Here is a 226,606-nt window from a genome sequence, read left to right as displayed (position 1 = left end):
AGCGCGCGGGTCAGCAGCGTGTCCAGCCGCCCGTCCGGGGTGGGCACCGGCACGCACAGGTCCTCGACGTTGGTCACGGGCAGCGAGAAGTAGACCGGCTCCGCGCCGAGTTCGTCCCGTACGACACTCTTGGTGATCTCCGTCTTTCCGCAGCCGGGCGGCCCTTGCAGCAGCACCGCCCAGTTCTCCCGCAGGGCGGTGCGCAGGATGCGGCGTACGGGATCGGCCACGGTCGACGGATTTGCCGCGCCCACGGCGGTCGCGACGGCGTCGAGGATCTCCGCCGTACGGTCGGTGCCCTCCGCGCCGTCCTTGCGCAGATCCCGCAGCCGCATCCGCACCCCGCCGACCAGCGGCAGCCCCCAGCTCAGCGGCAGACCGGCGAGTGCGCAGTCGAGCACGTGCTCCAGGGTGCGCGGGGAGAGCAGGGCACGCAGCCGGGGCGTGAGTCCGCTCCAGAGCCGGAAGACGTCGCCGAGGTCGTGGCCGGGGTAGCGCGTGGCGAGTGAGTGGCGCCAGGCCGTGTCGTTCGCCGTGAGGCGCAGGGTGACCATGCGGTCGAGCACCGCGAGGTCGCCGCGCGCCGAACCGGTCTCGGTCAGGGACTCGTTGTCGGAGAGGAAGACGCCGACGCAGCCGAGTGCCCGCAGGTCGTGTTCGCCGAGGGTCCAGTTGCAGGCGATCTGCATGAGCTGGGACTGGATCGTCTCGCCGGCCTGCAACGAGTCGTCGATCAGCAGCACGAAGGGCTCACCGGGGGTGAGTTGGCTCGTGATCAGCTGCGTGAGGACCAGCTCACCCGTCCGCTCGTCCCGCACGGGCGCGTTCATCAGGAGGTCGTCGGGCGTGAGGTTGGCCGCCGGGACGAGGACGACGCGGGTGCCGGGGTGGGCCCGCGGTATGTGGCTGAGGAAGGTGGAGGTCTTGCCGATGCCGTGCTCGCCGAAGACCTGGCCGGTCTGGCCCATGGCGATCATGGCGTCGATGAACTCGGCCAGCCGCCCGCCCGGTTGGCGGCCGGCCGGCCGCTCGGGGTAGGTGGCGGTGACGGGCCAGTCCTCTTCGCGGCCGGAGGTGCGCGCGGCCCGCTTCTGGTCGGTCTTGATCACGGTGGTGGAGTCCAGTCCTCGGGTGATGGTTTTCGAGCCCGTCCGGCGATTGAGGACGAACCGGTGAAACCGGTACGGATGGCGGGCCCGGTGAGCAGGGTCCGGGCGCAGCGTCGGGCAGGTGGAAGAAGCCCGCGCTCAGCTGTCGCCCGTCGTGACGCGGTGGCAGGCCATCGGCGGGCTGTGGCTGTCCGGCCAGTCGTCCCCGCCGTCGGTGATCAGCCATATCCAGCTGTCGGGGCGCGCGGGCGTCACCTGTGGCGCGTAGCCGTCGGTGACCATGATCACCGCGTCCGGCCGCACCTCGCACCGCTTGCCGCCGACCTCCCGGCGCCCCTCCACGTACTCGACGACCTTGCCGAAGTCGGTACCGCCGCCGCCCCGCACACGCTCTCCCGCGACGAACGGCATGACCTCGCCGTCGAAGCTCAGCCAGTGCGTCTCGACGCCGTCCGTGCGGCCGATCAGCGTGAGCAGCCAGTCGATCACCCGCTGGGACATGGAGCCGGAGGTGTCGATGGCGACGACCACGACCTTCGTACGCTCCCTGCCGCGCCGGGACAGCATCGGATCGTGGCCGAGCGCGAGCAGCACCGCGCCGTGCTTCCTGGGATAGACGAGCCGTTCGCCGTCGCGGAGTTTGGAGGCGAGGGTGTCGGCGAGCCAGCGCTTCCACCACTCGACGCGGCGTGTGGGCTCGGTCCGGCCGCGCAGCGCGCCGAGGCCGAGGCGGGACCACAGCTTGCCGATCCGGTCGCTGCCGTCCTCGGAACGGTCCGCGAGGTGCAGGATCTCCTCGCGGGCGGGGCCCTCGCCGCGCAGCGCGGCCCGCAGCACGTCAGCGAGGACGCCCTCCACGACCTGGCCCACGGTCTCGTCGTCCAGCGGGAGCCCGCCGATGAGCAGGTGCGGGCAGACCGCGCCGGCGGGCACGGGCGGATCGCTCATGCGCTTCAGCTCGCCGTAGACGGTCATGTCGGTCTCGGTGAAGTGGTCGTACGACAGCGGCTCCAGGCCCTGCGCGCGCAGATCCGCCTCGTACTGGGCGTGGATCACGTACGGATCGATCCCGACCGGTTCCCGTACGGAGCCGGTCCCGCCGCCTGTCCGCCGGGTCGTCCGCCGCGTCGGCAGCTTGGCGCGCAGCCGTCGCATGACGACATGGTTGATGGAGACCTCGGCGGCCAGCGCGAACACGGCGTCCTCGCGCAGCTCCGCGTCCACGTACAGGTGCCGGTGGATGAGATGGCGCGCCTCGTGGAAGAGCACGAACCGCACACCGTCCGCGCCGATCGCCGTGAAGAACTCCGGGTTGTACAGCAGCACACAGCTGCCGTCCCCGGTGGCCACCACCGCCGCCGTCTCCACGGCCAGGGTGGGGATCTGCTGATGGCACTTCGTGTACAGCCAGGACGCGATCGCGCTCTCCCGCACACCGAAGTCGAGCATCGCGGCTTCCTTCAGGCGCCGGCCGCGCTCCGTCGTCTCCGGGTCGGGCGGATCGTCCAACAGCCGCCGCCAGTCCCGCAGATCGGCGACGCTCGTGGTCGTGGTCACGGCCGCTTCGGTCATGCGAAAAACCCTAGCGCCGGGGTCTGACATCCCGTCGGGCGTCAGGCTGTGCGTGCGGGCGCGGGCCGTCGGACCGCACGCGGGCGTCGGGGCGGGAAGTCAGGCGGGCCACTCCCACGACATGCCGTGTATCCCCGCCGGGCACTTCGGCGGCAGCATGTGCGCCGTGTGCGAGACGTCCAGCGCGATCTGCCGGCTGCTGGTCTTCTCCGCGCCGATCCGTTCGCGGTAGTAGCGGTGGCAGCTCACCGGCAGCGCGTCCGGGTGGAAGTACACGTGCAGCAGGTACTCCCGCAGGCTCACGCGCGTCCGGCGCTCGTGGTACGTCGAGACCTCGCGGCTCGGGGTGAGCGAGATGGTGTAGTCGGCCACCACCGTCTCGTTCTTGGCCAGTTCACCGCCGAACAGGATCTCCGTCACGATGCTCCGCCGCTCCGGCAGGAACTCCACCCGGCCGAGCTTGCCGCAGCGTACGGCGACGTCGACCGACTCCGTCGCCGGGTCGTCGATGACATGCACGGCGGTCAGCCGGCTCGCGCCGTCACGGGTGGCGCGCAGCACCTGGTTCACCGACATCTGCCGAATGCAGCGGTCCGCGTCGAGATGGACGGTCTCGTGGATGACCAGGGAGGTGACGTCCTCGTTGAAGCGCGCGAAGTCCGCGCCGAGGGCCTGTTCCACGTCGGAGTTCTCACCGAAGACACGGTGCGAGGCGGACAGGTCGAGCAGATCGGACGCCGTACGGCCGCGCGGCCGGCCGGGGCGCAGGAGGGAGCGGAGGGCGCCGGCGGGCAGGGCGAGTATGTCCTCCAGCGCGTCGACGGCGCGCAGGGATCTGGCCCGCTCGGGCTGGCTGCGACCGCGCTGCCAGTAACTGAGGGTGGCGAGGCTGACGCCGATGCCCTGGGCTTCGAGCCGGTCGCGTACGCGCTCCAAGGAGAGACCGCGGCGGCGCAGGGCCTCACGGAAGACATCGGCGAACGTCACTTCCGTGTCGCCGGCGACGTCACCCCGCGTGTCCCCGCCCATGTCCGTTTCCGTGTCGGTCATGGCAGCAGCTCCGATCGAAGAGGAGTCCCGAACGACCGGACCCCGTTTTCTCCGTCGATGGTATGCGGACGACGAAAGCCGCCCACCGGTAAGGGTGGGCGGCTCCGCCGCCGTCTCTCCGGGGGCATCGGAGAAACGAAAACCTGGTCAGTTGGTGTTGAGGGTCAGCTTGTAGTGCGAGAGCGCGTCGGTCAGCGGCTGGAAGTACGAGGAACCGGTGGTGTTCACACCGCCGCAGTTCTGGCCGATCGGCCCGCCGGAGGTCATGCCCTGCGCCTGGTTGCCGGAGATGTAGGCGCCACCGCTGTCGCCGCCCTCGGTGCAGACCGTGGAGCTGCCGAGGCCCGTGACGACCGTGTCGGGGCCGCCGTTGGCGTCGGTGTACGTGACGGTGACGTTGTACGAGCGCACGGTGCCGCAGGTCCAGCCGGTGGTCTGGCCGGACTTGCACATCGCCGCACCGGTCGCCGCGCGCGTACCGCCGCGGACCGCGACGTTCCCGGCCTGGCCGTGCGTGGTGACCTGCGTGCCTATCGAGTCCTCGGCGTCGACCGCCGCTATGCCCATGTCCACGCTGCGTGTGCCGACGGCGAAGCGCGAGTTCGTGCCCTTGGCGAACTTGACGTTGTTGTACGCGAGGTCGGGCAGGTCCTCGATGCAGTGCCCGGCGGTCACCAGGTACTGCTTGCCCGCGGCGTCACGCGCCCCGAAACCGACCGAGCAGATGTACCCGTTGAACGTCATACGGCTGCCCGGGGGCACCACCGCCTGGGTCTCCAGCCGCTCCTGGCCGCGGACGACGCGGACGGCGTCGCCGTGCTTGCTCGCGGCCTTGATGAACGAACGGGCGGCGGTGCCGCTGTCGCTGCTCACCTCCACCGTGACGGTGTCGGACGCGAGGTCGACCGACCACGACGAGACACCGACGGGGGCCTGCTCGACGGCCTTCGCGTCCAGCTCCGCCTTTATTCGGTCCAGCGCCGACTTGCCGTGCTCGGGAACGCGTGCGACGAGGCCGGCGTCCGCCACCCGGGCCGCGGATCTCGCGTCCGGCGCGTTCACCGTCAGTGTGCCCGCCTTGGTGAAGAAGGCGCCGTCCGTCTTGATCCCCTGCTTGTTCACGGCGGCCAACTCGCGCTGCTGCGCGGCTTCGTGGTCGAGCCGCTCGACGGCCTCCCGCTCCGTGGTACCGAGCGTCTCGGCGAGCGCCGAGACCATCTCGGGCTGGTACCGGGGCGCCTGGCCCGTGGCACCGGACGGGTCGGCGGCCTGCGCGCCGGTGACGGCGGAGGCGGACAGCAGAACGCCGGTGACGGCGGCGACGAGGTATTTCCGGGAAACCTGCACGGTGCTTCCTCTCGTTATCGGAGCAGCGCTGAATAGCGGCCTGTCAAACCTGTGGGGAATAGGGCTTGTTGCCGCGTATTCATGGGTGGGCGCTCATCCGGCGACGTGGATGGGGGGTGTGTGGGGCGTCGCGGGATGAACTCTCGCTGAACGCTCCCTTTCCGTACAAGGCCTGGCCAGGGAGGTATTTTCAACAGAGTTGCGGATAACTGTTGAGAGGAAGTCGGGGGACGAGGGTTGGGCGGGCCGTCAGTCGCCCGGTCCTTCGGCCGCCCCGTCGAACGCCCGGGCAACCGCGAGGCTGTCCTCGTAGATGTGGTTACGGGTGATGAGACCGTTCTCGACGGTGAGGTGCAGAGCGAACCGCGCGCGGTAGGCGCGTCCGGTGGACCGGGCCGTCTGCCGGATCTCGCCCGTCACGACGGCGTCGTTCCCGTCGACCAGGATCCGCTCGATCTCGGTGCCGACCGATCCGGGCACATGGTGCTCGGCGATCTCGCGGTAGTTGGCCGCCGCGTCGGCGCGGCTGGTCCGGTGCCGGATCCAGGGTGTGTCGGCCCGGCCGTGCTCGGCCTCCGGCCAGTTCAGCCCCCAGTCGACCTCTTCGGCGTACAGCTCGGCGATCCCGTCCGAGTCACCGGCGCCGATCCTGCCCAGCAGCTGCTCGATCACCTGGCGCGTCCGCGTGCCCGCTTCTTCCGACATGGCTGTCCACCCCTCACCTGCCCCGCGCCCTGCCGGCGCGGCGTGTGATCACATCCTGGCGGGGACGGGCGGGCCGTGGCGATTACCCCGGAGGTAACGGCGGCGAGCCGGCCTCCTACGACGACGAATTGATCCCCAGCACCGCGTTGCCCGTGTTGATGCCCTTCAGCTCCACGGTGACGATCGTGCCGCCGCCCCGGCCGAAGGTGCCCCGCGCGCCCTCACCGGAGAGGTTCACCCTGACCGCGCCGCCCGACGGGTAGGAGTGGCGCACCGTGACCTCGGTGTCGTTCCGGTCCACTTCCAGCGTCAGGTCGCGGACCTTGATGCGGGTGGCCGGCTTCGTGACCCTGACCTCGCAGGCTCCGTCCGCGCAGGCGGCGACGGACGTTCCGTCGGCCGCGAGGAGCGGCGGCGGCTTCGGCGTCGGCGTCGGTTCGGACCGCTCGCGCTCGGCCGCCCGAATCGCCACGCAGCCGGGAGAGTTGGCGGCGGATTCGAACAGCCCATTCGTTTGGGCCAGTTCGTCGAAGCTCGGGCTCGGTTCCTTGATCGCCGCCACCAGCGAGGTGACTCGTTCGGCACGGCCGATCCTCTCCCGCGCGGAGAGACGGGCAAGGCCCTCGGCGTCGGACAGCTCTCCGACCTCGGGCCGAACGCGGTCGATCTCCCTCACATAGGCGGCCCGCAGTCTCTCCGTGTCGGGGATCCGCGTCAGCGAATCCACCGCTCCGAATTCTCGGGAGATGTTGTCCAGCGCCTTTGCCGCCGAGAGGAGATAGCTGGAGGCGACTGAGCCGGATGCCTGCTCGGAGGCAGGTTCACCGGCCTTTCCCCGAAGCCGGTCGGCCTGCTTCAGGCTGTCCACTCGCAGCGCCCTCAGGGACGCTCTGCTCTCGCACATCCCGTCGGCCCAGTCCCTCAACTGTGGGTTGTAGAAGGGCCCCGAGGACTTCCCGGAGAAGCCGTCGCTCTCGCCGTCGTCGGTCTCCGTGTCCGCCATGACGAAGACGCCACCCACGGCCACGATAAGCCCGGCGCCGACCAGCGCCATCTCCCGCTTGCGCCCAACTGCCCTCTTGAACATACGAGTTCCCCGCCCCCCCCACCACAGCCCCGCTGTCGCAACGAGCCTAGGGCCTCACGCCGATGGCGGGGCGCCGACCTGTTCGGGAGATGTCGGCCGCCGTGTCACGACGACCGCCGCCTTCAGGTCGGCCCAGAACTCGGGGGTGACGGCGACTCCGTAGCCCAGCCGGTAGACGGTGGTCGTGGCCCGCCGCCGTACGCGCAGCCGTACTTCCGTCGGGCCCGGATGCGCCTTCAGGATCTCCTTGAGCTGGCGGACCGAATCGGGCGTGATGTGCGACTCGTGCATGTCGAGCCGTACGGGCGCGTGCGCGCCGACGTCGGTCAGGTCGGGGACCCGCATCTCCATCGCGACGAGGCGCGGGATGTCCTCGCGCTTGTCGAGCCGCCCCTTGACGAAGACGACGGTGTCCTCGACCAGTTGGGTCGAGACCAACTGGTACGTCGCGGGGAAGAACATGCACCCGATGGACCCGGCCAGGTCCTCCACGGTGGCGATCGCCCAGGCGTTGCCCTGCTTGGTCATCTTCCGCTGGAGCCCGGAGATGATGCCGCCGATCGTCACGACCGCACCGTCGGCGTGCTCACCCCCGGTGAGCTGGGAGATCGCCGCGTCCGACCGCTCCGAGAGGATGTGCTCGATACCGAGAAGCGGATGGTCGGAGACGTAAAGACCGAGCATCTCCCGCTCCTGGGCGAGCAGATACGACTTGTCCCACTCGATGTCGGAGAATTCCACGTCGAGCCCGAACCCCGGCTCGGAAGGGGAGACTTCGCCGCCGTCGCCCGCACCACCGAAGAGGTCGAACTGCCCCTCCGCCTCCTTCCGTTTGATCTGCACCACGTTGTCGATCATCGGCTCGTGGTGGGCGACCAGCCCCTTACGGGTGTGGCCCATCTCGTCGAAGGCGCCCGCCTTGATGAGTGATTCGACGGTGCGCTTGTTGCAGACGACCGCCTCGACCTTGTCGAGGAAGTCGGGGAACGTGGCGTACTTCCCCTTCGCCTTGCGCGAGCGGATGATCGAATCCACCACGTTCGTACCGACGTTACGCACCGCCGTCAGCCCGAACAGAATCACGTCGTCGCCCTGCGCGGCGAAATTCGCCACCGACTCGTTCACGTTCGGCGGGAGCACCTTGATACCCATACGACGGCACTCGTTGAGATAGACCGCCGACTTGTCCTTGTCGTCCTTCACCGAGGTCAGCAGCGCCGCCATGTACTCGGCCGGGTGGTTGGCCTTGAGGTACGCCGTCCAGTACGAGACGAGGGCGTAGGCCGCCGCGTGCGCCTTGTTGTACGCGTATCCGGCGAACGGCACCAGTACGTCCCACACCGCCCGTACCGCCTCGTCCGAATAACCGCGCTCACGGCAGCCGTCGCGGAACGGCACGAACTCCTTGTCCAGGACCTCTTTCTTCTTCTTGCCCATCGCCCGGCGCAACAGGTCCGCCTGCCCGAGCGTGTAGCCGGCCAGCACCTGTGCCGCCTTCTGTACCTGTTCCTGGTAGACGACCAGTCCGTATGTGATCCCGAGGACGTCCTTGAGCGGTTCGGCCAGCTCCGGGTGGATCGGGGTGATCTCCTGCTGCCCGTTCTTGCGCAGCGCGTAGTTCGTGTGCGAGTTCATGCCCATCGGGCCCGGCCGGTAGAGCGCGGTGACGGCGGTGATGTCCTCGAACTGGTCGGGCTTCATCAGTCGCAGGAGCGCGCGCATCGCGGTCCCGTCGAACTGGAAGACGCCGAGCGTGTCACCGCGCCCGAGGAGTTCGAAGGTTCTCCGGTCGTCGAGAGGCAGCGACAGAAGCTCCAGATCGATGCCTCTGTTCGTCCCCACCATTTTGACGGCGTCGTCCATGATGGTCAGATTTCGCAGACCCAGGAAGTCCATCTTCAGCAGGCCGAGCGATTCGCAGCTCGGATAGTCCCACTGCGTGATCGTGACGCCGTCGGTGTGCCTTACCCAGACCGGCACATGGTCGGTGATCGTCTCGCTGGACATGATCACACCGGCCGCGTGCACACCCATCTGGCGCACCAGGCCCTCGACACCCTTCGCGGTGTCGATGACCTTCTTCACGTCCGCCTCGTTCTCGTACATCCCCCGGATCTCGCCCGCCTCGTCGTAGCGCGGGTGCTCGGGATCGGTGATGCCGCCCAGATCGATGCCCTTGCCGAAGACGTCGGCCGGCATCGCCTTCGTGAGCCGGTCACCCATCGCGTACGGGTAACCCAGCACACGGGCCGAGTCCTTGATGGCGTTCTTCGCCTTGATCTTTCCGTACGTGCCGATCATGGCGACCTTGTCGGCGCCGTACTTCTCGGTCACATACCGGATGACCTCACCGCGCCGGCGCTCGTCGAAGTCGATGTCGACATCGGGCATGGAGATGCGCTCGGGGTTGAGGAACCGCTCGAAGATCAGGCCGTGTTCGATGGGGTCGAGGTCGGTGATGCCCATCGCGTACGAGACCAGTGACCCGGCCGCGGAGCCCCGCCCCGGCCCGACGGCGATGCCGTTGTTCTTGGCCCACATGATGAAGTCCGCGACGACCAGGAAATACGCGGGGAACCCCATCTCGACGATGATGCCCATCTCGTACTCGGCCTGTCGCTGATACCGCTCGCGCACACCGCCGGGAAAGCGGGCACGGAGTCCGCGGGCGACTTCCTCATGGAACCAGGTGACTTCCGTGAAGCCCGCCGGCACATCGAACTTCGGCATCAGGTTCCGCTCCTGGAACCAGCCCTCCGTATCGATCTGCTGCGCCACCAGAAGGGTGTTCGCGCACCCCTCCTGCCACGCGTCCGACGAATCAATCGCATACATCTCGTCCGTCGACTTCAGGTAATAACCGGTCCCGTCGAACCGGAACCGGTCCGGATCCGACAGATTCTTACCCGTCTGAATACACAACAGCGCGTCATGCGCCGTCGCCTCATTCGCATACGTGTAATGCGAGTCGTTCGTCACCAGCGGCGGAATCCCCAGCTTCTTCCCCACCTCCAGCAGACCGTCCCGCACCCGCCGCTCGATCTCGATCCCGTGATCCATCAACTCCAGGAAATACCGGTCCTTGCCGAAGATGTCCTGGTAGTCCGAAGCCGCCTGCACCGCCTCGTCGAACTGCCCCAGCCTGAGCCGCGTCTGCAACTCACCCGACGGACACCCCGTGGAGGCGATCAGACCCTCCGACCACTTCGCGATCGTCTCCCGGTCCATCCGCGGCCACTTCGTCAACCACCCCTCCGCATACGCGTCAGAAGACAGCCGGAAGAGATTGTGCAGCCCCGTCTTGTCCGCCGCCCAGATCGTCTTGTGCGTATAACCACCCGAACCCGAAACGTCATCACGCTTCTGATGCGGCTGCCCCCACTGCACCTTCCGCTTGTTACGCCGCGACTCCGGCGCCACATACGCCTCGATACCGATGATCGGCGTCACATCCGCCTTCTTCGCCTGATGGAAGAAGTCATACGCACCATGAAGATTCCCATGGTCCGTCATCGCGATATGAGACATCCCCATCTCATCGCACGCCTTGAACATGTCCCCCAACCGCGCCGCACCGTCCAGCAGCGAGTACTGGGTGTGGACATGGAGATGGGTGAAAGACCGCCGCATCCGGGTCCGTTCAGCCGTCGGCGTCGAGGCTCCGGGCGATCGCCCGCAGACCGGCGGCGAGCTCGCTCGCGGACGGGGCGTGTTCGGGATCGACGAGCCACTGCTGCGTCAGACCGGCGACCAGCGCCATGTGCACGGAGCCGACGGCGCGGGCGGTCGCGGCGTCGGCCGATCCCTCCTCGCCGCGGATGCCGTGCAGGTCGGCCGCGAGCTGGGGGCGGGCGAGTTCGTACGCCTCGGCGATCTGCGCGCGGACCTCGGGGGACCGCTCGGCCTGCGCGAACCCCTCGGTCGCGGCGACGAGCAGGGGCCGGTCGGTGACCTGGGACTCGATGACGCGGGCCCACATGGTTTCCAGCCGGGCTCCGACGGAGGCCGTCGCGTCCGTGGTGGCCGTGGTGGCCGTCGCAGCCGTGGTGGACGTCGTGCCGGTCGTTCCGGTCGTGTGAGCCGGTGTCTCGGCCGCCTGGACCTTGGCGCCCCACTCGTGGATCGACTCCAGCATGGCGGCGTTGAGCAGCGCCTCCTTGGAGCCGTAGTGGTAGTTGATCGTGCCGAGCGGCGCGTTGGCGGCGGCGGCGATGTCACGGGAGGTCGTGTGCGCGTAGCCACGCTCCTCCAGGCAGCGCCGGGCGCCGGCCATCAGCTTTTCGCGGTGTCCCATGGAGACACCGTACCCCAGACTTGAACGTTCGTTCAGAACATTGGTTCAGGACGAGCGTTCAGAACACACGTCCAGGACATTCGTTCATATCAGAACCTGCCATACCAACCACGCCTGAAATCCCCTACGTTCGGATGTCGTCCAGTTCACTCCTCCCCCCACAGGAGTCCTCATGTGTGAGCCCCACCTCACCCGCCGCGCCGTGCTGCGCGGATCAGTCGGCGCACTCGGCGCCGGTGCACTCGGCGTCGGCCTCGTCGCCACCACCGGTACGCCGGCGTACGCGGACAGCGGCGCCGACCGGGCGCCGCGCGACAACTTCCACAACCCGTTCAGCGGTTACACGATGACCGGCAGCTGGCAGGACCACCTCAACAGCGGTTCGCTGGGCGGTCTCGACTACGGCATGGGTGTCGGAACGCGGCTCCCGGCGGCCGGCGGCGGGACGGTCACCAACATCCCGGACAACGGGACCGGCGGCCACACCGTGACCATCTCCCATCCCAACGGCTACCGCACTCAGTACATGCACCTGTCCCAGTTCCTGCTCGGCAACGGCGCGGCGGTCGCGGCGGGCGGCGTCGTCGGACTCTCCGGCGGCGCGGTCGGCGCGCCCGGCTCGGGGTCGTCCACCGGCCCGCACGTGCACTGGCACATGATCGATCCGAACGGCGTACGCATCAATCCGCTCACTTTCCTGGGGAACGGCGGTGGTGGTGGCGGTGGGCTGCCGAAGACCTCGACGGAGCAGGACGGGGTACCGGGCACGGTGTTCTGGCAGCGGGCCCAGAAGTGGCTGTCGATCGAGTCGGGTTACGCGGGCCCCGTCGACGGCGCGCCGGGCACCCAGACGTACGCGGCACTGCAACGCAACCTGCGCGACCACCACGGCTACACCGGCCCGATCGACGGCGCGCCCGGTCCGCAGACGTACGCCGCGCTCCAGCGGCTCGCGGGCGGTTACGGGTACACCGGGCCGGTGGACGGGGTGATGGGCCCCAACTCCTGGCGCGGTGTTGCCCGTTTCCTCAACGAGGACCGCTGGGACTGAGCGGGCCTCAGCCCGCGCGCCTCGCCCGGGCCAGGATCTCCTCGACCACCTCGGTCTTCGCGTCGGCGTAGTTCTGCATGTACTTCCACTCCTGCCGCGCCAGCCCCCGCTTCGTCCTCGCGTACAGCTCGTGGTCGCCGGTGTGCCTGCGCAGCCGGTCCCGGAAGAGCAGCATGCGGTCGACCTCGGGGCAACCGCCGGGCAGTACATGCAGGTTGGCCGAGCCGGCCGAGGGGTCGAGGTCCTGTTTCCGGAGCACCCGGTGCTCGTACCACTCGGGCTCCCGGACGGCGACCGTGTAGCCGACGGCGGTCAGGGCGGGCACGTAACCGTCCTCGTCGCCGGGGTCGTCGACGATCAGCAGCATGTCGATGACCGGCTTCGCGGGAAGTCCGGGCACCGAGGTGGAGCCGACATGCTCGATCCGGTGCCCGGAGGCGCCGCCCCCCTCGGCGAGCCGCGCGCCGATCGACGCGGCCTCGCGCTCGTAGACCCCCGGCCATCGGTGGTCGTACTCCCTCAGCGTCACCTGCCCGTCGACCCGCTGGGCGGGCCCGAGCGCGGCGGCCTCGATCTCCTCGTCGGTCATCGGCCGCTGACCGCGGTCGTCCGCCATGAGTCCTCAACTCCTGTGTGTGCGTGTTCTGCGTATCAAGAAGCCCGCTGCGGCGACGGCGGGGAGTGCGGCGACGGCTCCGGCAGGGGCGCCGTGGCCTGGAAATGGGCCATCTCGGAGTCGGCGCTCACTCGGGTGAGTCCCGCCTTCTCCAGTACGCGGGCCGATGCCGGGTTCGACAGTTCCACCTTCGCGCTCACCGTATGGATACCCGGCGCGGTCAGGGCGAAGGCGGCGACGGCGTGGGCCGCCTCGGAGGCGTAGCCCCGGCCCCTGCGGGAGGGGACGATTCCGTAGCCGAACTCGATCGTGCCGTCCGACGGCGGGAAGAGACCGACGGCCCCGACGACCAGGCCGGTCGCCCGTTCGATGATCTGCCGCTGGCCGTAGGGGCCGAGGGTCCCCGGGTGTTCGGCGATGAAACCGGCGATGACGCGGTCGCCTTCGGCGGGGAAGTCCTCGGCCCAGTGAGGGAGCCGGCTCTCACCGGCGACGACGGCGGCGACTTCGTCGGCGGGCCAGGAACGCAGGACGAGACGGTCGGTGGTCAGGTCGGACACGGGGGTCTCCTGAGGAACGTGACAAATGGAGTCGACGCCGGAGTCTGTCATCGCCGGGGAGGCCGGGTCGCGTGGGTTACGGCGCGATGGTCAGGTCCTCGATCAGTCCGGCGCGCAGCGTGAACCGGAAACGGAGGTCGACGCGCCCGCCGGGGAAGTCGCCCTCCAGGCGGTTGGTGACGACGTGGTGGTTCTCGTCCGGGCTCTCGGCACGGAGGAGTTCGGTGGTGTACGTGTACTCGCTCGCCGCCTCGCCGAGCCACTGCCCGATCGCGGCCCTGCCGGTGTACGTCGAGCCGTCGTCCGTGACGGTGGCGCCTTCGTGGAAGGTGGCGAGCGCGGACTCCTTGTCGCGGAGGTGGTGGGCGGTCAGATAGCGGGTGACCACGTCGGGGAGTGCGGGGGTCACGTCGTTGACGTTCATGGTGTGCTCCTTGGGAGGTAGGGGGTGAGGGTCAGCCGGCCGTCGGGGTCGTCCCGCCGTCGATGACGTGCTCGGCGCCGACGATGGACGACGCGCGGTCCGAGACGAGGAAGGCGACCAGCTCGGCGACCTCCTCGGGCTCCGACGGCCGCCCCAGCGGGATCCCGCCGAGCGAGTCCATGAGCCGCCGGAGCGCCGCGTCGGTGTCGATGCCCGCGCCCGCCGCGATGCGCTCGACGAGCGCCTCCGCGGCCGTGGTCCTGATGAAGCCCGGCGAGACCGTGTTGACGCGGACGCCGTGCGGGGCGACCTCGTTGGCCAGGCCCTTGCTGTACGTCGCGAGCGCCGCCTTCGCCGCCGCGTAGCCGAGCGTCGCCTCGTACAGAGGCATCCGGTGCTGGATGGAGGTGACGTGCACGATCGCGCCCTTGCGTGCCGCGATCATGCCCGGCAGCAGGCCGCGGTCCAGCCGCACGGCGGCCAGCAGGTTGCTGTTGAGTTCGGTGTCCCACGCCGCGTCGTCCAGCGCGGCGAAGCCGCCGGACGGGGCGTGGGAGCCGCCGAAGTTGCTGACCAGGATGTCGATCCCGCCGACCCGGTCGAGCGCTTCGGAGACGATCGTGCGGGCGCCGTCGGGTGTGGTGATGTCCGCGCCGATGAACCGCTCCGGCTCGACCTCTTCAGGACGGTGCCGCGCGGTCACCAGCACGGTGGCACCGGCCCGCGCGAGCCGCGCGGCGATGGCGGCGCCGGCCCCCTTCGTACCGCCGGTGACCAGCGCGCGCCTGCCGTCCAGTGACTCGTCCACGATCCGTCCCCGGCCTTCCTCGGCACTGCCGATGCTAAAATAGAAGTGAGTAACTTCGACTTTAGCAGTAACCGGACGGGCGGGCGGGGTGGGACACATGGCGGCGCGAGTGAACCGGATGCGACCGGAGGACCGGACATGTCCGCTGTCCACCACCGTGCGACAGGTGGGCGAGTGGTGGACGCTGCTGATCCTTCATGACGCGTTCGACGGCTACACACGCTTCGACCAGTTCCAGGAGAGCCTGGGTATCTCCTCCAGCATGCTCACCACCCGGCTGAAGTCCCTGGTCGCCGAGGGGCTGTTGGAGCGCCGCCCGTACCAACAGGGGCCGACGCGCCACGAGTACGTCCTCACGGACCTCGGCCGCTCGCTGCGCCCGGTACTCGTCAGCCTCGCCGCGTGGGGCAACTCGCGCCTGCCGGCCGAGGACCGGACCATGATCCTCGTCGACGCGGAGACCGGCGAGGAGGTCGAGCCGGTGGTCGTCGACGCGGCGACGGGACACAGGCTCGACGACAGCGAGGCGTACGTCTTCGCGGCCGGCCCGGCGGCGACGGGCGGGATGCTGGCGCGGTACGGCGGCTCCGCGCCCGGTCCGCGGGAGGTGGGGGATCCGCGGGATCCGCGGGCCGGGTCCTAGGCGGCGGGCGCGGATCGTACCCGACCCCTTCCCACCTGCGCGTCTGTCCGTCGGCAAAGATTTCGTATGCCGATTGTCAGTGGTGCCTTCTATGGTTTTGGTCATGACCCCTGCACTGATCGGGCGTGACCACCCCGCAGGCGTCCTCCGCGCGGAGATCGGCCGGGCGACGGACAGCCACGGGGGTCTCGTGCTGGTCGCGGGCGAGGCGGGCATCGGCAAGACCACGCTCGTCACCGCCGTCGCCCTGGAGGCCCGGCAGCGCGGGGCCCTGGTGCTCGGCGGATCCTGCTGGGAGGGCAGCGCTCCGGGGTACTGGCCGTGGGTGCAGGTGGTGCGCGGGATGCGGCGGGGCCTCGGTGAGGACGAGTGGGCGAGGGCCGAGGAGGCGGCGGGCGGACGGCTCGCGGTACTGCTCGGCGAGGCCGCGGGGGACGACGAGGCCAAGGACGCCTTCTCCGTGTACGACGCGGTGACGACCGCCCTCGTCACCGTCTCCCAGGACCGGCCGGTCGTCGTCGTCCTGGACGACCTGCACTGGGCGGACACCGCGTCGCTCAGACTTCTCGAATTCGCCGCCCAGCACGCGTGGTTCGAGCGGCTGCTGCTCATCGGGACGTATCGCGACGTGGAGGTGGAGGCGCCCGGCCATCCGCTCCAGCAGCTCATCCTTCCCCTCGTCGCCCGAGCCACCACGGCGGTGACGCTGACCGGGCTCGACAGGGACGACGTGGGCGCGCTCCTCGCGCTCACGACCGGGCGGGAGCCGGAGCCCGCGCTGGTGGACGAGGTGCACAGCCGTACGGGCGGCAATCCGTTCTTCGTCGAGCAGACCGCCCGTCTCTGGCACGGCGGCAGCCCCGTCAGCACGATCGCCCCCGGCGTGCGAGAGGCAGTGCGGCGACGGCTGTCGATGCTGCCGAAGCCGGTGGGCGACCTGCTGGTCACGGCGAGCGTGCTGGGCAGGGAGTTCCACCGCCAGGTGCTCGCCGCCGCCACGTCGGCGCCCGTGCCGCACGTGGACCGGTTGCTGGACCGGGCCGTGTCGGCCCGGCTCGTGGTGACGCGCGGGGCCGGCCGGTTCGCCTTCGCCCACGACCTCGTCCGCGAGACGCTCTACGAATCCCTGGAAGAGGCGGACGCGGCCCGTCTGCACGGCGCGGTCGTGCGGGCCCTGGACACCGCCCCGGCGCTGAGCGAGAAGATCGTCCCCGCCGATCTGGCGCGGCACGCCCATCTCGCGGGCGGGACGGTGGACCGGGGCCACCGCATCGATCTGCTGCTCGCGGCGGCGCGGGACGCGTCGAGCAGGCTCGCGGTCGACGAGGCCGTCGGTCACTTCCGCCGCGCCCTGGAGGTGGCGGAGACGTCCGGCGAGGGAGATCCGCGCCGCGCCGTCCTCATCTCGCTCGACCTCGCCGGCGAGCTGCGGCACCACGGCATGGATGAAGAGGCCCGTCGGTATTACGACCGCGCGGTGACACCGGCGCGCGAGCTGGGCGACCCCGAGCTGCTGACGCGCGTCGCGCTCACCCTCCATCAGCAACAGGACATGCCCGGCCACGGCTCCCAGACGGGGGAGCTGCTGCACGAGGCGTACCGCGCGCTGTTCGGGGACGGGGACAGGGACGGTTCCGCCGACAGCGGGGGCCCCGGCAGCAACGAGATGGAGCGGATGGCGCAGGACCTCGCCGTCCGAGCCACGGACCTCGCACGACGGGACGACGACGACGAGGCGCTCGCGTTCTCCCTCTGGGCACGGCACGACACCATCTGGGGCCTCGGGACGTCCGACGAACGGCTCGCCCTCACCACCGAGATGTCGACCGTCGCCCGCCGCACCCAGAATCTGGACATGGAGGTCCACGCCGCGGCGATGCGCTGGGTGACCCTCCTGGAGCTCGGCGACCCGCGCTACCTGGGCCAGTTGCGTACGTACGCGGGAGTGGCCGAGCGGACGGGCAAGCGCAGGTACGAGCTGGGCAAGACCCTCGACCTGGGCATCGTCGCCGCGCTCACGGGCGACTTCGACCAGGCGGAGAAGTGGTACGCGGACACGATCGAGGCCGTGCCCGACCAGGCGGCGTACGGATATCTCACCTCGCATCTGCGCTGGGCCCTGCACATGACGCGGGGTCGCTACGACCAGGCCGACGCCGTCACGCGCGGCCTCGACGGGGTGGACTACTTCTACCCGCTGCTGCTCGACGGGATCGCCGCGGTCGAACAGGGCGACACGGCGCGGGCGCTGCGGCTGCTCCGGGAGGTGTCGGACCGGCCGGAGCCCGTCTCGCGGGTCTTCGCACCGCTGTGGTTCCGGCTCCTGGCGCAGACGGCCGCCGCGTCAGGGGATCCCGCGCTGATCGCCGAGGCCCGGGGCGCGCTCGGCGCGCACAGCGGCCGATGGCTCGTCGCGCTGTACGGCTGCGACATCAGCGGGCCCGTCGACCTCTGGCTCGGTCTGCTGGACGCGGCGGAGGGGCACTGGGACGCGGCGGTGGCCTCCTTCACCGCCGCGCGTGACTCCGCCGACCGCCTCCAGGCGAGACCATGGTCCCTGCGGGCGGGCCTGGCGCTGGCGGACGCGCTGCGGGCACGCGGCGGGGACGGGGACGCCGCCGCGGAGGCGTCCCTGCGCGCACGGACGGCTCGGGCGGCGCGGTCGATGGGGCTGCGGCATCTGGAGAAGCGCGCCCCGGTGGCGGAGGGGGTGGCCGACGAGCCCGGTTCGGCCGGCTCACCCGACCCGCCGGGCCCGGACACCCGGCGGGGGCCGTGGGTGAGAGGCCCATGGGCGGACGGCGCGGGCCCGAGGGGGCCGGGCAGACCGGACGGATCATCGGGCGGGGGTGCCGTAGGCCGTACGGAGGCGGACGCCGGCTCGGACGCCGACACCCGCGCCGCCGCCGCCGAAGGGGCTCAACCGGTCCCGTCCGGAGCGGAGTTCAGACGGGACGGGGCCGTTTGGGCGCTCGCCTTCGAGGGGCGGGCGGTCCACGTGCCCGACGCCAAGGGACTGCGCGATCTGCACACGCTGGTCTCGCACCCCGGCACGGACTTCCCCGCGGTCCGGCTGCTCTCCCCGGACGGCGGGGAGACGGCCGTGGCGGCGCGCGCCATGGGCGGCGACCCGGTGCTGGACGAACGGGCCAAGGCGGAGTACCGCCGGCGGCTCGACCAGTTGGACCAGGAGATCGACCGCGCGGGTGAACGCGGCGACGACGCGCGCGCCGCCGCGTACGACAGGGAGCGCCAGGCCCTCCTCGACGAACTCCGCACCGCCGCAGGACTCGGCGGGCGCACCCGCCGGCTGGGCGACGAGGCCGAGCGGGCCCGTAAGACCGTCACGGCCCGGATCCGCGACACCCTGCGCAAGCTCGACGCCCTCCACCCCGAACTGGCCGCGCATCTGCGGAAGTCGGTGACCACGGGCGCGACCTGCGCCTACCGCCCCGAACGCCCGGAGGGCGACGCCTCCGGCGCACTCAACTGGCAGCTGTGAGTCCCGGCGTCGACCCCAGGCCCTCTGCCCACTCCAGCTCCTGTCCGGCCAGCAACCGCAGCGCCCCGTCCACCGCCCCCGGCCCTGCGGACAGCAGCGGCAGTCGTACGGACGCCGTGGGGATACGCCCCTGAGCGTGCAGCACCCCCTTGACCACGGTGGGGTTCGGTTCGGCGAACACGGCCGCCGACAGGGCGCCGAGGCGGTGCCCGAGGTCACGGGCGCGGGTGACGTCGCCGGCCGCCCAGGCCCCGGCCAGCTCCACGTAACGGCCGGTCGCCAGATGCGCGGACGCCAGGATGCCGCCGTGGGCACCCATGGCCAGCAGCGGCGAGAAGAAGAGGTCGTCCCCGGCGAACACGGCGAATCCGTCAGGCAGTTCACCGAGCAGATCCACCGTCGCCGCGCCGATGCCGCCGGTCGCGTACTTCACACCCACGACGCCCGGCAGCGCGCCGAGCGTCCGCAGCGTGTCCGCGTCCAGCTCCTGCCCCGTGCGGTAGGGGATGTGGTAAATCACCAGCGGTACGGGGCTGTTGGCGGCCAGTTCGGTGAAGTGGGCGACGACACCGGCCGCCGAGGGCCGGGTGAAGTACGGCACGAGCGTCAGCGCCGCCGTCACCCCGGGCACCTTCCCGAGTGCGGCGAGCGCGTCACGGCTGGCCGCCGTGTCGTTGTTCCCGGCACCGACCATGAGGGGCGCGCCGCGCTCCCGGCAGACACGGGCGAGCGTGCTGACGACCGCGTCCTTCTCGACCACGCTCAGGGTCGCCACCTCCGCGGTGGTGCCGAGGGCGACGAGACCCGCGGCGCCGGCGGTGAGCATGTCGTGGGCCAGCGCCTCCAGGGCGTCGAGCGCGACTTCCCCGGCAGCGTCGAAGGGCGTGATCAGCGGGATGTGCACCCCGGGAGCGGGGACGCCCGCGCTCGTGGCTCTTCCGTTCGTAGCTCTGCCGCTCGTGACTCTGTCACTCGTCATGCTTCGGATCCTGCGCCCGCCCGACCGTCCAGGTCCAGCGGGAAATACTGACGCCGCTCGTAAGCTGAGCCGATGCTCAACCTGCACCAGTTGCGCCTCCTGCGGGAACTCGCCCATCGGGGCACCATCGCCGCCGTGGCCGACGCCCTGTCGTACAGCCCCTCCGCCGTCTCCCAGCAGCTGTCGCTCCTGGAGCGGAACGCGGGCGTGCCCCTCCTGGAACGCAGCGGCCGACGTGTGGCCCTCACCCCGGCGGGAGCGAATCTGGTGCGCCACGCCGAGGTCATCCTGGAGCGTCTGGAGACGGCCCGGACGGAGCTGGCCGAAGGCCGGGAGGTGGCCGGTCCGCTCCGCCTGGGCATCTACCCGTCCGCCGCCCGCGCCCTGGCGTCCGGCCTGCTCGTCTACCTGCGCCGGGCGTATCCGAGGCTGGAGCCCTGGGTCTGGGAGGTCGACCCCGCCGACGCGCCCGACGCCCTGCGGGTCGGCCGGCTGGACCTCGCGCTCACCCATTACTACGACTACGAATACGACTCCGGGGACGGCCGCCCGCCGCCCGCCGAGCCCGGCATCCGGAGCAGACCGGTGTTCACGGAACGGATGCGGCTGGCCACCCCGACGGACCCGGCCCTGGCCCCGGACCCGGATCCCGCGCCGGACGAGGATCCCGTACGGAAGTGGCGCCACGCGCCGTGGATCCTGCCCACGCCCGGCACCCTCTGCCACACGAGCGTGACGCGGCTCTGCGAGGCGAGCGGCTTCCACGTCGACTCGTGGCACCGCGTGGACGACTACGACACCGCGCTCGGCCTGGTCGCGGCGGGCGCGGGCGTCGCCGTGGTCCCCGACCTCAGCGCGCGGAACCCGCCCGCCGGCACCACGCTGACACCGCTCCCGCTGCACCGGCGCAGCGAGGTCACGTTCCGGGCGGCGGGCTCGGCGGCCCACCCCGCGGTCGAGGCATTCATCGCGGCACTGCGCGACACGCTCCCCCCGGAACTCACCACCGAGCCGACCTGATCCGCCCCCTCACACGGTCACACCGTGACGACGTCGGCCACAGCACAGGCCACGTTGTCCGGGCCGCCCGCCGCCAGGGCCAGCGCGATCAGTTCCCGTACGGCGTCCTCGGGATCCGGCGCCGTACTGAGGACGCGCCGGAGGTCGTCGGGCCCTACGACCGTGAACAGGCCGTCGGAGCAGAGCAGATAGCGGTCGCCGGGCTCCACGTCGTGCAGCCGCAGATCCGGCCGGGGGTGGTCCTCGCTGCCGTCCAGGGCCCGTAGCAGCAGCGCCCGTCGGGGGTGCGACATCGCCTCCTCGGCGGTGAGGCTGCCCGCGTCGATCATCGACTGCACGAGCGTGTGGTCGTGGGTGATCCGGGAGACCTCGCCGCCCCGCAGCAGATACGCGCGGGTGTCACCGACGTGCACGAGCGCCAGCCGGGATCCGGTCCACAGCATCGCCGTGAGTGTGGTCCCGGACCCCCCGGGCTCCCCAGATCCCGCGGACCCGTCGCCAACGCCGGCCACTCCCGCCCGGTTCACCCGATCCACCGCTTCCGCCAGGCCGTTGAGCACATCACCGCCCCGGACCGACTCCTCCAGCGCCACCAGCGCGTCGACCGCCGCCCCGCTCGCCCGTGCCCCCTCGTCGCCGAATCCGTCAGCCACGGCGAGCAGCCGTGAACCGGCGTACGCGGTGTCCTGGTTGACCGCCCGGACCAGTCCTCGGTCCGATCCGGCCGCGTAACGCATCCTCATGTCAGACATCTCTTCGACGCCCCTCCCTGCCGGATTCCCCGACAGTTGGCCGACGAGGAAGGTCACCAGGTCCCGGCGCGCGGCGGTCTCCGTCTCCACCCGCGCCCAGTACGCCCCGATGTCCTGGGCGGCGGCCCCCGGATCCGTCTCGCACAGATCGCAGACGGATCCGATCCGGGCGAGCGGCATCCCGACGCGGCGTAGCCACGCCACCAGCCGGGCCCGCTCCAACTGCGCCCCGGTGTAGTACCGGTAGCCGGTCGTCCCGTCCACGCGAGCCGGTGCCAGCAGCCCCAGCTCGTCGTAGAGGCGCAGTGCCTTCGGTGACAGCCGGGACGCGCGGGCGAACGCCCCGATGGTCAGTTCGTCCGTGTCTCCCGTGCTCTCCATGTCACCGCCGTCCCTCTCCTCGTACCGGGCGCGTCGCCCGGCACCGCCGATGCTGGGGCTTGCCCTTTGGGCAAGGTCAACACACCGGTGGCCCGCGGCTCTCCCCCGGGGAGTCGCGGGCCACCGGCCGTCGGATTCGCACCCTCACTTGCGGTTGTAGAGCCGCATCGTCCACGTGCCGAAGACGAGCACCAGCCCGACCGACCAGCCGAGCGTCACCGCGATGTCGTGGGCCGGCCAGTTGCCCGCCATCAACTCCCTCACCGCGCTGGCGAGTTCGGAGACGGGGCTGTTGTTGACGAAAGCCTGGAGCCAGCCCGGCATCGTCTTCGGGTCGACGAAGACGTTGCTCAGGAACGTCAGCGGCATGATCACCATCATGCTGACGCCCATCACCGACTTCTCGGTGCGCAGCATCAGCCCGAACATCGTCCAGATCCACGAGAACGAGAAGGAGAAGACGAGCAGCAGCACCACTCCCGCCGCGATGCCGAGCACACCGCCGTCGGGCCGGTATCCGATGGCCAGACCCACGCCCAGGATCACTATCGCGGCGATCACGTAGCGGATCACGTCACCGAGCAGATAGCCGACCATCGGGGCGGGGCGCCAGATCGGGAGCGTGCGGAAGCGGTCGAAGACGCCCTTGGCTATGTCGGTGTTGACCGCGACGCCCGAGTACATCGTGATCATCACGACGCTCATCACCATGACGCCGGGCAGCAGGAACTGGATGTACTCGGAGACCGACCCCGCCAGCGCACCACCGAACAGATACGCGTACATCAGCACCATCATGACCGGGAAGACGGTCACGTCGAAAAGCTGCTCGGGCACGTGCTTGATCTTCAGCATCGCCCGCCAGCCGAAGGTCATCGACGCGGAGAGCGCGCTGGGCCTCGGCGGGCGTTCCTTGTTCACGAGCAGCGCGGCGAGGTCGTCCGCCGTGGGCGTGGTGAGTTCGAGGTCGTCGAGGTCCTGGGTCTTCGTGGCTACGGTGGTCATGCCGCCGCCCCCTCCTTCACATCGGTGCTCTCGCCGAACGACGTACGCGACGCGTCGTCGGACGGCTTCTTCTTGTCGGTGAGGGCGAGGAAGACCTCGTCCAGACTGGGCTGGCCGAGGGAGAAGTTGTCCACGACGATCCCCTCGCGGGCCAGCTCGGCGAGCGCCCGCCCGGCCTGCTCGGCCGCGCCCTGGTCGGTGCCGCCCCCGCTGATGGTGGCGGTCAGCGCGAGCGGGTCCGCGTCCAGCACGATGTCCGCGCGCAGTGCGGCGGCCAGCACGCGCCGGGCGTCCGGCCGCTGGGCCGCGTCACGCAGCCGCAGATGCACGGCACCGGAACCGACCGACGCCTTCAGGTCGCCCTTCGTGCCCTCGGCTATGACCTTGCCCTGGTCGATCACGGCGATACGGGACGCCAGTTGGTCCGCCTCGTCCAGATACTGGGTCGTCAGCAGCACCGTCGTCCCCTGTGAGACCACGGCCCGCACGATGTCCCACACCTGGTTACGGCTGCGCGGGTCGAGGCCGGTCGTCGGCTCGTCCAGGAAGAGCAGGTCCGGGGTGTTCAGGATGGAGGCGGCGATGTCGATACGGCGCCGCATACCGCCCGAGTAGTTCTTGACCTGCCGGCCCGCCGCCTCCGTAAGACCGAACGCCTCCAGCAACTGCCCCGCGCGGTCACGGGCGTCGGGCTTGGTGTGCCCGAGAAGCCGGCCGAGCAGGATCAGGTTCTCCGAACCGGTCAGGTCCTCGTCCACCGACGCGTACTGCCCGGTCAGCGCGACCCGGCTGCGGACCGCCTCGGCGTCCTTCACCACGTCCTTGCCGAAGATGCGGGCCTCGCCGCCGTCGGGGCGCAGCAGCGTCGCGAGCATCCTTACGACGGTGGTCTTTCCCGCGCCGTTCGGGCCGAGCACTCCGTAGACCGTGCCCGTCGGCACGGCGAGATCGACTCCGTCCACGGCGCGGTTCGAGCCGAAGACTTTCACCAGCCCCGTGGTCTCGATCGCGAGGTCATTACTCATCGTCAGTCCTTCGTCTGTCGTCGTTCGTGTGCGACGTTCAGGTGCGTCGTACGTGTGCGTCGTTCTGGATCGTCTTCGGCAGGTTCTGTCTTATGACTCCGCCGGTGCCGGAAACTCATCAGCAGATGTACGGGCGGGCCGCCCGCGCCTCGCGGAGGGCCAGGCCCCACCACCCGAGCTGGTCGAGCAGCACGCTCGCCGCGCGGTCCCTGTGCTCCTCCGCCGCCGCGTCGACGTCGAGGACGTCGTCGCCGCAGTCGAAGAGGTTGATCGACACCCCGTTGCGCAGGGTGACCGTGTGCAGCTCCGTGAAGACCGTGCGCAGCCCCTCCACCGCGTACAGCCCGCCCGACCCGTGGCCGTAGCTGACGAACGCGACCGGCTTCGTGTGCCACTCGTCGTACGCGAAGTCGACGGCCTGCTTGAGGGAGGCGGGGAACGAGCGGTTGTACTCCGGTGTCACCACCACGAACGCCTCCGCGCTGTCGACCTCGGCCGTGAACTCCGCCATCGGCCCCGTGGGCAGGTCGGGGTAGCGCGCGGGGAAGTCGAAGTCGGCGAGGTCGACGACCGACAGCTCCAGCTCGTCCCGCTTGGCCGCCCGCTCGACGAACCACCGCCCCACCGCCTCACCGAGGCGGCCCTCGCGGGTGCTGCCGATGATGACCGCGACGCGCAGCGGCGCCGCCGTGCCGGGCTCGCAGTGCTGTCGCATCCGGTCCGCCTCCCTCCCTCGTCCGCCGCCGCTTTCCCCCTCACCGAGAAGGCGCTAGACGTGGGCGCGCGCCCGCCAGATCAGATCTGGCGGGCGCGCGAAATACGGAAAGCGCAGGTCGGACGCGGTCGGCGCGGTCGGGGCGTCAGCTCTCCGGCGTGGCAATCCGCTTGCCGAGCCCGCCGTCGACCGACAGCTTCAGCCCGGTCGTGAAGGTCGCGTCCGTCGCGAGGAACAGCGCCGCCCTCGCGACCTCGTCCGAGGTGCCGTGACGCTTCATCGGTGTCTGCTCGTCACCGCTCTTGCGGAACGCCGCCACGACCTCGTCCGACAGCCCCTGGATCCCCGACCCCGGCGTGTCGATGAAGCCGGGTGCCACGGCGTTGACCCGGATCCCCCGCGACACCAGCTCGGCGGCCAGCGTCTGCGCGAACGACCACAGGGCCGCCTTCGTACCGGAGTACACACCCATGCCGGGCGTGCCCGAGTTGTCGGCGACGGAGGTGGTGAAGACGATCGAGCCGCCCTCGTTGAGAAGCGGGATCAGCCGCTGCACCGTGAAGAAGGCGCCCTTCGTGTTGACGGCGAACTGCGCGTCGTAGTCCTCCTCCGTGACCGTCTCGAACGTCCCCAGCCGCGCGATGCCCGCGTTGACGAAGAGGTGGTCGACCCGGCCCAGCCTCGATGCGACCAGTTCGCCGAGCGCGGCGACGGCGGCCGGATCGGCGATGTCCGAGCCGACGACGTGCGCGGAGGGGCCCAGCTCGTTCCGCGCGTCCTTCAGATTGGCCGGGTTGCGGCCGGTGACAAGCACCTCCGCGCCGCCCTCCACCAGGCGCTTGGCCATGGCGAGACCCATGCCCATCGAACCGCCGATGACGACTGCTTTCAGACCCGCGTACGTACCCATGGCGCGCTCCCTGTGTTCGCTGTGGTGTGTGGCGGGAGCCAGGCTGCGCCGGGGCGCTGACGATCCGCTGAGGGTCGACCGCGGGTGGCAGCGGTGGTGGTGTACCCAGCACCCCTCACAGTCGGGGTCTTACGCCCAGAGTCCTGGGACTTCGCCGTGCGTAGCTTCATGGTCATGGCGCAGAGGGCGCCTCAGCACGCCGAAAGGGCACTCCCATGCGACCCAGCCAAACGCGCACCCGTACGCTCGCCGCTCTGGCCTTCCTGGCCGTCACAGGCCTGTTCCTCACGGCGTGCGATTCCGACTCCGTGGCCGACGGTTCGGGGAGCGGTTCCAGCCCCACCGCGAGTGCCGGTGCCGACGGCGGTGGGAGTTCCGGTGGCGGCGACAGCGCGAGCTCCGGTTCGGATGAGGGTTCGGGTCCGGATTCCGGTGCGGACGGCGACGCCAACGCCGCCGCCGGCAGTGGTACCGAAAACGGTCCTGTGGACAATCCCGATGCCCCAGGTGCAGACGGCACGTTCAGCGGCGTACTGACCTTCCTGGCGCCGGGCAAGCTGCTGGTCGGGGAACGTGCCTTCTGGGTCGCCGTCGACACCGAGACCATCGGCGGGGACATCTGCGGAGATCCCGAGACCCCGGAAGCCGAGAAGTGCACCCCGGACGAGCTGGACGCCGCAGCGAAGAGCGGCAACCTGAACGTCGAAGTGACCATCAAGAAGGGCATCGCCGAGCGGGTCCAGCAGTCCTCGTGACCAGGCGGGCGTCCTGATCCAAACGACAGGCCCTAGGCACCCCAGTGGTCACCGCGCGGCCCCCGCAGAGACTGTGGGGGCCGTCGCCGGTAGACGGCGAACAGACGGGCAGCGCGCTCCACATCATGCGTTCGTTTATCGCGGGCTCCTACCCTGATGCCGATGGCCGGTAGGCTCGTTCGGCTTCAATAGCTTTGGTACGCGCGGAAGTTGGCCCCGCACGCCGAGGGACGGCATGAACGCGGGGCGGGACACGGGGGACGCCATGGGTGAGGCCGTGGAAGAGACTGAGGCGAGAGCCGCGGCGCCGGACGGTGAGAGGCAGCGCGACGCCTTCATCTCGTACAGCCAGAGCAGGAACGCGCCTCTCGCGAAACAGCTTCAGCGAGGCCTGGAACGGCTGGCCGTCCCGCGCTTCCGGCCCATGCGGATGAGCGTGTTCCGCGACATCACCAGCCTGCCCGCGAACCATGACCTGTGGCAGTCGATCCAGCGCGAACTGGCACGCTCGCGCTATCTCATCCTGCTCGCTTCCCCGGACGCCGCCGCCTCGCCCTGGGTGGCCAAGGAAATCGACTACTGGCTGCGCGAGCGCGATACGGAGCACCTGCTCATCGCCGTCGTGGGCGGTGAGATCAAGTGGGACGACTCGGCTGGAGACTTCGACTGGCGGAAGACCACGTGTCTGCCACGGAACCTGGCTGGCCACTTCACGTCCGCGCCGCTCTGGGTGGACCTCCGGGAGATCGAGGAACGAAGCCGTCTCTCCCTGCGTTACCCGCCGTTCCGCGCCGCCGTCGCCACTCTGGCCGCGCCGTTGCACGGCCGTCCGAAGGAGGAGTTGGAGCACGACGACTTCAGGCAGGTCCGGTTCGTCAAACGGCTCGGCTGGTCGAGCGTGGCACTGCTCATGGCACTGCTCATGCTCGCGGTCTACGGCTTCGTCGATGCCAGCAGACAGCGTGACGAGGCCGTCTCACAGGCCCGCACCTCCGCCTCACAGGCATTGGCCGCCCGCTCCGGGCAGCTGCTCGCGACCAGTCCCAACCAGGCCGCGCAGTACGCCCTTTACGCCGACGAGACCCGGTCCACCCCCGAGTCCCGGCGCGCTCTGGCGCAGGCCATGGCCGCCGCGCCGTACGCCACGCGTCGGCTGCGGGCGGACGCCGACTCCGTGTTGGGCAATCAGGGCGCGGGCAACCCGGCCGACACGGACGTCGTCCTCAGCGCGGACGGTACGACAGCCGCGTACAGCTCGGAGTTCGACGACGCACCGGGCGTACGCCTCTACGACGTGCGCTCCGCCCGCCAGTCGGGCGTGCTGCGCACCGAAGGCAGGCCCAGGGCGCTGAGCCGCGACGGCCGCGTCCTGGCCACGGAGGTCTACCTCAACCGGGTACAGCTGCGGGACACCCGGACGGGCAAGCTTCTGCGCACGATGGCCACGGGGCACACAGAAGACCTCCCCCGCGTCGGGCACGGGCTCTTCGCCCTCGTCCTCTCACCCGACGGACGGTGGGTCGCGGTCTCGCATTACACCCCCGAGGGCGAGGCGTTCGTGGTCGTGTGGAGCGCGTCCGACGGGCGCGAGATCACCCGGCTTCCGGTGAGCGACGCCCGGGTGGGGCTCGGATTCTCCGCGGACGGCTCCCGGATGACCCTGGTCGACACCGGGCGTCAGGAGGTCCGGGATTTCCTGACCGACTCGGCGCGCTGGGAGGTGGCCCGGTCCCTCCCCGGAATGACCGGCACGCCGGCGGCGGCTTTGAAACACAGCGCGGTCCTGCTGTTCGACGGGGCACGCAAAGCCTTGACCCGGACCCCGAAGCGCGCCGAGGTCTGGGACCTGGAACAGCACCGCCGTATCGCCGAACGGTCCTTGGGCGCGTACGAGAACATGACGGTCGCCGACGACGAGGGGACCTTCGTGGTGGGCGGGCGGGACGGTACGGTTCGGCTCTACGACGCCGCGCTGCGGCCCAGTACGACTCTGGGCCGCCTGGTCCGGCCGGCCGGCACTCTCGCCGTGTCGGCCGACGGCGCCCACGTGGCGGTCGGCTCGTACGGCGGCGAGCTGAACCTCTTCACCACCGGGGCCAGGCGGGGGCAGCGAGTCGCCCTCAACGACGGCGAGTTCACCGACGGGGACCTGACGCCCGACGGACGGATGGCGCTGCACCGGACCGAGGAGCACACCGAGTTCTGGGATCCGCGCACCAACCGCCGCCTCGGCGCGATTCCGTACGCCAACCCGTCCGTGAACGAGGAGGACACGGCTTACGCGCTCAGCGAGGACAAGCGGTACGTCGGCATGCGGAGTGTGGAAAGCGGCGAGAACACGGGGCGGTTCGACATCTGGGACCTGCGCACCGGAAAGCGCACGGGCTGCGGCATCGCCATCGACAGAGTTTCCGGCGTGCTCCGCCGCCCCGCTGTGTTCTTCCTCCCCGGCGACCGGTACGTCGTGGGCGACTGGAACGGGGCCGTGGAAGTCCTCGACACCCGTACCTGCACCCGCAGTACGGTGACGGCTGGCTCCGGCGACCTCGACCTGAGCGGGGACCGCAGGACCCTGGTTCTGGTGAACGGCGCCGATGTCGATGCCTGGCGCTGGGACGGGGACCACTCCTTCGAGCACACCGCCCACGCAACCCTGCCGGACGGGAGCCTGGCCGTGGGCATGGCCGTCGACCACGAGGGGAAACAGGCGGCCTTCTCCAACAGGGAGAGCCATGTGTACGTCGTACGTCTCGACTCCGGCCGGCGGTTACGCGCCACCGGGAACCTGCCGGAAATGACGGGCGACGTGGCGTTCAGCCGGGACGGCAGGCTGCTGCTCCAGGGTTTCAGCACCGAGAGCACCCAAGGCGTGCGCATCCTGGACGCGAGCAGCGGCGATCAGCTCGATGTCTGGACCACCGATCCCCCGGCCGCCTCCGCGGAGCCCGGCGCCGGCGTGCAGGTCGTCCCCGGCCCTGCCGACGACATCCTCACCCTCGGCCCCGACCTCAAGGTCGTCCGCCGTACGGTCGGCGTGGAGCCGTGGCGCGACCTGCTGTGCGGGCTCGTGAGCCAGCCCCTGTCCACTCAGGAACGGGAGCGTTACCTTGAGGGGTTGGATGTGGAGGCGCCCTGCCGCTGAACGGTGCGCGATTCTCGCACCCGCCCCTCGTCGAGCCGGGGTTGTTCGACATGATGTGCGGCCATGGGACGTCAGCCGGCGGGCATGGAAGACCAGGAACCTCCCAACAGCCACGGTTGGCGGGGCATTTCACACGTAGAAGCAGTAGCGAGGGATGGATGACGACGTTGTTCAGCGGGCGTATAGCGCGTGTGGTCCTGGCGGCCCTGGCAGGTTGCGGGGCCGGCGTCGCTCTCCACGCGATCAGCCAGGCCGACAGCCGCTACGCGTTCGCGATCGTCGGAGCCATCGCGGGCGTGATAGTGGTTCTGGGAATGGAATTCTACCGAAGGACAGCGAGGCTGACCGAGGTAAGAATCACCGTGCCCCAACTCAGCGAGCTCACTTTCGTGGTGAACAACGACGCTCAGCAGGTGGCGTGGCAGTTGTTCGTGGAGTCGGTCACCCGAACCTCCACCCAGCGCCTCGGTGACGACGAAGGACTGATCCGCGAAGCGCTCACTTCTCTCTACGGACTGTTCGCCACCACGCGCGACACTCTCAAAGCCAGCCGCCCGTCCATGCTGAGCGAGGGCTTCACCGTGGAGAACCTGGCGGTGACCCTGCTCAATCGTGAGCTTCGCCCGTTCCTCTCCAAGTGGCACCCGTTGCTGCGCGAGTTCGAGAACGCGAACCCCGACCAGCCGGAGTCGGCCTGGCCCCGTGCGGCAGAATGCCGCGGTGAACTGCGCCAATTGCAGGCAGCCACGCGAGAATACGTTCTCGCGTTCGCTAAGCTCGCCGGCGTGCAGAACCCGCACATCATGCTGGGAACCGAATCCAGGGACTAGGGTCTGTCGTTTGGATCAGGCCGGATCAGGGAGTGGGGTCTGGTGCGTGCGGTCGCAAGGCGGAGGAGGGAGACAACGCGGAGCGTTGGCGACCGACGACAACGCGGCGAGCGTGCGTGCCAGGGACCGCGAGCCCGGCAAGATCCGAACGACAGACCCTAGGTCCTGTCCGGCGGATCTTGTCACCGTCGGGCCTTCGCACTCGCCGGTGTCGGGGCAGCGCGGTGGACGGTGGAACGATTACCGCGAGGTGATCAACGGCGTCTTGTTCCGCGTGCGGACAGGCAAACCGTGGCGGGACCTTCCCACCCCGTGGACGTGCCGCGTCGATACGCTTCACGCATGCGGTTCGGAGTGCTCGGTCCCCTGACCGTGCGGAGCGGGGGCGGCGACGGTACGGCGGGGCCCGGTGCTCGCGTGCGGGTGCCCGAGGTCAAGGTCCGCGCCCTGCTCGCCGTCCTCCTCACCCATGAGGGCCGGCCCGTCTCCGCCGACCGGCTCGTCGACGACCTGTGGGGCCCCGAACCACCCGGCAAGCCCGCCAACGCCCTCCAGGGCAAGGTCTCCCTGCTGCGTCGCGCGATCGGTCGCGACCGGGTCGTGCACGGGCCCGCCGGTTACGCCCTGGACCTGACGGACACGGAGACCGACGCGGACCGTTTCCGGGAGCTGCTGGCGCGGGCCCGGTCCGCCGCCACCGCCCGCACGCGCGCCGATCTGCTGGGGGAGGCGCTGGGGCTGTGGCGCGGGCCGGCGTACGCGGACTTCCGGGACGAGCCCTTCGTACGTACGGCCGTACGGGAGCTGGAGGAGCAGCGGCTCACGGCCCTGGAGGAACAGGCGCGGGCCCGGCTCGACCTGGGTGAACACATGTCGCTGGCCGGGGAACTGGCCGCGCCGGTCGCCCGGCACCCGCTGCGCGAACGGCTGCGCCTCCTACAGATGCGGGCGCTCTACCGGGCGGGGCGGCAGGGCGAGGCGCTGGCCTCGTACGCGGAGCTGCGGGAGTTGCTGGCGACGGAGCTGGGAGCCGACCCCGGACCGGAGCTGGGCGCGCTGCACGCCGCGATCCTGCGCCAGGACCCGTCGCTGGACGCGAGCACGACCTCACCCGGGGGCGTGCCCCCTACACCTCTCACCTCCCTCGTCGGCCGCGACGACGCCGTGCACGAGGTCGGCCGACTGCTCTCCACCGCCCGCCTCGTGACCCTCACCGGCGCGGGCGGAGTCGGCAAGACGCGCCTCGCGCTGGCGGCGGCCGGCCGCCTTGCCGACACCTGCGCGAGCGACTTCCGGGACGGCGTGCGCCTGGTGGAACTGGCGGGCCTTCGCACCGGCGGCCCCGACGACATCGCGGAGGCGGTCGCGTCGGCGTTCGGCCTGCGCGACGACGCGGCGACGGCCACGCCGACCGGGCCGCCGCCGCCCGCCCAAGGGCGGCCCGCGAACCGTTCGTACGCCACCGAAGACCGGCTCGCCGCCGCGCTGCGCGAGCGCCGAACGCTCCTGATACTCGACAACTGCGAGCATGTCGTCGAACCGGTCGCCCGCATCGCCGAACGGCTCCTGCTCGCCGCGCCCGGCCTGCGGGTGCTCGCCACCAGCCAGGAGCCGCTCGGTGTGTCCGGCGAGTCGCTGCTGCCCGTCGAACCGCTCCGACAGGCCGACGCGGTACGGCTGTTCACGGAACGCGCGACCGCCGCCGACCCCGGCTTCGCGGCGGACAGCTCCGACACCGAGGACGCGGTCGCCGCCGTCTGCCGCCGCCTCGACGGCATCCCGCTCGCGCTGGAGCTGGCCGCCACGCGCGTGCGCGCACTCGGCGTCCGCATGCTGGCGGCCCGGCTGGACGACCGCTTCCGCGTTCTCACGGCGGGCCGTCGAGGCGCGCCCGCGCGCCAGCAGACCCTGCGGGCCGTGCTGGACTGGAGCTGGGAGCTGCTGACCGCACCCGAACGCGTCGTGCTGCGCCGTCTCGCCGCGCACACCGACGGCTGCACGCTCGAAGCCGCCGAGGCGGTGTGCGCGGGCGACGGCGTGGCACGCGAGGAGGTGCTGGACCTGCTGGCCCGTCTGGTGGACCGTTCCCTGGTGGTACGGGTCGACGGGCCCGCCGGCCCGCGCTACCGCCTGCTGGAGTCCGTCGCCGCGTACGCCACGGAACGGCTGCACGAGATGGCCGACCTCACCGCCGTACGCGACAACCACCTCCACTACTACCTGCGTCTGGCCGAAGAGACCGAGCCTCGCCTGCGCGGCCCCGCCCAGCGCGCCCAGATGGTGCGTCTGACGGCTGAGACGGCCAATCTCCGTACGGCACTGACGACAGCGACGCGGGACGACCGCCACCCGGTGGAAGCGCTCCGCCTCGTCACCGCCCTCGCCTGGTACTGGTTCCTCTCCGGCCGGCTCCAGGAGGCCCGCCGCGCCCTGTCGTCGGCACTCGACACCGCCGGGCGCACGTCCCGCGATCCCGCACCGCGTCCCACCGCGCTGCCCGCCGAGGTCCGTTCCCTGCACGCCGCTTTCGCCCTGCTCGGCGGTGAGCCCGTGACACCCGGAACCCCCGGCGCGATGGCGCGCGACCACGCGGCCGTCGAATCACCGCCACGGCGTGCGCGGGCACGGTGGCTCGGGGCGTACGGCCTGTTCAACGCCGGGGCCCTCGCCGCGGCCGAGGCGCTCAACACCCGCGCCCTGAACGGCTTCGAGGCGCTGGACGACCGGTGGGGCATCGCCGCGTGCCTCGGACGGCGGGCGGTGCACGCCACCGTACGAGGTGAGTTGGCCGCCGTACGTGCCGACGGCGAACGCAGCGCGCGGCTCTTCCGGGAACTCGGCGACCGCTGGGGCGAGTCGCAGTCCGTCATGCCGCTCGCCACCCTCGCCTCGATCAACGGCGACTACGCGGAGGCGGCCCGCGTCCACCACGAAGGGCTGCGGATCGCCGAGGAGCTGGGGCTCGACACCGAGGTCTCCACCCGGCTCTCCGGTCTCGGCCGGCTCGCTCTGCTGACGCGCGAGCCGGACCGGGCCCGAGAACTGCACGAGCGGGCCCGCCGGGTCGCCGCCGAACAGGGTTACCGCTTCGGCGAGATCCACGCGGAGATCGGCCTCGCCCTCGGCGCGCGCCGCACCGGCGACCTCGACGAGGCCCGCAGACGTCTCGTCCGTATCCGCGACTGGTACGCGGAGGTCTCCATCGAGGCCGGCAACGCACTGGTCCTCGCCGAACTCGGCTTCGTCGCCGAACAGCGCGGCGACGCCGCGACAGCGCTGGCCACCCACCTCGACGGCCTCGCCGCCGCCCGCGCGGTCGGCGACCCCCGCGCCGTCGCGCTCGCGCTCGAAGGTCTCTCCGGCGCCGACGCCCTGGCGGGCCGCCCCGAGTCGGCGGCCCTGCTGCTGGGGGCGGCGACGACCGCCAGAGACACCGCGGGCGCCCCGCTCCCACCCGCGGAGCGCACGGACGTCGACCGCATCACGCACGCGGCCCGCACCGCCCTGGGCCCGGCCGCGTTCGAGGAGATCTTCACCCGCGGCACGACCCTCACCCCGGACGAGGCGCTGACCGCCCGCGCCCACGGCGTGGGCCTTGAGTCCACGAAGTCGGAGTGAGGCCGCGGCCGCGCCCGGCAGGTCAGTCCTCGCGCGTGTGGAAGTAGTAGAACGTCGCGATCGCCGCCGCCGCGCCCACCACCATCCCGATGCCGGACGACCGCAGCACGCTCGCGTAGGTGAGGCTGTGCAGGAACCCCACGGACACGCCCGCCACCACGCCGAAGGCGATCGCCCGCAGCTCGGGGGTCATCGTCTTGGGAAGCCGCATCAGTACGAAGACGAGCACGGCCACCACGAGGCCGGAGACCACGCCGAGGGTGATCTGGAGCGCGTTGAGCGGGCTGCCGTGGCGCTGGATGAACGGGGCCCAGATGCCGTAGAGGATGCCGAGCGTGATCGGAACCGCCACCGTGTGCAGGGGGATACGGGGCCTCCCACCCCCCGAGGACCGCCCCGAGGACCGCCCCGGAAAGTGCCCCGAGAAGCGCGACGGGCGCGCGTGCCGAGGGCCGGTCGTGCTCCCGTGCGTGGACGTCGGTGCCTGTGTGGCCATGGCAGAGAACTCCTCCCGCTCGTCCCTCTTCCAGAGCACACCCGCCGACGGCCCCCGGCAACTCGGACCGCCACACCCACCCCGCTCCACCCGGCCCGGGGCTGACAGCCCCGCCTCCCATACGTCACTGTGGCCACCGTGATCTCTCCCCGCCCCGACCGGCCCACCACCCGGCCGACCGTCCGGCTCACGCCTCCGGAGTGGCTGCTCAGCGGTCTGCGGCCGAAGCCCGCCCCCATCCCCTGGGCGGCCGTCGTCCGCGCCGCCGTCGCGCTGGCCACGCCGCTCGCCGTGGGACTGGCCGTCGACCGGCCCACGTACGGCGCCCTCGCCGCCATGGGCGCGCTGTCCGGCGTGATCAGCGACACCGCCGGTGCCTACCGGCTGCGGATACTGACCATCGCGATCCCCCAGCTGTTCGGCGCGATCGGCGTCACCCTCGGCACTCTGGTCTTCGGCCACGGCTGGCTCGCCGTCGGCGCGCTCACACTCGTCGCGCTCGTCTCCGGGATGATCTCCTCGATCGGCGCGGTGGCCTCGGTCTCCGGGCTGCTGCTGCTCCTCAACGCGGTCGTCGGCGCCGGTCTCCAGATGCCCGAGCCCTGGTGGCTGCCCCCGCTGCTGCTCTCCTGCGGCGGTCTCTTCGTGCTCGCGCTGTCCCTGCTGGGCTGGCCCTTCCGGGGCCGTGTCGCGGAGCGCACCGCCGTCGCCGACGCGTACCGCGCCTCGGCCGACCTGCTGGAGTCGGCGGGCCGACAGGACACCGACGGGGATTACGACGCGAAGCGGCAGGCCGTCACCGCGGCGCTGAACGAGGCGTACGACCTCGTCCTCGCCCGCCGCGCCCGCGACAACGGCAGGCGCGGCCCGCTCGTACGGCTGCTCTCGCAGCTCAACGTGCTCATCCCGCTCGTCGAGGCCGCGCCCGCCGCCCATCTGCGGCGCCGCCCGCTGCCCGACGAGATCCCGGCCGCCGTACGGAGGTTGGCGCAAGCGGTCGAGGAGGGCCGGCTCGGTGGCGCCGACCTCGATCTGCCGGCGCCCGGCACCCCCTCCGAGCGGGCCGTCGACGCCGCGCTGCGGCACGCCGCGTCCGTCGTGCACAAGCCCGACCCCGACCCGTACAACGTGGACGACCGCCTCGGCCGCCCCGCCGCCCTCGGCGTCCGGATCCGCCGTGCCGGGCGCGACATGCTGTTCAGCGAGTCGTCCTGGCGCTATGGGCTGCGCCTCGCGCTCTGCATCGGCCTCGCCCAGTCCCTGGTGTCGGTGATCGACGTACCGCGCTCGTACTGGGTCGCGCTCACCGTCACCTTCGTCCTCAAACCGGATTTCGGCTCGGTCTTCTCGCGCGGCGTCCTGCGCGCGCTCGGTACGGCGGCCGGTCTCGTCGTGGCCGCCGCCGTGCTGGGGCACGTGCCGCGCGGCTGGTGGGACGTGCCGGTGATGGTGGTGCTCGCCGCGTTCATCCCGGCGGTCTCCGCGAAGAGTTACGGCTTCCAGACGGCGGCCATCACACCGGTGATCCTGCTGGTCTCCGACGTGCTCAACCACCAGGGGTTCGCGCTGGTCGTGCCGCGTCTCGTGGACAGCCTCATCGGCTGCGCGATCGCGCTGGTCGCGGGCTATCTGCTCTGGCCGGAGAGCTGGCACACCCGGATCGGCGACCGGCTCGCGGACGCCGTGGAGGACACGGCGGACTATCTGGCGTACGCGTTCGGCCCGACCACCGGCCGTACGGAGGCGGAGACTGCGGCGAACCAGGCCGAGCGGGTACGGCGCAGGCGCGTCATCTACCGCGATCTGTCCGTCGTACGGACGGAGTTCCAGCGCGCGCTCACGGAGCCGCCGCCGACCGGCACACGCGCCGCCGCCTGGTGGCCGCTGGTCGTGGCGCTGGAGCGGATCATCGACGCGACGACGGCGGCGCGGGTACGCGTCAACCACGGTGCGCCGCCGCCCGGCGAGGCCGAGATCGCGGACGCGGAGAAGCAGTTGCGGGAGCTGGCGGCGCGGGTGCGCTCCAGTGTCGTCCTTGTGGACGTACGCAAGGCGTGGTCGGCGGCCGACGAGGAGGGGGTGCTGGCGCCACTGCGGCAGGAGCTGCGCGCGGCGCAGGCGATCACCTCGCAGCGCCGGTGAGAGCGCCACGGGCCGCTCCCCGCGCCGTCAGCTCGGCAAATGCGGCCCGTTGAGGCGACGCGGCCCGTTCAGTAGTCCGGCGCCTTCAGCGTCACCCAGACCCGCTTCCCCGGTCCCTGCCTCGGCGCCACCCCCCAGTCGTGGGCGAGCGCGGCGACCAGCGCAAGTCCGCGCCCGCACTCGTCGACGGGGTCGGGCGTACGCGGCCGGGGCAGCGAGTCCCCCGCGTCCTCGACCTCCATCCGGAGCAGCCCGTCGGCCCGCCGGACGCTCACCACGATCTCCCGCCCCGGCGGCGACCCGTGCCGCAACGCGTTGGTGACCAGCTCCGACAGCAGCAGAGCGGCCGTCTCGCGCAACTCGCCCGACAGCCCCATGAGCCCGGTAAGGGCCTCCCGCGCACGGCCGACGCTGCGCGGATGGCGGGGAAGCCGAAGCCTCATGTGCTGGTCACAGTCGTGGTTCATGAAGATGACCTTCCCCACGACAGGGGCTTTTACTTTCCGTGCACGTAACGTGACTGAGTGAGGTCAGCGCGGCGCACACGGCGCCGCGCCCTCACAATCCCGAACAGGCCCTAGTGGCCCTGGAGTTCGTCCAGTACGCGCCGCTCGCGCTTCGTCGGGCGGCCCGCACCCCGTTCGCGGACAGCCACCGGACCCGCGAACTCGCGCGGCGGAGGCGGCGGGCTGTTGTCCACGTAGCACTCCACGGCCACCGGCGCGCCCACCCGCTTCCGCACGATCCGCTTCAGCACGACGAGCCGTTCGCGCTCCGCGTGCCGGACCCGGATCTCGTCGCCCACCTTGACCGGAGTCGCGGGTTTCACCCGCTCCCCGTTGACGCGGACGTGGCCCGCGCGGCAGGCGGACGCCGCCTGGGAGCGGGTCTTCGTCAGCCGTACGGACCAGATCCAGACGTCCGCGCGTACCGACCCCTGGTCCTCGGTGACATGAGCTTCAGCAGCCATGCTCCCGAGCTTAGAGCGTGTCCTCCTCAGACGGCTCGGCCATTTCCGACGACGCCTCCAGTACGTCCCGCACCTCGTCCTCCGACGTCTCCCGCAGCTCGTCCCCGACCACCAGCCAGCGCGTGATCCCCACCGATTCCAGGAACGGCAGGTCGTGGCTCGCGATCAGCAGCGCCCCTTCGTAGGACTCCAGCGCGCCCGTCAACTGCCGCACGCCGGCGATGTCGAGGCTGTTCGTCGGCTCGTCCAGCATGAGCAGTTGCGGGGCGGGCGCGGCGAGCATCATCGCGGCGAGGGCCGCGCGGAAACGTTCACCGCCCGAGAGCGTGCCGGCGAGCTGCGCCGCCCGGGCGCCCTTGAAGAGGAAGCGCGCGAGCTGCGAGCGGATGTGGTTGTCGGTGACGCCGGGCGCCATGCGCGCGACGTTCGCCGCGATGCTCAGCTCCGGGTCGAGCACGTCGAGACGCTGCGGCAGGAACCTCAGCGGCACGAACGTGCTGGCCTCGCCCGAGACCGGCGCCAGTTCTCCGGTGAGCGTGCGCAGCAGGGTCGTCTTGCCCGACCCGTTGCGTCCGACGAGGGCGATCCGTTCCGGCCCGCGTACGTCGAGGGTGCCCTCACGAAGCTTCCCGAACCGGGGCCGTACCTCGCGCAGTGTCAGCACCGTGCGGCCCGCGGGCACGGCCGTACCGGGCAGGCTCACCTTGATCTCGGCGTCGTCGCGGATCGCGTCCGCCGCCTCCTCGCGCCGCTCGCGCGCGTCGCTCAGCCGCTCCTCGTGCAGGACCCGCGACTTGCCCGCCGACTCCTGCGCGGCACGCTTGAGTCCGCCCGCGACGATCCGGGGGGCCTTGCGCTGGGCGTTGAGTTTCTTGTCGTGGCGCGCCCGGCGGGCGTTCTTGATCTGTGTCTCCTCCAGCTCGCGCTTCTGCCGGCGTACGTCGGCGTCGGCGGCGCGCAGCATGCGTCCCGCCGCCTCCTGCTCGGTGGCCAGCGCCTCCTGGTAGGCGGACCAGCCGCCCCCGTACCAGCTCACCGAGCCGGACCGCAGCTCCGCGATGCGGTCGACGCGCTCCAGCAGCTCGCGGTCGTGGCTGATCACGACCAGCACACCGGAGCGCCAGGAGTCGACGGCCTCGTAGAGCCTGCGCCGGGCGGGCAGGTCCAGGTTGTTCGTGGGCTCGTCCAGCAGCAGGACGTCGGGCCGCTCCAGGAGCAGCGCGGCCAGGCGCAGCAGGACCGTCTCACCGCCGGAGATCTCGCCGACGGTGCGGTCGAGGTCGATGCCGCCGAGCCCGAGGGAGCCGAGGGTGGCGATCGCGCGTTCCTCGACGTCCCAGTCCTCGCCGACGGTCTCGAAGTGTTCCTCGCGTACGTCCCCGTTCTCGATGGCGCGCAGCGCGTCGCGCCGCCCGGCGATACCGAGGGCCTGGTCGACGCGGAGGGCGGTGTCGAGGGTGATGTTCTGCGGCAGGTAGGCGAGGCTGCCGCCGACGGTGACCGACCCGCCGGAGGGCCGCAGTTCGCCCGCCATCAGTCGCATGAGGGTGGTCTTGCCGGTCCCGTTGGTGCCGACGAGACCGTTGCGGCCCCGCCCGACGCTGAGGGAGAGCCCGTCGAGGACGGGCGTGCCGTCCGCCCACTGGAAGGACAGCGCGGAGCAGGTCAGGGAGGCGCCGGGGGTGATGGGTTGACTCATGGTGGTGTCCTCGCGGGGGCGCGGTGGGATGGGGGACGTCGTATGCGACCACCACGCGGCGACCGGGCCCGTACGGGCCGGCGGGCTTGAGCCCAGGAGAGGAGATGCGGCTGTCCGTCGGTCCGTGAATCAGGGGACGGCAGATGCATCGAGGTCGCTGCCACGCGGGCGTACGGCGGAGAGCGGCGTGAAGCCGGGAGCCGTACGGCGTGCTGATCGCGAACCTCAGATGCGCAACGTCCACCTCTATCGGAGACGACAAGGACGGGATCGACGATAGGCGACGCGGGCGGCGGAGGCAAAGGACTTCCGGGCACCGGCGGAAGGACTTCCGGGCTCCCCCGCAGGGGGGCGCGACGCGCGACCGGATGCGCCCTGTCGCCGACCGCCCACCCGGCGCTACGGTGCCCGGCAGACCCAGACCACCCGTCCGCCCAGGGGGGACCCATGGCCCGACGACTCAGCAAGGTCGGTACGAACAGTGGAAACGGCAACTGCCCGACGCTCTACGAGGTGCCCGGAACGGACGACTACGTGGTGCAGGGCGACACTGTCACCGATCCGCGGGAGCTCACCCAGCTCCACCATCTGACGGAGCGCGAGGGGGCGGTCGTGGTGCCTCGCGAACTGCTCGCGAACTTCGGCCCGAAGGAGCCCGTGCGGGTGCCGCAGTGGATCTCCCCGGAGGAGTTCGGCGGGATGTTCACCACGGTGAAGCACAGCGTGTGGGGGCTGGAGACCCGTCGGCGCTACGCGAGCGACGGACGGACCCGCGCCCGTGCCGAGCGGCCGGCGCCGGGGAAGCGCTTCGAGCGCGTACGCCTGGTCGACGCGACCGAAACGGCCGACACCGCGGACACTCGCGTGCGGACGCGGGTCGGGGAGGACAACCGGACCCTGTCCCGTGAACGCGCCGCCGAACTCGCCCTCCCCGAAGCCGACTTCTGGATCTTCGACTCACGTGTGGTCGCGCTGCCGCACTTCGACGCCGACGACGAGCCGGCCCGCGTCGAACTGATCACGAACCCGGTCGACGTCCTGCGCTACGCACAGGCCCGCGAGGCGGCATGGCACCACGCGACGCCGTAGGAACGAAACGCCCGGCCCGGTCGGCCGTCGGACGCACGGCGGTGCCCGCTTAGGCTCGCAACATGAACCACCCGCGCGAGGACCGTCGCCGGCCCGACTCCGTACCGAGGTCGATGCTGCCCGGCGCACTGGTCTTCCGCGAGGAGGACGGCCACGGCGGTGGCGGCGGTCCCGTCCGCCGCACCGCCCGTGACTGGGTCGTCGACGCTCTCGCCTTCGCCTGGGCGGTGGGCTGGTGGGCACTGCTGGTGACCCGGCTGTCCACGTACAGCTACCTCCCGGACTGGCTCGTCGCGCTGGACGCGCCGCTCGGAGCGGTCGCCTGCCTCTCCCTCTGGTGGCGCCGCCGCTTCCCCCTCCTCGTGGCCCTCGCCCTCGTGCCGGCCGGCGCGCTCGCCAACAGCGTCGTCGGCGCCGGGATGGTGATCATCCTCAACCTCGGGCTGCGCGTGCCGTGGCAGCGCTCGGTGCCGGTGCTGTGCCTGATGATCGCCACGGTCGCGCCCTACGTCCTGATCTACTCCGTGCCGTACGAGGGCGGCTGGGCGGCGGCGGGCTTCGTGCTCGCCTACTACCTGGCCTTCTTCGCCTGGGGCAGCGCGCTCCGCGCCCGCCGGATGCTCGTACTGAGGCTGCGCGAAGACGCCGACCGGGAGCGCGCGGAGCACGCGCGCCGTCTCGCCGACACCCGTCGCGCCGAACGCACCGCCATCGCACGCGAGATGCACGACGTCCTCGCCCACCGCATCTCGCTGCTCTCCGTGCACGCCGGGGCCCTCGCGTACCGCACGCGCCGGGCCGACGCGGGGGCCGGTCCGGCGCTGAGCGGCGCCGAGATCGCCGAGAGCGCGCAGGTCATCCGTGACAACGCGCACCAGGCGCTGGACGAGCTGCGCGACGTTCTGTACGTGCTCCGCACCGACAGCGGCGACAGCGGCGAAATCGCCCCGCCCCAGCCGAAGATGGCCGACCTGGAGGATCTCGTGGAGGAGGCGAGGGCGACGGGCCAGACGGTGGACTTCCGTACGGAGGGCACGGAGGGCGCCCGCTCGCCACGGCCGCAGCTCCAGCGCACCGTGTACCGGGTGGTCCAGGAGGGCCTGACCAACGCCCTTAAGCACGCGCCCGGTTCACATGTGACGGTCCGGGTGCGCGCGGACTCGGGTACGTCGGGTACATCGGGTACGGAGATGACGGTCGTGGTCACCAATCCGCTGCCGGCCGACACGGCCGAGTCGGAGATCCCGGGGGCGGGCGCGGGGCTGACCGGTCTGCACGAGCGCGTCGAGCTGGAGGGCGGCACGCTTCAGCACGGCTCGGTGGACGGCACGTTCACCCTCCGGGCGCGGCTGCCCTGGCACTGAGCGGGCCCGCCCTCAATCGCCGGGCAGGCTTGTTCTGTCCTCAATCGCCGGACGGGCTGTTTGTGCCCTCAATCGCCGGGCGGGCTCATTGAGCCCGTCCGGCGATTGAGGACGAACCACGTCAGACGCCGATGTCGCCGCCGTCCTTGCGCCAGACCGCCACTACCGCGGGGCGGACCATCTTGCCGCGGCCGTCGGGCCACGCGCTCAGCGGGTTCTCGACCGTCGCGCCGTCGATCTCGCCCGGGTGCTGCACCGCGACCAGGACACGCCGGTCCTGGATGATCGGGCCACAGGTCTCCGCGCCGTTGGGAACGGTGAGGAACTGCTTCAGCTCACCGCGCCGCTCCCCCTGCGTCGCCACGCCGAACAGGCCGTCGTGCGAGCCGAGTTGCGCACCGTCCGTGGAGATCCACAGGTTGCCGTGGTCGTCGAACGCCACGTTGTCCGGGCAGGAGATCTGGCTGACCTTGTCCTTCGGGAAGCCGGCGAAGTACGTCGCCGGGTCCTTCGGGTCGCCCGCGACCAGGAACAGCCGCCAGGCGAACCCGTCGCCCGCCGGGTCGTCCCAGTTCTCGGCCAGCTCCAGGATCTGACCGTGCTTGTTGGCCTTGCGCGGGTTGGCCTCGTCGGCCGGGGCCTTGCCCGCGGCGCCGCGGTCCGAGTTGTTCGTCAGCGCGACGTAGACCCGGCCCGTGCGCGGCGAGGGCTCGACGTCCTCGGGGCGGTCCATCTTCGTGGCGCCGACCTTGTCACCGGCCAGGCGCGTGAAGACGTACACCTCTTCGGCGGTCATGCCGGGCACGTGCGAGACGTCGCCGGTGGCGAGCGGGATCCACACGCCGGAGCCGTCGAACTCGCCGTCCTTGGGGAGCTTGCCGCTGCCGTCGACGTCCTCGACCGGGCTGTCACCCGTCAGCTTCGCGACGTACAGCGTGCCCTCGTCCAGCAGCGTGAGGTTGTGGTCGCGGGCCGCGCGGCTGTTGCCCTTCTTCATCGCCTTGGACGACACGAACTTGTAGAAGTAGTCGAACTTCTCGTCGTCGCCCATGTAGACGACGGCGCGGCCGTCGCTGGTGAGGCGCGGCTGCGCGGCCTCGTGCTTGAAGCGCCCGAGCGCCGTGCGCTTGCGCGGCGTGAAGTCGGGGTCGTACGGGTCCAGCTCGACGACCCAGCCGAAGCGGTGCGCCTCGTTGGGCTCCTGCTTCAGGTCGAAGCGCTTGTCGAACTGCTCCCACTTGCGCTCGGTGGCGGTGGTACCGATGCCGTAGCGCTTGTCGGTGGCGCTCGACCCGTTGGCGAAGTACTGGTTGAAGTTCTCCTCGCCCGACAGGATCGTGCCCCACGGGGTGGTGCCGCCGGCGCAGTTGTTGAGCGTGCCGTAGACCTTCTTGCCCGTACGGTCGACCGAGGTACGGAGCAGCGCGCTGCCCGCGGCCGGTCCGGTCAGGCGGAATTCGGACGTGACGGTGATACGGCGGTTCAGCTCGTGACGCGGTACGACGGTGAGCTTTCCGCTGCGCGGCTGCTCGTCCACCACGACGACCGACAGGCCGTGCGCGGCCCAGGCGATCTCGACCTGCTCGCGGGTGGGCTTGTCGGCGTCGTAACCCTTGAACATCAGGATTTCGTCGGTGTACTCGTGGTTGGCCACGAGGAGCTGCTTTCCGCGCTCGCTCTTGAGCGGGAGAAGGCTCAGGAAGTCGTTGTTGTAACCGAACTGGCCCGCCTGCGCCTTGGCGGTCTGCTTGTTCGGGTCGAACTCCGGTGCGCCGCGCAGGATCGGGTCGCCCCAGCGGATGACGATGTTCTGCGTGTAGCCGTCGGGGACGGTCACCTTGTCGGCGGTGTTGGGCGCGACGGGCGCGAAGCGCAGCCCGCGGGCGCCGTCGGGCTTCTTGCCGCCCTTGCCGTAGCCGTTGTCGCCCGCGGCGAGGGGGGTCGCGGAGGCCGGGGAGTTGCCGGGTCCTGCGACGAACGCGGTTCCAGCGGCGGCGGCGACGGTCACCACGGCGGCGCCGCGCATGATGGAGCGACGGGAGAGGGCACCGGCTATTACGTCGCCGACGTACTCGTTGTCACTGGTGTTGGGCGTCTCGTGGAAACAGGCGTCACCGCAGCGGTAACGGCAGGTCATGGCGGAACGTCCGCCCGGGTGCGAGTTGAGCAGCGGCAGCAGTTTGCGCACTTTCCCCTCCGGTGGGCTTTGCTCGGCGCGCCCTGCGCCGACATTGTGTCGGGATATGTACGGCGGTGACGCTATGCGCGTAGGCCCCCGGTTCAGCGGCCTCAAGATGAACGCGGAATGAATGTGAGCCGACCGGGCATTCACGGGGTCTCCGGAGGCCATCGGCGGGGGATCGGCCGGAGATCAACCGGGCATCCGTCGGAGGCACATTCCAGGTCGCGGGGCGCCCCTGCCGGGGCAGGCGCCGGGTGGCCGCTAACCTTACGTATCCGCCGTGGCCAGGGATGCTGAGTTTCGGTCGGGGTACGTCCCCGGATCCCCTGTTCCAAGTACGGATATATGCCGCACCCAACTCATCTGAAAGGCCTCGCCCATGGGCATTCGGAGCTTGCTGCGCAAGGTGTTCGGCCGCGAGCGTGCGGAGAGTGACGAGTCGGTGGCCACGTCGGTGCCGGCCCAGACCGATCGCTCGCACCGGCCAGAGCCCACAACGCCCTCCGCGAGCACGACGACCGAGACGGCGAAGGCCACCGCCAAGGTGCCCGCGCCGGCCAAGGAGCCGTCACCCGCCGCGGACGAAGTGACGGCTGAGAAGGCCACGCCGAAGACGAAGACGGAGCCGAAGAGGAAGACGGAGGCGGAGAAGGCCGAGGACCTGGTCGCCGCCGCCTTCGACAACCCCAGCGTCCCGGCGCAGACGAAGCGGGAGGAGCCGAAGACGGCGACGGTCCCGGCCCAGGCCCAGTCCACGCCGGAACCGGATCCTGAACCGGTGGTCGAGCCGGAGCCCGCGAAGGCGGCGGAGCCGGTGGCGGAGGTCGCCCCCGAGCCCGAGCCGGTCGTCGCCCCCGAGCCTGAGCCGGTCGTCGCCGAGGTCGTACCGGAGCCCGTCGTCGCGGCGGAGCCCGAGCCGGAGCCGACCCTCGCGCCCGTCGCCGAGGCCGTACCCGACCCGACACCCGAACCCGAGCCGGTCGTGGCCGAGGTCGTACCCGACCCGGTCGCGGTCGTGGTCGTACCGGAGCCGAGCCCCGAACCCGCGCCGGCAGCCGAGCCCGCGGGCAAGCCCGCGAACTCCGCCGCCCGCGTCAAGACCAGCGCGCCCGACCTCCTCGACTCGTACAAGGCCGCGGGCACCGCGCTCAAGGCCGCCGGTCTGGCCGGGGAGCGGGCGACCGTCTACCTCGTGCTCGACCGATCGGGTTCCATGCGCCCGTACTTCAAGGACGGCAGCGCGCAGCACCTCGCGGAGCAGACACTCGCGCTCTCGGCCCAGTTGGACAAGAAGGCGACCGTGCAGGTCGTCTTCTTCTCGACGGACATCGACGGTACGGGCGAGGTCTCCCTCACCTCGTACGAGAGCCGGGTGGACGAACTGCACGCCGGGCTCGGCCACATGGGCCGTACGAACTACCACCGCGCGGTGGAAGAGGTCGTCGCCCTGCACGAGAAGTCGGGCAACTCCGGCCCGGCGCTGGTGATCTTCCAGACGGACGGCGCGCCGACGGCCAAGCAGGCGGCGGAGAAGGCGTTCGCGGACGCGGCGAAGCTGCCGCTGTTCTGGCAGTTCGTGGCGTTCGGCGAGCACGACGCGAAGGGCTTCGACTTCGCGCGCAAGCTGGGCGCGGACGAGAAGGCGCCGAACGTGGCGTTCTTCCACGCGGGCCCGGCCCCGAAGGACCTCCCGGACGCGGAGGTCTACGGCAAGCTGCTCGAGGCGCTCCCGGCCTGGTGGTCGGCCCGCAACTCCTGAGGCCCGCCAACTGATCCACCCCGCGACACCGAGCACCACCACGAGACGCGCCCTCCGGTCGACCACGGAGGGCGCGTCTCGTTGTTCCGTCCCTGTGAGAGGGTCGAGAGGTGATCGTCGAACGTGCGTACGCGTCAAGGCCCCCGGACGAAGCGGATGTCTGGCCCTGGTCGGTGCCGTGCGTCGCCGAGTTGCTGGCGGACGGTCTGAACTTCAGCGCCCCCGTCACCTTCCTCGTCGGCGAGAACGGCTCCGGCAAGTCGACGCTCGTGGAGGCGCTCGCGGAGGGCTTCGGCCTCGACCCGTGGGGCAGCTCGCACGACTGGCGTTACGCGAGTCCGCGCTCCAAGTCGCCGCTCGGCGAAAGGCTCCGCTTCGACGCGGCGTCGGGCCGCGGCAGACGGATGCTCGGCAACTGGTCGGCGCGGCAGGGATTCTTCCTGCGCGCGGAGACGGCGATGGACGCGCTGAAGCGCGAGAGTTTCGACCCGGAGTCGGCCAGCCACGGCGAGGGCTTCCTGGCGGTGTTCCGGCAGAAGTTCCAGCAGGCCGGGCTGTATGTGATGGACGAACCGGAGGCGGCGCTCTCGTTCCAGTCCTGCCTCGAACTCATCGGTCACATGGACCAGTTGGCGAAGAACGGCGGCCAGGTCATCTGCGCCACGCACTCCCCGCTGCTGACCGCGCTCCCGGGCGCGGACATCATCGAGGTCGGCGACGACGGCATGCGCCGGACCACCTGGGACGACCTGGCCCTGGTCGACCACTGGCGCCGCTATCTGTCGGATCCGGGGATGTATCTGCGGCACATCCTCGACTGACGACGGGATCCGCGACGGTCACACCGTTCGCGACACCCGCAGCTCCGTGAGGTACCGCTTGGTGATCCGGCCTCCGTACCGACCGTCGATCAGTCCCGCTACGCACCCCAGCAGCCCCGCCCGGGCCTCCGGCGGCAGTGCCCGGTGGCCGGAGTAGGTCAGCAGGACGTCCAGGTACTCCGACGTCGTGTACGTGAGGTCCCACTCGTGGCGCCGGACGGCGACAGGGCCGAACCGGCCGCTGCGTGCGACCTCGTCGTCGTGGTCCGAGGTGTCGACATCAGCCGCGGCGGGGGGCCGCAGCCCCGGAGGCGTCGCCGGATCGAAACGCTCGTAGCAGCCCTGGACCTCGACGAAGAACTCCTCGCTGCCGCCCGCCACATGCTGCGTGGCGACCACCGCCAGCGCCCCGCCGGTCCGCAGTGCGTCGGCGGCTCTGACCATCCGGACCGCCGGGTCGATCCAGTGGAACGCCGTCGCCGAGACGACCGCGTCGAACGGCTCCGGCGGCAGCGGCCACGTCTCGAAGTCCGCCGTCACGACGTCGACCGACGACCCGAACCGGGCCAGGTTCCGCCGGGCCACGGCCGCCATGCCCGCGCCCAGTTCGACCGCGGTGATCCGGCAGCCGCGCTCCGCGAGCGGCACGGTCGCCTTCCCGGTGCCCGCGCCCACCTCCAGTACCCGGCTCCCCGGCCCGGTACCGGCCAACGCGTCGAGATCGTCGAACAACTCCACCGGATACCCGGGCCTGGCCCGGTCGTACAACTCCGCGTCCTCGTCGAACGTCCGGCTCAGACGGTTACGGCGCGTCTCGTCAGGCGTGTCGTCGCGCATGCCCGCATGCTAGAGATCACCTCCGGCGACGATCAACCGGGTTTACCGCCCACCCGCGCCACCCGCCTGATCGAAGTCACCCTCGGCGAGGATCTTCTCGACTCGGGCCCGGTGCGCCGTCTCCCAGTCGTCCAGGGTTTCCGCCGCCTCCTTCGCCAGCTTCGCCCGCGACGCCGCAAGCACCTCTTCCCGGCGGGCGCGCGGCGTCACCACGATGCCCTCCTCGTCGGCCACCACGATGTCGCCCGCGTTCACCACCACCCCACCGCACCGCACTTCGCGGTTCAGCGGCTCCACCGTCGCCTTGATCCCCGGAACCGGCATGAGACCGCGCGCGAAGACCGGGAAGTTCAACTCCCGCACCTCCGCCAGATCGCGCATCACCCCGTCGAGAACGAACCCCGCGATCCCGCGCCGTTGCGCGACAGCGCACACGTTCCCGCCGGCGAGCGCGTAATCCACGTCCCCCGCCTGTACGACGATCACCGAGCCCGGCTCCGCGCGGTAGATCGCCGCGTGCAGCATGAGGTTGTCACCGGGCGCGCACCGCACGGTGAAAGCCGGACCGGCGATGCGCGGCACCGAGGGCCAGAGCGGGCGAATGCCGATGTCCATGACCTGTTCGCGGCCCAGGGATTCGGCGAGCGTGGTGGGGGAGATGTCCTTGAAGCCACTGACGTCGTTCATGTACTTCCTCCGTCCGGACGCCCTCCCACGGAGGACTGGGCCTGCCCGAAGACTACCGACGACCACCGGCGCCGCTCCGATGCCGAACGCGCCGCTACAAGTCCCCGTAGCGAGCGGCGATCTCGGCGGCGCGCTCGCGCAGGGACGTGCGCAACGACCGCGGGGCCAGGGCCTCCGCGTCCGTACCGAGCTGCCACAGCGCCCATTCGGCATGCCGGAAATCCTGAAAGGTCACCTCCAGCCGCGGCCAGCCGTCCGCGGCGGGTTCCTCCGCCCGGACAGCCAGCGCGGAGTCCAGCAAGTCCTCCCGGCGCACCGGCTTCACCCGTACCAGCACGGTGATGTGGTCGCCGCCGGAGAGAAACCGCGCGGAGCGTTCCCGCCAGATCCGGTCCAGATCCACCCGGTTCGGTCGCTCGGCCGCTTCGGGAAGCTCCTCGGCGGCCAGCACCCGCGACAGCCGGTAGGTACGGTCCGCGCCGGACCTCGTGGCCAGCAGGTACGCCCGGTCCCGTACGGTCACCAGCCCGATCGGGTCCACCGTCCGCCACTGCGGCGTCTGGCCCGTGGCCGCGTAGTGGATGCGCAGCTTGTGTCCGGCGAGCACCGCTCGCCTGACCTCGATCATCGTGGTGTCGGGCACCTCGTCGGTGACCAGCCTGCGTGAGAGCAGATCGGTCTCCGGGTCGACGAGAAACCGCTGGGCCGCGTCACTCGCGGAGGCCCGGTGGCTTTCGGGCAGCGCGTCGACCACCTTCCGCATGGCCGAGGCGAGAGCCGACCCGAGGCCGAACACCAGCTCGCCGCGCCCCGATCCGGCGGTCAGCAGGGCGAGTGCCTCGTCGTGGTTCAGTCCGGTCAGCTCGGTCCGGAAACCGGGCGACAGGACGAACCCGCCGTGCCTGCCGCGTTCGGCGTAGACCGGGACGCCGGCCGCGGACAGCGCCTCGATGTCACGCAGCACGGTGCGGGTGGACACCTCCAGCTCGCGGGCCAGCGTGTCCGCGGTCAGCCGACCGCGCTGCCGCAGCAGGAGCACCAGCGAGACCAACCGGTCGGCGCGCATCCGAAAACTCTATCGAAATACGTGACCAACGGTGTCGTGATTTGTTGGGAGGCTCCTCGAAGAAGGACGACTTGGACGAAACAGATGGAGCTGAAGTGGCAGTGGAACGAGTGGCGGTCAACCCGGTCACGTGGTCGTTGGACATGGGCTTCAACCAGGGCGAGGTCGTCTCCGGTCACACCCGGACCCTGTACATCTCGGGCCAGACCGCGATGAGCGACGACGGCAAGCCCCAGCACGAGGGCGACATGGCGGAGCAGCTGGCGCTGAGCATCGACAACCTGGAGGCCGTGCTCGACGAGGCCGGCATGTCTCTCGCCAACCTCGTCCGGCTCAACGTCTACACGACCGACGTCGACCTGCTCTTCCCGCACTACGGCGTGCTGGCCGCGCGGTTGGGCGCCGCCGGGGTGGCGCCGACCACCACGATGCTCGGGGTGACACGACTGGCGATCCCCGGCCAGCTGGTCGAGCTTGAGGGAACCGCCGTCGCCTGACGGTCTACAACCGCCCCCGCCGGCTGTGCTGGTTGCGCTCCGCCAGACGCGCGCTCAGTCCGGTCGGAGGCGGGGCGGGCGTGACGTAGTCCGGGCACTTCGGGCTGCCGCACTCGCACTTGGGCCACGCGAGCGCGGCACCCGGTCCGAGAAGCTGCGCCGTGTCGTTGTCGCCGTCGCCGTCGCTGCCGCTGCCGCTGCCGCTGTCCAGTTTCCGCACCACCAGCACTCCATCCGTACCGAACGCACTCATCAACCGGGACAGAAACCGCCGCGCCTCGCTGCCGCTCACTCCGCGACCCGCCGCTTCAGCCCTTGCTCAACGCGCCGGAGCAGCTCAGGTGTCACCGGTGCGTACACACGGGGGACGGAGTCGGGTACGAGCCGCCAGAAGCCGCCGCCGTGCACGACGGCATCCAGCTCGGCCACCTCGGCGGTGACGCGGGACGCCGTTCGAGCGTCAGGTTCGAACATGTGAGGGACGCACCTTCCGTCATTGCGCAATTACGTTCCGTGCATCAAGAATCGGCAGATACGGCCGTGTCCAAAAGGGCTTGGCCATGGCCGGGTTGCCGTGGGACACAGGGGAGTTGTCATGGGCGCACGGAAGTCGAACGCAGGTCAGAGGCCGTCGGCACGGCAGATGCTCGCGAAGGAACTGGCACGGTTGCGCGAGGAGTCGGGCAAGTCGTTGGCCACGCTCGGCGAGGAGACGACTTATGACCGTGCGTATCTGCACAAGCTCGAAACGGGTGCGCGGGTGGGCTCCCCGGAGGTCATCGCGGCGCTGAGCGCGGTGTACGGGACGGGTGAGCAGTTGTCGATGCTGTGGCAGTTGGCACGGGAGGACGCGTTCGCGGACAAGTACAAGCGGTTCATGCAGCTGGAGGCGAAGGCGACGGTTCAGTACGCGTATTCCGTCGGCGCCATTCACGGTCTCCTCCAGTCGGAGGGCTACGCCCGTGAGGTGTTCCAAGCCACTCGACCGCGCGATGAGAACGAACTGTCCGAAGACGTCGCCGCGCGGCTGGGGCGACAAGAGCTGCTGCGACGTGAAAACGCTCCGCACTTCCGCGCGATCCTGGACGAGTCCGTGCTGCGTCGGAAAACCCGCGAACCCGACGAGTGGACGAAGCAACTGGAACACCTCCTGGACGCATGCCAGTTGCCAAACGTCACGCTTCAGGTGTTGCCTTTCGATGCGGGGCCACACGGCTTGTTGGGCACGTCGGTCACTGTCCTCTGGCTTCCGGACGGCAAGGCCGTCGCCTACACGGAAGACGCCCACTCGGGGCAGTTGATCGAAGATCCGTCAGAGGTCGAGAAGCTCCGCCTGTCCTACGATCTACTGAGGGACTTGGCCCTGTCGCCTCGGGATTCCGTGGCGTTCATCGAGCGACTGCTGGAGGACAACAAACCATGCGCCCCCGACCCGACCTGAGCACGGCACAGTGGCGTAAGTCGAGCTACAGCAACGGCGACGGCGGTCAGTGCGTCGAGGTCGCCCCCGGCCACCCCGGCGTCGTCCCCGTCCGCGACAGCAAGACCCCCACCGGCCCCGTCCTGCTCCTCACCCCCACCGCCTGGGCCGCCTTCGTACGCTCGGTCTGATGCGTCTACAGCGTCTACGGAGGGCTTGAACACGCATGGAGCTCCACGAGTTGAACCGGCACGCGCGTGGCCGGGTGTGGACTCGCGAGGAGTTCATGCTCGGCTTCGTCGGGGACGTGGGCGATCTCGCGAAGCTCGTCATGGCCGAGGAGGGCGCCCGCCCCGGTGGCGGGCGGGCGGCCCTCGAACACGAACTGGCCGACTGCCTCTGGTCCGTACTCATCCTCGCCCACCGGTACGGCGTGGACCTCGACCACGCGTTCCGGCGGACCATGGACGAACTCGACACCTCGATCCGCGCCCAACTGCCCCCGAGCGCGGAATGAGACCGGTCAGTCGACGACGTACCACTCGTCCTTCAGGTACCCCATGGTGGAGCTGCCGATCTCGCTCTCGGAGAAGGTCACCGAGGCCCTGACCGCCTCGGCAGGGATCTCGAACTTGTCGGGGGCCGTCTCGGTCACGCCCCCCGGATCGACCGTCGCCGTCTGGAGAGCCTTCTTCTTCCCTGGCGGGATCATCTGGAACGTGATCCGGAACGTCGACTCGCACGGACCGAACCCCTGGTCCTCCGCCTGCTTCGCCGCGGGCCCCGCCACCTCGCAGACCGTGTCGATGTCCTCCCGGCCCACGGCGTGGAGGAACTCCTCGTACCGCTTGATCGCGCCGTCCTTCGTCTTGGGCGAGTTGGGCGCGGGCTGCTCAGCAGGCGGGTCCGCCGGGGGATCCGCCGGCGGCTTGTCCGCGCCCCCGCAAGGCTTGTCCGTGAAGATGCCCGGCAGTAGACGCTTCGGGTACGGGCCCCTCGGCCCGTTGTGCCCCTTCACATGCGGCTGCGCACCCCACCACCCGGCGTACCCCGCCCAGGGCTCACCGTTGACGGGGCGGACGTTCTCCCACGTGCGCCACTCACGGCCCTTCTTCGACGCCCGGTCGACCCCGTGGACTCCATCAGTCGGGTACGAAGCGTGTGAACCGAGTGCCGAGTACACCGTCGGATGCCCGTCGCTCGGGTTCAGGTCCGACCACTTCACGCTGCACGGATCGCTGCCGTGCTTGGCGAACGTCGTAGCCTCCGGCTTTCCGTCGCGCAACTGGACCGCGACGCGCTCCCAGTCGCCCTCGTGCTTGTTGCCCAGAGCCGACAGCCTGTTGTAGGGGTAGAAGAACCAGTACACGTACGCCGTCCGCGCCGGGTCGGTCTTGTGCTTGTGGTACTCCCAGTAGACCGGCGCGCCGGTGCCCTCCCCCTTCCGTACCTCGTCCGGCGGGTCGAGAAAGAACCTGGCCTTTTCATCGGTCGTGGCGAGCTGCTTGTCCCGGTGTCCGGGGCAACCCACCGGCGTCGAGGAGGGTTTACCCGGCTCGATTTCCGCGTGCCGGTAGCCGTCCTCGCCGGCACCCTCACCCAGCAGCCGGGGCTCGACCGGGTCGGCCACCGGCGGCTCGTCACGGCAGAAGCCGCCGTCGTGGTCGTAGCGCAGCACCGAGCGCTCGATGAATCGCGTCGCGTCCATCGGCATCAGCGACTCCTTCTCGTGGAGTCGCACCAGTGGCGCGAACTGAGCCGCCGCGGTCGCGGACGCCTCCGAGGGCTCCGCTCCCGTGTACTCCTTCTCCTTCTCCGGACCGCACGCGACCAGGGCCACCGAGGCCGACACCGCCACGCACACCGTCGCCCGCACACGAACTCTCACCGATCCCCCTTCGGTCGCCCGCCACCGGCGGACAGGCACGTCTGGACACCACGCGAAATCCGGCGCGACGGTTCCCCCGTCCCCAACTGCTTCACGCAATAAGGTTGCCGCCCATGGAAATGGATCTCGCCGCGTACGAAGAACGCGCCCGCAACGGCCCCTGCTTCGTCTGCGCGTTCCTCCGCGGGGATCCCGACTACCAGCACGAGACCGTCTACGAGGACGCCGACCACATCGCCTTCCTCGACCGGTGGCCCACTCTCCCCGGCCGGGTACTCGTCGCGCCCAAGGCCCATGTGGAGCACGTCGTGCGGGACTTGGACGAGGCCGCGTACACCCGGCTCGTGCTGGTCGTACGGCGCGTGGCACGAGCCGTGGAGAGTGTGCTGCGGCCGGAGCGTACGTATCTGCTCTCGCTCGGCAGCCAGCAGGCCAACTCCCATCTGCACTGGCACATCGCGGCCCTGCCGCCGGGTGTGCCGCTGGAGCGGCAGCAGTATCACGCCCTCATGGCGGAGAACGGGATCCTCGACCCGCCCCCCGAGGAGACGGCGGCCCTGGCGTCCCGCTTGCGCGCGGCTCTCGGCGAGGGGACCGAGCCGTCCTGAAGTCAGCGCACGTGTGTCCTTGATTTCGGGGCTCCACGGCGTAGATCATGGCGCCCCTGACCGGGGCCGCCCGGGAAGCAGGCCAACGGGGGAGGGTCGCGCGGATGCCGTGGGACGAGTGGGAAGGGCTCAAGGCCGATGCGGCGCAGGGCCGTTCCACCCAGATGCAGCTCAATCAGCGTCCGGCCGACCAAGGCGGTGGCGGCGGACCGTCGGAGGATCTGAAGTCCGACAAGAAGGCCTGGGTCAGGGCCGGCGAGGGCGTCACCGGTCTGAAGGCGGACATCGGCAAGGCGCTGACTGCGCTGGACAACGGACAGGCCGGGCTCGGTGACACCGCCGGATGCCGGAGTGCCGCCGCGCAGAAGGAGTTGTACGACTCCTGGAAGAAGTACGTCGGCGATGTGAGCAGCCGCTGCGGGGAACTCGGCGGGCTGCTGGAGAAGTCGGGCCACGACCTCGCGAAGTCCGACCAGTCGGTCCTCACCGACCTGGACCGGCTCAAGGTGAAGTACGCGGACACCGAGGCCGTCGGCGGCCGGGATCCGAAGGAGAAGTGATCCTCCGTCATGGATCTCGCGACGCTGAAGGGCTTCAGGCCGACGGAGTACGAGGAGGCCGCCGACGGCTACCGGACGACCGGTGACATGGCCGGTGCGGCCAAGGACACGCTCAACAACCGGATCACCGCGGGCATGACCAACCAGCTGAAGGGCGAGGCGGCGGCGGCCGCCCTGCGTGAGCTGCGGAGCCTGGCGAAGAACTTCCACTACGCGCAGACCGAGTGCGGCCTGGTGAGCACCGCCCTCGACGGCTTCGCCTTCGACATGGCGGCGGCCAAGCGGAAGCTGGACGCGGCGATCGAGGACGCCCGAGCCGACAACTGCACGGTCCAGCAGGACGGTTCGGTCAGCTACCCCGCCGGAAAGAAGCCGGGTGGGGAGAAGAACGAGCCGGGCGGCACGGTGTCCGGGAGCGCCGGGGGCAGCCCGACGTCCGACGCCCTGGAGCGGCAGGCGGCGGGCATCCACCCGAACCCGTACTACGGCAGGGCGATGGCGTACGCGAACCGGATCGCCGACGCGCTGAGGGAAGCCACCGACGCGGACGCCAAGTGGGCGCCGAAACTGCGCGCGTTGAAGGCCGACGACGACCTGACCGTCTCCAAGGCGGACTGGGCCGACGCCCAGTCGGACATGGGCGGTGTCCGCGAGGCGGGCAAGGGCTATCTCGACTCGCTGCCGCAGGCCCCGAAGGACGGCACCCCGGCGGCGAACGCCGAGTGGTGGAAGAAGCTCACCCCGGAGGAGCGGGCGGCGTGGCTCGCGCTTCGGCCGGACACGGTGGGGGCGCTCGACGGGCTGCCCGCCACGGTGCGGGACGAGGCGAACCGCGTCGTCCTGGAGGAGAAGCGCGGTCAGCTCCAGATGGAGCTGGACTCCATGCCGAAACCGCCCGCCAACGAGTGGACATGGATCACCGCCGGTACGTACCCGTCCAAGGTGCACACCGACGAGTGGATGGCGTGGCACAACAAGTACGGGGACCGGTACGAGCAGCTCAACAAGTCCCTCAAGGGCATGGGAAGCATCCAGGACCGTTTCGACAGGACCGGTGAGAGAGGTCTGCCCGAGGCGTACCTGCTCGGATTCAGTCCGGAGGGCAACGGCCGGGCGATCGTGGCCAACGGCAATCCGGACACAGCCGACCACCAGGCGGTCTATGTGCCGGGTACGACGTCGAATCTCGGCGGTGTCGGCGGCGACATCGGCCGGATGGAGAACGTGTGGCGAGTGGCGGCCGGAGCCGAGAACGGCTCGGTCTCCACGATCACCTGGCTCGGCTACGACGCCCCGCAGGACATCGTCAAGGACTCGCCGTTCAGCCACTACGCCAATGACGGAGCCCCGGCCTACAACCGCTTCCTCGACGGCCTCGACGCTTCGCGTACGGCCGAATCGGACCCGCACCGCACGGCGATCGGCCACTCGTACGGCACGACCCTCATCGGGTCCGCGGCCCGGCAGGGTGATCTGAACGCGGACGACGTGATCTTCGCCGGCAGTCCCGGCGTACAGGTGAGCAACGCCGACCAGATGGACGTCCCGAAGGGGCACGTCTGGAACCAGGAGGCCGACGGGGATGTCGTCCCGGACATCGGACGCTTCGGGCACGGCGGAACCGACTGGAACGGAGCTTTCACCATTCCCAGCGACGAACGCTTCGGCGCCAACCAGTTGCAGACGGACACCGAAGGCCACAGCGACTACTGGAAGGAGAACACCGAGAGTCTGCGCAACCAGGGGCTGGTCGTGGCGGGCAAGGGGGACGACGCCACGCTCAAGCCACCGCCGGACCGCTGGGGGCGTACGAGGTAGGGACAATGGTCCCGCCGCGCATGTCCCGTTCCCACCGACCGAGGCTCCTCGACTTGAAGATCAAGCTGGGCGCGTCCGCGCTCCTCATGTCCCTCGCCCTCACGACCCTCACTGGATGCGGCATGACCGACAGCAAAGACTCAGGCAACTCCGACGACATGCCCAGCGCGGGCACCAGCAACTCGGAGGACGCCGCCGACAAGGCGGAGCAGGTCTCCAGCGAGCTGTACGACCTGATCGGTGTCAAGGGGAAGGCGTCCGACACCGGACCCGGCGTCGGGGAGTGCGACGGCAAGGATCCGGAGAAGTACTTCCAGATCTTTCACGCGTGGACCTTCACTCCCGAGTCGGCCGGCCAGCTCGACGGTGTGATGGAGCGGCTCAAGACCGAACTGCCCGAGCACGGCTGGGAAGTCACCGAGTACGGGCGGGACACGAGCAAGAACAAGAATCTCAGCCTCACGGCCGACAACGACGAGAAGAAGTACAGCGTCAAGATCGCGCACTTCGCGAAGAACGAATCGCCGAACCTCAACCTGATGGTCGTCTCCGGCTGCTACCAGGTGCCGGACGGCGAGACGGTCAACCGGTTCTGACGCCCCCGGCCCCGGCCCCCCGGCTCCCGCTCAGCGCCCCGCCGACGCCACCGACCCCGCCGACGCCGGCAGCTCCACCCGTACCGACAGCCCGCCACTCTCCCCGCCCGGCTCCGCCGTCACCGTGCCGCCGTGCGCCGTCACGATCGAGCGGACGATCGAGAGCCCGAGACCCGCGCCCGGACCCATCCGGTCGCGGCCCTCGCCACGGCGGAACGGTTCGAAGAAGGCCGCGATCTCCTCCGGGGCGATGCGCGGGCCGTTGTTCCGTACGGTCACGGCCGTCCCCGACACCGAGACGTCCACCTCGCCCTTCCCGTACGCCTGCGCGTTGGCCAGCAGATTGCCGACCACCCGGTCCAGCAGCGCCCGGTTGCCCCGTACGCCGCCGGGCTCCGACACCGTCACCGTCAGACCGTGCCGCGCCGTCTCCTCCGTCACCAGCTCGCCCCACCGGATCTCCTCCTGGTCCTCGACCTGCCGCTCGCTGCGCGCCAGGACCAGCAGCCCCTCGATGAGCCGTTCGCTGCGCCGGTTGTTGTCGAGCAGCATCTGCTTCGTACGGGCCAGCTCCTCCGGCGAGTTGGCGCCCGCGAGGCCGACCTGTATCGCCGTGCGCTGCGTGGCCAGCGGCGTACGCAGCTCGTGCGAGGCGTTCGCGATGAAACGGCGCTGGCTGTCGAAGGCCGTCTGGAGCCGGCCCAGCAGCTCGTCGAGGGTGTCGCCCAGCTCCTTCAGCTCGTCGTTCGGGCCGGTGGACCCGATCCGCTCGTGGAGGTTGTGCTCCGACAGCAGCCGCGCCTTCGCGGTCATGGCGTGGACGGGCCGCAGCACGCGCCCCGCCGTCCACCAGCCGACGCCGACCGCGCACAGCGCGGTCACCACCAGCGCGCCCACCGACCAGAACATCAGCTCGTCCGACGCGGCGTCGCTCACGTTGTCGGTGAGCTGGTAGACCGTGACGGGCGCGAGGTCACCCTCGTCGGTGAGGTAGTAGCCGTTGCCCGACGACGGCGGATACGCCGGTACGACGCGGGCCGCGATCTCGGCGGCCTCCGTCTCCGTACCGGCGCTGGAGAGCAGGTAGACGACGGTGAGCAGACAGCCGCCGAGGACGAGGAAGACCGCGCCGTAGACGAGGGCGATCCGCTTTCTGATCGCTCCTGTCACAGCACGTAACCCCCTCCGTCCACATCCACCGTGCGGATCAGCGCCGGGTCGCCCAGCTTCTCGCCGAGCCGCCCCACACAGACGCGTACGACACCGGAGAAGGGGTCCGTCTGCGCGTCCCACGCCCGCTCCAGCAACTGCTCCGCCGTCACCGCCTTGCCGTCCGCCTCCAGAAGTATCTGGAGGACGGTCAGCTCCTTCACCGAGAGATCGAGGGCCAGTCCGTCACGGACCGCCGTACGTCCCACGGTGTCGAGCCGCACGCCGCGGCGCTCCAGCGTCGGCGGTAACGCCCGCGCGCTGCGCCGCCGCAGCGCCCGGACCCGCGAGACCAGCTCCGGAAACTCGAACGGCTTGCCGAGGTAGTCGTCCGCGCCCAGGTCGAGCCCATTCACGCGCTCCTCCATGGAGGTGGACGCCGTCAGCATCAGGATCCGGGTGCGGGACTCCTCCGCGACGAGCTTGCGCGCGACGTCGTCGCCGTGGACGCGGGGGAGGTCGCGGTCGAGCACGACGACGTCGTAGTCGTGCAGTCCGAGATAGGCCAGGGCGGCGTCTCCGCTGTAGACGGTGTCGACGGCGAAACCGGCCCGCCGCAGCCCCGTGGCGATCAGCTCGGCCAGGATTTCCTCGTCCTCGGCGACCAGCACCCGCATGATGATCCTTCCGCCCCGACCCGCCCGATCCCGATCCGTTTTCGTGTCTCCTTCTTAAGATGCGTTAAACGGGGTCATAGGTTGTGTCGAATCCACACTCTTTAAGCACAATCTCAGGTTTAACCGGGGTGAAGGGACCTGCGCCGGGCCGTTAGGATTTCGACCATGGCCGCCACTGGATCCGAAGAGCAGGGTGGGCGGGCGTACTACGTCACCACCCCCATTTACTACGTCAACGACGCTCCTCACCTGGGCCACGCCTACACGACCGTCGCAGGCGACGTCCTCACCCGCTGGCACCGCCAGCGGGGCGAGAAGGTGTGGTACCTCACCGGCACGGACGAGCACGGTCAGAAGATCATGCGCACGGCCGAGGCGAACGGTGTCACCCCGCAGGAGTGGGCGGACAAGCTCGTCGACGAGGCGTGGCGGCCTCTCTGGGACCACCTGAACATCCGACACGACGATTTCATCCGCACGACGGAGAAGCGGCACACCGACCGCGTCCAGGAGTTCGTGCAGGACCTGTTCGACAAGGACGAGATCTACAAGGGCGGCTACGAGGGCCCGTACTGCGTGGGCTGCGAGGAGTACAAGCTCCCGGGCGAACTGCTTGACGGCGAAGGTGAGTTCGCGGGTCTGAAGATCTGCGCGATCCACAAGACGCCGGTGGAGATCCTCAAGGAGGAGAACTACTTCTTCAAGCTCAGCGAGTACGGCCCCAGGCTCCTCGCGCACTACGAGGCCAACCCCGGCTTCATCCAGCCGGAGTCGGCGCGCAACGAGGTCGTGAACTTCGTCAAGCAGGGCCTCCAGGACCTGTCCATCTCCCGGTCGACGTTCGACTGGGGCGTGCCGGTGCCGTGGGACCAGAAGCACGTGATCTACGTGTGGATCGACGCGCTCCTGAACTACGCGACGGCCGTCGGCTACAACGAGAACCCGGCGAAGTTCGAGGAGACCTTCCCCGCCGACGTACACCTCGTCGGCAAGGACATCCTGCGCTTCCACGCGATCATCTGGCCCGCGATGCTGCTGGCGCAGGGGCTGCCGCTGCCCGGGAAGATCGCCGCGAACGGCTGGCTGATGGTCGGCGGCGAGAAGATGTCCAAGTCGAACCTGACCGGCATCAAGCCGCAGGACCTGACCTCGCACTTCGGTGTGGACGCCTACCGCTGGTACTTCCTGCGGGCGATCGCGTTCGGCCAGGACGGTTCGTTCTCCTGGGAGGACTTCTCCGCCCGGTACACCTCGGAGCTGGCCAACGACTACGGCAACCTCGCCTCGCGCGTCGCGGCGATGGTCGGCAAGTACTACGGCGGCACGCTGCCGGAGACCACGTCCGGCGGGGTCGCCGAGCAGGCCGTGCGCGACGGGCTGGCGAAGGCGGTCACCGAGGCCGACCGGAAGATCGGCGAGGAGCTGGACTTCCAGGGCGGGATCCTGGCGATCTTCGACTTCGTGAAGCAGGTCAACGGCTACATCACGGAGCAGGAGCCCTGGAAGGTCGCGAAGGACACGTCCCCGGACGGCCAGGCGGCACTCGCGACGATCCTGTACACGGCGGCGGAGGCGCTGCGCGGGGTGGCCGTGCTGCTGAACCCGGTGATGCCGGAGACGTCGCAGAAGCTGTGGGATTCGCTGGGCGCGGACGCCGTGCTGGGCGCGCTGGCGGACCAGCGGGTCCAGGACGCGGGCACGTGGGGCCTCCTCCCGGCGGGCACGACGGTAACGAAGGGCGCGGTGCTGTTCCCGCGCCTGGAGGAGAAGCCCGCGTAGGTCTTCCGGCTCGGCTGTCCTCAATCGCCGGACGGGCTACAAATGCGGCCCGTCCGGCGAATCAAGCTCGGCCGGTGATTGAGGACGGGCGGGGCGGACCGGTCAACCCCTACCGGCCCAGCGAGGACACGTCCCCCATCACCACCTGGGGGACCTTCCCCGGGTCCAGCCACCGCAGCAGCTCCTTCATACGACCCATCCGCAGCGAGACACAGCCCTGCGTCGGCCCTCCGTGGTCCACATGGATCCAGATCCCGCCGCCCTTGCCCTCGCCCAGCGGACGCGTCCAGTCCAGCGGCGTGGTGCCCGGCTGCCGGTTGTAGTTGATGGCGACCACGTGGTCGAAGGACCCCGCCAGCGGCTCGCCCTCGAAGCCGACGCCGCCGAGCGTGAAGGCCGGGCCCCGGTCGTACGGAAGCTTCGTCCCCGGGTCGGGCAGCCGCCCACCCGCGTCCGTCAGGCCGAAGACCCCGATCGGGCTCCGGAGGTCGCCCTGCCGGTGGTCGTCGGTCCAGCCCTTCAGGGCGTTGTGCGCCGGCCACGGGTCCGAGACGGACCGCCACCCCTCCACCGGGTCACGCTCGTAGAGGACCAGCACGGCGCGGTTGGAGTCCGGCGCGTCCCCGGTCACCACGACCGCCTGACGGCTCTCCTCGGGGATCTGCGACCGGGTCTTCGGGCCGAGCGACGGGATCTCCCTCGGCCGCACGACGCGCGCCTCGGTCTGCTCCTCCGCCAGCGGGCCCGGCACGGCCCGGCCCTGACCACCACCCTTGTCGTTCACCGTCCGCGGGACGGACGACCCGCCTTCTCCCCCGGACCCACCCGCGCAGCCGCTGAGCAGCAGACCGGCGGCGAGCACAACAGCGGCCACCCCGTGCGGCCCTGAGCGGTAAGACATGTAAGACCTTTCAATTCGCATAAGCCGGCGGCGCCTTGCTCGGCTCCCGGTCCGCCCCGAGGGCGGGATACTTCGCACCGGCGATCATGGCGCGTACGTCGTCGAGGATCGGGGAACCGGCGCCCGCCCCGGCGACACAGACACTGACTTGGATGCCGATGTCGGCGCCCGGGTCGGGCCCGGCCAGCAGGGCGCCGTACTCCTGGGTGCCCTTGAGCTTGCGGCAGAGCGGTGATGGCTCGTCCAGCGCGTACAGCTCCGCCGGGTCCCGCACCTTCGTGTGCAGCCCGGTGAACTTCCTCAGGTCCAGCGAGACGAGTACGCCCCCCGGCCGCAGCGCCCGGAACGGATCGCAGCCGCTCCGCTGCCCGTCCCCGCAGGTCGAGGCGATGGTGGGCACCCGGTGGTCGGCGACGAACCCGCGGGGGTCGGTCGCGTGCGCCGGGTCGCCGGGGACCGCGAGCGCCTGCCAGCCCGTCGGCAGCCGCAAGGTGAGATCGCGCAGGTCGGGGAAGCGAACCGCACGGACACCCGTGGCGCCGTCGGCCGTGACCGTCGGGGCCGGGCTCGCCGGTGGAGCCCCCTCGCCCGGGTCACCGCGCAGGAATCCGGGCAGGAACGTACCGGCCACGACAAGACCCGTCACCGCCACCACCGCGGTCCTGGCGACGCGGCGGCGCCGGCGGCTGCGGCCGGCCCGCTCCCGTACGCGACGCAGCCGCTCCTCGGGGGCGGGCAGCCGGGGCACGGCACGCTCCAGCAGAACCCGCAGCTCCTCCTCCTGCTCCTGCTGCTGGTCCCGCGAACGCTCCCGCTCGTGCTCGTCGTCGGACACTGCGCTCACCCCCGCTCACCCGCCTCCGCCGACACCGGCAGCACCGCCCGCAACGTACGCAGCGCCTTGGCCGACTGGCTCTTGACCGTGCCCGGCGCGCAGCCCAGCGTCGCCGCCGTGTCCTCGACGCTCAGGTCCTCGAAGAAGCGCAGCACGACGACGGCCCGCTGACCGATCGGCAGCGACCGCACCGCCGCCGCCAGCGACTGCTCCAGATCCACGCTCTCGTACGCGTCGAACGAGCCCACCGCGTCCGGGACTTCGCCGTGCGGCACCTCGCCGCGCCAGCGCCGACGCCACCACGAGGCATGCGTATGGACCAGCGCCTTGCGTACATACGCCTCCGGCCGCTCCCCCGAGATCCGGTGCCACTTGGGCCACACCTTGGCGAGGGTCGTCTGGAGCAGGTCCTCGGCCAGGTGCGCGTCGCCCGTCAACAGCCAGGCCACCCGGAGCAGTCGGGGCCCACGGGCGGCGACGAACGCCTCGAAGTCGCCGTCGCGATCGGGGTCGCGTTCGCGGTCGCCGGGGTCCATCGTCTCGTCGCCCTCGCCAATCCGTTCGGTCGTCCACGACCGGTCAACGCGCCGGGAACCTCATCAGGTTGCCCGATGGCAGGAAGACGCCACGAAGACACGGCGAAGGGCCCGGAACCGTACGGTTCCGGGCCCCCTGACCGCAATTGCGGACGGCTACTTCGCGACCGGCTTGCGGAGCTGGATGTTGAGCTCCCGCAGGCGCGTCTCGTCCAGCACGCTCGGCGCGCCCATCATCAGGTCCTGCGCGTTGCCGTTGAGCGGGAAGGCGATCGTCTCGCGGATGTTGGGCTCGTCCGCGAGCAGCATCACGATGCGGTCGACGCCCGGCGCGATGCCGCCGTGCGGCGGGGCGCCGAGGCGGAACGCGCGCAGCATGCCCGCGAACTCCTGCTCGACGGTCTCGCGCTCGTAGCCCGCGATCTCGAACGCCTTGAGCATCACGTCCGGCTGGTGGTTCCTGATCGCGCCCGACGACAGCTCGATGCCGTTGCAGACGATGTCGTACTGCCACGCCAGGATGTCCAGCGGGTCCTTGGTCTCCAGGTCCTCGAGTCCGCCCTGCGGCATGGAGAACGGGTTGTGCGAGAAGTCGATCTTGCCGGTCTCCTCGTCCTTCTCGTACATCGGGAAGTCGACGACCCAGCAGAACCGGAACACGCCCTCCTCGAAGTTTCCGGACCGCTTGGCCGCCTCGACGCGGACCGCGCTCATGATCTTCGAGACCTCGTCGAACTCGCCCGCGCCGAAGAAGATCGCGTGGCCGGGGACGAGCGACAGGCGCTCGGTGAGGACCTTGACGTTGTCCTCGGTGAGGAACTTGGCGATCGGGCCGGCCAGCGAGCCGTCCTCGCCGACCCGCACCCAGGCCAGCCCCTTGGCGCCGTGCTCGACGGCGTAGTCACCGAGGCCGTCGAAGAACTTCCGCGACTGGCCCGCCGTGTCCGGCACCGGCAGCGCGCGCACGTGCTTGCCCGCGAACGCCTTGAACTCGGAGCCCTCGAAGACGTCGGAGATGTCGACCAGTTCCAGCTTGGCCCGCAGGTCGGGCTTGTCGTTGCCGTACTTGAGCATCGACTCGCGGAACGGGATGCGCGGGAAGGGGGACGTGACCTCTCGTCCGCCGCCGAACTCGGTGAACAGCTCGGTCATCATCTTCTCGATCGGCCGGAAGACGTCCTCCTGCTCGACGAAGGACATCTCCACGTCGAGCTGGTAGAACTCGCCGGGCGACCGGTCGGCGCGGGCGTCCTCGTCGCGGAAGCAGGGCGCGATCTGGAAGTAGCGGTCGAAGCCGGAGATCATCAGCAGCTGCTTGAACTGCTGCGGGGCCTGCGGCAGCGCGTAGAACTTGCCGGGGTTCAGCCGGGAGGGGACCACGAAGTCGCGGGCGCCCTCGGGGGAGGTGGCCGCCAGGATCGGGGTCGCCATCTCGTTGAAGCCCAGGGCGGTCATCTTGTGCCGGATGGCGGAGATGACGGCCGTGCGCAGCAGGATGTTGCGGTGCATGCGCTCGCGGCGCAGGTCGAGGAAGCGGTACTCGAGCCGCCGCTCCTCGTTGACACCGTCGTCGGTGTTGATCGTGAACGGCAGCGGTCCGGCGGCGCCGAGCACCTCGACCTCGGTGACCTCGATCTCGATCTCGCCGGTCGGCAGGTCCGGGTTCACGTTGTCCGCGCCACGGGCGGAGACCTTGCCGTCGATACGGACGACGGTCTCCTTGGTGAGCTTCGACAGCTCCTCGTTGGCGGGGGTGCCCGGACGGGCGACGAGCTGGACGAGACCGTAGTGGTCGCGGAGATCGATGAAGAGGATGCCGCCCAGGTCCCGACGATTGTGCAGCCAGCCGCTCAGCCGGACGTCGGTGGAGACGTCAGAGGCGCGGAGCTCGCCGCAGGTGTGTGACCTGTACCGATGCATCGTCGTTCATCCAGTCTTAGCGTTTCGTGGGTGTGCCTGGCCGTGCTTGGCCCGCACCAGGTTACCGGCAGGGCCGGTGCCGCCTCCCCCGCATTTGCCCGGTGCTCGTTCACACCCCCGGCCACCCGCACGCCTCCTTGACACCGCACTCACCGCCCGTACCTGTCTAAAGTGGTGCAATGCGCACCGAGGATGTACTGGCCGCGATCGCGACCGGTCTGTGGCGCTGGGACAACGCGGCCGGGCTCGTCACCCTCGACGCGGAGGCGGCTCGGCTGTTCGGGCTGCCCGCCGAGCCCACGGTCCTCAGCGAGGCGGCCATGCGCGCACGCCTGCATCCGGTCGACTGGAACGAGACCTACGGCATCGTGCGCCTCGCCGTCGCCGAGGGGACGCTCGCCGAGGCCCATGTCCGGGTCGTGGGCGAGGACGGGCAGGTCATCCGCACCATCAGGTCCCGCTCGAAGCCGCTGGCGACGGAGCGGGAGTTCGGCGAGGACTACGAGCTGGTCGGCACGGTCCAGGAGATCGTCCATCCGCACGCGGGCGCGCTGACCGGCCGCAGCCCCGTCGCCGGCGACTGGCGGCGCTCCCGCGAGGCGTTCCTGCTCGACGCCGGCCGCGCGCTCGCCGAGGCGCGCTCCACCGCCGAGGTGCTGCGGGTCGCGGCGTCGCTGTCGATGCCGGGGTTCTCCCCCGACGGGCTCGCCGTCTTCGGCGTCGAGGGCGAACGGCTGACGATCATCGGGCACCACGGGCACGAGGACGGTGCGGAGGGGCCCTTCACCGACATGTCCGTGAGCACGGACTACCCGGCGGCCGAGGTCGTACGGACCGGCCGGGCGATCTATCTGGCGACGCCCAAGGAGTACCAGGACCGCTACCCCGCCACCTGGCCGCTCGTACAGGGGTTCGAGCGCCAGTCGTGGGCGTTCGTGCCGCTCGTCGTCGCCGGGCGCACCATGGGCGCCTGGATGGCGGGCTTCAAACACCAGGTGACGTTCACGCCCGACGAGCGGTCCGTGCTGACGACGGTCGCCAGGATGCTCGCGCAGGCGCTGGCGCGCGCCGAGGTCACCGAGACCGAGCGCGAGCTGTCGCTGGGGCTCCAGCGCTCGATGATGCCGACGCTGGGGCCGGACATCCCCAACATGAGCGTCGCCGCGCGCTACGTGCCGACCGGTGGCGGGCTCCAGGTGGGCGGCGACTGGTACGACATCATCCCGCTGCCCGGCGGGACCAAGGTGGCGCTGGTCATCGGGGACGTGCAGGGGCACGACGTGCGGGCGGCGGGTCTGATGGGGCAGCTGCGGATCGCGCTGCGCGCGTACGCGGCCGAGGGGCACCGGCCCGACGCCGTACTGTCCCGTGCCTCGCGCTTCCTGCACGGCATGTACGAGTTCTCGACCGCGCAGGGACCCACGCACCCCGACCAGAGCGACGAGGGGGAGGACTCCGACTACACCGTGCCGCGCTTCGCGACGTGCCTGTACATGGAGGTCGACCCGGACTCCGGCACGCTCGACATCGCACGGGCCGGGCACCCGGACCCGGTGATCCGCTCGGCGGACGGCACGGCCCTGATCCGGCAGACGGCGGGCGGGCTGCCGCTCGGCATCGAGGCGGACTCGAACTACCCGACGACGCGGGTGGTCCTGGAGCCCGGCGACACCCTGATGCTCTGCACCGACGGGCTGATCGAGACCGGCGGGCACGACATGCTGAGCGGCTGGACGCGGCTGCGGCCCGTACTGGAGAACACCACGGGCACGTCGCTGGAGAAGCTCGCCGACGCGCTGGTCGAGGCCGTCCACGGCCCCGGTTCGCACTACACGACGGGCCCGCTCGCCGACCGCCGCGAGGACGACATCGCGCTGCTGCTGCTCTCCCGCCACAGCTCACCGGCCCGGCGGCCCCCGCGCCGTACGGTGCTGACCATCGCCCAGGCGGAGCCGGAACAGGTCGCGGACGCGCGACGCCAGCTGCGGGACCTGCTGCACGACTGGGCGGACGAGGAGCAGGTCGACTCGGCGGTGCTGATGCTCTCGGAGATGGCGACAAACGTACTGGTCCACACGGACGGCGACGCGGTGCTGATCGCGGAGGCGGCGGGGGACCGGGGCAAGCGCCGCCTCCGGGTGGAGGTCGCGGACGCGAGCGACGAACTGCCCCACAGACGCCGCCCCGGCGAACTGGCATCGAGCGGCCGCGGCCTGCTGCTGATGGAGATGCTGGCGGACGCGTGGGGGGTGGACCCACGGGGAGAGGGCAAATCGATCTGGTTCGAAATCTACGAGGAGCCCCCCACCCCCCTGCCTCCGAAGTAACCCCAGCCGTTCCCAGCTCCCGGCGGGCACATCCAGCCCGTCCGGCGATTGAGGACGAACCGGCCCACCGGGCGGGCCCGGTCACGACACCCCCGCCCCACCCGACTCGTACCGGCCCCGAACCTCCGCCACCACCCCGAACGCCGCCGCCGTCAGCGGCACCGCCAACAACATCCCCAGGATCCCCGCCACACTCGCCCCCGCCGTGATCGCCAGCATCACCACCGCCGGATGCATCTGCACCGTACGGCTCTGGATCATCGGCTGAAGCACATGCCCCTCCAGCACCTGTACGGCCAGTACGACCCCAAGCGCCCACAGCGCGATCACCGCCCCCCGGTCGGCGAGCGCGACGAGCACCGCCACCGCGCCGGACAGGAACGCGCCGAGGTACGGGATGTACGCCCCCACGAACACCAGCGCCCCGAGCCCGACGGCCCCCGGCACGCGCAGGATCAGCAGGCCGACGGTGATGCAGGTCGCGTCGATCAGCGCGATGAACGTCGTGCCGCGCATGAACCCCTCGACCGCCCCGTACGCGCGCCGCGCCATCGCCTCGACGATGTCGCCGGTACGGCGCGGAGCGACGGAGCGCAGCGCGCCGGCGACCCGGTCGGAGTCCTTGAGGAAGAAGAAGATCAGCAGCAGTGCGAGAACCGCCGTGGCGATCAGCTCGCCGACGACACTGAGCCCGGTGATCACGCCGGACGCCGCGGTCCCGCCGAACTTGCCGAGCAGGTTCTTCGCGTTCGACGCGACATCGTCCAGGGACGTCCCAGCGGCCCCCAGGTGCTTGCTCAGATCCCGCCCGGCCTGCTTCAGCGAGGAGACGATCTGGTCGCCGGTCTCGATCAGCGCGCTTACCACGATGTACGTCGCCCCGCCGACGACGGCGACCACCGCCAGGCAGGTCAGCCCGGCGGCCAGGGACTTCGGCATCTTCATGGCGACGAGCCGCCGGTGGAGCGGATGGAGCAGCGCCGTTCCGAGAATGGCGAGCAGGACGGGGGTCACGGCGGTCTTGAACGTGACGACGATCCACACCCCGACCCCGACGACCCCGGAGACGAGCAGCAGAACGGCACACCACGCACCCACCCGCCAGACCTCCGGCGGCAGCGGCCCGGACGTACTCACGGGCCTACTCGCGGACGTACTCGCGGGCTTGCTCCCCGGCGTGCCCCCACGCGAGTTCTCCATCCGCCCACCCGACCACGGCCCTCGCGCCGCTGTCCCACGGATGGGGCCGGGTGGGTGCCGGGGTGTCACTCAGAGGTGGCGCGGGGTGGGCGGGACGGCAACCGCCCCACCCACCCCGCCCCGCTCACATCACCCCGCCGGGCTCTCGCCGGTTACGCCGCGTCCGCCGGCACCGTGCCCAGCCGGCCGGCCTGGAAGTCCTCGAAGGCCTGCTTCAGCTCGGCGTGGCTGTTCATCACGAACGGCCCGTAGTGCGCCATCGGTTCACGGATCGGACGGCCGCCCAGCAGGACGACCTCCAGGTCCGGCGTGTTCGAGTCCTGGGACTCGTCCGCGCGGACCGTCAGCGACGACCCCGCGCCGAAGACCGCCGTCTGGCCGGTGTGGACCGGCCGTCGGTCGGTCCCGACCGCGCCGCGTCCCGCCAGGACGTACGCGAGGCCGTTGAAGTCCTCGCGCCACGGCAGCGTGACCTCGGCACCCGGCCGCAGCGTCGCGTGGATCATCGTGATCGGCGTGTGCGTGATGCCGGGGCCCTCGTGCCCGTCCAGCGAGCCCGCGATCACCCGCAGCAGCGCGCCTCCGTCGTGCGACGTCAGCAGCTGCACCTGGCCGCCGCGGATGTCCTGGTAGCGCGGGTCCATCATCTTGTCGGCCGCGGGCAGGTTCACCCAGAGCTGGAGGCCGTGGAAGAGACCGCCCGACGTGACGAGCGACTCCGGCGGCGCCTCGATGTGCAGGAGGCCGGAGCCCGCCGTCATCCACTGCGTGTCGCCGTTACGGATCGTGCCGCCGCCACCGTTGCTGTCCTGGTGGATGAAGGTGCCGTCGATCAGATACGTCACGGTCTCGAAGCCGCGGTGCGGGTGCCAGGGGGTGCCCTTCGGCTCTCCCGGCGCGTACTCCACCTCACCCATCTGGTCCATCATGATGAACGGGTCGAGGTGCTGGTAGTCGATCCCCGCGAACGCCCGGCGCACCGGGAACCCCTCGCCCTCGAAACCACCCGGCGCGGTGGACACGGCGAGTACGGGACGGGCGACGGCGTCGGCGGCCGCCGTGACGCGGGGAAGGGTCAGCGGGTTTTCGACGGTCACAGCGGGCATCGGGGGGCCTCCTTGGCTTTGGCTCCAATTTAGTTGAACAGTGAACATCTGGCAAGTACGGGGGTATTCCCTCACGCCCCGTAGTCGCGCCCGGCCGCCACGCCCCGTTCGCCACACCCGTCCCTCCATGCCCGCTCACCCCACAAAACCGGTCACGCCTCAGGACGCGACCTGCGCCTCCGCACCCGAATTCCGGGCAATAGCGGGCATCCGGTTTCCACCCCGCCCCCTCCGAGCAGGAGCCCCCGCGACAACTGGCCAACTTCCCCCCACAGAAACGGAGTTGCCTATGTCCCCCGCACGGACGAGATTCGCCCGCCTCACCGGAGTCACCACGGCGGCCCTGCTCGCCACCGGCGCCCTCACCGCCCCCTCGGCCGTCGCCGACGACAAGCCGCACTGCGCCGTCGATGTCGTCACGAACGCCGAGACCTGCTTCGCGACCCTCACCGAAGCGCTCGACGCCGCCAAGAGCGGTCAGGGCAACGGCCCGCGGACCAAGGCCGGCGACGTCATCCAGGGGACGTTCTTCGACGATCCCCAGTTCGGCGGCGCCTCCCTCACCGTCTACGGCACCGCGCCGTGCGAGAAGGACGGCTGGGTCAACTACCAGTACGACCTCCCGGACGACTGGAAGAACCGCATCAGCTCCGTGCAGCCCTGGGCCAACTGCTGGCTCTGGCTCTACCCGGAGCCGGGGCTCGGCGGCGACCGGGACGGACCGTTCGAGGAGAACGCCGCCGACATCGGCGGCCTCATGAACGACCGCACCCAGTCCATCGGCTTCAGCTGAGCCGGCGGCCCCAGGCCTCACGGCCCCCGGACCGGACCCGGCCCCCACGCCGGCCCGGCCCCGTACAGACACAACCCCCCACACAGCACGGAGTACCCATGAAGAACACGCCCACGAAGAACAGGCGAGCGAAGGCCCGGCTCCCGATCCTGCTGGCGGCCGCCCTCACCACCGGCGGCATGGCCCTGGCCCCCACCAGCGCCCAGGCGGCCGACGAGCAGCCCACCATCCGTGAACTGCTCGACAAGTGCGACAACGGCACCGACCTCTGCGTCTTCCACCCCTCCGGCCCGCCCGAGGTGTCGATGGGCGAGGCGCACCAGGTCGGCGACAGCGCCTTCAACTGCACCGCCGACCTCCAGCGCTCCACCGTCGGCTGGTCCGACACCACCGGCGAGTCCAACAGCGTCGGGGTGTCACTGAGCGCCGAGGTCGGCTTCGCGGAGGTCTTCAAGGTGAGCATCGAGACCAACTACAGCCACACCTGGGAGAGTTCGCACACCGAGTCGGAGCAGACGAACGTCGACGTACGGCCCGGCGAGGTCGGCTGGGTGACGCGTGAGGCGCAGATGCAGCGCGTCAGCGGCCAGTACGAGCTGCACTTCGAGGACAAGTTCTACGGCCACTACTACTGGTACGTGCCGTTCGACGCGACCGGCCCGCTGCCCGACGCACCGAGCACCAAGACGCAGCACACCCGTCCGATGACGGACCAGGAGCGGTCCGAGCACTGCGGCTGACGCCGCCCTCTTTACAGAGATCGCCGGGCGGGCCGCACACGCGGCCCGCCCGGCGGTCTCTCTTCAGAAGATCAAGCTCCTCAGAAGATCAGGTTCTTCAAGAAGATCAGGCTCAGCCGTACATCCGGCGCATCGCGAAGTCCACCATCTGCTCCACGGCCTTCGCGTCGAAGACCATCCGGTGGTCGCCCTCCATGTCGATCACGAAGCCGTACCCCGTCGGCAGCAGATCGATCACCTCCGCGCCCGTGATCACGAAGTACTTCGACTCCTTGCCCGCGTACCGCCGCAGCTCCTTGAGCGTGCTGAACATCGGGATGACCGGCTGCTGGGTGTTGTGCAGGGCCAGGAACCCCGGATTGTCGCCGCGCGGGCAGTAGACCTTCGACGTCGCGAAGATCTGCTGGAAGTCCTCGGCGGAGAGCGACCCGGTCGTGAACGCCCGCACCGCGTCCGCCAGCGACGGAGGGGACGGCTCGGGGTACAGCGGCTGCTCCCCGTATCCGCCGCCGCCCATCGGCTGCTGCGGGGGTGCGTACTGCTGCTGGGCGCCAGCGTTCTGGTCGTAGCCGTACATGCCGCCAAGAGTACTGAGGAAAGGCCCGCCGATGGGCCGCATGTACCCGTCGTCGTCCTCGTCACAGATGTCCGGCGGGGGTTGCATCTTATTACCGACGGGTAGCATCATCGGAGTCAGTACTGATACGCGTTCGAGGAATCTGCCTCCCAACCGCTTACGGAGCCGTCGCCATGGGGCACTACAAGTCGAATCTCCGCGACATCGAGTTCAACCTCTTCGAGGTCCTCGGGCGCGACAAGCTGTACGGCACGGGCCCGTTCGCGGAGATGGACGTCGAGACCGCCAGGACCATCCTTGCCGAGGTCACCAAGCTCGCCGAGTCCGAGCTGGCCGCCTCCTACGCGGACGCGGACCGCAATCCGCCCGTCTTCGACCCGAAGACGAACACCGCTCCGGTGCCCGCCTCCTTCAAGAAGAGCTACCAGGCGTTCATGGACTCGGAGTACTGGCGCCTGGGCCTCCCCGAGGAGATCGGCGGCACCACCTCTCCCCGCTCCCTGATCTGGGCATACGCGGAGCTGCTGCTGGGCGCCAACCCGGCGATCTGGATGTACACGTCGGGACCGGCCTTCGCCGGCATCCTCTTCGAGGAGGGCAACGAGGCGCAGAAGAAGATCGCCGAGATCGCCGTCGAGAAGCAGTGGGGCTCCACGATGGTCCTCACCGAGCCCGACGCGGGTTCGGACGTGGGCGCGGGCCGGTCGAAGGCCGTCGAGCAGGAGGACGGCTCCTGGCACATCGAGGGCGTGAAGCGCTTCATCACCTCCGGCGAGCACGACATGTCGGAGAACATCCTTCATTACGTGCTGGCCCGCCCCGAGGGCGCCGGCCCCGGCACCAAGGGCCTGTCGCTCTTCCTCGTACCGAAGTACGAGTTCGACTGGGAGACCGGCGAGCTGGGCGAGCGCAACGGCGTCTACGCGACGAACGTCGAGCACAAGATGGGCCTCAAGGCGTCCAACACGTGCGAGCTGACCTTCGGCGACCGTCACCCCGCCAAGGGCTGGCTGATCGGTGACAAGCACGAGGGCATCCGCCAGATGTTCATGATCATCGAGTTCGCCCGGATGATGGTCGGCACGAAGGCCATCGCCGCGCTCTCGACGGGCTATCTGAACGCGCTGGAGTACGCCAAGGAGCGCGTCCAGGGCCCGGACCTGTCGCAGTTCATGGACAAGAGCGCGCCCAAGGTCACCATCACGCACCACCCGGACGTGCGCCGCTCGCTCATGACGCAGAAGGCGTACGCGGAGGGCATGCGCTCACTGGTGCTCTACACCGCCTCCCTCCAGGACGAGATCGCCAAGAACGAGGCGGAGGGCGAGGACGTCAAGGCGCAGCACGCGCTGAACGACCTGCTGCTGCCGATCGTGAAGGGCTACGGCTCCGAGAAGTCGTACGAACAGCTCGCCCAGTCGCTCCAGACGCTCGGCGGCTCGGGGTATCTCCAGGAGTACCCGATCGAGCAGTACATCCGGGACGCCAAGATCGACACTCTTTACGAGGGCACCACCGCCATCCAGGGCCAAGACTTCTTCTTCAGGAAGATCGTCCGTGACCAGGGCCAGGCGCTGAACACCCTCGCCGAGGAGATCAAGCAGTTCCTCGCCGTCGGCACCGGCGGCGCCGAACTGGCCCCGGCCCGCGACGCGCTCGCCAAGGCGGCCGTCGACCTGGAGGCGATCGTCGGGAAGATGCTGACCGACCTCACCGCCACCGCCGAGGACGTCAAGAACATCTACAAGGTGGGCCTCAACACCACCCGCCTGCTGATGGCGTCGGGCGACGTCGTCGTCGGCTATCTGCTGCTGCGCGGCGCGGCGGTGGCCGTGGAGAAGCTGGAGACGGCCTCCGCCAAGGACGTGCCGTTCTACCAGGGCAAGATCGCGGCGGCGAAGTTCTTCGCGGGCAGCGTCCTGCCGGGCGTCTCGGTGGAGCGGGCGATCGCCGAGTCGGTCGACAACTCCCTGATGGAGCTGGACGAGGCGGCGTTCTAGCGGGGCCGCGCCTCAGTGACCTCGATCGCCGGACGGGCTGCCGACGCAGCCCGTCCGGCGATCGGTTTCCGCCGCCGTCCACACGAACGCGCCAAACCGTGGCTCGTTATGGTGATCTCATGAGCACACCCGCCCGCTTCGACCGCGGCCACACCGACGACCTGATGACCTTCCTCGCCGCCAGCCCCACGCCGTACCACGCGGTGGCGAACGCGGCCGAGCGCCTGGAGAAGGCCGGCTTCCGGCAGGTCCAGGAGACGGACGCGTGGGAGGGGACCACCGGCGGCAAGTACGTCCTGCGGGGCGGTGCGCTCATCGCCTGGTACGTCCCCGAAGGGGCCGCGCCGCACACACCGTTCCGGATCGTCGGCGCGCACACCGACTCCCCCAACCTCCGGGTGAAGCCGCTGCCGGACACCGGTGCGTACGGCTGGCGGCAGGTCGCCGTCGAGGTGTACGGCGGGCCGCTGCTCAACACCTGGCTGGACCGGGACCTCGGGCTGGCCGGCCGCCTCTCCCTGCGGGACGGCACGCACCGGCTGATCAACGTGGACCGGCCCCTGATGCGCGTGCCGCAACTGGCCGTCCATCTGGACCGCGGCGTCAACACCGACGGCCTCAAGCTGAACCCGCAGCGGCACATGCAGCCGATCTGGGGTCTCGGCGAGGCCGAGGAGGGCGACCTGATCCGCTTCGTCGCCGAGGAGGCCGGGCTCGACGCGTCCGACGTCACGGGCTGGGACCTGATGGCGCACTCCGTCGAGCCGCCCGCCTACCTCGGGCGCGACCGCGAGCTGATGGCCGGGCCCCGGATGGACAACCTGCTGTCGGTGCACGCCGGTACGGCCGCGCTGGCCGCCGTCGCCGGATCCGCCGGATCGGGCACGGCCCTGCCGTACATCCCGGTGCTCGCAGCCTTCGACCACGAGGAGAGCGGCTCCCAGTCCGACACCGGCGCGGACGGACCGCTGCTGGGTACGGTGATGGAGCGCTCGGTACTGGCCCGTGGCGGTTCGTACGAGGACCGGGCGCGGGCCCTGGCGGGCACGGTCTGCCTCTCCTCCGACACCGGGCACGCCGTGCACCCCAACTACGCGGAGCGCCACGACCCGACGCACCACCCGCGCGCCAACGGCGGCCCGATCCTGAAGGTCAACGTCAACATGCGGTACGCCACGGACGGCGGCGGGCGCGCGGTGTTCGCGGCGGCGTGCGAGCGGGCGGGCGTGCCGTGGCAGACGTTCGTCTCGAACAACTCGATGCCCTGCGGCACGACGATCGGCCCGATCACCGCGGCCAGGCACGGCATCAAGACGGTCGACATCGGCGCGGCGATCGTGTCGATGCACAGCGCGCGTGAACTGTGCGGCGCGGACGACCCGTTCCTGCTGGCGAACGCGCTGGCCGCGTTCCTCGAAGGCTGAGTTCCCTTCTCCTGCATGGGTGTTCCCGGGCCGGGTACCCGCATTAACGGCCCGGGAATGGCCACCATTCGTATCAGGAGGCGGGATTCATGGGCATTGGCGGATGCATCGCACTCATCGCGGTGGGGGCGATCCTCACGTTCGCGACGGACTGGGAGGCCGAGAGCGTCAACCTCGACCTGGTCGGGGTGATCCTGATGGCGGTCGGCATGATCGGCATCGCGACGTTCACGAGCATCGCAAAGCGCCGCCGCGCGGTGGTGGCACCCCCGACGGTGATCGAACGCGACCACCACCAGGGCCTGTAACCCCACCCGGCAACCAACTCCGGCCGTTCCGGGCCAACTCCGGCCCGCCCGCGGCAACCTCAAGCCCGTCCGGGCCGACCCAAGCCCGTCCGGCGGGCATCTCCAGCCCGTCCGGCGATTGAGGACACACCCACCACCGGCGGCCCGTTCTCAACCCGTCCGGCGGGCAATTCCAGCCCGTCCGGCGATTGAGGACGAACCGCCCACCGGGCGGCCCCGGCCCCACCGCCCCACCCCCAAGACCTACGCGTCGAGCCCCGCCAGCACCAACCCCAACCGCCCAACCCCCGCGGAGCTCACCCGCACCGGAACCCCCCAGTCCTGCTGGTGCACATGGCACGCCGGGTACTCGATCTCCGGCGCGTCGTCGCAGGACGCCGCCATCGCCGAGACGTGCAGCACCCCCTCGGTGACCCCGTCGGCCAGCACCAGGTCCCGGCCCAGCTCCGTACCGGCACCGGCACCCTCCGCCAGCAGCTCCGGCGGAGTGGCGGAGACCAGGAGCCGGGTCGAGGGACCGTAACGGGTGTCCAGCTTCTGCCCCTTGGGCGCCTCGAAGACGACGTCCAGCCGCAGCGCGCCCGGCGCGACATCGGTCGCGGCGCGCTGCGTGCGGTGCGCCACCGACTCGACGCGGACGGCCTCCTCGGGCAGCCGCAGCCGGGTCAGCCGGTGCCTGGCGGACTCGACCACCACGATGTCGTCGCCGACGAGCACCGCGTCCGACGGCTCCCGCAGATCCGTGGCGAGCGTCGTGACCTCCCCGGTCGCCGGGTCGTAACGGCGCAGGGCGTGGTTGTACGTGTCCGACACGGCCACCGAGCCGTCCGGCAGGGCGGTCACGCCGAGCGGGTGCTGGAGCAGCGCCTGCTCCGCCGGACCGTCGCGGTGGCCGAAGTCGAAGAGCCCGGTGCCGACGGCGGTCCGTACGGCGAAGCCGTCCCCGTCCCGCTCCACGTACCGCAGCGCGCTGGTCTCGGAGTCGGCGACCCACAGCCGGTCCCCGGTCGCGGCGAGCCCCGACGGCTGCGCGAACCACGCCTCGGCGGCGGGCCCGTCGACCAGGCCCTCGTTGGTGGTCCCGGCCGCGACCTCGACGGTGCCGGTCGCCGGGTCGTACGTCCACAGCTGGTGCACCCCGGCCATCGCGATCCACAGCCGGTCGTTCCACCAGGCCACGTCCCACGGCGAGGAGAGCGCCACGTCGAGCGCGGGCCCGTGGGCCGGTGAGCCCTGCCACCACTGGCTGCCCGTGCCGGCGAGGGTCTCAACGGCGCCGGAGTCCGGGTCGTACGCGCGGACGGCGTGGTTCACGGTGTCGGCGACCGCGATGCGGCCGTTGGGGAGCGGGGCGAGCCCCTGCGGCTCGTTGAAGGCGGCGTCGGGGCCGTCGCCGAAGCCGCGCTGCCCCGTGCCGACGCGCCGTACGACGCTCTCGCCGTCCGCCGCCAGCTCGACCAGCTGGTGCCGGGTGGAGTCGGACACCAGGAAGTTCCCCGAGGGCAGCACGACCGCCTTGCCGGGGAAGCGCAGGTCGGTGGCGACGGGCTCGGGCGCGACATAGGGCCCGTCGCCACGCCGCAGGGTCCCCTTCGCGGCGTGCTCGGCCTCCAGCTCCTCGACCAGTTTCTCGATGGCGTGCGCGTGGCCCTCGCCCGCGTGCTGGGCGACGACGTACCCCTCGGGGTCGATGACGACGAGCGTGGGCCAGGCCCGTACGGCGTACTGCTTCCAGGTCTCCAGCTCCGGGTCGTCCAGGACCGGGTGGTGCACCTCGTACCGCTCGACGGCGTCGACGACGGCCGTGTGCTCGGCCTCGTGGACGAACTTCGGCGAGTGGACGCCGATCGTCACCACGGTGTCGCTGTGCTTCTGCTCCAGCTCCCGCAACTCGTCCAGGACATGCAGGCAGTTGATGCAGCAGAAGGTCCAGAAATCGAGCAGGACAATGCGTCCGCGCAGGTCGGCGAGGGTGAGCTCGTTGCCTCCGGTGTTCAGCCAGCCGCCCTTGCCGATCAGCTCGGGGGCACGGACACGGGCACGGCGGCGGGGCGCGGGAGCGGGCTGCGGGGCAGGCTGCGGGGCGGGATCGTTCATGGTTCAAGCTTGCCATCCGGGTGTGAACACCGGATCACACGCTCGCCCGCGCCCCGTCCCCTACGGATCGCCCGCCAGGACGAGCGCTTCCCCCGCCTCCGTACGGAAGTACAGCACCGACCGGCCCGCGCGGCGCCGGCGGATCAGCCCCGCGTCCAGCAGGACCTTCAGATGGCGGCCCACCGAGCCGAGCCCCTGGCCGGTCAGCGCCACGAGCTGCGTCGTGCTCTTGGGGGCGCCGAGGAGGACGAGGACTCCCGCACGCGCGGGGCCCAGCAGCGCCCGCAGCGGCTCGGGCACCCGCGCCCGGCCCGTGTCGGCGAGGGTGCCCGCGCACGCGTACACCACGGCGTAACGGTCCGCGTCCCAGGACACCCAGCCCGTGTCCGGCGTGACGGGCACGAACATCAGCCGCACGCCGGGGATCACCTGCGAAGGGCCGCCGCGTGTGTTGATCTGGAGGCGGCTGCCGCCCAGCCAGCGCATGCCCGGACGCATGGCGCTCAGCGCGCTCGCCCAGCCGCCCTGGCTCAACTGGGCCGTACGGGCGACGACATCGGCCTCGATGAGACGACGGCGGCGCGGCCAGTACGGCAGCACGGTCTCGGCCCACACCCACTCCAGGACGGTGGCGGCGCGTTCCGGCAGGTCGGAGCGGTGCAGTCGGGCGGGGACGGGGCCGTCCAGGGACAGGAGGAGATCGTCGCGGGCGCGCTCGGGCGGGGTCTCCCGGATGCGTACGAGCTCGTCCTCGAAAGAGGGTTCGCCGTCAAGGTCGCCGGACGGCGTCGGCGTGATGAAGTCCGCGTTCCAGGTGCGGCCGAAGGCCGACCGTACGAGCAGCGCCGTGACCGGGTCGGCCGCCTGCCGGGCCCGGTAGGCGGGCAGATGCGCGTCGAGCCAGGCGCGCTCGCCGGGGTGCGCGCCCGCGTGGGCGGCCGTTCCGCGCTCCAGTGCCTTCAGGCTCGCGACGGTCTCGGCCAGGGGTGAGACGACGAACCGGCTGCCCGCCAGGGTGTCCGCGTCGATCTGCCACCAGCCCATGTGCCACCTCCCCGCCCCGTGCCCTCTCGCCCTGATGTTTCGCGCTGGTGCGAAACATTAACGCGCCGTCTGCCGCCCCATCGAGACTCCCGAGCATGCGTACCTACCGGGAACTCTTCCGTACGAAGCAGTTCGCTCCCCTCTTCCTGACCTCCGCCGCACAGGTCGCCGCCCAGACCGTGAGCGGACTCGCCCTGGGCACGCTCGTCTTCACCGCGACCGGCTCGCCGCTGCTCTCCGCGCTCGCCATGTTCGGCCCCTCGCTCGCCCAGGTGATCGGCGCGACCACGCTGCTCTCGGCGGCCGACCGGCTGCCGCCGCGCGTCACGCTGACGGTCGTCGCGTTCGTCTTCGCGCTCGGTACGGCCGCCACGGCCCTGCCCGGTCTGCCGATCGCCGCCGCCCTCGCGATCGTCCTCGGCCTCGGTGTGGTCTCCGCGCTCGGCGGCGGAGTGCGGCTCGGGCTCCTCAACGAGATCCTCTCCACCGAGGGCTATCTGCTCGGGCGCTCCACGCTCAACATGTCGAGCGGCCTGATGCAGATCGGCGGGTTCGCGACCGGCGGCGTCCTGCTGACGGTCCTGTCCCCGCGCGGCACTCTGCTCATCGGCGCCGCCCTGTATCTCACCGCGGCCGCCGTGGCCCGGCTCGGCCTCAGTAGGAGGCCGCCGCGGGCGACCGGCCGCCCGTCGATCTCCGCGACATGGCGGAACAACGCGCTCCTGTGGGCGTCCCCGCCCCGCCGCCGCGTGTTCCTGGGCCTGTGGGTGCCCAACGGGCTGGTGGTGGGCTGCGAATCCCTGTACGTGTCGTACGCGCCGCAGCACGCGGGCATCCTGTTCGCCGCCGGTGCGGCCGGCATGCTGACGGGCGACATCCTGATCGGCCGCTTCGTACCCCGCCGCCGGCGGAGACGCCTGGCCGTCCCGCTGTTGCTGCTGCTCGCCGCCCCGCACCTGCTCTTCGTCCTGGCGCCGCCGCTGCCGCTCGCCCTGGCCGCCGTCATGCTCGCCACCGTCGGCTACGGGGCGAGTCTGGTGCTCCAGGAGCGTCTGATGGAGCTGACCCCGGAGGCACTGAGCGGGCACGCGCTGGGGCTGCACTCCGCGGGCATGCTCACCATGCAGGGCGTGTGCGCGCTCCTGGCGGGCGCGGTGGCCGAACTGACCTCGCCCGCGACGGGGATCACGGTGCTCGCGGCGGCCTCCATGACGGTCACCCTCGCGCTGGCACGCGGGCTGCGGGCGGGAGCGGCAGCGAAGGGCTCTGTCGTCCGTACGCGTACAGGTGACGCCGTTCCACCGTCCCCCGGCGCCCCGGTGGGTACGGATCCCGCATGAAGTACTTGGTGCGCGACAAGATCTTCGCCATCGGCGACGACTACTGGATCGAGGACGAGCAGGGCCGGCAGGCCTTCCTCGTGGACGGAAAGGCGCTGAGGCTACGGGACACGCTGGAGCTGAAGGACCCCCAAGGGCGCGTCCTGATCACGCTCCGTCAGAAGCTGCTCAGCCTGCGGGACGCGATGACGCTCGAACGGGACGGCGAGCCACTGGCCACCATCCGCAAGAAGAAGCTGTCGCTGCTCCGCAACCACTACCGGGTCGCCCTGGCCGAGGGCACCGAACTGGACGTGAGCGGCCGGATCCTGGACCGCGAGTTCGCGATCGAGTACGACGGCGAACTGCTGGCACATGTCTCACGCCGGTGGTTCCGGGTGCGGGAGACGTACGCCGTCGACGTGATCCGCGACGACTCGGACCCGTCGCTGCTGATCGCGGTGGCGGTGTGCGTGATCCGAATGGCGGAGAAGGAACGCGAGGAGGGCTGAGGGGCGGGGCGGGCTCTCGGGCTCAGCACCCGCCCGGCACACCCCCGGACCGCCCGGCACACCCCCGGACCGCTCGGGGCTCAGCGGCGTGGGGCAGTCACGCCCAGCAGGCGGTCCTTCAGGACGGGGAACTGCTCGCGCGTCGTCGCCACCTTCGACAGGTCGAATTCGACGGTCAGGATCTCCTCGCCCGGCCCCGCCTCCGCCAGCACCTCACCCCACGGGTCGACCACGATGCTGTGCCCCGACTGCTCCACCCCGGCGTGCGTCCCGGCCGTCGAGCAGGCCAGCACGTACGCCTGGTTCTCCACCGCGCGCGCCTGCGCCAGCAGCGTCCAGTGCGCCCGGCGGCGGGCCGGCCAGCCCGCCGGGACCACGAAGACCTGCGCGCCCTCGTCCAGCAGCCCCCGGAACAGCTCGGGGAACCGCAGGTCGTAGCAGGTGGCCAGGCCCAGCACCGCGTCCGGCAGCGCGACGGTCGCCAGCTCGTCGCCGGCGCCCATCAGGGTCGCCTCGCCCTTGTCGAAGCCGAATCGGTGGATCTTCCGGTAGGAGCGCGCGAGTACGCCGTCCGGGGAGATGACCATCGCGGTGTTGTAGAGGTCGGCCGCGCCGTCCAGGACGGCCTCGGGGGCACGTTCCACGATGGACCCGGCGTGCAGCCAGACACCCGCGTCACGCGCCGCCTCCGACATCGCCCGGAACGTCGGGCCGTCCAGCGTCTCCGCCTCGGCGGCGAACGACTCGTAAGCGAAAGCACCCACCGGCCAGAGCTCGGGCAGGACCACCAGATCGGCGCCGCGCTGCTCCCGTACCAGCGAAGCTGCGCGCTCCCTACGGGAATTGACTGATTCGTCCGGGTCTACTGCGATCTGGATGAGGGAGGCGCGCACACTACCACCGTCCTGGCATTCGAGCCGTCTACACGGGCCTACGATCGTCACACGAAAGCACTGCCGGGGTGCCAACGGGCAGCGTAACTTAGGCTCTCGAACCTCCCACGCAGCCCACAGCCCGCCGCCCGCAGCCAGCAGCCCAGCCCGCTAACCGCAGAACCGTCGAGGGGTCCCGTGACCGTCCATCCCAGCCTTCAGAACTACGCCGATGCCTGGTCCCACTCCATTGAAGCCATAGCCGAGCTGGTCCAGCCACTCGTCGAGGGCGAGTGGAACCGGCGCACGCCGTGCCCCGGCTGGTCGGTGCGGGACATCGTCTCGCACGTCATCGGTCTCGAATGCGAAATGCTCGGGGACCCACGCCCCATCCACACGCTGCCGCGCGACCTGTACCACGTACAGAGCGAGATCTCCCGCTACATGGAGATGCAGGTGGACGTACGGCGCCACCACACCGCTCCGGAGATGACCTCCGAGCTCGAATACACGATCATCCGCCGCAACCGCCAGCTGCGGAACGAGAACCGCGCGCCCGACGCCATGGTCCGCGCCCCGCTCGGCACCGAGCAGACGCTCGAGCAGGCCATGCGCACCCGCGCGTTCGACATCTGGGTGCACGAGCAGGATCTGCGTACGACGCTGAGCAGGCCCGGCAACCTCGACTCGGGCGGCGCGCTGGTCACGCGCGACGTGCTCCTCGCCGCCCTCCCGAAGGTCGTCGCGAAGGACGCGGGCGCGCCGCCGAACACGGCGATCGTCTTCGACGTGCACGGCCCCGTCGAGTTCCTGCGGACGGTCCGCGTCGACGCCGACGGCCGCGGCACGATAGACGGCGCACCCTCGCTCGGCCCCGCGGTGACGCTCGCGATGGACTGGGAGACGTACTTCCGGCTGGCGTGCGGGCGGGTACGGGCCGCCGCGGTGCCGGACCGGATCAAGACGGACGGGGACGCGGACCTGGCGGCGGCGATCCTGCGGGAGTTCGCTGTCACGCAGTAGCGCCGCCCGGCGCGCGCGCCTCCTTACGTAGGCGCAGACGTGGACGTGGACGCGGACGTAGCTCGGCGCTCAGGCGGGTACGTGCACGGCCTCCACCCGGCTCGCCACGAGCCGCTCACGCTCCCGCCGCGCCGTGCGCGCCCGCAGCCGCAGGATCTGGACGATCCCGAGCGCTTCGAGGACGAAGACGGAGGAGAACGCGACGCGGTAGTTGCCGCCGGTCGCGTCGAGCAGCACGCCGACCGCGAGCAGCGTCGTCATCGAGGCCACGAAACCGCCCATGTTGACGATGCCGGAGGCGGTGCCCTGACGGGCCGGCGGGTTCGCGGGCCGTGCGAAGTCGAAGCCGATCATCGAGGCGGGCCCGCACGCGCCGAGGACGACGCAGAGCGTGATCAGCAGCCACATCGGCGCGTGGGGGCCGGGGTGGGCGAGCGTCGACGCCCAGACGAGCGCGGTCACGCCGACCGTGCCGAGGGCCAGCGGGGCCCTGGCCGCGTGGTGGCGGGCGATGATCTGCCCGTAGACGAGGCCGATCACCATGTTGACGAGGACGATCAGGGTGAGCAGATCACCGGCCGTGGCCCGGGACTGCCCCTGGGCCTCGACGAGGAACGGCAGGCCCCACAGCAGCAGGAACACCATGGCGGGGAACTGGGTGGTGAAGTGCACCCAGAGCCCCAGCCGGGTGCCGGGCTCCCGCCACGACTCGGCTATCTGCCTCCGTACGTAGGTCGCGCCGGCGTGCTCGGACGGCGGCGGTTCGTGGCCCTCGGGGTGGTTCTTGAGGAAGAACAGCATCAGTACGAGGACGACGACACCGGCCATCGAACTGCCGACGAACGTCGTGGTCCAGCCGAGGTCGCTCAGCAGCCGGGCGATGACGAGGGTGGAGACCAGATTGCCCGCCATCCCGAACAGCCCGGTGAACTGGGCTATCAGCGGCCCCTGGCGGGCCGGGAACCAGTGGGCGCCCAGACGCAGTACGGCGATGAAGGTCATCGCGTCACCGCAGCCGAGCAGCGCGCGGGCGGCGAGCGCCGTGCCGTAGGAGGGGGCGAGGGCGAAGCCGAGCTGGCCGATGGTGAAGAGCGTCACGCCGATGGTGAGGACCCTGCGGGTGCCGAGCCGGTCGACCATGAGGCCGACGGGTATCTGCATCCCGGCGTAGACGAGGAGCTGGAGGATCGAGAACGTGGAGAGGGCGGAGGCGTTGACGTCGAAGCGGTCGGCGGCGTCGAGCCCGGCGACGCCCAGGCTCGTACGGAAGATGACGGCGACGAAGTAGACGGCGACACCGACGCTCCACACGGCGACGGCGCGCCGGCCGCCGGGCGGGTCACCGGGGAGGGTGAGTGCGGGGCCGCGCCCCGACGGCCCGGAGGGTCCGGGGCGTCCGGGGGGATCCGAAGGTCCGGAAGGTCCCGAGGGTCCCGTACTCACCTGGCCTCACCCCGGATGAGCACCTTGACGCGGCTGACGTGGGCGCGCACGCACCGCGCGGCGGCCTCCGCATCACCGGCCCGGATGGCTTCGAGCAGTTCGGCGTGCTCCGTGATGCTCGTCCGTACGCGCTCGGGGTGCGCCTCCATGACGGCGACGCCCATCCTCAACTGCCGGTCCCTGAGCTGGTCGTAGAGCTTCGAAAGGATCTCGTTGCCCGCGTTGCGCACGATCTCGGCGTGGAAGCAGCGGTCGGTGACGGCCACGGCGGCGAGGTCCCCCTCGTCGGCGAGACGGCGCTGCTCCTCCAGCAACTCCTCCAGGCGCGCGATGAGCCGCGCGGACGCGGGGACGGCCTTGCGGGCGGTGAACTCCTCGACCAGCAGGCGCGTTTCGACGACATCGGCGATCTCCTGTGCGGAGACGGCGAGGACGAGTGCGCCCTTCTTGGGATAGAGCTTGATCAGCCCCTCGACCTCCAGCTTGAGCAGCGCCTCGCGCACGGGGGTACGTGACACCCCGACGGCCTCGGCGAGTTCCCCCTCCGTAAGGAGGGTCCCGCCCTGGTAGTGCCGGTCGAGAACACCCTGCTTGATGTGGCTGTAGACGCGGTCGGCGGCGGGAGGCTGTTTCGCGGGGGCGGCGGGGGAGGTGGCGGCGGGCGCGGCAGGCATGTGCACAGCTTAGATACAACAGGCATGCGACGGGGGTAACGTCCACATCGCGGAACAACATGAAGCGATACCGAACGAAAGATTTCCCGGGTGTTTCGTGCATCCCTTCGGACCCCTCGCGCGTCTTTCAGTGGACTCCTCATTTATGGGTGGGGGTCCAATTCACTTCAGACCAACGCATTTGCGACATCGGAGCGTTCCTTTGATAACAAGTCTCCCGGGCGTGCGCAGAAACGTGCGTAGAACCACCGTGGTCGCCCTCACCGCCGGCGCCATGCTGACGGGCACGGCCCTGGTCGCTCCCGCGACCATGGCGGCCGAGTCCGCGCCGACGGCCGCCGCCGCTGTACCGACGATCTCGGGCAAGGGCGCCTTCCTGCTGGACGAGACCACCGGCAAGGCCCGCTACACCAAGACCGGGGACACCCGGCGCCAGATGGCCAGCACCACCAAGATCATGACCGCGGCCGTCGTGCTCAACACCAAGGGCATCGACCTCAACCGCAAGATCACCATCAAGCAGACGTACCGCGACTACGTGGTGCGGGAAGGCGCGAGCACCGCGGACCTTCGCACCGGCGACAAGGTGACGATCCGCCAGCTCCTGTACGGCCTGATGCTGCCGTCCGGCTGCGACGCGGCGTACGCCCTCGCGGACGCGATCGGCACGGGCTCCACGGTCGCGGCACGCACGAAGTCGTTCATCTCGAAGATGAACGCGAAGGCGACCGAGCTGGGCCTGAAGAACACCAAGTTCGACTCGTTCGACGGCATCTCGCAGGCCGGCAACAACTACACGACCCCGCGCGACCTGGCGACGATCGCCCAGTACGCGATGAAGAACTCCGCGCTGCGTACGGTGGTCAAGACGACGACCATCAAGACGTCGGCCACCAGCAGCACGGGCGCCACGCGCACGTACACCTGGCACAACACGAACCAGCTGCTCGGCTCGTACTCGGGCGCGTTCGGCATCAAGACCGGCACGGGCACGGCCGCCGGGCCCTGCCTGATCTTCGCCGCCACCCGTAACGGCAAGACGCACATCGGCGTCATCCTGAACGGCACGGACCGCTACAACGACGCGGCGAAGCTCCTCGATTACTACTCCGGCGCGTCGGCCGCGCCGACGATGAAGCTCCGCCAGCTGCCGGCGGGCGCCCAGCGCGACTGACCCCCCTGCGGGATGCGGTAAAGGGGCGCGGCCACCACCTGGTGGTCGCGCCTTCTGCTTGCCGCGACGGCATCCCGTCCACGGACCGAGCCCCGCGCGCCCCCTGTAGCCTTCCCCGGTCAGGGATCGCAGCGTGACAAGGAGGACGGGTGGCCGGTCAGCGGATCACGACCCGCAATGCCCGCTTCCAGCAGTGGCACGCGCTGCTCGCCAACCGCAACAAGCGCAAGCGCCAGAACGAGTTCCTCGTCCAGGGCGTGCGGCCCATCACGATGGCCGTCGAGCACGGATGGAACGTACGCGCCCTGCTGTACGACGCGAGCCGCCCGCTCTCGCGGTGGGCCGAGGAGTTGCTGCGCGGCATCACGACCGACCGTGTCGCGATGGCCCCCGAACTCCTCGCCGAACTGGGCGAACGCACGGACGGCGCGCCCGAGGTCCTTGCCGTGGTCGAGATGCGGCCCGACGACCTGGGCCGGATCCCCGTCCATGAGAACTTCCTGGGCGTACTGTTCGACCGCCCCACCCAGCCCGGCAACATCGGCAGCATCATCCGCTCCGCGGACGCCTTCGGCGCGGACGGCCTGATCGTCACCGGCCACGCGGCGGACGTCTACGACCCCAAGGCCGTACGCGCCACCACGGGCTCGCTGTTCGCACTCCCTGTGGTCCGCAGCCCCTCGCACCACGAGGTGGCCGAGTGGCTGTCGAAGGAGCGCGCGGGAGGACGACCCGTCGCGGTCGTCGGCACGGACGAGCGCGGCGAGGCCGACGTCGACCAATTCGACCTCACCCAGCCGGTGTTGCTCCTGATCGGCAACGAGACGACCGGCCTGAGCACGGGCTGGCGCGAGTTGTGCGACCACGTGGTCAGCATCCCGATGTCGGGCTCGGCAAGCTCCCTGAACGCATCGAACGCGGCGACGGTGACCCTGTACGAGGCGGCCCGCCAGCGCCGGGTCCGCCGGGAAGTGGGATGACCGTCGACGAGGGCGCGGAGAGCGCACGACAGGCGAACATCGGCGGCGCCGTCCCACAGGTGGTGGGCGGGGTCATCGCCGTGGTCTGCTGGGCCTCCGCCCCGGTCCTGCCCGCCCTGGCCGTCTTCGGCGATCTCCACTGGGCCTGGTCGTTCTTCTCCCTGCTGATGGTCCTCAGCGGTTCCGTCATCTGGTCCGACACGGCCGAGGCGAAGGCGGACACGGCGCGCCTGCGGCAGTCGGGACGGCCGGCCGTGGCGGAGATAATCGCCGCGGAACGTGTCGACCCGGGAGACGGCTCGGCGGACATCTCCGTGCTGACCCTGCGGATCAGCGGCGCGGACGTCCCGGCCTTCGAGGCGGCCTACCGGTGCGACCACGAGGACCGTTTCCGGGTCGGGGCGAGCTTCGAGGCAGTCGTGGATCCGTCCGACAACCTCTTCACTCTGATACCGCTGTGACGGCGGGGCCATGCCCCCACGCGCGGCCCGTCCGGGGCCTCACACCAGGTTCGCCGGATCGTCCAGCCACGCCTCCTGCCGCCCTCGCGCCGTGACCGTCAGCCCGAAGCGCGTCAGTTCGGGGCGGCCCCGCTCCTCCCACCAGCCCCGCGCCGCCGTGATCTCGTCCCAGAGGCGGCGGGTGCCCCACTGGCGGACCGCGTCCGGGGCGTCCCAGGAGTCGTAACGCACCGATGCCCACGAGCCGTTGCCGTCCGAGAGGGCGATCCGGTAGGTGGCCGCCGGGTCCGAGCCGTCCCAGGTATGGACGTAGCGGGCGTGCGGGACGCGGAGGCCGATCGTGAACGCCACGTCCACGTCCGACAGCGCCAGGTCCGGATCCATCGCCGACGGTCCGCGCAGATCGGGCCCGGTCGTCGGAAGGCTGACCGTGTGGGGGCGCTGGGAGCGCATCCACATGAAGCTGACGTTGTCCACGAAACGGCCGTACGAGGGGGCGCCGGGCTCGGCCGTCACCAGGCGCAGCAGCCCGGCGTTGGCGTACGGCGTGCCCCACGGCGTCACGATCGTGGCACCGGGCCGGGTCTGCTCGATCCAGGTGCGGGGGACACGGCGTACGGCCGCCGTCGAGTGGATGTGGTCGTACGGCGTCGCCGGGGGACGGCCGGCCAGACCGTCGCCGACGACCAGCCGCGCGGGCGAGAGCGCGACGGACTTCAGGCGGTGCGCGGCCTCCGCGGAGACGTGGGGGTCGACCTCCACCGTGGTGACGGCCTCGCCGCCGAGCCGGGCAACCAGCAGGGCGCTCGTCCAGCCCGTGCCCGTACCGATGTCGAGGACCCGCGCGCCGTCGCCGACGCCGAGATGCCTGAGCATCGAGGCCACCAGCGAGGGCCGGGAGGCGGACGACGTGGGCACACCGGGGCCGTCGTGGGCGCCGTCGTCCAGTTGCGTGACGACCACCTCGTCCGCGTCGACCAGCGCCCACCACGTCTCGGGCTCGGCGACCCGGGTGACGCGACGGTGGCCGGTCGGGGAATCCTCGTCAGGCGCCCATACGGCCTCCGGCACGAACTCCGCACGCGGGGCACGCGAGAACGCGCCCCGCCAGCTCTCCTCCAGCGCACCGGACTCGGTCAGGCCGGACAGCAACCGCGCGTAGCCGTCGGTCACTTCTTCGGCGGAACGGGCCTGGTCCACCGGCCGTCCGACTCCTTCGGCGTCTGCTTCTTGTCGCCTTCGGTGCCGTCCTTGCCATCACCGTGCTCGCCCATGAGCGTCTCCCCTCGATCCCTGACCGGCCGACTCCGTTCGGTCACCAGAACAGATATACCCGCTTCGCTCCGTGACCATCAGGGGCGCGTGGAAGCGAAAGGGTCGCGCCTCCGGGCGGAGTCGCGACCCTTCCGGTCCGTGCGTGAGCCGTCAGGCCCAGGTGATCAGCCTCTTCGGCTGCTCCAGCACCGCCGCGACATCCGCCAGCACCTTGGAGCCCAGCTCGCCGTCGACCAGCCGGTGGTCGAACGACAGCGCCAGCGTCGTGACCTGACGGGGCTTCACCTTGCCCTTGTGGACCCACGGTTGGAGCTTGATCGCACCCACCGCCAGGATCGCCGACTCGCCCGGGTTGAGGATCGGCGTGCCCGTGTCGACGCCGAAGACGCCGACGTTCGTGATGGTCACCGTGCCGCCCTGCATGGCCGCCGGGGTCGTCTTGCCCTCGCGTGCCGTGGACACCAGCTCACCCAGAGACTGGGCGAGTTGGGGCAGGGTCTGGTCGTGCGCGTCCTTGATGTTCGGGACGAGCAGACCGCGCGGGGTCGCCGCCGCGATGCCGAGGTTGACGTAGTGCTTGAGCACGATCTCCTGGGCGGCCTCGTCCCAGGTCGCGTTGACCTCGGGGTGACGTTTGATGGCCACCAGCAGCGCCTTCGCGATGAGCAGCAGCGGGTTGACCCGTACACCCGCCATGTCCTTGTCGGACTTGAGCTCCTCGACCAGCTTCATCGTGCGCGTGACGTCGACCGTCACGAACTCCGTGACGTGCGGCGCGGTGAACGCGCTGCCCACCATCGCCGCCGCAGTCGCCTTCCGTACGCCCTTCACGGGGATACGGGTCTCCCTGCCGCCGGCCGTCACGACAGCCGTGGCAGTGGCCGCCGGGGCGGACACGGACGCGGGAGCTTCCGGCGCCTCGGGAACGGCGGTGGCCGCCGTCGCCGCGTGCACGTCCTCGCGCGTGATGATCCCGTCGGGACCCGTCGGCGTGATCGTCGCCAGGTCCACCCCCAGGTCCTTGGCGAGCTTGCGCACCGGCGGCTTCGCCAATGGGCGCGACAGCGCCTCGGCGACGGGGGCCGGCGCCGCGTGGCCGTTCATCTCCGCCTGGATCGCCGCGCCCGCCGAAGCCGCCGCGCCCTGCTCGGGGACGGCCGCGGCCCCCCTGCGCGGACGGCGCTTCGTGGACGCTTCCGAGACGCCGTAACCGACGAGCACCGGCTGGCGCCCCTTCGGCTCGGCGGCCTCGGCCTCGCCGGCCGGCTCCGCGGCCGGAGCAGGAGCGGCGGCCGGCGCGGGAGCACCGTCGTCGCTCCCCGGCGCCACGTCCACCGTGATGATCGACGCACCCACGTCGACGGTCGTGCCCTCGTCGAAGCGCAGCGCGTGCACCACCCCGTCGTAGGGGATGGGCAGTTCGACGGCCGCCTTCGCCGTCTCGACCTCGCACACCACCTGGCCGTCGACGACGGTGTCGCCCGGCTGTACGTACCACTTGAGGATCTCGGCCTCGGTGAGCCCTTCGCCCACGTCGGGCATCTTGAACTCTCGATAGCGAGCAGAAGTGTCAGTAGTCATGGTCATGGCACTCCTCAGTACCCGAGCGAGCGGTCGACGGCGTCGAGTACCCGGTCCAGGCCCGGAAGATACTCCTCCTCCAGGCGCGCCGGCGGATACGGGGCGTGGAATCCGCCCACCCGCAGCACCGGAGCCTCCAGGTGGTAGAAGGAGCGCTCCGTGATCCGGGCGGCGATCTCCGCGCCGGAGCCGTAGAACACCGGCGCCTCGTGGACCACGACCAGCCTGCGCGTCTTCTCCACCGACGCCTGGATCGTGTCGAAGTCGATCGGGGACATCGAGCGGAGATCGAGCACCTCCACCGACTTGCCCTCCTCGGCCGCGGCGGCCGCCGCCTCCAGACAGACCTTCACCATCGGGCCGTACGCCGCGAGCGTCAGGTCCGTGCCGGTGCGGCTGACCCGCGCCTTGTGCAGCGGGCCCGGAATGGCCTCGGTGTCGACCTCGCTCTTGTCCCAGTAACGCCGCTTGGGCTCGAAGAAGATGACCGGGTCGTCGCTCTGGATGGCCTGCTGCATCATCCAGTAGGCGTCCGCCGACGTGGACGGCGAGACGATCTTCAGCCCCGCCACGTGCGCGAACAGCGCCTCGGGCGACTCCGAGTGGTGCTCGACCGCGCCGATGCCACCGCCGTACGGGATGCGGACGACGACCGGCATCTTGACCTTGCCGAGCGCGCGGGCGTGCATCTTCGCGAGCTGCGTGACGATCTGGTCGTACGCGGGGAAGACGAAACCGTCGAACTGGATCTCCACGACCGGCCGGTAGCCGCGCAGCGCGAGGCCGATCGCCGTACCGACGATGCCCGACTCGGCGAGCGGGGTGTCGATGACCCGGTCCTCGCCGAAGTCCTTCTGAAGACCGTCGGTGACCCGGAAGACACCGCCGAGCTTGCCGACGTCCTCGCCCATGATCAGGACCTTGGGGTCGGTGTCGAGGGCGACGCGCAGCGATTCGTTGATCGCCTTCGCGAGGGGAAGCTTCTGTACGGCCATGGCTACTTGCCCTCCTCAGCGGCGCCCGCGCCGTCGGCGAACGACGCCTGGTACGCGGCGAACTGCGCCCGCTCCTCGTCCACGAGCGCGTGCCCGTCCGCGTAGACATGGTCGAAGATCGCCATGTGGTCCGGGTCGGGCATCGCCCGTACGGCCTCACGCACCCGCCTGCCGAGCGCCTCGCTCTCGTCCTCCAGAGCGGCGAAGAATGCCTCGTCGGCGGCCGATTCGCCCTCCAGATACGCGCGCAGCCGCAGGATCGGGTCCTTCGCCTCCCATGCCTCGCGCTCCTCGTCCGCCCGGTACTTCGTCGGGTCGTCGGACGTGGTGTGGGCGCCCATGCGGTAGGTGAACGCCTCGACGAGCATCGGGCCCTGGCCGGTGCGGGCGCGCTCCAGCGCGGCGCGTGTCACGGCCAGACAGGCCAGTACGTCGTTGCCGTCGACCCGGACGCCGGGGAAGCCGAAGCCCTGCGCGCGCTGGTAGAGCGGCACACGCATCTGCTTCTCGGTCGGCTCCGAGATGGCCCACTGGTTGTTCTGGCAGAAGAACACCACCGGCGCGTTGTAGACGGCCGAGAAGGTGAACGACTCGGCGACATCGCCCTGGCTGGAGGCGCCGTCGCCGAAGTAGGCGATGACGGCCGAGTCCGCGCCGTCCTTGGCCACGCCCATCGCGTAGCCGGTGGCGTGCAGCGTCTGCGAGCCGATGACGATCGTGTACAGGTGGAAGTTGTTGGTCTTCGGGTCCCAGCCGCCGTGGTTCACACCGCGGAACATCCCGAGCAGGTTCGTCGGGTCCACGCCGCGGCACCAGGCGACGCCGTGCTCCCGGTAGGTCGGGAAGACGTAGTCGTCGTCGCGCAGCGCGCGTCCGGAGCCGATCTGGGCGGCCTCCTGGCCGAGCAGCGAGGCCCACAGGCCCAGCTCGCCCTGGCGCTGGAGGGACGTGGCCTCGGCGTCGAAACGGCGCGTCAGGACCATGTCGCGGTAGAGCCCGCGCAGGGATTCGGGGGTGATGTCGGCTACGTAGCCGTCGTACTCGTCGTTCTTGACGCGTTCGCCCTCGGGCGTCAGCAGCTGTACGAGCTGGGGCTCGGAAGCCTTCGGCTGCGACGCCGTCTTGGCGCCGGCGCGCTTGGTGCCGCTGCTACGTCGCGGCTTTCGCGCGGCGGCAGTGCTCTCCACGGTCACGTGCGTGCTCCTCCGTCGGTCCGGTCCCCGGGATCCGCCGGGAACCAGTGCGGCTCGCCTGCTTCCGGACGCGTGCACGGGGTGGGTGCGACTCGACCGGGACAGGCGTGACAGGTGCCCCGGCGAGCGCCCTGTCACAGGCACGTTACCCAGTGGGTCGCATTCCTGCGAAACCCCTACTGACCTGCGATTTTACTTGGATTTCCAAGTAAACCGAGCAGGTCTGGGAACAACCACTGGTCACAGCCTTGCAGGCCGCCGGAACAACGGCACGTTATCCCGGCCGCCCACGACGGGGATAGGGGGAAGTGTGTTTGACTGATCCTGTGCCTGAAAAGGGAAAAATCACCGTATTTCTTCTGGACGACCACGAGGTGGTCCGGCGGGGCGTGCATGAGTTGCTCGCCGTCGAGGAGGACATCGAGGTCGTGGGCGAGGCGGGTACCGCCGCCGACGCGCTGACCAGGATCCCGGCGACCCGGCCCGATGTCGCGGTACTGGACGTACGGCTGCCGGACGGCAGCGGCGTGGAGGTCTGCCGTGAGATCCGCTCACGGGACGAGAGCATCAAGTGTCTGATGCTCACCTCCTTCTCCGACGACGAGGCGCTGTTCGACGCGATCATGGCCGGTGCCTCGGGTTACGTACTCAAGGCGATCCGCGGCGACGAGTTGCTGAGCGCCGTACGGGACGTGGCCGCCGGCCGGTCCCTGCTGGACCCGGTCGCGACGGCGCGGGTGCTCCAGCGGCTCCGCGAGGGCAACGCCCCCAAGGGTGACGACAGGCTCGCGAGCCTCACCGAACAGGAACGCAAGATCCTGGATCTCATCGGCGAGGGGATGACCAACCGCGCGATCGGCGAGCGGCTGCACCTCGCCGAGAAGACGATCAAGAATTACGTCTCCAGCCTGCTGTCCAAGCTGGGGATGGAGCGGCGGTCGCAGGCCGCGGCGTACGTGGCGAGGATCCAGGCCGAGCAACGCTGAAACCTGTCGAAGGGCCCGACCCCGACCGGCTTTCCCGACGGCCCGGTGAGGACGAAGGTCCCTGCCGATCCGGGGCGGGCTCCCCTGTTCCGTGGACGATCGGTGACAGAGAGTGGATGGCATGTCCACCGATGATCTGCGCGCGATCGAGCTGCTGAACCGAGTCCGGTACGGGCGGGTCGCCACGAGCATGCGGGCCATGCCGTTCGTGGCCCCCGCCCGGCACATCGTCGCGGACGACCGCGTCGTCCTGCGGATGCACCGCGGGATGGGCTACCACCAGGCGTGCAGCGGCAGCGTCGTCGCGTACGGCGCCGACAACTTCCACTCCGGCGAGTCCGACCTCTGGGCCGTGCAGTTCACCGGCACCGCGAACATGGTCAGGCCGACGGAGGACCAGCTGGAGCTGTTCGGGCCGGGCCCGCACCGCGTGGACGGTGAACCGTTCGAGCCGGTCTACATGCGCCTGACGCCGCAGTTCGCGACCGTGCACATCCTCGAATACGGGCCGGAGCTCAGCGCGAGCGAGAGCGGGAACGCACGGCGACACGACAGCCACGCTGCGTGATCTATCATTTGAAGGGTGCCGCGCTCATATGCAATGACTGCGACGATGCCCTCTGTCGCGACCGCTCCGCCCCTGATCGATCCCCCCTTCGGCTGCCTGCCCCTCGGTGAGCTGCTCCGACGCTACGAGGATGTGGGCGAACCCCTTGCCTGCCAGCCCCTCGCCCAGGGGCTGCTGAACCGTGGCTACCGGCTCACCACCACCCACGGCTCCTACTTCCTCAAGCACCATCTCGACGGCGACCGCGAGTCCATCGCCCGCCAGCACCGCGTCACCCGGCGGCTCCAGGCCCTGGGCGTACCCGTCGTACCGCCAGTCCGGGACACCGAGGGCGGCACCGTCGCCGTCGTCGGCGGCCACTGCTACGCCCTGCACCCCTGGGTCGACGGCCGGCACCGCGCCGGCGCCCAGCTGACACCCGCCGCCTCGTGGCAGCTCGGATCGCTCCTCGGCGTCGTGCACACCTGTCTGGAACAGGTCATGAAGCCGGTGACGGACCGCCTCGGCCACGGAGGCACACGCGACGTCGCGCAGGCCGGCGCGCACATCGGCGCGCAAGGCAGCCCGCACGGCAGCCCGCATGACGGCACGCTCGACGGCGTCTACGCCAGCGCCACCCCCGCCGACACCTTCGCGCTCATCGACGAGTTACTGACCCTCGCCCGCGGGCGCACCCCGGGCGACGGCTTCGACTCGCTCGCCGAACACCGGCTGCTGGAACGCCGCACGCTGCTGGAACGCAACGCGCACCACCGGCCGCCACCGGGCGCCGAGACGGCCACCGGCTGGGTGCACGGCGACTTCCACCCGCTGAACGTGCTCTACCGGGGCACCGACCCCGCCGCGATCGTCGACTGGGACCGGCTGGCCGTCCAGCCCCGCGCCGAGGAGGCGGTCAGGGCGGCGGCGATCTTCTTCGTACGGCCGTCGGGAGAGCTGGACCTGGTGAAGGTGCGGGCGTACGCGCGGGGCTACCGGCTGACGGCCGGGGCGGACGCCGGCGAACTGGCCGCCGCCGTGCACCGGGTGTGGTGGGAGCGGCTGAACGACTTCTGGATACTGCGCTGGCGCTACCAGTTGAACGACCGAAGGGCCGACCCGCAGTTCCCTGCGGTGTCGGCCCTGGCGGTCTGGTGGACGCGGAGGTACGAGGAGGTGTGCGAGGCGTTCGCGGGGTGACCCGCGGCCCGTCGTGGGTGCTTACCCCCCGATAACGCCCGCGGGGTCGCCGCCACCGGGATCACCGGCGGCTCCGCCGCCCGGCGTTCCCGTGGCGCCCTCGTTGGTGCCGCCCTCGGCCGCACCGCCGTCCGCCGTCCCCGTGTCCGGGGGAGAGGACGGATCGCCGGTCGGGCCCTCGTCGTCGCCCTCCGTCGTCCCCTCGTCGTCGCCCGGATCCGGTGAGGACGGGGTGTCCGACGGGCTGTCCGACGGTGTCGGGTCGTCGGTCGGGGTGTCGTCCGGCGGGTACTCCGGCTGCTGGTTGCCGCCCGTCGAGGTGTCCGTGTCCTCGGAGGGCGTGGTGTCCTCCTCGGTCTTCGACGGCTTGTCGGTCGGCTTGTCCGTCGGGGTCTGCTCGGTCTTCGGGTCCTGCTTGTTGTCGTCGCCCGTGCCGCCCATGTTCTGTACGGCGTAGGCGGCGCCCGCCAGGATCGCGACCACCGCGAGCAGGGCGAACAGCCACATCTTGCCGCGGCCACCGCCCCCGCCCCCGTTGCCGTGGTGGCCGCCGTCGTAACCGCCGTCGTTCGGGTTCTGCGGCGGCAGCATCGGGCGCTGCGCGGTGTCACCGTGCGGCGGGTGGCCGAGCGCGGTCGTCGCGGCGACGCCCATCGCCGGGGTGCCGCCGCCGTCGTGCGTGTCGACGGGGCCCGTGTTCCAGGTGCCCGTGTGGCTGCCCTGCTGCTGGAGCATCTGCATGCCGTACTGGACGAGGCCGCGCATCTCCTCGGCGCTCTGGAACCGGTCGTCCGGGTCCTTCGCGAGCGAGCGCATGACCAGCCCGTCCAGCTCCGGCGGCACCACGTCCGAGACCTCGGACGGCGGGACGGGGATGTCCTGGACGTGCTGGTAGACGACGGAGAGCGGCGTCTCACCGGTGAACGGCGGTCGCAGCGAAAGGAGTTCGTAGAGCAGACAGCCCGTCGCGTACAGGTCGGAGCGGTGGTCGACGGCCTTGCCGAGCGCCTGCTCGGGCGAGAGGTACTGCGGCGTGCCCATGACCATGCCGGTCTGGGTCATCGTCGACTGCGCGCCGTGCAGGGCACGCGCGATGCCGAAGTCCATGACCTTGACCGCGCCGCCGTCCGTGATGATCACGTTCGCGGGCTTGATGTCGCGGTGGACGATGCCGTGCTGGTGCGAGTAGGCGAGCGCCTCGAGAACACCGGAGACGATGATCAACGCCTGCTCCGGCGGCGGCGCCTCGGCGTTGAGCAGCAGATCGCGGATCGTACGGCCCTCGACGAGCTCCATCACGATGTACGGAACGGTCTGGCCGCCCACGACATCCTCACCGGAGTCGTACACCGCCACCACGGCGTGGTGGTTCAGCCCGGCCACCGACTGGGCCTCGCGTGTGAAGCGGGCCTTGGAGACCGGGTCCTCGGCGAGGTCGGACCGCAGCAGCTTGACGGCCACGGTGCGGCCGAGCCGGACGTCCTCCGCCGCGTAGACCTCCGCCATACCGCCCCGGCCGAGGCGGTACGTCATCCGGTAGCGGCCGTCTCCGACCAGCCCGCCGACGCCCCATGAGTCAGCGGCATCAGGCACTCCGCCGCCGCCTGCTTCGGGTTCGGGTGCCATCAGTCCTCGCCGTCGTTTCTGTCCGCGTGCCGCCCGCGTGCGCGGGGTCGCGGTGGAGCCTGGGATGGATGAAGGAGCGGTCGCAGGAGTCGTGGTGAATCCTGCGGTGGTGCTGTGCCGGTCACGCTACAGCCTCGGTGCGACACGCCAATTGGAGATGGACCGGTCATCAAACCCGCTACGGCTCCGCCCGCGCAAATTCCATGCTTTTCCTGTAACGCTTCCGAGACTCTTGTTATGCGTAGGGTCACGGAACGGGCACCTGGCTTGACGTGTCACTGCCCTGGGGCAGACTTGGCCGTAAATACGGGAGCACGGGATCACGGGATCGCGTGAGTACGGATCAGCGCGAAGCACTGGATCACCGCGTCGCCGCGCCGAGGGGGAAGCACAGTCATGAGCCACGACGGCGCACAGGGCCGCTACGCGGGCGGTTCGGTCGCGGGCGGCCGGTACCAGCTTCGTGACCTGCTCGGCGAGGGCGGTATGGCGTCCGTCTACCTCGCGTACGACGCGGCGCTGGACCGGCAGGTCGCGATCAAGACGCTCCACACCGAGCTCGGCCGTGAGCAGTCCTTCCGTGAACGCTTCCGGCGTGAGGCCCAGGCCGTCGCGAAGCTGTCGCACACGAACATCGTCTCGGTCTTCGACACGGGTGAGGACGAGCTGGACGGCTCGCTCATGCCGTACATCGTCATGGAGTACGTGGAGGGGCAGCCGCTCGGCTCCGCGCTCCAGTCGGACATCCAGCAGTACGGCGCGATGCCGGCCGACCGCGCGCTGAAGGTGACGGCGGACGTGCTGGCCGCGCTGGAGACCAGCCACGAGATGGGCCTGGTCCACCGCGACATCAAGCCCGGCAACGTGATGATGACCAAGCGCGGCGTCGTCAAGGTGATGGACTTCGGCATCGCGCGGGCCATGCAGTCCGGCGTCACGTCGATGACGCAGACCGGCATGGTCGTCGGCACACCGCAGTACCTCTCCCCCGAGCAGGCGCTGGGGCGCGGCGTGGACGCCCGCTCCGACCTCTACTCGGTCGGCATCATGCTCTTCCAACTGCTGACGGGGCGGCTGCCCTTCGAGGCGGACTCGCCGCTGGCGATCGCGTACGCGCATGTACAGGAGGAGCCGGTCGCCCCCTCCTCCATCAACCGCTCCATCACTCCCGCGATGGACGCGCTCGTCGCGCGGGCGCTGAAGAAGAACCCGAACGAGCGGTTCCCGAGCGCCGCCGCGATGCGCGACGAGTGCGCGCGGGTCCTTCCGCAGGGCCACACCGGAGCGCCGGTGATCGTGCAGGGCGCCCCGTCGACGAGCGGCGCGGGTGTGGGCTCGGCGGTCTTCCCGCCGGTGGACCAGGGGACGCCGGCGCCGCAGGGGGGCGTGCAGACGCCGTACCAGCCGGGTGCGTACGGCCCGCCCACTCCGTCGCCGATGCAGACGCCGCCTCCTACGTACGGCTACCCGCCGCAGCACAACCAGGGCTACCAGACCCCGGCGCCCACGTACTCGATGTCGCCGCAGCAACACCAGATGGGTTCGGGGCACGGCGGGCACGGTGGCCAGGGGGGCCACGGGGGTGGCAACAGCGGCGGCAAGCGGAACCTTCCGGTCATCGTCGGGTCGATCGTGGTCGCGATCGCCGCGATCGGCGGCCTGACCTTCGCGCTCTCCCAGGGCGGCAACGAGGAGAAGGACCCGGACGCCAAGCCCACGGGCTCGGCCGTGGCCGGACACCGGCCGCCGGAGCGCAACCGGACCATCGACAAGGACAAGTGCTCGGACGCGTACGAGGACGGGGTCGACCCGACCAAGGTCCAGGCGCCCGACCTGCGTTACAAGGACATCATCTCCGTGAAGGAGTGTCTGCGTGCCGCGGACTGGACGTGGAAGGTGAGCGAGGTCAACGACCCCACGCAGGCCGAGGACATCGTGGTCGACCAGTTCCCGAGCCAGGGCCAGGCGGTGCTGCCCGGTAAGCAGGAGTTCGAGCTCAAGATCTCCACGGGCAACCCGGAGTAACCGAAGAACCGGCCTGCGGCCGCGAGCGCGAACGGCGCGAACGGGGCGGACGGCGAGGGACCGGACCGCGCGGGCGCCGCAGTGTACGCCGGGTGTGCCGGCCGGCTTTCGCCGAGATGCCGCTTCTGTCACCGCGTGTGACGCTGAGTAGGTGATGTCACGGCTCCACGCACGGCTCCGATCCTTTCGCGCGCTCATGGTCGTGGTCGCGGTCACCACCCTGTTGGCGGGCGCGGCCCCCGCGTACGCCGAGGAGCGCGAATCCCCGCGTGCCGCCCCGTCGCCCTCCCCGAGCGCGTCCTCGTCGCTGGCCGGGAATCAGGCCGGGCAGGGACGGCCGCGGCCGGGGCGGACGACGGCGAGCGCCGAGGCGTCGCCGCCGGGGGCCTACGACCCGTCCACGGACTTACTGCCGACGTTACCGAGCCTCCCGATATTGCCGAGCGCGAGTGGAAGACCGCCGTCCGGTTCCGCTTCGCCGTCGGCCGGCCTTCCCGCATCCCCCTCCGCCGAGCCGGAGAACGGCAAGAAGACCGGCGAGAAGAACGACCCGAAGACAGAACGCGAGCGGGAGGGCGAGAGCCGGGACGAGGGCGACGGAGATGACGACGAGGTCCTGTCGGAGGACTTCGGCGCCCCGACGGACGTGCCCTTCCCGCTCCGTACACCCCCTCGGGACGCCACCGCGCAGGAGCAGAACGGCCAGGCCCTGTCCCAGCCCGTCGCCCGCGCCGTCCCGGCGCTGACCCTCGGCATCGGAATGGCGCTCATGGGGCTCGGCATCGGTTTTCTGGGCCTGCGGCTGCGTCGAAACTGACGACGAGGGCCCGCCCAGGCCTCACGCACCCACTCTGAGCTGCGGCTTCGACGCCCCCGTCCATCTCGCGTCGCCCTTACCTCCTCCTTACGACTGACGCGTGAGGTCCCTCTCAGGACCCTTGCCGTCGAGGGCATACTCGGTATACATACTGAGTATGTCGATCCGCCACGGGCTTCTCGCCCTCCTCGAACCGGGACCGCGCTACGGCTCTCAGCTCCGTACGGAGTTCGAGTCCCGCACCGGAGCCACCTGGCCGCTGAACGTCGGCCAGGTCTATACGACCCTCAACCGTCTGGAGCGCGACGGCATGGTCGTCCAGGACGGTGAGGACGAAGCCGGCCACGCGCTCTACGTGATCACGGACGCCGGCCGCGATGAGCTTCGGAACTGGTTCCGGTCACCGGTCGACCGCCGCAGTCCGCCGCGCGACGAGCTGGCGATCAAGCTCGCGATGGCCGTCGGCGCACCCGGGATCGACATCCGGGAGGTGATCCAGTCGCAGCGCCACCACACCGTGCAGGCGATGCAGGACTACACGCGGCTCAAGGCCCAGGCCACCGACGTGTCACCGGACAACCGCGACGACGTGGCGTGGCTGCTCGTCCTCGAACAGCTCATCTTCCAGACGGAGGCCGAGGCGCGCTGGCTCGACCACTGCGAGGCCAGGCTCGTCCGGCTCTCGCTGATGGCCGCGCAGAAGGAGAAGCAGGCGAAGCGGGAGAGCGAGCGGGAGGAGCCGGAGGCCGGCGCCGACGGCTCACGGCCGCCGGGGGAGAAGCCCACACCCGCCCCGAGCGCCGGACTCGGCCGCTCCGGCCGTCGCTGACACCGCGCCGCCGGCGCCCGGCCGGACAGGGCCTAAGCCCCACCACTCACACACCTACGACCCAGATCCGCTCTCAAGGGGGACCACCATGCCTGACCAGCAGGCACCGCATCCCGTACTGCAACTCAAGGACCTGACACGCGTCCACGGCAGTGGCGCCACCGAGGTCCACGCCCTGCGCGGGATCAACCTCGACGTCTTCCCCGGCGAACTCGTCGCCGTCATGGGCCCGTCCGGCTCCGGCAAGTCCACGCTGCTCACCATCGCCGGCGGCCTCGACACCCCGACGTCGGGGCAGGTGATAGTCGAGAACACCGACCTCACCACCGCGAACCGCAAGCAGATCGCCGCCCTGCGCCGCCGCAGCATCGGCTACGTCTTCCAGGACTACAACCTGATCCCGGCCCTCACCGCCGCCGAGAACGTCTCCCTCCCCCGCGAGCTCGACGGCACGTCGGCCCGCAAGGCCCGCGGCGAGGCCGTCGCCGCGCTGCGCGAGATGGACCTCGACCATCTCGCCGACCGCTTCCCGGACGAGATGTCCGGCGGCCAGCAGCAGCGCGTGGCCATCGCCCGCGCGCTCGTCGGCGACCGCCGCCTCGTCCTCGCCGACGAGCCCACCGGCGCCCTCGACTCCGAGACCGGCGAGTCCGTGCTCGCCCTGCTGCGCAGCCGCTGCGACGCGGGCGCGGCCGGCGTCCTGGTCACGCACGAGCCGCGCTTCGCGGCCTGGGCCGACCGCGTGGTGTTCCTGAGGGACGGCGCCGTCGTCGACCAGACGATCCGCAGCCAGGCCGACTCCCTGCTCACGGGCCAGGCGGCCGAGCGGTGAAGACCTGGTACCACTCGTGGCGTGCCGCGATCCGCATAGCCCGCCGGGACGCCTGGCGATTCAAGGGACGCAGCTTCCTCGTCCTCGCCATGCTCGCCCTGCCGATCCTCGGTGTGAGCGCCGCCGATCTGACCCTGCGCAGCGCCGAGCTCTCCCCCGCCCAGTCGCTGGAGCGCGACCTGGGGGCCGCCGACGCCCGGGTCAACGACCCGCGTCTCGGCGGCGTCGCCGTCACACAGGACCCCAAGGGCGACATGTACGCGCCGGAGGGGGACTACGAGGACAAGCCGTGGCCCGACGGCGAGACGGACGTCGAGGCCGCCTTCCCGGCGAACGCCAAGTCGCTCGTGGACGCGGAGGGCAGGGCCAAGCTCAAGACCACCCACGGTCTGCTGAACACCCAGATCCGGGAGCTGAAGGCGTCGGACCCGATGGCCGAGGGCATCATGCTCCTCGACCGCGGCCACTTCCCCCGGAAGGCCGACGAGGTCGCCGCGACCAACGCCTTCCTGGAGAGCAGCGGTCTGCGCGTCGGATCCGAGCTGACGGCGCACGGCCTCGACGCCACGTACCGGATCGTCGGCGCGTACGAACTGCCGAACTCTCTGGGCGACGCCCAGGTCAACGCGCTTCCCGGCGCCCTGCTGGCCCCGCTCGACAAGGCGCTGGCCGCCGCGGAGCTGCCCGACACCCAGATGTCGGCCACGTATCTGGTCTCCGTACCCGGCGACGCCGGTTTCACGTGGAACATGGTCAAGGAGTCCAACAAGAAGGGCGTCACGGTCGTCTCGCGCGCCGTCACGCTCAACCCGCCCGCCGACTCGGACGTGCCGTACTACGAGCAGGAGGGCCCTCCGTACGGCGGGAACTCCGACAACACCACCGAACTCGCCATCCTCAGTACCGTCGTCGGTCTCGCGATGCTGGAGATCTGTCTGCTGGCAGGACCCGCGTTCGCCGTCGGCGCCCGCCGCTCCCGCCGCCAGCTCGGCCTGGTCGGCGCCAACGGCGGCGACCGGCACCACATCAGGGCCATCGTCCTCAGCGGCGGCCTGGTGATCGGCGCGGTGGCCGCCGTGGTCGGTACGGCGCTGGGCATCGGTCTGACCTTCGCCCTCCAGCCGGTGCTCGAAGACTGGCTGGGCAAGCGTTTCGGCGACTTCGACCTGCGCCCGCTTGAGCTGATCGGGATCGCGCTGATCGCGGTCGTGACCGGTCTGCTGGCCGCGATAGTCCCGGCGGTCACCGCCTCCCGGCAGAGCGTCGTGGCCTCGCTCACCGGCCGCCGCGGCGTCCGCAGGAGCAGCAGGGTGCTCCCGATCCTCGGTCTGACCGCCGTCGTCGTCGGTGCGGGCATAGCGCTGTACGGCTCGACGGTGTCCGACCAGGTCGCGTTCGTCGGAGGCGGCAGCGCCCTCGCCGAGCTGGGTGTGGTGGCGCTGACGCCCGCCCTGGTGGGTCTCTTCGGACGGATCGGCCGCTGGCTGCCGCTGTCACCGCGGCTCGCGCTGCGGGACGCCGTACGCAACAGGGGCCGTACGGCTCCGGCGGTGGCGGCTGTGCTCGCGGCCGTCGCCGGCACGGTGGCCGTGGCGACGTACACCTCCAGCTCGGAGGCCCAGGAGAGGGCGGAGTACAAGGCTTCCCTGCCGTACGGCGCGGTCGCCATCCTGTCGCCGGAATCCGCCGCCGACGTTCCGTCGATGCGCGACGACGTGCAGAAACTGCTGCCGACGGAGGTGCGGGCCGACGTGGACCGTGTCGTGGTCGGCAAGAGGAACTGCTCGGCGTACGGGGGCGGCGACGACTGCGGACGGTACGAGATCGTCCTGCCCAAGGCCCACGAGTGCCCGCTGTGGTCGTACGGCAACACGGATGAGGACCCCGCCTCGAAGTTCTCCAAGGCCGAGCGGCGCGAGCTCGCCAAAGACTGGCGCTGCTCCGAGCAGGGAGGCGGCGTCGGCGACGCCGCCGGCGAGATCCTGATCGGTGACGAGAAGCTGCTGAAGGTCCTGAAGATCAAGGACCCGGCCGCGGACAAGGCGCTGGCGAACGGGCAGGCCGTGTCCTTCCGCAACCGCAACATCAACCCCGCGGGCGCGGACGGTCAGGACGCCGGGGCCCCGTCGAAGGGCGGCGCGCGCGGCGGCGCGGTCCTCTCGAAGGACGGACCGAAGGCCGGGTCGGAGGGCACGGTCGACGTCCGCGTCATCTCCGCCGCCGACATGGCCGCGGCGGACGCGGCGAGCATGGAGGGCAAGGAGCCGCCCGGCACCGTCACGTCGATCCCCGCCCGCCAGATCACCGGCGGTCAGAGGGCGTACGGCGTCACGATGATCGTGCCTCCGGACGCGGCGCGGAAGGCGGGCTTCACGACCGTACCGCTGGGTGCCTTCTTCTCGACCGAGCGGCTGCCGAGCGACGCGCAGGAACAGAAGCTCAACAGCGAACTCGCCAAGACGGGCGGCGACGTCTGGCTGACCGTCGAGAAGGGCTTCACCCCCGAGAACAGCACCACGCTGCTGGCGCTCGCCGTTTTCGCGGGCCTGATCACGATCGGCGCCGCCGGTATCGCCACCGGGCTCGCCCAGGCTGACGCCGAGGCCGACCTGAAGACGCTCGCCGCCGTCGGGGCACCGCCCAGGGTCCGCAAGGCCCTCAGCGGTTTCCAGTGCGGGGTGGTGGCCGCGATGGGTGTGCTGCTCGGCTCGGCGTCGGGGATCTTGCCCGCCATCGGGCTGCGCTTCACCGAACGCCGCGCGCAGGACCAGATGTACGCCAAGATGCTGGACGAGGGCTGGGCCGGCGGGTCCGAGGCCACGGCGCCGTTCGTGCCGGTGGTCATCCCGTGGGAGACGCTGGGCGTACTGCTCGTCGTCGTCCCGCTCGGCGCGGCGGTGCTGGCCGCGCTGGTCACCCGCTCGCGGGGCGCGCTGGCGCGCAGGGCGGCGATCTGACGGACACCGGGGCACCGGACCCCGGAGACCGATCGGGCCCCCGTAGGGGAGTGGACCACTCTCTTACGGGGGCTCACCGCGCGTCCGCACCCAGGTGCGAGACAATGAGGATATGGAAATGCCGAGGAACGAACGGTCGCAGGAGAGCAACCCCCATGTCCTCGTGGTGGGGCAGGACGGGATGGCGCTCGGCGGCGGACAAGGGGACGACGAGCCGCGCGAGATCCCTGTGACGGAGATGGTCGAACAGCCTGCGAAGGTCATGCGTATCGGCAGCATGATCAAGCAGTTGCTGGAAGAAGTGCGGGCGGCTCCTCTGGACGAGGCGAGCCGGGTACGGCTCAAGGAGATCCACGCCGGTTCGGTGAAGGAGCTCGAGGACGGTCTCGCCCCCGAACTCGTCGACGAACTGGAGCGGCTGTCGCTCCCCTTCACCGACGAGGCGATCCCCTCCGAAGCCGAACTGCGCATCGCGCAGGCTCAGTTGGTCGGCTGGCTGGAAGGTCTCTTCCACGGGATCCAGACGGCGCTGTTCGCCCAGCAGATGGCGGCGCGGGCGCAGTTGGAGCAGATGCGCCGGGCGCTGCCGCCGGGTGCGTCCCACGACGGCGAGGACGACGAGGACCCGGGCGCCCACGGCGCGATCCGCTCCGGCCCGTATCTCTGATCCCCTGGACTTGTCGCGAAAGGACGCCGGACGGGCCACTGCGGTCCGTCCGGCGTTCTGAGTGCGGCCCTAAGGGTGCAGCAGCAGGATCTTGCCCACGTGCTCGCCCGCCTCCAGGGCGCCGTGCGCCTCGGCCGCGGCCGACATGGGGAACGTACGGTCCACCACGGGCCGTACCTGCCCGGCGCCGACCAGCGGCCAGACGTGCTCTCGTACGGCCGCGACGATCGACGCCTTCTCGCCGAGCGGACGCCCTCGCAGCGACGTGGCCGTGATCGCCGCGCGCTTGCCCAGGAGAGCGGCCAGGTTGAGTTCACCCTTCACCCCGCCCTGGAGCCCGATCACGGCGAGCCGCCCGTTGACGGCCAGCGCACGCACATTGCGGTCGAGGTACTTCGCGCCGACGATGTCGAGGATAACGTCCGCGCCCGCCCCGTCCGTGGCCTTCTTCAGCTCCTCGACGAAGTCCTGCTCCCGGTAGTCGATCAGGATGTCCGCGCCCAACTCGGCGCAGCGCGCCAGCTTCTCCGGCCCGCCCGCCGTGACGGCGACCCGTGCGCCGACCGACTTGGCGAGCTGGATCGCCATGGTGCCGATGCCGCTCGCGCCGCCGTGCGCCAACAGCAGCTCGCCGGGGCGCAGATGGGCGATCATGAAGACGTTCGACCAGACGGTGCAGGTCACTTCGGGAAGCGCGGCGGCCGTCGCCAGGTCCATGCCGTCGGGTACGGGGAGCAGTTGGCCCACGGGAACGGCGACCTTCTCGGCGTAACCGCCGCCCGCGAGCAGCGCGCACACCTCGTCGCCGACCGACCAGCCCGAGGCCTCGGTACCGGGGCCGAGCGCGGCGACGCGGCCCGCGCACTCCAGACCGGGGTACGGGGACGAGCCGGGTGGCGGGTCGTAGAAGCCCTGCCGTTGCAGCAGATCGGCGCGGTTGACCGCGCTCGCGACGACGTCGACGAGGACTTCACCCTCGGCGAGTACGGGATCGGGCACTTCGGCCCAGACGAGCGCCTCGGGGCCACCGGGTTCCGGAATCGTGATCGCATACATGGTCGGGAGGCTACCCCCCGGTCCTGTTCGTAGTGCCGGTACGGATTCCCGGTGCCGGTACCGCTCCGGCGGGGCCGGGTGGCGGGGCCCGGCGACGGGGGCCCGGCAGCAGGGGCCCGTCCGTCGGCTCAGACCCCGTTGTTCTGCTCCGAGTTGGGATCCGCCCGCACGATCGTGATCAGCCGGTCGGTGAGCTGGAGCGGGCTGGCCGCCGGGTCGTCGTAACCGAGCAGCCGGTGCCCGCGCAGGACGCTGACCACCAGGTCGTCCGTCTCCCGTACGCTCCGCCCCACCTCGGCCTTTATCACCGGCCGTTCGATGAGGTCGAGGCCGCTGCCCTGCTGGATCAGGTCCTCCATCACCGTGCCGGCGACGGGGCTGAGCACGGAGAGGCCGAGCAGCCGGCCCGCCGCGCTGGCGCTGGTGATGACGGCGTCCGCGCCGGACTGGCGCAGCAGCGGCGCGTTCTCCTCCTCACGCACGGCGGCGACGATCTTCGCCCCGCGGTTGAGCTGGCGCGCGGTCAGTGCCACCAGCACCGCCGTGTCGTCGCGCTGAGTGGCGATCACGATCTGCCGTGCCCGCTGGAGTTCGGCCCGCAGCAGCACATCGCTGCGGGTCGCGTCGCCGATGACGCCCACGAAACCGTCCGCGTTGGCCGCCTCGATCACCTTCGCGCTCGGGTCGACGATGACGATCTGGTCCTTCTTCAGCCCGGTGGCGCAGAGGGTCTGCATCGCCGACCGGCCCTTCGTACCGAAGCCGACAATGACAGTGTGGTCACGCAAGTTGGACCTCCAGCGGTTCAGCCGCCACTCCTCCCGGGTGCGCTCCGTGAGGACCTCAAGAGTGGTGCCGACCAGGATGATCAGGAAGAGCACGCGCAGCGGCGTGACCAGCACGACGTTGATGAGCCGGGCCCCGTCGCTGTACGGGACGATATCGCCGTAACCCGTCGTGGAGAGCGTGACGGTGGCGTAGTAGACGGAGTCGAGGAAGTCGACCGAGTCGTCGGAGTTGTCGTGGTAGCCGGCGCGGTCGATCCAGACGATGAAGACCGTGACAGCCAGTACCCCCAGCGCCATCAGCAGTCGCTTGCTCACCTGCCGAAGCGGGCGGTCGACGATCCGGCGCGGCAGTTTCACCCGGCTGGTGACCAGGTGTTCATCGGCATGACGCGCCATCGCGTCCTGACCGGGAAGTTTCACGTGAAACACCCGTCATCGGTGGAGGCGGCGGCATCGGCCCAGGCCGCCCAGGGCAGGTCGAGGACTTCCAGCTCGTCTCCCTGACGCGCGCCGCCGGGCGGCACGACCGCGAGTCCGTCGGCGACGGCGATCCCCCGCAGCATGGCGGGACCGTTGTAACGCAGGGGCACGAGCCGGTCGTCACGGTGGACGAAGGGCACGAGCCGGGTGTCGTACGGATGGCCGTGCACCTCGTCCCGTACAGGCGCGTGGTACGCGGGCTGTGGCACCCGCCCCCCGAGCGTACGCAGCAGTGGTTCGGCGAGTGTCAGCAGCCCCGAGACAGCGGCGAGCGGATTGCCCGGCAGGCCGACCAGATGGCGGCCGGAGGCCAGCCTGGCCAGCAGCATCGGGTGGCCGGGGCGTACGGCGACACCGTCCACGAGCAGTTCGGCGCCCGCCCTGGCGAGCACGGGGTGGACATGGTCCACGGGGCCGGCGGCCGTACCGCCCGTGGTGAGGATCAGATCGGCCTCGGACTCGGTGATCGCCCGGAACAGGGCGTGGGCGTCGTCCGCGACTCGGCGGGTGTCGATGACATCGGCGCCCAGTGCCCTCAGCCAGGGCGCGATCATCGGGCCGAGCGCGTCACGGATGAGGCCGTCGTGGGGCAGTCCGCGCACGAGCAGTTCGTCGCCGAGGACCAGGACGTCGACGGTCGGGCGGCGGGCGGTGAGCAGTTCGTCGTAACCGGCGGCGGCGGCCAGACCGAGCACCGCCGGGGTCACCACGGCGCCGGCGGGCAGGAGCCGGTCCCCGGAGCGGCACTCCTGGGCGCGCGGGCGGATGTCCTGGCCGTGGACCACCGCGCGTTCGGCGTGGAGATGGCCGGTGGAGTCCGTACGGGCGTGCTCGCTGCGGACCACGGCTGTCGCGTCGGGCGGGATACGGGCGCCGGTGGCGATCCGGACCGCCGTGCCATCGGGGAGCGGGGTGGCGGCGGCGTGCCCGGCGAGTATGCCGGGGGTGGGCGTGGGCCGGGTGTCCGCGAGGGCTGCGGGGTCGTCTGGCTGATCGCGCTGATCGGGCTGTACGGACCAGGGGCCTGGTCCGGAGACCGCCCAGCCGTCCATCGCGGAGGTGTCGAAGGACGGGAGGTCGGTGAGCGCGACCAGCGGCTCGGCGAGGACGTGGCCCAGGGCCTGTTCGAGCGGGACCCGCCGGGTGCGGGCCGGGCCTTGACCGGGGGCCGGGGCTTGGGCGGGGGGCGGGGCGGTCGCCGCCGATCGGCCGGATCGGGAGGCGATCGCGCGGGCCTCGGCCCACGGTGTGGCGTGGTGCCTGCGCGTACCGGCGGCGGGCTTCGGAGGTGCGGCGTCGGGTTTGGAGGCGGGCCGGTCGGTGTCCGGCTCCGCTCCGGAACCCTCGTCCGGCTGCCTGCCGAACAGCGCGAGGACGTCCTCGACGCCGTCGACCTCGCGGTCCTGAGCCGTCATCCGGCGTCGGCCCCCTCGGCCCCGCCGCCGCCCTCGGACGCCTTGTCCGTACCGCCGTCGCTCGTACCGCTCTTGTTCGTCCCGTCCGCCTCGTCGGCCCAGCGCAGGGCGAGGGCCGTGGCCTTCCGGGACGCCTCGGCCACCGCCTCGGGCCCTCCGCCACCGGCGGCCACCCGGCCCGCCGCGTACCCGACCAGGAAGGTCGTCAGTGGCGCGGCGGGCCGGGCGACACCGTGCGCGGCGTCGCGGGCGAGGTCGAGGAGGTCCTTGATGTCGACGTCGAGCTCGAAGCCGAGTTCGTCCTTGACTGCGGTGATCCATTCGTCCAGCACGGTCCCATGCTCCCTGATGCGTGCCCGCGCCGTGGAGATGTCTTCCCAGGTGTCGCAGTCGAACGACGCGAGCGGGTCGGCATCCGCCGGGACACGGGCGAGGTCGAGTTCATGCGTCAGCAGTCGTAGCGGCAGCCCCACGAGATTGCCGTGTTCGGCGGCGAGGAGGGCGATCTCACGGCGCAACGGCTCCGTACGGTACGCCGCGACCAGTGGCTGGTCGCGGCCGTCCGCGTCGACGAGCATCGCGCCCTCGCGCTCGCCGTCCGCCGTGAGTACGTCGAGGAGCCGGGACGTCGTCTCCCGCTTCAGGAACGGCAGATCCGCGGACAGGACGAGCACGGTGTCCGCCTCGACGTGCCGAACCCCGGCGTCGAGCGCGGCGACCGGGCCGCCGCCGGGCGGCTCCTCGCGCGCCCAGCGCACGGGCCGGATCGTGGGGCGCCTGCCCCCCACGACCACGGTGCGCGCGGCGCCGCCGCACGCACCGAGCACCCGGTCGAGCAGCGCCCGGCCGCCGACGCTCACGGCGGGCTTGTCGACTCCGCCGAGCCGCTTGGCGGCACCTCCGGCGAGCACGATGGCGTCATGGGCGGTCATGGTCATGGCTGAAGTATGGTCCGCGATCGCGTGTCCGAGGCCATGCGATGTCCGACCGTGATCTCCGACCGCGATCCGGGCCGTGATCCGGGACCGCGATCCGCGACCGTCCTACAACGTGCGCAGCAGCACCGCCGGTTGCTCCACGCAGTCCGCCACGTACCGGAGGAAGCCGCCCGCCGTGCCACCGTCGCACACCCGGTGGTCGAAGGTGAGGGAGAGCTGGACGACCTGGCGTACGGCCAGCTCGCCCCGGTGCACCCACGGCTTGGCGACGATGCGGCCGATGCCGAGCATGGCCGCCTCGGGGTGGTTGATGATCGGGGTGGAGCCGTCGACGCCGAACACGCCGTAGTTGTTCAGCGTGAACGTGCCGCCGGTCAGATCGCCGGGCGTCAGCTTCCCCGACCTGCCCGCCTCCGTCAGCCGGGCGAACTCCGCGCTCAGCGACTCCGCCGAGCGGCTCTGCGCGTCCCGTACGACGGGGACGACCAGCCCGCGATCCGTCTGGGCGGCGAAGCCGAGATGGACGTCACGCAGCCGGACGATCTCCCTGGCCTCCATGTCCACCGTGGAGTTGAGCTCGGGGAACCGCGCGAGCGCGGCCGTGCAGATCCGCGCCAGCAGTGCGATGAGGGAGATCTTCGGGCCGCCCGCCGCGTTGGCCGCGGTCCTGGCCGCCATCAGCTCCGTCGCGTCCGCGTCGACCCAGCAGGTCGCCTCCGGGATCTCGCGGCGGCTGCGGCTGAGCTTGTCGGCGACCGCGCCACGGACGCCGCGCAGCGGTACGCGCTCGGTGACAGCCCCGGCGGCGGAGCCACCGGACGTGCCGTTCACAGGGGTGGCGACGGCCGGGCCGGGTGCCTGTGCGGCCTGCCCGATCCGCTCGATGGCCAGCTCGACGTCGCACCGCAGAATGAGTCCGTCTCGGCCCGAGCCCGCCAGCGCCCTGAGGTCGAGCCCGTTCTGCCGGGCCAGCCGCCGCACGAGCGGTGAGATGACCGGAACGGGCCCCGACCGCTCAGGCACGGAAGCCGGTGCGGGTGCGGGCGTCGGTGCGGATGCGGGCGTCGGTGCCGGAGCCGGCTCGACGACCACTGAGGGAGACACAGAGGCGACAGGTGAGGCGGCCGGGCGGACCCGGCGCCGCCGCGCGGCGGGCGCGCCCGTGCCGTATCCGACCAGCACGTTCCCCGATGTCTCGGCCGATCCGGCCCCGTCGCCCGCCGAGGCAGTCCCCGTCCCCGTGGCGGCGGCCGGCGCCGACTCGGACGCCCCCACCGCCACCGTCAGCAGCGGCGCCCCGACCGGCAGCTCCGTGCCCTCCTCGCCGTACCGCGCGGTCACCACGCCCCCGTAGGGACACGGCACCTCCACCATCGCCTTGGCCGTCTCGACCTCGACGACCGGCTGGTCGATCGCGACGACGTCGCCGACCGCCACCAGCCAGCGGACGATCTCGGCCTCGGTGAGTCCCTCACCGAGATCCGGCAGCTTGAATTCGAGCACCTGGGCCATCAGCTGTCCGCCTCCCACTGAAGCCGCGCGACCGCGTCCAGCACCCGGTCCACACCCGGCAGATGGTGCTGTTCCAGCATCGGCGGCGGATACGGGATGTCGAATCCGGCGACCCGCAGGACGGGCGCCTCCAGATGGTGGAAGCACCGCTCGGTGATCCGGGCGGCGATCTCCCCGCCGGGCCCGCCGAAACCGTTGGACTCGTGGACGACCACAGCGCGCCCCGTGCGCCGTACGGAGGCGACGACCGTCTCGTCGTCGAAGGGCACCAGCGAGCGCAGATCGACCACTTCCAGGTCCCAGCCCTCCGCGCGCGCCGCCTCCGCCGCCTCCAGACAGACCGTGAGGGAGGGGCCGTACGTGACGAGCGTGGCGCTCAGTCCCGTACGCCGCACGACGGCCCGGCCGATCGGCTCCACCGTGGCGGGCGCCTCGGGCGACCACTGGGCCTTCGACCAGTACAGCCGCTTCGGCTCCAGGAAGACCACCGGGTCGTCGGACGCGATGGCGGCCCGCAGCAGCCCGTACGCGTCGTCGACCGTCGCCGGGGTGACGACATGGAGGCCGGGGGTCGCCATGTAGTACGCCTCGGAGGAATCGCTGTGGTGCTCGACGCCGCCGATCCCGCCGCCGTACGGCACGCGAATGGTGATCGGCATCGGCAGCGCGCCGCGCGTGCGGTTGCGCATCTTGGCGACATGGCTGGTCAGCTGCTCGAACGCCGGATAGGCGAAGGCGTCGAACTGCATCTCCACGACGGGCCGCAGCCCGTACATCGCCATGCCGACGGCCGTCCCGAGGATGCCCGCCTCGGCCAGCGGCGTGTCCGTGCACCGGTCCTCGCCGAACTCGGCGGCGAGTCCGTCGGTGACCCGGAAGACTCCGCCGAGCGCGCCGACGTCCTCTCCGAGGACGTGCACCGTCGGGTCCTCGGCCATCGCGTCGCGCATCGCGCGCTGCAACGCCTGTGCCATGGTGGCGGGCTTCGCCGCCTTGGCGGTCTTCGCGGCCGTGGCGGCAACGGTGGTCATCGCGCCTCTCCCTGCCCGGGTGTTTCGTCGGCCGGCTCGGCCGACGCGTCGAGCTCGGCCCGCAACTGGGCGGCCTGCTCGCGCAGTTGTGAAGTCTGCTCCGCGTAGATGTGCGCGAAGAGGTCCATGGGGTCCAGCTCCGGCTCGGCGTTCATCCGGTCGCGCAGCCGCGCGGCCATCGCGTCGGCGTCGTCGGCGGCCTTCCTGATCCCGTCCTCGTCGAGCATCCCGCGCTCCGTCAGCTCGTGCTCCAGCAGCCGGACCGGGTCGTGCGCGCGCCACGCCTCGACCTCGGCGTCACCGCGGTAACGCGTCGCGTCGTCCGCGTTCGTATGAGCCTCGATGCGGTAGGTCACGGCCTCGATGAGCGTCGGGCCGCCGCCGCTCCTGGCACGCCGCACGGCCTCGGCGAGCACCGTGTGCACGGCCGGCGCGTCGTTCCCGTCGACCAGCCTGCCCGGCATTCCGTAGCCGACGGCCTTGTGGGCCAGCGACGGCGCCGCGGTCTGCTTGGCGAGGGGGACGGAGATGGCGAAGCCGTTGTTCTGCACGAGGAAGACGACCGGGGCGTTCCATACGGCGGCGAAGTTCAGCGCCTCGTGGAAGTCGCCCTCGCTGGTGCCGCCGTCGCCGACCATGGCGAGCGCGACCACGTCGTCGCCCTTCAGGCGCGCGGCGTGCGCCAGCCCGACGGCGTGCGGGAGCTGGGTGGCCAGCGGTGTGGAGAGCGGGGCGATGCGGTGCTCGCGGGGGTCGTAGCCGGTGTGCCAGTCGCCGCGCAGCAGCGTGAGGGCCTGGACGGGGTCGAGGCCGCGCGCCACGACGGCGAGGGTGTCGCGGTAGCTGGGGAAGAGCCAGTCCTGCTCCTGGAGCACCAGGGCCGCGGCGACCTCGCAGGCCTCCTGGCCGGTGCTCGACGGGTAGACGGCCAGTCGGCCCTGCTTGGTGAGGGCGGTGGCCTGCGCGTTGAACCGACGGCCGCGGACCAGCTCCGCGTAGAGCCGCAGCAGCAGCTCGGGGTCGGTGTCCGCCACGGCTTCCGTACCCAGCACGCGGTACGGCTCGCGGTCGGGGAGCAACGGGGCGGGGTCCGTGCGGGGCTGCCACGCCGGGGGCGGGGTGGTCCGGTGGACGACGGCACCCGGGGGCTCCTGGACCGTCGTGCTGCTCTTCTTCAACGCGTGCACCTCCTCATGGGAGCGGACTGGGCGGCGCATGAGTGTGGTGCGCCTCACCTACCGATTGTTCGGTTGCCGAGCCAATTTGGCTACTGGCGGCTTCAGCCTGTGGACAAACGGTTCTGCACAGCCTGAGATGGGCACAAGGTGTCCAAGAGCGGAGAGGTGGGGACCATGGCGGCTGAACAAATGGCCGAAGACTGGGAGCGCACCGGGCAGGAGCTCCCGCCCCGGCCGCTGGACGCGATCGACCGGGACATCCTGCGCATCCTCCAGACCGACGGCCGCGCCTCGATACGTTCCGTGGCCGAGCGCGTCCATGTCTCGCGCGCCAACGCGTACGCCCGGATCAACCGGCTCATGGAGGACCATGTCATCCGCGGGTTCGGCGCCAGGATCAACCACGAACGGGCAGGTCAGGGCGCCTCCGCGTACATCACGCTCAAGATCGTGCAGAACTCGTGGCGCACCGTGCGCGAACAGCTCCAGGAGCTGCCGGGAGCCACGCACATCGCCCTGGTCAGCGGCGATTTCGACGTGCTGCTGCTGGTCCACGCCCCGGACAACCGGACGCTGCGCGAGCTGGTCCTCACCCGGCTCCAGTCGATCCCCGAGGTGCTGTCCACGCGCACCCTGCTGGTCTTCGAGGAGACCGACCTCGACCAGACGGCTCCGCCCGCGCCCTGACCGGGCGGCGGGCAGGCCCTCCCGGTCCCCCGAAGGCGCGCGGAAGCGACCGGAAGCGCTACGCCGACTCCGTACGCAGCCCGTCGAACGCCATCCGTACGACCGCCTCGGCCACCTGGTCGCTGTCGTAGCCGCCGGCCGCCTGCGGCCGGTACCACTCCACCAGCGAGTTGATCATGCCGAAGAGCAGCCGCGTCGCCAGCCGGATGTCCATGTCCGCGCGGAGGTCCCCGTCGTTCGCCGCCGCCTTGAGCAGATCGGCGACCCGCTGGTCGAACTCCCGGCGCCGCTCCATGGCCCAGCGCTCGGTCTTGGTGTTGCCGCGCACCCGCAGCAGCAGCGTCACATAGGGCAGCTCCGCCATCAGGACCTCGACCGTGCGGCGCGTCACGTACTCGACCCGCTCGATGGCCCTGCCCCGTCCGGCGCCCGGCTCGTCGAGGATCCCGAAGAGCCCGTCTATGGCCCGGCTGACCGCGCGGCGCAGCAGTTCCTCCTTGCCCGCCACATGGTGGTAGATCGAGGACTTGGAGATACCGGCGGCCTTCGACAGATGCTCCATGGACGTGCCGTCGTAGCCGCGTTCGTTGAAGACGCCGACCGCGACGGTCAGCAGTGTCTCCGGGGTGTACGTGTCCCGCTTCGCGGTCGTCATGAGCCCGCCCCTTCCGACGCGATCTCGGCGGCGGCGCGTCGGCGCAGCGCCTGCGAGGCGGCGTACCGGCCGGACGGATACTCCTCGTGCAGCCGCTCCAGCAGATACAGCGTCCGGTCGGCCCCCAGTTCCGCGCCCCAGTCGAGCGGCCCGCGCGGGTAGTTCACGCCGAGCCGCATCGCGGTGTCGATGTCCTCGGCCGCCGCGACGCCGCGCGCCTCGGCGTCGAGCGCGAAGTCGACGAGCATGGCGACCGTACGGCCCACGATCATGCCGGGCACGTCGGCGATCACACTGACCTGCTTGCCGAGCGCCTGGAAGAGACCGACGGCCGTACGCAGGGACTCCTCGGTCACCGTGGCGGACGGCGCCAGGGCTATCCGGGTCGCGGTGCGGTAGTCGAGCGCGAGGTCGAAGTGGATCAGCCGGAGGTCGGAGCTGTCCGCGGCCTCGCCGTCCGTGAGGAAGAGCCTTGTGCCGCAGGGCAGTTCGAGCCAGCCGGGGAATCCGGGGACGGCGTCCTCCTTACGTATGACCTCGATCCCGGCCTCTTCGATCAGCTCCGGCAGCACGCCCGCCGCGAACAGCTCACCCTGGACGACCACGGACGACGGCGGATCGGCTGGCGGCGCGGTGTGCGGTACGGGGGCGGGGGCGCCGTCCTCGTAGGAGAACCAGCCCCGGCCCGACTTGCGGCCGAGACCGCCCGACTCCACGAGGCGCCGCTGGGCGAGCGAGGGCGTGAACTTCGGGTCCTGGAAGAAGGATTCCCAGACGGAGCGCGTGACCGCCTCGTTGACGTCCTGGCCGATGAGATCGGTCAGTTCGAAGGGGCCCATCCGGAAGCCGCCCGACTCGCGCAGGACGGCGTCGATGGTCGCGGGGTCGGCGGCCCGCTCCTCGTACAGACGCAGCGCCTCGGCGTAGTAGGGGCGGGCGACGCGGTTCACGATGAAACCCGGAGTGTCGGCGCAGCGCACCGGTGTCTTGCCCCACGCCGCCGCTGTCGCCCACGCGCGCGTGGCAGCCGTCTCCTCGGTCGCGTGGCCGCTGACGACCTCGACGAGCGGCAGGAGCGGCGCCGGGTTGAAGAAGTGCAGGCCGACGAAGCGGCCGGGATGGCGCAGGGCGCCGGCGACGGCCGTGACGGAGAGGGATGAGGTGTTGGTGGCGAGCAGACAGTCGTCGGCGACGATGTCCTCCAGCGCCGCGAACAGCTCCTGTTTGACCGCCAGTTGTTCCAGGACGGCTTCCACGACGAGCGCGGCGTCGGCGAGTTCGGACAGTTCCGCGGCGGGGAGCAGCCGGGCCTTGGCGCTGTCGCGGGCCCCGGCGTCCAGCCTGCCCTTCTCGGCCAGCCGGTCAAGGCGGGCTCCGACGGCCTCCGCCGCCTGCTGGGCACGGCCTGGCAGGGCGTCGTAGAGGCGCACGGGATGGCCGGCGACAAGGGCCACCTGGGCGATTCCCTGTCCCATCGTGCCGGTGCCGACCACCGCGACGACGCGGGAGCGCTCGATTGCAGTCATGAAACCGATCCTCCTGTATGAACTTCCGCCGCGGTACGGGACCTCCGCAAGGAGTCCGGTCCGGGGCGCCGATCCGCCGGAACCGACCGGAACGGGACCGTCCACGACGGCGGGAAAACACGGGTTTTCCACAGCCCCCCTTGTCCCGACCGATCGTTCGGTTACTCTAACTCTGTCTGTTGCCCGTGTCCCGCTGTCCCACTTGTCCCCCTCCCGCCCAGCTCGACGAGGAGTTGGTCAGTCATGGCCGCCCAGCTCAGCCCCCAGCAGCTCAACGAGAAGCACCGGCCCACGCTCGACCGGGCCCTCGACGCGATCCGTACGCGCGATTACTGGTCGCCGCACCCCGAGCACCCGAAGGCGTACGGCGAGAGCGCGCCGGCCGACGGCCTGGCCGCGTTCAAGGCCCTGCACGGCACCCGTATCGACCTGGACCAGCCGGGCACCGACGGCTGGACGGGCGGCGAGAGGTCGCCGTACGGCCCGGAGCTCGGCGTCGAGTATCCGCACGCCGACGTGGACGTCCTGCTGCCCGCCATGCGCGCGGGCATGAGCGCCTGGCGCGCGGCGGGACCCGAGACGCGCGCCCTGGTCAGCCTGGAGATCCTGGCCCGGATCAGCGCCCGCACCCACGAGTTCGCCCACGCCGTGATGCACACCAGCGGGCAGGCGTTCATGATGGCGTTCCAGGCGGGCGGGCCGCACGCCCAGGACCGCGGCCTGGAGGCGGTGGCGTACGCGTATCAGGAGCAGACCCGCACCCCCGCCGAGGCCGACTGGTCGAAGCCGCAGGGCAAGCGCGATCCCCTGGAGCTGCGGAAGTCCTTCGCGGCCGCGCCGCGCGGCGTATCCCTGCTGATCGGCTGCAACACCTTCCCGACGTGGAACGGCTATCCGGGCCTGTTCGCCTCGCTGGCCACCGGCAATCCGGTCCTCGTCAAGCCGCACCCGCGCGCGGTGCTGCCCCTCGCCCTCACGGTACGGGTGGCGCGCGAGGTCCTCGCCGAGTCCGGCTTCGACCCGAATCTCGTCGCGCTGGCCGCCGAGCGCCCCGGCGAGGGCATCGCCAAGACCCTGGCGGTACGGCCCGAGGTCAGGATCATCGACTACACCGGGTCCACCGCCTTCGGCGACTGGCTGGAGACCAACGCCCGCCAGGCGCAGGTCTACACGGAGAAGGCCGGCGTCAACACGGTCCTCGTGGACTCCACCGACGACTACAAGGGCATGCTGGCCAATCTGGCCTTCTCGCTCTCGCTCTACAGCGGCCAGATGTGCACCACCCCGCAGAATCTGCTCATCCCGCGCGACGGGATCACGACGGACGCGGGCCCGAAGTCGTACGACGAGGTGGTCGCCGATCTGGCGGCCTCGGTGAGCGGTCTGCTCGGCGACGACGCCCGCGCCAACGGCCTGCTCGGCGCGCTGGTCAACCCGGACGTGAAGGCGAGGCTGGACGCCGCCGCCGGTCTGGGCGACGTGGCGCTCGCCTCGCGCGAGATCGCCAACCCGGACTTCCCGGACGCGGTGGTCCGCACACCCGCGATCGTCAAGTCCGACGGCTCGCGCAAGCAGTGGGACGCGGCGGAGGGTGGACTCGGCTCCGAGGCGCCGTATCTCGCCGAGTGCTTCGGCCCGGTCTCGTTCGCCGTCGCCGTGGACTCGACCGAGGAGGCGCTGGAGCTGCTGCGCCGCACGGTGCGCGACAAGGGAGCGATGACGGTCGGCGCGTACACGACCTCCGCGGAGACCGAGCGTGCCATCGAGGACGTCTGTCTGGAGGAGCTGGCCCAGCTCTCCCTGAATCTGACGGGCGGCGTCTATGTGAACCAGACGGCGGCCTTCTCCGACTTCCACGGCTCCGGCGGCAACCCGGCGGCGAACGCGGCGCTGTGCGACGCGGCCTTCGTGGCCAACCGCTTCCGCACGGTGGAGGTCCGCCGCCAGGCCGTGACCGCGAAGTAGCGCCGTCCGCCCGCAGGGCAGGCGGGACTTCGGGGTCTCGCCCCGGCCTGACGCCCCGACACGACCCGGGCCCGGCCGCTCAACGGTGGCCGGGTGCGGGTCAGTTCGGGCCGCCCCAGTGGAAGAGGGTCATGGCCACACTGGTGGCGAGGTTGTAGCTCGAGACCTGCGGCCGCATCGGCAGGGCCAGCAACGCGTCGGCCCGCTCCCGCAGTTCGGGGGAGAGCCCGTGCCGTTCGGAGCCGAAGGCGAGCAGCGCGTCGTCGGGGACGGTCACCGACCGGATGTCGCCGCCCTCCGGATCCAGTGCGTACAGCGGTCCCGGGGGGAACGCGTCGAGGGCCATCGGCTCCACGGCGGTGGCGAAGTGCAGCCCGGCGCCCGCGCGGACGGCGTTCGGATGCCATGGGTCGAGATCCCCGGTCGTCACCACCCCCGTCGCCCCGAAACCGGCCGCGAGCCGCACCACGGCCCCGACGTTCCCGAGATTGCGCGGATTGTCGAGCACGACGACCGGCGAGCGCCGGGGCGCCGCCGTCAGCTCGGCCAGGTTGTCCGCGCGCCCCCGTCTGACGGCCAGGGCCATCACCCGCGTGGGATGCACCTTCGGCACCAGCTGCCGCAGTTCGTCCGCGGGCACTTCGACGACGGAGCGCCCCAGCGTGCCGGTCAGATCGTCGGCGAGTTCGGCCGCGAGAGCGAGCACGGACGCCTTGTCGCTCGTGAGGACGAGCCGTACGTCCGCCCCGAACCGCAGCGCGTGCTTCACCGCGTGGAAGCCGTCGAGCACCACGGCGCCGGGGGCGCTCTCGTGCCACAGCCGCACGGCGCTCGCGGCATCGACGTCGTTCATCGCCCCAGCCTAGGCGGGCGGACGGGGCGAGCCGTCACCGGACGAGCGAAGGATCCGCGCCGGCGGTGTCGGTGCCGGATCCGGTATCGGACTCGGTCCCGGCCCCGGTGCCCGACTTCCCGGAGTCGCCCCCCTGACGCGGGTGCGGCACGGCGTCGCCCCCCGGCCGCTGGGGAAGCAGCCGAGCGCTCCTCGCCGCCATGTCGCCGACGCGCACCAGGAAGCTCGTCGGCAGGAAGACGGCGTCGGCGGCGATCATCGCCAGCGAGAAGAACGGCAGCCCGAGCAGCAAGGCGATACCCGCGTGCTCCAGCATCATCGCCACCAGCAGGACGTTCTTGACGCGCCGGTTGAAGAGCGTGAACGGGAAGGCGACCTGCACCATGACCGTGCCGTACGTCAGCACCATCACCATCACGCCGCTGGACGCCAGGATGTCGGAGAGACCGGGCCAGGGCGCGAAGTAGTCCAGATTCAGCGGGTAGTACAGCGCGGTGCCGTCCTGCCAGCGCGAGCCCTGGATCTTGTACCAGCCGGCCGTGGCGTAGATCAGACAGACCTCGACCATGATCACGACGAGCGTGGCGTTGTGCGTGAGGTTGGCGAGGACGTCCAGCAGCGCGCGCGGCTCGCTCTTCGGCGCGTAGCGGTTGACCGCCCACCACAGCCCCTGCGAGATCCACAGCGTCCACAGAAGCGCGATCACCCACCACTCGCCGCCGGTCGAATCCAGCAGCGTGCCCAGCAGTGCCACGCCGAGCACCACCCACAGGACCGGCCCGACCCGGTCGGTGGGCGCGGTCCCGCCGGACGCCACGACGCGCTCGGCGCGGGCCCGTCGGCGGGCGTCCAGCGACCAGACCTGGCCGCAGCGCGTGAGTACGAGGTAGATCGCCATCAGATGGATGACGTTGTCGCCGCCGTCGCCCATGAAGATGCTGCGGTTCTGGAGGGACAGCACGCCCACCATGAAGAGCACCGACATGGTGCGGGTGCGCCAGCCGAGCATCAGCAGGGCGCTGGACAGTACGGCGACGGCGTACACGATCTCGAACCAGACGCCGCTGTCGGACCACATCAGTGTGGTGAACGCGTTGTTGCCCGCGATCAGTTGCTGGGCCATGTCCCAGCTCCACGGGCTGCCGGGCCCGTACAGCTCACGGCGGTTCGGCAGCTCGCGCAGCAGGAACAGGAGCCAGGCGGCGGCGAAGCCGATGCGGACGACGGCGCTCTGGTAGGGGCCGAGGGACCGGGACGTGACGCGCTGGAGGGCGAGCGCGGCCTTGCGGTCGGGGGACAGCTCGTGGGCGGGGCGGCTCATCGGTGGGCCTCCGTACGGCCGTCATTGCGCGCGCCGTTTCCCGCGCCCTCGTTCCGGACGCCCTCGTTCCGGACGCCTTCGGGCAGGTCGTCGGAGGTCACGGTCCACCAGGGGAAGACCCGGTAGCCGGGCTTCGTGTTGATCTTCTCGTCACTCCACGGGGGCGCGGCGACCGCCCGTGTGACGGACCTGAGCTGGATGCGTTCGACGGGACCGCCGAGATCGTGCGCCTCCAGCCGCAGCATCACTATCCGGCGTATGTAGCTCTCGGAGAGCTGCCCGCGCAGACCGTTGGGGCGCGCCTTCTCGTCGTGGGAGTCGACGTAGAAGTCCCAGCCCCGGCGCAGTTCGTTCTGGTCGACATGGCTGGGGAGGAGGTTGCCGCGGATCGCCCTGGCGTCCTCTTCGGTGAGATTGATCCAGTCGGTCGTGCCGCGCGATCCGTCCGTCCGGTCCACCTCGGCGCGGGCCTCGACGGCGATGTTCTGCTGGAGGGGGTTGGGCGCGAAGAGTTTCCAGTTCTGCTCGAACTCCGGAAACACCCAGTCGCCCACTTCCTCGCCGTACTCCTTGGACACCGTGTTGTCGGGCGCGACGTGCAGGAACACCATGGCCACATGGCCCACGGCGAGCAGTCCGACGACCGCGAGGGCGACAGCGGCGACCACTTGGTACGGGAAGGAGAGCCCGGCTATCCCCCGCGGTGGACCCGCTGGTGGACCCGGATCTGGTGCCGGGTTCTCACCCTTGTCGTCGTACGAATCCATCCCGCCCCGATCCCCGTCTTTCCACAGTCGGTTATCCACAGGGTTGACACCCTACGGGCCGCCGACCGACCATTGAAGTCAATGAACCGAACGATCGGTCGGTAGGGGGCCCGGATGACGGCAGTGACCGCGGGGACGGCTGTGGAGGCAACGGTGGAGACGACGGCAGAGGAAGCCGAGGCGGCGTTCGACGCCGCCGTGGCCGCCGACGAGCGCATCGAGCCCCGCGACTGGATGCCGGAGGCCTACCGCGCATCGCTCGTCCGCCAGATGGCCCAGCACGCGCACTCGGAAATCATCGGCATGCAGCCGGAGGCGAACTGGATCACGCGCGCGCCCTCGCTGCGGCGCAAGGCGATCCTGATGGCCAAGGTGCAGGACGAGGCGGGACACGGGCTGTATCTCTACAGCGCGGCGGAGACGCTGGGCACGAGCCGTGACGAGCTGCTCGACAAGCTCCACGCCGGCCGCCAGAGGTATTCGTCGATCTTCAACTATCCGACGCTGACCTGGGCGGACGTCGGTGCGATCGGCTGGCTCGTGGACGGCGCCGCGATCACGAACCAGGTCCCGCTCTGCCGCTGCTCCTACGGCCCCTACGCCCGCGCGATGGTCCGTATCTGCAAGGAGGAGTCCTTCCATCAGCGGCAGGGGTACGAATCGCTGCTCGCGCTGAGCCGTGGCACCCCCGCGCAGCACGAGATGGCGCAGGACGCGGTGAATCGCTGGTGGTGGCCGTCGCTGATGATGTTCGGCCCGCCGGACGACGAGTCGGCGCACTCCGTGCAGTCGATGATCTGGAAGATCAAGCGGCACTCGAACGACGAACTTCGGCAGCGGTTCGTGGACATCTGCGTCCCCCAGGCCGAGACGCTCGGTCTCACGCTCCCCGACCCGGACCTGAAGTGGAACGAGGAGCGGGGGCAGCACGACTTCGGGGCGATCGACTGGACGGAGTTCCGGGAGGTCCTGAAGGGCAACGGCCCCTGTAACGACCAGCGGATCAGCCAGCGGCGCCGCGCCCACGAGGAAGGCGCGTGGGTGCGCGAGGCGGCGACGGCGTACGCGGCGAAGCACGCCGAGAGGAACGCGACGAAGAACGTGGCGAAGATCCTGGTCGAAGACGCCGCCGACGACGCGGTCAAGCACGTGGAGAAAGAGGCGACGGCATGAGCGGTTCGACCCAGTGGCCTCTGTGGGAGGTGTTCGTCAGGTCCCGCCGCGGGCTGTCGCACACGCACGCGGGAAGCCTGCACGCCCCGGACGCGGAGATGGCCCTGCGTAACGCGCGCGATCTCTACACCCGCCGCAGCGAAGGGGTGTCGATCTGGGTGGTCCCCTCCGCCTCGGTCACGGCCTCCTCGCCGGACGAGAAGGACTCCTTCTTCGAACCGGCCGGTGACAAGCCGTACCGCCACCCGACGTTCTACGAGATCCCCGAGGGGGTGCGTCACCTGTGACCGGCGCCCCGACCCGTACCGGGATCGACACCGCGGCCCTCGCCCTCGCCGACGACGCGCTGATCCTGTCGCACCGGCTGGGGGAGTGGGCGGGACACGCGCCCGAGCTGGAAGAGGACGTGGCCCTCGCCAACATCGCGCTGGACCTGCTCGGCCAGGCCCGGATCCTCTACTCCCTCGTGGGGGACGAGGACGAGCTGGCCTTCCTCCGCGAGGAGCGCGCCTTCCGCAATCTCCAGCTGGTCGAGCAGCCGAACGGCGACTTCGCGCACTCGATCGCGCGCCAGCTCTACTTCTCCACCTACCAGCGGCTCCTGTACGGCGCCCTGGCGGCCGGTGACGGTCCCTTCGCCGGGCTCGCCGCCAAGGCGGTGAAGGAAGTCGACTACCACCAGGACCATGCCGAGCAGTGGACGCTGCGGCTCGGTGACGGCACCGCCGAGAGCCATGAGCGGATGCAGCGGGCCTGTACGGCGCTGTGGCGGTTCACCGGCGAGATGTTCCAACCCGTCGCGGGCGGGGACGGAGCCGGCGACAGCGACGGGGTGACCGGCTCGGACGGGCCGGACGGCCTGGACGGCGTCAACAGGCAGGAGCTGGAGGAGAGTTGGCTCTCCTCGATCACCGCCGTGCTGGAGCGCGCGACGCTGACCGTGCCCGACGGACCGCGCTCCGGCGCGTGGGCGGCCGGCGCCGGCAGGCAGGGCCTGCACACCGAATCGTTCGGCCGGCTGCTCGCCGAGATGCAGCACCTGCACCGCAGCCACCCGGGGGCGTCATGGTGACCGACACGGGCCGACAGACCGCGCTGGAGGGCGAACTGCGCGCGCTCGCCGGTTCCGTGCCCGACCCGGAGCTGCCGGTGGTGACGCTGGAGGAGCTGGGCGTGCTCCGGGCCGTCCATGTCTCGGGTCCCGGCCGGGTCGAGGTCGAGCTGACCCCGACCTACACCGGCTGCCCGGCGATCGAGACGATGTCCTCGGACATCGAGCGGATCCTGCACGACCACGGGATACCGGACGTCTCCGTCGTCACGGTGCTCTCCCCCGCCTGGTCGACGGACGACATCAGCGCCGAAGGACGGCGCAAGCTCGCGGACTTCGGCATCGCCCCGCCCCGCCCGCACAGCACGGACGGACCGGTGCCGCTCACCCTCGCCATCCGCTGCCCGCACTGCGGCTCGACGGACACCGAGCTGCTGAGCAGGTTCTCCTCGACCGCGTGCAAAGCGCTGCGCCGCTGCACGGCCTGCCGTGAACCCTTCGACCACTTCAAGGAGTTGTAGATGTTCCATCCGCTCCGTGTCAGCGAGGTCGAGCGGCTCACGGACGACTCGGTGACCGTCACCTTCGCCGTGCCGCCCGAGCTGGACGAGACGTTCCGGCACACACCCGGACAGCACATCGCGCTGCGCCGGGTCGTGAACGGCGAGGAGATCCGCCGTACGTACTCGATCTGCACGCCCGCCGGCGAGCGCCCCGTGCTGCGGGTGGGCATCCGGCTGGTCGAGGGCGGCGAGTTCTCCACGTACGCGCTCAAGGAACTCGCCGTGGGCGACACGGTCGACGTCATGGAGCCGACCGGCCGCTTCCGGCTGGAGCCGCGCGCCGGGCACTTCGTCGCGATCGTCGGCGGCAGCGGCATCACCCCGGTGCTGTCGATCGCCTCGACGCTCCTCGCGCGGGAGCCGGACGCCCGGTTCTGTCTGATCCGCAGCGACCGCACGGTGGCCTCGACGATGTTCCTGGAGGAGGTCGCGGACCTCAAGGACCGCCATCCGGACCGCTTCCAACTGGTCACGGTGGTGTCCAGGGAGGAGCAGCAGACCGGGCTCCCCTCGGGCCGGCTGGACGAGGAACGACTGGCGGGACTGCTGCCCGCGCTGCTCTCGGTGGACAGCGTCGACGGCTGGTTCCTGTGCGGCCCGCTCGGTCTGGTCAAGGGCGCGGAGCGGGCACTGCGCGCCCTCGGCGTCCGGCGGAACGTGATCCACCAGGAGATCTTCCACGTGGACGACGGCGCGCCGGGCACGGCCACGCCCGTTGCCGTGTCGGCCGCCCCCGGCGGCAGCAAACTCACCGCGAAGCTCGACGGCCGCTCGGGCAGCTGGCCCGTCCGGGACGGGGACTCCCTGCTGGAGACGGTGCTGCGCAGCCGGGCGGACGCGCCGTACGCGTGCAAGGGCGGCGTCTGCGGGACCTGCCGGGCCTTCCTCGTCTCGGGCGAGGTGCGGATGGACCGCAACTACGCCCTGGAGCCGGAGGAGACGGAAGCGGGCTACGTACTGGCCTGCCAGTCCCGTCCGGCCACCGCCGAGGTCGAGTTGGACTTCGACCGCTGACCCGGGGGCCCGCCCCGTTCGGTGGGCGGGCCGGTCGGAATCGGAACGGGGGCAAGCGGTACGACTACCGATGGCCGCCGACGGTCCGTCAGAGCACCAGCGCGGGGGTGCCGTTGTCGGTGACCATCGGTCGGCCCGCGCCGTCCCAGGCCTGCATCCCGCCCTCGATGTTCGCCGCGTCGACGCCCTGCCCCACCAGGTACTGCGTGACCTGCGCGGACCGGCCGCCGACCCGGCACATGACATAGGCCCTGCGCCCGTCGGCCACGGCCTCGGTCACCTCACCGAAGCGTCCGACGAACTCGCTCATCGGGATGTGCAGCGCACCCTCGACATGGCCGGCCGCCCATTCGTCGTCCTCTCGGACGTCGAGCACCAGGGCGTCGGACGGGACTGCCGCGACATCCACCGTGGGCAGCTGGGCGAAACTCATGTGATGCGCCTTCTCTCGTACGTATGTGTATGCGGGTGCGACAGGTACAGCCTCGCGCACAGGGCGCGCTACGACTGCACCAACCTGGCCAGTTCGGATTCACGTCCCGAGACCTCGGCGAGCAACTGCTCGGCGATCTCCTCCAGCAGCCGGTCGGGGTCGTCCGGCGCCATCTGAAGCATCGCGCCGATCGCGCTCTGCTCCAGTTCCTGCGCCAGGAGCGTCAGCAGCTCCTTGCGCCGGGCCAGCCAATCCAGCCGGGCGTAGAGCTCCTCGTTCTCGCTCACGCGCGGCTCCTCCGGCGCGGGCCCCGCCGCCCACTCCTCGGCGAGCTGCCTGAGCAGTCCCTCGTCCCCACGCCCGTAGGCCGCGTTCACGCGGGTGATGAACTCCTCACGCCGGGTCCGCTCGGTTTCCTCCTGCGCCAGGTCCGGGTGCGCCTTGCGGGCCAGGTCGCGGTAGAGCTTGCGGACCTCGTCGGTCGGCCGCACCCGCTTCGGCGGCTGCACGGGCTGGTCGGTCAGCATCGCGGCGGCCTCCGCCGACAGACCGTCGGAGTCGAGCCAGTCGTGGAACAGCTCCTCGATCCCCGGCATCGGCTGCACCATGGCCCGGGCCTCCCGCGCCTTGCGCAGATCCTCGGGGTCACCCGACCGGGACGCGCGGGCCTCGGCGATCATCGCGTCCAGCTCGTCCAGCCGCGCGTACATCGGGCCCAGCCGCTGGTGGTGCAGCCGCGAGAAGTTCTCCACCTCGACCCGGAACGTCTCCAGCGCGATCTCGAACTCGATCAGCGCCTGCTCGGCGGCGCGCACGGCCCGCTCCAGCCGCGCCTCCGGCCGCTCGGACCCCGACCCGGCGCCGGCGCCCCCGTCCGCCGCTTCTGAAGCGCCCTCGGTGGCGTCCGCGTCCTTGGTGGCATCCGTCGTGGCGTCCGGCACGTCTGGCACGTCCTGCTCGTCGTCGTTACGGATCGTCGGCTCCCCGGGGGCGTCCTGCGTCACCCGTCCAGCGTACGGGCGAACCCGCCCTCCTCCTTCACGTCCCTGGTCCGGGGCCCCGATACGCCTACGTCGTGTCCGGCAAATCACGCCCGCCGCGCGAATCCCGGCACGCCCTCCCGGATCCTGGATCCCACCCCGGATCCGGCCGGCCTCACACCCCGAGCTCGGCGGCGATCCGTCCGTTCTTGACGGCCGTCACCAGCTCCGCGTGATCCGCCTCGGTCCGGTCCGCGTACGCGACGGCGAAGGCCGCGACCGCCTCGTCCAGTTCCTCGCTCTTGCCGCAGTAGCCGGCGACGAGCCGCGGATCCACGCTGTGCGCGTGCGCCCTGGCCAGCAGTGCGCCGGTCATCCGCGCGTAGTCGTCGACCTGGTCGGCCGGGAGCGCGGCCGGATCCACACTGCCCTTGCGGTTCCTGAATTGCCGTACCTGATACGGCCTGCCGGCCACCGTCGTCCAGCCCAGCAGATTGTCGCTGACGACCTGCATCCGCTTCTGCCCGAGCACCACCCGGCGCCCCTCGTGCTCCACGCCCGGCGCCTCGAACCCCGCGGCCTCCAGGAACGGCACCAGCGCCGACGTACGCGCCTCCTTCACCTGAAGCACCAGCGGCTCGCCCCGGTGGTCCAGCAGCAGCACCACGTACGACCGTGTCCCGACGCTGCCCGTGCCGACCACCCGGAACGCCACGTCATGGATCGCGTACCGCGCCAGCAGCGGCAGCCGGTCCGGTGAGAGCGTGCCCAGATACTCGCCCAATGAGGCCGCGACCGCCGCGGCCTCCTCGTCCGGCACCCGCCGCAGCACCGGCGGCGCGTCGACGAAGCGCCGCTGAGCCACCGCACCCGCGCTCCCCCCGGCGGCTCCGTCGCCGTCCACGACCTCCGTCGACTTGGCGGCGAACCGGGCGCTCGTGTTCTTGCGCGCCTTCTCCGACACTCTCTCCAGCGTCCCCATCAGATCGCGGGCGTCCGTGTGGGAGACGAGCTCCTCGTCGGCGATCGCGTTCCACGCGTCCAGGGCCGGCAGCTTCGACAGCAGTCGCATCGTGCGCCGATACGCGCCCACGGCGTCCTGAGCACCACGGCGGCACGTGTCCTCGTCGGCGCCGGCCTCACGCCCGGCGAGCACCAGCGAGGTCGCGAGCCGTTTGACGTCCCACTCCCAGGGGCCGACGACCGTCTCGTCGAAGTCGTTCAGATCGATGACGAGCCGGCCCCGCGCGTCCCCGTACAGTCCGAAGTTCGCCGCGTGCGCGTCGCCGCAGATCTGTGCGCCCGCGCCGGTCACCGGCGTCCCCACCAGGTCGTGCGCCATCAGCCCGGCCGCGCCCCGCAGAAACGCGAAGGGCGTCGCGGCCATCCGCCCCACCCGCAGCGGCGCCAGCTCGGGCACCCGGTCACGGCTCGACTCCTCGACGGCCCGCACCGCGTCCGGCCGCGCGGCCGGGAGCACCAGCGAATCGTGCGAAGACCTCGGAAACCGCTCCCGCAGCGCCTTCCCGGCGTCCTTCGGCGTGCTCCGCCCACCGTCCGACGCCCCGCGCCCCGCGAACCCGGACACGACCGGAATACGCTCGTCCGTCACCACCGCACCGGCCTCGCCCATGGCGTGCCGCCTCCCCCGCACTTGTCCGACATCAACCGCCCACGACGTTACCGCCGCGTCCCGACAGCCGCCTCCCCCTGTGGACAACCCTCGGACCACCCTGCACGGACCGGCCCGGCCAGGGCCTAGTCGTGCTTCGGGCAGCCGCTCTCGCCCGCCAGATGTTTCTCGGCCCACCGCCCCAGCTCTTCCAGCGCGGGCTCCATCGCCGCCCCCGCGTCGGTGAGCCGGTACGCGACCCGCAGCGGCGGCCCTTCGTCGACCTCGCGCACCACCAGCCCCGCGCCCGCCAGCTCTGTCAGCCGGTCGGACAGCATTCGCTCACTGATGCCGGGGATCGCCCGCCGCAACTCCGCGAAGTGCACGGGCCGTTGCAGCAGGACAGACACGATCAGCCCGGTCCATCTCTTGCCGAACAGTTCAAAGACGCGCGTCATCCCCACGTCCACCGGCTTGCACGGATTCCCGCTTCCCTCCATCGCACCAGAGTACTGCGAACCCATGAGGGGATGAAAAAAAGTAAGCTCCTGTGTTATCAATAGGTACGTACGAAAGTGCGGACCCGGCAATCGGCTGTCCGCCGTGCCAGGACCCACCCCTCTGTTCCCCATGGAGACCCTCATGGCCACGCTGCTGCACATCGACTCCGCCGTATCCCCCCAGGGATCCGCCTCGCGCGACGTCACCGCCGCCTTCGTCAAGGGCTGGCGCGAGCAGCACCCCGAGGGCGAGGTCGTCTACCGCGATCTCGCCGCGGCCCCGCTGCCGCATCTGAACATCGCCGCCGTCGCGGCGGGCGCGGACAACGCGCTGCGCGCGGAACTCGCCGCCGAACTCGCGGCCGCGGACGCCGTTCTCATCGGCGCCCCGATGTACAACTTCACGATTCCGTCCACGCTGAAGGCATGGCTGGATCACGTGATCATCCTCGGCCACAACGCCGGCGAGGACAGTTCCATCACCGGCACGCCGTTCACCGTCGTCGCCAGCCGGGGCGGCTCGTACGTGGCCGGCAGCCCGCGCGCGGACTTCGAGTTCGTCCAGAACTATCTGGAGAAGGTGCTGACCGGCATGTTCGGCGTCAAGGACGTCGACTTCATCGTCCCCGAGCTGACCCTCGCCCACGCCGTGCCCGCCATGGCCGAGCTCATCCCGCTCGCCGAGGCTTCCCGCGCCAGGGCGCAGGAAGAGGCCGCGCAGAAGGCCAAGGCCCTGGCCTCCCGCCTCGCCGCCTGACACGGACGGACATCGGGACGAACAGCCGAACAGAGCGACCCGCACCCCGAGCGGCACGGGTGCGGGTCGATCCATGACCGCACCCACCCGCCCGGTGACATGCGTCACCGCACGAACCGCACCTCACGAACCCCGGCGCACCGCACCCCACTCCACGCGGGGCTCAAAACAGGCCACATCGCGGCACAGGTATCGCCGCACCAGTATCCGGGCATACGAGAAACGGGCCCCCGCCAGGACTTTCGTCTCTGGCGGAGACCCGTTTCGTCGGTTCTCCTGGTGCGCGAGGGGGGAGTTGAACCCCCACGCCCTTTCGGGCACTGGAACCTGAATCCAGCGCGTCTGCCTATTCCGCCACCCGCGCATTGGGTGTGCCGTCCGGCCTCTCACCTGCTGGTGTGATCGCCTGGCGACATCGAAAAGATTAGCACGCTGCACAGCGTGGAATCACATCCGTTTGTCTCGGCAACCCGGCCGGGGAACAAGCAACCTCGAGCGGCCTCCCCCCACTCCTCCAGAGAGCACCCCGGGTGCGGGACACTGTCCTGAGGCCGCCTCTACGATCCGTGTGAGAGGTGACACTCATCGACGGGGCAGACAAGGGGAACCAGCCGATTTCCCGACGCGTGGATACGATCAGTAAGCAGTACCAGGACGGCAACGACGAAGGAGGTGCCCCATGGGAGTCCTGAAGCGCTTCGAGCAGCGACTCGAAGGTCTGGTCAACGGCACCTTCGCGAAGGTGTTCAAGTCCGAGGTCCAGCCCGTGGAGATCGCCGGCGCCCTTCAGCGTGAGTGCGACAACAACGCAACGATCTGGAACCGCGAGCGGACCGTCGTCCCCAACGACTTCATCGTCGAGCTGAGCGCGCCCGACTTCGAGCGCCTCAGCCCGTACTCGGGCCAGCTCGGCGACGAACTCTCCGGACTCGTCCGCGACTACGCGAAGCAGCAGCGCTACACGTTCATGGGCCCGATCAAGGTCCATCTGGAGAAGGCCGACGACCTCGACACCGGTCTGTACCGGGTGCGCAGCCGCACCCTGGCGTCGAGTACGTCACAGGGTCCCGAGCCCGGTCCCGGCCCCGCACCCGGCAGGGCCCCCGCGGCCCCACCGGCCGCACCGTCCGGTGGTTACGGCTACCCGCCCTCGTCCCCACCCCCCATGCCGCCGTCGCCCCCGCCGGGCGCCGGACGTCCGGGGCAGGCCGCACAGCCTCCCTCGACACCGCCCCCTGGGGCGATGCCGGGCACCCAGGTCCGCCGGTGGATCGAGATCAACGGCAACCGCCACCAGATCTCGCGCCCCACGCTGGTGCTGGGCCGCAGCACCGACGCCGACGTGCGGATCGACGACCCCGGCGTCTCCCGCCGGCACTGCGAGATTCGGACCGGAACGCCCTCGACGATCCAGGATCTCGGGTCCACCAACGGCATCGTGGTAGACGGACAGCACACCACCCGCGCTACGCTCCGCGACGGCTCGCGGATCGTCGTGGGCCAAACCACCATCGTTTACCGGCAAGCCGAAGGGTGAAGCGGGGGCAATGTCAGAGCTGACCCTGACGGTCATGCGGCTAGGTTTCCTAGCCGTTCTGTGGCTGTTCGTGATTGTGGCCGTCCAGGTCATTCGGAGCGATCTGTTCGGCACGCGTGTCACGCAGCGCGGCTCACGCCGCAATGCCGACACGCGGCCGCCGCAGGGCGCCGCCCGCCAGAACGCGGGTCCGCCCGCGCAGCGGCAGCAGGGGGGCCGCCAGCGCCGGGGGGCGCCCACGAAGCTGGTCGTCTCGGAGGGGATCCTCACCGGTACGACGGTGGCCCTCCAGGGACAGACCATCACCCTGGGCCGGGCGCACGACTCAACGATCGTGCTGGACGACGACTACGCGTCCAGCAGGCATGCCAGGATCTATCCGGACCGTGACGGTCAGTGGATCGTCGAGGATCTCGGGTCCACCAACGGCACGTATCTCGACCGGACCCGCCTCACGACGCCGACACCGATTCCGCCGGGCGCGCCGATCCGCATCGGCAAGACTGTCATCGAGCTGCGGAAGTAGTACGACAATGAGCGAGCGGAGCGAGCGAGCCGCGGCGGTCCCGACGTGGGACCGCAGGCTCCCGACCGGAGGGTGGGCAGTGTGGCTCGAGACCGGCTGGCGCCACATTCGGCTGGCGAACCGACAGGAGAGGCGCGCATGAGTCTTTCTCTGCGCTTCGCCGCCGGGTCGCACAAAGGCATGATCCGGGAGGGGAACGAGGACTCCGGCTATGCCGGTCCCCGGCTCCTGGCCATCGCCGACGGCATGGGCGGCCAGGCCGCCGGCGAGGTCGCCTCGTCCGAGGTGATCTCCACGCTCGTGCAGCTCGACGACGACGTGCCGGGATCGGACATCCTCACCTCGCTCGGTACGGCGGTCCAGCGCGCCAACGACCAGCTGCGTGTGATGGTCGAGGAGGACCCCCAGCTGGAGGGCATGGGCACCACGCTCACCGCCCTCCTGTGGACGGGCCAGCGCCTCGGCCTCGTACACGTCGGCGACTCCCGCGCCTACCTGCTGCGTGACGGTGTGCTCACCCAGATCACGCAGGACCACACCTGGGTGCAGCGCCTCGTGGACGAGGGGCGCATCACCGAGGAAGAGGCCACCACCCACCCGCAGCGCTCCCTGCTGATGCGCGCGCTGGGCAGCGGCGACCATGTCGAGCCCGATCTCTCGATCCGTGAAGTCCGCGCGGGCGACCGGTACTTGATCTGTTCCGACGGCCTCTCCGGCGTCGTCTCGCACCAGACCATGGAAGAGACCCTGGCGAGCTACCAGGGCCCGCAGGAGACCATCCAGGACCTCATCCAGCTCGCCCTGCGCGGCGGCGGTCCCGACAACATCACCTGCATCGTCGCCGACGTCCTGGACGTCGAGTCGAACGACACCCTGGCCGGGCAGCTCAACGACACCCCGGTCGTCGTCGGCGCCGTCGCGGAGAACCAGCAACTGCACGCCGCCGAGAGCGACCCGTCGATGCAGACGCCCGCCGGCCGCGCCGCCGGCCTGGGCCGTCCCGTACCGCAGCAGCACCAGCCCCCTCCGGGGGGCTTCGGCCCGCCGGGCAGCGGAGACGGAGCCGGTTACGGCGGCATGCCGCCGGACGCCGGCTTCGGGGCGTACAACGACGACGACTTCGTGAAGCCGCGCTCCGCCGGCCGCAGGTGGTTCAAGCGGTCGGTCTACATCGTGCTCGCGCTGGCGGTCGTCGGCGGCGGGCTGTACGGCGGCTACCGCTGGACCCAGACCCAGTACTACGTCGGCACCAACGACGAGCACGTCGCGCTCTACCGGGGCATCAGCCAGGATCTGGCGTGGGTCTCGCTGTCGAAGGTCGAAGAGGACTTCACCAAGATCGAACTCAAGTACCTGCCGCCGTACCAGCGCAAGCAGGTCGAGGACACGATCGCCGAGGGCAGCAAGGCCTCCGCGCACACCAAGATCGACGACCTGTCCAAGCAGGCGGCCGCGTGCAAGAAGGACGAACAGCGTCGTGAGTCCGAGCGCGCGGCGAACGCGATCACCGGCGAGGGCGAGGCCGGCGGTACGACCGGGACGAAGCCGCAGACCGGTAGCGACAGCACCATCTCCAAGCCAGACGCGCTGAAAACAGCGACTCCCTCTCCGGGCCCCAGCCTCTCGGAGGAGGAGCAGAAGCTGGCCTCGAACTGCGGTAAGCAGTAGCCGGCCGTAGGGGGCCTTCACCACCATGAGCGTTGTCACCAACACGACCACCATCGGCGCGATCGAAGCACCGAGCCGCCGCAACACCGAGCTGGCGATGCTCGCCTTCGCCGTCGTCATCCCGATCTTCGCGTACCTGAACGTGGGCCTGGCGGTCAACGACGAGGTGCCGAGCGGCATGATCGGGTACGGCCTGGGCATCGGGCTGCTGGCCGGTGTCGGCCATCTCGTGGTGCGCAAGTTCGCCCCGTACGCCGACCCGCTGCTGCTGCCGCTCGCCACGCTGCTCAACGGCCTCGGTCTCGTCCTCATCTGGAGGCTGGACCAGTCGCCACGGCTGATCGCCCGCGCCACGAACCTGTACGGCGGTTTCTCACCGGACGCGCCCAAGCAGCTGATGTACTCGGCGATCGGCATCGCGCTGTTCGTGGCCGTGCTGCTGCTGCTCAAGGACCACCGCATCCTCCAGCGCTACACGTACATCTCCATGGCCGTGGCACTGGTCCTGCTGATCCTCCCGGTGTTCTTCCCCGCGAGGAACGGCGCGAAGATCTGGATCAGCCTCGGCCCCATCAACGTCCAGCCGGGAGAGTTCGCGAAGATCATCATCGCGATCTTCTTCTCCGGCTATCTGATGGTCAAGCGCGACGCCCTGGCACTCGCCAGCCGCCGTGTGATGGGCATCTACCTGCCGCGCGGACGTGACCTCGGCCCGATCCTGATGGTCTGGGCCATGTCCATCCTGATCCTGGTCTTCGAGACCGACCTCGGCACCTCGCTGCTGTTCTTCGGCCTCTTCGTGATCATGCTGTACGTCGCCACCGAGCGCACGAGCTGGATCATCTTCGGCCTCGTGATGTCGGCCGCGGGCGCGGTCGGTGTCGCCACGTTCGAGCCACACGTCCAGCAGCGCGTCGAGTTCTGGCTCAACCCGTTCGCCCAGGCCACCTGGGACCAGAGTGAGCAGGTCGGCCAGGCGCTGATGTCGTTCGGCGCCGGCGGCACGCTCGGCACCGGGCTCGGGCAGGGCAACTCCGACCTGATCGGCTTCGCGGCCAACTCCGACTTCATCCTCTCCACCGTCGGCGAGGAGTTCGGGCTCGCGGGCACGATGGCCTTCCTGCTGATCTACGGCCTGATCGTGGAACGCGGCGTACGGACCGCGCTCGCCGCCCGGGACCCCTTCGGCAAGCTCCTGGCGATCGGCCTCTCCGGCGCCTTCGCCATCCAGGTGTTCGTCGTCGCGGGCGGCGTCATGGGTCTCATCCCGCTGACCGGTATGACGATGCCGTTCGTCGCGGCCGGCGGTTCATCGGTGATCGCCAACTGGGCGCTGATCGGCATCCTCATCAGGATCAGCGACACCGCGCGCCGCCCGGCCCCGGCGCCCGCCCCGTCAACCGACGCCGAGATGACCCAGGTGGTCCGACCGTGAACAAGCCCCTGCGACGCATCGCGATCTTCTGCGGACTGCTCGTCCTGGCCCTGCTGCTGCGCACCAACTGGCTCCAGTACGTCGAAGCGGACGAGCTCAACAGCCACGAGCGCAACCGCCGCGTCCTCATCGAGCGGTACGCCAGCGAGCGCGGCAACATCGTCGTCGACGGCAAGCCCATCACCGGATCGGCGAAGACGAAGGACACCGACTTCGCGTTCAAGCGGACCTACCTCGACGGCCCGATGTGGGCACCGGTCACCGGATACGCCTCGCAGGCCTTCGGCGCCTCGCAGATCGAGAACATCGAGGACGGCATCCTCACCGGCAACGACGACCAGCTCTTCTTCGACCGCACCATGGCGATGTTCACCGGCGACGAGGCCAAGGGCGGCAACGTCGTCACGACCCTCAACGGCGCCGCGCAGAAGGCCGCCTTCGAGGGACTGGGCTCGAAGAAGGGCGCCGTCGTCGCCCTGGAGCCCGGGACCGGCAAGATTCTCGCGCTGGCCTCCACCCCCTCGTACGACCCCTCGTCCTTCGCCGGCTACGGCGCCAAGGACGAGAAGTCCTGGAACAAGCTCGGCAAGGACACCGACAAGCCGATGCTGAACCGCGCGCTGCGCGAGACGTATCCGCCCGGCTCCACCTTCAAGGTCGTCACGGCCGCCGCGGCGCTGGAGCACGGTGTCGTCGACGACATCGACGCGAAGACCGACTCCCCGCTCCCGTGGACCATGCCGGGCACGACGACGGATCTGGTGAACGAGGGCAACATCCCCTGCAAGGACGCGACGCTCAGAGAAGCGCTGCGGGTCTCCTGCAACACCGTCTTCGGCAAGCTCGGCTACAACGTCGGCCCGGACAAGATGCTGGAGACCGCGAAGAAGTTCGGTTTCAACGAGGAGCAGTTCGTCCCGGTCCGTGCCAACGCCTCGATCTTCCCCGAGGAATTGAACGATTCGCAGACCGCGCTCTCCTCCATCGGGCAGTTCGACACCCGGACCACCCCGCTCCAGATGGCGATGGTCGTCTCCGCAATCGCCAATGACGGCAAGCTGATGAAGCCGTACATGATCGACCAGCTCGAAGCGCCGAATCTGGACGTCATAAAGAAGACCGAGTCCGAGGAGATGGGCCAGCCCCTCAGCCAGGAGCACGCGCAGATGCTCCAGGAGATGATGGAGACGGTCGTCAACGAGGGCACCGGCAAGAACGCGAAGATCCCCGACGTGACCGTCGGCGGCAAGACCGGTACCGCGCAGCACGGCGAGAACAACAGCAAGAACCCGTACGCCTGGTTCATCTCCTACGCCAAGGGCGAGAACGGGTCGCCGGTCGCGGTCGCGGTCGTCGTCGAGGACAGCGACGCCACCCGTGACGACATCTCCGGCGGCGGTCTCGCCGCCCCGATCGCCAAGGACGTCATGAAGGCCGTGATCGACAGCAAGAAGTAGTCAGGACGTTCCCGCGGTGGCCCGGACAGCTGTTGACGCTGGCCGGGCCATTGTCGAACCGGGCGGCGGACCTTCATACCGATGACCGGCGCCCGCGGTGACCTGCCTCACCATCGGCACACCGAGCATTGACGCCCGATATGTGACCATTCAAGTACCAGTCCTGTATCAGCTACCTGGGACGGTCGGACCGGATGCGGCGTGCCCGGTAGCGTATGCGCGAACAGCACACCGCCGGACCGCACACCGGTGCGGTCGGGACAGACGGAGAGGGCTGGAACAGTATGGAAGAGCCGCGTCGCCTCGGCGGCCGGTACGAGCTGGGCTCGGTGCTCGGCCGTGGTGGCATGGCCGAGGTGTACCTCGCGCACGACACCCGGCTCGGCCGCACCGTCGCTGTGAAGACGCTGCGGGCCGACCTCGCCCGCGACCCGTCCTTCCAAGCCCGGTTCCGCCGAGAGGCCCAGTCGGCCGCCTCGCTCAACCACCCCGCGATCGTCGCCGTCTACGACACGGGCGAGGACTACGTCGACGGGGTGTCCATCCCGTACATCGTGATGGAGTACGTCGACGGGTCCACCCTGCGTGAACTGCTGCACTCCGGGCGCAGACTGCTGCCCGAGCGCACGCTGGAGATGACCGTGGGGATCCTCCAGGCGCTGGAGTACTCGCACCGCGCCCAGATCGTCCACCGCGACATCAAGCCGGCCAACGTCATGCTGACGCGCACCGGCCAGGTCAAGGTCATGGACTTCGGCATCGCCCGCGCCATGGGCGACTCCGGCATGACGATGACCCAGACCTCCGCGGTCATCGGCACCGCGCAGTACCTCTCCCCCGAGCAGGCCAAGGGCGAGCAGGTCGACGCGCGGTCCGACCTGTACTCGACGGGCTGTCTGCTCTACGAGCTGCTGACCGTGCGCCCGCCGTTCATCGGGGACTCACCGGTGGCCGTCGCGTACCAGCACGTACGGGAGGAGCCGCAGGCGCCGAGCACCTTCGACCCCGAGATCACGCCCGAGATGGACGCGATCGTGCTGAAGGCCCTCGTCAAGGACCCGGACTACCGCTACCAGTCCGCGGACGAGATGCGCGCCGACATCGAGGCGTGCCTCGACGGCCAGCCCGTCGCGGCCACGGCGGCGATGGGCGCGGTCGGTTACGCGGGCGGCTACGGCTCCGACGACCAGCCCACCACGGCGCTGCGCACCACCCCGCCCGGCGGCGGCCACACGTCGATGATGCCGCCGGTCAACCCCGACGACGGCGGCTACGGCAATTACGACGACCGTCCCGACCGGCGTCGGCAGAAGAAGTCCAACACCTCGACGATCCTGCTGGTCCTCGCGGGCATCCTGGTGCTCGCGGGAGCCGTCCTGATCGGCAAGGCGGTCTTCGGCGGCGACTCCGGCGGCTCGGAGCGGATCCCCGTGCCGCAGCTCGTGGGGGAGACGCTGAAGGACGCGAAGGTGCTGGCGGGCAACGCGTCGGTCGAGGTCGCCCAGTCCGGGACGGACCGCTGCGACCAGCCCAAGGGCGCCATCTGCTCCCAGAACCCCGCGTCCGGCGGAAAGATGAACCAGGGCGACACAATCCAGGTCGTCGTCTCCGAGGGCGCGCCGAAGGTCCAGGTGCCCGACGTCGCCGACGAGACCGTCGAGGACGCGACGAAGACTCTTCAGGAAGCCGAGTTCAGGGTCGAGACCAAGCAGGTCGAGAGCGACCAGGACCCCGGAACGGTCGTCTCGCAGAAGCCGGCCGGCGGCTCCGAGGCGGAGAAGGGCGCGACCGTCACGCTCTCCGTCGCCAAGCAGGCGCAGCAGACGGTGCCGTCCGTCATCGACCAGAACTTCGACGCGGCGAAGAGCCAGCTCGAAACGCTCGGCTTCACGGTCGCGCGGACCGAGGTCGACTCCGAGAAGCCGGCGAACACCGTCGTCGGCCAGACCCCGGAGGGCAACGCCAAGGCGGCCAAGGGCAGTCAGGTCACGCTCCAGGTCTCGAAGGGACCGCCCCAGCCGGAGAAGGTCCAGATCCCCGGTGACGTCGGCGGCAAGACGGTCGCCGAGGCGAAGGCCCAGTTGGAGGGTCTGGGTCTGGTGGTCGCACTGGCGCCGAACTCGCCGAACGACCCGAACGCCCGGGTGCTCGCCACCAATCCGCAGGCCGGCCAGGAGGTCGACAAGGGCAGCACCGTGACGCTGTTCGTCGCCCCCACGGGCGGCGGCGACAACGGAGGCGGGAACAACGGGGGCTTCATCGGTGGTCCCGGGAGGGGCGACCAGGACTGAGGTCGCCTCCTCCCAAGGAGAGTCATAGGTGAACGGCAGAAGCCCCGGCATCCTGAAGAGGATGCCGGGGCTTCTCCGTGTCACGGACTCAGCGGGACCAGACGGCTCAGCGCAGCTCCGGCGGCTTCGTCCGGTCGTTGTCGACCTTCTCCGTGCGCTCCAGTTCGGCCCACACGATGTAGCGGTAGTCGGACGTGTAGACGGGGGTGCACGTGGTGAGGGTCAGATAGCGGCCGGGCTTCTTCTTGCCCGACTCCTTGGGGACCGGCCGCAGGACGTCCACGTTGTACTTCGACGTCTTCGGGAGGTCCTTGAAGACCTTGTAGACGTACCAGGTGCGCTTCGTCTCGAAGACGATCGAGTCACCGTTCTTCAGCTTGTGGATGTTGTGGAACTTCGCGCCGTGCCCGTCGCGGTGCGCGGCCAGCGAGAAGTTCCCCTTCTCGTCCTCGGGCAGCGCGGACTTCACCGGGTCGGTGTAGTAGCCGGCGACGCCGTTGTTGAGGGACTTGAGGTCCGTGCCCTTCTTCACGAGGATCTCGTCGCCGGTCATCGCGGGCACGTGCAGGAAGCCGATGCCGTTCTTCACGTCGAGGGCGCCGGGGCCGCCCCGGCCTTCGGCCCAGCCGTCACGTACCTCGTTGCCCTGCTTCGTGGCCTCGCGGTCGGCCAGGACGTTCGTCCACCACAGCGAGTAGACGACGAAGAGACCGAGCACCAGCCCTGCGGTGATGAGCAGTTCACCGAAGACGCTGACGGCGGCGGCGCCCCGGCCGCGCCGCGCGCGGGCCGGTGTCGCGGCAGGCGTGGCGGCCGGTTCCGCGGCCGGTTTCGCGGCAGGAGCGGGCTCGGGATCCGAGGGCTCGGGCGCGGGCCCGGGATCCGGCTCCGAAGGCTCAAGCGCGGGCTCGGCCACCCCGGTTGTCGCGGATGTATCGTTTTTTCCGTCTTCTCCGGGTGTGCTCGCACGCCCGTCGTCGTGCCCTGTTCCCGCTGCCACAGCACCCGTCCCCTGGTCCCTGGTCTTCGTCGTGATCCGTTCAGCCGACGAGAGCGTCGGGCTTTCCCTTGCCGCGTGGCCGTTCCTCAACCATCTTGCCCCACACGATCATTCGATACGTACTGGTGAATTCCGGCGTACAGGTCGTCAACGTGATGTATCGCCCGGGCTCCGCGAATCCGGAGCCGGGAGGCACGGGACCGATCACACCTACGTTCGACGGCGCGGTCTGCGGGAGGATGCTCGCCATGTCGTACGTGAAGTAGGAGTCCTGCGTCTCCACGACGATCTTGTCGCCGGGCTTCAGACGGTTGATGTACCGGAACGGTTCACCGTGGGTGTTGCGGTGTCCCGCGACCGCGAAGTTGCCCTGTTTGTCGGACGGCATCGCCGTCTTGAGCCGGCCCTCCGAGTAGTGGCCGACCATGCCGCGGTCCAGGACCTTCGCCTTGTCGATTCCCTCGGCGATCGGAACGACCACGTCCAGCTTGGGGATGTGCATGATCGCGAACCCCTGGCCGGGCTCGAAGGCTCCGGGCTGACGGCCCTTCGCCCAGCCCTCCTGGATCTTGTCCGTCTCCTTGCCCGCGTAGAGATCGGCCTGGATGTTCGTCCACCAGAGCTGGTACGTGACGAACAGCAGCATCAGCACACCGAGGCTGATGAAGATCTCGCCGACCGCGCGGCTGAGGATCACCCCCGGACTGTCCTTGAGCGCACGGGCGGCACGCCGCGCCTCGACGCGGGAGAGCGGCCTGGCGGGCGCTGAGGCGTCCGGCGCGCTCTCGGGGCTCCCCGAGCCCTCCGGGCGCCTACGACCGCGCCCACGGCCCCCCTTGGCCGCCTTACGGCGCTCGGCACGGCCCCCGACGGCCGGTTCCGTCGGCGCCGGGCGCACCGGGCCCTCCGCGCCGGATTCGGAGACGGTCGGCAGCAGGGCCGTGGCCTCCTCGGCGCCACCGGCGCCCGCGGCACTCACGTGGGGGCGACGGGTGTCCTCCGTACGGAGGCCGACGGTCTCGTCGTCCCGGACGGGAACGTACTGCGGACCGGGAACGGTCCGCGGGGCGGGCGGGGGCACGGCCGTCGGCCCGGGCACCGACCTGGGCTCCGGCACGGGCGCGGGCGCCTGCGTGTGCGGGGCCATCCGCACCGACTCCGGGGGGACCTGGGAGGCCCAGTCCTGCCCGTACTCGGCGGGCGCCCGGTCCGCGTAGGGATACGGCCCGTACCCGGACCACTCCCGCTCCGCCGGCGGCGGCCCCGATATCCCGTCCCCCGCATCCCAGGGGCCGGGCGCCGGAGAAGGCGAAGAGGGAGGGGCGGGCGCGGGTGGCGGCGGGGCGCCCTGCCCGGGGAGCGGGTCGTTCAACGGATCCGCGAGTCCGTCCACCGCCGCCTCGAACGCGCCCTGCTCCTCGTACGGTTCCCCCCGCTCGTACGAGGCGCCGTATCCCGCGTCGTGCTCGGGGCGGAGTGCGGTCACGCGACCGCCTTGCCCACCACCGGCGCCAGGCCCGCCGATCGGCCTACGGCGCCCGGATCACCGCACTGCGCGAGCCAGTTGGCCAGCATCAGATGACCGTGTTCGGTCAGGACGGACTCGGGGTGGAACTGCACGCCCTCGACGGGCAGTTCACGGTGGCGTACGCCCATGATGATGCCGTCGGCCGTGCGCGCGGTGACCTCAAGCTCGTCGGGCAGTTCGGCGGGCTCGGCGGCGAGCGAGTGGTAGCGCGTCGCGGTGAAGGGCGAGGGCAGCCCGGCGAAGACGCCCTTGCCCTCGTGCGTGACCAACGAGGTCTTGCCGTGCAGCAATTCGGGGGCGCGGCCCACCACACCGCCGTACGCCACCGCCATCGACTGCATGCCGAGGCACACCCCGAAGACGGGGACGCCGGTCGAGGCGCAGTGGCGCACCATGTCGACGCAGACACCGGCCTGTTCGGGCGTGCCGGGACCGGGGGAGAGCATCACGCCGTCGAAGCCGTCCTGGGCGTGCGCCGTCGAGACCTCGTCGTTGCGCAGGACCTCGCACTCGGCGCCCAGCTGGTACAGGTACTGGACGATGTTGAAGACGAAGCTGTCGTAGTTGTCCACGACGAGGACACGGGCACCGCTCACGGGGTGCCTCCCGCGCCGGTCACCGTCGCGTCCCCGAACGGGAGGATCGGCTCCGCCCACGGGAAGACGTACTGGAACAGCACGAAGACGACCGCCAGCGCCAGCACGAGCGCGGCGACCGCCCGCACCCACACGTTGCCCGGCAGATGCCGCCAGATCCAGCCGTACATGCTGTCCCTTTCCGTTCCGTACCCGATCCGCACCCGCGCCGCCGGACCGGCGTGCGCGATACCGAACCAGACTAAGGGGCCACAGGGTCACGTGGGCGGCGCACGGGCCAGGTGTGCCGTTGCCCTCTTCTTCTTAGAAGAGGGCGGCCCGTGTCTCAAGGAGGGCGGCCGGGCCGGGCGGTTTCGGCCGGGCTATTTCACCGGCTTCGCGTAGTGCAGGTCCACGGTGCCCGTGTAGCCGGGGAGCGTGGTCCCGCCGTGCTCGTCAACCTTCCACCCGAGCCCGTACGCCTGCACGTACAGCTGGTAGTTCTGGATCGCGGGCGAATCCGCGAGCGCCTTCTGGAGCTTGCCCTGGTCCCCCACGGCCGTGATCTTGTACGGCGGTGAGTAGACCCGGCCCTGGAGGATCAGGGTGTTGCCGACGCAGCGCACCGCGCTGGTGGAGATCAGCCGCTGGTCCATGACGCGGATGCCGCTCGCGCCGCCCTGCCACAGCGCGTTGACGACGGCCTGGAGGTCCTGCTGGTGAATGACCAGGTCGTTGGGCTGCGGCTCCGGGTAGCCCGGATTGGCCGTGGCGTCCGGCGGGGCGTCGTCGAGGGTGACGGTGAGGGCCCGGCCCGAGACCTTCTTGGTACCGGCCGCGTTCTCCAGACGGCGCAGTTCGGCGTCCTCGGCCTTCGTGGAGCCGGAGTCGCGGCTGGCGAGGCTGTCGACGTTCTCCCGTACGACGCCGGTCGACTCCTCCAGCGCGGCGTTCTTGTCGCTGCGCTCCTGGATCAGGTCCGAGAGCTTGAGCAGGGAGTCGTCCGTACGGAGGTTGGTGCCCTTCGCCGTGTTGAAGCTGGTGACGAAGATGAGGCCGGCCAGGGCGAAGACCCCGGCCGTGAGCAGCCGGACCGGCCGCCAGATCGCTCGGCGGACCGGCCCTTCGGGGGAGTCGGCAGAATTGCTCAACGTACCCTTATCTCCTTAGGCGCCACGGAAGCACTACGCTAACGGACGCCCGGGGGAGCCGGCGTTCCCCCTGCTCCTCACCCCCGGCACACCGTTTCAGTTACCTGCGCGGTCACGCAGCGCATCGACAGGAGAGTCCCTCGTGCCGAAGTCACGTATCCGCAAGAAGGCCGATTTCACGCCGCCCCCCACGGCGAAGCAGTCGACCACCATAAAGCTGTCCAACCGGAGCTGGGTGGCACCGGTCATGCTCGCCCTGTTCCTCATCGGGCTGGCCTGGATCGTCGTCTTCTATGTGACCGAGGGCTCACTGCCGATCGACGCCTTCGGCAACTGGAACATCGTGGTCGGCTTCGGCTTCATCGCCGCCGGCTTCGGCGTCTCCACCCAGTGGAAGTAGCGGCGGCGGCCGGCGTCAAGCTCTGCCCAGAGACTTATCCACAGTGCTGTCCACAGCCGGGGGAAAAGGTCTGACCATCTGTGGATAACTCCACGACAGGTTGACGCCGGTGTGACTGGAACACCCGCTTCGGCCGATGTGATGAAGCGTCTCGCCCCTTGTCTCTGCTGGGAAAACCCTGATCAGCGACAAGGGGCACTGATGTTCCACACAGATTGCACAAGATCCGGCACACGCTGTGGACAACTGTGCGCTTCGAGGGACTTCGAGAGCCCTCAGGTGAGCTGAACGGTCCTGATCACGATGATCGCCACGGTCGCCAGCAGCACCACCGCGCACGTGCCCCACTGGACCAGCGCCCGGCGCTCACGCGGCGCGTGCACGAGGCCCACGGCGATCGCCGTGCCCGCGACCAGACCGCCGACATGCGCCTCCCAGGCGATCCCGGACCAGGTGAACGTGAAGAGCAGGTTCAGCGCCAGCAGCGCGAAGACCGGCCTCATGTCGTAGTTCATCCGGCGCATCAGTACGGCCGTGGCGCCCAACAGTCCGAAGATGGCGCCCGACGCACCGAGTGACGGCTGGTTCGGCGCGGCGATCAGATAGGTCAGGGCGCTGCCCGCCAGCCCGGAGATCAGATACAGCGCGAGGAAGCGCACCCGTCCGAGCGCCGCCTCCAGCGGACCGCCGAGCCACCACAGCCCCAGCATGTTGAACGCGATGTGCCACACGGCCTGGTGCAGGAACATCGACGTGAACAGGCGATACCACTGCCCGTCGGCGACGCCGACGACCTCGCCGATGTCCGTGTTGAAGGCGTGCCCGATGAGATCCAGCTCGCCGACGACGCGCTGCTCACTGGCGAGGACGGCGACGAAGACCGCGAGATTCAGCCCCAGCAGGATCTTCGTGATCAGGCGGGGGTCGGCGGCGATGGTGCCGCCGGCGATCGTGCGTGGCCGGGTGGTGGTCGGGGACATGCCCGAGCCGTTCGCCTCCCGTACGCAGTTGGGGCACTGGAATCCGACGGAGGCGCTGATCATGCAGTCCGTGCAGATGGGGCGCTCGCAGCGGGTGCAGCGGATGCCGGTCTCACGGTCCGGGTGCCGGTAACAGTGGGGTGTCGCGTCGGCTGCGGGCCGGTCCGGGCCCCCGGGCTGCTGGTCCATCGGTCCCCTCGGTGCTCGTTGCGGCGGGAGGAGCACAGCGCACCGCCCTCCCCGTCCGGTATGTAACCACTACGGACGGGCAGGGCGGGATGGTTCCCCGAACGGGAATCCGAGAGGTCGTGACGCGTCCGCGGAATCAGCGGGACTCGACGACGACCGACTCGATCTTGACTTCCTCGACCGGGCGGTCGGTGCGCTGGTTGGTCTGGGTGGATCCGATGGAGTCCACGACCTTCTTGCTCGCCTCGTCGGTGACCTCACCGAAGATGGTGTGCTTGCGGGTCAGCCACGCGGTGGGCGCCAGGGTCACGAAGAACTGCGAACCGTTCGTGCCCGGTCCCGCGTTCGCCATGGCCAGGAGGTACGGCTTGTCGAAGGCGAGGTCCGGGTGGAACTCGTCCTCGAACTCGTAGCCCGGACCGCCGGTGCCGTTACCCAGCGGGTCTCCGCCCTGGATCATGAAACCGCTGATGACCCGGTGGAAGACGGTGCCGTCGTACAGACGGTCGTTCGACTTCTTGCCGGTCGCCGGGTTGGTCCATTCACGCTCGCCCTTGGCGAGCTCCACAAAGTTCTTGACCGTCTTCGGCGCGTGGTTCGGCAGGAGCCGGATCTCGATATCGCCGTGGTTGGTCTTCAGGGTGGCGTAAAGCTGCTCGGCCACGATCTGCCTTCCGTGAGTCTGCTCTGACTCTGTCGATCCTCGCACGGACACCGGGTCCGTCGTCCGTCCCGTACCCCTCGGGCGCTCACCGCTTCCGGTAACGGGGCATCAGCGGCCGTCGTCGGGGCACACGCGGGGCAGACAGGAGCAGGGCGGAGAAAGGCGAGGCAGTCATGGCCTTAACGGGGCGCGACACGGCGAACCGTGGCATTGTCGTCGAGAAGCTCCCCTTGCACCGCAATGCCCAGGCATCGCCCCAAGTCGTCTTCGTTGACCCGGATGCCCGTACCGCATGCCGGTCCGGCGTGCGGCAGGCATGATTTCGATCTGGGTGGACAGGCGGATCTTTGTCCAAATTCACGGGGGAAACCCCCAAGCCCCTGACCGCCACCGAGGAGGAGGATCCTGTGACCCGCATGGACAGCGTGCGCGCCGCTACCGATTCGGCGAGGGAGAGCGTGCTGCACGCCGCGGAAGCGGTGGCGCCCTACGCCGACACGGCCAAGGAACAGGCCGCGTTGTACGCCGAAGAGGCCCGCGTCCGGCTCGCACCGAAGGTGTCGAAGGCCGCGAAGCAGGCTCGTGTTCAGTACGGCGCCCACGTGGCGCCGCATGTGCCCCCAAAGGTCGACGAAGCCGCACAGCGCGCCGCGGCACGGACGCGTAAGGCCGCGCGTCAGGCCGCCAGCTACACGGTGCCGCGCGTCGAGCACGCGGTATCCGTCGCACAGCCGGTCGCCGGGGAAGCAGCGGCACGTTCCGCTGCCGCTCTCGCCGCGCTGCGCGGTCAGATCACGGTGAAGGAGGTCCAGAAGCTTGTGAGGAAGCATGAGCGACGGGCCAAGGCCGGACGGCTCGCCAAGGGCCTGGTGGTCCTCGGTGTACTGACCGGTGGCGCTTTCGCCGCGTGGAAGTGGTGGGACAAGCAGGCCAATCCCGACTGGCTGGTGGAACCGCCCGCTCCTACCGAGGTCTCCGAGCACAACTCGTCGCTGTCGTCCGTCGACGGCAGCCAGGGTGCGCTCGACCCGGAGGTACAGGCGAAGCAGGCAGAGGATGAGCAGGCGAAGGATCGCGACGACCGCCCGTGACGGGTGACCGGTGATCCGTAGGACTGGTGGTGGTCTCGCCGTACGACGACTGTCGCGGCCGGCGCGGGTGATGCGACGGTCCGGCTGGTGCGGTACGGCGGGTGCTGCGGGCCCTGCGGATGATTCGGTTGCCGCAGGTGACGCCGGTCAGGTGCCGTGCGGTTGGGACCGCGCCGGGTGAGGCGGTGTCACGGGCGCCTTGCGTGGTGCGGGCGCCGTGTGCGAGGCGGGCATCGTACGTGGTGCGGGCGCCGGGAGTCCTGAGGGAATCCCGGTTCCTCACGCCGCCGCCGCGAGCGCCGCGTCTGCGGCGGCGGCTTCGTTGTCGCGCGCCACGTCGGCGTCCGTACGGGTGTCGACGGGCAGGCGCCGGACCGAAGGTGACGAGCCGTGGGCTTCCGCGCGGATACGCTGCTCGATGGTCGGCGGCCGGGACGTGTCCGCCGGCCGCACGCTCTCCGGCAGTGCCCGTGCCCGTTGCACAGCGGGTGCCTCCTCGCCTCCGCCCCGCGCCTCGGCGGTGACCGGCGACCGGTCACCCTTCGCGGGCTGCTCGGCGGGCTGCTGTACGGCGGCGTCCGCCGCCGCGGTGGGGGCGGTCAGCCCCAGGGTGGCGAGCACCGCGAAGAACGCGGTCAGGAAGACGGTCCACAGATTCTTGACCTTGAAGGCGGCCATGGCCCCTCGCTTTCAGGTTGCGCTCGGGTTGAGCGATCTACATACCTTCCTCATGATGTGTACGCATCTTGGGAATCGAGGGACCAACGCCGCCACTGCGCAGTTCTTCTGATGAACACCACCCGTACGGTGCAACGGGTGCCGTCAATCGTTGGTCATGCCGCCTCAGGCGGCCGTCCGGCTGCCCCTCATCACCTCGAAAAGGCTGGTGAAGCTGTCGTCGGCGTGACCGTCCGCCACTCCCCGCCGGAACAGCTCCAGGACCGCCTTCGGCAGTGCCGTGTCGACCCCGGCCGCCTCGGTGGTGTGCAGGACGTGCTCGATACTGGCCACTCCCATGGCGAGCCTGTCCACGTCGCCGGGGAACTCACCCGCGTCGATCCTGGGCGAGTAGAACTCGAAGAACTGCGACATCCCGCCCGTGCTCTGTGACGCGTACGGCAGGAACTCCGCGGCTGAGATGCCGTTGGCGTCCGCGATCGCGAGGGCGTGGACCCAGCTGAGCATCGTCGTCCAGAACAGATCCATCCCGATCTGGTAGTACAGCGCCGCCAGCCCCTGGTCCTCACCCCGGTAGTCCGTGCCGGTCAGCACCTCCAGCGTCGGCGCCAGCTCGTCGAACAGTTCCCGGGGACCGCTGTAGAAGGTGAACACCTCCGACGTGCCGATACCGGAGGGCGGTGTGTTCACCCCACCGGTCAGATGCCGGGCGCCGTGGCCGGCGAACCACTCCGCCGCCGCCCGCGCCCGCTCCGGGGTGTCCGAGGTCAGATTGACGATCACCCGTCCCGGCAGGCTCGCCACGGCCGGTTCGAGGATGGTGTACATCGCGTCGTAGTCGGTCAGGCTCAGCACGACCGGCCCGCCGGCGCCAAGGGCCTCGTCGACCGAGGCGGCGAGGGTCGCGCCCCTGGTCACCAGCTCGTCCGCCTTGCCCGCGCTGCGGTTCCACAACGTCACCGCGTAGCCCTTGTCGAGGTACGCGCCCGCCATCGCCCGGCCCATGGGGCCGAGGCCGATCACCGTCAACGCCGGTGCACCCGTATCCGTACTCATCGCGCACTCCATCTCATTAGAACGAACGCTCTATCCAATGAGAAACGTAGCACGCCTCTAGAGCGAGCGTTCTATCCAGTAGACTGCCGCTGTGAAGACGGCGGAGCAGGACCTCACCGCGAACGCGGAGCGCCCGGTCGGCACGCGCGAGAGAATCGTCCGTGCCGCCTCGCTGCTGATGCAGCGCCAGGGCTACGACGGCACGGGGATCAAACAGATCTCCACCGAGGCCGGAGCCACACTCGGCTCGGTCTACCACTTCTTTCCCGGCGGCAAGCAGCAGCTGGCCGTCGCCGCGATCGGGCACGGGGACCGTGAGTTCGCCGACGAGCTGCGCCTCACCCTCGACGGCGCGGCCGACCCCGCCCAGGCCGTGATCGACTGCGCGCACCGCCTCGCGGAGGGGCTGCGCGAGTCCGACTGGGTCGAGGGCTGCCCGGTCACCTCCACCGCCCTGGGTACGGCGGGCCGCGCGCCCGACATCCAGGAGGCCGCGGCTGCCGCGTTCGCGAACTGGCGCGATCTGGTGTATGCCCGACTTCGCCGCGCAGGAGTCGCCGAGGACGACGCCCACGATCTGGCCCACACGGTGATCAGCACCCTGGAAGGCGCCGAACTGGCGGCCCAGGTGTCCCGCAGCGAGCGCCCGCTACTGACCGCCGGCCGTCACCTCGCCCAGCTCATCAACCTCTACACCCCGGCAACGGAAGATTCCTGAGGTCACGTCAGGCCATTGGTGGGACGGCCCACCGATCCTGCCCGTGGGCCCCTGGTCAGGACGCGGGCGAGATCCGATCCTTGTCCCCATGAACGATGGCGTGGTGTGGCTCGTGCTGAGCACGAGCGGGCTCCTGGTGCTTCTGAACGCGGGCATCGGCGTCCTGGCCCTGTGGAGCCACCGCTCCGGGCTGCGTGTGACGGAACGTCTGATCGCCTCGGGGGAGCTGGACGTCTACCACGCGACCTGGCTGACCGGGGTCGGATACCGCCGGACGCAGACCGCGACCTGGCACCGGGAACGTGTCGCGGCGGAACTGGCCCTCCGGGCGCTGCCCGCGGCGGGGCCGGCGCACGCCGACGAACGGGAGGGGCTCGTACCGCCACCCGACGCGACGGAACCGGGGGCCGCGGTGCCTCCGGAGCATCCCCTGACCCTGGCGGCATGGCGGTTCACCCGCGACGCCTGGTCCGCCGGACGCCCGGTGACGGTGAAGGCCCTCGCCGAGCACCCCGCCTTCAAGACGGCCTGCACGGCCCACCGGGAGCGGCTGTCCGGCCATCTGCCCCTTCGCCGTACGCGGCTCGACAACAACGCCGAGCGCGCGCCGTGGGCCTCGGCGCTGATCGCGACGGCGTGGATCACGCTCAACACCTGTCTGCTGATGGCGTCGAACGCCTTCGGCGCCCCCGATGCGGGGCCCCGGGGATTCGAAAGGATCGTCGCGCTGCTCGCCCTGGCGGCCGGCACCGCCGCGCTGGCCGGTTTCATCCTGGTGGTTCTGCACGTGTCGCTCTGGCGCGCATGGCGGGACCGCTGGCCCCGAAAGCTGCGCACACACTGCGCGGACCTGCTCCGGCGCGAGTCCCACGACTGGGTACCACTGGCGCGTATCCCCGCGGGCTGAGCGCAAGCAAAAATGCCCTCCGACCGGCGTTTCCGCAGGTCGGAGGGCATTTTTAGGTGTGGAGCCTAGGGGAGTCGAACCCCTGACATCTGCCATGCAAAGACAGCGCTCTACCAACTGAGCTAAGGCCCCGGAAGGGGTGTACGACGGCGCCGCAGTCCATCTCGGTGACCGCCGGGGACCAGAGTACCGGGTGTCCCCCGTGATCTCGCAAAAGGATTGGGACTCCCGGTGCGCGACCCCGCTCCGTAGGATGCCCCAGAGGTTCGCAGCAGCGAAGCTGCCGCCTGGGGAAGCGATGGGGAGACGCGAATGGACGCCGCACAGCAGGAATCGACAGCAAGAGCCAGGGAACTTCAGCGCAGCTGGTACGGAGAGCCGCTGGGAGCTCTCTTCCGCCGACTGATCGACGACCTGGGGCTGAATCAGGCCAGGCTCGCCGCGGTGCTCGGTCTGTCGGCCCCGATGCTCTCCCAGTTGATGAGCGGCCAGCGCGCCAAGATCGGAAATCCCGCCGTGGTCCAGCGTGTTCAGGCGCTCCAGGATCTGGCGGGGCAGGTCGCGGACGGCAGTGTCAGCGCCGCCGAGGCCACCGCCAGGATGGACGAGGTCAAGAAGTCGCAGGGCGGCTCCGTCCTCACCGGCACCAGCCAGACGACGAACAGCACGGGCGCGCCGACCGTGCGGCGGGTCGTCCGCGAGATCCAGTCACTGCTGCGGTCGGTCGCCGCCGCCGGTGACATCATCGACGCGGCGGACTCCCTCGCACCGAGCCACCCCGAGCTGGCAGAGTTCCTCCGGGTGTACGGAGCCGGGCGCACCGCCGAGGCGGTCGCGCACTACGAGGCGCATCAGAACTAGGCCGGAGCTGGGCGCGGCAGGCACGACACAGACCGCGGCCGAGGGCGACGGTCCGCCGGACAGGACGACTGGGAGCGAGCGCGGCGCAATGGGTGAGGTCTTCGCTGGTCGGTACGAGTTGGTCGACCCGATCGGACGTGGCGGTGTGGGCGCCGTCTGGCGTGCCTGGGACCACCGGCGCCGCCGGTACGTGGCGGCCAAGGTGCTCCAGCAGAGCGACGCGCACACCCTGCTGCGTTTCGTCCGCGAGCAGGCCCTGCGGATCGATCACCCCCATGTGCTCGCACCGGCCAGCTGGGCCGCCGACGACGACAAGGTCCTGTTCACCATGGATCTGGTGAGCGGCGGATCACTGGCCCATGTGATCGGCGACTACGGCCCGCTGCCGCCGCGCTTCGTCTGCACCCTGCTCGACCAGCTGCTCTCCGGCCTCGCGGCCGTGCACGCGGAAGGAGTCGTACACCGCGACATCAAACCCGCCAACATACTGCTGGACGCCACGGGGACGGGCCGGCCGCATCTGAAGCTGTCGGACTTCGGTATCTCGATGCGCAAGGGCGAGCCGCGTCTGACGGAGACCAACTACGTGGTGGGCACGCCCGGTTACTTCGCGCCGGAGCAGATGATGGGCGCGGAGCCGGACTTCCCCGCCGACCTCTTCGCCGTCGGCCTGGTCGCGCTCTATCTGCTGCAGGGACAGAAACCCGACTCCAAGGCCCTGGTGGAGTATTTCACCGCACACGGCACCCCCGGAGCGCCGCAGGGGATTCCCGAGCCGCTGTGGCAGGTCCTCGCCGGACTGCTCCAGCCGGATCCGGACGCCCGCTTCCGTACGGCGACGGGAGCCCGCAAGGCGCTCACGACGGCTGCCGAGATGCTGCCCGAGGAGACGGAGGACGACGAGCCCGTCGAGGTCTTCGACCAACTCGGGCCGCTGCCGCACCCGTTCGGCCCCGAAGGGCCCGTCGCGTCCCCGGACTCGGGCCGGCACGCCCGTCAGACACCGTCGTACGGAAACCGGCACACCGGTGAAGTCACGGGCGTCACGGGCGGAGTCACCGGGGGAGCGACAGGCGGGCTGACGGGCGGCCTTCCGGGCGGCCCGACAGACGGCCCGACAGACGGCCCGACGGATGGGGTGACCGGTGGACAACCGCGGTCCGCCCGGCAGACCTCCATGTCGGAGACCGGCAGCTTCCATCTCCCCCCGCCGCCCCAGCCGGACCGGCAACAGCCACCGCAGCAGCAGCCACAGCCCTACCAACCCCTTTCCGGGCCACACCCGTTGCAGCCGTCCCCGCCCGCCGCTTCCCACTCCGCGCCCGCGCATCCGCTCACGCCCCCTTCCCCCGCCGCGCCCGATCTGTCGCAGGCGCCCACCACTTCGGTGCCGCACGACCTGCCGCACACTCGTAGATACACCGCTCAGCAGCCCGGGGTTCCCACCCAGTACCCACCGGCGCCGTACGCCCCCCTCACTCCCGCCCCCGGAGCCCACGCCGCGGCGCCCGTCCCCGCCTCGCACAAACGACGACCGGGACCGCCACCCAAGGTGACGATCCCGGTCCTGCTGCTCGCGCTGGTCTGTTTCGGTGTGGGGTTCTGGGCCCTCGCGCAGATCTGACGGCCCGCCCCGCTTCTCACCTACCGCCCCGCGTCGCGCCGCCGCGCGAGCAGCGTCCATCCCCCCAGCCCCAGCACCAGCACCGTCCCCATGCCGATCCCGCCCGCCGCGACCAGCGTCATCGTGCCGCTGTCCTTGTCGTCACCCGGGTTCTCCCCGTCGTCGGCCTGGTCCCGATTCTCGTCCGACACGTTGAACTCCTCGGCCGGCCCGTCGTACTCCGGCCCGTCCACCGCCTTGCCCTCGACGTTCACACGCACCGTCAGGTCGTACGGCTCCTGCCCGAACTTCCCGCCCACCTCCGGGTTGAGGCTCACCCGCAGGTAGTACCAGCCCGCGAAGCGCATCGCCTTCTTGTCGGGGGTGGAACTGAAGCGGTTCCCGTAGTGCACCGGCGGCGCCGGATCCGTCGACATCCACTTCGGCTCGCCGTTGTACGACATCGTGTCGGTGCTGTCGACGAGCCCTCTCGCCGGGTTGTACACGGCGAGGGACATCGCTCCGGTGACGATGCCTTTCCCGTCCGAACTCCCCAGTTCCGCAGCGGCGAACAGCTGCTGCCCCCAGTCGACGGGCACACGGTAGAAGAGCGATTCACCGGGATGGATCTCCGCCGTCCACTCACCGTCGCCCAGGCTCCTGGCGGCACTGAAACCGGCGCCCCCCGCCCGCGGCTCGGAGTCGGCGGACGGCGGCCCGGGGGAGGCACTCGGCCACTCCTCGGGAGCCTCGGTGGAGCCACCGGCCTTCAGCCGGGGCTCGGACAGGAACCGCAGTTCCAAGTCCCACGCATCCGGCGAGGACATCGGCTTCGACTCCCTCTCCACGATCACGTAGTACGTGCCGGCCTTCCGACAGGGCCCGTACTCCTTGCCGTTGAGAGTCCGGGACACATACGCGGTCAGCGGCTGCGGATAGTCACCCGTCGGCAGCACCCGGGCCTGCTCCGAGTCGCAGTCCTTGCCGTCGCCGTCCTGCATCGTGACCGTGATCTTGTCGCCGTAGTCCACCCGCGACTCCAGCCCGGGCACGGCGGTAGCCGATACATACGCGTTCTCCGCGTCGTCCAGGTCCAGCTGGTAGAAGAGCTTCTTGCCCGGTTCGATCGAATCGCGGTACGTGAAGCCCCCGTCGAGCTGTCCCGCGTCGCCGGTACTCGTCCCGCCCGCGCCGGGCCCGGCGTCCTTGTCGAACTCGTACGGGGTCGGCCCCTCGGCCGCCGCGGCCGTGCCGGACAGGCCGGGCAGGACCTGGCCCCCCGACGCCCCCGGCTGCGCCACCACCGCGCACATCGCCGCCGCCGCGACCAGCGCGACCCGGCCCCTGCTGCGCAGCCACTTCACGAGCTTCCCCTTGTCGTCCGGCGGCCCCGCCGCCCACCACCAACAGCCCGCCCATCCTGCCCCGCCGGTCCGGCCCCTGTCTGCGCGGGCTGCCGATCCGTAACGCCGCCACCACCCGCCACCGGTCCCGAAATTTCACAAAAGCAACCAAATCGTTCGCTCAGGCGAACTCGCGGCCGAACTCCCCACGACAGCGCGAAGCCCCGGTCGTCTGGGCGACCGGGGCTTCGCGTACCGACTACTGGGTCTCAGACACCCGAACCTGCGGGCACGGAGTCGGTCGCCTCCGTCCACAGATCCTGCTCGGCGCGATCCGCCTGGATCTGGCGGTACACGAGGAGCCCGCCGATGGCGGCCAGTGCGACCAGGAGAAGCTTCTTCACCGCGCGACCTCGTCTTTCCTTGTCTTAGGGGCCTTCTGGCGCCCGACTATACACACCGACCGATACCGATCGGTGACCTACATGCGCCCCCAACTCAGGGGCCACGACGACCAGTCAACACCCGCCCGGCACAAAGCGATCCGCCCGGACAGAAGGCTCTCTGTCCGGGCGGATCGGCGCTTGTGGGGCTAACAGGATTTGAACCTGTGGCCTCATCCTTATCAGGGATGCGCTCTAACCAACTGAGCTATAGCCCCGCGCTGCCCCTGAAGATTAGCGCACTCCAGGGCCAGTCCCAAAATCGATACCGGGGCCAAGCTCTTCCCCGCCCGTCCGCCGTCCGGCCCCGTGTCGAGCCTGGTGGAAGGGCGTCCTACTCGTCCTCGGCGAGCGTCAACTCGACGCCCCCCACGAAGCCCGCGGACAGGTTGTAGATGAATGATCCGAGCGTGGCCAGCGCGGTGGCGAGCACCACGTCGATCACGGCGATCACCGACGTGAAGATGAGCACGCGCGGCAGCGAGAGGAACGACTGGAGGTCGAAGCCGTTGCTCTCGTTCGAGCCCGTCGCCTCGCTGATCGTCCCGCCCACCGTCGAGAAGACGCCCATCGCGTCCATGACCATCCACAGCACCGCCGCCGCGATGACCGTGCACACGCCGAGCGCGATGGAGAGCAGGAAGCTGACCTTCATCACCGACCACGGGTCGGCCTTCGCCACCCGCAGCCGCGCCTTACGCGTGCGCGGTGTCGTACGCGCGCCCGTGCGCGGCAGACGCACGCCGGCCGCCGAGGGCTGCCGAGCGCCGCCCTGATGTGTCTGTCCCGGCTGCCCCGGCCCCACGCCCTGCCCCTGTCCTTGGCCAACCTGGACATGCGGCTGAGCCTGCGCCTGCTGCTGTCCGCCCTGTGTCCCCCCGCCCTGCGGCGTCGGATACGCCTGCGGTGGGTGGTACGGCTGCGCCGCCTGCTGCTGCGGCTGCTCGGATCCGTACGTGTCGTAAGGGGGCTGCTGCCCCCGGGTGCCGGTCACCGTAACCCCCTGGGAGTCCGTGGCAGGGCCACGAGCACCTTTCCCTCCGGAATCGGCCGATCCGGCGCCCGTGGCTCCACTCACGCTTCTACTCCTCGTGCTCCGCTACCGAGGGCTGGGTGCCCTCAGCTTCCTCGGCAGGCGCGGCCGCGTCGGTCGCGGTTTCGTCACCGGCATCATCGCCGACGACTCCCTCGACCTCTTCAGCCTCACGACCGGCCTCGGCATTACGAGCGATGCCGACGACGGCATCGCGCTTGCCCAGGTTGATCAGTTGGACACCCATCGTGTCACGGCCCGTCTCCCTGACTTCGTTGACTCGCGTACGAATCACACCGCCGCCCAGGGTGATGGCGAGGATCTCGTCCGTCTCCTCAACCACCAGCGCACCGACCAGCGAACCGCGGTCCTCCACGATCTTCGCGGCCTTGATACCGAGGCCGCCACGTCCTTGAACGCGATACTCGTCGACGTTGGTTCGCTTCGCGTAACCGCCGTCAGTAGCAGTGAACACGAACGTACCGGGCCTGACGACATTCATCGAGAGCAGTTCGTCCCCTTCGCGGAAACTCATCCCCTTCACACCCGATGTCGCACGGCCCATCGGGCGCAGCGCGTCGTCCGTCGCGGTGAATCGGATCGACTGCGCCTTCCGGCTGATGAGCAGCAGATCGTCCTCGGCCGACACCAGTTCGGCACCGATCAGCTCGTCGTCCGCGCCCGAGTCCGTCTCACGGAGGTTGATCGCGATCACACCGCCGGAACGGGGCGAGTCGTAATCCTTCAGTGACGTCTTCTTCACCAGACCGGCCTTGGTGGCCAGCACCAGATACGGCGCCGCCTCGTAGTCCCGTACGGCGAGGATCTGCGCGATCTTCTCGTCCGGCTGGAAGGCCAGGAGGTTGGCCACGTGCTGACCACGCGCGTCCCGGCCGGCGTCGGGCAGCTCGTACGCCTTCGCCCGGTACACCCGGCCCTTGTTCGTGAAGAACAGCAGCCAGTGGTGCGTCGTCGACACGAAGAAGTGGTCCACGATGTCGTCCGACTTGAGCTTCGTACCGCGCACGCCCTTGCCGCCGCGCTTCTGCGAGCGGTAGTCGTCCGTCTTCGTACGCTTCACATAGCCGCCACGCGAGATGGTGACGACGATGTCCTCCTCGGCGATCAGGTCCTCGATGGACATGTCACCGTCGAAAGGCACCAGCTTGGAACGCCGGTCGTCGCCGAACTTGTCGACGATGACGGCCAGTTCCTCACTGACGATCTGCCGCTGCCGCTCGCGCGAGGCGAGGATCGCGTTGTACTCGTTGATCTTCGCCTGGAGCTCGTCGTGCTCGGCGACGATCTTCTGCCGCTCCAGCGCCGCCAGCCGGCGCAGCTGCATCTCCAGGATCGCGTTCGCCTGGATCTCGTCGATCGACAGCAGCCCCATCAGGCCGCCGCGCGCGGTCTCGACGGTGTCGCTGCGGCGGATCAGCGCGATGACCTCGTCGATCGCGTCCAGCGCCTTGAGCAGACCACGCAGGATGTGGGCGCGCTCCTCGGCCTTGCGCAGCCGGAACTTGGTGCGCCGGACGATGACCTCGATCTGGTGCGTCACCCAGTGCCGGATGAACGCGTCGATCGACAGCGTGCGCGGCACACCGTCCACCAGCGCCAGCATGTTCGCGCCGAAGTTCGTCTGGAGGTCGGTGTGCTTGTACAGGTTGTTCAGCACGACCTTGGCGACCGCGTCGCGCTTGAGCACGACCACCAGCCGCTGGCCCGTACGCGAGGACGTCTCGTCGCGGACGTCGGCGATGCCGCCGACCCTGCCGTCCTTCACCAGGTCGGCGATCTTCTGCGCGAGGTTGTCGGGGTTGGTCTGGTACGGCAGCTCGGTGACGACCAGGCACTGCCGGTTCTGGATCTCCTCGACCGCGACGACCGCGCGCATCGTGATCGAGCCACGGCCCGTGCGGTACGCCTCCTCGATGCCCCGGCGGCCCACGACCAGCGCGCCGGACGGGAAGTCCGGGCCCTTGATGCGCTCGATCAGCGCGTCCAGCAGCTCCTCGTGCGAGGCGTCCGGGTGCTCCAGCGCCCACTGCGCGCCCGCTGCGACTTCCCGCAGGTTGTGCGGCGGGATGTTGGTGGCCATACCGACGGCGATACCGGCCGAGCCGTTGATCAGCAGGTTCGGGAAGCGCGCCGGCAGGACCGTCGGCTCCTGGTTGCGGCCGTCGTAGTTGTCCGTGAAGTCGACGGTCTCCTCGTCGATGTCCCGGAGCATCTCCATCGACTGCGGCATCAGCTTGCACTCGGTGTACCGCATGGCGGCGGCCGGGTCGTTGCCGGGAGAGCCGAAGTTGCCGTTGGAGTCCACCAGCGGCATCCGCATCGACCACGGCTGCGCGAGGCGGACCAGCGCGTCGTAGATCGAGGAGTCGCCGTGCGGGTGGTAGGTGCCCATGACGTCGCCGACGACGCGGGCGCACTTGTAGAAGCCCTTCTCGGGCCGGTATCCGCCGTCGTACATCGCGTACAGCACCCGGCGGTGGACGGGCTTGAGACCGTCACGTACGTCGGGCAGCGCGCGCGAGACGATGACGGACATCGCGTAGTCGAGATACGAGCGCTGCATCTCCGTCTCGAGCCCCACGGGCTCGACACGCATGCCCACGCCTTCTACGGCGGGCACCTCTTCGGGCATCACAGGAGTGTTCTCGTCGGCCATTGCTGGTCAAAGTTCCTTTCGGCCATTTCGATGGCGGTCAGCGGGAGGCCGACTCAGATGTCGAGGAAGCGGACGTCCTTGGCGTTGCGCTGGATGAACGAGCGCCGGGCCTCGACGTCCTCACCCATCAGCACCGAGAACAGGTCGTCGGCCTGCGCCGCGTCGTCGAGCGTGACCTGGCCGAGCACACGGTGGTCGACGTCCATCGTCGTGATGCGCAGCTCCTCGGCGTTCATCTCACCGAGGCCCTTGAAGCGCTGGATCGAGTCTTCCTTGATCCGCTTGCCGTTCTGCTTCCCCAGCTCCACCAGTGCGTCGCGCTCCCGGTCGGAGTACGCGTACTCGAAGTCGTCCCGGCCCCACTTGATCTTGTACAGCGGGGGGCGCGACAGATAGACGTGCCCGGCCTCGACCAGCGGGCGCATGAAGCGGAAGAGGAAGGTCAGCAGCAGTGTGTTGATGTGCTGGCCGTCGACGTCGGCGTCCGCCATCAGGATGATCTTGTGATAGCGGAGCTTCTCGATGTCGAAGTCCTCGTGCACACCGGTGCCGAACGCCGAGATCAGCGCCTGTACCTCGGTGTTCTGGAGGATCTTGTCGATCCGCGCCTTCTCGACGTTCAGGATCTTTCCGCGGATCGGCAGAATGGCCTGATACTGCGGGTTGCGGCCGGACTTGGCGCTGCCGCCGGCCGAGTCGCCCTCGACGATGAAGATCTCGCACTTGGCCGGGTCGTTCGACTGGCAGTCGCTCAGCTTGCCGGGCAGCGACGCCGACTCCAGCAGGCCCTTGCGACGGGTCAGATCCCGCGCCTTACGGGCCGCGACCCGGGCCGTGGCGGCCTGGATCGCCTTACGGATGATGTCGGCCGCCTCATTGGGATGCCGGTCGAACCAGTCCGTCAGGTGCTCGTGCACGATCTTCTGTACGAAGGTCTTCGCCTCCGTGTTGCCGAGCTTGGTCTTCGTCTGGCCCTCGAACTGCGGCTCGCCCAGCTTCACCGAGATGATCGCCGTCAGACCCTCGCGGATGTCCTCGCCCGCCAGGTTGTCGTCCTTCTCGCGCAGGAACTTCTTCTCGCGCGCGTAGCGGTTGACCAGGCCGGTCATCGCCGCGCGGAAGCCCTCCTCGTGCGTACCGCCCTCATGCGTGTGGATCGTGTTCGCGAAGGAGTACACGCCCTCGCTGTACTGCGAGTTCCACTGCATCGCGATCTCCACCGAGAGCATCCGCTCCTTGTCCTCGGCATCGATGTCGATGACCGTGGGGTGGATCAGCTCGCCCTTGCGGGAGTTCAGGTACTTCACGAAGTCGACGATGCCGCCTTCGTAGAAGTACGTGACGCTGCGCACCGGCTCCTCGCCGGGAGTCTCGGTCGAGTCCGTGCCCGCGATGTCGGCTCCGACGACGGCCTTCGCCGATTCGCGCTCGTCGGTCAGCTTCAGGGTCAGGCCCTTGTTGAGGAAGGCCATCTCCTGGAAGCGCCGGGACAGCGTCTCGAAGGAGTACTCCGTCGTCTCGAAGACGTCGGGGTCCGCCCAGAAGGTGACCGTCGTGCCCGACTCGTCCGTCGCCTCGTTGCGCGCGAGCGGCGCCGTCGGCACCCCGAGCTTGTAGTCCTGCGTCCAGCGGTAGCCGTCGGTCTTGACCTCGACGGCGACCTTGGTCGACAGCGCGTTCACCACGGAGACACCCACGCCGTGCAGACCGCCGGAGACGGAGTAGCCGCCGCCGCCGAACTTGCCGCCCGCGTGCAGCACCGTCAGCACAACCTCGACGGCCGGCTTGCCCTCGGACGGGACGATGCCCACGGGGATGCCACGGCCGTTGTCGATCACGCGTACGCCGCCGTCGGCGAGGATCGTGACGTCGATGGTGTCCGCGTGCCCGGCCAGGGCCTCGTCGACGGAGTTGTCGACGACCTCGGTCACCAGGTGATGAAGGCCACGTTCACCGGTCGAGCCGATGTACATACCGGGACGCTTACGGACCGCGTCCAGGCCCTCCAGCACCGTGATGGCGCTGGCGTTGTACGAGCCCGTTACCTCGCCGTTCTCACCGGTGGCTACGGACGGAGTGTTCTCGTTGGGGTTGCCGGAATCGGCCACGAAGCGCCCTTTCTGGCACAGCACAGGCCGTTCTCCGGGCAGGCGGGAGCGGCTGCGTCGTTCGGCTTGCGACAGTGTTTGACAGTCTTGGTAGGCGAGTCCCGCCTGCGAGGCGGGATTCTTCATCAGTCTACCGGTAGCGGCGACCCGAATGGGGGTTTGCAGGCACCTGAGTCCGCATGTGCCGCCCTGAACCGGCGGCTGCCGACTCCCCATATTCGGGCAGGGGCTCCAAGAGGCTCACACAGGCTTTGAGCGCTTCGGGCTGTCAACCTCCGGCTACGGTGCGGGACACCTCGCCCTCCGTCGACGTACGACGAGGTCACAGCGCTCCCCGCTCAGGCCCTGAGTGACGCGGTGGCACAGGTGTGAAGTAGGGCCCTTGGAGGGGCTGTTGGGGCCTTCGCGGCGCCTCGCAGAGCCCGTCCGAGCGGCCGCGGACGGCGGGGGTCAACGGCGGTGCGCCCTGCTCGTGCCGTACGGGCCTGCCCGTACGGCACCGGCCGGGGGCCGCGGCCCTATCGGCGTACGGCTCCGGGAGGGAGCCGCACGCACCCGGTGTCGGGCGCCCTCGCTCAGCCGTACGTGTCCCCCGGGCCCTTGCTGCCGGGCGCCCGCAGACCGCCGAAGCGCCGGGGCGGACCGGCCGGGCCGCGCACCTTGATCACCTTCACCGTGCCGTGCCCCAGGTCCTCGTTCAGCCGGGCCACCAGGCGCGGGGCCAGCAACCGCAGCTGCGTCGCCCACGCCGTCGAGTCGCAGATCACCGTCAGGATCCGCTCGTCCTCCTCGTACCGCTCGGGCACACAGTGCTTGGCCAGGTCGTCGCCCACGATCTGCGGCCAGCGGCCCATCACACCGCCCACGGCGGCGGGCGTCTCCCAGCCTCGTTCGGTGATCAGCCGGTTGATCGCGGCGCCCAGCGACAGCGGATCGCGGCCGTCGGCCCCCGAACCCGACCGCAGACCGCCGCCCCGGCGGGCCTGCTTCTTCTGCTGGGCCGCGGCACCACGGGCCCGCGCCTGTTCCTTCGCCGCCCGCAGCGCGACCCTGGCCAGGTCGACACCCGACGACTCGGCGGGCGCCGCCGCTGCCGGATCGGGCGGCGTCGGCAGTCCCGCGCTCCCGGCGGCCGGATCGGGCGGCGCGGCGGGCGCGCCGACGGTCCTCGCGGGCCGCTCCGGCCTCTCGGGGCCCCTCATGTCCGCTCCACCGTGCCGTCGGCCACCGTGAACCGCACCCCGGCCAGGATTCCCGGCACGTCGTCGTCCACCGCGGCCGTGACCAGCACCTGCTCACCCGGCGCCACCAGCTCCGCCAGCCGCTCCCGGCGCCGCGCGTCCAGTTCCGCGAAGACGTCGTCGAGGACCAGCACCGGCTCGTTGCCCTCGGCGCGCAGCAGGTCGTACGAGGCCAGCCGCAGGGCCAGCGCGTACGACCAGGACTCACCGTGGCTCGCGTACCCCTTGGCCGGCAACTGACCGAGCTTCAGGAGCAGTTCGTCCCGGTGCGGACCCACCAGAGTGACCCCCCGCTCGATCTCCTGCTTCCGTGTCCCCGCCAGCGCCTCCATCAGCCGCGCGTACAGCTCCTCGCGGGAACGCGGCACCTCGCCGCCCTCGGAGCCGGCGGAGGAGGAACGGTACTCCAGCGCCACCGGACCACCACCGGGCGCCAGTTGCTCGTACGCCTTGTCCGTCAGCGGCTGCAGCATCTCGACCAGATCCATCCGCTGCGCCAGCAACTCCGCGCCCACCTGGGCCAGATGCTGGTCCCACACGTCGAGCGTGGAGAGATCCATCCCGCGCCCGCCGTGCCGCCGCGCCATCGCCGCCGACTTCAGCAGGGTGTTGCGTTGCTTGAGCACCCGGTCGTAATCCGAGCGGACGCCCGCCATGCGCGGGGAGCGCGCCGTGATCAGCTCGTCGAGGAAGCGTCGGCGCTCACCGGGATCGCCCTTCACCAGCGCCAGATCCTCCGGCGCGAAGAGCACCGTGCGCACTATCCCCAGCACGTCACGCGGTCTGACCTGAGAAGACCTGTTGATCCTGGCCCTGTTCGCACGGCCCGGATTGAGTTCGAGCTCGATGAGCTGCGAGCGTTCGCCCTGGGTGACGGCGGCCCGGATCACCGCGCGCTCGGCGCCCATCCGCACCAGCGGGGTGTCAGAGGAGACCCGGTGGCTGCCGAGCGAGGCGAGATAGCCGACGGCCTCGACCAGATTGGTCTTCCCCTGCCCGTTCGCCCCCACGAACGCGGTGACGCCCGGATCGAGCGGCACCTCGATCCGGGCGTACGAACGGAAGTCGGCCAGCGACAGATGCGTGACGTGCATGGACTGCGCCGACCTCCCCGCTCTGGCGCCGCCGCGTGTGCGAACGGCTACTACTTGTTCTTGGGACCGGCCGGCTTGACGGGCTTACCGGGCTTGCCCGGCGTCCTCTCGTCCGCCTGCTCGACCGCGTGGCCACCGAACTGGTTGCGCAGCGCGGCGACCATCTTCATCTGCGGCGAGTCGTCCTGCCGGGACGCGAACCGGGCGAACAGCGACGCCGTGATCGCGGGCAGCGGCACCGCGTGGTCGATGGCCGCCTCGACCGTCCACCGGCCCTCGCCGGAGTCGTCGGCGTACCCCCGGAGGGCGTCCAGGTGCTCGTCACCGTCCAGCGCGTTGACCGCCAGGTCCAGCAGCCAGGAACGGATGACCGTGCCGTCCTGCCAGGAGCGGAAGACCTCGCGGACATCGGTGACCGAGTCGACCTTCTCCAGCAGCTCCCAGCCCTCGGCGTAGGCCTGCATCATGGCGTACTCGATGCCGTTGTGGACCATCTTGGCGAAGTGGCCGGCGCCGACCTTGCCCGCGTGGACCGAGCCGCGGTCACCCTCCGGCTTGAGGGCGTCGAAGATCGGCTGGACCCTCGCCACGTACTCGGCGTCGCCGCCGTACATCAGCGCATAGCCGTTCTGGAGGCCCCAGACACCGCCGGAGACACCGCAGTCGACGAAGCCGATGCCCTTGATGCCGAGCTCCACGGCGTGCTTCTCGTCGTCCGTCCAGCGCGAGTTGCCGCCGTCCACGACCACGTCGCCGGGGGACAGCAGCCCCGCCAGCTCGTCGATCGTGGACTGCGTCGCCGCACCGGAGGGGACCATCACCCAGACGACGCGGGGGCCCTTGAGCTTGTTCACCAGCTCTTCGAGGCTGTGGACGTCCGCGACGTCCGCGTTCCGGTCGTATCCGATGACGGTGTGGCCTGCGCGGCGGATGCGCTCGCGCATGTTGCCGCCCATCTTGCCGAGGCCGACGAGACCGAGCTCCATCAATGGTTCCTTAAGCGTTGAGCCGACAATCGTTCGGGCGCGGGGCGGGCGGCGACAGTGCCGCGCGGCCCCGGCCCGAGCCTACGCCGGGCCCGGTGGGACGGCTCGATGACACCGCCCCGGCCGTGGGCGACGCCCCGACGGCCCGGCGGGGCGCGTGATCAGCCCGACAGCCGCACCGGCATGATCAGGTACTTGTAGGCGTCGTCGGCCTCGGCGTCCAGCGCCGGCTTTCCACTGAGGAGCGCCGGCTTGGTGGAGGTCGTGAAGGAGAGCTGCGCGACCGGCGAGTCGATGGCGCTGAGGCCGTCGAGCAGGAACGTCGGGTTGAAGGCGATGGAGATGTCGTCCCCGTCGAGCTTCGCGTCGACCCTTTCCACAGCCTGTGCGTCGTCGCTGGAACCGGCTTCGAGGATGAGCACGCCCTGCTCGAAGCTGAGCCGCACGGGGGTGTTGCGCTCGGCGACCAGCGCCACGCGCTTGACGGCCTCGACGAACGGCGCCGTCTCGATCACCGCGACCGAGTTGAACTCCGTCGGGAACAGCGTCCGGTACTTCGGGAGGTCGCCTTCGAGCAGCCGCGTGGTCGTCCGCCGGCCCGCGCCCTCGAATCCGATCAGCCCCTCGCCCGCACCGGAGCCCGAGAGCGCCAGCGTGACCGTGTCGCCGCTCGTGAGCGCCTTGGCGGTGTCCAGCAGCGTCTTGGCGGGCACCAGGGCGACCGCGGAGATGTCGGAAACCTCCGGCTTCCACAGGAAGTCGCGGACCGCGAAGCGGTAGCGGTCGGTCGAGGCGAGGGTGACCGTGTCGCCCTCGATCTCGATCCGTACGCCGGTGAGCACCGGGAGCGTGTCGTCACGGCCCGCGGCGATGGCCACCTGGGCGGCGGCGGATGCGAAGACCTCACCGGGCACGGTGCCGGTGGCGGTCGGCATCTGCGGCAGTGCCGGGTACTCGTCCACAGGCAGTGTGTGCAGTGTGAACCGGGAGGATCCGCAGACCACCGTCGCCCGTACACCGTCTGTGGAGATCTCCACCGGCCGGTTGGGCAGGGCGCGGCAGATGTCGGCGAGGAGCCGGCCGGAGACGAGGACTGTGCCGTCCTCCTCGACCTCGGCGTCCACCGAGACCCGGGCCGAGACCTCGTAGTCGAAGCTGGAGAAGCTGAGCGCGCCTTCCTCGGCCTTCAGCAGAAGGCCCGCAAGAACGGGCGCCGGCGGACGGGCCGGGAGGCTACGGGCCACCCAGGCCACCGCCTCCGCCAGTACATCGCGCTCCACCCGGATCTTCACCGGAACCGCCTCCTGCTGTTGCTGACTCGCCCTGCCGGCCTTCTTCGTCGTCGGCATGAGCTCACTCCGCCATGGGCAGGGTGAGGTTGCCGGGGACCAGTCTGACGTACGGCACCGACACTCGGTGCTGCTCGGGGTCAAGTCGCGACGACCGGCCGGGTGCGGTCCGGCGCCGAGTTGTGCACAGCACCCACTTCCAAGCAGATTCCCAGGTAACTCCAGGTGTTAGTAGTAGTAGGGCCTGTGGATTCCGTGGATAACGTCGTTTTCGCAGGTCAGGCCCACTTTTTTGTCCACCGACCCTGTGGGCGCCGACGGTGGACAACCCCGTCGCTCTGTGGACGGCCGAAAGTTCTGCACAGCCGGTGCACAGGACACCCCTACTTCTCCCCAGGGTCGTCCCCAGCTTTTCCGACGTTCCCCACAGGGTCCCGGACAACCTCGGTGTGACGCCTTTCACTCGACACGGTGAACAGACGTGTTCCGTTGCCGAACAGTGGACAGCGGTGTGGAGAAGCGGGGTGAAGCTGTGGGCAACGGGCCGCTGCCTGTGGGCCGCCGGTGGACAACCGGACCCCGGTCCTGTGGGTGAAAAAACTGTCCACAGGCTGTGGAGGAAAGTTGGCCACAAATCCCCAAGGGTCTGACCTGGCATGATCCAATTCCGGTCGGCCCGCCTGTGGACGCAGTCTGGACAACTTATCGATCCCCAGGGTGTGGACGGGAGATGGGGCCGTTTTCTGTGGAGAAGCGGCCCTCGACGACCCGTATTCGAACAGCGGTTGGGCGCGTGTCGTGTCCCGGTCACCCGCCGGACATGACGAAGGGCGCCCCGGGACGGTGTCCCGAAGCGCCCGGAAGGCCGGCCGCGAGGCGTTCGCCGGTCGCGTCAGCCGTTCTTGATGCGGTTGGTGAGCTCGGTGACCTGGTTGTAGATGGAGCGCCGCTCGGCCATCAGCGCGCGGATCTTCCGGTCCGCGTGCATCACGGTCGTGTGGTCCCGGTTGCCGAACTGCGCGCCGATCTTGGGCAGTGACAGGTCGGTCAGCTCACGGCAGAGGTACATGGCGATCTGCCGGGCCGTCACCAGCACCCGGCTCCGCGACGATCCGCAGAGGTCTTCCACGGTCAGTCCGAAGTAGTCGGCCGTCGCCGCCATGATGGCGCCCGCGGTGATCTCGGGGGCCGAGTCCTCGCCGCCCGGGATGAGGTCCTTGAGGACGATCTCGGTCAGCCCGAGGTCCACCGGCTGCCGGTTGAGCGAGGCGAACGCCGTCACCCGGATCAGCGCGCCCTCCAGTTCGCGGATGTTGCGCGAGATCCGCGAGGCGATGAACTCCAGCACCTCGGGCGGCGCGTTCAGCTGTTCCTGCACGGCCTTCTTACGGAGGATCGCGATACGCGTCTCCAGCTCCGGCGGCTGCACGTCGGTGGTGAGGCCCCACTCGAAGCGGTTGCGCAGCCGGTCCTCCAGGGTGATCAGCTGCTTGGGCGGCCGGTCCGAGGACAGCACGATCTGCTTGTTGGCGTTGTGGAGCGTGTTGAAGGTGTGGAAGAACTCCTCCTGCGTCGACTCCTTGCTCGCCAGGAACTGGATGTCGTCGACGAGCAGGATGTCGACGTCCCGGTAGCGCTTGCGGAAGGTGTCGCCCTTGCCGTCGCGGATGGAGTTGATGAACTCGTTGGTGAACTCCTCCGAGCTCACGTACCGCACCCGCGTGCCGGGGTAGAGGCTGCGCGCGTAGTGGCCGATGGCGTGCAGCAGGTGCGTCTTGCCGAGTCCGGACTCGCCGTAGATGAAGAGCGGGTTGTACGCCTTGGCCGGCGCCTCCGCGACGGCGACGGCCGCCGCGTGCGCGAACCGGTTGGACGCCCCGATGACGAAGGTGTCGAAGAGGTACTTGGGGTTGAGGCGCGCGTGATGCTCACCGGGTCCCGGCGGCGGCGACGCCTGCGCGCCGAGCGGCCCGGTCGCCCCGCCCCGGCCGACGTGCCGCGACTGCTGCGGGTCCAGGTCGTGCCGCTCGGGGCGCTGCTGCTCGTACGGCCGGCTCTCCGGTGACTGCGGCGGCCGGTAGTCGTGCTGGGGCTGCTGCGGGCGCGCGGTCGCGTACGGGTCACGGTCGTGGAAGCCGCCGAGCCGCTGCTGCTGCCAGGACAGGTCCTCCTGCGTCCGGGGCCAGGCCCCGGGGTCGGGGCGCTGCTGCTGGTAGTCGGGGTACGCGGGCCTGGCCGTCGGCATGCCGTCGTCGTCGGAGCGGCGGCCGTAGGGGTGGGGGCGGTAACCGCCGTCCGGGCGCATGTCGTCGTGCCGGGAGTCGTCCGGACGCGGGTCGTCGTGCCTCGGGTCGTCGTGCCGTTGATCACGAGGGTCGCGGGGGTCGCGCCCGTCGTCGTGCTGCGAGTTCTGGTAGCGGTTCTGCTGCGGCAGCGGGGCGGGTTCGCCCGCCGAGTCGTCGACGGTGATGGCGATACGGATCGGCCGGCCGCACTCGCGGCTCAGGGTCTCGCTGATGAGCGGGGCGAGGCGGCCTTCGAGAACCCGCTTGCCCCACTCGTTGGGCACGGCCAGCAGTGCGGTGTCGGCCACCAGGGCGAGCGGCTGGCAGCGCTCGATCCACTGTTTGTCCTTCGGCTCGACCCCCTGCTGGCCCTCCCTGAGGAGCTGCTCCAGCACTCGTGGCCACACTGCGGCAAGATCGGCAGGTACGTCAGCCACAGGGCACGCTCTCTCGCTGGTCCCACGAATGTGTGGTTCTCGGGACGGGGTGGGAAGACCGGCGGAAAAGAAGCCGGAGTTCGGTCACGGTAGTCAGGGCGACCCACGCGGTTCAAGTTGTTGTCCACAGGCTGTGCATAATGGAACGTGGCAGCTGGCTGGTTTGACCGTATGGCGTAGCCGCGCGTACCGTGACCAGGTCGAGTTGTCGATGGCTGCTGCCGCCTGCCTCCGATGGGCAAGGATCACGATCCGTGGTCGTGAAGCGGTGCACTCGGGCGTAATCGCGAGCTACTCGTGGGCGCACGGTGACAGCCAGGCGATTTGCCGTCTTCCCACCATCATTTCTGGAGCCCCCGAGTGAGCAAGCGCACCTTCCAGCCGAACAACCGTCGTCGTGCCAAGACCCACGGCTTCCGGCTCCGCATGCGCACCCGTGCCGGCCGCGCGATTCTCGCGAACCGCCGTGGCAAGGGTCGCGCCAACCTGTCCGCCTGATCGTCTACAGGTTATGACGTGCTGCCTACCGAGAATCGGCTGAGGCGGCGCGAGGATTTCGCGACCGCGGTACGCCGGGGACGCCGGGCCGGACGCCCGCTTCTTGTCGTACATCTACGCAGCGGTTCTACGGGCCCGCACGCGCCGGGGGAGAGTGCTCCCCCGACGCGGGCGGGTTTCGTCGTAAGCAAAGCCGTCGGCGGAGCCGTCGTACGGACGCGGGTGAAGCGGAAACTGCGCCATCTCATACGCGATCGGCTGCCCCGGCTGGCCCCCGGTAGCCTGGTTGTCGTACGAGCGCTGCCCGGTGCGGGCGACGCCGACCATGCACAGCTGGCCCGAGACCTGGATGCCGCTCTTGAGCGGCTGCTGGGAGGGGGCGCGCGATGAAGTACCCGCTGCTGGCTCTGATCAAGCTGTACCAGTGGACGATCAGCCCGTTGCTCGGGCCCGTCTGCCGGTACTACCCGTCGTGTTCCCACTACGGCTACACGGCCATCGACCGGCACGGCGCGATCAAGGGCACCGGTCTGACGGCCTGGCGCATTCTGCGGTGCAATCCGTGGTCGCCAGGCGGTGTGGACCATGTCCCACCGCGCAAGCGCCCGCGGTGGCATGAACTGCTGCGCAACGCGTGGCGCGGCACCAAGGGCGGGCAATCCGCCGCCGGCGTGCCTTCCGGGGATTCGGCCTCGGCCCCCGAAACCCCGAGTCCGGCCGCAGAGACCTCGTCCAATGCTCAAGGAGCTTGATTAGTGGACACGATTGCCAGTTTCTTCAGTTTCATCACCACGCCCGTCTCCTGGGTCATCGTCCAGTTCCACAGTGTGTACGGGGCGATCTTCGGCCCCGACACGGGCTGGGCCTGGGGACTGTCCATCGTGTCCCTCGTGGTCCTGATCCGGATCTGTCTGATCCCGCTGTTCGTCAAGCAGATCAAGTCGACCCGGAACATGCAGGTCCTTCAGCCCAAGATGAAGGCCATCCAGGAGCGCTACAAGAACGACAAGCAGCGCCAGTCCGAAGAGATGATGAAGCTGTACAAGGAGACGGGTACCAACCCGCTCTCCTCGTGTCTTCCCATCCTGGCGCAGTCACCGTTCTTCTTCGCCCTGTACCACGTGCTCTCCAGCATCGCCTCGGGCAAGACGATCGGCGTCATCAACCAGTCGCTGCTCGACAGCGCGCGCCAGGCGCACATCTTCGGCGCCCCGCTGGCGGCCAAGTTCACGGACAGCGCCGACAAGGTCGGCTCCCTGGACGCGACGCTGACCTCCGTACGCGTCGTCACCGCGATCATGATCGTCCTGATGTCGGCGTCGCAGTTCTACACCCAGCGCCAGCTGATGACGAAGAACGTCGACCTCACGGTCAAGACGCCGTACATGCAGCAGCAGAAGATGCTGATGTACATCTTCCCCGTGATCTTCATGGTGATGGGCATCAACTTCCCCGTCGGTGTCCTCGTCTACTGGCTGACCACCAACGTGTGGACCATGGGCCAGCAGATGTACGTGATCAACCAGAACCCGACTCCGGGCAGCAAGGCCCAGGACCAGTACCTCCAGCGGCTGCTCAAGGGCATCACCACGCACAACGAGGTCCGCTCGAAGCGCAGGCGCACCATCGTCTCGGCGATCGTGGCCAAGGGTCCCGACCGCAACGACAATGAGCGTAAGTTCATCAACAGCCTGTCGAAGACCGGTCTTGTCGCGCAGGCCGACGGCACCGTGATCAAGGGTGAGGCGCTGCCCGAGGGCGAGTCGCACGCGGCCAAGCGGCAGCAGCCCAAGCGCCAGCCCAAGTCGAAGCGGCAGGCCGGCGGTCAGCAGACAGGGCCGAAGACCTCCGGAGAGAAGCCTTCCGACGCCACCGACGAGGCACCCAAGACGTCGTTGCGGAAGGACGAGCCACAGGACGCCCAGCCCAAGCCGGCACGCAAGACCGGTAACGGGGCCGCACGGGCGAAGTCCGGGCCGCGCAAGGGCCAGCAGCGGCCCAAGCATCCGACCAAGAAGTAAGCGCAGCGCCCCGAAGCCCGTAGTCAGCCTGTAGCAGGCCCGTAGTAAGAAGGAGTCCATCCGTGTCGGAAGGCACCATCTCCGCCGCCGCCGAGGGCAGTGACACCCTCACCCGTCTTGAGCAGGAAGGGGAGATCGCGGCCGACTATCTCGAAGGTCTGCTCGACATCGCCGACCTCGACGGCGACATCGACATGGACGTCGAGGCCGACCGGGCCGCGGTCTCGATCATCAGCGATGTGAGCGGCCGTGATCTCCAGAAGCTCGTCGGACGGGACGGCGAGGTACTCGAAGCCCTCCAGGAGCTGACGCGGCTGGCGGTGCACCGGGAGACCGGCGACCGCAGCCGGCTGATGCTGGACATCGGCGGCTTCCGGGCGAAGAAGCGCACGGAGCTCGCCGAGCTGGGCGCCAAGACGGCCGACGAGGTGAAGAGCACCGGTGAGCCGGTGAAGCTGAACCCCATGACGCCCTTCGAGCGCAAGGTCGTGCACGACGCCGTCGCGGCGGCCGGACTGCGCAGCGAGTCCGAGGGCGAGGAGCCGCAGCGCTTCGTCGTCGTGCTCCCTGCCTGAGCGTTCTCTCGGTTCTCGGCCCCGTCTGTCCACAGGCGGGGCCGAACTTTGTCAGCGAGACAGTGACCATGAGCCACGGTCCGGTGGTTCAGAACGGAAGGACGGTTCCCGTGACGGAAGCAGAAGAGCTTCCCCCCGCGCCGGAAGAGGCGAGGACGGTGTTCGGTGACGCCTTTCCGGCGGCCGTCCGGTACGCGGAGCTCCTCGCCGACGTGGGGGTCACCCGCGGCCTCATCGGGCCGCGCGAGGTGCCGCGACTCTGGGAGCGCCACCTGATGAACTGCGCGGTGCTCTCCGAGGTCGTGCCCGAGGGTGTGAGCGTCTGTGACGTCGGCTCGGGCGCTGGGCTACCGGGGATCCCGCTGGCGCTGGTGCGGCCGGATCTGCGGATCACCCTGCTGGAGCCGCTGCTGCGGCGGACGAACTTCCTCCAGGAAGTGGTCGAGCTGCTGGGCCTGGACCATGTGACGGTGGTTCGTGGGCGCGCCGAGGAAGTGCTCGGTACGCTCCAGCCCGTCCATGTGGTGACGGCTCGCGCCGTGGCGCCGCTGGACCGGCTGGCCGGCTGGGGCGTCCCGCTGCTGCGCCCGTACGGAGAGATGCTGGCCCTCAAGGGGGACACGGCCGAGGAGGAGCTGAAGGGTGCCCGGTCGGCCCTGAGTAAGCTCGGTGTGATCGATTCCTCGGTGCTGCGGGTCGGTGAGGGTCTGGTGAATCCGCCGGCCACGGTGGTGCGGGCGGAGGTCGGGGAGAGCCCCGGCGGGGTGCGGTTCGCCGCCAAGCGCGCCAAGGCCGCCCGAGCGGACCGGGTGCGTCGCCGCCGTTGATATCTGGAGCATCGCCGGTGAGTTCGGCCGGTGATGCTCCATCGAAGCAGCCAAGACCATCCACTGCGGAGTGTCGTGACGGTCCAGCCCTGCGGCGAGTGCATCGTGTTTCACGTGAAACGTCGCTCACTGCTGCAGGGCATTATCGGCCGAGGTCGCGCCGCTCCCGCACCGCGGGGCAAGAAACCCCTCGTAAGGGGTACAGGGTTGGCCACAGATATGGATTCATCCACAGAACCACGGGCCTCGCTGGTTCATGACCCCGAAAGCATGGCAGGCTCTCCTCATTGCGAGCCTGAAGTCGAGGAGAGTGAATCCTTGCGGTCCGACGCCAACATCGCGGGACCGATGACCGATCCGGTCCCCGGCCCCCGTTCCGAGTCGTCGGGCGGCGATGTTTCACGTGAAACATCACCGCCCCCGATGGACGACACCCCCATCGGCCGTGCAGCCCAGCTGGCCGTTGAGGCACTGGGTCGCGCCGGTGAGGGCCTGCCACGCCCCGAGCAGACGCGGGTCATGGTTGTCGCCAACCAGAAGGGCGGCGTCGGGAAGACCACCACCACGGTCAACCTCGCCGCCTCGCTCGCGCTCCACGGTGCGCGAGTCCTGGTGGTCGACCTCGATCCACAGGGCAACGCCTCCACGGCGCTCGGGATCGACCACCACGCCGAAGTCCCCTCCATCTATGACGTCCTGGTGGAGAGCAAGCCGCTCTCCGAGGTGGTCCAGCCCGTAGTGGACGTCGAAGGTCTCTTCTGCGCGCCCGCCACCATCGACCTCGCCGGTGCGGAGATCGAGCTGGTGTCGCTGGTCGCGCGGGAGAGCCGGCTTCAGCGTGCGATCGAGGCGTACGAGCAGCCACTGGACTACATCCTGATCGACTGTCCGCCGTCGCTCGGGCTGCTGACCGTCAACGCGCTGGTCGCCGGCGCCGAGGTGCTGATCCCCATCCAGTGCGAGTACTACGCGCTCGAAGGGCTGGGGCAGTTGATCCGGAACGTGGACCTGGTGCGGGCGCATCTGAACCCGACCCTGCATGTGTCCACGATTCTGCTCACCATGTACGACGGCCGGACCCGGCTCGCCTCCCAGGTGGCGGACGAGGTCCGCAGCCACTTCGGTGAGGAGGTGCTGCGGACGAGCATCCCTCGGTCGGTGCGCATCTCGGAGGCGCCGAGCTACGGGCAGACGGTACTGACCTATGATCCGGGTTCCAGCGGCTCCTTGTCGTACCTCGAAGCCGCTCGTGAAATCGCCCTGCGTGGGGTCGGCATGAGCTATGACGTGAAGCATGCCCACGCGATCGGCAACAGTCAGCAGAGCATTTCGGAGGGGACGCAGTGAGCGACCGACGTAGAGGTTTGGGGCGCGGGCTCAATGCGCTGATCCCCCCTGCTCCGCAGGAGAAGCAGGCGTCGTCCTCCGGGGACGCTCCCTCCTCGGGATCCGCATCGGTGATGACGGCGGAGCGTGGCATCGCCGCGGCCAAGGTGGCGACGCTGCCGCAGTCGACCACGCCGACGGCCGCGGAGATTCCCGCCCAGGACACTCCGGCCCCGGCCGAGGTGGCCCCGCCGGAGGGCGTGTACTTCGCCGAAGTACCGATGGACTACATCACGCCGAACCCCCGGCAGCCCCGAGAGGTGTTCGACGAGGACGCCCTCGCCGAACTCGTCACCTCCATCAAGGAGGTGGGACTGCTCCAGCCCATCGTCGTAAGGCAGTTGGGGCCGGAGCGCTTCGAGCTCATCATGGGCGAGCGGCGCTGGAGGGCATGCCGGGAAGCCGGTCTGGAGGCCATTCCGGCGATCGTCCGGGCCACCGAGGACGAGAAGCTGCTCCTGGACGCGCTCCTGGAGAACCTGCACCGCGCACAGCTGAATCCGCTGGAAGAGGCCATGGCCTACGACCAGTTGCTCAAGGACTTCCACTGCACGCACGATCAGCTGGCCGACCGGATCGGGCGCTCGCGCCCGCAGGTCTCCAACACGCTGCGGCTGCTGCGGCTCTCCCTTCCCGTACAGCGCAGGGTCGCGGCCGGAGTGCTGTCGGCCGGGCACGCCAGGGCCCTGCTCTCGGTGGACGACTCCGACGAGCAGGACCGGCTCGCTATTCGCATCGTGGCCGAGGGGCTTTCCGTACGCGCCGTCGAGGAGATCGTGACCCTCATGGGCTCACGGCCGAAGAGCGCGGCACGACAGAAGGGCCCGCGGGCCGGTGCCCTGCCGTCACCGGCGCTGAACGATCTGGCCTCCCGGCTGTCGGACCGCTTCGAGACCCGGGTGAAGGTCGACCTCGGTCAGAAGAAGGGGAAGATCACCGTCGAGTTCGCCTCGCTGGTCGATCTGGAGCGCATCCTCGGCACGCTCGCTCCGGGTGAGGGGCGGGTGCTGGAGAGGGGACTCGACGACACCGACGAGGACGACGCCGACGGCGTGGACGGCCCGGACCGCTCGAACGGCCTGGAGCCCGACGAGCGCTGAGGTTCCGCACACCGCCATCAGGGCGGGCCTTGCCCGGTGCGTACCGGAACACGGCCCGCCCTTTGCCGTCTCCCGGTGTGCGAGGCACCTCTGGGTGGATACGATGCGTTCTGGTATGGCGCATCCACCTTGATTCACCTCAGAGGAAGGGCGGGGCCATGCAATTGGTGAGCCGCAGCCGACTGATGTCCGCCGGACTCGGTCTGGGGGTCGTCGGCGGCTTCGTCGGCAGCCTGCTTCGGGAGCGGAGCGCTCTGTCCGCGGCTCGTGGCGCGGCAGGCGCAGGAAGTGAGGAACTGCCTCGATGGGGCGTCGGCTCGTACCGCTCACGCTGGACAACCTTGCCGACCTCCCCGGGCGATGCAGGGAGTGCGTCTTCTGGGAGCTTGATCCGGTCAGGGGAGAAGCGGCGGTAAGAGCCGGCAGGGCCCGGCAGGAGAAGGAAGCCTGGATCTCGGCCGTTCTGCTGGAGTGGGGGTCGTGCGGCCGGGTGGTCTATGTCGACGACGTGCCCGTCGGCTTCGTCCTGTACGCGCCTCCGGCCTACGTGCCCCGTGCCACGGCGTTTCCGACGAGCCCGGTCTCCCCCGACGCCGTACAGCTGATGACCGGCTGGATCATGCCGGGCTATCGGGGGCAGGGACTCGGCCGGGTGATGGTGCAGACCGTCGCGAAGGATCTGCTGCGACGTGAGTTCAAGGCGATCGAGGCGTTCGGGGACGCGCGCTGGAAGGAGTCGGCGTGTGTGCTGCCGGCGGACCATCTGCTGGCGGTGGGCTTCAAGACCGTACGGACGCATCCCACGTACCCACGGCTCAGACTTGATCTGCGCACGACGCTCTCCTGGAAGGAAGACGTCGAGCACGCGCTGGACAGGCTGCTGGGAGTGGTCCAGAAGGACCCGGCACTCCGGCCGTTGTGATCTCCCCAATCAGACATGAACGGGCCCGTCCCCCCTGGAGAGGGGGACGGGCCCGTTTCACGTGAAACATTCGCGCCGCGGCGTGCAGCGCGTGGTGCTACTTGCTCACCGACGAGCCTTCGCCGATGAAGGCCTCGAGGTCGCGCACGATGGCGGCCTTGGGCTTGGCGCCGACGATGGTCTTGGCGACCTCGCCGTTCTGGTAGACGTTCAGCGTCGGGATGGACATGACGCCGTACTTGGCCGCGGTGGCGGGGTTCTCGTCGATGTTGAGCTTGACGACCTCGATCTTGTCCCCGTGCTCGGCCGCGATGGCTTCGAGCGACGGAGCGATCTGGCGGCACGGTCCGCACCAGGCGGCCCAGAAGTCCACCAGTACGGGCTTGTCGCTCTTGAGGACGTCCTCTTCGAACGAATCGTCGGTCACATGCTTCAGGTCGCCGGCCACGGCGGCCTCCTTAACTTCGTGGGGTGTGGATCGGTACGGATGGTCAGACGGACGCGGTCTTCTCCGGCTCGGCGGCCTTCTCGCCGTCGGCGAGCGCGGAGAGGAAACGCTCGGCGTCGAGGGCCGCGGAACAGCCGGTGCCCGCGGCGGTGATCGCCTGACGGTAGGTGTGGTCGACGACGTCGCCGGCGGCGAAGACACCCGTGAGGTTGGTACGCGTCGAGGGCGCGTCGACCGTGAGATAACCCTCGCCGTCGAGGTCGAGCTGGCCCTTGAAGAGCTCGGTGCGCGGGTCGTGGCCCACGGCGATGAACAGCCCGGTCACCGCCAGCTCCGACGTCTCGCCGCTCTTGGTGTTGCGCAGGGTCAGACCGGAGAGCTTCTGCTCGCCGTGGATCTCCTCGACCGCGCTGTCCCAGGCGAACCGGATCTTCGGGTCGGCGAAGGCCCGGTCCTGCATGGCCTTGGAGGCCCGCAGGGTGTCACGGCGGTGGACGATCGTGACCGACTTGGCGAACCGCGACAGGAAGGTCGCCTCCTCCATCGCGGTGTCGCCGCCGCCGATCACGGCGATGTCCTGGTCCTTGAAGAAGAACCCGTCACACGTGGCACACCAGGAGACACCGCGTCCGGAGAGGGCGTCCTCGCGGGGCAGCCCGAGCTTGCGGTGCTGCGAGCCGGTCGTGACGATCACGGCCTTGGCACGGTGGACGGTCCCCGCCGTGTCGGTGACCGTCTTGATCTCCCCCGTGAGGTCGACGGAGATGATGTCGTCCGGGACGAGCTCGGCGCCGAACCGCTCGGCCTGTGCCCGCATGTTGTCCATCAGGTCGGGACCCATGATGCCGTCGCGGAAGCCCGGGAAGTTCTCCACATCGGTGGTGTTCATCAGCGCGCCACCCGCCGTGACAGCACCCTCGAACACGAGGGGATGCAGCGACGCACGTGCGGTGTAGAGCGCGGCCGTGTAGCCGGCCGGCCCAGAGCCGATGATGATCACATTACGGACGTCGCTCACGGGTTTCTTCCTCGTCTCTGCAGACTGCCTGCTACTGCCAACGGGGGCGGTTCAGACTCTCACCCCACCCAACGGATCCTACGGGCCTCGCATTCCCGCGAGGTCCCGGCGACGCGGGCAGTGTGTCAGTGACGGGGATAGGTCTTCGTCAGCAGAAGCTCACCCTTGACGGGCGGGGTGGCATCGACGCAGGCGGCATCGATGACGTAGGCCCGAACGAGGTCGCCGTCGACGGGATCCGAGAGCACGACGAGGAAGGCGTCGACGCCGTTGTACGTGCCCTTCTCGGCGGCGAGCGGTGAATCCGGACGGCCCGTTCCCTGCTGGACACAGGGCGGCAGCTGGGCCAGGGCCTTCGGTGAGGCCGTGGTGGTCCCTTCCCTGGTGGAGTTCCCCTCGCTCCCGCCCTCCGCCATGTGGGGCACACCGCTGGCGGGGGTGGAGGTGAGGAGGGAGTGGACCTTGTCCTGGATCCCGGTGCCGGAGAAGACGTCGCCGCCGCCGTCGGCCTGGCTCGCCCCCGCGTCCGCCTTGTAGTCGCTGCTGCTGGTGGACGATGCCGTCTGGAACAGCAGGACGCTCACGCCGATCGCGGCCGTTCCGAACACGGCACCGAGGATCGCGCCGCGACGGCGGCGCAGCCGACGGGTGCGACCGGGGCCGGTGGCCGCCCGCGGGTGTCCGGCGGGGCGGCCCGCCCGGGGAGCGTCGGCGGCGGTCGCACCGGGCGCTGTGGCGCCGGGCGTGACGGCCGCAGGGGCGGGCTCGGGCTCTCGCTCGGACTCAGGCCCACGCTCGGGCTCGGGCGAGGCGGTGTCGGCGGTGCGCGATGTTTCACGTGAAACATCGGCGGTCGCGTTCAGCAGTGCCTCGGCGGCCAGGGCGGCGTCGACCCGCACGGCCACGTCGGCGGGCATCCGCGGCGGGCCGGGCAGCGAACCCAGCAGTCCGCGAATCTCCTCCAGCGACTCGTGTACGTCGGCGCACAGCGCGCAGCCGTCCAGGTGCTCGCGCACCTCGACGCTCCGCTCGGGGGAGAGCAGGCCCTCCGTGAGGTCGGAGATCTCCGAGACGTCAGGGTGCTCGGTCGTGCCGGTCGTGGTTGTCACGCTCGCCCACCTCCTCCCTTCACGGCGGCAGGACCTTGTGGTCCCGCGTCTGGTCCGGTGTCTGGCTCTGTGTCCGGTCCTCTGTGCTCTGGTCCCGGCTCCGCTTGGACGGATGGACCCGTCGTCCGGTTCCTTTGTGGTCCGAGACGGGCTCTCGCGCCCGTACCGTCAGCTCCGCCCGTCCCGCCGGTGTACTCCCTCAGATGGGTGAGCATCGGCAGCAATCTGGCCCGGCCACGTGCGCAGCGGCTCTTAATGGTTCCGACGGGCACGTCGAGGACCTGGGCGGCCTCCGCCACGGGGTACCCCTGCATGTCGACCAGAACCAGGGCGGCGCGCTGGTCGGCGGGCAGCTTGGCGAGGGCGACGAGAAGCTGGCGGTGGAGATCCTGGCGCTCGGCGGGTGCCTCGGCGGACTCCTCCGGTTCGAGAAGCTGCTCCAGGCGCTCCGTGTCGTCCACGGGAGACGTCTTGCGGGAGGCGGCTTTCCTCGCCCGGTCGAGGCAGGCGTTGACGGTGATGCGGTGCAGCCATGTCGTGACGGCGGACTGGCCGCGGAATGTGTGAGCGGCGCGGAAGGCGGACACGAGCGCGTCCTGCACGGCGTCGGCGGCTTCCTCGCGGTCTCCCAGCGTGCGCAGCGCGACGGCCCACAGGCGGTCGCGGTGGCGCCGTACGAGCTCACCGAAGGCGTCGGGATCCCCCGCGACGTGACGTGCCAGGAGATCCTGGTCGTTCACGCCGCCGAGTGTGGCGTCTTCCAACGGTGAGCCCCCTCCCCTGGTCAGCGGGATCAGCCTATGACCTTGATCTCCGAGATTCCGCCCCGGAACTGGTCGGCGGATCCGTCCGTGGCCAGTTCCGTGATGTGGATCAGTACGTACCGTGTTCTCACGGGCTTGTCCAGGGCCGCCTTGAGATTGCTGCCGGTCTGCCCCAGTTCGGTGATGCGCTGGGAGAAGTCCGACAGAGCGACAGGTGACGAGGCGTCTTCGCCGGCTGCGAGGACCTCGGCCTTCTGGCCGCCCCGGTACATGGCGACATCGACGCCGTACACATCCTGCACGCTGCCGAGATCGACGACTATGCCGCTGCCCTGCCGGCGGTTGGGCAGATTGCCGAAGTTCGCGTAGCCGGAGTACTTCGGGGTGATCCAGGCCGTCCCCGTGTCGCCGTCCGTCGCCAGATGGACGTCCTGCGCCTTCACACCGTCGCCGTCGGGCGCGAACACCCCGGTCTCGGCGATCTTCAGATTCTTCGGGGTCCGCGGCGCGGGCTTCTGCTGATCGCCGTCCCCCGACTGCGACTGTGTCGTCTCGTCGGAACTCTTGCGGTTCAGCATGTGGTCGGCGACCTGCCAACTGGCGAGTCCCAGCGCGGCGATGAGAAGCGCGGAGACCGTCCACTTCAGCGCCTTGCCGGTACGGCTCTGCAGGGGCGGCGGCGGGATGGGCACGGGCCGCGCGGCGGGCTGCCCGACGGGAGTCGCGGGGCGCGCGTACGAGCCCTGCTGATAGGTGGTGCGCTGGTACTCCGGCGGCGCAGCGAACGTGGGCTCGGGCGGCCGGACGCGCGGCATCCCGGCGACGGCCTTGGCCAGCTCGTCCGGGGTGGTGCAGGGCGGGTCCTGGCGCGAGGCGGTGGCGCCCTCGTTGACCAGCGCGCGCATGGCGAGCTCGGACAGCCCGCGGTGGACCCCCGCCCGTACCTGGTCGGGGGCGATCAGACCGACACCCTTGGGCAGCCCCGCGAGCCCGTACGCGTCCGTCTCGTACGGCCAGCGATGGGTCAGCGCCGCGTACAGGAGCGCGCCGATCGCCTCGGTGTCGGTGCGCTGGGGGCGTTCCGCGCTGATGCCGCGCAGGGCGGCGTTCACCGCGAGGCCACGGATCCGGTACTGGCCGGTGGAGCTGCGCAGTACGGCTCCGGGGGTCAGCTTCAGATGGGCCAGTCCCTCGCGGTGCGCCGCAGCCATCGCCTGGGAGACCTGGCTGACGAGCTGGTAGGCGTCGTGGGCCTCCATGGGGCCGGCGGCGAGGATCGCGGTGAGTTCCGTCGCGTCGGGCAGCCACTCGTGGACGACGTAGACGAGGTCGTCCTCCTCGACGGCGTCGAGGACCTGGACGAAGCGCGGGTCGCCGAGGAGGGCGGAGGAGCGGGCCGCCGCCAGCACGGAGCGGGCCCGGGGGTGGTCGGCGGGCAGGAGATGCACACCGACGGCGCGGCGCAGCTTCTCGTCGACCGCGCGCCAGCTGCTGAATCCGTCCAGACGGGTGACGCACTCTTCGAGGCGGTAGCGTCTGGCGAGCTTGTGGCCGCTGTGGAGTTCGGGTGCCGCCACGGCCGGTGCGGCCTTCTGCCGCTCCGTGCCCTTCGGCTTCGCCGAATCCCCGTCCCGGGAGCCCGGCTTCCCGGACCCCGACTCCTCGGCCTGTGCCGCGGAGTCCTCTGTGTTCTGGGCTTTCGCCACCCCGTCGGCCACCCCGTCGGTGGTGGCCCTGTCCGTCTGGGCGGCCGGCGGTTCGTCACCGCTGTTGTCGGCCACCTCGACGGCGGACGTGCTCCGTTCCGCCACCGTCGCTCCTGCCTCCCCATCCGTTGCGCACTGTCCAACAGCCACGCCAATTGTGCCCACAGTCGGACGCTATGCACGACACACGGCGGTCGACGATGGTTGTGCTCGGCCCTGGACGCTAGCGTCCAAGACGGCCCCGGACCATGCCCACCAAGGCGTTCATCTCCTCGATACGCAGCTTCCGCGCGACGACGAAGAAGCAGGCCAAGAGGACGATCCCGCCGACCGCCAATGCGGTGAAAGAACCCAGAACCTCACTGCCGAGCTTGTCGAGAACGAGATAGCCGACCGAGCCCGCGGCGATCGTTCCGGGGACGGACGCCAGGCAGAGCCGGGCGTACGTACGCATCACGTGCGAGCCGTCCAGATCGCCGCCCAGACGCTTCTTGAGCCTGCGCCAGGCGATGCCCACACCGACGGCGTAGGCGAGGCCGTAAGAGGCGGCCATACCCACGACGGCCCAGCGCGAGGGCAGGACGAGGAAGCAGACGGCGGACGCGGCGGCGTTCACGACGGCCACGATGACCGTGTTGTAGAAGGGGGTTCGGGTGTCCTCGTACGCGTAGAAGGCACGGAGCACCACGTACTGCACGGAGAACGGGATCAGACCGAGGCCGAAGGCCATCAGCATGTAGCCCATGGAGCGCGCCGATTCGATGCCGGACGAGCCGAAGATCAGCGTGCACATCGGGATGCCGAGGGCGACGAAGCTGAAGGCGACGGGGACGATCGCGACGGCCGAGTTCCGCAGGCCCTGCGAGATGTCGTCGCGTACGGCTCCGGTGTCGCCGTCGTGCGCGGAGCGGGAGAGCCTCGGCAGCAGCGCGGCCATGACCGAGACGGTGATGATGGCCTGCGGCATGCCCCAGATCAGCTGGGCGTTGGAGTAGGCGATGTAGCCCGCGCCCTGGGTGCCCGAGTCGACCCCGGCCGCCGTGGAGAGCTGGGAGACGACCAGTACGCCGGCCTGGTTGGCGAGGACGAAGAGCACGGTCCACTTGGCGAGCTTCGCGGCCTTGCCCAGTCCGTGGCCCCGCCAGTCGAAACGCAGCCTGATCCGGAAGCCGGTCTCCCGGAGGTAGGGGATCATCGCCAGGGCCTGGACGGTGAGGCCGAGCACCACGCCGACGCCGAGCAGGCGCTCCGCCTCGGGCGGGATGGACGCGACCGTCATCCCGGAGTCCTCGGCCGTGCCGTACACCCAGATGAACATGACGAGGGTGGCGATGATGATGATGTTGTTGAGGACGGGGGTCCACATCATCGCGCCGAACCGGCCGCGGGCGTTGAGGATCTGCCCCATCACCACGTGCACGCCCATGAAGAAGATGGTGATCAGGCAGTAGCGCACGAAGACGACGGCGACGTCGTTGGCCGCCGGGTTGTCGGCGATGCTCACCGACATGAGGCGGACCAGCACCGGGGCGGCGAACACCGAGAGCGCGGTCAGCGTGCCGAGGATGACGATGACGAGGGTCAGCAGTCGGTTCGCGTACGCCTCACCGCCGTCCTCGTCGTCCTTCATCGCGCGGATGAGCTGCGGGACGAAGACGGAGTTGAGGCCGCCACCGATGGTCAGGATGTAGATCATCGTCGGCAGGGTGATGGCGAGCTGGAAGGTGTCGCCGAGGGTGGCGGCGCCGAGCGCGGCCACGATCAGTGCGGAGCGTACGAAGCCCGTGAGCCGGGAGACGAGCGTGCCCGCCGCCATCACCGCGCTGGATTTCAGCAGACCGGAGGCGCGTCCACCGGACTTCTTCGCGGGCGGCGGCGGCGCCGGAGCCGCCTCGGGTGCGGCGGCCTGCGGCCGGCCCATGCCCTCCTGATCGCGGAAGAGATGCGCGAACGCGTCGGGCTCCGGCTCGTCGGTGCGTGCCCGGGTGACGAGCTCGTCGACGCCTGTGAACTGCACGGTCCTCTGGTCGTCGCCCTGCGGAAGACCGTGTGACGGCCCGTCGGGCTCGGGCGGCGGGGGCTGGGCCCAGACGCGCGGATCGGGCGCGTACTGCTGCGCGGGCGGCTGCTGGTAGAGCGGCATCGTCTCCGGGTGCGTGCCGGGAGGCGGCGGCTGATGCGCGGCGCGGTCGTACATCGCCGCGGACGCCGGGTCCTGCGCCGAGAGGTTCTGCGCGCGGTAGGGGTCCTGGGCGTGGGCGTCCTGGACGTACGGATCCTGCGCGTAGGCGCCCTGGGGGTACTGGTCCGGGCTGTACGGGGGCCGGGCGTACGGGTCGTCGGTGCGCGGCGGCGGGCCGTACGGGTTCTGTGTGTACGGGCTCCGGGCGTGCGGATCCCGTGCGGGGTCGGGCGCGGGGGCGTTGGGGTCGACGGAGGGCGGCTGGGGCGGAACATGCCCTGCCGGATCGCCGCCAGCACCCTGCCCGCGGTCACCGTCGTACGGCGCGTTCATCGTTACCCCACCTCATCGTCCCCGGCCGGCCGGCCACGACATCGCTCAACGGTCCACTTTCTCACCCTTGCCCGACGGGTCCCCGCTTTCCGGACGGGTGTCCGGGGCAGGGTCACTCGGCTGCCCAGGTCCGGCGCCGTCGAGGTCGTCCGGAGTCTTCCGCGTGGCGGACGCCTCGGCCGGCGGCGCCGCGGGATCCGCGGAGGGATCCGAGGCGGCGGTGTCCGGGGCAGGGGACGCGCCGTCGTCGGTGCCGTTGTCGGGGCCGCCGCCGGGGGAGTCACCGTCGTCGGCGCTGTCGCCCCCGGCGTCGCCGCCGGCGTCCGCACCGGCGTCCGCACCGGCGTCCGCGGCGGCCTTGTCCTCCGCAGCCTTGGCCGCCACCGCCCGCTTGCGCTGGCTGTACATCTTGACCCCGGCCAGGACCAACATGAGCACACCGCCGGCGATGACGAGCATCACGGTGGGAGTCAGCTCGGAGACCCTGACCTGGAACGTCATGGGGCTGCCGTACGGCCGGTTGTCGGTCGTGTAGAGCTGAGCCTTGAGCTCCACCGGACCGTTGGCGTTGGCCGCGCCGGTGAACTTCACCACCTGGGTGTGTCCACCGTCGATCTTGATCGGCTGCTCGGTGACCGCGCTGCCGTCGTCCAGCTTCAGACGGGTCGCGTTCGTGGACTGGAGACGCAGGACGAGGTTGTCGACGCCTTGCAGGAGCTGGTTCTGGACCGTCACCGGGATGGTCGCGCTGCGTCCGGACAGGGTCAGCTCGGACTTCTGGATGAGCTGGACCTCGCTGGCGAGGCTCGTCAGATAGCGGTTCACCGAGTCGCGGTACTGCTCGGCGCCCTTGGCGTTGCCACGCCAGGACGTGGAGACCGCCCTGTTCACGGCGTTGGCGAAGGGCGTCGCCACCCGGTCCGGGAGGGTGAGGATGGCCTTGAACTTCCCGAGCCGCTCCCCCATCCCCTTGAGGTCCTCGAACGCGGACGCGGGGAGCTCCTGTTTCCGGAGCTTGTCCGGATACCGCGTCGGGCCGGGCACCTTGGTGTTGGCGTTGGTGTCCGGTTCGGCGGCGGCAGCGGCGACCAGGTCGGACGACTGGGTCCAGCGCTGTCCGTCCAGGCCCTGGAGGGCACGGGCCATGGACTGCGCCTGGCTGGCCGACGGCGTGCGCTGCGGGGCGACGACGATGTCGCGCTGCTTCGAGGGGTCCTGGAGGTTCACGGCCAGCGACTGGGCGAGGAACTTCTGGACCGCGAGCGTGGAACTGCCCGCCTTGGTCACATCGCCATCGAAGGCGGTGGACAGACGGGTGTCGCTGACCACGGCCGTTGTGCCGCCGCCGATGGGCCGCGCCGCGCTCGCCGTGTACGGCAGGTTGTCCTGGATGCTGTCGCTGCGCGAGATCACCTTGTCGGCGCCCGCGGAGGTCGCCACATCGACGATCGACGGGTCGACCGCGCCGTCCGCGGGCCACGCGAAGTCGGTGGCGGGCGGCACATGAAGGATGGTCTCCACGGTCTTCCCGGCCACTTCACTGGAGCTCTGGAGATGGCCGAGGGTGCCGGAGACGCTCTCGCCGCCGTGGGCCAGCGACGCCAGGTCCGGGTCGCCGAAGGGCAGCGCGACGATGTTGGGGTTGTCCTGGACGGCCTTCTCCAGGGAGTTCAGCCAGGTCCTGGCCACGAGCTGGTTCTTGCCCGCGACCGTGGACTTGCCTTGCTTGACGCGGTAGGGGTCGGTCATCGCCTCGACGGTGGCGAGGAGGTCCGGGTCGACGACCCAGGTGACGGGGAGCTGGCTGCCGAGCGAGACGAGCTGCTCCAGCCGGCCGCCGGGGGCCAGCTCCTGGGCCAGGTCGTCGTTCTCGAAGACCGGGGTCTGCTGGTCGTCCGAGCCGGTCTCGGCCGAGACGTGCGACGTGGAGATCAGCGGCCAGAGGTAGGTGAACCTGGTCTTCTTGTCCACCGAGTCCGGCTGCCACGGCAGGAACGTCCGGCGGACGCCCAGGGTGTGGTCGTACGGTTCGGCCGCAGTCCGGCCCGTGAGCGTCACACCGAGCTGGTAGACGCCGTCCGCCCCGAGACCGAGCTTGCTCACCGGTACCGACAGGGCGAAGTCGTAGCTGATGCCCGAGGCGAGCTTCGCGAACTCGACCTTGTACTTGCCGCCGACCGGCAGCGGGTCGTACGTCGTGTCGTTGGAGCGCTCGACGGCGTCGTCGATGGCGGTCCGGCCGGTGAGCTGCGGGCCCACCCGGAGATCGACCTGGGCGTCGGTGACCGTCTTCTTGCTCTTGTTGGTCACCGTGCCGGAGATCGTGAGGGTGTCGCCCTTGGTGGGCGCGCTGGGCGCCAGGGTGTCGAGCGCGACGGAGACGGTGTTCGGACCGGACGGTTCCGCGGCGGCACTCGCAGGGGAGCCCGTGGCAGCCCCTGTGGTGGCCGCGGAGAGAGGCGAGGCGCTCGAGCCCGCCGCGGACGCCTGCGGCGCCGCGAGACCCCCCAGCAGCCCGGCCAGGAGCGGCACCCCTGCGGCCACGGCGGCGGTGCGCCCCAGCCATCGGCGGGCAGGAGAATGCTTCATCCCCTGGATGTCTGCCGCCTCGGCCACGCGCCCGCCCGTCCTCGTCGTCAATGATCGTCGTCAATAGTCGTCGTCGATTGTGCGTCCACGCATGGTAACGATGTGCGCTGTGACGAAGTGCCGGGGACCGCCTCTCATGATCGGAAGAATCTCATGGTGCGGTGGAAACCGGTGACCCGGAAACTCGGGCGCTGCGGTCGGCCGGGGCACGTACCCTTTTCTGTTGTGCCGAACGCCAACGAAGAGACTCCCCTTGCACTGAGTCAGGTGCAGCGCCGCGCGGTCAGCGAACTGCTGCGGGTGTCCCCTGTCGCCGACGACCTCGCGCGCCGATTTCAGGAGGCGGGCTTCACCCTCGCCCTGGTCGGAGGCTCGGTGAGGGACGCCCTCCTCGGTCGCCTCGGCAACGACCTCGACTTCACGACCGACGCCAGGCCCGACGACGTACTGAAGATCGTCCGGCCCTGGGCGGACTCGGTGTGGGAGGTCGGGATCGCCTTCGGCACGGTCGGAGTCCAGAAGGAGGGCCGGGTCGGCGACGATCGGCAGGACTTCCAGATCGAGGTCACGACCTACCGCTCAGAGGCTTACGACCGCACGTCGCGCAAGCCCGAGGTGTCGTACGGGGACTCCATCGAGGACGATCTCGTCCGCCGGGACTTCACCGTCAACGCGATGGCGGTCGCGCTGCCGCAGAAGGAGTTCATCGACCCGCACGGCGGTCTCCAGGACCTCGCGGCCGGTGTGCTGCGCACGCCCGGCACCCCCGAGGCGTCCTTCTCCGACGATCCGCTGCGCATGCTCAGGGCCGCGCGCTTCGCCGCGCAGCTGGACTTCGAGGTCGCTCCCGACGTCGTCGCCGCGATGAAGGCCATGTCCGAGCGCATCGAGATCGTCTCGGCCGAGCGCGTACGGGAGGAGCTGAACAAGCTGATCCTCTCCGGCAACCCGCGCAAGGGCCTGGCCCTGCTCGTCGACACGGGACTCGCGGAGCGTGTCCTGCCCGAGCTGCCCGCGCTGCGGCTGGAGAGTGACGAGCACCACCGGCACAAGGACGTGTACGAGCACTCGCTGACCGTCCTGGAGCAGGCGATCGACCTGGAGGAGAACGGGCCGGACCTCGTCCTGCGGCTGGCCGCGCTGCTCCATGACATCGGCAAGCCCCGCACGCGGCGCTTCGAGAAGGACGGCGGCGTCTCCTTCCATCACCACGAGGTGGTGGGGGCGAAGCTCACCAAGAGGCGCATGACCGAGCTCAAGTACTCGAACGAGCTGGTGAAGGACGTCTCGCGACTGGTGGAGCTGCATCTGCGCTTCCACGGTTACGGGACGGGCGAGTGGACCGACTCCGCGGTGCGGCGGTACGTACGCGACGCCGGCCCGCTGCTGGACCGGCTCCACAAGCTGACCCGCTCGGACTGCACCACCCGGAACAAGCGCAAGGCGACCGCGCTCTCGCGGGCCTACGACGGCCTCGAGGAGCGCATCGCGCAGTTGCAGGAGCAGGAGGAGCTGGACTCCATCCGCCCCGACCTGGACGGCAACCAGATCATGGAGACGCTGGGTGTCGGTCCGGGGCCGGTGATCGGGGCCGCGTACAAGTTCCTGCTGGAGCTGCGGCTGGAGAACGGGCCGATGGGGCGTGACGAAGCGGTGAGCGCGCTGAAGGAATGGTGGGCTTCGCAGAGCTGAGTACGGGGGCGCTCCCCCGGCAAGGCCCCCGGCCGATGTTTCACGTGAAACATCGGCCGGGGGAGGCCCATGGAAGGGGGCGATGTTTCACGTGAAACATCGCCCCCTTCGCGCGTGCTCCCCGCGCTACCCGTACTTCTTCGCGTGCTTCTTCCAGCGGAACAGTCCTGCCGCGGTGCACGCGTACAGCGCCGCCACCCCGAGTACGAGCGGCGCCGAGCGGCCGTCCGGCGGCAGTATCAGCGCGGCGACCCCGGCGGCGCCCACGAAGGCGACGTTGAACAGCACGTCGTAGAGGGAGAAAACGCGACCTCGGTACGCGTCGTCCACCGACGTCTGCACCACCGTGTCCGTCGAGATCTTCGCGCCCTGGGTGGTCAGGCCGAGCACGAACGCGGCGGCGAGCATCGGGGTGGGAGAGAACGACAGTGCCAACGCCGGTTCCAGTACGGCCGCCGACGCGGCGCACACCATCATCCAGCCGAACGAGCCGAGACGCCCGACCGCCGTCGGTGTGACCACGGCGGCGGTGAAGAAGCCGGCCCCCGAGACGAGGAGCGCCACCCCCAGCAGGGCGATCCCGTCTTCCTCGGTGTTCGACCAGGCGTAGCGGCAGAGCATCAGCACCATCACGGTCAGCGCTCCGTAGCAGAAGCGCATCAGCGTCATGGCGATCAGCGCGACCGCCGCGTCGCGCCGCTCGGCCAAATGGCGCAGCCCCTCGCCGAGTCCGCGTGCGGTGGAGGCGAGAGCGGCCTTCAGCCGGGGCTGTACCAGTCCCGGATCGGGGCCCAGGAGATCGCGTGTCATCGTGACGGACGCCAGCGCCGATGTCAGATACAGCGCCGCGCCCAGCAGTACGACGGCGGCGTCGGAGCTGGAGACGAGCAGCCGCACCAGGAAGGCGAGGCCGCCACCCGCGGTCGCGGCGAGCGTACCGGCCGTCGGGGAGAGGGAGTTGGCGACGACCAGGTGTCCGTCCTCGACGACGCGGGGCAGCGCGGCCGAGAGCCCGGCGAGTACGAACCGGTTGACCGCCGTCACGGCGAGCGCGGAGACGTAGAAGAGCCAGTCCGGCATGGAGGTGAGGATCAGTACGGCGGTGCAGGCCGCGAGAACGGCCCGGAGCAGATTGCCGTACAGGATGACCTGGCGCCGCCGCCAGCGGTCGAGCAGCACCCCGGCGAACGGGCCGATGAGTGAATACGGCAGCAGCAGGATGGCCATGGCCGACGCGATGGCGCCGGGGGAGGTCTGTTTCTCGGGGGAGAACACGACGTGCGCGGCCAGCGCGACCTGGAAGACCCCGTCCGCCGCTTGCGACAGCAGACGCACGGTCAGCAGACGGCGGAAGTTGGGCAGACGCAGGAGCACGCGCAGATCGCGCACGACAGACATGTGGATCAGCGTCACACACAGCACGTGCGTCACATGCGAAGGGTCCCCGGGCAGTCTGCCCGGGGACCCTTCGCATGGTGCGTGTTACGGGGGAGATCGGCGTTCCACCGATCCGAACCCCCGAGATTCACCCAGAGGTCAGCGCTCGACCTCACCCTGAATGAACTTCTCCACGTTCTCGCGGGCCTCGTCGTCGAAGTACTGCACCGGCGGGGACTTCATGAAGTACGAGGACGCGGAGAGGATCGGGCCGCCGATGCCACGGTCCTTGGCGATCTTCGCGGCACGAACGGCGTCGATGATGACACCCGCGGAGTTCGGGGAGTCCCAGACCTCCAGCTTGTACTCCAGGTTCAGCGGAACGTCACCGAAGGCGCGGCCCTCGAGGCGGACGTACGCCCACTTGCGGTCGTCCAGCCACGCCACGTAGTCCGAGGGGCCGATGTGGACGTTGTCGGCGCCCATGTCGCGGTCGCGGATCTGCGAGGTGACCGCCTGCGTCTTGGAGATCTTCTTGGACTCCAGGCGGTCGCGCTCCAGCATGTTCTTGAAGTCCATGTTCCCGCCGACGTTCAGCTGCATCGTGCGGTCCAGGACGACACCGCGGTCCTCGAACAGCTTCGCCATCACACGGTGCGTGATGGTGGCGCCGACCTGCGACTTGATGTCGTCACCGACGATCGGGACACCGGCCTCGGTGAACTTGTCCGCCCACTCCTTCGTGCCGGCGATGAAGACCGGGAGAGCGTTGACGAAGGCGACCTTGGCGTCGATGGCGCACTGCGCGTAGAACTTCGCGGCGTCCTCGGAACCGACGGGCAGGTAGCAGACCAGGACGTCGACCTGCTTGTCCTTGAGGGTCTGGACGATGTCGGCCGGCGTTTCGTCCGACTCCTCGATCGTCTCCCGGTAGTACTTGCCGAGCCCGTCATAGGTGTGGCCGCGCTGGACGGTCACGCCCGAGTTCGGGACGTCGCAGATCTTGATGGTGTTGTTCTCGCTGGCACCGATGGCGTCCGCGAGGTCGAGACCGACCTTCTTCGCGTCGACATCGAAGGCGGCGACGAACTCCACGTCCCTCACGTGGTACTCGCCGAACTGCACGTGCATCAGGCCGGGCACCTTGCCGGCCGGATCGGCGTCCTTGTAGAACTCGACGCCCTGCACCAGCGAGGCGGCACAGTTGCCCACGCCGACAATGGCTACGCGAACGGAACCCATCCTGGTTGCTCCCTGTGTGTGATCTCAATGTTGCGATGACGTTCCGCGTTGATGCGGAACCTCATGTGGTGGTGTCCTCGGACGGATCCGGCGGGCCGGGGGCTTCCGGAGGCGAACCCCCGGAAGCACCCCGGAGCCGGGGCAGGCCGTCCTCGTCTCCCGTTGTGCTGTTGGTCGTACCGCTCGTCCTGCTGTCCGTGCCGGTCGTGCTGTTCGACGTGCTGTCCCGCTGGGCGGCGGGGCCGTCCGGCCCGGACTCTCGCCGATCCCGTCCCGCCCGCTCGCTCTCGATCAACTCGTTGAGCCAGCGCACTTCGCGCTCCACGGACTCCATGCCGTGCCGCTGAAGTTCGAGCGTGTAGTCGTCGAGGCGTTCCCGCGTACGGGCCAGGGAAGCGCTCATCTTCTCCAGGCGCTCCTCCAGCCGGCTGCGACGGCCCTCCAGCACGCGCATCCGTACCTCGCGCTCCGTCTGTCCGAAGAAGGCGAAGCGAGCGGCGAAGTGCTCGTCCTCCCAGGCGTCCGGGCCCGTCTGTGACAGCAGATCCTCGAAGTGCTCCTTGCCGTCCGCCGTCAGCCGGTAGACGATTTTGGCCCGGCGGCCCGCGAGTGACGCGGCGAGCGCCTCCTCGGGCGCACTGCCCGGCTCCTCGATCAACCATCCGTTGGCGACGAGCGTCTTGAGGCACGGATACAGCGTTCCGTAACTGAAGGCCCGGAAGATCCCCAGCGAGGTGTTGAGCCGTTTCCGCAGCTCATAGCCGTGCATCGGAGACTCGCGCAGCAGACCCAGGACAGCGAATTCGAGGATGCCTGAGCGTCTGCTCACTTTCGCCTCCTCCGCCGTCCCGTGCTGCTTATGCCGCCCCGATGTATCGACTCGATACATCGGGACGATAGAACACCGATGCTGATGGGACAAGAGGGGCCATGGTGAACGGCGTCACATCACGGATTCACAGCGAGTAACTTGCCTGATTTGGGGTGAAGTTCAGATCTCGGCGGGTTTGACCCTGCGTAGTCTGTGCGGCATGCAGACCACCGGGAACCGCGTGACGTGTGAGAGCGTCGTCGTTCTGGATGCATGCCGGATGAGCCCGACGCCGGGCACATCCGTATTCATTTCGGGGGGACCGGAACTCAACTGCCGCTTCCAGGCGTTCGCGCCTGCCCGAGGAGTAGTCGTTCGATGAGCGAGCACCGTCGCAAACAGGCCCAGCCACAGGGTGGCCAGGGTGGCGGACGAGCCGCGGCCAGGCGTGCCGCGCAGCGGCCGGCAGGCCGTCGCGCGGATCCCTCCCGTGGAGTCCCCACGGCGTCCCACTCCGGCTCCCATGAACCGGAGCCCTCTTACGGAGGCCGAGCCGAAGCCCGCAAGGCCGCCCAGCGGGGACGTCGCCGTGCCGCCGAAGGGGGCGGCGCCGGCGCGGGGGGCCACGGCGGAGGCCGCCGCGGTGGCGGTGGTCCCGATGGTCCCGGCCGGCCGCGTGGCGGGAGGCCGGGCAAGAAGCGGCTGATCGACTACCCGAGGTACGACAAGTACGGCTGGCGTCGCTGGGTGCCGTCCTGGAAGCTCGTGACCGGCCTGTGCATCGCCTTCTTCGGCAGCCTGATGACCGCGGCCACGATCGCGTACGCCATGGTCGGGCTCCCCAATCCGAGTGAGGCGTCCAAGGCCCAGAACAACGTCTACCTCTGGGACGACGGAACGCCGATGGTCTCCACCGGCGGTGAGGTCAACCGCCAGATCGTCAAGATCGAACAGATCCCCACTGCGATGCAGAACGCTGTGATCTCGGCGGAGAACAAGACGTTCAGGGAAGACTCGGGCGTCGACCCCATGGGCATCGGCCGGGCCGTGTTCAACATGGCCACGGGCGGTCAGACGCAGGGTGGCTCGACCATCACCCAGCAGTACGTCAAGAACGCCATGCTCAGCCAGGACCAGACCTACACGCGTAAGGTCAAGGAGCTGTTCATCTCCATCCGCGTCGACGCGGACATGGACAAGCCCGACATCATGGCCGGGTACCTCAACACCTCCTACTACGGACGCGGCGCCTACGGCATCCAGGCGGCGGCCCGTACGTACTACGGCGTGGACGCCAGGGAGCTCGACGCGAGCCAGTCCGCCTTCCTGGCGACGCTCCTGAAGGGTGCGACGTACTACGACCCGAACGGCGCCCCGTCGATCGACCCGAACGCCAGCGCAGAGGCCAACACCGCGCGGGCGAAGAAGCGCTGGGCCTGGATCCTCAACGAGATGGTGCAGGACGGCCATCTCAGCGCGGCGGAGCGGGAGAAGTTCAAGGAATTTCCGATGCCCGACCCGCCGAAAAAGGACGCACAGCTCGGCGGCCAGGTCGGCTACCTCGTGGACCTCGCCAAGGCCTACTTCATCAACAACAACAAAAACAACATCACGGCCGACGATCTGGCCGAGGGCGGCTTCGAGATCAAGACGACCTTCAACAAGAAGAAGGTCAACGCGCTCAACAAGGCCGTCACCGACATCTACAAGGCGAACATCGACGAGAAGAAGCGCCCGAAGACGGACACCCACGTCCAGTTCGGCGGCGCCTCGGTGGAGCCCGAGACCGGCAAGATCGTCGCCATCTACGGCGGGCAGGACGCCACCAAGCACTTCACCAACAACGCCGACCAGACCGGTGCCCAGGTCGGATCGACCTTCAAGCCGTACGTCCTGGCGGCGGCGATGCGTGACGGTGTGCGGGACCCCGAGCTCGGGCCGGAGCAGGACGCCGAGTCGCGTACGAAGGTCTCGCCGGACAAGAGCGAGTACAACGGCAAGAACAAACTGAAGATCAAGGACTACAACGGCGACATCTGGACCAACGAGAAGGGCGAGGAGTGGCACCAGCGCAACGACGGTGACGAGGACTACGAGGACATCAATCTGCGCGAGGCCATGAAGGTCTCGGCCAACTCGCCCTTCGTCCAGCTCGGTATGGACGTGGGCATTCCGAAGGTCCGAGAGGCCGCCGTCGACGCCGGACTGCTGGAGGACAGCCTTCCGGGCGGCAGCAACCCGTCGTTCTCCATCGGTATCTCCGACCCCAGCGCCATCCGCATGGCGGGCTCGTACGCCACCTTCGCCGACAACGGCACACAGCGTGAGCCCTACTCCGTCCAGGAGGTCAAGAAGGAAGGCACTGTCGTCTTCGAGTACGACAAGAAGCCGCAGAGCACTTTCGACGTCGACATCGCGCAGAACGTGACGGACGTCCTGAAGTCCGTGGTCATGGAGAAGGGCGGCACGGGCACCTCGGCGCAGCTGCCGGACGGCCGTGAGGTGGCCGGCAAGACCGGTACCACCGACGGCAACAAGTCGGCCTGGTTCGTGGGTTACACCCCGCAGCTCTCCACCGCCATCGACATGTACCGGCTGGACGACAACGCCGAGAACAAGAACCGCAAGTTCCTGGAGATGTTCGGCACCGGCGGCCAGGACAAGATCCACGGTGCGTCGTTCCCCGCCGACATCTGGCGGGAGTACATGACGGTCGCGATGAAGGGCACGGAAGCCCTGAAGTTCCCCGAGCCCTCGCCGATCGGCGAGGCGGTCTACGGCGGCGGCGTGCCGAGTCCGGAGCCGACGCCGACGGAGAAGCCGTCCGAGACCCCGTCCGAGAAGCCGTCCGAGACCCCGTCCGAGGAGCCCTCCGAGACCCCGGACCCGACCGAGTCCTGTGACCAGTGGAACGGCTGTGAGGACGGAGGCACCGGTGATCCGGGTGGTCCCGGAGGTGAGGATCCAGGCGGAGTCATCGGGGATCCCGGTTCTTCGACCAGTCCACCACCGGAGACCGGAGATCCCGAGGGCGGCGACGGCGGCACGGGCTTCATCGGCGGCCCGGGAGGCTGACGCAGCCCCGGGGCCGGGACGCGGGTCCTGAGGCCGAGGGAGAGTCCGGAAGCGACGCGAAGGCCGCCGCACCAGGGCCGTACACACACCGTGTACGGCCCTGGTGCGGCGGCCTTCGCCGTGCCGCGGCGGCGTACGGCAGGATGGGCGGCATGCCGAGCACAGAAGACATCGCGGTGCCCAAGGACCGGCCGGTCGTACCGCCCACCAGGCGGGACAGGATCGCCGCGGCGGGCAGCGAGCTGATCGGCGGTCCCATCGGCCGCTGGGCCTGGTACGGCACCAGCCGGCTCACGCCGGTACGGGTGGTCGCGCTGGTGGCGATCGGGATGTTCGCGCTCGGCATGGTGCAGAAGATGCCCTGCTACGAATGGGCCTGGTTCCGGGGCGCCAGCTCCCAGTACACGCACGCCTGTTACTCCGACATCCCCCACCTCTTCCTCGGGCGCGGCTTCGCCGACGGTCTCGTGCCGTACTTCGACCGCCTGAGCGGCGACATGCAGTACCTGGAGTACCCCGTCCTGACGGGTCTGTTCATGGAGGTCGCCTCCTGGCTCACCCCCGGTGACGGCTCCATCCAGCACCGCGAGCAGATGTACTGGATGGTCAACGCCGGGATGCTGATGATCTGCGCGGTGATCATCGCCGTCTGCGTCGCCCGCACCCACCGGCACCGGCCCTGGGACGCCCTGCTCCTGGCCCTCGCGCCCGCCTTCGCCCTCACCGCCACCATCAACTGGGACCTGCTGGCCGTCGCGCTCCTGGCGGCCGGGATGCTGATGTGGTCGCGCGGCCGTCCGCTGGCCTTCGGCATCCTGATCGGCCTCGCGACGGCGGCCAAGCTTTATCCCGTACTGCTGCTGGGGCCGCTGTTGCTGCTGTGCTGGCGCGCGGGGCGGCTGCGGGAGTTCGGGGTGGCGCTGGGCGGTACGGCCTTCTCGTGGCTGCTGGTGAATCTGCCGGTGATGCTGTTCGCGCCGGAGGGGTGGAAGAAGTTCTACACGTTCAGCCAGGAGCGACAGGTCGACTTCGGATCGTTCTGGCTGATCATCACCCAGCGCACGGGGCGGTCCCTGGAGGTCGAGACCGTCAACACGTGGTCGATGGTGCTGATGGTGCTGGCGTGCGCGGGCATCGCGGCGCTCGCCCTGACGGCGCCGCGACGGCCCCGGTTCGCCCAGCTCGCCTTCCTGGTCGTGGCCGCCTTCATCCTGACCAACAAGGTCTACTCGCCGCAGTACGTGCTGTGGCTGATCCCGCTCGCGGCGCTGGCCCGGCCGCGCTGGCGCGACTTCCTGATCTGGCAGGCCTGCGAGGTCATGTACTTCCTGGGCATCTGGATGTATCTCGCGTACACGACGAGCGGGGACGCCCACAAGGGACTGCCGACCGAGGGCTACCAGCTGGCCATCGCGCTGCACCTGCTGGGGACGCTGTACCTGTGCGCCGTCGTCGTACGGGACATCCTGCTGCCGGAGCGCGACGGCGTGCGGCGCGACGGTTCGGACGATCCGTCGGGCGGGGTGCTGGACGGGGCGCGGGACGTGTTCGTACTCGGCCGGGCGGCCCGGCCGCGGGCGTACACGGCGCAGACGGTGGAGGCGTCTCAGCGCGTCTCGTGGGGGGTGCGGCCGCCCGGGGCCGCCTGAGCCGCCGACGGACGGGTTGAGAAGCGATGGCCGGTCGACCGCCCTCCCGGGCGCCGACCGGCCATCGCTTTCGTGTCTTGTCCGACAGGCGGTTCTAGCGGTCCACGAGCCGGTCGAACTGTGTCGTCGTGTGCCGCAGATGCGCCACCAGCTCGTCGCCCACCTTGGGCTCCTGCGCGTCGGCCGGCACGAACAGGATCGACACCTGCATGTGCGGCGGCTCGGCGAACCAGCGCTGCTTGCCCGACCACACGAACGGCGAGAGGTTGCGGTTGACCGTCGCCAGGCCCGCCCGCGCGACGCCCTTGGCGCGCGGCATCACGCCGTGCAGCGCCTTGGGTGCCTCGAGTCCGACACCGTGCGACGTGCCGCCGGCGACGACCACCAGCCAGCCCTCGGAGGCGGTCTTCTGCTGGCGGTAGCCGAACCGGTCGCCCTTGACGACGCGCGTCACGTCCAGCACGGCGCCCCGGTACTGGGTCGCCTCGTGGTCGCCCAGCCACAGCCGCGTACCGATGCGGGCGCGGAACCTGGTCTGGGGGAACTGCCGCTGGAGACGGGCCAGTTCCTCGGCGCGCAGATGGCTGACGAACATGGTGTGCAGCGGGAGCCGGGCCGCGCGCAGCCGGTCCATCCAGCCGATGACCTCCTCGACCGCGTCGGACCCGTCCGTGCGGTCGAGAGGCAGGTGCAGGGCGAAGCCTTCGAGGCGTACGTCCTCGATGGCCGCGTGGAGCTGGCCGAGCTCCTCCTCGCGGACTCCGTGGCGCTTCATCGAGCTCATGCACTCGATGACGACGCGGGCGCCCACCAGCGCGAAGACGCCGTCGACCGAGGAGACGGAGCGGATGACGCGGTCGGGCAGCGGTACGGGCTCCTCACCGCGGCGGAACGGGGTCAGGACCAGGAGATCGCCGCTGAACCAGTCCTTGATGCGGGCGGCTTCGTAGATGGTGCCGACGGCGAGGATGTCGGACTCGAAGCGGGAGGTCTCCTCGGAGAGCCGTTCGTGACCGAAGCCGTAGCCATTGCCCTTGCAGACCGGGACGAGGCCCGGGAACTGGTCAATGACCGACTTCTGGTGCGCCCGCCAGCGCGCGGTGTCGACGTAGAGGGAGAGCGCCATGCCGGTCCGGAACCTTTCTCGTGGCTGCGGTGTATGAAGGATATGAACGTTCTTGAGGGTCTTGAGGGCCTTACGCAATTATTGGGCGGGCCGGTGGGGTCGTCCGGCGCCTCGCACCGCAGCCTGCTGATCGTCGGCACTCCGCTGTCCACCGGGTCGGGATACGGGTCGGGATACGGGTCAACGGCGAGACATGTACATGTCGAGAGCCTTGTGGAGCAACTTGTTGAGCGGGAAGTCCCACTCGCCCACGTACTCGACGGCCTCGCCACCCGTGCCCACCTTGAACTGGATCAGACCGAACAGGTGATCCGTCTCGTCGAGCGAGTCCGAGATCCCGCGCAGGTCGTAGACGGTCGCACCCATGGCATAGGCGTCACGGAGCATCCGCCACTGCATCGCGTTCGACGGCCGGACCTCCCGCTTGTGGTTGGCCGACGCCCCGTACGAGTACCAGACGTGGCCGCCCACGATCAGCATCGTCGCGGCCGCGACGTTCTCCCCCTCGTGCCGGGCGAAGTACAGCCGCATGCGGTTGGGGTCCTCGGAGTTGAGGACGGTCCACATCCGCTGGAAGTAGGAGAGCGGCCGGGGCCGGAAGTGGTCGCGCTCGGCGGTGATCTCGTACAGCCGCTGCCACTCGGCGAGATCGTCGTAGCCGGCCTGGACGACCTCGACGCCCGCCTTCTCCGCTTTCTTGATGTTGCGCCGCCACAGCTGGTTGAAGCCCTTGAGGACATCGTCCAGCGACCGGTTCGCCAGCGGCACCTGGAAGACGTAGCGGGGCTGTACGTCTCCGAAGCCGGCCCCGCCGTCCTCGCCCTGCTGCCAGCCCATCTTGCGCAGCCGGTCGGCCACTTCGAAGGCACGCGGCTCGATATGGGTGGCCTCGACGTCGCGCAGCCGCTTGACGTCCTGGTCCTGGATCCCCGACTTGATGGCCGCCGAGTCCCAGCGGCGGATCACCACCGGCGGCCCCATCTTCACGGAGAACGCGCCCTGGTTCCTCAGGTGCGCCAGCATCGGCTGGAGCCAGTCGGCCAGGTTCGGGGCGTACCAGTTGATGACCGGGCCCTCGGGCAGATACGCCAGATAGCGCTTGATCTTGGGCAGCTGGCGGTAGAGCACCAGACCGGCGCCGACCAGCTGGCCGTCCCTGTCGAACCAGCCCAGGCTCTCCGAGCGCCACTCCGTCTTCACGTCCGCCCACGCGGGGACCTGGCAGTGGCTGGCCGCGGGCAGGCTCTGGATGTACGCCAGATGCTGCTCGCGACTGATGGTGCTCAGCGTCAGGGTCATGCGGGGCGCTCCTCGCAGATGTGTCCCCATGGAGTAGGGGGGCTCCGGCTCTCGCGCCGAAGCCTACTTGCCGCAGGAGCGCCCCGGCTGGCCACGGGGCGGGGCGGGCCTCAGCCCAGTACTCCGCCGAACAGTCCGCCGTGCGCCATCCCGAGGTAGAAGCCGACCGCCGAGGAGCCCAGGCCCATGATCAACGCGAACCGCTCGTGGGTCGTCACCGAGACGAACTGGCCGTACAGACCCGTGAGGATGCCGATGAGCCCCGCCCAGGAGCTGAGGAGATGCAGGTTGTCGAACATCCCCGAGACGAAGGCGGTGACACCGACCACCGCGGTGACCCAGAGCAGAACGTCCTGGAGGGGATGGGGCCGGTGATCGGAGGCGAAGAGAGAACCGGTTCTCCTGGATTGCATTGCCTGAGCCATGGGGCACCTCCTGGCGCCTTGCCGGAGGGCGGCGCATCGTAGCGTCGCCCACACCCGATGTGTACAGGGTGCGTCCCTCCCCGGCCGGATTTCAACCGGAAGCCGGTCAAGAGGTAGTCTGTACGGTCTGCACCGGTGTCTGCCCAGGCCAGAACGCGATCCTCGCTCGTCGAGCGGGATTGTCAGTGGCGGCCGATACCGTTGCTCACGCATCACGACCCTCCTGCCACGGAACGACCGTGGCCGCTGAGTCCAAAGGAGGTGGGTTCCACATGCGTCACTACGAGGTGATGGTCATCCTCGACCCCGATCTCGAGGAGCGAGCAGTCTCCCCGCTGATCGAGAACTTCCTCTCCGTCGTCCGTGAGGGCGACGGAAAGGTGGAGAAGGTCGACACCTGGGGCCGTCGTCGTCTCTCTTACGAGATCAAGAAGAAGCCCGAGGGCATCTACTCGGTCATCGATCTGCAGGCTGAGCCCGCGATCGTCAAGGAGCTCGACCGACAGATGAACCTGAACGAGTCGGTCCTCCGGACCAAGGTCCTCCGCCCCGAGACCCACTGAGCTTCTAGCTCAGCGGTTATCGGGTCCGAGTAGCAGCCAGCAGCAGAAGCAATCCCCGCCGAGAGGTTCACCCAATGGCAGGCGAGACCGTCATCACGGTCGTCGGCAATCTCGTCGACGACCCCGAGCTGCGCTTCACCCCGTCCGGTGCGGCGGTCGCGAAGTTCCGTGTCGCGTCGACTCCCCGCATCTTCGACAAGCAGACCAATGAGTGGAAGGACGGCGATGGCCTGTTCCTCACCTGCTCGGTCTGGCGTCAGGCGGCGGAGAATGTCGCCGAGTCGCTTCAGCGGGGCATGCGCGTCGTCGTGCAGGGCCGGCTCAAGCAGCGGTCGTACGAGGACCGCGAAGGCGTCAAGCGCACGGTCTACGAGCTGGACGTCGAGGAAGTCGGCCCCAGCCTGAAGACCGCCACGGCCAAGGTCACCAAGACCACCGGTCGTGGTGCCCAGGGTGGTTACGGCGGCGGCGGTGGCGGCGGTCAGCAGCAGGGCGGCGGCAACTGGGGCGGCGGCCCCGGTGGTGGTCAGCAGCAGGGCGGCGGCGGAGCATCCGCCGACGACCCCTGGGCGACCAGCGCGCCGGCCGGCGGTGGCCAGCAGCAGGGCGGCGGAGGCAACGGAGGCGGTTGGGGCGGAAGCTCCGGCGGTTCCGGTGGTTCCGGCGGCGGCTACTCGGACGAGCCGCCCTTCTAGGGCAGCTCGCTCCCACTTTCTTGATCACACAGGAGAAACACCATGGCGAAGCCGCCTGTGCGCAAGCCTAAGAAGAAGGTCTGCGCATTCTGCAAGGACAAGACCCAGTACGTGGACTACAAGGACACGAACATGCTGCGGAAGTTCATTTCCGACCGTGGCAAGATCCGTGCCCGCCGCGTCACCGGCAACTGCACGCAGCACCAGCGTGACGTCGCCACGGCAGTCAAGAACAGCCGTGAGATGGCGCTGCTGCCCTACACGTCCACCGCGCGATAAGGGGAGGGTGACTTAATCATGAAGATCATCCTCACTCACGAGGTCTCCGGCCTCGGTACCGCCGGCGACGTCGTCGACGTCAAGGACGGATACGCCCGCAACTACCTGGTCCCGCGTGGTTTCGCGATCCGCTGGACCAAGGGCGGCGAGAAGGACGTCGAGCAGATTCGTCGTGCTCGCAAGATCCACGAGATCGCCACCATCGAGCAGGCCAACGAGATCAAGGCCCGCCTCGAAGGTGTGAAGGTGCGTCTGGCTGTTCGCTCCGGCGACGCCGGCCGTCTCTTCGGCTCCGTCACCCCGGCCGACCTCGCTTCGGCGATCAAGTCCGCCGGTGGTCCGGAGGTCGACAAGCGTCGTATCGAGCTCGGTTCGCCGATCAAGACCCTGGGCTCGCACCAGGTGTCCGTGCGTCTGCACCCCGAGGTCGCCGCGAAGTTCGGCGTCGAGGTCGTGCCCGCCTAGGGCTTCGACCGGACTGGCTGACCGGGTCCGCCCGGTAGCCGTTTCGTCCTCAATCGCCGGACGGGCTCAGGCCCGTCCGGCGATTGCGTTTTCCGAGCTGTTTCACGTGAAACGCGGGTGGCGGCGTCGGGATCTCCGGTCAGCGCGTGGCGCCCGTGACCAGCCAGTGGCCGGACCTGGTGCGCACCCACAGCGTCAGCATGCGGACCGCCATCATCAGCGTCATGGCCCACCACAGGGCGGTGAGTCCGCCCCCGAACACCGGCACCAGCAGGGCGACCGGGGCGAAGACGGCCAGCGTCACCACCATCGCCTTCGCGAGATAGGGACCGTCACCCGCGCCCATCAGCACACCGTCCAGTACGAAGACGATGCCGGCGATCGGCTGGGTGACCGCCACGACCAGCAGCGCGGGCAGCAGGGTGTCCTGGACCAATTCGTCGCCCGTGAACAGTGGGATGAACAGCGGGCGGGCCAGCACGATGAGCACCCCGAGTCCCACGCCGGAGACCACACCCCACTGCACCATGCGACGGCAGACGTCCTTGGCGCCCTGGGGATCGTTCGCGCCCAGATAACGGCCGATGATCGCCTGCCCGGCGATGGCGATGGCGTCGAGCGCGAAGGCCATCAGGCTCCACAGCGACAGGATGATCTGGTGCGCGGCGACGTCGGCATCGCCGAGACGGGCGGCGACGGCGGTTGCGATCATCAGGACCGCGCGCAGGGAGAGCGTACGGACGAGAAGGGGGACGCCCGCGTGGGCGCTGGCCCGTATGCCGGCGTAATCGGGCCGGAGCGAGGCGCCGTGGCGGCGGGCCCCCCGTACGACGACCACCAGATACGCCGCGGCCATACCGAACTGAGCGATGACGGTGCCCCAGGCGGAACCGGCGATGCCGAAGCCGGCGCCGTAGACGAGCACCACGTTGAGGACCGCGTTGGCCCCGAAGCCGCCGATGGCGACGTAGAGCGGGGTCCGGGTGTCCTGGAGACCACGCAGGACGCCGGTCGCCGCCAGGACGATCAGCATGGCCGGGATACCGAGGCTGGAGATACGCAGATAGGTGATCGCGTACGGGGCGGCGGTGTCCGAGGCGCCGAAGATGTCGACGAGCCAGGGCGCCAGGGGGAGGGTGACGGCGATGACGGCGGCGCCCAGCAGCAGGGCGAGCCAGATCCCGTCCATGCCCTGCCGGATGGCGGCCTGAAGATCACCCGCGCCGACGCGACGTGCGACGGCCGCCGTGGTGGCGTAGGCGAGGAAGACGAAGATACTCACGGCTGTGGTCAGCAGGGCCGCCGCGATCGCCAGTCCGGCGAGCTGCGGAGTACCGAGATGGCCGACGATCGCGCTGTCGACCATCAGGAAGAGGGGCTCGGCGACGAGGGCGCCGAAAGCGGGCACGGCGAGGGCGATGATCTCGCGGTCGTGTCGCCTTCGGGCCGCCTTGGACCCCGTGTCCGGTCCACTGTCGGGCCGGTTGCCGGGGTCGCTGTCCCGACCGCCGTCGGGGCCGGAACCGGATGCCGTGGGGACCTGTGTCATGCGCTCAATCTAATCTTCCACAGGTAAGACATGCAATGTGGTTGCGATCCTTACCGACTAATGAGATTCGGGCACTGTTGTGCGCCGTTTGCTCGGATCTTGGACCAGTATGGAAAGTTTTTCTCCCCCACAGCCGGTGGATGGAGAAAGGCCAGGTCAGAGCCGGTGTGGCGGAGGGGTCGCGAGGTTGTCCACAGTGCTGTCCCCCGGTCCGTGCACAGGTTCGCCGGAGTTCTCCACAGCATATGGTCCTTCGTCCACATGGCCTGTGGATAACCAGATTGGCGGACGGTCCCCGCGGGCCTACCGTGGACCGACGTCCGACGCGCCGGAACCGGAGTCAGGCCACTCGATTTGTCAGTGTCGTGCCGTAGAAAGAGTGGCACGGCGAGGTCCGCTTGGCGGACGGGAGGAGGTGGCCGGATGACCATCCCCGAGCCATTGGACGACCCCTGGACCGAAGCCGGTCCGGGTGATCGTCTGCCGGTCTCCCGCCAGCGCCGGGGTGAGGGAAGAGGCCGCGACGAGCAGCACGAGCGCGGCAGGGACAACGCCGCGTGGGACGGCGGATCGCCCGGTTTCGAGCGGGTGCCCCCCCAGGACCTGGACGCCGAACAGTCCGTGCTCGGCGGCATGTTGCTCTCCAAGGACGCCATCGCCGATGTCGTGGAGATCATCAAGGGCCACGACTTCTACCGCCCCGCGCACGAGACGGTCTTCCAGGCGATCCTCGACCTGTACGCGAAGGGCGAGCCGGCCGACCCCATCACGGTGGCCGCCGAGCTGACCAAGCGCGGTGAGATCACCCGGGTCGGCGGAGCGTCGTATCTGCACACGCTGGTCCAGTCGGTGCCGACGGCGGCGAACGCGTCGTACTACGCGGAGATCGTGCACGAGCGCGCGGTGCTGCGCCGTCTCGTCGAGGCCGGCACCAAGATCACACAGATGGGATACGCGGCGGACGGCGACGTCGACGAGATCGTCAACTCCGCCCAGGCCGAGATCTACGCGGTCACCGAGCAGCGCACCAGCGAGGACTATCTGCCCCTCGGCGACATCATGGAGGGCGCGCTCGACGAGATCGAGGCGATCGGTTCACGCAGCGGTGAGATGACGGGTGTGCCGACGGGGTTCACGGACTTCGACTCGCTCACCAACGGGCTGCACCCCGGCCAGATGATCGTCATCGCGGCCCGTCCCGCCATGGGTAAGTCGACGCTGGCGCTGGACTTCGCGCGCGCGGCCTCCATCAAGAACAACCTGCCGAGCGTCATCTTCTCGCTGGAGATGGGGCGCAACGAGATCGCGATGCGTCTGCTCTCGGCGGAGGCGCGGGTGGCGCTGCACCACATGCGTTCCGGCACGATGACGGACGAGGACTGGACGCGGCTGGCCCGCCGGATGCCGGACGTCTCGCAGGCGCCGCTGTACATCGACGACTCGCCGAACCTGTCGATGATGGAGATCCGCGCGAAGTGCCGCCGGCTCAAGCAGCGCAACGGACTGAAGCTGGTGGTCATCGACTACCTCCAGCTGATGCAGTCCGGCGGTTCGAAGCGTGCGGAGAGCCGCCAGCAGGAGGTCTCGGACATGTCGCGAAACCTCAAGCTGCTGGCGAAGGAGCTGGAGCTGCCGGTGATCGCGCTCTCCCAGCTGAACCGTGGCCCAGAGCAGCGTACGGACAAGAAGCCGATGGTCTCCGACCTGCGTGAGTCGGGCTCCATCGAGCAGGACGCGGACATGGTGGTGCTGCTGCACCGGGAGGACGCGTACGAGAAGGAGTCGCCGCGCGCGGGCGAGGCGGACCTGATCGTGGCCAAGCACCGTAACGGCCCGACGGCGACGATCACGGTGGCGTTCCAGGGCCACTACTCGCGCTTCGTGGACATGGCGCAGACCTGAGCGACAAGGGCTTCTCGCCGTGCAGCCGCCCAACCGTGCAGCGGCTCAGCGGCGCAGCCGCGCGTTGAGCCGTGCGGCCTGGCGCGTGAGGTGTTCGCGTTCGGGCAGGCTCGCCGCCGACTGGGCGGCTTCGGCGTAGAGCCGTGCCGCGGTCGCCCGGTCTCCGTCACGCTCGTGCAGGTATGCCGCGACGGCGGTGTGGCGGGGCAGGGCGGGGTCGAGCACCGCCAGGGCGGCGAGGCCCGCCCGCGCGCCGTCGGCCTCGCCGACCGCGACGGCCCGGTTGAGCCGGGCCACCGGGCTGTCGGTGAGCCGTACCAGTTCGTCGTACCACTCCACGATCTGCACCCAGTCGGTCTCCTCGGCCGTCCGGGCATCGGCGTGCAGCGCGGCGACGGCGGCCTGGGCCTGGAACTCGCCCAGTCGGTCGCGGGCGAGGGCTGCCTGGAGCACGTCGACACCCTCGGCGATCAGACGCGTGTCCCACAAGCCGCGGTCCTGTTCCGCGAGAGTCACGAGCCTGCCGTCGGGGCCGGTCCGCGCCCGGCGGCGTGCGTGGTGAAGCAGCATGAGCGCGAGCAGGCCCGCGACCTCCTCGTGGTGGGTCCTGGCCGCGAGCTGGCGAGTGAGCCGGATCGCCTCGCCGGCGAGGTCGACATCCCCGGAGTAGCCCTCGTTGAAGACCAGGTAGAGCACCCGTAGCACCGTGGCGACATCGCCGGGTCGGTCGAACCGGACGCCGGAGACGGTCCGCTTGGCCCTGCTGATGCGCTGGGCCATCGTCGCCTCCGGCACGAGGTAGGCCCGCGCGATCTGGCGCGTGGTGAGTCCCCCGACCGCGCGCAGCGTGAGCGCGACGGCCGAGGCCGGTGTCAGGGACGGGTGCGCGCACCGGAAGTACAGCTGGAGCGTGTCGTCCACCGCCCCGCCCGCACCCGGTACGGGCTCAGCCTCCACGCGCACCTCGCGGTGCCGTCGTGAGGTCTCGGCGCGGGCGGCGTCGAGGAACTTGCGCCAGGCCACGGTGACCAGCCAGCCCTTGGGATCGCGCGGCGGGTCGTCCGGCCATACGCGCAGGGCCTCGACCATGGCGTCCTGCACGGCGTCCTCGGCCGACGCGAAGTCCGCTCCGCGACGGCCGAGGACACCGATCACCTCGGGGGTGAGGGTGCGCAGCAGCGCCTCGTCCATGTGCGTCACTCCGTGACGGTCGGGGACGCGCCGAGGAACGGGCGCAGCTCGAGCCACTCGTGGATCGGCTTCCCGCCCGCGCCCGGAGCCGCGGACAGCTCCGCTGCCAGTTCGAGCGCCCGCTCGTAGGTCTCGACGTCGATCACCATCCAGCCCGCGATCAGGTCCTTGGTCTCCGCGAACGGGCCGTCGGTGACCGGCGGCCGTCCCTCGCCGTCGTAGCGGACGAACGTGCCCTTCTCGGAGAGCGCCTGGCTGTCGACGAACTCGCCGGTGCCTTCGAGGCGGGTGGCGAAGTCACGCATGTACTGCACGTGGGCGATGACCTCCTCCGGCTCCCACTGGTCCATCGGCACGTCGTTGACCGCGGTCGGAGCGCCCCGGTAGTGCTTGAGCAGCAGGTACTTCGCCATGGTGTTCTCCTTGGTGCTGTACGGCCCATTGTGGCCGCGTTCACCCCTGGGACGGAGCCGCGCCCGGGTTCTCGACATCCCGCGGTGAAACTTTTCCGGCGAACTTCGAAGACTCCGAGGAGGTCGCCCGCTCCGAGGTCGCCGAGGCGGGCGACCGGGGGCGCTGGAGGCTATCGGATCAGCCCTCCCTAGTCGCTGCCGCCGCCACCGCCGCCACCGCTTCCGCAGCTGAAGCCGCCGGGTTCCGAGGACGAGTGCGTGCCGGAAGCCGAGTCCGGGTCATGGCCGTCCTCGGTGCCGTAGTCGTAGTCGTAGTCAGGGTCGGCGGCCCTGCCCATACGTATCAGCGACCGCCCCAGGCCGGCGGGGATCGCCGTACCCGCGACGATGCGGCGCAGCCGCCGGTCCCGGTGGGCGGCCGGGCCGTCGAGGACGTACGCGGGGAGCGTGGCTGCTTCCCTGGCCGCCTTGAGCTGACTCCTGCCCGCCGGGGTGAGCCGGTGGCGCGCGCGGGTGAGGAGGCCGAGGGAGACCAGGCCGCGCTCGATCTCCGCGACTTCCGGTCCGCCGCGTACGGCTTTCGCGACGACCGCCAGGCTACGTCCGCGTGGGCAGCTCGCGAGGACCGCCCGTTCGACCGGGTGCTCGGCCGGGTGCTCGTCAGGTCCGTCGGCGTCCTCGACCGCGCGCACGCGGGGGCCGACCACCGTGACGGCCCCCCGGTCGCGCAGCGCGAAGAGCGCGGTTTCCAGCACGCGTTGGGGTCCACCGGCCAGATAGGCCACTTCATACGCGTCGAGTCGTCGTTCGGCCGCCGAGACATGCCGCCAGATCATGGTTCGCACAGGAGCCCCCTGTCCCTGATGTCGCCTTTCGCCAGTATGGGGTCGATGCCCGGAACGGGCCCTGGCGCGGCGGCAGTTCAGAGCAAGACTTGAGGTACGGCCCCGGATCGGCTCAGGTCCGGTACGTCTCCCGCTCAGGACCGGTACGTCTCCCGCTCAGGACCGGTACATCAGCCGACGCAGCAGCGCCTCCGCCGGCCCGCGGCGCCCGGCGCGCTCCAAGGCGTACGCCCCCGCCACCGTGACCAGCCAGACTCCGACCGCCACGAGCGCCATCGTGGCGCTCGTCAGGTGCTCACCGAGCCCGAGACCCCACGCCGCCAGCAGCGGGGCGAAGATCAGGGAGTGCGTGAGGTAGCAGGACAGCGAGCGTTTGCCGACGGCGGACACCGCGTCGACGGCGCGTGCGCCCCGACGGTCCGGTCTGCGGGTCCACCAGTGCGCGAACAGGGCGACGGCTGCGACGTACCCGAGCCCGGCGGCGCCGCCGGTGATCTCCCTGAGCGCGGTGAGGACCCCCGACTCGCTCTGCGCGTCGCCGGGGACGTCGATCGCGCCGACGTGCGCCAGCGCGGCGGGCAGCCCGCCGAGCCAGCCGACCGGGACACCGATGAGCGCGGTGCGCCGCAGCAGCCGCAGATGCTGTCCCGGCTCCTCCAGGATCCGCCGGCGCGCCGCCCAGAAGCCGAGCAGGAAGACGACGTAGGCGCCGCCGATCAGGGACGCGGGCGCGGCGGCGAAGGTGACGAACGCCCCGGTGACCACGCGGGTGCCGGCCGCGGCGAGCCAGCTCTCCTCGCCCGCCGCGTACGCCTCGGCGCCCGGCTCCGCGCCGGCGTCGCCCACGGCGCCCAGATCGCCCTGGAGCAGCACCGTCACGACCGGCTGCGCGGCGCTGATCGCCATCAGCGTCGCCCCGATCCACATCCACCACTTGAGCGCGCGGTCGCCGCGCCTGAGGAAGAGCCAACCCAGGGCGAGGCTCAACAGGCCGTAGTAGCCGACGATGTCGCCCGCCATCAGCAGACCGGAGTGCAGCAGGCCGATGACGATCAGCAGCAGACTGCGCCTGCGCAGGATCCTGACGACATCGCGCTCGGCGGTCCCCGCGGCCTTCTGACGCAGGAACAGCTGCGTCATCCCGTAGCCGAAGAGGAAGGCGAAGAGCGGATAGACCCGCAGGTCCAGGACGGTGATCATGGTGAACTGGACGGCCCGGTCGAGCCGGCCCCCGTTCACGGGCTGCCAGCCCGAGGGACCGTAACGCGACGCCCACAGATGGAACGCGGTGTTCGACAGCACGATGAACAGCAGCATGAGCCCGCGCGCGAGATCGGGGGCGAGGGCGCGTTCCGAAGGCCGTACGGCGCCGCGAGGGGCCGCGGTCGGGGGCCCGGCGGCGGTCGCCGGCGCGGGGTCCGATCCGGTGTCGTTCGTCGTCTCGGCTGTCATGCCTCAACGCTAGGAACGGGGTCCGGGGCCGGTAACCCGCCTTCTGTACAGCCGTTTGCGTCCAAGGTATGGCGCTTCGCCACCGCTCGGCCGACCAAAGTACGGCGATACGCTCGTCGGACCCTCCGACCCTCCGACGCAGTCGAATTGGACTGATCCCCATGCCCTCCGCCGCCGACGCCCGCCCCACGTTCGTACTCGTCCACGGCTCGTGCAGCAGCTCCTTCATGTGGGCTCCGATCCAGCGTGAGCTGGCGCTTCTCGGGCACCGCAGCTTCGCGGTGGATCTGCCGGGGCACGGTCTCGACGCGCAGTATTCGGCCGCCTACCAGGCACCGCAGGATCTCGACGCGTGGGCGGCCGAGCCGTCGACGCTGGCCGGTGTCACCCTGCGGGACAACGTCGACATGGTGGTCGACATCGTGCGGCGTGTGGCCGAGCACGGTCCGGTGGTGCTCGTGGGCGCCAGCCTCGGCGGACTGACGACCACCGCCGTCGGCAACGAGATTCCCGGTCTGATCGACCGGCTCGTGTACATCTCCGCGTGGTCGTGCGTGCGGCGTGGCAATCCGATGGAGTACATGGTGGAGCCGGAGTTCGCCGACAGCCTGCTCCCCGGTCTCGGCGGGTTCAACGTGGGGAACCCGGCCGTGCTCGGAGTCGGCCGGGCCAACTACCGGACCGCCGACCCGGACCTGCTCGCCGCCCTCAAGGCGGCGACGATGGCGGAGGCCACCGACGCGGAGTTCCTGGCCTTCATCAACATCCTCCAGCCCGACGAGTCGCTCGCGGTGATCGGTGGCGAGGGGCGTGGGCACGCCGATACGTGGGGCACGATCGCCCGCTCCTACATCCGCCTCGGCAACGACCGGTCGATCCCGGTGGCGATGCAGGACCGGCTGATCGCCGAGGCGGACGAGCTGACGCCGGAGAACCCGTACGACGTGCACACCTTGGACAGCAGTCATACGGGGTTCCTGCTCCAGGCCCCGAAGGTGGCGGGGATCCTCGACGGTCTGGCGCTCTGAGGCCGGGGTGCGCTGATCCCCAGCGTGCTGAGACCTGGCGCACCGATCCCCGGCCTGCCGATCCCCGGGACCGGGCTCGGCGCGCCGAAATGCGGTCGACGGGACAAGTCCCTACCGATAGATGTGGACCATGACCTCACCTTTCGAAGAACTTCTCCCCAGTACGCGACGGGCCCTGCTGCACCGCGTCGCCACCGCGCAGTCCGAAGGGCGCGCCCCCTCGTTCGTCGGCGCGGTCGCGCGTGACGGGCGCACGGTCTGGTCGGGCGGGCGCAGCTGTGTCGACGGTCATGAGCCGGACGCGGACACCCAGTACCGGATCGGCTCGATCACCAAGTGCTTCACCGCCGTTCTGGTGCTGCGGCTGCGCGACGAGGGCCTCCTCGATCTGGCCGACCCGCTGGAGAAGCACCTTCCCGGTACCGGGGTCGGTGAGGTCACCATCGCCCAACTCCTCGGCCACGGGGCCGGTCTGGCGGCCGAGGCGCCGGCCCCCTGGTGGGAGCGCACACCCGGCACGGTGCGCACCGAACTGGCCGACGTGCTCGGCGAGCACCCCGTGCTGCACCCCGCCGGCCGGCTGTACCACTACTCCAACCCCGGCTACACGCTGCTCGGTTCGCTGATCGAGGCGTTGCGCGGCGCGTCCTGGGAGGAGGTGCTGCGGCGTGAGATCCTGGAGCCGCTGTCGATGCACCGTACGAGCACACAGCCCGTCGCCCCGGCGGCCGGCGGCTGGGCCGTACATCCCTGGGCGGACGCGATCCTGCCCGAACCGGCCGAGGATCTCGGCCTGATGGCCCCGGCGGGCCAGCTCTGGTCGACGGCCGACGACCTGTGCCGCTTCGGTGCGTTCCTCGCCGAGGGCGACGACCGGGTCCTGAGTGCCGCGTCCGTACTGGAAGCCCGGACTCCCGCCACGCCTCCCGAGAGTGGTCATTGGGGCGGCGGTTACGGGCTCGGCGTACAGCTCGTCCACGGAGGTGGCCGCACCTACGCCGGGCACACGGGCTCGCTGCCCGGCTTCGTGGCGGCGCTCTGGGTGAGTGTCGAGGACGGGCTGGTCGCCGTCGCGCTCGCCAACGCCACCTCGGGCCCGCTCACCGGTGTCGTCGCCGCCGAACTCATCAATATCGTGGCGGACGCGGAGCCCCGTATCCCCGAGCCGTGGCGGCCACTGCCCGAGGTCGACCAGGCACTGCTGGAGCTGACCGGTCCCTGGTACTGGGGGGCGACCCCGTATGTCCTGCGCCTGACGGCGGACCGCGGTCTGGACTTCACGCCGCTGCGCGACGGGGGCCGCCGTTCCCGGTTCGTGGCCCGACCGGACGGTACGTGGAAGGGGCTCGACGGTTACTACACGGGGGAGACGCTGAAGGCCGTCCGCCGCCCGGACGGCCAGGTGAGCCATCTCGACCTGGGCTCCTTCGTCTACACCCGCGAGCCGTACGAGCCGGGGGACGCGGTCCCGGGCGGGGTGGACGAGCAGGGCTGGCGCGGTCTGTGATGTTTCACGTGAAACCGGACGTACGATGCCGGCGCCAACTCGCATCCCGTCCCCGGGATCAGCCCCCGCTCTCCAGACTCATCTTGAATCCGACGTGGGACGCGGTGAACCCGAGCCGCTCGTAGAAACGCTGGGCGTCCGTACGTGTCGCGTCGGACGTCAGCTGGACCAACTGACAGCCCTGGCGCCCGGATTCGTCGATGGCCCACTGGATCAGCCGGGTGCCGAGGCCGGAGCCGCGCTCGTCGGCGTGTACGCGTACGCCCTCGATGACCGAACGCGTGGCGCCCCGGCGGGAGATGCCCGCGATGATCGTCAGTTGGAGCGTGCCGACGACGCGCCCGTCGCGCTCGGCGACGACCTGGTACTGATTCGGGTCGTCGGCGAGCCGTTCGAGGGCCTTGAGGTACGGGGTGAGGTCGTCCGGCGACTCGCGTGCCGCGCCCAGTGGATCGTCGGCGAGCATCGCCACGATCTCGGGGAGGTCACCGGCGTCGGCCGACCGTATGCGCAGATCGTTCATGGATCGCAGATTACGCCGATGGCGCCGGGGTCGACCGCGTGGGTACGCGCAGCTCCTCCACGGCCCTGACCAGCGGCGCGAGCTCCGGATTCGTCGCCGCCGCGTCCAGGGCCTCCCGCAGCGCGGTGTCGTTCGTCGGCCGAGCCTCGGCGAGGAGTCGCAGGCCCGCCTCGCTGACGTCGGTGTAGATCCCGCGCCGGTCCGTCGGGCACAGATAGCGCGTGAGCAGGGCGCGATCCTCAAGGCGGGTGACCAGACGCGTGGTCGCGCTCTGGCTGAGGACCACCGCGTCGGCGACCTGCTTCATCTGAAGGTGTCCGCCCTCGCCGTCGTGCTGGCGGCTGAGGACGTCGAGCAGTGAGTACTCGCGGACGCTGAGATCGTGCCCGCTCTGCAGGGCCCGTTCGATATGCGACTCGATCCTGCTGTGCAGCAGGGAGAGGGCCACCCAGCCCTGGGCGAGGGCGGTGAGTGCGGGGTCCGTGGCGGTCATGGCGTCATCCTCCGTCGTCTCCGTCGTCTCCATCGACCGGAGCTTCCGGACCCAGGATAGGGCACGTCTGCAATATAGCGCGCTTGCAATTAAACGGCGCCTGCAAGTATTGTCCACGCTCGTAAAGCGCATGCACAAGCAGCAGGCGCCGTAAGCGGCGCACCCGCGAGCGGCGCACGCACGGACATACATCTGGGAAGGGTCACACCCATGCCACTCGCGCTCCTCGCCCTGGCCATCGGGGCGTTCGGAATCGGGACCACCGAATTCGTGATCATGGGGCTGCTCCCCGAGGTCGCCACCGAGTACGGCGTCACCATCCCCACCGCGGGCCATCTGGTCAGCGGCTACGCCCTCGGAGTCGTACTCGGCGCGCCGATCATGACCATCCTGGGCACCCGCGTCAGCCGCAAGCGCATGCTGATGCTGCTGATGGGCCTGTTCATCGCGGGCAACGTCATGTCCGCCCTCGCGCCCACCTTCGGCCTCATGCTCACCGGCCGGGTCGTCGCCTCACTCGCCCACGGCGCGTTCTTCGGCATCGGTTCGGTCGTGGCCGCCGGGCTCGTCGCCCCGCACAAGAGGGCCGGCGCCATCGCGATGATGTTCACCGGTCTCACCCTCGCCAATGTCGTGGGCGTCCCCCTGGGTACGTACGTCGGCCAGAACACCGGCTGGCGCGCGACCTTCCTCCTCGTCGCGGGCCTGGGGGTCGTCGGTCTCGCCGGTGTCGCCAAGCTCGTACCGGAGCAGCCGCGAGCGCGAGGCGTACGGATCCGCCACGAGGTGGCCGCCTTCCGTAACGTCCAGGTCCTGCTCGCCATGGGAATGACGGTTCTCGGCTTCGGCGGCGTCTTCGCCGCGATCACCTACATCACCCCGATGATGACGCGGACCGCCGGCTTCGCCGACTCGTCCGTCACCTGGCTCCTGGTGCTCCTCGGCCTCGGCATGGTCGGCGGCAACCTCATCGGCGGCAGGTACGCCGACCGCCACCTCATGCCCATGCTGTACGTGTCGCTGGGCGCCCTGTCCGTGGTCCTGGCGCTGTTCACCCTCACCGCGCACAACAAGATCGCCGCTGCCGTCACCCTCCTCCTGATCGGCGGGCTGGGCTTCGCGACCGTGCCGCCGCTCCAGAAGCGCGTACTCGACCAGGCGTCCGGCGCCCCGACGCTCGCCTCCGCCGTCAACATCGGCGCGTTCAACCTCGGCAACGCCCTCGCCGCCTGGCTCGGCGGCCTGGTCATCGGCGCCGGCCTCGGCTACACGGCGCCCAACTGGGTCGGTGCCGCGCTCGCCGCGTCCGCGCTGCTCCTCGCCGTCGTCTCGCACACCCTGGAACGCCGCGATGCCCGTGACGGCGACATCGCCACCACGGACACCACCACGGAGACAGCGACGGACACGGTCCCGGCCGGAGCCGTCAGGCGGCCTGGCTGAGGCGCTTCTCCGCCACCTCGCGACCGGCACGCCTGTCGGCCGAGGCCGCCCGGACCCGCCGCCCCCGGCGCGTCAGTCCCCACGGCTTCAGCACCGAGATGACGGTCATGAAGAGATACGCGACGGTCGCCACCGACGGCGCGGCGACCAGACTGATATCCGGCACACCGCCGCTGTCCGCGGCCTGCCCGATCCCCGGCCGCAGCGCGAAGACCGTCGCCGCGCCCGTGACCAGCGTGATCCAGAACTTGACCCAGACCCAGTGGTACCGGGCCAGTCCCCAGGGCGTCCCCAGGGAGAGCACCAGCCCGCTGACGAGCGTGATCACGACGACGGGTGCGAGCAGCCAGTCGGCGAAGACCTCCATCGCACGGTAGGACGCCTCGGTGAGGGAGGAGTCTCCGGTGGTGTACGCGGTGATACCAAGCGTGAGCAGGCCGAGGGTCAGGCCCAGCCAGCTCACGGAGACGGCGACATGGACGACAAGGAGTGCCCGGCGGACGGGCCGCTTGAGTGGTTTCACGTGAAACACGGTGCCGTGATTCGCGGCGTGGGGCGTCTGACGGCGGGAGTAACCGCCCGTACTAACCTCGGCGTACATGGAGAGCCCCGGGAAGAACACCCGCGACCGTCCCCGCACCCTGCATCTGTTCGATCTCGACGGCACGCTGATCCGGGGATCGGCCGCGGCCGTCGAGATCTCCCGGCAGCTCGGTGTGAGCGCCGAGATCGCGGAGCTGGAGCGTGAGTTCCTGACCGCGGGGCTGGCCCCGGACGAGTTCGCCGTCCGGGCCAGGGAGCTGTGGGCCGAACTGACCGCCGCGCAGGTCGAAACGGCCTTCGAGGCGGCGCCGTGGCTGGCCGGGATCAGGGAGGTCTGGGCGGACATCCGTGCGCGGGGCGACTACTGCGCCGTGATCACGCTGTCGCCGGACTTCTTCGTCGAACGGCTGTTGCCGTGGGGCGCGCACGCCACCCATGGCTCACGCTGGCCGGCCCTGCCGTTCACCCGGCCGGTGGACCGGGCGGGGATTCTCGATACGGCGGCCAAGGTCCGGATCGCGAACGAGCTGTGTACGCGGTTCGGTGTCCGGCTCGAGGACTGTGTCGCCTTCGGGGATTCCATGTCGGACGCGGCGATCTTCGCGTCCGTCCCCCGCGCGGTGGCGGTGAACGCGGACCACCATCTGGCCGGGCTCGCCACGCACACCTACCGGGGCGGCGATCTGCGCGAGGCGTTCGACCTGCTGAGCCCCCGCCCGCGTCCGCGTACGTAAAGCGGTCAGCCGGTCTGCGCGTCAGCCCAGGTCGGGCGCGTGCATCGCCCGCACGCCCTCGATATTGCCGTCCAGATAGTGCCGCAGCGACAGCGGTACGAGATGGACGGCGGCGATCCCGACCCGGCTGAACGGCACCCGTACGATCTCGTACTCCCCGCACGGCTCGTCCATCTCCGGCCCGTGCCGCAGCGACGGGTCCAGCGATTCGAGACGGCAGACGAAAAAGTGCTGCACCTTCACGCCGGTGATGCCGCCGTCCGCGATGTGCTCGACGGTGTCGACGAAGCAGGGCACGACGTCGGTGATCTTGGCGCCCAGTTCCTCGTCGACCTCGCGGTGGAGCGCGGCGACGACGGTGGCGTCGTCCGGCTCGACCCCGCCGCCGGGGGTCAGCCAGTACGGGTCCACACCCGGTTTGGTGCGCTTGATGAGGACGAGATGGTCGTCGTCGAGCAGGATGGCGCGTGCGGTGCGCTTGACCACGGGCCGTTCGGTCATGGGAAGAGCGTGGCCCGATACGGCCGTGCCGAAACTCCCCGGGCCCGCACGGTCACCAGTCGACCGAAGCGCGCAGCAGCCATTCGTGCGCCCGCGCGATGTGCGGAAGGGCCAGTGTGCCGGTGCGTACGACGAGAAAGTACGTGCGCAGCGGGGGCACCGGCGGATCGTAGAGAGCGACGATCTCACCGCGCTCCAGTGCGCCTTCGCACAGGTAGCGGGGCAGTACGGCCAGTCCGGCGCCGGCCGCCGCGCTCTCCAGGACGGCGCGCAGGTCCGGTGCGATGACGGCGCCCGCGGCGGCCGGCCGTGAGTCGAAGACCGAGGCCCAGTAGCGGGATACGAGCGGCAGCGACTCGTGGACCTCCACCACCGGAAGCTGTTCCAGGACGACGTGACCCTCGCGCAGCACGTCGTGGCCCAGCCGCGCCGCCCAGCGTGGCGAGGCGACCAGGACGTGCTCCTCGTCGCAGAGCGGGGTCGAGGTGAGCAGTCCGCCGCGTGGCCGGGCGGTGACGATGGCGAGGTCGTGGTGTCCGGCGGCGAGGCCGTCCAGGAGTTCCTCGGCGTCGGCGAAGAAGGAGGCGCGGAGGGCGAGCCCCTGGCTGATCAGCGAGGTGAGCGCGGGCAGGGCGCGTACGGAGGTGAACTCCGGCGGCCCGGCGAGATGGAGCGTCCGTACGCCGGACTCCTCGTCGAGACCGGTCTCGGTGATCTCGACCAGGGCGTCGAGATGCGGCGCGGCACGGTGGGCGAGCTCGTCGCCCATGGTGGTGGGGGTGACGCCACGGGCCTGGCGCAGGAACAGCGGGCGGCCCAACTGGCGTTCCAGGGTGCGTATCTGGCCGGTGACGGCGGGCTGGGAGAGCCCGAGCAGGGCGGCGGCGCGGGTGAACGATCCGGCTCGGTGCACGGTGACGAAGGTACGTAGCAGGGCCAGGTCCATGGCAGCCCTCCTCAACTTCCGGCCGGTCCGAACCCGTCCCGAGCCCGTCGCCGGAACGTCCAACTATAAATAAGTCGATAGGCGGCTGTCGCTACTGTGATTGGACACTGACGCAGAGTCAACTAGCCTTGTTGGCGTGGTTCTTCGCGTGCGGGAACCCGTGGACGGCCCGAGCCACGAGGGGGGAGGCTCGGACCGTCCGTTCCGCCCGGGGTCTCGCGGACCGGGTCAGCCGACGGCTTCCGTCAGAGCGCGCAGCACGTCGGCGAGGAGGTCGTCGGGGTCCTCGGCGCCCACGGAGAACCGGACGAAGCCTTCCGGCACGGCGTCGCCGCCCCACCGCCCCCGCCGTTCCGCCGTCGAGCGCAGACCGCCGAAGCTCGTCGCATCGTCCACCAGCCGCAGCCCGTCCAGGAAACGCTCGGCGTGGTCGCGGTCGGGCAGGACGAACGACACGACGCACCCGTACCGCCGCATCTGTGTCGAGGCGACGGCGTGCGAGGGGTCGTCGGGCAGCCCCGGATACCGCAGTCCGCTCACATCGGCGCGTCCGGCCAGCGCCCGCGCCAGCAGCAGCGCGGTCGCGCACTGGCGGTCGACGCGGAGCTGGAGCGTGGACAGCGAGCGGTGGGCGAGCCAGGCCTCCATCGGTCCGGGGATGGCCCCGGCGATCTTGCGCCAGCGCCGCACACCCGCTGCCAGCTCGGGATCTTCGCAGGTCACATGGCCCAGGAGGATATCGCCGTGGCCCGTCATGCCCTTGGTGTCGCTGGCCACGGAGAAGTCCGCGCCGAGCTCCAGGGGCCGCTGGCCGAGCGGCGTGGCGAGGGTGTTGTCCACGGCGACGAGGGTGCCCTGGTCGTGCGCGGCCCGCACCAGCCGGCGGATGTCGCAGACGTCGAGCCCGGGGTTGGACGGGGTCTCGATCCACAGCAGCCGGGCACCGGCCAGCACGCCGAGCTGCGCGTCGCCGGCGGTGGGCGCGGTCCGTACCTCGATGCCGTACGCAGTGAGCTGCTCCCGCAGCAGCGGCAGCGCCTGGTAGCCGTCGTCGGGCAGGACGACCGCGTCGCCGGTGCGCAGCTGGGAGAAGAGCACCGCCGAGATCGCGGCCATCCCGGAGGCGAAGGCGACGGTCTCGACGGTCCGGCCGGGTGCCTCCAGCTCGCCGATGGCACGTTCCAGATGGGTCCAGGTCGGATTGGTGTCGCGGCCGTAGGTGTACGGGCCCGTCGGCTCGCCCGGCAGATGGAAGTGGGCGGCGAACACGGGGCCCGGCATGGTCGGTTCGTACTTCACGGGGTCGGGCAGCCCGGCCCGGACGGCACGCGTGCCGTCCCCGAGCCCGCTCCCCGCCGCGAGGTCCGGACCGGGCGCGGCGCCCGTCCCGCTCTCCACCGGCGGCTCCACCGGCTCCACAGGGTCCATGGGGGATCAGTCCTTGTCGTCGGGGAGCACGACGTTCAGCGCCCACGACACGACCGAGATGATGAGGCCGCCGAGGACCGCCGTCCAGAAACCCTCGACATGGAAGCTCAGGTCGAGCGTGTCGGCGAGCCAGGAGGTCAGCAGCAGCATCAGCGCGTTCACGACCAGGGTGAACAGCCCCAGGGTGACGATGAACAGCGGCAGAGTCAGCAACTGGACTATGGGCTTGACGACGAAGTTCACCACTCCGAAGATCAGCGCCACGACCACCAGCGCCAGAGCCTTCTTGCCGGTGCTGTCGCCGGTCAGGGTGATGTCATTGATCAACCAGATCGCCACGGCGAGCGCACCGGCGTTGGCAAGCGTCTTGACTACGAAATTCTTCATGGTGAGATCGTGGCATGAAGGCATTCCGACTTGACGAGCTGGAGGCGGAACGTGCCGCCAACGACGGGGCGTATCTGCAGTTTGTACGGGAACGGAATATGTCCGTCGGCCTGTACGCGCTGGACGCCGGCACCATCGACCCGCAGCAGCCGCACCGCCAGGACGAGGTCTACTTCGTCGTGAGCGGGCGCGCCTCGATCACCGTGGGTATGGAGACGACGCAGGTCGGGCGCGGCAGCGTCGTTTACGTACCGGCCGGTGAGCCGCACAAGTTCCACCACATCACCGAGGACCTGAGGGTGATGGTCGTCTTCTCCCCTCCGGAGGGCTGAGGCCGGACCCTCACGATTGCGTCAGGGTCGGATCAGGGGAGTTCCAGGGCCGCGGGGCCTCCGCTCCGCCCCGCGCCGCTCTAGCATCGAAAGCAGCGGGAACGCTCATCACGTATTCACGCTTCTGCGTGCTTCAGGTACTCACGGAACGAGGTAGGGACGATGGCGGTACGGGAGATTGTCGCGGGAATGCCCTGGTGGGTGAAGTGGATCGCGTTGCCCGTGGTCGTGCTCGTCGTGTTCGGCGGGCTGATCGCGAGCGTGGTCGGATTTGTGATCGGACTGCTCTTCAAGCTGCTGATCCTGGTGGCCCTGGTGGGTGGCCTCGTCTACGGGGCGCGGAAGTTCACGTCGTCGCGGGGCGACTGGTAGCCCTCACCGGCCCTCACCGCCTTACCCCTCTTACCGTCGTTCCGCCGCCGTCCGCCCCCGCCGGGGGCGGCCCCCGCCCCGGCCGTTAGCCCGCGCGGGGGAAAGGCGGAGACGAAACCACTCCCACCTCAGAGGCTGCCATTAGAGTGGCAAGCCTCTGCCACACCCTGCGAAAACAGCGTCGCCGGTCGTTTTGGCCAACGCATTGTCCGAGTTCCCGACGCCGGACCTCAGACTCTGTCTCGGGTCCCCAGGGGTGTGACAGGCGCGGGGGCGGCCCCCGCGAGCGGGCGCACGCCCGTCAGCAAGCCCAGGGGTGACCTTTGGCCACAGCGAGCACGTCAGCTGCTCCTACCCTGATCGGTTCCGTGCGGCGCGCGCTGCGTCTGCTGGAGTCGGCCGGCGCCCATCCGAACGGGGCCCCGGCGAAACAGCTCGCCCGTGAGGCCGGCCTCCCCCTCCCCACCGCCTATCACCTGCTGCGCACCCTGACCCACGAGGGCTATCTGCGCCGTGAGAAGGGCGTGTTCTTCCTCGGGGACGCGGTGGACCGCCTGGTGAGCGGCCAGGGCCCGGTAATCGGCCGGCCCCGGCGCACGATGGCCGAATCGATGGAGTACTGCCGCGATCTGATCGGGGCGCCCGTCTATTTCGCGGTCTACCGCGAGGGCGAGATCGAGGTCGTCGCGGTCGCCGACAGCCCGGCCACGCCCGCCGTCGCCGAATGGGCGGATTTCCGTGAGACCGGGCACGCGCACGCGATCGGCCAGTGTCTGCTGAGCCAGCTCGACGAGGCCGCCCGCCAGGACCATCTGGACCGGCATCCCGTGGGCCCGCTCACCCCCTACTCCGTGGCGGACCGGCGCGCACTGCTGTCGCGCCTCGGTGCCAGGGGGCGCACGGGACCCTTTCTGGAGCGGCAGGAGTACGTGCTCGGCCAGGTCTGCGCCGCCGTACCCGTCAGGCACGGGCCGACGGTCGCGGCGCTCGCGACGTCGGTGCCGCTGCATCAGGAGCGAAAACTGCTTCCCAATGTCGAACGGCTATGCAAAGAGATCGGAAACTTGATCGGCTCGCTGGAATTCTCTATCAGTATTTGAAATATCACTCCTTGTGATCTGTTACTGCGTGTTGGACGATTAAGAAGAGGATCAAGGGGCATCAATATCGGACCTTTCACCCCTCAAACCCCTGAAATCCCTCTGAATTTCTTACTCTCCGTAACTGTCCGTCATCCACTGCGGGGTACGTGATGCGCGAGTTGGTTCAGGCAGAAGTCCTGATGAGTTTCCTTGTCTCCGAAGAGCTCTCATTCCGAATTCCAGTGGAACTCCGTTACGAGACGGCGGACCCCTACGCGGTGCGGATGACGTTCCATCTGCCCGGCGACGCCCCGGTCACCTGGGCCTTCGGCCGCGAGTTGCTGGTCGACGGCATCAACGAACCCAGCGGCGACGGCGACGTGTACATCTCGCCGACCGAGCCCGAGGAGCTCTCGGACGTCCACATCAGACTCCAGGTCGGCGCCGAACACGCCCTCTTCCGGGTCAGCGCACCGCCGCTGGTGGCCTTCCTCGACCGTACGGACCGGCTGGTCCCGCTCGGGCAGGAGATGACGCTCGGGGACTTCGAGACCAATCTTGAGGAGACGCTCGGGCGCATCCTCGCCGAGGAGAACGCGGGCTGAGCGCGGATTCGAGGAACGCCGACTGCTGAGTGCCGGCTCCAGCGCGGATTCCGGGGTTCCGGCTCCTGAGCGCTCCCGCGGGCGGAGGGCTACGCCTTGCGGCGCCGCCCGCCTCCGCCTCGCGTCCGCAGGCCCCCGAACGGCCGCCCGGAAGGCGCCTTCGGCGGCGTCCCCGAGGGTGCGTCCGACGGCGCCCCCGTCGCCGTCTCCGGCGTCGCCCCTCCCCCCGGCGTCCCCGGCCGGTCGGCCGACACCACCAGCGCCGCCAGTGCCGTGGTCACCGGCACCGACGCGACGAGACCGATCGACCCGACCAGGGTCCGTACGATCTCCTGGGCCACCAGCTCGCTGTTGGCCACCGTCCCCACGCTCGACTCGGCGATCGAGAAGAGCAGCAGCAGCGGCAACGCGGCGCCCGCGTAGGCCAGTACGAGCGTGTTGACCACCGACGCGATGTGGTCGCGCCCGATACGGATACCCGCCCGGTAGAGGGCGCGCGGCCCCATGTCGGGATTCGCCTGGCGCAGCTCCCACACCGCCGACGTCTGGGTGACCGTCACATCGTCCAGCACACCCAGCGATCCGATGATGACGCCCGCCAGCAGCAGACCGCTCATGTCGATCTCCGGATAGAGCCCGTGGATCAGCCCGGTGTTGTCGTCCGTGTTGCCCGTCAGACTCGCCCAGCCGATGAACAGCGAGCCCAGCAGCCCGATCAGCAGCAGCGAGATGAGTGTGCCGAGCACGGCGACGGACGTACGGGCCGTCAGACCGTGGCACAGATAGAGCGCGATCAGCATGATCGCGCTCGCGCCGACGACCGCGACGATCAGCGGATTCGAACCTTGGAGAATCGCCGGCAGGATGAACAGCGTCAGTACGGCGAACGAGATGATCAGCGCGACCAGTGCCATCAGCCCGCGCAGCCGCCCCACCACGATCACCGCGAGAGCGAAGATCCCGGCCAGCAGTGCCATCGGCGTCGAGCGGTCCACGTCCGTCACCGAGTACTGGAGATCCCGGGGGGCGTCGGGGGCGTAGGCCACCACAACGCCTTGTTTCACGTGAAACTGCCGCGGCGCGTCGGGCTGGACGATCTCGACGAACTTACGGCCCTTGTTCTTACCGGTCGTCACCTCGACCGTCGCCTTCTCGCAGTCCCCGGTCTGTGCTTGCTGCGCCTCACGCCCCTCCGGCGTCGTCGTGTCGCCCGTCGGCGGGACCTGAGCGGCGTTCACGTCCTTGCAGTCGATCTGCTCGATCTTCACCACCTGGCCCTGCTCGGTCTGCCGGTCGAAGCCGACACCGGTGCGTTCGTGCGCCGGGGCGCCGCCGGGCCACAGCACGACGAGTCCGACAAGGACGGCCGTGGCGAAGGGAATCAGCACCGCGGCGATGACCTTGCGCAGGTGCTTGGAGACCGGCGCGGCCGGCCCATGACTGTGCGAGTGGCCGTGCGTATCGGGTGTCTGCTGGGGTGAGGTCACCGACCGATCATCGCAAGAACGGCGGGGGCCCTCTGTTCAGCACGCCCGACATCGCGTTAGCGTGGTGGTGCCTTTACACACGCGGGAGCTCGGAGCACCGGGCTGAGAGGACGCTGACTGTGGAGTTCCGGGGCTTCCCCGGATCCCTGAGCTGCGTCGACCGCCGAACCTGTTACCGGGTAATGCCGGCGTAGGGAGTAGGTCTCATATGACCGTTCAGGACGCACGCACGCCTGCCGCACGAGCCATCGGCTGGCACAAGGGATACGTGGAAGGATCGCGCCCCGATCTCCGGGTGCCGGTCCGTCAGGTGCATCTCACCAACGGCGACGACGTGACGCTGTACGACACGTCGGGGCCGTACACCGATCCCACCGTCGAAACCGACGTACGGCGCGGTCTCGCACCGCTCCGGGAGAACTGGATCGTCGGCCGCGGCGACACCGAGGAGTACGCGGGCCGCCCCGTCCGCCCCGAGGACGACGGCCTCAAACACACCTCGCCCCGCGGGGGTCTCCGCAATCTCGACGCGGTCTTCCCCGGCCGCCCGCGCCAGCCGCGCCGGGGCCGCGACGGACAGGCGGTCACGCAACTCGCGTACGCCCGGCGGGGCGACATCACCCCGGAGATGGAGTACGTCGCCATCCGGGAGAACGTCCCGCCCGAGGTCGTACGCGACGAGATCGCCGCGGGCCGCGCCGTACTGCCGGCCAACGTCAACCACCCCGAGATCGAACCGATGATCATCGGCAAGCGGTTCCTGGTGAAGGTCAACGCCAACATCGGCAACTCCGCGGTCACTTCCTCCATCGAGGAGGAGGTGGACAAGATGACCTGGGCGACCAAGTGGGGCGCCGACACGGTCATGGACCTCTCCACCGGCCGCAACATCCACACCACCCGTGAGTGGGTGCTGCGCAACTCCCCGGTCCCCATCGGCACCGTGCCGCTCTACCAGGCGCTGGAGAAGGTCGACGGCAAGGCCGAGGAGCTGACCTGGGAGATCTACAAGGACACGGTCGTCGAACAGGCCGAGCAGGGCGTCGACTACATGACCGTCCACGCGGGCGTGCTGCTGCGCTACGTGCCGCTCACGGCCCGCCGCAAGACCGGCATCGTCTCGCGCGGCGGCTCGATCATGGCGGCGTGGTGCCTGGCGCACCATCAGGAGTCGTTCCTGTACGAGAACTTCGAGGAGCTGTGCGAGATCCTCGCCTCGTACGACGTGACGTACTCCCTCGGCGACGGCCTGCGGCCGGGCTCGATTGCGGACGCCAACGACGAGGCGCAGTTCGCCGAGTTGCGGACGCTCGGCGAACTGAACACCATCGCCAAGCGGCACAACGTGCAGACCATGATCGAGGGGCCGGGCCATGTCCCGATGCACAAGATCAAGGAGAACATCGACCTTCAGCAGGAGATCTGCGAGGAGGCGCCGTTCTACACGCTCGGCCCGCTGACGACGGACGTCGCCCCGGCGTACGACCACATCACCTCCGGCATCGGCGCCGCGATGATCGCCTGGTGGGGTACGGCGATGCTCTGCTACGTGACACCCAAGGAGCACCTGGGCCTGCCCAACCGCGACGATGTGAAGACCGGCGTCATCACGTACAAGATCGCGGCGCACGCGGCGGATCTGGCCAAGGGCCATCCGGGGGCGCAGGAATGGGACGACGCGCTGTCGGACGCGCGGTTCGAATTCCGCTGGGAGGACCAGTTCAATCTGGCGCTCGACCCGGACACGGCACGGGAGTTCCACGACGAGACACTGCCGGCCGAGCCGGCGAAGACCGCGCACTTCTGCTCGATGTGCGGGCCGAAGTTCTGCTCGATGCGCATCTCCCACGACATCCGCCGTGACCACGGCGGCTCGCAGGACGAGATCGAGGCGGGCATGGCAGCCAAATCCAAGGAGTTCGCGGCGAGCGGCAACCGGGTGTACCTGCCGATCGCCGACTGAGCCGGGCGGCGGACGTCCACGAGTGGCCTCCCCACGTGAGTCGGGCCCCACTCCGTGGTGCGCCGACGTTTGGTGTCCGCCATCGCGCGACCCGTTCCAGTGTCTTGGGAGCCGACGGCAGAGATTGACCGGAGCACAGTCGGCTCCTACCGAGCCGTCTTCGCGGGAAGTGACAGCTTCCAGTCGGCCATATCGGAGAGCGTGTTCGTAGAAGCGTCTGCGTAGCGCAGGTGTGCCCATCCACGTGATGGCACGGCTGATGCGGGTGTACCGCCACGAGGCCGTCATCGGCGTGGTGGAGAACATGACTCTGCCCCGGCCGCCAGGTCGTGCGGGCGGTCGGGGCAGAGGCGGGGCTCATTTGGGCCGGGAATGTGGGGAGGGCAGGTCCGTGTCCATCCTGGCCGGGGATGGATTGGGCCTGCCCTGTCCCGTGGGGGGTTGGTTACTCGCCACCGAGGATCTCGTCGACGGTGTTGGTGAGGCCGTCGGCGATTGCGGTGTCGACCTCGGAGCCGACGATGGCGGCGATGATCAGGGCGACCAGGACGATGACGCCGACGTACTCGACGGCGCCCTGGCCCTTGTCGCTGCGGCGCTTCATCGCGGTGACGGCGGTGTTGGCCCAGGTGCCGACGTAGAGCTTGGCGTTGGTGGCGGCCTTCAGCGTGACGTTCGACATGAGCTGTCCCCTTTTTGTGTCGGCCGGCCGGTGACCGGCCGACTCGTACGAGTCTTTGGTGTCGCCCCGCGTTTCCGGCTTCCTCCTGGCCGGTCCCGCTGGCGACATGAGAAAAGTACGACGGGGCCACACCCACCGGCATGGGCCCCAAGACCCAACCCAGGGCCCAACCCACAACCTGGGCCCTGGACGGGGTCAGGCGGTCTTCAGGTGGGCGAGTGCGGTGATGATGCGGTCGGCGATGTCCGGCGGCCAGGGGAAGGACTCGGCCACCGCTCGCTGGTGGGCGAGTCCGTGCAGGCCCAGCCAGAGCGCGACCGCGTCACTGGACGGGTCGGTGCTGGTGGACTGGCCCGCGGCGGCGCACTCGCCGAGGGTCTCGACGAGGATCCGCATGCTGTCGTCGCCGAGCGCGGCCAGATCCTCCTTGGTCAGGGAGCTGTCGTCCAGGTCGGGCATCCAGAGGCCGCCGAACATCGTGCGGTAGCGCTCGGGATGGATCCGGGCGAACTCCAGATACGCCTCGCAGACGGCGTACATCCGTCGCCGGGGGTCGTCCCCGGCCTTCTCCACCGAGGAGCGCAGGCTGTTCCGCAGGTCGGCGAACTCCCCCTGCACGACGGCGAGCATGATGGCCGGCTGGTCGGGGAAGTGCCGGTAGATCGACGGGGCGGCGATTCCGACCCGGCGGGCGACCGAGCGCAGTGTGATGGCGCGTTCGTCGCCCGCTTCGTCGAGGAGTTCCACCGCGGCGGCGATGATGTCCTCCCGCAGGCGCCCGCCCTCGCCGCGACGGTTGCGCGCGCGGCCCTGTTTCGGTGCGGCCGAGGCCGCTGTTCCGGTGTTGTCCATGCTGTCACCTTACGCCGTGAAGGTTATGGCCGTATCCCCTTGCGAACCGAGACTTACGCTCGTACAGTTACATCTGTAAGCGAACGAGCGAAGCCTTGAAGGGAAATGCCATGACCGCCAGCACCAGCACCAGCACCGTCACTGTGAGCGCCACCGAGATAGTCCTGCCCGGCACCGTCGAGCCGGACGGCCTCGAGGTCCGGACCCGCGATCTCCCGGCGCCGGCCGCGGGCCATGTCGTACTGCGGATGGAAGCGACCGGGGTCGCGTTCGCCGAGCAGCAGATGCGCCGCGGCAAGTACTACGACCAGCCGCCGTTCCCCTTCGTCCCCGGCTACGACGTGGTGGGTACCGTCACCGCCACCGGACCCGGCGTGGACACCGGGCTCACCGGACGCCGGTTCGCCGCCGTCACCAAGACCGGCGCGTGGGCCAGCCACCTGCTGATCGACGCCGTGGACCTGATGCCCGTACCGGACGACGTGGACGCGGCCGCCGCGGAGACCGTCCTCGTCAACGGGATCACCGCCTGGCAGATGCTGCACCGGATCGCCAAGGTCCGCTCCGGCGGGATCATCGTGGTGCTCGGCGCCAACGGCGGCGTCGGCTCCACCCTCGTACAACTGGCCCGGCACGCCGGCATCACGGTGATCGGCACGGCATCCCCCCGCCACCACGCCACCGTGCGTGAGCTGGGCGCGAGCCCCGTCGACTACCGCGACCCCGATATGTACGCCCGGATCCGGGAGATGGCCCCCGACGGCGTGGACGCGGTCTTCGACCACGTCGGCGGCGCCGCACTGGAGCAGTCGTGGCGGCTGCTGCGCCGTGGCGGAACGCTGGTCTCCTACGGCACCGCGGCCTCGAAGGACGAGGAAGGCAACTCTCAACTGCCCGTGCTGAAGCTGTTCGCCCGCCTGGCTGCCTGGAACTCCCTGCCCAACGGCAGGAGCGCGCACTTCTACAACTACTGGGCGGGCAAGCGCTGCCAGGCGTCCTGGCAGCGCCGACTGAGCGAGGACCTCACCCAGGTGCTGCGACTGGTGGCCGACGGCTCCGTCGTCCCGCAGATCGCCGCCAGGATTCCACTGGCCGACGCCGCGTCGGCACTGGCACTCGCCGAGTCCCGCACAGTCCTCGGCAAGGTCGTCATCGTCCCCGGAACGTGACGCCATGGCCCTCGCAGCCGACGCACAAGTGCCCAGACGCGCCCTCCGTACGAGGAACCGCCGGGGCGAGGGCGGCCACCTGCGGGCCGACATCCTGGCCGCCGCGACCGACCTGCTCGATCATGGCGACGAACGGGCCGTCACCCTGCGCGCCGTGGCCCGGCAGGCCGGAATAGCCGCCCCCTCGATCTACCCGCACTTCCCCGGCCGCCCGGCCATCATGCTCGCCGTCGTCCGCGAAGCCTTCGCCGAACTGTCGGGCCGACTCCGGGCCGCCGTGGACGCGGCAGGCGACGACGCCGAACAGTGCCTGTACGCCGCCTGCCACGCCTATCTCGACTTCGCCGCAGCCCACCCCGAGCGCTACCGCGCCATGTTCGGTGAGCTCGCGAAACCCGCCACCACCGGCGACAGGGCGACCGTCAACGGGACGACCGGCGACAGGACCACCCGCGACAGGACCGCCGGACCCGGTCCGGCCTCCCTCGGCGCGGAAGCCCTGCGGGTCCTCTCCGGCGCCCTCGCCGACTGCGTCACCGCCGGACGCTCGGCCAGCACCGACCCCTGCGCCGACGCGGTGGCGCTCTGGATCGGCCTGCACGGACTCGCTCACCAGCGCACCGTTTCCCACGCCTTCCCCTGGCCCGCCGATCTGGTGCGGCACTTCGCGGCCTCGCTGTCGCGCCTCGGCCCGGCCTGATCCCCGGCCGAACCCGAACCCGAACTCCCCCGCATTCAGCACCTACAGGCGCCGGCCACCAAGGCTTTCGCGCCCAGACACCCGGAGGTTTCCGCCATGTCCGTCGCCACCCTCGCCTCGCCCGCCGCCACCGACACCGTCGCTCCGACAGGCCGTACGAGCGAGGTCGACAACCGCGCCACCTACGTCAGCTTCGGACTGGCCTACGTGCTCGGTCACGGCGCCGCCGCCGTCTCCCAGGGCGCCAACCCCCTGCTCGAACTGCCCGGCTGGCTGCCCATGACGCTCCTGGGAATCGGGCTCGCGGCCGGTACCGTCAGCGCGACCGTCGCCGCCGGCCGCGCACAGCGCGCCGCGATCGACCCCGACGAGATCCGCACCGGCAAACTGCTCGGCGCGGCCTGGGTCGTCGCCTTCGCCGCCCTGTTCCTCGCCATCACCGGCCTGACGAACAGCCTCGACATGCCCGATCTCCAGTCCACGCTCTGGCCCACCGGCTCCGGCCTCGTCGTCGGCCTGCTCTATCTCGCCGAGGGCGCCGCACGCCGCAACCTGCTGCACTACGGCCTCGGTTGCTGGCTCGCCCTGACCTCCACCGCGGCGCTCTTCCTCGGCACCCCCGGCCTCTACTGGGTCCTCACCGTCGCCGGCGGCGGCGCGTACGCCGTGGCCGCGGTCCTCGAACGCCGCCGCCTCGCGACCCGCTGACACGCCTTCCGAAGTGAGCCGCGCAGGTGGGAAGGTCCACCTGCGGCGGCTCATTCGGGCTTGTGCTCAGGACCGCCGAAGTCGGGGCTGGAGAAGTCCGGGCTCGAGTACATCGGACGCTGCCCGGCCGTCGCGCCGTCGTCCGGGCTGGAGAAGTTCGGGCGGCTGTAGCCCATCTTCGGCAGATACTGCGCCGGGCGGGCCTTCGGCGCCGGCTCCACACCGGGCGCGGCCAGGGCCTCGCGCAGGAACGGCAGGATCCCTCGATCCAGCAGGGCGACGCGCCACTCCTCGCGGGCCCGTGACACATCGTCGGGCCAGGAGCCGTCCGCATCGCCGACCGCGACCTGCGTCGCGGCGTTGCGCAGGGCCGTGATCAGCAGCCCGGCGGCGGCGACCGCCAGGCCGACGGCCGTGACCGCGGTGAAGAACCAGCCGACGGTCAGCAGCGTGCCGGAGAAGCCGGGCACCGGGCTGAGCATTCGCAGGGCGTAACCGACGAGCAGGAAGACGACGGCCGCCGCGCCCGCCAGGACCGGCACCAGGACGGCGACGACGGCGGCGAGACCCGCGCCGGTCTCGGTGGCCCCGTGCATCGCCGGAGCCAGTACGGAGTTGCCCACCGGCGAGTTCGCCGAGGCGCGGAACTCCTCCCGGACCTTCGCGTAGTGCTCGTACTCGGTCGCGGCTGCGGCGGTTATCAGAGACGTCGCGTTGAGAGCCATCGTGCGCAGTTGCTCGGCGTTGAGCCGCTGTCCGACATCGGCCAGATCCGGACGGTCGTGCGCATGGCGCAGCGTCTCGTCGAGAATCCGCTCGTAGTCGGCGCGATCCTCGTTCAGCAGATGCGGAGCGCTGTTCATGTGCGTCCCCCGATGCTCCGTAGAGCCGGATTGCCCGCTGAGAACGGACGGTTGGCGAAAACGGAGGAGAGCCTGCTACGGATAAGCCGATGGTAGAGCGGTTACGGCACTGGGTGACAGGGGGTTCACCGAAATCACCTGCCCCCACTCTGTTCAGTTATGCAACGGGAGCCGTACGACCAGAAGCTTTCCGGCCATGGTCACTCCGCCGTCCATGGCGATGGCGAGACCGTCCGCGTACACGTGCGGCCCGTCGACCACGGGGCCGGAGTTCTCCTCGCCGTCCGAGGCGTCCTCGGTGCCGACTTCGCCGAGCAGATACGGGATCGGGCTGTGGCCGTGGACGATACGGCTGCCGCCGTACGCGGCCATCAGTTCCCGGGCGGCGTCCGGGCCGCGGTCGTCACGGAACGCGAAACGCTTGGTCAGCTTGCGGAAGATGTCCCAGCACTCGTCCGCGTCGTTGCGGGTGAGGATGGCGCGGACGTTGTCGTTGACGTCCTCGATGGTGGCGCCGTAGTCGAGATACGCGGTCGTGTCGGAGTGCATCAGCAGATGCCCGTCCTCCTCGACGAGGGCGTCGAGCCGCGACATCCACTGGAGATGCACGTCCTGGAGGCGCTCCATGTCCGTCTTCTGACCGCCGTTCAGCAGCCAGGCGGCCTGGAAGGTGGCGGTGCCGGCCCCGGAGTTGACGGGTGTGTCGCCGAACCGCTTGGCGCCGAGCAGCAGCAGCTCGTGATTGCCCATGAGGGCCTTGCAGTAGCCACCGGCGGCGGCCGCCTCGGCGGAGAGCCGCATGACGAGGTCGATGACGCCGACGCCGTCGGGTCCCCGGTCGGTGAAGTCGCCGAGGAACCAGAGGCGGGTGTTGCCCGCGGCCCAGTTGCCCTCTTGGTCGATGAGGCCCTGTTCGGCGAGGGCGGCGACGAGTTCGTCGAGATAGCCGTGGACGTCTCCGACGACGAACAGCGGGCCGAGGCCGTCCGCGTCGGCGGGGCTCTCGGCGGGCACGACGCGCACCTGGGGGCTGTCACCGCGCTTGATCACCGGGAGGTCGCGTTCGGTGGGGGTGTAGCCCTCGGGGACCTCGTCGCGCGGGACCGCGTTGCCCGGGTGGACGGAGGGGGTCGCGTCGGCGACCGGTGCGGCCGGTACGGGCGGCACGGCGGGTGCCGGCGATGCGACGGGCGCGGGCGTGATGTCGGCGACCCCCGTACCGACCAGGCTGCGTGGATCGCGGTGCGACGGGGCGTCAGAGACCTTCGTGGTCACCGGAGTCGGTGCCGGGGCGGGTCGCCCGGCGGGCATGGTGAGCGAGATCCCCCGCGGATCCGTACGGGGCAGGACACCGAGGCTCCCCGGAACGCCGGGCTGCTCGGCGACCGGCCGGTCGGCGGGCGTCTCGGACGCCTTGGCCGCCG

The 226,606-nt window shown here is 70.1% G+C and carries 205 protein-coding genes, 3 tRNA genes, 1 pseudogene and 1 riboswitch (2 of these 210 running past the window's edge); of the genes and pseudogenes, 93 read left to right on the top strand and 116 right to left on the bottom strand.

The genetic code is table 11. The annotated features are described in order from the left end of the window. From ACFWHU_RS14670 to ACFWHU_RS14635, 8 genes are all read right to left on the bottom strand, one after another. Window positions 1–977, bottom strand: the 5' portion of a protein-coding gene (locus tag ACFWHU_RS14670; protein WP_387225148.1) for an AAA family ATPase. 784 nt of this gene lie to the left of the window's left edge; the window shows 977 of its 1,761 coding nt (coding positions 1–977); it begins with the start codon at window positions 975–977; its stop codon lies off the left edge, out of view. A 270-nt stretch (window positions 978–1,247) separates the two neighbouring features. Further along, entirely contained in the window at window positions 1,248–2,681 is a 1,434-nt protein-coding gene (locus ACFWHU_RS14665; protein WP_385792122.1) for a hypothetical protein, read from the bottom strand. 99 nt (window positions 2,682–2,780) lie between these two features. Then, window positions 2,781–3,731 (bottom strand): multiprotein-bridging factor 1 family protein, encoded by a 951-nt coding sequence (locus ACFWHU_RS14660; protein WP_385792121.1) that lies wholly within the window; start codon window positions 3,729–3,731, stop codon window positions 2,781–2,783. 147 nt (window positions 3,732–3,878) lie between these two features. Next, window positions 3,879–5,078 (bottom strand): S1 family peptidase, encoded by a 1,200-nt coding sequence (locus ACFWHU_RS14655; RefSeq protein WP_387225090.1) that lies wholly within the window; start codon window positions 5,076–5,078, stop codon window positions 3,879–3,881. Window positions 5,079–5,327: 249 nt separating this feature from the next. Beyond that, complete coding sequence (locus ACFWHU_RS14650; RefSeq protein ID WP_385792119.1) at window positions 5,328–5,783, bottom strand: nuclear transport factor 2 family protein; 456 nt, start codon at window positions 5,781–5,783, stop codon at window positions 5,328–5,330. A 115-nt stretch (window positions 5,784–5,898) separates the two neighbouring features. Next, window positions 5,899–6,870, bottom strand: coding sequence for a hypothetical protein (locus ACFWHU_RS14645; protein WP_387225089.1), 972 nt, complete (start codon window positions 6,868–6,870; stop codon window positions 5,899–5,901). 54 nt (window positions 6,871–6,924) lie between these two features. After that, entirely contained in the window at window positions 6,925–10,500 is a 3,576-nt protein-coding gene (gene dnaE, locus ACFWHU_RS14640) for a DNA polymerase III subunit alpha (RefSeq protein WP_387225088.1), read from the bottom strand. Window positions 10,501–10,510: 10 nt separating this feature from the next. Next, window positions 10,511–11,164: a TetR/AcrR family transcriptional regulator gene (locus tag ACFWHU_RS14635; RefSeq protein ID WP_387225087.1), complete on the bottom strand. Its 654-nt coding sequence runs from the start codon at window positions 11,162–11,164 to the stop codon at window positions 10,511–10,513. Between the two features lie 172 nt (window positions 11,165–11,336). Between ACFWHU_RS14635 and ACFWHU_RS14630 the strand changes: the two genes are divergently transcribed. Beyond that, the gene (locus ACFWHU_RS14630) at window positions 11,337–12,215 is read left to right on the top strand and encodes a peptidoglycan DD-metalloendopeptidase family protein (protein WP_387225086.1); all 879 of its coding nucleotides are present in this window, start codon (window positions 11,337–11,339) and stop codon (window positions 12,213–12,215) included. A 7-nt stretch (window positions 12,216–12,222) separates the two neighbouring features. On the opposite strand, the gene ACFWHU_RS14625 is transcribed toward ACFWHU_RS14630, so the two are convergent. Genes ACFWHU_RS14625 through ACFWHU_RS14610 form a run of 4 tightly spaced genes read right to left on the bottom strand, consistent with a single transcriptional unit; the run spans window position 12,223 to window position 14,626 of the window. Continuing rightward, window positions 12,223–12,831: a GrpB family protein gene (locus ACFWHU_RS14625; protein WP_387225085.1), complete on the bottom strand. Its 609-nt coding sequence runs from the start codon at window positions 12,829–12,831 to the stop codon at window positions 12,223–12,225. 35 nt (window positions 12,832–12,866) lie between these two features. Further along, the gene (locus ACFWHU_RS14620; RefSeq protein ID WP_387225084.1) at window positions 12,867–13,442 is read right to left on the bottom strand and encodes a GNAT family N-acetyltransferase; all 576 of its coding nucleotides are present in this window, start codon (window positions 13,440–13,442) and stop codon (window positions 12,867–12,869) included. A 25-nt stretch (window positions 13,443–13,467) separates the two neighbouring features. Next, on the bottom strand, window positions 13,468–13,815 hold the full coding sequence (locus ACFWHU_RS14615; protein ID WP_387225083.1) for a nuclear transport factor 2 family protein: 348 nt from the start codon (window positions 13,813–13,815) through the stop codon (window positions 13,468–13,470). Between the two features lie 31 nt (window positions 13,816–13,846). Further along, window positions 13,847–14,626, bottom strand: a complete 780-nt coding sequence (locus ACFWHU_RS14610) for an SDR family oxidoreductase (RefSeq protein ID WP_387225147.1) — start codon at window positions 14,624–14,626, stop codon at window positions 13,847–13,849. Window positions 14,627–14,720: 94 nt separating this feature from the next. On the opposite strand from ACFWHU_RS14610, the gene ACFWHU_RS14605 reads away from it, so the two are divergent. Further along, entirely contained in the window at window positions 14,721–15,266 is a 546-nt protein-coding gene (locus ACFWHU_RS14605; protein ID WP_387225082.1) for a winged helix-turn-helix transcriptional regulator, read from the top strand. Between the two features lie 103 nt (window positions 15,267–15,369). Beyond that, the gene (locus ACFWHU_RS14600; protein WP_387225081.1) at window positions 15,370–18,768 is read left to right on the top strand and encodes an AAA family ATPase; all 3,399 of its coding nucleotides are present in this window, start codon (window positions 15,370–15,372) and stop codon (window positions 18,766–18,768) included. Here ACFWHU_RS14600 and ACFWHU_RS14595 read toward each other — a convergent pair. Continuing rightward, window positions 18,752–19,747: a dihydrodipicolinate synthase family protein gene (locus tag ACFWHU_RS14595; protein WP_387225080.1), complete on the bottom strand. Its 996-nt coding sequence runs from the start codon at window positions 19,745–19,747 to the stop codon at window positions 18,752–18,754. The two genes, ACFWHU_RS14600 and ACFWHU_RS14595, sit on opposite strands and share 17 nt — an antisense overlap. Window positions 19,748–19,819: 72 nt before the next feature. On the opposite strand from ACFWHU_RS14595, the gene ACFWHU_RS14590 reads away from it, so the two are divergent. Next, window positions 19,820–20,767: a LysR family transcriptional regulator gene (locus ACFWHU_RS14590; RefSeq protein WP_387225079.1), complete on the top strand. Its 948-nt coding sequence runs from the start codon at window positions 19,820–19,822 to the stop codon at window positions 20,765–20,767. A gap of 17 nt (window positions 20,768–20,784) precedes the next feature. On the opposite strand, the gene ACFWHU_RS14585 is transcribed toward ACFWHU_RS14590, so the two are convergent. From ACFWHU_RS14585 to ACFWHU_RS14565, 5 genes are all read right to left on the bottom strand, one after another. Then, on the bottom strand, window positions 20,785–21,900 hold the full coding sequence (locus ACFWHU_RS14585; protein ID WP_387225078.1) for a MerR family transcriptional regulator: 1,116 nt from the start codon (window positions 21,898–21,900) through the stop codon (window positions 20,785–20,787). A 144-nt stretch (window positions 21,901–22,044) separates the two neighbouring features. After that, window positions 22,045–22,905: an ABC transporter permease gene (locus tag ACFWHU_RS14580; protein ID WP_385792106.1), complete on the bottom strand. Its 861-nt coding sequence runs from the start codon at window positions 22,903–22,905 to the stop codon at window positions 22,045–22,047. Continuing rightward, window positions 22,902–23,930 (bottom strand): ATP-binding cassette domain-containing protein, encoded by a 1,029-nt coding sequence (locus ACFWHU_RS14575; protein ID WP_385792105.1) that lies wholly within the window; start codon window positions 23,928–23,930, stop codon window positions 22,902–22,904. Before ACFWHU_RS14575 ends, ACFWHU_RS14580 begins: the two co-directional genes overlap by 4 nt. Before the next feature lie 118 nt (window positions 23,931–24,048). Then, complete coding sequence (locus ACFWHU_RS14570; protein ID WP_387225077.1) at window positions 24,049–24,645, bottom strand: NADPH-dependent FMN reductase; 597 nt, start codon at window positions 24,643–24,645, stop codon at window positions 24,049–24,051. Between the two features lie 145 nt (window positions 24,646–24,790). Next, window positions 24,791–25,555 (bottom strand): SDR family oxidoreductase, encoded by a 765-nt coding sequence (locus tag ACFWHU_RS14565; protein ID WP_385792103.1) that lies wholly within the window; start codon window positions 25,553–25,555, stop codon window positions 24,791–24,793. Window positions 25,556–25,770: 215 nt separating this feature from the next. Between ACFWHU_RS14565 and ACFWHU_RS14560 the strand changes: the two genes are divergently transcribed. From ACFWHU_RS14560 to ACFWHU_RS14540, 5 genes and pseudogenes are all read left to right on the top strand, one after another. Beyond that, window positions 25,771–26,310: a hypothetical protein gene (locus ACFWHU_RS14560; protein ID WP_387225076.1), complete on the top strand. Its 540-nt coding sequence runs from the start codon at window positions 25,771–25,773 to the stop codon at window positions 26,308–26,310. A 277-nt stretch (window positions 26,311–26,587) separates the two neighbouring features. Beyond that, window positions 26,588–29,452: a toll/interleukin-1 receptor domain-containing protein gene (locus ACFWHU_RS14555; protein ID WP_387225075.1), complete on the top strand. Its 2,865-nt coding sequence runs from the start codon at window positions 26,588–26,590 to the stop codon at window positions 29,450–29,452. 158 nt (window positions 29,453–29,610) lie between these two features. Beyond that, complete coding sequence (locus ACFWHU_RS14550; protein WP_387225074.1) at window positions 29,611–30,282, top strand: hypothetical protein; 672 nt, start codon at window positions 29,611–29,613, stop codon at window positions 30,280–30,282. A gap of 142 nt (window positions 30,283–30,424) precedes the next feature. After that, window positions 30,425–30,589 (top strand): annotated as a pseudogene (locus ACFWHU_RS14545) (transposase); the annotation flags it as partial. Window positions 30,590–30,624: 35 nt separating this feature from the next. Then, window positions 30,625–33,900 carry a BTAD domain-containing putative transcriptional regulator gene (locus ACFWHU_RS14540; protein WP_387225073.1) on the top strand — a complete coding sequence of 1,092 codons (3,276 nt, stop codon included), beginning with the start codon at window positions 30,625–30,627 and terminating at the stop codon, window positions 33,898–33,900. A gap of 22 nt (window positions 33,901–33,922) precedes the next feature. Here the strand turns inward: ACFWHU_RS14540 and ACFWHU_RS14535 are convergent, their stop codons facing one another. Beyond that, the gene (locus ACFWHU_RS14535; RefSeq protein ID WP_385792100.1) at window positions 33,923–34,252 is read right to left on the bottom strand and encodes a hypothetical protein; all 330 of its coding nucleotides are present in this window, start codon (window positions 34,250–34,252) and stop codon (window positions 33,923–33,925) included. Window positions 34,253–34,534: 282 nt separating this feature from the next. On the opposite strand from ACFWHU_RS14535, the gene ACFWHU_RS14530 reads away from it, so the two are divergent. Beyond that, window positions 34,535–36,538, top strand: a complete 2,004-nt coding sequence (locus tag ACFWHU_RS14530; RefSeq protein ID WP_387225072.1) for an FUSC family protein — start codon at window positions 34,535–34,537, stop codon at window positions 36,536–36,538. Window positions 36,539–36,606: 68 nt separating this feature from the next. Here the strand turns inward: ACFWHU_RS14530 and ACFWHU_RS14525 are convergent, their stop codons facing one another. The 3 genes from ACFWHU_RS14525 to ACFWHU_RS14515 form a co-directional block, all read right to left on the bottom strand. Beyond that, complete coding sequence (locus ACFWHU_RS14525) at window positions 36,607–37,005, bottom strand: ATP-binding protein (protein ID WP_385792098.1); 399 nt, start codon at window positions 37,003–37,005, stop codon at window positions 36,607–36,609. Window positions 37,006–37,115: 110 nt separating this feature from the next. After that, a complete protein-coding gene (locus ACFWHU_RS14520) occupies window positions 37,116–37,508 on the bottom strand; it encodes an RNA-binding S4 domain-containing protein (RefSeq protein ID WP_383841602.1) in 393 nt (130 codons plus the stop codon). Window positions 37,509–37,518: 10 nt separating this feature from the next. After that, window positions 37,519–39,207: an ABC-F family ATP-binding cassette domain-containing protein gene (locus ACFWHU_RS14515; protein WP_387225070.1), complete on the bottom strand. Its 1,689-nt coding sequence runs from the start codon at window positions 39,205–39,207 to the stop codon at window positions 37,519–37,521. 447 nt (window positions 39,208–39,654) lie between these two features. Between ACFWHU_RS14515 and ACFWHU_RS14510 the strand changes: the two genes are divergently transcribed. Together ACFWHU_RS14510 and ACFWHU_RS14505 are read left to right on the top strand one after the other, a co-directional pair. Next, a complete protein-coding gene (locus ACFWHU_RS14510) occupies window positions 39,655–40,296 on the top strand; it encodes a DUF6879 family protein (RefSeq protein WP_387225069.1) in 642 nt (213 codons plus the stop codon). A 62-nt stretch (window positions 40,297–40,358) separates the two neighbouring features. Then, on the top strand, window positions 40,359–41,660 hold the full coding sequence (locus ACFWHU_RS14505; RefSeq protein ID WP_387225068.1) for a sensor histidine kinase: 1,302 nt from the start codon (window positions 40,359–40,361) through the stop codon (window positions 41,658–41,660). A 121-nt stretch (window positions 41,661–41,781) separates the two neighbouring features. On the opposite strand, the gene ACFWHU_RS14500 is transcribed toward ACFWHU_RS14505, so the two are convergent. Then, window positions 41,782–43,848, bottom strand: coding sequence for a PhoX family protein (locus ACFWHU_RS14500; RefSeq protein WP_385792094.1), 2,067 nt, complete (start codon window positions 43,846–43,848; stop codon window positions 41,782–41,784). A gap of 373 nt (window positions 43,849–44,221) precedes the next feature. On the opposite strand from ACFWHU_RS14500, the gene ACFWHU_RS14495 reads away from it, so the two are divergent. Both ACFWHU_RS14495 and ACFWHU_RS14490 read left to right on the top strand, forming a co-directional pair. Beyond that, window positions 44,222–45,601 (top strand): VWA domain-containing protein, encoded by a 1,380-nt coding sequence (locus ACFWHU_RS14495; protein ID WP_387225067.1) that lies wholly within the window; start codon window positions 44,222–44,224, stop codon window positions 45,599–45,601. A gap of 110 nt (window positions 45,602–45,711) precedes the next feature. Next, a complete protein-coding gene (locus tag ACFWHU_RS14490) occupies window positions 45,712–46,422 on the top strand; it encodes an AAA family ATPase (protein ID WP_385792092.1) in 711 nt (236 codons plus the stop codon). 18 nt (window positions 46,423–46,440) lie between these two features. On the opposite strand, the gene ACFWHU_RS14485 is transcribed toward ACFWHU_RS14490, so the two are convergent. From ACFWHU_RS14485 to ACFWHU_RS14475, 3 genes are all read right to left on the bottom strand, one after another. Beyond that, window positions 46,441–47,259, bottom strand: a complete 819-nt coding sequence (locus ACFWHU_RS14485; protein WP_387225066.1) for a class I SAM-dependent methyltransferase — start codon at window positions 47,257–47,259, stop codon at window positions 46,441–46,443. 42 nt (window positions 47,260–47,301) lie between these two features. Continuing rightward, complete coding sequence (locus ACFWHU_RS14480) at window positions 47,302–47,946, bottom strand: RraA family protein (RefSeq protein WP_387225065.1); 645 nt, start codon at window positions 47,944–47,946, stop codon at window positions 47,302–47,304. Window positions 47,947–48,040: 94 nt separating this feature from the next. Then, window positions 48,041–49,012 (bottom strand): helix-turn-helix transcriptional regulator, encoded by a 972-nt coding sequence (locus tag ACFWHU_RS14475; protein WP_385792089.1) that lies wholly within the window; start codon window positions 49,010–49,012, stop codon window positions 48,041–48,043. Between the two features lie 101 nt (window positions 49,013–49,113). On the opposite strand from ACFWHU_RS14475, the gene ACFWHU_RS14470 reads away from it, so the two are divergent. Then, entirely contained in the window at window positions 49,114–49,509 is a 396-nt protein-coding gene (locus ACFWHU_RS14470) for a RidA family protein (protein WP_387225146.1), read from the top strand. A gap of 4 nt (window positions 49,510–49,513) precedes the next feature. Here ACFWHU_RS14470 and ACFWHU_RS14465 read toward each other — a convergent pair whose 3' ends face one another. Then, window positions 49,514–49,762 carry a hypothetical protein gene (locus tag ACFWHU_RS14465; protein ID WP_387225063.1) on the bottom strand — a complete coding sequence of 83 codons (249 nt, stop codon included), beginning with the start codon at window positions 49,760–49,762 and terminating at the stop codon, window positions 49,514–49,516. Between the two features lie 35 nt (window positions 49,763–49,797). Beyond that, window positions 49,798–49,983, bottom strand: a complete 186-nt coding sequence (locus ACFWHU_RS14460) for a hypothetical protein (protein WP_385792087.1) — start codon at window positions 49,981–49,983, stop codon at window positions 49,798–49,800. A 121-nt stretch (window positions 49,984–50,104) separates the two neighbouring features. Between ACFWHU_RS14460 and ACFWHU_RS14455 the strand changes: the two genes are divergently transcribed. The 3 genes from ACFWHU_RS14455 to ACFWHU_RS14445 are packed head-to-tail and all read left to right on the top strand — an operon-like array spanning window position 50,105 to window position 51,446. Further along, window positions 50,105–50,950: a helix-turn-helix domain-containing protein gene (locus tag ACFWHU_RS14455; protein WP_387225062.1), complete on the top strand. Its 846-nt coding sequence runs from the start codon at window positions 50,105–50,107 to the stop codon at window positions 50,948–50,950. Continuing rightward, a complete protein-coding gene (locus ACFWHU_RS14450) occupies window positions 50,929–51,120 on the top strand; it encodes a DUF397 domain-containing protein (RefSeq protein WP_387225061.1) in 192 nt (63 codons plus the stop codon). The genes ACFWHU_RS14455 and ACFWHU_RS14450 overlap by 22 nt, the downstream gene beginning before the upstream one ends. Before the next feature lie 35 nt (window positions 51,121–51,155). Next, a complete protein-coding gene (locus ACFWHU_RS14445) occupies window positions 51,156–51,446 on the top strand; it encodes a MazG nucleotide pyrophosphohydrolase domain-containing protein (RefSeq protein WP_387225060.1) in 291 nt (96 codons plus the stop codon). Window positions 51,447–51,452: 6 nt separating this feature from the next. On the opposite strand, the gene ACFWHU_RS14440 is transcribed toward ACFWHU_RS14445, so the two are convergent. Next, window positions 51,453–52,817 carry a hypothetical protein gene (locus tag ACFWHU_RS14440; protein ID WP_385792083.1) on the bottom strand — a complete coding sequence of 455 codons (1,365 nt, stop codon included), beginning with the start codon at window positions 52,815–52,817 and terminating at the stop codon, window positions 51,453–51,455. Window positions 52,818–52,930: 113 nt separating this feature from the next. Between ACFWHU_RS14440 and ACFWHU_RS14435 the strand changes: the two genes are divergently transcribed. The 4 genes from ACFWHU_RS14435 to ACFWHU_RS14420 all read left to right on the top strand — a co-directional run bounded on the left by ACFWHU_RS14435 (window position 52,931) and on the right by ACFWHU_RS14420 (window position 56,399). Beyond that, window positions 52,931–53,425 carry an HIT family protein gene (locus tag ACFWHU_RS14435; RefSeq protein WP_387225059.1) on the top strand — a complete coding sequence of 165 codons (495 nt, stop codon included), beginning with the start codon at window positions 52,931–52,933 and terminating at the stop codon, window positions 53,423–53,425. A gap of 104 nt (window positions 53,426–53,529) precedes the next feature. Continuing rightward, window positions 53,530–53,985, top strand: a complete 456-nt coding sequence (locus ACFWHU_RS14430) for a hypothetical protein (protein WP_387225058.1) — start codon at window positions 53,530–53,532, stop codon at window positions 53,983–53,985. 9 nt (window positions 53,986–53,994) lie between these two features. Further along, window positions 53,995–55,803 (top strand): alpha/beta hydrolase, encoded by a 1,809-nt coding sequence (locus ACFWHU_RS14425; protein ID WP_387225057.1) that lies wholly within the window; start codon window positions 53,995–53,997, stop codon window positions 55,801–55,803. Between the two features lie 53 nt (window positions 55,804–55,856). Then, window positions 55,857–56,399 (top strand): hypothetical protein, encoded by a 543-nt coding sequence (locus ACFWHU_RS14420; RefSeq protein WP_387225056.1) that lies wholly within the window; start codon window positions 55,857–55,859, stop codon window positions 56,397–56,399. A 30-nt stretch (window positions 56,400–56,429) separates the two neighbouring features. Here ACFWHU_RS14420 and ACFWHU_RS14415 read toward each other — a convergent pair whose 3' ends face one another. Next, window positions 56,430–57,569: an ATP-binding protein gene (locus tag ACFWHU_RS14415; protein WP_385792078.1), complete on the bottom strand. Its 1,140-nt coding sequence runs from the start codon at window positions 57,567–57,569 to the stop codon at window positions 56,430–56,432. Continuing rightward, on the bottom strand, window positions 57,566–58,225 hold the full coding sequence (locus tag ACFWHU_RS14410; RefSeq protein ID WP_385792077.1) for a response regulator transcription factor: 660 nt from the start codon (window positions 58,223–58,225) through the stop codon (window positions 57,566–57,568). Before ACFWHU_RS14410 ends, ACFWHU_RS14415 begins: the two co-directional genes overlap by 4 nt. 165 nt (window positions 58,226–58,390) lie before the next feature. Here ACFWHU_RS14410 and metG point away from each other — a divergent pair, with 165 nt between their 5' ends. Next, entirely contained in the window at window positions 58,391–60,004 is a 1,614-nt protein-coding gene (gene metG / locus ACFWHU_RS14405) for a methionine--tRNA ligase (protein WP_385792076.1), read from the top strand. A gap of 109 nt (window positions 60,005–60,113) precedes the next feature. Here the strand turns inward: metG and ACFWHU_RS14400 are convergent, their stop codons facing one another. From ACFWHU_RS14400 to aspS, 4 genes are all read right to left on the bottom strand, one after another. Beyond that, a complete protein-coding gene (locus tag ACFWHU_RS14400; protein ID WP_385792075.1) occupies window positions 60,114–60,905 on the bottom strand; it encodes a L,D-transpeptidase family protein in 792 nt (263 codons plus the stop codon). A 10-nt stretch (window positions 60,906–60,915) separates the two neighbouring features. Then, a complete protein-coding gene (locus tag ACFWHU_RS14395) occupies window positions 60,916–61,749 on the bottom strand; it encodes a hypothetical protein (RefSeq protein WP_387225055.1) in 834 nt (277 codons plus the stop codon). Further along, complete coding sequence (locus tag ACFWHU_RS14390; RefSeq protein ID WP_385792073.1) at window positions 61,746–62,276, bottom strand: SigE family RNA polymerase sigma factor; 531 nt, start codon at window positions 62,274–62,276, stop codon at window positions 61,746–61,748. Before ACFWHU_RS14390 ends, ACFWHU_RS14395 begins: the two co-directional genes overlap by 4 nt. 156 nt (window positions 62,277–62,432) lie before the next feature. Further along, window positions 62,433–64,196 carry an aspartate--tRNA ligase gene (aspS, locus tag ACFWHU_RS14385; RefSeq protein WP_385792072.1) on the bottom strand — a complete coding sequence of 588 codons (1,764 nt, stop codon included), beginning with the start codon at window positions 64,194–64,196 and terminating at the stop codon, window positions 62,433–62,435. Between the two features lie 179 nt (window positions 64,197–64,375). Here aspS and ACFWHU_RS14380 point away from each other — a divergent pair, with 179 nt between their 5' ends. Continuing rightward, window positions 64,376–66,523 carry a SpoIIE family protein phosphatase gene (locus ACFWHU_RS14380; protein WP_387225054.1) on the top strand — a complete coding sequence of 716 codons (2,148 nt, stop codon included), beginning with the start codon at window positions 64,376–64,378 and terminating at the stop codon, window positions 66,521–66,523. 81 nt (window positions 66,524–66,604) lie between these two features. Here ACFWHU_RS14380 and ACFWHU_RS14375 read toward each other — a convergent pair whose 3' ends face one another. Both ACFWHU_RS14375 and ACFWHU_RS14370 read right to left on the bottom strand, forming a co-directional pair. Further along, entirely contained in the window at window positions 66,605–67,723 is a 1,119-nt protein-coding gene (locus ACFWHU_RS14375; protein WP_387225053.1) for an AI-2E family transporter, read from the bottom strand. A gap of 152 nt (window positions 67,724–67,875) precedes the next feature. Continuing rightward, complete coding sequence (locus tag ACFWHU_RS14370) at window positions 67,876–68,829, bottom strand: pirin family protein (protein WP_385792069.1); 954 nt, start codon at window positions 68,827–68,829, stop codon at window positions 67,876–67,878. A 289-nt stretch (window positions 68,830–69,118) separates the two neighbouring features. Here ACFWHU_RS14370 and ACFWHU_RS14365 point away from each other — a divergent pair, with 289 nt between their 5' ends. Both ACFWHU_RS14365 and ACFWHU_RS14360 read left to right on the top strand, forming a co-directional pair. Beyond that, window positions 69,119–69,622, top strand: a complete 504-nt coding sequence (locus ACFWHU_RS14365; RefSeq protein WP_385792068.1) for a hypothetical protein — start codon at window positions 69,119–69,121, stop codon at window positions 69,620–69,622. Between the two features lie 98 nt (window positions 69,623–69,720). Then, window positions 69,721–70,362: a hypothetical protein gene (locus ACFWHU_RS14360; protein ID WP_387225052.1), complete on the top strand. Its 642-nt coding sequence runs from the start codon at window positions 69,721–69,723 to the stop codon at window positions 70,360–70,362. A 112-nt stretch (window positions 70,363–70,474) separates the two neighbouring features. Here ACFWHU_RS14360 and ACFWHU_RS14355 read toward each other — a convergent pair whose 3' ends face one another. Further along, window positions 70,475–70,939: an SseB family protein gene (locus ACFWHU_RS14355; protein ID WP_242575068.1), complete on the bottom strand. Its 465-nt coding sequence runs from the start codon at window positions 70,937–70,939 to the stop codon at window positions 70,475–70,477. Window positions 70,940–71,112: 173 nt separating this feature from the next. Between ACFWHU_RS14355 and ACFWHU_RS14350 the strand changes: the two genes are divergently transcribed. The 3 genes from ACFWHU_RS14350 to ACFWHU_RS14340 all read left to right on the top strand — a co-directional run bounded on the left by ACFWHU_RS14350 (window position 71,113) and on the right by ACFWHU_RS14340 (window position 74,671). Continuing rightward, window positions 71,113–72,939 carry an acyl-CoA dehydrogenase gene (locus ACFWHU_RS14350; protein WP_385792066.1) on the top strand — a complete coding sequence of 609 codons (1,827 nt, stop codon included), beginning with the start codon at window positions 71,113–71,115 and terminating at the stop codon, window positions 72,937–72,939. Between the two features lie 119 nt (window positions 72,940–73,058). Continuing rightward, window positions 73,059–74,363, top strand: coding sequence for a M18 family aminopeptidase (locus ACFWHU_RS14345; protein ID WP_385792065.1), 1,305 nt, complete (start codon window positions 73,059–73,061; stop codon window positions 74,361–74,363). A gap of 89 nt (window positions 74,364–74,452) precedes the next feature. Continuing rightward, window positions 74,453–74,671 (top strand): DUF6458 family protein, encoded by a 219-nt coding sequence (locus ACFWHU_RS14340; RefSeq protein WP_385792064.1) that lies wholly within the window; start codon window positions 74,453–74,455, stop codon window positions 74,669–74,671. Window positions 74,672–74,914: 243 nt separating this feature from the next. Here ACFWHU_RS14340 and ACFWHU_RS14335 read toward each other — a convergent pair whose 3' ends face one another. Further along, window positions 74,915–76,768, bottom strand: coding sequence for an NHL domain-containing thioredoxin family protein (locus tag ACFWHU_RS14335; protein ID WP_387225051.1), 1,854 nt, complete (start codon window positions 76,766–76,768; stop codon window positions 74,915–74,917). Between the two features lie 60 nt (window positions 76,769–76,828). Next, a complete protein-coding gene (locus ACFWHU_RS14330) occupies window positions 76,829–77,812 on the bottom strand; it encodes an ArsR/SmtB family transcription factor (RefSeq protein WP_385792062.1) in 984 nt (327 codons plus the stop codon). A 95-nt stretch (window positions 77,813–77,907) separates the two neighbouring features. Between ACFWHU_RS14330 and ACFWHU_RS14325 the strand changes: the two genes are divergently transcribed. After that, window positions 77,908–79,152, top strand: a complete 1,245-nt coding sequence (locus ACFWHU_RS14325; protein WP_387225050.1) for an MFS transporter — start codon at window positions 77,908–77,910, stop codon at window positions 79,150–79,152. Continuing rightward, on the top strand, window positions 79,149–79,643 hold the full coding sequence (locus ACFWHU_RS14320) for an LURP-one-related/scramblase family protein (protein WP_385792060.1): 495 nt from the start codon (window positions 79,149–79,151) through the stop codon (window positions 79,641–79,643). The genes ACFWHU_RS14325 and ACFWHU_RS14320 overlap by 4 nt, the downstream gene beginning before the upstream one ends. 80 nt (window positions 79,644–79,723) lie before the next feature. Here ACFWHU_RS14320 and ACFWHU_RS14315 read toward each other — a convergent pair whose 3' ends face one another. Further along, window positions 79,724–80,536: a carbon-nitrogen family hydrolase gene (locus ACFWHU_RS14315; RefSeq protein WP_387225049.1), complete on the bottom strand. Its 813-nt coding sequence runs from the start codon at window positions 80,534–80,536 to the stop codon at window positions 79,724–79,726. A 177-nt stretch (window positions 80,537–80,713) separates the two neighbouring features. Between ACFWHU_RS14315 and ACFWHU_RS14310 the strand changes: the two genes are divergently transcribed. Beyond that, window positions 80,714–81,538, top strand: a complete 825-nt coding sequence (locus ACFWHU_RS14310; protein WP_385792058.1) for a maleylpyruvate isomerase family mycothiol-dependent enzyme — start codon at window positions 80,714–80,716, stop codon at window positions 81,536–81,538. Between the two features lie 69 nt (window positions 81,539–81,607). On the opposite strand, the gene ACFWHU_RS14305 is transcribed toward ACFWHU_RS14310, so the two are convergent. Both ACFWHU_RS14305 and ACFWHU_RS14300 read right to left on the bottom strand, forming a co-directional pair. Further along, complete coding sequence (locus ACFWHU_RS14305; RefSeq protein ID WP_359807151.1) at window positions 81,608–82,849, bottom strand: MFS transporter; 1,242 nt, start codon at window positions 82,847–82,849, stop codon at window positions 81,608–81,610. Window positions 82,850–82,977: 128 nt separating this feature from the next. After that, complete coding sequence (locus tag ACFWHU_RS14300) at window positions 82,978–83,655, bottom strand: GntR family transcriptional regulator (RefSeq protein WP_385792057.1); 678 nt, start codon at window positions 83,653–83,655, stop codon at window positions 82,978–82,980. A gap of 274 nt (window positions 83,656–83,929) precedes the next feature. On the opposite strand from ACFWHU_RS14300, the gene ACFWHU_RS14295 reads away from it, so the two are divergent. The 3 genes from ACFWHU_RS14295 to ACFWHU_RS14285 all read left to right on the top strand — a co-directional run bounded on the left by ACFWHU_RS14295 (window position 83,930) and on the right by ACFWHU_RS14285 (window position 86,270). Further along, a complete protein-coding gene (locus ACFWHU_RS14295) occupies window positions 83,930–84,829 on the top strand; it encodes a D-alanyl-D-alanine carboxypeptidase family protein (RefSeq protein ID WP_385792282.1) in 900 nt (299 codons plus the stop codon). A 149-nt stretch (window positions 84,830–84,978) separates the two neighbouring features. Continuing rightward, on the top strand, window positions 84,979–85,809 hold the full coding sequence (locus tag ACFWHU_RS14290) for an RNA methyltransferase (protein ID WP_385792056.1): 831 nt from the start codon (window positions 84,979–84,981) through the stop codon (window positions 85,807–85,809). Beyond that, complete coding sequence (locus tag ACFWHU_RS14285; protein ID WP_387225048.1) at window positions 85,806–86,270, top strand: hypothetical protein; 465 nt, start codon at window positions 85,806–85,808, stop codon at window positions 86,268–86,270. The genes ACFWHU_RS14290 and ACFWHU_RS14285 overlap by 4 nt, the downstream gene beginning before the upstream one ends. A gap of 39 nt (window positions 86,271–86,309) precedes the next feature. On the opposite strand, the gene ACFWHU_RS14280 is transcribed toward ACFWHU_RS14285, so the two are convergent. The 4 genes from ACFWHU_RS14280 to pdhA (ACFWHU_RS14265) form a co-directional block, all read right to left on the bottom strand. Beyond that, complete coding sequence (locus ACFWHU_RS14280) at window positions 86,310–87,470, bottom strand: methyltransferase domain-containing protein (RefSeq protein WP_387225047.1); 1,161 nt, start codon at window positions 87,468–87,470, stop codon at window positions 86,310–86,312. A gap of 225 nt (window positions 87,471–87,695) precedes the next feature. Continuing rightward, the gene (locus ACFWHU_RS14275) at window positions 87,696–89,132 is read right to left on the bottom strand and encodes a dihydrolipoamide acetyltransferase family protein (RefSeq protein ID WP_387225046.1); all 1,437 of its coding nucleotides are present in this window, start codon (window positions 89,130–89,132) and stop codon (window positions 87,696–87,698) included. Window positions 89,133–89,140: 8 nt separating this feature from the next. Then, the gene (locus ACFWHU_RS14270; RefSeq protein WP_385792052.1) at window positions 89,141–90,121 is read right to left on the bottom strand and encodes an alpha-ketoacid dehydrogenase subunit beta; all 981 of its coding nucleotides are present in this window, start codon (window positions 90,119–90,121) and stop codon (window positions 89,141–89,143) included. 2 nt (window positions 90,122–90,123) lie between these two features. Then, window positions 90,124–91,314 (bottom strand): pyruvate dehydrogenase (acetyl-transferring) E1 component subunit alpha, encoded by a 1,191-nt coding sequence (pdhA, locus tag ACFWHU_RS14265; RefSeq protein ID WP_385792051.1) that lies wholly within the window; start codon window positions 91,312–91,314, stop codon window positions 90,124–90,126. Between the two features lie 326 nt (window positions 91,315–91,640). On the opposite strand from pdhA (ACFWHU_RS14265), the gene ACFWHU_RS14260 reads away from it, so the two are divergent. The 3 genes from ACFWHU_RS14260 to ACFWHU_RS14250 all read left to right on the top strand — a co-directional run bounded on the left by ACFWHU_RS14260 (window position 91,641) and on the right by ACFWHU_RS14250 (window position 94,047). Next, window positions 91,641–92,300: a response regulator gene (locus tag ACFWHU_RS14260; RefSeq protein ID WP_385792050.1), complete on the top strand. Its 660-nt coding sequence runs from the start codon at window positions 91,641–91,643 to the stop codon at window positions 92,298–92,300. Window positions 92,301–92,421: 121 nt separating this feature from the next. Then, on the top strand, window positions 92,422–92,868 hold the full coding sequence (locus tag ACFWHU_RS14255) for a pyridoxamine 5'-phosphate oxidase family protein (protein ID WP_387225045.1): 447 nt from the start codon (window positions 92,422–92,424) through the stop codon (window positions 92,866–92,868). 45 nt (window positions 92,869–92,913) lie between these two features. Beyond that, window positions 92,914–94,047 carry a phosphotransferase gene (locus ACFWHU_RS14250; protein WP_387225044.1) on the top strand — a complete coding sequence of 378 codons (1,134 nt, stop codon included), beginning with the start codon at window positions 92,914–92,916 and terminating at the stop codon, window positions 94,045–94,047. Between the two features lie 21 nt (window positions 94,048–94,068). On the opposite strand, the gene ACFWHU_RS14245 is transcribed toward ACFWHU_RS14250, so the two are convergent. Further along, window positions 94,069–95,673 carry a protein kinase gene (locus ACFWHU_RS14245; protein WP_385792047.1) on the bottom strand — a complete coding sequence of 535 codons (1,605 nt, stop codon included), beginning with the start codon at window positions 95,671–95,673 and terminating at the stop codon, window positions 94,069–94,071. A gap of 396 nt (window positions 95,674–96,069) precedes the next feature. Here ACFWHU_RS14245 and ACFWHU_RS14240 point away from each other — a divergent pair, with 396 nt between their 5' ends. The 6 genes from ACFWHU_RS14240 to ACFWHU_RS14215 all read left to right on the top strand — a co-directional run bounded on the left by ACFWHU_RS14240 (window position 96,070) and on the right by ACFWHU_RS14215 (window position 103,800). Further along, the gene (locus ACFWHU_RS14240) at window positions 96,070–97,698 is read left to right on the top strand and encodes a protein kinase (RefSeq protein ID WP_387225043.1); all 1,629 of its coding nucleotides are present in this window, start codon (window positions 96,070–96,072) and stop codon (window positions 97,696–97,698) included. Window positions 97,699–97,894: 196 nt separating this feature from the next. After that, complete coding sequence (locus tag ACFWHU_RS14235; protein ID WP_387225042.1) at window positions 97,895–98,515, top strand: hypothetical protein; 621 nt, start codon at window positions 97,895–97,897, stop codon at window positions 98,513–98,515. A 157-nt stretch (window positions 98,516–98,672) separates the two neighbouring features. Beyond that, window positions 98,673–99,344 (top strand): PadR family transcriptional regulator, encoded by a 672-nt coding sequence (locus ACFWHU_RS14230; RefSeq protein WP_385792044.1) that lies wholly within the window; start codon window positions 98,673–98,675, stop codon window positions 99,342–99,344. Window positions 99,345–99,432: 88 nt separating this feature from the next. Continuing rightward, window positions 99,433–100,176 (top strand): ABC transporter ATP-binding protein, encoded by a 744-nt coding sequence (locus ACFWHU_RS14225; protein WP_385792043.1) that lies wholly within the window; start codon window positions 99,433–99,435, stop codon window positions 100,174–100,176. Then, window positions 100,173–103,133, top strand: a complete 2,961-nt coding sequence (locus tag ACFWHU_RS14220; protein WP_387225041.1) for an FtsX-like permease family protein — start codon at window positions 100,173–100,175, stop codon at window positions 103,131–103,133. The genes ACFWHU_RS14225 and ACFWHU_RS14220 overlap by 4 nt, the downstream gene beginning before the upstream one ends. Window positions 103,134–103,245: 112 nt before the next feature. Then, window positions 103,246–103,800 (top strand): bacterial proteasome activator family protein, encoded by a 555-nt coding sequence (locus ACFWHU_RS14215; RefSeq protein ID WP_385792041.1) that lies wholly within the window; start codon window positions 103,246–103,248, stop codon window positions 103,798–103,800. A 69-nt stretch (window positions 103,801–103,869) separates the two neighbouring features. Here the strand turns inward: ACFWHU_RS14215 and ACFWHU_RS14210 are convergent, their stop codons facing one another. The 7 genes from ACFWHU_RS14210 to pdhA (ACFWHU_RS14180) form a co-directional block, all read right to left on the bottom strand. Continuing rightward, the gene (locus ACFWHU_RS14210; protein WP_385792040.1) at window positions 103,870–104,856 is read right to left on the bottom strand and encodes an NAD(P)H-quinone oxidoreductase; all 987 of its coding nucleotides are present in this window, start codon (window positions 104,854–104,856) and stop codon (window positions 103,870–103,872) included. Window positions 104,857–104,984: 128 nt separating this feature from the next. After that, entirely contained in the window at window positions 104,985–106,040 is a 1,056-nt protein-coding gene (locus tag ACFWHU_RS14205) for a potassium channel family protein (protein WP_385792281.1), read from the bottom strand. A 20-nt stretch (window positions 106,041–106,060) separates the two neighbouring features. Next, window positions 106,061–107,539 (bottom strand): molybdopterin molybdotransferase MoeA, encoded by a 1,479-nt coding sequence (locus ACFWHU_RS14200; RefSeq protein ID WP_387225040.1) that lies wholly within the window; start codon window positions 107,537–107,539, stop codon window positions 106,061–106,063. Then, window positions 107,536–108,471: a DUF6457 domain-containing protein gene (locus ACFWHU_RS14195; protein WP_385792280.1), complete on the bottom strand. Its 936-nt coding sequence runs from the start codon at window positions 108,469–108,471 to the stop codon at window positions 107,536–107,538. Before ACFWHU_RS14195 ends, ACFWHU_RS14200 begins: the two co-directional genes overlap by 4 nt. Window positions 108,472–108,582: 111 nt before the next feature. Then, window positions 108,583–109,989, bottom strand: a complete 1,407-nt coding sequence (locus tag ACFWHU_RS14190) for a dihydrolipoamide acetyltransferase family protein (protein WP_387225039.1) — start codon at window positions 109,987–109,989, stop codon at window positions 108,583–108,585. After that, window positions 109,989–111,020: an alpha-ketoacid dehydrogenase subunit beta gene (locus ACFWHU_RS14185; protein ID WP_385792037.1), complete on the bottom strand. Its 1,032-nt coding sequence runs from the start codon at window positions 111,018–111,020 to the stop codon at window positions 109,989–109,991. Before ACFWHU_RS14185 ends, ACFWHU_RS14190 begins: the two co-directional genes overlap by 1 nt. Then, window positions 111,017–112,237 carry a pyruvate dehydrogenase (acetyl-transferring) E1 component subunit alpha gene (pdhA, locus tag ACFWHU_RS14180; protein WP_387225145.1) on the bottom strand — a complete coding sequence of 407 codons (1,221 nt, stop codon included), beginning with the start codon at window positions 112,235–112,237 and terminating at the stop codon, window positions 111,017–111,019. The genes ACFWHU_RS14185 and pdhA (ACFWHU_RS14180) overlap by 4 nt, the downstream gene beginning before the upstream one ends. A gap of 135 nt (window positions 112,238–112,372) precedes the next feature. Between pdhA (ACFWHU_RS14180) and ACFWHU_RS14175 the strand changes: the two genes are divergently transcribed. Beyond that, window positions 112,373–112,885 carry an Lrp/AsnC family transcriptional regulator gene (locus ACFWHU_RS14175; protein WP_387225038.1) on the top strand — a complete coding sequence of 171 codons (513 nt, stop codon included), beginning with the start codon at window positions 112,373–112,375 and terminating at the stop codon, window positions 112,883–112,885. Window positions 112,886–112,943: 58 nt separating this feature from the next. On the opposite strand, the gene ACFWHU_RS14170 is transcribed toward ACFWHU_RS14175, so the two are convergent. Both ACFWHU_RS14170 and ACFWHU_RS14165 read right to left on the bottom strand, forming a co-directional pair. Next, on the bottom strand, window positions 112,944–113,540 hold the full coding sequence (locus tag ACFWHU_RS14170) for a TetR/AcrR family transcriptional regulator (protein ID WP_385792035.1): 597 nt from the start codon (window positions 113,538–113,540) through the stop codon (window positions 112,944–112,946). Continuing rightward, window positions 113,537–115,066, bottom strand: a complete 1,530-nt coding sequence (locus ACFWHU_RS14165) for a 3-hydroxyacyl-CoA dehydrogenase (RefSeq protein ID WP_387225037.1) — start codon at window positions 115,064–115,066, stop codon at window positions 113,537–113,539. The genes ACFWHU_RS14170 and ACFWHU_RS14165 overlap by 4 nt, the downstream gene beginning before the upstream one ends. A 243-nt stretch (window positions 115,067–115,309) precedes the next feature. Here ACFWHU_RS14165 and paaN point away from each other — a divergent pair, with 243 nt between their 5' ends. Continuing rightward, on the top strand, window positions 115,310–117,031 hold the full coding sequence (gene paaN, locus ACFWHU_RS14160) for a phenylacetic acid degradation protein PaaN (protein ID WP_385792033.1): 1,722 nt from the start codon (window positions 115,310–115,312) through the stop codon (window positions 117,029–117,031). A 100-nt stretch (window positions 117,032–117,131) separates the two neighbouring features. Here paaN and ACFWHU_RS14155 read toward each other — a convergent pair whose 3' ends face one another. Genes ACFWHU_RS14155 through ACFWHU_RS14145 form a run of 3 tightly spaced genes read right to left on the bottom strand, consistent with a single transcriptional unit; the run spans window position 117,132 to window position 119,972 of the window. Beyond that, window positions 117,132–117,884 (bottom strand): TrmH family RNA methyltransferase, encoded by a 753-nt coding sequence (locus ACFWHU_RS14155; RefSeq protein ID WP_387225036.1) that lies wholly within the window; start codon window positions 117,882–117,884, stop codon window positions 117,132–117,134. A 34-nt stretch (window positions 117,885–117,918) separates the two neighbouring features. Continuing rightward, window positions 117,919–119,205 carry an HTTM domain-containing protein gene (locus tag ACFWHU_RS14150; RefSeq protein WP_385792031.1) on the bottom strand — a complete coding sequence of 429 codons (1,287 nt, stop codon included), beginning with the start codon at window positions 119,203–119,205 and terminating at the stop codon, window positions 117,919–117,921. Next, entirely contained in the window at window positions 119,202–119,972 is a 771-nt protein-coding gene (locus tag ACFWHU_RS14145) for a DUF5819 family protein (RefSeq protein ID WP_387225035.1), read from the bottom strand. The genes ACFWHU_RS14150 and ACFWHU_RS14145 overlap by 4 nt, the downstream gene beginning before the upstream one ends. Window positions 119,973–120,086: 114 nt before the next feature. On the opposite strand from ACFWHU_RS14145, the gene paaA reads away from it, so the two are divergent. The 5 genes from paaA to paaE are packed head-to-tail and all read left to right on the top strand — an operon-like array spanning window position 120,087 to window position 123,773. Then, complete coding sequence (gene paaA, locus ACFWHU_RS14140) at window positions 120,087–121,145, top strand: 1,2-phenylacetyl-CoA epoxidase subunit PaaA (RefSeq protein WP_385792029.1); 1,059 nt, start codon at window positions 120,087–120,089, stop codon at window positions 121,143–121,145. Beyond that, window positions 121,142–121,432 (top strand): 1,2-phenylacetyl-CoA epoxidase subunit PaaB, encoded by a 291-nt coding sequence (gene paaB / locus ACFWHU_RS14135; protein ID WP_069628646.1) that lies wholly within the window; start codon window positions 121,142–121,144, stop codon window positions 121,430–121,432. Before paaA ends, paaB begins: the two co-directional genes overlap by 4 nt. Then, on the top strand, window positions 121,429–122,217 hold the full coding sequence (paaC, locus tag ACFWHU_RS14130) for a 1,2-phenylacetyl-CoA epoxidase subunit PaaC (RefSeq protein WP_387225034.1): 789 nt from the start codon (window positions 121,429–121,431) through the stop codon (window positions 122,215–122,217). The genes paaB and paaC overlap by 4 nt, the downstream gene beginning before the upstream one ends. Next, complete coding sequence (paaD, locus tag ACFWHU_RS14125; protein ID WP_387225033.1) at window positions 122,211–122,717, top strand: 1,2-phenylacetyl-CoA epoxidase subunit PaaD; 507 nt, start codon at window positions 122,211–122,213, stop codon at window positions 122,715–122,717. Before paaC ends, paaD begins: the two co-directional genes overlap by 7 nt. Continuing rightward, a complete protein-coding gene (gene paaE / locus ACFWHU_RS14120; protein ID WP_385792026.1) occupies window positions 122,718–123,773 on the top strand; it encodes a 1,2-phenylacetyl-CoA epoxidase subunit PaaE in 1,056 nt (351 codons plus the stop codon). It begins immediately after the preceding gene. Between the two features lie 88 nt (window positions 123,774–123,861). Here paaE and ACFWHU_RS14115 read toward each other — a convergent pair whose 3' ends face one another. From ACFWHU_RS14115 to ACFWHU_RS14100, 4 genes are all read right to left on the bottom strand, one after another. Continuing rightward, the gene (locus tag ACFWHU_RS14115) at window positions 123,862–124,206 is read right to left on the bottom strand and encodes a rhodanese-like domain-containing protein (protein ID WP_385792025.1); all 345 of its coding nucleotides are present in this window, start codon (window positions 124,204–124,206) and stop codon (window positions 123,862–123,864) included. 68 nt (window positions 124,207–124,274) lie between these two features. Then, window positions 124,275–125,210, bottom strand: coding sequence for a hypothetical protein (locus tag ACFWHU_RS14110; protein ID WP_385792024.1), 936 nt, complete (start codon window positions 125,208–125,210; stop codon window positions 124,275–124,277). A gap of 151 nt (window positions 125,211–125,361) precedes the next feature. After that, window positions 125,362–126,819 carry a DUF2252 domain-containing protein gene (locus ACFWHU_RS14105; protein ID WP_387225032.1) on the bottom strand — a complete coding sequence of 486 codons (1,458 nt, stop codon included), beginning with the start codon at window positions 126,817–126,819 and terminating at the stop codon, window positions 125,362–125,364. Window positions 126,820–126,944: 125 nt separating this feature from the next. After that, on the bottom strand, window positions 126,945–127,322 hold the full coding sequence (locus ACFWHU_RS14100) for a winged helix-turn-helix transcriptional regulator (RefSeq protein WP_385792022.1): 378 nt from the start codon (window positions 127,320–127,322) through the stop codon (window positions 126,945–126,947). Between the two features lie 118 nt (window positions 127,323–127,440). On the opposite strand from ACFWHU_RS14100, the gene ACFWHU_RS14095 reads away from it, so the two are divergent. Then, window positions 127,441–128,055 (top strand): FMN-dependent NADH-azoreductase, encoded by a 615-nt coding sequence (locus ACFWHU_RS14095; protein ID WP_385792021.1) that lies wholly within the window; start codon window positions 127,441–127,443, stop codon window positions 128,053–128,055. A 277-nt stretch (window positions 128,056–128,332) separates the two neighbouring features. On the opposite strand, the gene ACFWHU_RS14090 is transcribed toward ACFWHU_RS14095, so the two are convergent. Continuing rightward, window positions 128,333–128,419: transfer RNA gene (locus ACFWHU_RS14090), tRNA-Leu, on the bottom strand. A gap of 315 nt (window positions 128,420–128,734) precedes the next feature. On the opposite strand from ACFWHU_RS14090, the gene ACFWHU_RS14085 reads away from it, so the two are divergent. From ACFWHU_RS14085 to pknB, 6 genes are all read left to right on the top strand, one after another. Then, window positions 128,735–129,592 carry an FhaA domain-containing protein gene (locus ACFWHU_RS14085; protein WP_385792020.1) on the top strand — a complete coding sequence of 286 codons (858 nt, stop codon included), beginning with the start codon at window positions 128,735–128,737 and terminating at the stop codon, window positions 129,590–129,592. A 10-nt stretch (window positions 129,593–129,602) separates the two neighbouring features. Continuing rightward, window positions 129,603–130,118 carry an FHA domain-containing protein gene (locus ACFWHU_RS14080; RefSeq protein ID WP_078076186.1) on the top strand — a complete coding sequence of 172 codons (516 nt, stop codon included), beginning with the start codon at window positions 129,603–129,605 and terminating at the stop codon, window positions 130,116–130,118. A gap of 138 nt (window positions 130,119–130,256) precedes the next feature. Beyond that, a complete protein-coding gene (locus ACFWHU_RS14075) occupies window positions 130,257–131,786 on the top strand; it encodes a Stp1/IreP family PP2C-type Ser/Thr phosphatase (RefSeq protein ID WP_385792019.1) in 1,530 nt (509 codons plus the stop codon). Window positions 131,787–131,811: 25 nt separating this feature from the next. Beyond that, window positions 131,812–133,221 (top strand): FtsW/RodA/SpoVE family cell cycle protein, encoded by a 1,410-nt coding sequence (locus tag ACFWHU_RS14070; RefSeq protein WP_385792018.1) that lies wholly within the window; start codon window positions 131,812–131,814, stop codon window positions 133,219–133,221. Then, entirely contained in the window at window positions 133,218–134,678 is a 1,461-nt protein-coding gene (locus ACFWHU_RS14065; protein ID WP_385792017.1) for a peptidoglycan D,D-transpeptidase FtsI family protein, read from the top strand. Before ACFWHU_RS14070 ends, ACFWHU_RS14065 begins: the two co-directional genes overlap by 4 nt. A gap of 284 nt (window positions 134,679–134,962) precedes the next feature. Beyond that, window positions 134,963–136,969: a Stk1 family PASTA domain-containing Ser/Thr kinase gene (gene pknB, locus ACFWHU_RS14060; RefSeq protein WP_387225031.1), complete on the top strand. Its 2,007-nt coding sequence runs from the start codon at window positions 134,963–134,965 to the stop codon at window positions 136,967–136,969. Between the two features lie 106 nt (window positions 136,970–137,075). Here pknB and ACFWHU_RS14055 read toward each other — a convergent pair whose 3' ends face one another. The 5 genes from ACFWHU_RS14055 to ACFWHU_RS14035 all read right to left on the bottom strand — a co-directional run bounded on the left by ACFWHU_RS14055 (window position 137,076) and on the right by ACFWHU_RS14035 (window position 141,223). After that, entirely contained in the window at window positions 137,076–137,885 is an 810-nt protein-coding gene (locus ACFWHU_RS14055; protein WP_387225030.1) for a class E sortase, read from the bottom strand. A 124-nt stretch (window positions 137,886–138,009) separates the two neighbouring features. Beyond that, window positions 138,010–139,455 (bottom strand): class E sortase, encoded by a 1,446-nt coding sequence (locus tag ACFWHU_RS14050; RefSeq protein WP_387225029.1) that lies wholly within the window; start codon window positions 139,453–139,455, stop codon window positions 138,010–138,012. Continuing rightward, a complete protein-coding gene (locus ACFWHU_RS14045; RefSeq protein WP_078076193.1) occupies window positions 139,452–140,093 on the bottom strand; it encodes an aminodeoxychorismate/anthranilate synthase component II in 642 nt (213 codons plus the stop codon). Before ACFWHU_RS14045 ends, ACFWHU_RS14050 begins: the two co-directional genes overlap by 4 nt. After that, window positions 140,090–140,263 carry a hypothetical protein gene (locus ACFWHU_RS14040; protein ID WP_385792013.1) on the bottom strand — a complete coding sequence of 58 codons (174 nt, stop codon included), beginning with the start codon at window positions 140,261–140,263 and terminating at the stop codon, window positions 140,090–140,092. Before ACFWHU_RS14040 ends, ACFWHU_RS14045 begins: the two co-directional genes overlap by 4 nt. Before the next feature lie 192 nt (window positions 140,264–140,455). Beyond that, window positions 140,456–141,223 (bottom strand): DUF881 domain-containing protein, encoded by a 768-nt coding sequence (locus tag ACFWHU_RS14035; protein WP_387225028.1) that lies wholly within the window; start codon window positions 141,221–141,223, stop codon window positions 140,456–140,458. A gap of 142 nt (window positions 141,224–141,365) precedes the next feature. On the opposite strand from ACFWHU_RS14035, the gene crgA reads away from it, so the two are divergent. Then, window positions 141,366–141,623, top strand: a complete 258-nt coding sequence (crgA, locus tag ACFWHU_RS14030) for a cell division protein CrgA (RefSeq protein ID WP_385792011.1) — start codon at window positions 141,366–141,368, stop codon at window positions 141,621–141,623. Window positions 141,624–141,898: 275 nt separating this feature from the next. Here the strand turns inward: crgA and ACFWHU_RS14025 are convergent, their stop codons facing one another. Both ACFWHU_RS14025 and ACFWHU_RS14020 read right to left on the bottom strand, forming a co-directional pair. Next, window positions 141,899–142,792, bottom strand: a complete 894-nt coding sequence (locus ACFWHU_RS14025) for a rhomboid family intramembrane serine protease (RefSeq protein ID WP_385792010.1) — start codon at window positions 142,790–142,792, stop codon at window positions 141,899–141,901. A gap of 136 nt (window positions 142,793–142,928) precedes the next feature. After that, on the bottom strand, window positions 142,929–143,456 hold the full coding sequence (locus ACFWHU_RS14020; protein WP_385792009.1) for a peptidylprolyl isomerase: 528 nt from the start codon (window positions 143,454–143,456) through the stop codon (window positions 142,929–142,931). Between the two features lie 407 nt (window positions 143,457–143,863). On the opposite strand from ACFWHU_RS14020, the gene ACFWHU_RS14015 reads away from it, so the two are divergent. Next, a complete protein-coding gene (locus ACFWHU_RS14015; protein WP_385792008.1) occupies window positions 143,864–144,547 on the top strand; it encodes a DUF5324 family protein in 684 nt (227 codons plus the stop codon). Window positions 144,548–144,826: 279 nt separating this feature from the next. Here the strand turns inward: ACFWHU_RS14015 and ACFWHU_RS14010 are convergent, their stop codons facing one another. Both ACFWHU_RS14010 and ACFWHU_RS14005 read right to left on the bottom strand, forming a co-directional pair. After that, on the bottom strand, window positions 144,827–145,225 hold the full coding sequence (locus ACFWHU_RS14010) for a DUF6344 domain-containing protein (protein WP_385792007.1): 399 nt from the start codon (window positions 145,223–145,225) through the stop codon (window positions 144,827–144,829). Between the two features lie 165 nt (window positions 145,226–145,390). After that, window positions 145,391–146,281, bottom strand: a complete 891-nt coding sequence (locus ACFWHU_RS14005; RefSeq protein WP_387225027.1) for an NAD(P)-dependent oxidoreductase — start codon at window positions 146,279–146,281, stop codon at window positions 145,391–145,393. A 91-nt stretch (window positions 146,282–146,372) separates the two neighbouring features. On the opposite strand from ACFWHU_RS14005, the gene ACFWHU_RS14000 reads away from it, so the two are divergent. Continuing rightward, entirely contained in the window at window positions 146,373–146,999 is a 627-nt protein-coding gene (locus ACFWHU_RS14000) for a TetR/AcrR family transcriptional regulator (protein ID WP_385792005.1), read from the top strand. An 88-nt stretch (window positions 147,000–147,087) separates the two neighbouring features. Continuing rightward, a complete protein-coding gene (locus ACFWHU_RS13995) occupies window positions 147,088–147,906 on the top strand; it encodes a hypothetical protein (RefSeq protein ID WP_387225026.1) in 819 nt (272 codons plus the stop codon). Between the two features lie 59 nt (window positions 147,907–147,965). Here ACFWHU_RS13995 and ACFWHU_RS13990 read toward each other — a convergent pair. Next, a tRNA-Ala gene (locus ACFWHU_RS13990) sits at window positions 147,966–148,038 on the bottom strand. Window positions 148,039–148,218: 180 nt separating this feature from the next. On the opposite strand from ACFWHU_RS13990, the gene ACFWHU_RS13985 reads away from it, so the two are divergent. After that, on the top strand, window positions 148,219–148,767 hold the full coding sequence (locus ACFWHU_RS13985) for a DNA-binding protein (RefSeq protein WP_078076203.1): 549 nt from the start codon (window positions 148,219–148,221) through the stop codon (window positions 148,765–148,767). A gap of 88 nt (window positions 148,768–148,855) precedes the next feature. Continuing rightward, a complete protein-coding gene (locus ACFWHU_RS13980) occupies window positions 148,856–150,391 on the top strand; it encodes a serine/threonine-protein kinase (RefSeq protein WP_387225025.1) in 1,536 nt (511 codons plus the stop codon). A 20-nt stretch (window positions 150,392–150,411) separates the two neighbouring features. On the opposite strand, the gene ACFWHU_RS13975 is transcribed toward ACFWHU_RS13980, so the two are convergent. The 11 genes from ACFWHU_RS13975 to dnaA form a co-directional block, all read right to left on the bottom strand. Next, complete coding sequence (locus tag ACFWHU_RS13975) at window positions 150,412–151,734, bottom strand: hypothetical protein (protein WP_387225024.1); 1,323 nt, start codon at window positions 151,732–151,734, stop codon at window positions 150,412–150,414. 248 nt (window positions 151,735–151,982) lie between these two features. Beyond that, window positions 151,983–152,117 carry a DLW-39 family protein gene (locus ACFWHU_RS13970; protein WP_003958712.1) on the bottom strand — a complete coding sequence of 45 codons (135 nt, stop codon included), beginning with the start codon at window positions 152,115–152,117 and terminating at the stop codon, window positions 151,983–151,985. A 183-nt stretch (window positions 152,118–152,300) separates the two neighbouring features. Further along, window positions 152,301–152,374 (bottom strand) — tRNA-Ile (locus ACFWHU_RS13965). A 116-nt stretch (window positions 152,375–152,490) separates the two neighbouring features. Continuing rightward, the gene (locus ACFWHU_RS13960; RefSeq protein WP_385792001.1) at window positions 152,491–153,150 is read right to left on the bottom strand and encodes a DUF3566 domain-containing protein; all 660 of its coding nucleotides are present in this window, start codon (window positions 153,148–153,150) and stop codon (window positions 152,491–152,493) included. Window positions 153,151–153,238: 88 nt separating this feature from the next. After that, the gene (gene gyrA / locus ACFWHU_RS13955) at window positions 153,239–155,866 is read right to left on the bottom strand and encodes a DNA gyrase subunit A (RefSeq protein WP_385792000.1); all 2,628 of its coding nucleotides are present in this window, start codon (window positions 155,864–155,866) and stop codon (window positions 153,239–153,241) included. Between the two features lie 53 nt (window positions 155,867–155,919). After that, window positions 155,920–157,998: a DNA topoisomerase (ATP-hydrolyzing) subunit B gene (gene gyrB / locus ACFWHU_RS13950; RefSeq protein ID WP_385791998.1), complete on the bottom strand. Its 2,079-nt coding sequence runs from the start codon at window positions 157,996–157,998 to the stop codon at window positions 155,920–155,922. A gap of 551 nt (window positions 157,999–158,549) precedes the next feature. Beyond that, window positions 158,550–159,176 carry a DUF721 domain-containing protein gene (locus ACFWHU_RS13945; protein WP_387225023.1) on the bottom strand — a complete coding sequence of 209 codons (627 nt, stop codon included), beginning with the start codon at window positions 159,174–159,176 and terminating at the stop codon, window positions 158,550–158,552. After that, on the bottom strand, window positions 159,173–160,309 hold the full coding sequence (gene recF / locus ACFWHU_RS13940; RefSeq protein WP_385791994.1) for a DNA replication/repair protein RecF: 1,137 nt from the start codon (window positions 160,307–160,309) through the stop codon (window positions 159,173–159,175). The genes ACFWHU_RS13945 and recF overlap by 4 nt, the downstream gene beginning before the upstream one ends. 50 nt (window positions 160,310–160,359) lie before the next feature. Beyond that, on the bottom strand, window positions 160,360–161,295 hold the full coding sequence (gnd, locus tag ACFWHU_RS13935) for a phosphogluconate dehydrogenase (NAD(+)-dependent, decarboxylating) (RefSeq protein WP_387225022.1): 936 nt from the start codon (window positions 161,293–161,295) through the stop codon (window positions 160,360–160,362). 161 nt (window positions 161,296–161,456) lie between these two features. Then, window positions 161,457–162,587, bottom strand: coding sequence for a DNA polymerase III subunit beta (dnaN, locus tag ACFWHU_RS13930; RefSeq protein WP_078079617.1), 1,131 nt, complete (start codon window positions 162,585–162,587; stop codon window positions 161,457–161,459). An 889-nt stretch (window positions 162,588–163,476) separates the two neighbouring features. Further along, a complete protein-coding gene (gene dnaA, locus ACFWHU_RS13925; RefSeq protein WP_387225021.1) occupies window positions 163,477–165,306 on the bottom strand; it encodes a chromosomal replication initiator protein DnaA in 1,830 nt (609 codons plus the stop codon). Between the two features lie 360 nt (window positions 165,307–165,666). On the opposite strand from dnaA, the gene rpmH reads away from it, so the two are divergent. The 9 genes from rpmH (at window position 165,667) to ACFWHU_RS13880 (ending at window position 172,635) form a co-directional block, all read left to right on the top strand. Beyond that, window positions 165,667–165,804: a 50S ribosomal protein L34 gene (rpmH, locus tag ACFWHU_RS13920; protein WP_014047156.1), complete on the top strand. Its 138-nt coding sequence runs from the start codon at window positions 165,667–165,669 to the stop codon at window positions 165,802–165,804. 18 nt (window positions 165,805–165,822) lie between these two features. Further along, a complete protein-coding gene (rnpA, locus tag ACFWHU_RS13915; RefSeq protein ID WP_078076213.1) occupies window positions 165,823–166,194 on the top strand; it encodes a ribonuclease P protein component in 372 nt (123 codons plus the stop codon). After that, a complete protein-coding gene (gene yidD, locus ACFWHU_RS13910; RefSeq protein ID WP_147873162.1) occupies window positions 166,191–166,556 on the top strand; it encodes a membrane protein insertion efficiency factor YidD in 366 nt (121 codons plus the stop codon). Before rnpA ends, yidD begins: the two co-directional genes overlap by 4 nt. Before the next feature lie 3 nt (window positions 166,557–166,559). Next, the gene (yidC, locus tag ACFWHU_RS13905; RefSeq protein WP_385791987.1) at window positions 166,560–167,825 is read left to right on the top strand and encodes a membrane protein insertase YidC; all 1,266 of its coding nucleotides are present in this window, start codon (window positions 166,560–166,562) and stop codon (window positions 167,823–167,825) included. A gap of 62 nt (window positions 167,826–167,887) precedes the next feature. Then, complete coding sequence (locus ACFWHU_RS13900; protein ID WP_023540257.1) at window positions 167,888–168,400, top strand: R3H domain-containing nucleic acid-binding protein; 513 nt, start codon at window positions 167,888–167,890, stop codon at window positions 168,398–168,400. Window positions 168,401–168,510: 110 nt separating this feature from the next. Beyond that, window positions 168,511–169,227, top strand: a complete 717-nt coding sequence (rsmG, locus tag ACFWHU_RS13895; protein ID WP_387225020.1) for a 16S rRNA (guanine(527)-N(7))-methyltransferase RsmG — start codon at window positions 168,511–168,513, stop codon at window positions 169,225–169,227. 270 nt (window positions 169,228–169,497) lie between these two features. Then, the gene (locus tag ACFWHU_RS13890; protein ID WP_079127908.1) at window positions 169,498–170,574 is read left to right on the top strand and encodes a ParA family protein; all 1,077 of its coding nucleotides are present in this window, start codon (window positions 169,498–169,500) and stop codon (window positions 170,572–170,574) included. Then, a complete protein-coding gene (locus ACFWHU_RS13885; RefSeq protein ID WP_385791983.1) occupies window positions 170,571–171,713 on the top strand; it encodes a ParB/RepB/Spo0J family partition protein in 1,143 nt (380 codons plus the stop codon). The genes ACFWHU_RS13890 and ACFWHU_RS13885 overlap by 4 nt, the downstream gene beginning before the upstream one ends. A gap of 304 nt (window positions 171,714–172,017) precedes the next feature. Continuing rightward, window positions 172,018–172,635 (top strand): GNAT family N-acetyltransferase, encoded by a 618-nt coding sequence (locus ACFWHU_RS13880; protein WP_385791981.1) that lies wholly within the window; start codon window positions 172,018–172,020, stop codon window positions 172,633–172,635. Window positions 172,636–172,732: 97 nt separating this feature from the next. Here the strand turns inward: ACFWHU_RS13880 and trxA are convergent, their stop codons facing one another. The 7 genes from trxA to ACFWHU_RS13845 all read right to left on the bottom strand — a co-directional run bounded on the left by trxA (window position 172,733) and on the right by ACFWHU_RS13845 (window position 182,811). Continuing rightward, complete coding sequence (trxA, locus tag ACFWHU_RS13875) at window positions 172,733–173,083, bottom strand: thioredoxin (protein ID WP_385791979.1); 351 nt, start codon at window positions 173,081–173,083, stop codon at window positions 172,733–172,735. A 43-nt stretch (window positions 173,084–173,126) separates the two neighbouring features. Then, a complete protein-coding gene (gene trxB / locus ACFWHU_RS13870; RefSeq protein WP_147873155.1) occupies window positions 173,127–174,101 on the bottom strand; it encodes a thioredoxin-disulfide reductase in 975 nt (324 codons plus the stop codon). A 125-nt stretch (window positions 174,102–174,226) separates the two neighbouring features. Further along, on the bottom strand, window positions 174,227–175,210 hold the full coding sequence (locus ACFWHU_RS13865; protein ID WP_387225019.1) for an anti-sigma factor family protein: 984 nt from the start codon (window positions 175,208–175,210) through the stop codon (window positions 174,227–174,229). Next, window positions 175,207–175,974: an RNA polymerase sigma factor SigM gene (gene sigM, locus ACFWHU_RS13860; protein WP_387225018.1), complete on the bottom strand. Its 768-nt coding sequence runs from the start codon at window positions 175,972–175,974 to the stop codon at window positions 175,207–175,209. Before sigM ends, ACFWHU_RS13865 begins: the two co-directional genes overlap by 4 nt. Window positions 175,975–176,003: 29 nt before the next feature. After that, the gene (locus tag ACFWHU_RS13855; RefSeq protein ID WP_387225017.1) at window positions 176,004–177,785 is read right to left on the bottom strand and encodes a protein kinase family protein; all 1,782 of its coding nucleotides are present in this window, start codon (window positions 177,783–177,785) and stop codon (window positions 176,004–176,006) included. 118 nt (window positions 177,786–177,903) lie between these two features. Further along, window positions 177,904–180,195 (bottom strand): murein biosynthesis integral membrane protein MurJ, encoded by a 2,292-nt coding sequence (murJ, locus tag ACFWHU_RS13850; RefSeq protein WP_385791969.1) that lies wholly within the window; start codon window positions 180,193–180,195, stop codon window positions 177,904–177,906. A 45-nt stretch (window positions 180,196–180,240) separates the two neighbouring features. Beyond that, on the bottom strand, window positions 180,241–182,811 hold the full coding sequence (locus tag ACFWHU_RS13845; RefSeq protein ID WP_387225015.1) for a DUF6049 family protein: 2,571 nt from the start codon (window positions 182,809–182,811) through the stop codon (window positions 180,241–180,243). Window positions 182,812–183,009: 198 nt separating this feature from the next. Between ACFWHU_RS13845 and ACFWHU_RS13840 the strand changes: the two genes are divergently transcribed. Then, window positions 183,010–184,476: a CCA tRNA nucleotidyltransferase gene (locus ACFWHU_RS13840; RefSeq protein WP_385791965.1), complete on the top strand. Its 1,467-nt coding sequence runs from the start codon at window positions 183,010–183,012 to the stop codon at window positions 184,474–184,476. Window positions 184,477–184,602: 126 nt separating this feature from the next. On the opposite strand, the gene ACFWHU_RS13835 is transcribed toward ACFWHU_RS13840, so the two are convergent. The 3 genes from ACFWHU_RS13835 to ACFWHU_RS13825 form a co-directional block, all read right to left on the bottom strand. Next, window positions 184,603–185,874 (bottom strand): MFS transporter, encoded by a 1,272-nt coding sequence (locus ACFWHU_RS13835; RefSeq protein ID WP_385791963.1) that lies wholly within the window; start codon window positions 185,872–185,874, stop codon window positions 184,603–184,605. 138 nt (window positions 185,875–186,012) lie between these two features. Next, window positions 186,013–187,095: an inositol-3-phosphate synthase gene (locus tag ACFWHU_RS13830; protein WP_385791961.1), complete on the bottom strand. Its 1,083-nt coding sequence runs from the start codon at window positions 187,093–187,095 to the stop codon at window positions 186,013–186,015. A 61-nt stretch (window positions 187,096–187,156) separates the two neighbouring features. Beyond that, a complete protein-coding gene (locus ACFWHU_RS13825) occupies window positions 187,157–187,924 on the bottom strand; it encodes a PadR family transcriptional regulator (protein WP_387225014.1) in 768 nt (255 codons plus the stop codon). 360 nt (window positions 187,925–188,284) lie between these two features. On the opposite strand from ACFWHU_RS13825, the gene ACFWHU_RS13820 reads away from it, so the two are divergent. After that, complete coding sequence (locus ACFWHU_RS13820) at window positions 188,285–190,981, top strand: transglycosylase domain-containing protein (protein WP_385791957.1); 2,697 nt, start codon at window positions 188,285–188,287, stop codon at window positions 190,979–190,981. Window positions 190,982–191,133: 152 nt separating this feature from the next. Beyond that, a complete protein-coding gene (locus ACFWHU_RS13815) occupies window positions 191,134–192,630 on the top strand; it encodes a glycosyltransferase family 87 protein (RefSeq protein ID WP_387225013.1) in 1,497 nt (498 codons plus the stop codon). A 94-nt stretch (window positions 192,631–192,724) separates the two neighbouring features. Here the strand turns inward: ACFWHU_RS13815 and ACFWHU_RS13810 are convergent, their stop codons facing one another. The 3 genes from ACFWHU_RS13810 to ACFWHU_RS13800 form a co-directional block, all read right to left on the bottom strand. Continuing rightward, entirely contained in the window at window positions 192,725–193,756 is a 1,032-nt protein-coding gene (locus ACFWHU_RS13810; RefSeq protein ID WP_078076232.1) for an alanine racemase, read from the bottom strand. 180 nt (window positions 193,757–193,936) lie between these two features. Further along, entirely contained in the window at window positions 193,937–195,055 is a 1,119-nt protein-coding gene (locus ACFWHU_RS13805; protein WP_385791953.1) for a lipid II:glycine glycyltransferase FemX, read from the bottom strand. A 110-nt stretch (window positions 195,056–195,165) separates the two neighbouring features. Beyond that, the gene (locus ACFWHU_RS13800; protein ID WP_385791951.1) at window positions 195,166–195,480 is read right to left on the bottom strand and encodes a hypothetical protein; all 315 of its coding nucleotides are present in this window, start codon (window positions 195,478–195,480) and stop codon (window positions 195,166–195,168) included. Between the two features lie 272 nt (window positions 195,481–195,752). Between ACFWHU_RS13800 and rpsF the strand changes: the two genes are divergently transcribed. The 4 genes from rpsF to rplI all read left to right on the top strand — a co-directional run bounded on the left by rpsF (window position 195,753) and on the right by rplI (window position 197,482). After that, window positions 195,753–196,043, top strand: a complete 291-nt coding sequence (gene rpsF, locus ACFWHU_RS13795; protein WP_023540278.1) for a 30S ribosomal protein S6 — start codon at window positions 195,753–195,755, stop codon at window positions 196,041–196,043. A 74-nt stretch (window positions 196,044–196,117) separates the two neighbouring features. Continuing rightward, a complete protein-coding gene (locus ACFWHU_RS13790; RefSeq protein WP_387225012.1) occupies window positions 196,118–196,738 on the top strand; it encodes a single-stranded DNA-binding protein in 621 nt (206 codons plus the stop codon). A gap of 42 nt (window positions 196,739–196,780) precedes the next feature. Next, window positions 196,781–197,017: a 30S ribosomal protein S18 gene (gene rpsR, locus ACFWHU_RS13785; protein WP_003967857.1), complete on the top strand. Its 237-nt coding sequence runs from the start codon at window positions 196,781–196,783 to the stop codon at window positions 197,015–197,017. Between the two features lie 18 nt (window positions 197,018–197,035). Further along, window positions 197,036–197,482, top strand: coding sequence for a 50S ribosomal protein L9 (rplI, locus tag ACFWHU_RS13780; protein WP_078076236.1), 447 nt, complete (start codon window positions 197,036–197,038; stop codon window positions 197,480–197,482). 139 nt (window positions 197,483–197,621) lie between these two features. Here the strand turns inward: rplI and ACFWHU_RS13775 are convergent, their stop codons facing one another. After that, complete coding sequence (locus tag ACFWHU_RS13775; protein ID WP_387225011.1) at window positions 197,622–199,031, bottom strand: MATE family efflux transporter; 1,410 nt, start codon at window positions 199,029–199,031, stop codon at window positions 197,622–197,624. A gap of 423 nt (window positions 199,032–199,454) precedes the next feature. Here ACFWHU_RS13775 and dnaB point away from each other — a divergent pair, with 423 nt between their 5' ends. Further along, window positions 199,455–200,933, top strand: coding sequence for a replicative DNA helicase (gene dnaB / locus ACFWHU_RS13770; RefSeq protein WP_385791944.1), 1,479 nt, complete (start codon window positions 199,455–199,457; stop codon window positions 200,931–200,933). 45 nt (window positions 200,934–200,978) lie between these two features. Here dnaB and ACFWHU_RS13765 read toward each other — a convergent pair whose 3' ends face one another. From ACFWHU_RS13765 to ACFWHU_RS13750, 4 genes are all read right to left on the bottom strand, one after another. Beyond that, a complete protein-coding gene (locus ACFWHU_RS13765; RefSeq protein ID WP_387225144.1) occupies window positions 200,979–202,124 on the bottom strand; it encodes an RNA polymerase sigma factor in 1,146 nt (381 codons plus the stop codon). 5 nt (window positions 202,125–202,129) lie between these two features. Further along, window positions 202,130–202,537 (bottom strand): YciI family protein, encoded by a 408-nt coding sequence (locus ACFWHU_RS13760; RefSeq protein ID WP_385791942.1) that lies wholly within the window; start codon window positions 202,535–202,537, stop codon window positions 202,130–202,132. 188 nt (window positions 202,538–202,725) lie between these two features. Then, entirely contained in the window at window positions 202,726–203,373 is a 648-nt protein-coding gene (locus tag ACFWHU_RS13755) for a TIGR04222 domain-containing membrane protein (RefSeq protein WP_385792277.1), read from the bottom strand. Between the two features lie 165 nt (window positions 203,374–203,538). Continuing rightward, the gene (locus ACFWHU_RS13750) at window positions 203,539–204,834 is read right to left on the bottom strand and encodes a DUF418 domain-containing protein (protein ID WP_387225010.1); all 1,296 of its coding nucleotides are present in this window, start codon (window positions 204,832–204,834) and stop codon (window positions 203,539–203,541) included. Window positions 204,835–204,995: 161 nt separating this feature from the next. Here ACFWHU_RS13750 and ACFWHU_RS13745 point away from each other — a divergent pair, with 161 nt between their 5' ends. Beyond that, window positions 204,996–205,862 carry an alpha/beta hydrolase gene (locus ACFWHU_RS13745; RefSeq protein WP_387225008.1) on the top strand — a complete coding sequence of 289 codons (867 nt, stop codon included), beginning with the start codon at window positions 204,996–204,998 and terminating at the stop codon, window positions 205,860–205,862. A gap of 130 nt (window positions 205,863–205,992) precedes the next feature. Further along, a complete protein-coding gene (locus tag ACFWHU_RS13740) occupies window positions 205,993–207,369 on the top strand; it encodes a serine hydrolase domain-containing protein (protein WP_387225007.1) in 1,377 nt (458 codons plus the stop codon). 58 nt (window positions 207,370–207,427) lie between these two features. On the opposite strand, the gene ACFWHU_RS13735 is transcribed toward ACFWHU_RS13740, so the two are convergent. Then, window positions 207,428–207,892, bottom strand: coding sequence for a GNAT family N-acetyltransferase (locus ACFWHU_RS13735; RefSeq protein ID WP_385791934.1), 465 nt, complete (start codon window positions 207,890–207,892; stop codon window positions 207,428–207,430). A gap of 10 nt (window positions 207,893–207,902) precedes the next feature. Next, a complete protein-coding gene (locus ACFWHU_RS13730) occupies window positions 207,903–208,385 on the bottom strand; it encodes a MarR family winged helix-turn-helix transcriptional regulator (RefSeq protein ID WP_387225006.1) in 483 nt (160 codons plus the stop codon). Window positions 208,386–208,595: 210 nt separating this feature from the next. Here ACFWHU_RS13730 and ACFWHU_RS13725 point away from each other — a divergent pair, with 210 nt between their 5' ends. After that, entirely contained in the window at window positions 208,596–209,828 is a 1,233-nt protein-coding gene (locus ACFWHU_RS13725) for an MFS transporter (protein ID WP_387225005.1), read from the top strand. Here ACFWHU_RS13725 and ACFWHU_RS13720 read toward each other — a convergent pair. Further along, window positions 209,812–210,351, bottom strand: a complete 540-nt coding sequence (locus ACFWHU_RS13720; RefSeq protein ID WP_385791928.1) for a DUF2269 domain-containing protein — start codon at window positions 210,349–210,351, stop codon at window positions 209,812–209,814. The two genes, ACFWHU_RS13725 and ACFWHU_RS13720, sit on opposite strands and share 17 nt — an antisense overlap. Window positions 210,352–210,427: 76 nt before the next feature. Here ACFWHU_RS13720 and ACFWHU_RS13715 point away from each other — a divergent pair, with 76 nt between their 5' ends. Beyond that, the gene (locus tag ACFWHU_RS13715) at window positions 210,428–211,105 is read left to right on the top strand and encodes an HAD family hydrolase (RefSeq protein WP_385791926.1); all 678 of its coding nucleotides are present in this window, start codon (window positions 210,428–210,430) and stop codon (window positions 211,103–211,105) included. A gap of 21 nt (window positions 211,106–211,126) precedes the next feature. Here the strand turns inward: ACFWHU_RS13715 and ACFWHU_RS13710 are convergent, their stop codons facing one another. From ACFWHU_RS13710 to ACFWHU_RS13695, 4 genes are all read right to left on the bottom strand, one after another. After that, a complete protein-coding gene (locus tag ACFWHU_RS13710; RefSeq protein WP_385791924.1) occupies window positions 211,127–211,606 on the bottom strand; it encodes an NUDIX domain-containing protein in 480 nt (159 codons plus the stop codon). A 52-nt stretch (window positions 211,607–211,658) separates the two neighbouring features. Then, window positions 211,659–212,552, bottom strand: a complete 894-nt coding sequence (locus ACFWHU_RS13705) for a LysR family transcriptional regulator (RefSeq protein WP_385791922.1) — start codon at window positions 212,550–212,552, stop codon at window positions 211,659–211,661. A gap of 228 nt (window positions 212,553–212,780) precedes the next feature. Next, entirely contained in the window at window positions 212,781–213,980 is a 1,200-nt protein-coding gene (locus tag ACFWHU_RS13700; RefSeq protein WP_387225004.1) for a cystathionine gamma-lyase, read from the bottom strand. 6 nt (window positions 213,981–213,986) lie between these two features. Continuing rightward, a complete protein-coding gene (locus tag ACFWHU_RS13695) occupies window positions 213,987–214,367 on the bottom strand; it encodes a phage holin family protein (protein ID WP_385791918.1) in 381 nt (126 codons plus the stop codon). A gap of 14 nt (window positions 214,368–214,381) precedes the next feature. Here ACFWHU_RS13695 and ACFWHU_RS13690 point away from each other — a divergent pair, with 14 nt between their 5' ends. The 4 genes from ACFWHU_RS13690 to ACFWHU_RS13675 all read left to right on the top strand — a co-directional run bounded on the left by ACFWHU_RS13690 (window position 214,382) and on the right by ACFWHU_RS13675 (window position 216,758). After that, window positions 214,382–214,699, top strand: coding sequence for a cupin domain-containing protein (locus tag ACFWHU_RS13690; RefSeq protein ID WP_078076251.1), 318 nt, complete (start codon window positions 214,382–214,384; stop codon window positions 214,697–214,699). 162 nt (window positions 214,700–214,861) lie between these two features. Next, the gene (locus ACFWHU_RS13685) at window positions 214,862–215,071 is read left to right on the top strand and encodes a DUF5326 family protein (protein ID WP_385791916.1); all 210 of its coding nucleotides are present in this window, start codon (window positions 214,862–214,864) and stop codon (window positions 215,069–215,071) included. A gap of 323 nt (window positions 215,072–215,394) precedes the next feature. Then, complete coding sequence (locus ACFWHU_RS13680; RefSeq protein WP_387225003.1) at window positions 215,395–216,171, top strand: IclR family transcriptional regulator; 777 nt, start codon at window positions 215,395–215,397, stop codon at window positions 216,169–216,171. A gap of 152 nt (window positions 216,172–216,323) precedes the next feature. Then, window positions 216,324–216,758, top strand: coding sequence for an SsgA family sporulation/cell division regulator (locus tag ACFWHU_RS13675; RefSeq protein ID WP_078076253.1), 435 nt, complete (start codon window positions 216,324–216,326; stop codon window positions 216,756–216,758). A gap of 89 nt (window positions 216,759–216,847) precedes the next feature. On the opposite strand, the gene ACFWHU_RS13670 is transcribed toward ACFWHU_RS13675, so the two are convergent. After that, window positions 216,848–218,245 (bottom strand): YibE/F family protein, encoded by a 1,398-nt coding sequence (locus ACFWHU_RS13670; RefSeq protein WP_387225002.1) that lies wholly within the window; start codon window positions 218,243–218,245, stop codon window positions 216,848–216,850. 71 nt (window positions 218,246–218,316) lie between these two features. Continuing rightward, window positions 218,317–218,459, top strand: a riboswitch (TPP riboswitch). Here ACFWHU_RS13670 and thiC point away from each other — a divergent pair. Next, entirely contained in the window at window positions 218,454–220,208 is a 1,755-nt protein-coding gene (thiC, locus tag ACFWHU_RS13665) for a phosphomethylpyrimidine synthase ThiC (RefSeq protein ID WP_385791910.1), read from the top strand. It overlaps the preceding riboswitch by 6 nt. A 445-nt stretch (window positions 220,209–220,653) precedes the next feature. Here thiC and ACFWHU_RS13660 read toward each other — a convergent pair whose 3' ends face one another. Next, complete coding sequence (locus ACFWHU_RS13660) at window positions 220,654–220,890, bottom strand: hypothetical protein (RefSeq protein WP_387224946.1); 237 nt, start codon at window positions 220,888–220,890, stop codon at window positions 220,654–220,656. A gap of 195 nt (window positions 220,891–221,085) precedes the next feature. Further along, entirely contained in the window at window positions 221,086–221,742 is a 657-nt protein-coding gene (locus ACFWHU_RS13655; protein ID WP_385791908.1) for a TetR/AcrR family transcriptional regulator, read from the bottom strand. Between the two features lie 110 nt (window positions 221,743–221,852). Here ACFWHU_RS13655 and ACFWHU_RS13650 point away from each other — a divergent pair, with 110 nt between their 5' ends. The 3 genes from ACFWHU_RS13650 to ACFWHU_RS13640 all read left to right on the top strand — a co-directional run bounded on the left by ACFWHU_RS13650 (window position 221,853) and on the right by ACFWHU_RS13640 (window position 224,319). Continuing rightward, the gene (locus ACFWHU_RS13650) at window positions 221,853–222,911 is read left to right on the top strand and encodes a medium chain dehydrogenase/reductase family protein (protein ID WP_387225001.1); all 1,059 of its coding nucleotides are present in this window, start codon (window positions 221,853–221,855) and stop codon (window positions 222,909–222,911) included. A gap of 4 nt (window positions 222,912–222,915) precedes the next feature. Then, a complete protein-coding gene (locus tag ACFWHU_RS13645) occupies window positions 222,916–223,611 on the top strand; it encodes a TetR/AcrR family transcriptional regulator (protein ID WP_387225000.1) in 696 nt (231 codons plus the stop codon). A gap of 96 nt (window positions 223,612–223,707) precedes the next feature. After that, window positions 223,708–224,319: an ABC transporter permease gene (locus tag ACFWHU_RS13640; RefSeq protein WP_387224999.1), complete on the top strand. Its 612-nt coding sequence runs from the start codon at window positions 223,708–223,710 to the stop codon at window positions 224,317–224,319. A 50-nt stretch (window positions 224,320–224,369) separates the two neighbouring features. Here ACFWHU_RS13640 and ACFWHU_RS13635 read toward each other — a convergent pair whose 3' ends face one another. Together ACFWHU_RS13635 and ACFWHU_RS13630 are read right to left on the bottom strand one after the other, a co-directional pair. Then, window positions 224,370–225,182 carry a hypothetical protein gene (locus tag ACFWHU_RS13635; RefSeq protein ID WP_387224998.1) on the bottom strand — a complete coding sequence of 271 codons (813 nt, stop codon included), beginning with the start codon at window positions 225,180–225,182 and terminating at the stop codon, window positions 224,370–224,372. Between the two features lie 153 nt (window positions 225,183–225,335). Then, on the bottom strand, window positions 225,336–226,606 hold the 3' portion of the coding sequence (locus tag ACFWHU_RS13630) for a metallophosphoesterase (protein ID WP_387224997.1). It continues 118 nt past the right edge of the window; the window shows 1,271 of its 1,389 coding nt (coding positions 119–1,389); the start codon falls outside the window, past its right edge — the gene reads right to left on this strand; it ends in the stop codon at window positions 225,336–225,338.

This window comes from Streptomyces sp. NPDC060366 (assembly GCF_042725135.1).
Classification (GTDB): domain Bacteria; phylum Actinomycetota; class Actinomycetes; order Streptomycetales; family Streptomycetaceae; genus Streptomyces.
Note: the sequence above shows the minus strand (reverse complement) of the source record. Positions and strands in the feature narration are given on the sequence as shown.

Bases quoted from the DNA above. Each gene is read 5' to 3' on its own strand.
- ACFWHU_RS14550 (WP_387225074.1), top strand. From the start codon at position 29,611: ATGACGACGTTGTTCAGCGGGCGTATAGCGCGTGTGGTCCTGGCGGCC.
- ACFWHU_RS14660 (WP_385792121.1), bottom strand. From the start codon at position 3,731: ATGACCGACACGGAAACGGACATGGGCGGGGACACGCGGGGTGACGTC.
- ACFWHU_RS14025 (WP_385792010.1), bottom strand. From the start codon at position 142,792: ATGGACCAGCAGCCCGGGGGCCCGGACCGGCCCGCAGCCGACGCGACA.
- ACFWHU_RS14480 (WP_387225065.1), bottom strand. From the start codon at position 47,946: ATGAACGACGTCAGTGGCTTCAAGGACATCTCCCCCACCACGCTCGCC.
- ACFWHU_RS14510 (WP_387225069.1), top strand. From the start codon at position 39,655: ATGGCCCGACGACTCAGCAAGGTCGGTACGAACAGTGGAAACGGCAAC.
- ACFWHU_RS13980 (WP_387225025.1), top strand. From the start codon at position 148,856: ATGGGTGAGGTCTTCGCTGGTCGGTACGAGTTGGTCGACCCGATCGGA.
- ACFWHU_RS13880 (WP_385791981.1), top strand. From the start codon at position 172,018: ATGGGGCGTCGGCTCGTACCGCTCACGCTGGACAACCTTGCCGACCTC.
- ACFWHU_RS14040 (WP_385792013.1), bottom strand. From the start codon at position 140,263: ATGTACGGCTGGATCTGGCGGCATCTGCCGGGCAACGTGTGGGTGCGG.
- ACFWHU_RS13790 (WP_387225012.1), top strand. From the start codon at position 196,118: ATGGCAGGCGAGACCGTCATCACGGTCGTCGGCAATCTCGTCGACGAC.
- ACFWHU_RS13890 (WP_079127908.1), top strand. From the start codon at position 169,498: ATGGCAGGCTCTCCTCATTGCGAGCCTGAAGTCGAGGAGAGTGAATCC.
- ACFWHU_RS13735 (WP_385791934.1), bottom strand. From the start codon at position 207,892: ATGAACGATCTGCGCATACGGTCGGCCGACGCCGGTGACCTCCCCGAG.
- ACFWHU_RS13695 (WP_385791918.1), bottom strand. From the start codon at position 214,367: ATGAAGAATTTCGTAGTCAAGACGCTTGCCAACGCCGGTGCGCTCGCC.
- recF (WP_385791994.1), bottom strand. From the start codon at position 160,309: ATGCACGTCACGCATCTGTCGCTGGCCGACTTCCGTTCGTACGCCCGG.
- gyrA (WP_385792000.1), bottom strand. From the start codon at position 155,866: ATGGCCGACGAGAACACTCCTGTGATGCCCGAAGAGGTGCCCGCCGTA.
- ACFWHU_RS14270 (WP_385792052.1), bottom strand. From the start codon at position 90,121: ATGGCCGTACAGAAGCTTCCCCTCGCGAAGGCGATCAACGAATCGCTG.
- ACFWHU_RS14245 (WP_385792047.1), bottom strand. From the start codon at position 95,673: ATGGCACCCGAACCCGAAGCAGGCGGCGGCGGAGTGCCTGATGCCGCT.
- dnaB (WP_385791944.1), top strand. From the start codon at position 199,455: ATGACCATCCCCGAGCCATTGGACGACCCCTGGACCGAAGCCGGTCCG.
- ACFWHU_RS14380 (WP_387225054.1), top strand. From the start codon at position 64,376: ATGCGCACCGAGGATGTACTGGCCGCGATCGCGACCGGTCTGTGGCGC.
- gnd (WP_387225022.1), bottom strand. From the start codon at position 161,295: ATGGAGCTCGGTCTCGTCGGCCTCGGCAAGATGGGCGGCAACATGCGC.
- ACFWHU_RS14515 (WP_387225070.1), bottom strand. From the start codon at position 39,207: ATGAGTCAACCCATCACCCCCGGCGCCTCCCTGACCTGCTCCGCGCTG.
- ACFWHU_RS13985 (WP_078076203.1), top strand. From the start codon at position 148,219: ATGGACGCCGCACAGCAGGAATCGACAGCAAGAGCCAGGGAACTTCAG.
- ACFWHU_RS14185 (WP_385792037.1), bottom strand. From the start codon at position 111,020: ATGACCACCGTTGCCGCCACGGCCGCGAAGACCGCCAAGGCGGCGAAG.
- ACFWHU_RS13750 (WP_387225010.1), bottom strand. From the start codon at position 204,834: ATGACAGCCGAGACGACGAACGACACCGGATCGGACCCCGCGCCGGCG.
- ACFWHU_RS14150 (WP_385792031.1), bottom strand. From the start codon at position 119,205: ATGAGCCGCCCCGCCCACGAGCTGTCCCCCGACCGCAAGGCCGCGCTC.
- ACFWHU_RS13675 (WP_078076253.1), top strand. From the start codon at position 216,324: ATGCGCGAGTTGGTTCAGGCAGAAGTCCTGATGAGTTTCCTTGTCTCC.
- ACFWHU_RS14215 (WP_385792041.1), top strand. From the start codon at position 103,246: ATGGAAATGCCGAGGAACGAACGGTCGCAGGAGAGCAACCCCCATGTC.
- ACFWHU_RS13820 (WP_385791957.1), top strand. From the start codon at position 188,285: ATGAGCGAGCACCGTCGCAAACAGGCCCAGCCACAGGGTGGCCAGGGT.
- ACFWHU_RS14320 (WP_385792060.1), top strand. From the start codon at position 79,149: ATGAAGTACTTGGTGCGCGACAAGATCTTCGCCATCGGCGACGACTAC.
- ACFWHU_RS14350 (WP_385792066.1), top strand. From the start codon at position 71,113: ATGGGGCACTACAAGTCGAATCTCCGCGACATCGAGTTCAACCTCTTC.
- ACFWHU_RS13805 (WP_385791953.1), bottom strand. From the start codon at position 195,055: ATGACCCTGACGCTGAGCACCATCAGTCGCGAGCAGCATCTGGCGTAC.
- ACFWHU_RS14370 (WP_385792069.1), bottom strand. From the start codon at position 68,829: ATGCCCGCTGTGACCGTCGAAAACCCGCTGACCCTTCCCCGCGTCACG.
- ACFWHU_RS14100 (WP_385792022.1), bottom strand. From the start codon at position 127,322: ATGGGTTCGCAGTACTCTGGTGCGATGGAGGGAAGCGGGAATCCGTGC.
- ACFWHU_RS14565 (WP_385792103.1), bottom strand. From the start codon at position 25,555: ATGGGTACGTACGCGGGTCTGAAAGCAGTCGTCATCGGCGGTTCGATG.
- dnaE (WP_387225088.1), bottom strand. From the start codon at position 10,500: ATGCGGCGGTCTTTCACCCATCTCCATGTCCACACCCAGTACTCGCTG.
- ACFWHU_RS13715 (WP_385791926.1), top strand. From the start codon at position 210,428: ATGGAGAGCCCCGGGAAGAACACCCGCGACCGTCCCCGCACCCTGCAT.
- ACFWHU_RS14460 (WP_385792087.1), bottom strand. From the start codon at position 49,983: ATGTTCGAACCTGACGCTCGAACGGCGTCCCGCGTCACCGCCGAGGTG.
- ACFWHU_RS13945 (WP_387225023.1), bottom strand. From the start codon at position 159,176: ATGAGGGGCCCCGAGAGGCCGGAGCGGCCCGCGAGGACCGTCGGCGCG.
- ACFWHU_RS14230 (WP_385792044.1), top strand. From the start codon at position 98,673: ATGTCGATCCGCCACGGGCTTCTCGCCCTCCTCGAACCGGGACCGCGC.
- ACFWHU_RS14105 (WP_387225032.1), bottom strand. From the start codon at position 126,819: ATGGGCGAGGCCGGTGCGGTGGTGACGGACGAGCGTATTCCGGTCGTG.
- ACFWHU_RS14495 (WP_387225067.1), top strand. From the start codon at position 44,222: ATGGGCATTCGGAGCTTGCTGCGCAAGGTGTTCGGCCGCGAGCGTGCG.
- ACFWHU_RS14075 (WP_385792019.1), top strand. From the start codon at position 130,257: ATGAGTCTTTCTCTGCGCTTCGCCGCCGGGTCGCACAAAGGCATGATC.
- ACFWHU_RS14335 (WP_387225051.1), bottom strand. From the start codon at position 76,768: ATGAACGATCCCGCCCCGCAGCCTGCCCCGCAGCCCGCTCCCGCGCCC.
- paaD (WP_387225033.1), top strand. From the start codon at position 122,211: ATGGTGACCGACACGGGCCGACAGACCGCGCTGGAGGGCGAACTGCGC.
- ACFWHU_RS14195 (WP_385792280.1), bottom strand. From the start codon at position 108,471: ATGACCGCCCATGACGCCATCGTGCTCGCCGGAGGTGCCGCCAAGCGG.
- ACFWHU_RS14115 (WP_385792025.1), bottom strand. From the start codon at position 124,206: ATGAGTTTCGCCCAGCTGCCCACGGTGGATGTCGCGGCAGTCCCGTCC.
- ACFWHU_RS13685 (WP_385791916.1), top strand. From the start codon at position 214,862: ATGGCGGTACGGGAGATTGTCGCGGGAATGCCCTGGTGGGTGAAGTGG.
- ACFWHU_RS14240 (WP_387225043.1), top strand. From the start codon at position 96,070: ATGAGCCACGACGGCGCACAGGGCCGCTACGCGGGCGGTTCGGTCGCG.
- paaE (WP_385792026.1), top strand. From the start codon at position 122,718: ATGTTCCATCCGCTCCGTGTCAGCGAGGTCGAGCGGCTCACGGACGAC.
- ACFWHU_RS14575 (WP_385792105.1), bottom strand. From the start codon at position 23,930: ATGAGTAATGACCTCGCGATCGAGACCACGGGGCTGGTGAAAGTCTTC.
- rplI (WP_078076236.1), top strand. From the start codon at position 197,036: ATGAAGATCATCCTCACTCACGAGGTCTCCGGCCTCGGTACCGCCGGC.
- ACFWHU_RS14210 (WP_385792040.1), bottom strand. From the start codon at position 104,856: ATGTATGCGATCACGATTCCGGAACCCGGTGGCCCCGAGGCGCTCGTC.
- ACFWHU_RS14625 (WP_387225085.1), bottom strand. From the start codon at position 12,831: ATGGCGGACGACCGCGGTCAGCGGCCGATGACCGACGAGGAGATCGAG.
- ACFWHU_RS14205 (WP_385792281.1), bottom strand. From the start codon at position 106,040: ATGGCGCGTCATGCCGATGAACACCTGGTCACCAGCCGGGTGAAACTG.
- ACFWHU_RS14445 (WP_387225060.1), top strand. From the start codon at position 51,156: ATGGAGCTCCACGAGTTGAACCGGCACGCGCGTGGCCGGGTGTGGACT.
- yidD (WP_147873162.1), top strand. From the start codon at position 166,191: ATGAAGTACCCGCTGCTGGCTCTGATCAAGCTGTACCAGTGGACGATC.
- ACFWHU_RS14605 (WP_387225082.1), top strand. From the start codon at position 14,721: ATGGCGGCGCGAGTGAACCGGATGCGACCGGAGGACCGGACATGTCCG.
- ACFWHU_RS14250 (WP_387225044.1), top strand. From the start codon at position 92,914: ATGCCCTCTGTCGCGACCGCTCCGCCCCTGATCGATCCCCCCTTCGGC.
- ACFWHU_RS14475 (WP_385792089.1), bottom strand. From the start codon at position 49,012: ATGCGCGCCGACCGGTTGGTCTCGCTGGTGCTCCTGCTGCGGCAGCGC.
- ACFWHU_RS14070 (WP_385792018.1), top strand. From the start codon at position 131,812: ATGAGCGTTGTCACCAACACGACCACCATCGGCGCGATCGAAGCACCG.
- ACFWHU_RS14585 (WP_387225078.1), bottom strand. From the start codon at position 21,900: ATGGAGAGCACGGGAGACACGGACGAACTGACCATCGGGGCGTTCGCC.
- ACFWHU_RS13690 (WP_078076251.1), top strand. From the start codon at position 214,382: ATGAAGGCATTCCGACTTGACGAGCTGGAGGCGGAACGTGCCGCCAAC.
- ACFWHU_RS14360 (WP_387225052.1), top strand. From the start codon at position 69,721: ATGAAGAACACGCCCACGAAGAACAGGCGAGCGAAGGCCCGGCTCCCG.
- ACFWHU_RS13760 (WP_385791942.1), bottom strand. From the start codon at position 202,537: ATGGCGAAGTACCTGCTGCTCAAGCACTACCGGGGCGCTCCGACCGCG.
- ACFWHU_RS14340 (WP_385792064.1), top strand. From the start codon at position 74,453: ATGGGCATTGGCGGATGCATCGCACTCATCGCGGTGGGGGCGATCCTC.
- ACFWHU_RS13710 (WP_385791924.1), bottom strand. From the start codon at position 211,606: ATGACCGAACGGCCCGTGGTCAAGCGCACCGCACGCGCCATCCTGCTC.
- ACFWHU_RS14330 (WP_385792062.1), bottom strand. From the start codon at position 77,812: ATGGGCTGGTGGCAGATCGACGCGGACACCCTGGCGGGCAGCCGGTTC.
- ACFWHU_RS14520 (WP_383841602.1), bottom strand. From the start codon at position 37,508: ATGGCTGCTGAAGCTCATGTCACCGAGGACCAGGGGTCGGTACGCGCG.
- ACFWHU_RS13830 (WP_385791961.1), bottom strand. From the start codon at position 187,095: ATGGGTTCCGTTCGCGTAGCCATTGTCGGCGTGGGCAACTGTGCCGCC.
- ACFWHU_RS14560 (WP_387225076.1), top strand. From the start codon at position 25,771: ATGCGACCCAGCCAAACGCGCACCCGTACGCTCGCCGCTCTGGCCTTC.
- ACFWHU_RS14275 (WP_387225046.1), bottom strand. From the start codon at position 89,132: ATGACCATGACTACTGACACTTCTGCTCGCTATCGAGAGTTCAAGATG.
- thiC (WP_385791910.1), top strand. From the start codon at position 218,454: ATGACCGTTCAGGACGCACGCACGCCTGCCGCACGAGCCATCGGCTGG.
- ACFWHU_RS14430 (WP_387225058.1), top strand. From the start codon at position 53,530: ATGCCGTGGGACGAGTGGGAAGGGCTCAAGGCCGATGCGGCGCAGGGC.
- ACFWHU_RS14225 (WP_385792043.1), top strand. From the start codon at position 99,433: ATGCCTGACCAGCAGGCACCGCATCCCGTACTGCAACTCAAGGACCTG.
- ACFWHU_RS14365 (WP_385792068.1), top strand. From the start codon at position 69,119: ATGTCCCCCGCACGGACGAGATTCGCCCGCCTCACCGGAGTCACCACG.
- ACFWHU_RS14285 (WP_387225048.1), top strand. From the start codon at position 85,806: ATGACCGTCGACGAGGGCGCGGAGAGCGCACGACAGGCGAACATCGGC.
- ACFWHU_RS14630 (WP_387225086.1), top strand. From the start codon at position 11,337: ATGTGTGAGCCCCACCTCACCCGCCGCGCCGTGCTGCGCGGATCAGTC.
- ACFWHU_RS13745 (WP_387225008.1), top strand. From the start codon at position 204,996: ATGCCCTCCGCCGCCGACGCCCGCCCCACGTTCGTACTCGTCCACGGC.
- ACFWHU_RS14600 (WP_387225081.1), top strand. From the start codon at position 15,370: ATGACCCCTGCACTGATCGGGCGTGACCACCCCGCAGGCGTCCTCCGC.
- ACFWHU_RS13740 (WP_387225007.1), top strand. From the start codon at position 205,993: ATGACCTCACCTTTCGAAGAACTTCTCCCCAGTACGCGACGGGCCCTG.
- ACFWHU_RS14620 (WP_387225084.1), bottom strand. From the start codon at position 13,442: ATGACAGACTCCGGCGTCGACTCCATTTGTCACGTTCCTCAGGAGACC.
- ACFWHU_RS14455 (WP_387225062.1), top strand. From the start codon at position 50,105: ATGGGCGCACGGAAGTCGAACGCAGGTCAGAGGCCGTCGGCACGGCAG.
- ACFWHU_RS14175 (WP_387225038.1), top strand. From the start codon at position 112,373: ATGGCGGCTGAACAAATGGCCGAAGACTGGGAGCGCACCGGGCAGGAG.
- ACFWHU_RS14300 (WP_385792057.1), bottom strand. From the start codon at position 83,655: ATGCCTGCCGCGCCCGCCGCCACCTCCCCCGCCGCCCCCGCGAAACAG.
- rpsR (WP_003967857.1), top strand. From the start codon at position 196,781: ATGGCGAAGCCGCCTGTGCGCAAGCCTAAGAAGAAGGTCTGCGCATTC.
- ACFWHU_RS13650 (WP_387225001.1), top strand. From the start codon at position 221,853: ATGACCGCCAGCACCAGCACCAGCACCGTCACTGTGAGCGCCACCGAG.
- ACFWHU_RS14540 (WP_387225073.1), top strand. From the start codon at position 30,625: ATGCGGTTCGGAGTGCTCGGTCCCCTGACCGTGCGGAGCGGGGGCGGC.
- ACFWHU_RS13645 (WP_387225000.1), top strand. From the start codon at position 222,916: ATGGCCCTCGCAGCCGACGCACAAGTGCCCAGACGCGCCCTCCGTACG.
- ACFWHU_RS14355 (WP_242575068.1), bottom strand. From the start codon at position 70,939: ATGTACGGCTACGACCAGAACGCTGGCGCCCAGCAGCAGTACGCACCC.
- ACFWHU_RS14165 (WP_387225037.1), bottom strand. From the start codon at position 115,066: ATGACTGCAATCGAGCGCTCCCGCGTCGTCGCGGTGGTCGGCACCGGC.
- ACFWHU_RS13655 (WP_385791908.1), bottom strand. From the start codon at position 221,742: ATGGACAACACCGGAACAGCGGCCTCGGCCGCACCGAAACAGGGCCGC.
- ACFWHU_RS14010 (WP_385792007.1), bottom strand. From the start codon at position 145,225: ATGGCCGCCTTCAAGGTCAAGAATCTGTGGACCGTCTTCCTGACCGCG.
- ACFWHU_RS13635 (WP_387224998.1), bottom strand. From the start codon at position 225,182: ATGAACAGCGCTCCGCATCTGCTGAACGAGGATCGCGCCGACTACGAG.
- ACFWHU_RS14085 (WP_385792020.1), top strand. From the start codon at position 128,735: ATGGGAGTCCTGAAGCGCTTCGAGCAGCGACTCGAAGGTCTGGTCAAC.
- ACFWHU_RS14255 (WP_387225045.1), top strand. From the start codon at position 92,422: ATGTCCACCGATGATCTGCGCGCGATCGAGCTGCTGAACCGAGTCCGG.
- ACFWHU_RS14345 (WP_385792065.1), top strand. From the start codon at position 73,059: ATGAGCACACCCGCCCGCTTCGACCGCGGCCACACCGACGACCTGATG.
- ACFWHU_RS14080 (WP_078076186.1), top strand. From the start codon at position 129,603: ATGTCAGAGCTGACCCTGACGGTCATGCGGCTAGGTTTCCTAGCCGTT.
- ACFWHU_RS14650 (WP_385792119.1), bottom strand. From the start codon at position 5,783: ATGTCGGAAGAAGCGGGCACGCGGACGCGCCAGGTGATCGAGCAGCTG.
- paaN (WP_385792033.1), top strand. From the start codon at position 115,310: ATGGCCGCCCAGCTCAGCCCCCAGCAGCTCAACGAGAAGCACCGGCCC.
- ACFWHU_RS14170 (WP_385792035.1), bottom strand. From the start codon at position 113,540: ATGACGACCGCGAAGCGGGACACGTACACCCCGGAGACACTGCTGACC.
- paaB (WP_069628646.1), top strand. From the start codon at position 121,142: ATGAGCGGTTCGACCCAGTGGCCTCTGTGGGAGGTGTTCGTCAGGTCC.
- ACFWHU_RS14595 (WP_387225080.1), bottom strand. From the start codon at position 19,747: ATGACGAGTGACAGAGTCACGAGCGGCAGAGCTACGAACGGAAGAGCC.
- ACFWHU_RS14485 (WP_387225066.1), bottom strand. From the start codon at position 47,259: ATGCGCGACGACACGCCTGACGAGACGCGCCGTAACCGTCTGAGCCGG.
- ACFWHU_RS13660 (WP_387224946.1), bottom strand. From the start codon at position 220,890: ATGTCGAACGTCACGCTGAAGGCCGCCACCAACGCCAAGCTCTACGTC.
- ACFWHU_RS14645 (WP_387225089.1), bottom strand. From the start codon at position 6,870: ATGTTCAAGAGGGCAGTTGGGCGCAAGCGGGAGATGGCGCTGGTCGGC.
- ACFWHU_RS14390 (WP_385792073.1), bottom strand. From the start codon at position 62,276: ATGGACCCCGGCGACCGCGAACGCGACCCCGATCGCGACGGCGACTTC.
- ACFWHU_RS14325 (WP_387225050.1), top strand. From the start codon at position 77,908: ATGCGTACCTACCGGGAACTCTTCCGTACGAAGCAGTTCGCTCCCCTC.
- rpsF (WP_023540278.1), top strand. From the start codon at position 195,753: ATGCGTCACTACGAGGTGATGGTCATCCTCGACCCCGATCTCGAGGAG.
- ACFWHU_RS14410 (WP_385792077.1), bottom strand. From the start codon at position 58,225: ATGCGGGTGCTGGTCGCCGAGGACGAGGAAATCCTGGCCGAGCTGATC.
- ACFWHU_RS13775 (WP_387225011.1), bottom strand. From the start codon at position 199,031: ATGACACAGGTCCCCACGGCATCCGGTTCCGGCCCCGACGGCGGTCGG.
- ACFWHU_RS13700 (WP_387225004.1), bottom strand. From the start codon at position 213,980: ATGGACCCTGTGGAGCCGGTGGAGCCGCCGGTGGAGAGCGGGACGGGC.
- ACFWHU_RS13995 (WP_387225026.1), top strand. From the start codon at position 147,088: ATGAACGATGGCGTGGTGTGGCTCGTGCTGAGCACGAGCGGGCTCCTG.
- ACFWHU_RS14465 (WP_387225063.1), bottom strand. From the start codon at position 49,762: ATGAGTGCGTTCGGTACGGATGGAGTGCTGGTGGTGCGGAAACTGGAC.
- ACFWHU_RS14615 (WP_387225083.1), bottom strand. From the start codon at position 13,815: ATGAACGTCAACGACGTGACCCCCGCACTCCCCGACGTGGTCACCCGC.
- ACFWHU_RS14505 (WP_387225068.1), top strand. From the start codon at position 40,359: ATGAACCACCCGCGCGAGGACCGTCGCCGGCCCGACTCCGTACCGAGG.
- ACFWHU_RS14155 (WP_387225036.1), bottom strand. From the start codon at position 117,884: ATGAACGACGTCGATGCCGCGAGCGCCGTGCGGCTGTGGCACGAGAGC.
- ACFWHU_RS14190 (WP_387225039.1), bottom strand. From the start codon at position 109,989: ATGGCCCAGGTGCTCGAATTCAAGCTGCCGGATCTCGGTGAGGGACTC.
- ACFWHU_RS14295 (WP_385792282.1), top strand. From the start codon at position 83,930: ATGCTGACGGGCACGGCCCTGGTCGCTCCCGCGACCATGGCGGCCGAG.
- ACFWHU_RS13705 (WP_385791922.1), bottom strand. From the start codon at position 212,552: ATGGACCTGGCCCTGCTACGTACCTTCGTCACCGTGCACCGAGCCGGA.
- ACFWHU_RS14095 (WP_385792021.1), top strand. From the start codon at position 127,441: ATGGCCACGCTGCTGCACATCGACTCCGCCGTATCCCCCCAGGGATCC.
- ACFWHU_RS14235 (WP_387225042.1), top strand. From the start codon at position 97,895: ATGGTCGTGGTCGCGGTCACCACCCTGTTGGCGGGCGCGGCCCCCGCG.
- aspS (WP_385792072.1), bottom strand. From the start codon at position 64,196: ATGCATCGGTACAGGTCACACACCTGCGGCGAGCTCCGCGCCTCTGAC.
- murJ (WP_385791969.1), bottom strand. From the start codon at position 180,195: ATGAACGCGCCGTACGACGGTGACCGCGGGCAGGGTGCTGGCGGCGAT.
- ACFWHU_RS14145 (WP_387225035.1), bottom strand. From the start codon at position 119,972: ATGGATTCGTACGACGACAAGGGTGAGAACCCGGCACCAGATCCGGGT.
- ACFWHU_RS13800 (WP_385791951.1), bottom strand. From the start codon at position 195,480: ATGGCTCAGGCAATGCAATCCAGGAGAACCGGTTCTCTCTTCGCCTCC.
- ACFWHU_RS13765 (WP_387225144.1), bottom strand. From the start codon at position 202,124: ATGGACGAGGCGCTGCTGCGCACCCTCACCCCCGAGGTGATCGGTGTC.
- ACFWHU_RS14580 (WP_385792106.1), bottom strand. From the start codon at position 22,905: ATGACCACCGTAGCCACGAAGACCCAGGACCTCGACGACCTCGAACTC.
- pknB (WP_387225031.1), top strand. From the start codon at position 134,963: ATGGAAGAGCCGCGTCGCCTCGGCGGCCGGTACGAGCTGGGCTCGGTG.
- ACFWHU_RS13730 (WP_387225006.1), bottom strand. From the start codon at position 208,385: ATGACCGCCACGGACCCCGCACTCACCGCCCTCGCCCAGGGCTGGGTG.
- ACFWHU_RS14435 (WP_387225059.1), top strand. From the start codon at position 52,931: ATGGAAATGGATCTCGCCGCGTACGAAGAACGCGCCCGCAACGGCCCC.
- ACFWHU_RS14005 (WP_387225027.1), bottom strand. From the start codon at position 146,281: ATGAGTACGGATACGGGTGCACCGGCGTTGACGGTGATCGGCCTCGGC.
- ACFWHU_RS13810 (WP_078076232.1), bottom strand. From the start codon at position 193,756: ATGGCGCTCTCCCTCTACGTCGACACCGCGCGCTGGCGGGCGCACCAG.
- paaA (WP_385792029.1), top strand. From the start codon at position 120,087: ATGACGGCAGTGACCGCGGGGACGGCTGTGGAGGCAACGGTGGAGACG.
- ACFWHU_RS14450 (WP_387225061.1), top strand. From the start codon at position 50,929: ATGCGCCCCCGACCCGACCTGAGCACGGCACAGTGGCGTAAGTCGAGC.
- ACFWHU_RS14665 (WP_385792122.1), bottom strand. From the start codon at position 2,681: ATGACCGAAGCGGCCGTGACCACGACCACGAGCGTCGCCGATCTGCGG.
- ACFWHU_RS14425 (WP_387225057.1), top strand. From the start codon at position 53,995: ATGGATCTCGCGACGCTGAAGGGCTTCAGGCCGACGGAGTACGAGGAG.
- ACFWHU_RS14400 (WP_385792075.1), bottom strand. From the start codon at position 60,905: ATGTCTTACCGCTCAGGGCCGCACGGGGTGGCCGCTGTTGTGCTCGCC.
- ACFWHU_RS14375 (WP_387225053.1), bottom strand. From the start codon at position 67,723: ATGGAGAACTCGCGTGGGGGCACGCCGGGGAGCAAGCCCGCGAGTACG.
- ACFWHU_RS14635 (WP_387225087.1), bottom strand. From the start codon at position 11,164: ATGGGACACCGCGAAAAGCTGATGGCCGGCGCCCGGCGCTGCCTGGAG.
- ACFWHU_RS13815 (WP_387225013.1), top strand. From the start codon at position 191,134: ATGCCGAGCACAGAAGACATCGCGGTGCCCAAGGACCGGCCGGTCGTA.
- ACFWHU_RS13835 (WP_385791963.1), bottom strand. From the start codon at position 185,874: ATGTCTGTCGTGCGCGATCTGCGCGTGCTCCTGCGTCTGCCCAACTTC.
- ACFWHU_RS14200 (WP_387225040.1), bottom strand. From the start codon at position 107,539: ATGACGGCTCAGGACCGCGAGGTCGACGGCGTCGAGGACGTCCTCGCG.
- metG (WP_385792076.1), top strand. From the start codon at position 58,391: ATGGCCGCCACTGGATCCGAAGAGCAGGGTGGGCGGGCGTACTACGTC.
- ACFWHU_RS13640 (WP_387224999.1), top strand. From the start codon at position 223,708: ATGTCCGTCGCCACCCTCGCCTCGCCCGCCGCCACCGACACCGTCGCT.
- ACFWHU_RS14570 (WP_387225077.1), bottom strand. From the start codon at position 24,645: ATGCGACAGCACTGCGAGCCCGGCACGGCGGCGCCGCTGCGCGTCGCG.
- ACFWHU_RS13755 (WP_385792277.1), bottom strand. From the start codon at position 203,373: ATGATCTGGCGGCATGTCTCGGCGGCCGAACGACGACTCGACGCGTAT.
- ACFWHU_RS14590 (WP_387225079.1), top strand. From the start codon at position 19,820: ATGCTCAACCTGCACCAGTTGCGCCTCCTGCGGGAACTCGCCCATCGG.
- ACFWHU_RS14525 (WP_385792098.1), bottom strand. From the start codon at position 37,005: ATGAACCACGACTGTGACCAGCACATGAGGCTTCGGCTTCCCCGCCAT.
- pdhA (WP_387225145.1), bottom strand. From the start codon at position 112,237: ATGCGCCGCCCAGTCCGCTCCCATGAGGAGGTGCACGCGTTGAAGAAG.
- ACFWHU_RS13725 (WP_387225005.1), top strand. From the start codon at position 208,596: ATGCCACTCGCGCTCCTCGCCCTGGCCATCGGGGCGTTCGGAATCGGG.